Source organism: Rhizobium sp. AN73 (assembly GCF_030757975.1).
In the GTDB taxonomy this organism is placed as follows: domain Bacteria; phylum Pseudomonadota; class Alphaproteobacteria; order Rhizobiales; family Rhizobiaceae; genus Agrobacterium; species Agrobacterium arsenijevicii.
This window is the reverse complement of record NZ_JARWME010000002.1, coordinates 286,999-517,684: the sequence shown is the minus strand read 5'-3', so window position 1 is coordinate 517,684 and position 230,686 is coordinate 286,999. Positions and strand designations below refer to the sequence as shown.

Below are 230,686 nucleotides of genomic sequence, written 5' to 3'. Positions count from 1 at the left end.
AGCGGCAACCTGTTCCGGCGCATGGTAGACCGGTGCCTGGGCAACAGGAGCCGGAGCGGCCTGCTGAACCGGCTGGGCCGGACGGAGAGCCGCCGGCGCTTCAGCCGGAGCGGATGCGAACAGCTTGCTCTGCGGACGGAAATCCTGAGAAGGCTGCTGGTGTGCTGCGAAACCAAGTTCACGTTCCATTTCGGCTTCCGCCGAACGGATGGTCTGAGCGATCTGGTCTACGGTCTTTGGTGCCTGCGATACTGCTTGTGCAGGCTGAACTGCGGCCGGAGCGGGAGCAACGGCCGCGGAAGGACGGATAAGCGGCTTGACGGCTGCAGCGCGCATATCGGCAATGTTCTGTTCGCCAATGCCCGCAACGCGGTCGATGCCGGTTGCCACGACGGAGACGCGGATGAGACCTTCCAGAGCTTCGTCGAAGGTCGCGCCGAGGATGATGTTGGCATCCGGATCGACTTCTTCGCGGATACGGGTTGCAGCCTCGTCGACTTCGAACAGGGTAAGGTCGCGACCGCCGGTGATGGAGATCAGCAGGCCCTGCGCACCCTTCATCGAGGTTTCGTCGAGCAGCGGGTTGGCGATTGCCGCTTCCGCAGCCTGCATCGCACGGCCCGGACCGGACGCCTCACCGGTACCCATCATTGCGCGGCCCATTTCACGCATGACCGAGCGAACGTCGGCGAAGTCGAGGTTGATGAGACCTTCCTTCACCATCAGATCGGTGATGCAGGCAACGCCCGAATAGAGAACCTGGTCGGCCATGGCGAAGGCGTCAGCAAAGGTCGTCTTGTCGTTGGCAATGCGGAAGAGGTTCTGGTTCGGAATGACGATCAGCGTATCGACGGACTTCTGCAGTTCCTCGATGCCCTGTTCGGCAAGACGCATGCGGCGACCGCCTTCGAAGTGGAAAGGCTTGGTAACGACGCCGACCGTGAGGATGCCCTTGTTGCGGGCGGCCTGTGCGACGACCGGAGCAGCGCCCGTGCCAGTGCCACCACCCATACCGGCGGTGACGAAGCACATGTGGGTGCCGTTCAGGTGGTCGATGATCTCATCGATGCACTCTTCAGCGGCGGCGCGTCCGACTTCCGGCTGGGAACCGGCACCGAGACCCTCGGTGACGTTGACGCCGAGCTGGATGACCCGGTCTGCCTTCGTCATGGTCAGCGCCTGCGCATCCGTATTGGCGACGACGAAGTCGACGCCCTGGAGGCCGGCCGTGATCATGTTGTTGACAGCGTTACCACCGCCACCGCCGACACCGAAAACGGTGATGCGTGGCTTCAACTCGGTGATATCAGGCTTTTGCAGCTGTATCGTCATTTTACCATTCCTTCTTTCTCTGGCCGCATCGCCCCGCTGGCCGATTCTTGAAAACTCAACTTGTAAACCTCCGGCTCACGCCACGAGGCCACTCAAAAACTCTCTTTAAGCCATTGCCCTACCCGGGCTATCCGGCCGCTACCCGTACCAAACGGCGAGAACATTCCGCCTTGCGCCGCATGAATTTCCACGTCCGCCACCTGCGGATAGATCATCAGTCCGCATGCGGTTGAAAATGCCGGTCCCTTTGCCGCAACCGGAAGACCCGCAACCCCCATGGGGCGGCCGATACGAACGTTGCGGGCAAGAATGCGCCGTGCCGTTTCCGGCAGCCCTGTCAGCTGGCTTGCGCCGCCGGTCAGGACAACGCGTTTGCCGACGATGGGACTGAAACCGGACTTCTGGATGCGATCACGGATCAATTCCAGCGTCTCTTCGATACGCGCCCGCACGATGCGGGTAACTAGTGCTCTTGAAACCTGCGATGGTTGATCGCGATCGTCTTCGCCAATCGGCGGGATCGAAATCATGTCGCGCTCATCCGCGCCATTCAGCAAAGCCGAACCATGCACCACCTTCAGTCTCTCCGCATCTTCGATTCGTGTCGAGAGGCCACGTGCAAGATCTGTAGTAACGTGATGGCCACCAAGGCCGATCGCATCGGTGTGAATGAGACGGCCTTCGGCGAAAACCGAGATCGTCGTGGTGCCGCCGCCCATGTCGATGGCCGCGCAGCCAAGCTCGACTTCGTCGTCCACCAGTGCCGCAAGACCGCTGGCATAGGGCGTTGCCACCATGCCCTCGACCGAAAGATGCGCGCGGTTGACGCAAAGCTCGAGGTTCTTCAGCGCCGTGCGTTCGACAGTCACAACGTGCATGTCAACGCCGAGAAGATCGCCATACATCGACAGCGGGTCACGAATGCCGCGCTCGCCATCCAGCGAATAACCTGTTGGCAGCGAATGCAGGATCGCACGGTCCTGACGCATGGACTGCTGGCTTGCCGCCACCAGAACCTTGCGCAGGTCGCTCGCTTCCACTTCCTGGCCACCGAGATCAATGCTCGCGGTATAGATATCACTTGCCAGCCGGCCGGCGGAAACATTCACGATCAGGCTGTCGACGGTCAGGCCCGCCATGCGCTCGGCCGCATCGACCGAAAGACGGATCACACCTTCGAGTGCGTCGAGATCGGCGATCACACCCGACTTCACACCACGCGAACGCTGGTGGCCAATGCCGATGATTTCGACCTTGTGGGTGCGGCCGGGTAAGATTTCGCTTTCCTGACGCGGCGTCAGCCGTCCGATCATGCACACGACCTTGGTCGAGCCGATGTCGAGCACCGAGACGATGTGGCTGCGCTTGGAAGAAAGCGGCTTCAGACGAGGCAGACCGAAATGGGAAGAACCGAAAAAGCTCATGTGTTCTTCTCCGCCTTCTTGAGGGCCTTGGTACGTGCGTCGACAGCGGTCTGACGGCGCTCCGTCGCACCTTCGGTCAACTGGATCGTGGTGCGGTCCGTCAGACGCAGATCAACGGCGGCGACATCGCGCGACAGAACTTTTTCCTCGAGATCGAGCCGCGCCAGCAATTGCAGCGCCTGCGGCAGGTTCTCTTCCGGCAGCTTGACGACGATGCCGTTGTCGAGATGCAGATCCCAGCGACGACCGGCGATGCGAACATAGGCGCGAACGCGGTTACGGATTTCCGGCCAGTCGGCCAGTTGCGCTACGAAACCGGCAGCACCCGTTTCCGCGTCACGTCCGACGAACAGCGGCAGGGCAGCAAATTTGTTGTCACGCAGCGGTGCGATCACGCTGCCGCTTTTTTCGATCAGCGACAGTTCCGTACCATGCTGCCAGATGCCGAAAGCTTCACGCTCCTTCAGGCGAACCTCAACCGTCTTCGGATAGACCTTGCGGATGTCGACGTCTTCCACCCAGGGAAGCTGGACGAGCTTGCGGCGCGCCGCATCGATATCAAGCGCAATCAGGGAGGTGCTGCCGTCGAGGCCGAGAAGCTGGAAGACTTCGATTTCCGAAGTCTGCAAATTGCCGGATACCTTGACGTCCTCGACCGCGAAACCGGCGGCCGATGTCGTCGTCTGCGTGACGATATTAGTGTGTCCGCCAAGCGACATGCCGTAAAGGCCGGTCACAGCGTAAAAGGCGACGGCCGAAATCGTGCCGGTATGGGCGGGAATGTGGATGCGTCCGGTCGCAAGGCTGACGCAGAAACGCACGACGCGACGCAGCGGGCGCGGCAACACCATGCGATCGTCGGCATTTGCTGCCGCCGCGAATTGCTCGCGCTTTTTTGCCGTCGACTTTTTGCCGGTCACCGCAAACACGAAGCGTCCTCCACCATCCAGCTGACAAGGTTACCAAAGGAGCGGCCAGCATGGGCCGCCATTTCCGGCACCAGGGAGGTCGGCGTCATGCCCGGCTGCGTATTCACTTCAAGCCAGATAACTTCGCCATCTTCTGAGAAGCGGTCGTCGTAACGAAAGTCTGAACGGCTTACGCCACGGCACCCGATCGCCCGATGCGCCATAACCGCCAGTGTTTGAATTTTTTGGTAAATTTTCGGTGAAATTTCTGCCGGAATGACATGCTTTGAGCCACCGGCAGCGTATTTAGCGTCAAAATCATAAAAATTGTGACCGAGCGGCACCACTTCCGTGACGCCAAGCGCCTCGCCGTCGAGCACGCCGCAGGTCAGTTCGCGGCCATGGATATAGCGCTCGACCATCACCTGATCGCCATAACGCCATTCGGACGAGGTAAGAATCTGCGGCGGATGCGACTGATCTTCCTTGACGATCACCACACCAAAGCTGGAACCTTCACGCACCGGCTTCACGACATAGGGCGGCGCAAGCGGATGTTCGCTGGTGAAATCGAAGCGGTTCATGACGCGTTCGGCAGCCACCGGAATGCCGGCAGCCGCGGCCACCTTCTTGGCCTGCGCCTTGTCCATGGCAAGTGCGGAGGCGAGCACGCCGGAATGGGTATAGGGAATGGCGAGATATTCGAGAATGCCCTGAATGGTGCCATCTTCGCCGAAGGGGCCGTGCAGCGCATTGAAGGCAACGTCCGGGCGCAGTTCGCCGAGCACGGCGGCGACATCGCGCCCCACGTCGACACGGGTGACCTTGTACCCCTCACCCTCAAGGGCAAGCGCGCAAGCGTTCCCGGACGAAAGGCTGACTGGCCGCTCCGACGAAAACCCACCCAAAAGAACAGCTACGTGCTTGCCGCCCATCGATACCTCTGACACCAACTCTCCGCTACGAACCACACCGGAACCGACCGAATTTGACGAACGGTGATTCTGGCACATGATCCTTGGGATCAGTTAAACGCCATTAAGGTTAATGAATCGTTTACTTTCGTTAACCGCCGCGTCCAACATGCCGAGTTCCATTAAAGAATCAGCATCGATCCGAATTCCCTCCTTGGAATCAGAGAGTTGCACGGATTGCAACATGCAGGTTTTCAATGATCGGAAATAGAACCATGGTGCCGCGGCCCTCTGCACCCGATAAAGACAAGATCAAAACGTTAACAGATAGCGCTTTTCCCCAGCGAAAATTATCAGACGTTTCAGCGTTTTAAATCCGCAGCCTGAATCAGTCTCTCAATCGCAAGACTGCACCTCGGAGGACACCACTGCACCTGTCGCGCCAATGGATCACATTGTCCGCATTATTTCTTTTTTGGCATTTCAAAAGAACAAAAATTGCGTTAACGCAGTCATCGCCTGCAAAGGCATGACATTGCAATCAACCAAAATGGAACCAAAACCATGACTGACGCGATATCTCCGGTATCGCCGACGGCTGGCAATTCGAACGTTGTAAAGACAAATTCGCCTGCACGAGTTCTCACTGCCAGCCTGGTCGGCACGACCATCGAGTTTTTCGATTTTTACGTATACGCCACGGCCGCAGTGCTCGTGTTCCCGGTATTGTTCTTCCCGAACAACGACCCGATGACGGCGCTTCTGGCGTCCTTCGCAACTTTCTCCATCGCCTTTTTCGCCCGTCCGCTCGGCGCGGTCGTCTTCGGCCACTATGGTGACCGCGTCGGCCGCAAGGCAACGCTTGTCGCCGCCCTTTTGACCATGGGCGTGTCGACGGTCGTGATCGGCCTTCTGCCATCCTATGAGACGGCCGGTGTTCTGGCGCCGCTGTTGCTGGCGCTTTGCCGCTTCGGTCAGGGTTTCGGTCTTGGCGGAGAATGGGGCGGCGCTGTCCTGCTCGCCACCGAAAACGCACCGCCCGGCAAACGCAGCTGGTACGGCATGTTCCCGCAGCTTGGCGCACCCGTCGGTCTGTTCCTCTCCTCCGGCGTGTTCTGGATCCTGCTGCATTTCATGTCGCAGGAAGCCCTTCTGAGCTGGGGCTGGCGCATTCCCTTCGTCGCCTCGATCATCCTGATCGCGGTCGGCATGTGGGTTCGCCTGTCGATCACCGAAACGCCTGACTTCCAGAAGGCGATCGAAAAGGAAGAACGTGTTGCCGTGCCGGTCGTGGAATTGTTCCGCAACCACAAGCGCAGCCTCGCGCTCGGCACATTCGTGGCGCTGGCCACCTTCGTGCTGTTCTACATCGGCACCGCCTATCTGCTGTCCTACAACGTCAAGGTTCTGAAAATCCCGTTCCTCGACGCGCTGGAAGTGCAGATCCTCGGTTCCATCGTTTTCGGTATCTTCATCCCGATCGCCGGCAAGCTCGCCGAACGGTTTGGCCGTCGTGAAGTTCTGATCGCGACAACGGTGCTGATCGGCCTGTTCTCGTTCCTTCTGCCCAGCCTGATGACCGGCGGCGAAGGCTCGATCTTCGTCTTCGCGGCTCTTGCGATGATGCTGATGGGCATGACCTACGGCCTGATCGGTACGGCGCTCGCCGCCCCCTTCCCTACCCGCGTGCGCTACACCGGCTCGTCCATCACCTTCAACATGGCCGGCATCTTCGGCGCATCGCTGGCGCCCTACATCGCCACATGGCTGCAGGTGAATTACGGCATGGGATATGTCGGCTATTACCTCTGCGTATCCGCCCTCATCACGCTCGCCTGCATCCTGCTTTCCCGCAAGGACGAAGTCTGAGCCAACCGAAAACCGCAACAGCAAAAAGGCCGCGAAACCGGGTTTCGCGGCCTTTTAATATCTAGATATCAAAACCTATGCGACACTCTGGCGGCTGACTTTATGACCGGCGAGACAGACGCGATTGCGCCCGGTTCGTTTCGCTTCGTAAAGCGCCATATCGGCATTGTGCAACACTTTCTCAAAGATCTCCCAATTCGCCCGGAAAGCCACCCCAACCGAGACCGTGGTATTGATCCGCACGTCCTGGAAATCCATAGGGATCACCGCGATCTTCGCACGTACCCTTTCGCACACCTCCAGAAAGTGCTGCGGAGCAAGCGCCTGCACGACAACGAATTCTTCGCCACCCAACCGCGAAACATGCGCGGTGTCGTCGAAGCTATCGCGTATGATGGCCGTACCTGTCGTTCACCGATTTGAAGTGATCGATATCGAAGAAGGCGACGCAATATTGCGTGTCGAGTTTGACGCAATTGGCATAAAGCCCCAGCCTGTTATTGAGACCAGTCAAGGCGTCGGTATGGCTGAGATGAAGAAACCGCTCGTGCGACTGGGCAAGGACCTTCACTTCGCTCGCATTGATCCAGCAAATCAGGAAAGCCAGAGTAAATGCGATCGTTGCCGACAGGGTCGTGCCGAGCATCAGCCCGTTCGCAAGGTCGGTCACCAGCCCGAACTTCGACAGAATGTACAGCCCCATCGTATCTATCACGACGGCAATAATGGTGACCAGAACGGCGACACGCAGCGCAAAATCCAGCGGTTCCAGCCGCTGACGGCCTTCGGGCGTCGCAACCGAAAAACTTATGGCTTGGATCAGTTTATTCCAGAGATCCAACGTAACCCCCAACGGGCTTGACCTGATGTCGCGTGAATTAAAACCGCCTAAAATACCGGAAAGGCTGCGTAAACGGGCTTGGCATTTCCTGTTTTCGCCATCTGATAATAAACCATAACTATTGACCGGGCGTTACGATAAACGCCAGGCCGTAAAAAAGCTTTTAGTGTCGCGCCGACAAGAAAAGGGAACTTCAGCTCCCTAGAAACGGTTCCACCTCGCGGCCCGGCATGAATAGCCCCAGCCGCTTGATTTCCCACTCCAGCCGGATACCCGACTTCTCAAACACACGCTTGCGGATGGTCTCGCCCAAATATTCCAGATCGTAACCGGTCGCATGGCCGGTATTGATCATGAAATTGCAATGCAGCGATGACATCTGCGCACCGCCGATGACCAGACCACGACCGCCCGCCTCATCGATCAGCTCCCAGGCGGAATGACCTTCGGGGTTCTTGAAGGTCGATCCACCCGTCTGCTCACGGATCGGCTGTACGGTTTCGCGATGGTGACGCACCGCATCCATATCGGCGCGGATCTTCGCCTTGTCTTCGGGATAACCCTCAAACAGCGCGCCCGTGAAGATCAGACCGGCATCAGCGCCGGAATGGCGATAGCTGTAACCCATATCCGCATTGGAAAGCACATGCTGGTTGCCCTGACGGTCGACCGCATAGACTTCCACCACCCGCTCACGCGTTTCACCGCCATTGGCGCCCGCATTCATGCGCAGCGCACCGCCGATGGAGCCGGGAATACCGTAATAGAAATGGAAACCGCCGATACCATTATCCATGGCCATCGCGGCAATATGTTTATCCGGGCAGATCGCGCCTGCCTTGATGCGGTTTTCACCGGCAAGCTCCACCGAGCCGAAACCCTTGGCGGAAAGACGGACGACGACACCGGGAATACCGCCATCGCGCACCAGAAGGTTCGAGCCGACGCCGACCACGGTCAACGGCACATCCTCCGGCAGGATTTTCAGGAAGGTAATCAGATCGTCGGTGTCGTGCGGCTGGAACATCACTTCCGCAAGACCGCCAGCTCTGAACCACGTCACGCGGTCCATGGGCGCATCCGGTGTCAGCCGTCCCCTCAGTTCATTTACCCCGTCGCCGAGCCTCCCCAGCAATTTAACCCCATCGACCTGTCTCATTCAGACTTTCCTGATATGCTCTTCAATTCCGAAGGCAGCACTGCCGCCCATTGCGTGATATTTCCAGCCCCCAAGAGAACCACGAAATCACCCGGGTTCGCAATGCCTGCAACCACTGACGCGAGATCTGCCCGTTTTTCGAGAAAACGGGCGTCGCGGTGGCCGGCGGCCCTGATCGCAGAGACCAGCGCTTCCGAGCTTGCGCCCTCGATCGGATCTTCGCCCGCAGCATAGACCGGAGCAAGGATAATCGTGTCGGCATCGTTAAAACAATGCGCAAAATCATCGAACAGGCTCGAAAGACGGCTGTAACGGTGCGGCTGATGCACAGCGATGATGCGGCCCTTGCAGGCTTCGCGCGCGGCCGCAAGCACGGCCTTGATCTCGACCGGATGGTGACCGTAATCGTCGAAGACCTGCACGCCATTGGCTTCGCCTGTCAGCGTGAAGCGCCGCTTGACGCCTGCGAAGGAGGCAAGGCCCTTCTTGATGTCGGCTTCCGAAATGCCGAGACGATTGGCAACGGCAATCGCGGCCGTGGCATTCGAAACATTGTGGCGGCCGGGCATCGGCAGGACGAGGTCCGTAAAGGAAAAGATCTTGCCGGTGCGGCGACGGCGGATTTCCACATCGAAGATCGACCGCGTGCCGTCGATGCGCACATTCGAAAAACGCACGTCGGCCTGCGGGTTCTCGCCATAGGTGATGACCTTGCGGTCCTCGATCCGGCCAACCAGTGCCTGCACCTCGGGATGATCGAGGCACATGACGCCGAAACCGTAAAACGGAACATTCTCCACAAACTGGCGGAAGGCGGCGCGCACGGCGTCAAAATTACCATAGTGATCCAGATGCTCCGGATCGATATTGGTGATGACGGCCACATCGGCGGGCAGCTTCAGGAAGGTGCCGTCGGATTCGTCGGCCTCCACTACCATCCACTCGCCCTCGCCCATGCGGGCGTTGGTACCATAGGCGTTGATGATGCCGCCGTTGATGACGGTCGGGTCGAGATTGCCGGCTTCCAGCAGGGTCGCGACCATGGAGGTCGTCGTGGTCTTGCCGTGGGTGCCGCCAATGGCGATGGCGTTGCGGAAGCGCATCAGCTCGGCCAGCATTTCGGCGCGGCGAACGATCGGCAGGTGTTTTTCCCGCGCGGCGATGAGTTCCGGGTTGTTCTTCTTGATCGCGGTGGAAACGACCACGACCTCGGCATCACCGAGATTGTCAGCCGTATGACCGACGAATACCTCGATGCCCTTGTCGCGCAGGCGCTGCACATTGGCGCTATCGGCCTGGTCGGAGCCCTGTACGCGATGACCGAGATTGTGAAGCACTTCGGCAATGCCGCTCATGCCGATCCCGCCTATGCCGATGAAATGGACAAGGCCTATGGCTTTCGGCATCTTCATGCCCCAACTCCTTCATTCTTTTTCTTGAATTCCTGTACGGATTGGCCGGAAGCGATCGCCTCGACCAGATCGGCCAGCACATCCGCCGCATGCGGTTTTCCAGTTGCCTTGGCAGCCGCCGCGGTCGCGGACAAACGATCCGGCTCGGAAAGCGCCGACGACAGCAGGCTGGAAAGCTTCTGCGGCGACAGCTCCGCCTGCTTGATGACGCTTGCACCGCCGGCCGCCGAAAGCGCTGCCGCATTGGCCGCCTGATCGTGATCCAGCGCATGCGGATAGGGCACGAGGATCGAAGGCCGTCCGATCACCGAAAGCTCCGAAACCGTTGAAGCGCCCGAGCGGCTGATGACGAGATCGGCCTCACCGATGCGCGAGGCCATGTCGCCGAAGAACGGCGAGACATCGGCCTTCACGCCGAGTTTCTGATAGGACGCGATCACGCTGTCCTTGTCTTCGGGACGGGCCTGTTGGGTCACGACGATGCGCTTGCGCTGCTCGTCCTTCAACAGGCAGATCGCCGCCGGAACGGCGCTGGAAAAGAACTGCGCGCCCTGGCTGCCGCCGAAAACCACGAGCTGGAACGTCTCGCCCGTCTGTGAAGGCGTATAGGGTATGTCCGAGGCCGCCAGCACCGCCGGACGCACGGGATTGCCGGTCGCAACCGTCTTTTCGGAATATTGGCCATTGGCCGGCGGCAGGAAACCGCCTGCGATCGCCTTCACACGGCCAGCCAGCGCCTTGTTGGCGCGGCCCATCACCGCATTCTGCTCATGAATGATCGAGGGAACACCAAGTCCGGTCGAGGCAAGAAGCGGCGGCACGGTGGGATAACCGCCAAAGCCGACAACCGCGACCGGCTTCAGTCTCGCGACCAGCCGGCGCGCCGCACGCAACCCTGTCCACAGCTTCCAGAGCGAACGCACCACGGAAATCGGATTTTTCGAACCGATGGTGGCCGACGGCACCACATGGATTTCATCCGCCGGAAACTTGCCAGCATAACGCTCGGCGCGGCTGTCGGTGACGAGATGCACAGAATAGCCGCGCGCTTTCAGCGTGTGCGCCAAGGCCTCGGCTGGAAAGACATGGCCGCCGGTTCCCCCGGCGGCAAGCAGAACAATACCCTTGCTCATTTCAATTTACTCCGCAGGAACGCCGGAACCGACGCGGAAAAAGCTGCGCTCCTGCGCTCTCTTTTCCGGCCTGTGGCGGGTCAGCGCCAGAAGGAAGCCTGCCGTGACGCAGATCGCCATCATCGACGAACCGCCATAGGAAATCAGCGGCAGAGTCATGCCCTTGGCGGGCATCAGCTCCAGATTGACGCCGATGTTAATCATGGACTGCACACCGATCTGCAGCACAAGCCCGGCCACGGCAAAACGGCAGAAATCATCCTTTTCCTTGAAGGCGTGCGACAGGCCGCGCAACACGATGAAGGCGAAGATCGCCACAAGGAACATGCAGAAAACAATGCCAAATTCTTCCGCCGCCACCGAGAAGATGAAGTCGGTATGGCTGTCGGGAATGATCCGCTTGACGATGCCCTCACCCGGCCCACGGCCGAACCAGTCGCCGCGAATGATCGCTTCGCGCGCCGTATCCACCTGGAAAGTATCGCCCTCACCGGTCCAGAACCGGTCGATACGGCCGGCAACGTGCGGCAGGAGTAGATAGGCGGAGACGATGCCGGCAACGCCGAGGCCACCGAGCACAACGATCCAGAACCACGGCACGCCGGCCATGAAGAACATGCCGCCCCAGACCACTGACGTCAGGATGGTCTGACCGAAGTCGGGCTGGGCGATCAAAAGCGCCGCCACGATGCCGAAGGTGATGATGGCAAACAGGTTGCCGGGAATTTCAGGGTGACGCGCCCGTTCGGCAAAAAGCCAGGCGCAAACGATAACGAAAGCGGGCTTCATGAATTCCGATGGCTGGATCGAGAAGCTGCCGATGGAAATCCAGCGGCGCGCACCCTTGACCTCGATACCGAAGAAAAGCGCAAAAATCATCATCAGCAACGCAGCGATCAGCATCACCACCGCCACACGCCGGACCTGACGCGGCGACAGGAAGGAAAGACCGACCATGATTGCCAGCGACGGCACCATGAACATCGCCTGACGTTCGACGAAAAAGAAGCTGTTTAGACCGATGCGTTCGGCAACCGCCGGCGATGCCGCGAAAGACAGCATCAGGCCGATGCCCATCAGTGCGATGAACGCCGCCAGAAAGAAACGGTCGATCGTCCAGAACCACTCCGCGACCGGACCGCGATCAACTCGGCTTACCATGGCCTCAGCCCCCTTTTCCAGAGTGAACCAGCATCGTCATGCCATCGAGCGCAGCAACCTGCGCGACGAACGAATCACCTCTGATCTCAAAATTCTTATATTGATCGAAGCTTGCGCAAGCCGGGGATAACATCACGATATTACCGGCCGTCGCATCTTTTTCCGCATCCGCCGCCGCATGTTGGACAGCTTTGTCCAGCGTGCCGGATATTTCGTAAGGCACAGCCTCACCAAGCGTTGCCGCAAATTCCGCCGCCGCCTCGCCGATCAGATAGGCCTTGGCGATATGAGGGAACAGCGGAGAGAGGCTGGCTATGCCGCCCGCTTTCGGCAGACCGCCGGCGATCCAGTAGATACGCTCATAGCTCGACAACGCCGGAGCGGCAGCGTCGGCATTGGTGGCCTTGCTGTCATTGACGAAGGTGACATTGCCGCGCCGACCAACCGGCTGCATGCGATGTTTGAGGCCAGGGAAGGATTTGAGACCGGCACGGATTTCCTCTTCGGAAACCCCGACAGCAAGGCAGGCGGCAATCGCAGCCGCCGCATTCTGCGCGTTATGGCTGCCACGAAGCGTCTGGATACCGTCGAGATCGGCGAGCAACGAGAAAGTGCCACCATGCGCCCGCAGGATGCGGCTTCCTTCGGCATAAAGGCCTTCGGAAACAACATTGCGCTTGGAAATGCGCTCCACCTTTACGCCGGCGCGCTCGATGCGGTCGGCAATGAGCATGGAATAGCTGTCATCAACGCCAACAATCGCCGTGCCGCTGCCGGCCACCAGCCGTTCCTTGACGTCGGCATAATGCTGCATCGTACCGTGCCGGTCGAGATGGTCAGGCGTGAGATTGAGGAGAAGGCCGGCGGTCGGATTGATCGTCGGCGCCAGATCGATCTGGTAGGACGAGCATTCAACGACGTAAAAACGTTGTGCTTTCGGCGGATCGAGGCTCAGCACCGCCGTGCCAATATTGCCACCGAGCTGCGTGTCGCGGCCCGATGATGCGAGAATATGGGCGATCAGTGCCGTTGTCGTCGACTTGCCGTTCGTGCCGGTGATGGCAATGAAGGGGCAATCCGGCGCATGGGCGCGGCGCTCGCGAACGAAAAGCTCAATGTCGCCAATAACCTCGACGCCCGCCGCTCGGGCAAGATCGACCGACCAGTGCGGCTTCGGATGCGTCAACGGCACGCCCGGCGCCAGCACGAAAGATGAAAAAGAAGACCAGTCTATCGTTCGAAGGTCAGCCGTCGTAATGCCTTCGGCTTGCGCCTTGGCAACGCTGTCGGGATTGTCGTCGAAAGCAACGACATCGGCTCCGCCAGCGACCAGCGCCCGGGCCGTGACGAGACCCGAACCGCCAAGCCCGAAAAGCGCGACCTTCTTACCTTCAAACGACGTGACCGGGATCATCGCTCACCTCAGCTTCAGGGTGGCGAGGCCGAGCAGCGCCAGACCGACGGAGATGATCCAGAAGCGGATCACCACCTGGCTTTCCGTCCAGCCTTTTTTCTCGAAATGATGGTGGATGGGCGCCATCAGGAAAACGCGCCTGCCGGTGCGCTTGAACCAGAAGACCTGGATGATGACCGACAGGGTTTCCATCACGAACAGGCCGCCGACGATGACCATGACGATCTCGTGCTTGGTGGCGACAGCGATGGAGCCGATGAGGCCACCAAGTGCCAGCGAACCCGTATCGCCCATGAAGATTGCCGCGGGCGGCGCGTTGAACCACAGGAAGCCGAGGCCAGCCCCGACCACCGCGCCGACGATGACGGCGAGCTCACCCGTTCCAGGCACAAAATTGATCTGCAGATAATTGGCGAACACCGCGTTACCGGCGAGATAGGCGATCACGCCAAAGGTGGCGGCGGCAATCATGACAGGCACGATAGCGAGACCATCGAGACCATCAGTCAGGTTCACCGCATTACCGGCGCCAACGATCACGAAAGCACCGAACAGCACGAAGAAATAGCCGAGATTGATCACGAGTTCCTTGAAGAAAGGAAAGGCGATGGAGCTTCCGAGCGTGCCGCCATGCGGGGACGACGCAAGCGCCATCTTCATCATGAAGAACACGGCGATTGCCGCAATCAGGAATTCGATGCCGAGACGCGCCTTGCCGGAAAAGCCCTTGTCGCTCTGTTTCGTCACCTTGAGGTAGTCGTCGTAAAAGCCGATCGCACCGAAGCCGAGCGTCACCATCAGAACGGCGACGACATAGACGTTCGACAGGTCGCCCCAGAGCAACGAACCGCCGAGGATACCGGCAAGGATCATCAGCCCGCCCATGGTCGGCGTACCGGCCTTCTTGAAATGCGTCTGTGGTCCGTCGGCGCGGATCGGCTGGCCCTTGCCCTGGCGCACGCGCAGCGAATTGATGATCGCCGGTCCAAACAGGAAGACGATCAGCGCGGAGGTGAACATCGCCGCACCCGCCCGGAAGGTAATGTACCGGAAGAGGTTGAAGACTTGAATTTTATCCGACAGTTCGACGAGCCAGATCAGCATAATTGCCCTTTCAAAAGGCTATTTCAGACTTGGCGTTCCGTCTCGGGGAATGCCGGATACTTGTCAAGCAGTGCCGCGACAATCTTGCCGAAACCCAGCCCAAGTGACGATTTTACCATCAGCGCGTCTCCCGGTTGCACCCATTGCAGGGCAAAATCGGTGAGTTCCGCCGTCGTCGGGAACCAGATAACCGTGACGCTGTCCGGAAGCGCATCGCGAAGAGCAGCCATTGCCTCGCCCGCCAGCCAGACATGTTCGATACCCGCTGCCAGCAACGGTCCGGCCAGTTCCTCATGCAGCTGAGCGGAAAATTCGCCCATCTCCAGCATGTCGCCGAGAACGGCAACACGGCGGCCATAACCTTGAGTCTCCGTTTCCGCAAGCACGGCAATCGCCGCCCGCATCGAGGCGGGGTTGGCGTTGTAGCTTTCGTCGATCAGCAGGAAGGACCCGCCATCTATCGTCAGGCGATGACGCTGGCCACGCCCCTTGACCGCCTCAAGCGCTCCCAGCACCTCGAAAGCCCGGTCGAGATTGGCGCCCGTGACGGCAACCGCGCCAAGCACGGCCATGGCGTTATCGGCAATGTGCCTGCCGGGAACATTCAGGTGCAATTCGCTCGTTTCACCGTTCAGGATTGCCCAGATGGTCGAACCCGCAGGCGTGCTTTCGAAATCGGCCAGCCGGAAATCGGCCTTGGCGTGCTGCCCGAAGGTCAGGATATGCTCGATACCCTGTTCCTGGGCCGCCTCTTCAAGTTGCTCGAACTGGGCGTTGTCGCGGTTGAGGATGACGGAACCGCCCTCCTCCACACCTTCGAATATCTCCGCCTTGGCGGCGGCGATCTCTTCTATGTTCTTGAAATTGCCGAAATGAGCCGGTGCGATGGCCGTGATGATCGCCACATGCGGACGCACCATCTTGACCAGCGGACGGATTTCGCCGGAGTGGTTCATGCCGATTTCGAAAACACCGAATTCGGTGTCGGCGGGCATGCGCGCCAGCGTCAGCGGTACACCCCAATGGTTGTTGAAGGACGCCACCGCCGCATGGACCCGGCCCGAAGGCTCCAGAGCCTGCCGCAGCATTTCCTTCGTCGTGGTCTTGCCGACAGAACCGGTCACCGCGATGATCCGCGCCGTGGTTCTTTCGCGCGCTGCAATGGCGAGTTTGCCGAGTGCGGCGAGAACATCCTCAACAACGATCATCGGCACGGTCAGGCGGCCGAGAGCCGGCAGCTTGCCTTCGGCTATGACTAAAAGGCTGGCTCCGTTAGCGACAGCAAAACTCGCATAGTCATGGCCGTCGACCCGGTCGCCCTTGATGGCAAAAAACGCTTCACCAGCCTTAACCGTCCGGCTGTCGATGGAAATGCCGGTGATACCGGTCGGCAGGTTGCCCACGGGACGCCCTGCCGTGATGACGATCATGTCGGCGACTGTCCATAACCAGTTCAAATCTTCAATCCTTCCAGCCCTGCCAGCGCAGTGCGCACCTGTTCATGATCGGAAAACGGCAGCGTCACGCAACCGACGATCTGCCCCTCTTCATGCCCCTTGCCCGCGACGATCAGCGTATCGCCGTTCGAAAGAAGCGATACCGCATGGCGGATCGCCTCTGCCCTGTCGCCGATCTCCAATGCACCCGGCGCCGCCACTATCACCTCTGAACGGATCGTTGCGGCGTCTTCGGAGCGCGGATTGTCGTCGGTGACGATGACGATGTCGGAAAGGCGCGTTGCCACCTCGCCCATGATCGGGCGCTTGCCCTTGTCACGGTCACCGCCGCAGCCGAAGACGGTGATGATGCGGCCGGAGGTGAAAGGCCTGACCGAGGTCAGCACATTTTCGAGCGCATCCGGCTTGTGGGCATAATCCACATAAGCGAGAGCGCCATTATTCGTCTGGCCCACCAGTTCCAGGCGGCCAGCGGCACCGATCAGCTTTTCAAGCGCCTTCATGGCCGTTGCGGCAGAAACGCCGGTGGACATGGCAAGACCGGCTGCGACGAGCGCATTGGCCACCTGAAAATCACCGGCCAGCGGAATGTCAACCTCGTGGATCACGCCGTCATGATGCACTTCGATCAGCTGCTTATGACGGAAATGCTCCACTCGCTTCAATGTCAGATATTCGCCCTTGCGGCCAACGGTGCGCACATCGAGACCCGCTTCGCGCGCCGCGCGAATTGCCTGCTCCGACCATGGGTCGTCGGCAAAGATCACGGCGGGCGCCCCCTTTTCCATCAGCGTGTCGAACAGCCGCATCTTCGCGGCCATGTAGTCCTCGATGGTTGGATGATAATCCATGTGGTCGCGGCCGAGATTGGTGAAACCGGCCGCCGCGAGCTTCACGCCATCGAGACGACGCTGATCGAGACCGTGGCTGGAAGCCTCCATCGCCGCATGGGTCACGCCTTCGGAGGCAAGCTCGGCCAGAAGTGCGTGCAGCGTCACCGGATCGGGCGTCGTGAGTGCACCGTAATCCTCACGGCCGGGTGCAATCACGCCGGTCGTGCCGATCTGTGCTGCGGCATGGCCAGCGAAAGCCCAGATTTGCCGCACGAAGGAAGCAACGGAGGTCTTTCCCGCGGTGCCGGTGACGGCGACCATGGTTTCCGGCTGTTTTCCGTAAAAACGGGAAGCGGCAAGTGCGAGATAGAGGCGTGGATCCGTAACGGAAAGCACCGGGACATCGGCGTCCAGCGCGTGTCCGGAGACAATGGCGACCGCGCCCTTGGTGACTGCGTCCCGCACATAGGCCGCGCCATCCGCTTTGGTTCCCGCAACCGCCACGAACAGGCTGCCCGGCTGAACCTTGCGGCTGTCTGCGGTAATTCCCCCGATTTCGATCGCTCCGGTCTCAGACAGGAGCAATTCATTCAATTCCGGAAACGTGGCTCCGGATATATCTCGCAAATTCATCGACTGTGTCCGTCTTGTCCCCCCGGCGCGAATCGCCGGAACATCATAAGCTCTAACAATCAATAAGACACGAGCAAGGCCGAGCCATCCTTGCCGAACTTCGGCTTCACGCCCAGCACCGCCGCCGTGCGGGTGATAATGTCATGCACCATCGGCGCCGCGGACGTACCGGCAAGTGCTGCACCATTGCCCTTGTCCGTCTTCGGTTCGTCGATGAAAGACAGCACGACATATTGCGGATCATCCATCGGAAAGGCCGACAGGAAGGCGTTGAAGTTCTTGTCGTGAACGTAACGGCCGTTGACGACCTTGTCCGCCGTGCCGGTCTTGCCGCCGACATTGAAACCGTCGACGCGCGCGTTGCGGCCGGAGCCGTTGACGCCGTTCCACTCGAACAGGAAACGCATGTCCTTGCTGGTGGTCGGCTTCAGAACCTGTTTGGCCACCAGATCCGCCTGTTCGCGGGTGCGCGGCAGGAAGGTCGGCTCGATGAGTTTACCACCATTGACGAGTGCCGCGCCGGCAACCGCCGTCTGCAGCGGCGTCGTGGAAACACCATGGCCGAAGGAAATGGTGATGGAGTTGATCTTTTTCCATTCGCGCGGTTGCGACGGCAGCGCCACTTCCGGCAATTCGGTCTGCATGCGGCTCAGAAGGCCAAGCCGCGTCAGGAACTCCTTGTGGCCTTCCGTTCCAACCGTATCGGCGATCTTGGCCGTACCGATGTTGGACGAAAACTGGAAGATTTCCGGCACCGAAAGCATGCGGCCCTTGCCGTGGAAATCCTTGATGGTGAAGCCGCCGATGCGGATCGGATAACGCGCATCGAACATATCGCCGAGACGGACGCGGCCCGAATCGAGACCCATGGCAATGGTGAAGGATTTGAAGGTGGAACCCATTTCGAACGTGCCGTTCGACATGCGGTTGAGCCAGCCCTCTTTCGCGCCTTCGGCCGGGTTGTTCGGATCATAGTCCGGCACCGAGGCCATGGCGAGAATTTCGCCGGTATGCACATCCATGACCACGGCGCCCGCGCCGATTGCCTGGAACTTGGCGATGGCGGCAGTCACTACTTCGCGCACGATGGACTGCACGCGCAGATCGATCGAAAGTTTCACCGGCTCAAGCGGCTGGTCGCTGGTCATGCCAAGCGCCGTCAGGTCCGCAAGCCCCTGATTGTCGACATAACGTTCCATGCCGGCAACGCCGCGATTGTCGATGTTGACGTGGCCGACGATATGCGCGGCTGTCGGGCCACCGGGATAAAAGCGGCGCTTTTCCGGGCGGAAACCGACACCGGGAATGCCGAGCGCAAGGATTTGGCTCTGCTGCTTCGGCGTCAGCCGACGGCGCAGCCACTGGAAGCGCGAATTGGAGGAAAGCTTCTGATAGGTGCCGCGCTGATCGAGATCTGGCAACACGGTGCGCAGCTTCTCGATGGCTTCATCGATATCGACGATGCGATGCGGCTCGGCAAACAGCGAGACGGTGCGGATGTCGGTCGCCAGAACCTCGCCGTTGCGGTCGAGAAGATCGGGACGCGACGCCATCAGCCGGTCGGCGGGAGCAATGCTCGAAACCGTTTCCTGGTCGGCAAGACCATATTGCACCAGACGGCCGCCCACGACGCCGTAAAAGGCGAGGAAGCCGAAAATGATAAGGCCAACGCGGCTTTTCGCCTGCGCCGCTCTCTTCTTGCGGGCGCCCTCGAAAGCAGCGTGGTCGGTATGAATGCCGGTGGTGCTGGCGGAAAAGTGAGCCTTGCTCTTCAAAACCATGGCACGGGAGAGAAAAGACATCAGCGGTCCACCGATCCAGTTATGGTTTCATCCGTATCGCCGTCTTCATCACCTGCGGCAGCGGCCACAGTCGGAGCCGGGGCAGCAGTGGGACGGGAAACACGCGCCCGCGGTGTCGGAACAGGAGCGCCATTGGCGGCGATCTGGCCGGCGGGCGGTGATTTTTTCTTGGTAGCCCCACCCAGCGTCGCGCCGGGCTTGGAGCCGTTGACGGCAGCAGCGATGACATCCGCGACGCTCATGCCTTCCGGCTCGGGCGGCTTCGGCAATTGCGAGCGCAACATGGGAAGTTCGCGCGGCTGCGCCAATTGTGTCGGCAGCGTCGGCGAAAGACCAAGCTCGTTCTGATAGGCATTCACGAGACGATGCAGACGGTTCGGCTGCGTCAGCAGCGCCCAGTCGGCCCGCAAAAGGTCGATCGTGTCTTTTTCGAGCTTGATTTCAGTCTCGAGCTTGCGGACCTGCTCCAGCTTGAGATCGGTCTTGTGCTTGATCGAATAGGTCACCACGGCCGCTGCGACCATGACCCCCATCAACACGACATCGAATGTGCGCAGCATATCAGCCTCCCATCTTTTCAAGGCTGGCGAGATCGGGAAGTTCGAAAATCGAAAAATCTGCCGCACGCGCCGGTGCCGTCGTGCGCAGGCCGGCACGCAGCTTGGCAGAACGGGCGCGCGGATTGATTTCCGCCTCCTCCTCGCTTGCCGCAACCATCGGCTTGCCGATATTTTCGAAAATGGCGGGCTTGTCTTCCACCATCGGCAGATGGCGCGAACCGGCAGCCTTGCCGGAACGCTCGGAGAAAAATTTCTTGACGATGCGGTCTTCGAGCGAATGGAACGTCACGACAACCAACCGCCCGCCGGGCTTCAAAGCCCGCTCCGCAGCAAACAGGGCCTGCGCCAACTCGCCGAGTTCGTCATTGACGAAAACGCGAAGCGCCTGAAACACCCGGGTGGCGGGATGGATCTTGTCTTTCGCCTTGCGCGGCGTAACGATCTCGATGAGGCCCGCCAGATCGCGCGTGGTACGGAAGGGCTCTTCCGCCCTCCTCTTCTCGATGGCGCGGGCGATGCGGCCCGGCTGCTTTTCCTCACCGAGAAAACCGAAAATACGGATGAGATCGCCGACCTTGGCGCGATTGACGACATCCGCCGCCGAAACGCCGGAACTGGACATGCGCATGTCGAGAGGGCCGTTCTTCTGGAAGGAAAAACCGCGCTCGGCCTCGTCTATCTGCATGGAGGAAACGCCGATGTCGAGAACCACGCCGTCAAGGCCGCCTTCCGGCGCATGTGCGGCCAGATTGGAAAATTGCGATTGAATGAGGGTAAGCCTGCCGCCATTTGCGGCAACCATGGCCTGACCACCGGCGATCGCATTCGGATCGCGGTCAAGCGCGATGACATTGGCACCATGGTCGAGAATTGCCTGGGTATAACCGCCGGCGCCGAAAGTGCCGTCGAGGATGGTCTTGCCGGATGCGGGTTCGAGCGCAGCGATCACTTCGCGAAGCAGGACCGGGATGTGACGCTGAGGTCCCTCACCGGCATCAGAAGATCGCCCGCCAGAATTCGCCGCCATTCCGTGTCCCCGTCCTATGCGGGGCGTGCAGCCGAAAAACCGCGCCCCGCTCTTGCTGCCGCCTGCGCCGCCAAAAACGCCTGCGGTTGCCAAAGCTGAAAATGATCCGCTCGTCCAACGAAGGTGACATCGGTGGATATGCCGGTAAATTCCCGGACGAAATCCGTCACCATCAATCGACCTTCCTGATCGAGCTTCATGAAGACGCCGCCGCCGTGAACCAGCAGCGACATCGCGTTCGCCTCCGGCGAGAAGGCATCCATGGACGCGATCTGCCGCTCGTAGCGCTCCAGCAAATCCGGACCGCCGACACTGATTGCCGGAAACGCAAAATCCTGGAGACAATAAAGCTCCTGAATACCGCGCTTCGCCAGCACCGAACGAAACGGAGACGGAACCGAAACGCGCCCCTTGGCGTCGATCCTGTTCGTCACGTTCGATAAAAAGCGGTCCATTACTCAACTCGCCAAAACCGCATTCCGCAAAGCGAATCATCCGCCCCACAGGCAACACCGGTACGCACGACACATCGCCAAGCGCCAGGGCGACATGCCCTGCAGCAGCCCGTTGCAGGCTCCTCACTCGTTTCAGCGATTGCGGGTCAAAAACACGACCCAGTGTGGTGTGCATTTGGGATACCATGGGACACTATGGGCGTCAATGGGAGAAGCCCGCACGATGCCGACTTCGCATCGGAAATTCATAAGCCGTTAAGTTTAACGAATGGTTTACTTCGGGCGCGGAGGTGCTTTTTCACGGCACACGCAGGCGCGGTGAAATCACCGTTTTTCTTTTGAAAACAAGGGAGTGTTTTTAGAGGAGGCCCCGCGATTGATCCAACCGCGAAAAACCACAAGCGGGACATCACTTCACCGCAACGACGACCTTCCCCTTCGCGCGACCCGTTTGGACATAGTCCAGCGCCTCGTTGGTCTTCTCGAAGGGGAAGACCCGGTCCACCACGGGGCGTATATTTCCCGTCTCGATCAATGAGGTAATCTTTTCGAGTTGCACACCATTCGCGGTCATGAAAAGGAAGGAATAACTGATCCCCAGCCGTTTCGATTTCCTCCTGATGCTAGAACTTAGCAGGCGCATGACCTGCCGAAACAGCCAGCCGGAGCCATTCTGCCGCGCAAAGTCCGGATCGGGTGGACCAGAAATCGAAATCAGCTTCCCGCCCGGCTTCAGCACGGCAAGGGATTTTTCCAGCGTGTCCTTCCCAAGGCTGTTCAGTACCAGGTCATAGCCCTGCAGCACTTTTTCGAAGTCATCCTTCTTGTAGTCAATCACGCTGTCTGCGCCGAGACTTTTCACAAGATCTATATTGCTCGTGCTTGTGGTGGCGGCCACATATGCCCCGAGATATTTGGCAAGCTGGATCGCGATAGTGCCCACGCCGCCCGAGCCGGCATGGATCAAGACCTTCTGTCCCTTCTGCACATTGGCTCGCTCAACAAGCACCTGCCACGCCGTCAGGGCGACAAGCGGCACGGATGCCGCCTCTTCCATGGTCAGATTGTTCGGTTTTATCGCGACATCGGCCTCATCGATGGCAATGTACTCGGCAAATGTCCCGATCCGCCCCTGAGCCGGACGCGCATAGACCTCGTCACCGGGCTTGAATTTACGAACACTGGAACCGACCCGGACCACGACGCCCGCCACATCGTTGCCCAGCACCAGTGGAAGACGGTATGGCAGGATGAGCTTGAACTCGCCGTCCCTGATTTTATTGTCCAGAAGGTTCACGCCGGCGGCTCGAATTTCGACCAGAACGTCGTTTACACGCAACTCGGGTTCGGGGCTTTCGCCGAACCGCAAAGCGCCACCTTTGGCATAGCGATCGATCAGGAATGATTTCATCGGATTAACTTTCGTTTCTGCGGCCAGCCGGCAGCACCGGCAATGTAAGCTCAGTCGGAGAGTCTGTTGAATTTCCGGAAGCTCTTGTCGACGAACGACTCCGGCAGGAAGCGGCGGATGAAGCGGACCTGTCCCGCGGCTTTTCCGGCAGTATAGCGTCGTTTGGGTAATGCCGCATTAGCCGCCCCGACGACGACTTTCGCGACCACCTCGGGTGCATCGCCCTTTTCAACGATCTCACGCATCAGTTTTTCCGCATCCGTGCGAACCGTATCGTAGGTGGCAAGCGGCCGGTCCGGCCGCGTGAGGTTCTCTTCGAAGGACGTACGGGTTACCCCGGGCTCGACAAGCACGACGCGGATACCCTGCGTTCGCACTTCGTGGTCAAGAGATTCCGAATAGCCCTCAATGGCATGCTTGGTCGACGCGTAGAGCGCATTGTAAGGCGCGGGGATCAGCCCGAGTATGGAACTGAGGTTGATAATACGGCCGCGACGCTGCCGCCTCATGACGGGCAGAACGGCATTTGTTACCCTCATGACACCGAATACGTTGACGTCGAATACGGCCTTCGCCTGTTCCGTCGTGGATTCCTCGGCACCGCCCAGCAGTCCGATTCCGGCATTGTTGACGAGAAGATCGATCCGCCCCGTCCGGCTCAACACCTCATCGACGGTGCGCTGCACGGATGCATCGTCGGTGACGTCGCAGATCAGCATCGTGATTCCATCCGCGCTATCGGGCATCGGCTTTCGGCTGGTGCCGAACACACGGTAACCATCGCGCCGCAAGGCATGTGCCGTCACCAGCCCGATGCCGGAGGAAGCACCCGTAACCAGGGCAACGCCGCGTTCTGTCTTACTCATCGGTTTCCACTTTCATTTTGTTATGGAACAACAATGAAGAATGAGTTACTATCAAATCGATACAAAGTCACTACTAAAAAGATACTGACATGAAAAATCTTTCGGACCAGCCATGCCTGATCGCTCGTAGTCTCGCCCTTGTCGGTGATGCCTGGAGTATGCTGATCATGCGCGATGCCAATGCGGGCCTTACCCGCTTCGATGATTTCCGCAAAAGCCTCGGCATCGCGCCAACGATGCTGACGGCGCGGCTTTCCTCGCTAACCGAGGACGGACTGCTGGTAAAACGCCGCTATTCCGAACGTCCGCCACGATACGAATATGTGCTGACGGAAGCCGGCCGCGACTTTCTACCGGTGCTGTTTGCGATCGGTGCCTGGGGGCGCAAGCATCGCGGCGGGGGCGAGGTGACCCGGTTCTTCGATGCCGAGACCGGAACGGAGATCGATCCCATCACCATCGACCGCGCGACCGGCGCCCCGGTCGGGACCCGTCCAATCCGTATTGCAGCACCCGAATGAGGGCGCCCATCAGCGGCGAAGGCACGTTGACGCCAGAGCAATCTCGAACCGGAGACCGTGCTATTTTTTGCATAGCGACGCATCGCTACAGACAGGAAAATTCGCCAGTTGGCCTGTAAGCCGGGTTCTGTATGGCCCCGGTTTGACCCGGAACGTGGCAGCCATTCATCTGGGACGGCATTTGCATGCCGCCTCTCGCAACCCACCCGGATGACGGGCCCGGAAACCGGCTGTAGACGGGCTTTCGCCCATCCCGTGTCATCCCTATTCGGTCTTGCTCCCGGTGGGGTTTACCTTGCCACCACTGTCACCAGTGGCGCGGTGGGCTCTTACCCCACCCTTTCACCCTTACCATGCCAGGCATGGCGGTTTGCTCTCTGTGGCACTTTCCCTGGGGTCACCCCCGCCGGACGTTATCCGGCACCGTATTTCCGTGGAGCCCGGACTTTCCTCACCTTACCGTCTTTCGACATTGGTAAAGCGCGGCTGCCCAGCCAACTGGCATGGCGTCAATAACCATGTTCTTTGGCGAAAGCCACCGAAAAGCGAACGGAAACATCAAAGAAATGCCGGTTTGAAATCCGTGGCATAGGCGCCGTCGCCAATTTCTCCATCCCGCAGCAGCGCGGCACCGAGCCGTCCGATCTCATCGGAACTCTTGGCCGCCGTACCGTTGCCGCCGGTCAGAACCGCGATGCGCGGCGAGGAGGTGAAACCGATGGCGGGATAACCACCCGGCGTTTTCGACACCACGCAGGCGGCCATCGAAACGCGAGACCGGTTAATGGACGGCACCAGCGTACCGATGATGGCCGAGAGATGATCACGGACGCTGTCGCGCCCACCGGAACGGAACCATGCGCGGATTTCAGGATCGCTGCCAACCGGTTTGTCGTCGGGATCGCCACCGATTTTCAGGTAGAATTTGCCATCGGGATAACGCACGGGCGGCAGAAGATAGATATGTTTCGTCGTATCGCGCGGCTCATGGATCAGCGACGGCATGTCGGCATATTGCTCCAGATCCGCCTCATCTATCTCGAAGAAAGCGACGGTGCGCGCATAGACGTTGAGAGCGACGGGCTGCGGCAGCAGATCCTTGGTGATCGAGAAACCACCCGCCGCAACCAGCACCCGATCAGCGGTATAAACAGCGCCGGAGGCCGTCTCTACCCGCGCGCAGCCATCCCCTTCCCGCGTCGAGACAACGACATCGTCGATGAGCGTGACGCCGGCTTTGTCCGCCAGAATGCTCTGTGCCTTCACCAGCGCGCGTGGATTGACGTAACCGGCATTGTCCTTTTCGAACACGCCCTCGCAGCCCGGCTCAAAGGAGAAATAGGGGAAGCGGCTCTTCAGGCCGCCGTCATCGATCATTTCCGTCGAAACACCGAGCCGCGCCGCTGCCTTGCGAACATCGTCGATAAAAGGATTGTCCCCGCCCCGTTCAGGCCCCACCATCAGGCAGCCGACAGGCGCGTAAAATTCCACGCCGCTTCTTGCCGCTATATCGGCGTAACGCGCAATCGAACGGTTGGCGAGCAGCGCCCAGTCGGCATCGCCATCGATGGTGCGGGTAATGCGCGCTTCGTCGTAATGGCTGGCGAAAACGCCTGAATGAGATTTGATATCGGCGGGTTCACCGGGGCCGATCAGTGCGACGCCATCGGTCTTTTCCGCCAGATGGCGGGCGGCGGCGGCACCCATCATGCCACGACCCACGACGATATATTTGAAATGTCCCGACATGCCGCCCTCTTTGCCCCAACACGTTCCATTCAGCCGCTACTTTGTAGCCGCTTCGTCTCGAGATGTCAGACAAAAACCGGCGACATTTCGGCGGCAAAATCACTCTCGGTCAGCTGGCCATCCAGAAGCAGCACCGCGCCCAGCCGCCCGATCTCGTCCGAAGATTTCGCGGAAACGAAATTGCCACCGGTCAAAACCGCGATATTGGAAGATTGCGTATAGCCGATATAGGGATAACCGCTGCGAGTGATGGAGGCGACGCAGGAGCCTGATGTCACCGGGCAGCCTGCAAGTTCCGGCATCAGCGACAGCGCCCGTTTTGTCAGGAAATCGACCTCGCCCGGCGTGCCGTCCGAATGGAACCAGCCGACCGCATCAGTCAGCGTTTCAAGCCTGCCCTTTTCGCTCTCGCCGCCGATCTTCAGATAGACCTTGCCATCGGGATAACGCACCGGCGGCAGGATATAAACGATGTCGTCCTCGGTCTCGGCCAGCACGATAGTCGAGGGCATGGCGCCGAAGAGGGCCTGCCTCGCCTCATCGAGTTCGAAAAACACGATGGTGCGGCCCGTCGCCGCCATATCGACCGGCGAAGGCAGGAGATCGGCCATGTTGGTGAAACCACCGGCCGCGACGATGACCTTTTCAGCCGTGTGCACAGCCCCTTCCCGGGTCGAAACCTCCACACCGTTGGAGGTATCGCGAATATGCGCCGCCGTCTCGCGCAGCCGCCGCGCGCCCTGCGCCGCGGCAATAGTACACTGCGCCCTCACCAGCGCACGCGGATTGACGTGACCGGCATTAAGCGCCTCGAAGTAACCGTTGTGATCGGCGGGCAGGGAGAACATCGGAAAGCGGCCGGCAAGCGCGCCACTGCCGATCGTTTCCACGCCAAGACCGAGACGGCCGGTCGAGGAAAGCGCCCGAGAGACATAATCTCCGGCAAGCCCTTTGCCGTTTCCGGTGAAGAGGCAGCCCGCTTCCGTGAAGAAACGAATGCCGCTTTTTGCCTCGATCTCCGCATAACGCCGGATGGAGCGTTGCGCCAGTTCCGCCCAGACGGGATCGCCGTCGAAACCACGGGTGATACGCGCTTCGTCATAGTGGCTTGAAAACACGCCGGTATGGGTTTTGCGATCGGCGGGCTCGTCGGGTCCGATCAGCGCCACGCCATCCGTTTGCGCCGAAAGGTGCCGCGCTGCCGCCGCACCCATCATTCCGGCACCGACCACGATATATTTGAAATCCGGCATGTCATGCTCCGCATCAGGTTTGTTCCTGACTACAGCATGCGATCACAAACCGGAATCGATTTCCGTGAAGCGGATTAAATGGCCTTAGCTGGCGAGAAGCGCCTGTACCTTGCCGCAATAACGCTTGGATACCGGGTTCATGCGGGTCGCGCCATGGCCGGCATTATAACGCAGGATAGTGCTGCAAACTTCACCGCCGCCAAGCTGATGGGCGGTTGCCAGATATTGCATACCCCAGCGAATATTGGTCTCGGGGTCAAAAAGGGCCTTGGTCGTACCGCGAAAACCCATCATGCGTGCCGTTGCCGGCTTGATCTGCATCAGCCCGACCTCGCCTGCACTGCCGCGAGCCTTGGGGTTGAACTTGCTTTCCACGGAAACCACAGCATGCGCCAGATTGGTGGGAACGCCGTAACGCTTGGCATATTTGACGATCAGATCGGAATAGCCGCTCCTGAGCGACGAAGGCAGGCTCTTTTCGGGAGTGGGATAACCGGACGAACGGAAGAAGGTCCCCAGCGTCACGGTTTTGGTCTTGACGTCCTCGTCTTTGGCAAAAGCAATCCCCGCCTGCGAAACGAGCATAGCAACGCCCGCTGCGACAGCAACAAAAACTCTGTTCATCTGTTGAAATAGTCTCCAGATCGGATAACCGGAACAATGAAACGATACAAATGTCCAGTGCGCGGAAAGTCGATTTCGACCTTCTGCAGTCCAGTCTCCTTGATTGATATTGACGGCAAGCTCCCCTGAAGAACAGCACCGCATTCAGTGCCGCTCTTAAACTTCTTTAATGCGGATTAACTGTGGCACGACAAAAAAAGCGACTTGAGCCGCCGGGAAACGGGGAAGGTTTTTCCAGAAATCGCGTTCAGGCAGCCGAAAATTTCGGAAGACTGGTAATAAGCCGATGCAGCGTGTCGATCGTGGAAAAATCCGCGATGCCATCCACCAGCGCCGGGCGGAAATGCCGCTGGAAGGCGGCCACGGCGCCTTCGGTTTTCTCGCAATAAGCGCCTGTTATTTCAACGCCATATCCATAAATGGAGAGCATGGACTGAAGCGCTTCCACCGGCTGGCCGTGATCGCCGCGCTGGAAAAAGCGTCCGCCACGGATCGGCGCGGGTTCAACCCAATGGCCAACACCGTGCTGCGACAGGATGTCCCACGGGAATTTTTCGCCTGGATCAACCTTGCGGATCGGCGCTATATCCGAGTGCGCAAGCACCCTTTCCGGGGCGATAGACCACCGTTGGCCGCAATCGCGACACAATTCGATGACGGCGGCTATCTGTTTTTCCGGAAATTCCGGCAAACCACCGGGATGGCCCTGATTGGCGATTTCGATGCCGATGGAGCGGGAGTTGATGTCTTGCTCCCCCGCCCATGTGCTTTTACCCGCATGCCAGGCACGGCGGGTTTCCGGAACCAGCTGGACGACGCGGCCGTCCTCAAAGATGAAATAGTGGCTGGAGACCTGACTTTCGGGGTTGCAGAGCCACGAAAGCGCACCATCGGCCGTGTTCATGCCGGTATAGTGCAGGAGAATTATATCCGGGCCTGCCACACCCTGTCTTTCGCCATGGCTGGGCGAAGGCGCAACGGCTGCACCCTTAAAGTCCGGCAGAAATTCACTCATGCGACGCGGCGTTCTTTCTCGATGGCCGCATAGGCGGCATTGAGAGCCGCCATACGCTCATTCGCGGCGGCATGCAATTCCATCGGAACGCCCCGCGCAATAAGCTTGTCCGGATGGTGTTCGGCAACCAGCGAACGGTAACGCTTGCGTATATCCAGAAAGTCGTCCGAGGGCGAAACGCCGAGCACGCGGTAGGGGTCACGCCCATCCATGTGAACGTGCCGCGCCATGATCGTTTCGAAGTGATCTTCAGTGATATGGAAGATTTCCGCGATACGCCCGAGGAAGGCCAGTTCCCGCTCGTGGATCAACCCATCGGCCTTGGCGATGTGGAACAGGCCGTCGATGACACTTTCCAGCATCTCGCAATTGTCGTGGCCGGAACCGCAAAGACCGGCAAGACGCTCCGCATAGGCCTCATAACCCGCAACGTCCTGACGCGCGAGATTATAAAGACGGGCCACGTTCTTGGCTTCTTCTTCCGGAAAATCGAAGATTTGCCTAAAGGCGCGCACCTCGGCGTCGTTCACGACGCCATCGGCTTTCGCCATCTTGGCGGAAAGTGCGATGATGGCTACGGAGAAGGAAACCTTGCGGCGGGTCTCCGGATCGCCCTCAAAGAGCGTGCGGATCGCTTCCACCACGCGCGAAAGCGCGCCACCTGCCGCGTCGCCGATCGCGCCGAGCAGTCGCTCCCACAGGGATGAAATATGCAGACAGGCGAAATCGAACATCATGCGGGCAAGCATGACGGCATATGGCCGGGAATGCAATATGCCCGGCACCCCTGCGGCATTAACTTTTATTCATCTTTGCGACAGTTTAGCTTCATGAACAGGCGAGCGGAAAGCGGGGTGGACGCGGTTTTCCACAGATGACGCAGACGATGCGGCCTACCAAACGGATTGAAACGATTATATTCGGCTTCTTTCGTCAAGCCGCTGAAAAACCGCGAGAAATTGCCGTTTTTCTTGATAAATTCACTTTACACCTACACGCGGCTGTCGCATCCATTTGTCAGACATGTCTTTGAGTATATGCAAAAAGGAGAGCCATGATGGCCAAACAGAAAGTCGCAATGCTGACCGCGGGTGGCCTTGCTCCCTGTCTCTCTTCGGCCGTTGGCGGCCTGATCGAGCGTTATAGCGACGTTGCGCCTGATATCGACATCGTGGCTTATCGCTCGGGTTATCAGGGCGTGCTTCTCGGTGACCGGATCGAGATCACCAAGGACATGCGCGAAAAGGCGCATCTGCTGCACCGCTATGGCGGATCGCCGATCGGTAACAGCCGCGTCAAGCTCACCAATGCCGCCGATTGCGCCAAGCGCGGACTGGTGAAAGAGGGTGAAAATCCGCTGCGTGTGGCCGCCGAACGGCTGGCCAGCGACGGTATCACCATTCTCCACACCATCGGTGGAGACGACACCAACACGACGGCCGCCGACCTTGCCGCCTATCTCGGCGCCAATGGTTACGACCTAACGGTCGTTGGCCTGCCGAAGACGGTGGACAACGACGTGGTTCCGATCAGGCAGTCGCTGGGCGCATGGACAGCCGCCGAAGTGGGCGCTTCCTTCTTCGATAACGTCAGCAACGAACAGAGCGCTGCGCCGAAGACCTTCGTCATCCACGAAGTCATGGGCCGCCATTGCGGCTGGCTGACGGCTGCCACCGCCCGCGCCTACATCCAGAAGACCAACGGCAATGAATATGTCGAAGGCCTGATGATGAACACGCAGATGAAGAACATAGACGGCATCTACCTGCCGGAAATGGCCTTCGACATCGAAGCGGAAGCCGAACGCCTGAAGGCGATCATGGACAAACATGGCTATGTCACGCTGTTCGTTTCCGAAGGTGCGGGCCTTGATTCGATCGTTGCCGAACGCGAAGCCTCCGGTGAAGCCGTCAAGCGCGATGCCTTCGGCCATGTGAAGATCGACACCATCAATGTCGGCGGCTGGTTCCAGAAGCAGTTTGCCGGCCTCATCGGTGCCGAACGCTCCATGGTGCAGAAGTCAGGCTATTTCGCCCGCTCCGCTCCTGCCAATGGCGACGACCTGCGCCTCATCCAGGGCATGGTCGATCTGGCCGTTGAAAGTGCGCTCAACAAGGTGTCAGGCGTCACCGGCCATGACGAAGACCAGAAGGGCAAATTGCGGACCATCGAGTTTCCGCGTATCAAGGGCGGAAAGCATTTCGACCTTTCTGCAAAATGGTTTACCGAAGTGATGGAACACGTCGGTCAACCGTTCACAGCGGCCTAATTTTACGATAGGCTAAAGGACGCGGTGACAGGGAGGGCAAGGAGGAAGAGAATGTCTGGACAGGCCTGGCTGGTTTTTTGTGCAGCATGTGCCCTAGTGTTCGCACTTCCCTCTCCCCTTGTATTCTCTGTCGCCTCCTATGCCGGCGTTCGCGGCAGAAAGACGGTCTTCGCTTCCGTCAGCGGCGGTGCGCTCGGCATCGTCACGGCCATGACGATTTCGGCCATTCCCGTGGCCGGCTTGGCTTATTTGCCGCATTCCTTTGTGGAAATCATCCAATGGGCAGGAATCGGCTGGCTGATTCTTTTCCTGTTGTGGACCTTCGCAACGCCGGCCGCCCAGGCGGCCAATGCCGACAATGACAATCTGCCGGGTAAATCCTGGAGCGGTATTTTCCGTGATTGTTACGCGGTTGCCGCGTTGCGTCCGCGCTATTTCGCTTTCTTTCTGGCACTCTTGCCGCAATTCGTTTCCACCTCCGGCAATGCCGTCGAAACGCTCGCCGTAGCACAGGCCGCAATCCTGTTGCTGGCGCTTGTGATTCTGGCCGTTCAGGCCCTTTTTGCCGGTTCCACGCTGGCGCTGGTGCGCCGCATGTCCGGCAACAAAAAAATCCGCCCGAAATACCGTACTCACTTCATTTCCGGCCGCGCCGTCAGCGCCGGATACAGGCGCATCGCGGCCTGAAAAACCACCTGAAAGCCGGGGCGCCACGTCCCGGCTTGCCGCTATCCTTACAATAGGTTAATGAAGGCTCGACGGGACACTGCCTGCTTCGCTCGACGCGGGGGTATCGAAAGACAGGCATAACGAAGGCGGCAACATGCGAAATTCGGCAAAATTCCGCGGAAGAAGCGCACTTCTTCTGTCTTCCACCGTGGGTCTAGCATTGGCGTTGGCCGGCTGTACCAGCGTCGAATATGCCGCAAAGGATGGGCCGGACGGCCCGAAAATCGCAACTGTCAACCACACGGCACCGACGCAGGCCGCAGCACAGCCGGGAACGACTGAAACTCCGGCGGGCGTGGCCGCAGCCGCACCGGCAGCACACGCCACTGACGTGGCAACCTCTTCCCAGCCCGCATCGCTTCCCAACGTTGCCGCCGTCAAGGGTGGCCGCGTGGTCCTGCCACCGGCATCCGAAATCGCCGCAGCAGTGGCAAGCCCCACGCAGATGCAGCCGCATCTACAACAGACCGAGGTCGCACAGGCTTCGGTGACGACAGCAGCGCCGACAACGGCTGCAGCTCTTGCATCACACGCCGCAACGCCGGCAGCCACTGCGATCGAAACCGCGAGCGCCGCAGCGAAACCGGCAGCGCATGCCTCCGCCGCCGACCTGCCGCAGGTGGTTGCCGTCAAGGGCAGCTTCCCGCCCGCACCGCCGCCGCCCGGCACCCCGTCGCTCGGCACCGAACTGACGGCGGAACGGAAAGTCATTCCCCTGCCGAAGCCGGACAGCACGGTTCTGGCCTATGCCGCCGGCCCGACCAATGCCGCGCTTGCCGCTATTCGTCAGAATGAAACGATGACGGCGCCGTACAAATCAGCGCCGGCCGGCCGCGAAAAGCTGAGTGGGCTGATTTCGAAATACGCCGTCATGTATAATGTGCCGGAAGATCTGGTGCATCGCGTGGTGCAGCGTGAAAGCAGATACAATCCCGGTGCCTATAATGGCGGCCACTTCGGCCTGATGCAGATCAAGCATGCCACGGCCCGCTCCATGGGCTTCGATGGCCCGGCGTCGGGCCTGTTCGATGCCGAAACCAACCTCAAATATGCCGTCAAATATCTGCGCGGCGCATGGCTCGTTGCCGACAACAACCGGGACAATGCGGTCCGGCTTTATGCACGCGGTTATTATTACGACGCCAAGCGCAAGGGCATGCTGCACGTTCTGCGGAAGTGATCGCCTCGCGCCGCGCCGGGAATGCCGCCCAAATCCAAGCTATTTCTCGATATTGGTGACGAAAAGCGCCGAAAACACCCCTTCGTCATCCTCGGGCTTGACCCGAGGATCCACAATTTCAACGGGTTATGGATCCTCGGGTCAAGCCCGAGGACGACGTCGTGTGTGACGAGAGTTTTATCGGCAGACTGAGACGCCGAATGGTTTCCCATCGTCTTTTCGATTCGTTGCCTCGGCCCACAGCCCCTGTCATCAAACTGTAGCTTCATGACTGTAGACGCCTCTCAATCTATTGAGAGGTGAACATATGACGAGTGCGGCACCCAAGACCGGCTTCGGCAAGAACACGAAACTGAAGTCCGCATTGCTTCAGCACAAGGCACTCTCGAAAAGCGGTTTTTCCGAACGGTTCTTCGGGGTTCTCTTTTCCGGTCTGGTTTATCCGCAAATCTGGGAAGACCCTGAGATCGACATGGAAGCGATGGAGCTTGGCGAAGGCCACCGCATCGTCACCATCGGTTCGGGCGGCTGCAACATGCTGGCCTATCTCTCCCGCAACCCGGCCAGCATCGATGTGGTGGATCTCAATCCGCACCACATCGCCCTCAACAAGCTGAAGCTTGCCGCGTTCCGCCACCTTCCTGCCCATCAGGATGTCGTGCGGCAATTCGGCCGCGCCAATACGCGCAGCAACAGCCCTGGCTACGACCGTTTCATCGCCGACCATCTCGACGACACGACCAAGGCCTACTGGTCGAAGCGCACCCTTTCCGGCCGCCGCCGCATCTCTGTGTTCGACAGGAACATCTACCGCACCGGCCTGCTTGGCCGTTTCATCGGTGCCGGCCACCTGATGGCCCGCCTGCACGGCGTCAAGCTGACGGAAATGGCCAATAGCCGCACGCTGGACGAACAGCGCCAGTTTTTCGACAGCAAGGTCGCACCGCTGTTCGACAAGCCGGTGGTGCGCTGGCTGACGAAGCGCAAAAGCTCGCTGTTCGGCCTCGGCATTCCGCCCCGTCAATATGACGAGCTGGCAAGCCTTTCCGACGACGGCACGGTTGCCTCCGTGCTCAAGGAGCGGCTGGAGAAGCTCGCCTGCAATTTCCCGCTCAGCGACAATTATTTCGCCTGGCAGGCCTTCGCGCGCCGTTATCCCGAGCCGCATGAGGGTGCCCTGCCCGCCTATCTCAAGCCGGAATATTACGAGACGATCCGCAACAACACCGCCCGCGTTGCTGTGCATCACGCCACCTATACCGAGCTTCTTTCCAAGAAGCCGGCAAACGGCGTCGACCGCTACATTCTCCTCGACGCGCAGGACTGGATGACGGACGTACAGCTCAACGAATTGTGGTCACAGATCAGCCGCACCGCCGCTCCCGGCGCCCGCGTCATCTTCCGCACCGCTGCCGAAAAGAGCGTGATCGAAGGCCGGCTCTCGGCCGATATCCGCAATCAGTGGGTCTATCTCGAAGAACGCTCCAATGAGCTTAATGCCCTGGACCGTTCGGCCATCTACGGCGGTTTCCATATCTATCAGAGGGCTCTGGCATGAAAACCGTTGGCGAGAATGTAGGCCTTGCAGATGTTGCACATGCGGGCCTGATGGATCGCATGTATCGGCACCAGCGGCATATCTACGATATCACCCGCAAATATTACCTTCTTGGCCGCGACAGGACCATTTCCGGCCTCGACGTGCCCAAAGGCGGCACGCTGCTTGAAGTCGGCTGTGGCACAGGCCGCAACCTGCTGCTGGCCAGCCGCAAGTTTCCGGAAGCAAGACTGTTCGGCCTCGATATCTCCGCCGAAATGCTGCTGACCGCATCCGAGAATTTTACCGGCAAGGCGGAACGTCCCATTCTGCGGGTGGCCGATGCCACCGCTTTCCGCGCTTCCGAATTCGGCCTGTCCGACGGTTTCGACCGCGTCATGATCCCCTATGCGCTGTCGATGATACCGGATTGGGAAAAGGCGATCGAACAGGCGCTGACAGCACTCAAGCCCGGTGGTTCCCTGCACATCGTCGATTTCGGCCAGCAGGAACAATTACCGAAGTGGTTCCGTGCGCTTCTGCAGGCATGGCTCACCCGTTTTCACGTCACGCCCCGCGCCAATCTCCGCTACGTTCTGGCCAACATGGCCGGCCGTTTTGACGGTAATCTCGAATTCGAGGAAATCGCTAGGGGTTACGCCTGGCGGGCCGTCATCACGCTTCCGGTCGTCGAGGTGCAGCCGAAGGTCAGCCGCATCCTGGCCGACGCCTGATTCTCTGGGGTACAGCGCCTTGCCCTGGCAAAAGCGGGCAAGGCATCACCAGACGTCATTCTTGCCCTTACCCGCAACAGGGCGCTCAGACACTTTTTCTGGACGGAAAGCCCGTAAATCGCTTCTTGGTCAGCGGCTTGCGAGGCCGAAAAGGGCTGCTGCCCCTTGCCATAACGGCTTGTTTACCATGTTATGGGTAAATCGGGAGATGCGGTGCGTCGTTTTGCGGCCGCGGGATGGGCAACAATAATCATCAGGGTTCAAATGCGGCTGCGTTTATCGGCACTATTGTCGGCTTTGCTGTTGATCAGCGGCTGCACGTCCACAAGCTATGACCTGCTTGAAACCGCATCCGTGTCCAGGCCCAAATTCGCGGATACCGACCCACAGAATTTCGGCACGAACAACCCGCATCGCCATGAGGTCCATGGCATCGACGTGTCCAAGTGGAATGGCGATGTCGACTGGCGGACGGTGCGCAAATCCGGCGTCTCCTTCGTCTTCATCAAGGCGACGGAAGGCTCCGACCGTATCGACCCGAAATTCGGCGACCATTGGCGCAGTGCGGCGGCGGCGGATATTCTGCACGCGCCCTACCATTTCTATTATTTCTGCTCGACAGCGGACGCGCAGGCCGACTGGTTCATCAGCAACGTGCCGAAAGAAGCCGTCACCCTGCCGCCGGTTCTCGACGTGGAATGGAACCCCTCCTCCCCCACCTGCAAGACACGCCCTGCCCCCGGCGTCGTTCGCGCCGAAATGCAGCGGTTCCTCGACCGCCTCGAGGCCCATTACGGCAAGCGCCCGATCATCTACACCTCGGTCGACTTCCACCGCGACAACCTCGTCGGCCAGTTCAAGAACTACCACTTCTGGGTGCGCTCCGTCGCTGCCCATCCGGCCAAGATTTACGAAGACCGGCAATGGGCCTTCTGGCAATATACGGCAACCGGTGTCGTGCCCGGCGTCAATGGCCCGACCGACATTAATGTTTTTGCCGGAACGGAGAAAAACTGGCGCAAATGGATCGCTTCCGCCAAATAAAACGGCGAAGAAGCAACACATTCGAAAAATCGGCGTTCTTCTGCATCAGCAGATCGCTCGACCCGTTTTTTTGTCGCAAACATATGGGTAAAGCGGGATAACAACCTATTGAGGAAATTCCCATGCCCACTTTTCGGTCGCGCAGCATCATTTTTGCCGCCGCTTTGTCGCTTCTTTCCACCGGCTCCGCCCTTGCCACACCGCCAGTGGCCTCGCCTGATGATCCAAAGCAGGTTGCCTGCGGCGGCGATCTCGGCGCATTTCTTGAAGGTGTGAAGGCAGAGGCCGTTGCCAAGGGCGTTCCAGCTGCCGCCATCGAAAAGGCGCTGGCCGGCGCACAGATCGACCCGAAAGTGCTTTCGCGTGACCGCGCACAGGGCGTCTTCCGCCAGACCTTCCTCGAATTCTCCCAGCGCACCGTCAGCCAGGCCCGTCTCGATATCGGCCGCAAGAAGCTGCAGGAACTGTCATCGACCTTTGCCCGCGCCGAAAACGAATACGGCGTACCGGCCGGTGTCATTGCCGCATTCTGGGCCATGGAGACCGATTTCGGCGCCGTTCAGGGCGATTTCAACACCCGCAATGCGCTGGTGACCCTCTCGCACGATTGCCGCCGCCCGGAACTCTTCCGTCCGCAATTGCTGGCTCTCATCGAAATGGTCCAGCACGGCGATCTCGATCCCACCACCAACACGGGCGCATGGGCCGGTGAAATCGGCCAGGTGCAGATGCTGCCCAAGGACATCATCGCCTTTGGTGTCGACGGTGATGGCGATGGCCATATCAACGTCAAGAGCAGCGCGCCGGATGCGATCCTGACGGCGGCGAAATTCATCCAGCACCTCGGCTTCAAGAAGGGCCAACCCTGGATTCAGGAAGTTTCCGTGCCGGAAAACCTGCCCTGGGAAAAATCCGGCCTCGGTGGTTCGCTGACCGCCGGCGACTGGTTCGCGCTTGGCGTGACGCCGCGCGACGGCAACAAAAACTTTGCCTCCCTGCCCGCAGCCCTCATCATGCCGCAGGGCCGCAAGGGACCGACCTTCATCACCTATCCCAACTTCAACATCTATCTGGAATGGAACCAGTCGTTCATCTACACGACCTCGGCTGCCTATTTCGCCAACCGCCTGATGGGCGCCCCCGTCTATAACAAGGGCAATCCCGAGCCGGGTTTCGATGACGCAACCATGAAAGAGCTTCAGACCAAGCTCGAAGCGCACGGACACAATGTCGGCAAGGTGGATGGCATTCTCGGTTCCGGCACCCGCATCGCCATTCAGAAGGAACAGCAGCGGCTGGGAATCCCGGCGGACGGTTGGCCTTCCCAGACACTTCTCCAGGCGCTTTAAGCAATCTTAACGGCGTCCTCCGGCCCTTAATCTATCGGCCGGAATCAAGGCATAATCTGTTAATCTCGACCAGATGACTGGGGATAACACCCCGGTCATTTACTTTTTTTAAAGATATGAAGCACTGCGTGATAGAAAAATAATCTTTTATTTTCAACGTATTACAGAAGTTACTTTTTTAACCGGTCGCAAAGCATGTTGCACCGCATCACAGAAACCGCTTTTCAACTGCCACAAAACGGTCATATTATCGAACCTGTCAACAACAGGAGGCACCCATGGGACTTACAAAATCTCTCAATGCCTTGGCAGTCGGTTTGGCGTTTTTGTTCGTAGCGATGATGCTTTTCATCTGACGAGACGTGAAGACCAAACGCAGATAAGAACCGTAGATGACACAATTTAGAAAAGCGCAGGTCCTACCGGGCCTGCGCTTTTTTCATGTCGTAAATAGAATATCTGAGATCAGGCGGCGCTGCGGCGCAGACGCTCCAGCCCGAGATTTTCAAGCACCGCGTCGACCAGAGGCGCACGGTTCATGGTGTAGAGATGGAACTCGTTGACACCACGCCGCTGCAGATCGGCGATCTGCTCGGCGGCAACTTCCGCCGCCACGCGGGCACGCCCTTCGAGGTCATCGTCATAACCCGCAAAACGCTCATCCAGAAAACCGGGAACGCTGGTGCCGCAACGACCGGCAAAACGCTTGAGCTGGGTCAGGTTCTGGATCGGCATGATGCCCGGAACCACCGGAATGGTGATGCCCGCAGCTATCACCCGCTCCATATAACGCTCGAATACGTCGTTATCGAAGAAGAACTGCGTCAGTGCACGCGTCGCGCCGTTATCCGCCTTGCGCTTCAGCATATCGATATCGACCGCATCGCTGGCGCTCTCGGGATGCTTTTCGGGATAGGCCGAAACGGATACCTCGAAATCGCTGATCTCGCGCAACCCCTTCACCAATGCGGCGGCATTCTCGTAACCTTGCGGATGCGGCCTGTAGTCCGTGCCGATGCCGGTCGAGGGTCGCCGCGCAGCGCCACGAAATGGCGAACGCCGGCATTGCGAAACTCTTCAACGACCTGATGCACGTCGTCACGGCTGGCATCCACGCAGGTCAGATGCGCCGCAGTCGACAGATGGCTGTCACCGATCATCCGGCGCACCGCATCCAGCGTCGGCGCCTTGGTGGAACCACCAGCGCCATAGGTGACGGACACGAAATCCGGATCCCATTTTTTCAGCTCGGCAACAGTTTCCCAGAGCTGGGTTTCCATCTCGGGATTCTTGGGCGGAAAGAACTCGAAAGATAAGCGGATATCGCCATCGCGGCGCGCGGTTTCCGACCTCAACATATCATGCCCTCCTGGAGCCAAGTAAAACGGCCTCTTGCACCACATCGTCTGCCATCAGCAGCCGCTGGTCGCGGGCAACCCATATCGTGACGTCAAGAGATTCGTGGGACGCCCGTTCAGAATGAAGATCGACGGCACGGTCCAGAGAAAGCCCGGCCTTCTTCAGCCACTCTTCCATCAGCGGATGCGAAAATCCGAGCCTGATATGCGCATGCTCGTCGCGAAGATGTTCGAAGGAATGCGGCGCAAGATCGATCACGATCAACCGGCCGCCGGGACGCAGCATGCGTGCGGCTTCGGAAAGCGCGATCTCCGGCTGGTCGAGAAAATGCAGGACCTGATGGATGACGATCAGGTCGAAATCCTGGCCTTCCAGCGGCAGGTTGAGAATATCGCCATGGCGCACCGATGCATTGCCCACGCCCGCCTTGTCGAGATTGGCGCGCGCCACCGACAACATGTCGCGGCTGGCATCGACCCCGATCGCACGGCGATAGATGCCGCTCAGAAGCTGCAGGATGCGGCCAGTGCCGGTACCGAGATCGAGAAGCGAGATCGATCGGAGTGGTTCCCACCAGCTTCAGCAGCGCGCCTTCCACGGCCTCGTCGCTGACATGCAGGCGGCGCAACTCGTCCCAGGCGGAAGCATTGCGGCTGAAATAATCCTGCGCCCGCTCAGCCCGCACCCGCTTGACGGTGGCAAGACGTTCGCTGTCACGCTGGAGAACGGCGTCAGAGGGCGATGCGGCGCCAAGCAGTTGCCTGACGACAACGGCGGGCTCGCCATCCTGCCGCAGGCGGAAATAGGCCCAGGCGCCTTCCTGATAACGCTCGATCAGACCCTCTTCCGTCAAAAGCTTGAGATGACGGGAGATACGGGGCTGCGACTGGCCGAGAATTTCGGTAAGATCGGTGACGGTCAAATCGCCGGCCGCCAGAAGCGCCAGCAAACGAAAGCGCGTCGGTTCGCCGGCCGCCTTCAAGAGATCCACCAATTTGTCCAAACCGAACGCCACGTCTGTTGCACCTCGCAAGCTAATCAACATATAAAGATATCTTTATGTCGATGCAGCATCAGATGCAAGCGCAATTTGCCGCGCACGTCCCTTCAGCCCGATTTATTGCATGGAAAAAGGCCCGCTTTTGGGCGGGCCTTTCCGAAGGAATGCGGGAAAAGGATCAGCGCGTCAGGCGCTTGTAGCTGACGCGGCCGGGCTTGATGCTTTCCGGGCCGAGACGGCGGACCTTGTCCTTTTCGTAGTCTTCGAAGTTGCCTTCGAACCATTCCACATGGCTGTCACCCTCGAAAGCGAGGATGTGGGTGGCCAGACGGTCGAGGAACATGCGATCGTGGCTGATGATAACGGCGCAACCGGCGAAGGCTTCCAGCGCTTCTTCGAGTGCTGCAAGCGTTTCCGTATCAAGGTCGTTGGTCGGTTCGTCGAGCAGCAGCACGTTGCCGCCCGCCTTCAGCATCTTGGCAAGGTGCACACGGTTGCGCTGACCGCCGGAAAGATTGCCGACCTTCTGCTGCTGATCGCCGCCCTTGAAGTTGAAGGCGCCGCAATAGGCGCGCGAATTGACCTCGAACTTGCCGAGCTTGATGATGTCGTTACCGCCGGAGATTTCCTCCCAGACAGTCTTGTCACCCGCCAGCGTATCCCGGCTCTGGTCGACATAACCGAGCTGCACCGTCTCACCGACAGTTACCGAACCGCTATCCGGCTTTTCCTGACCGGTGATCATGCGAAACAGCGTGGTCTTACCCGCACCGTTCGGGCCGATGACGCCAACGATGCCGCCCGGAGGCAGCTTGAAGGTGAGGTTTTCGATCAGAACCCGATCACCATAGGACTTGGTGAGGTTTTCCGCTTCGATAACGACGCGGCCGAGACGCTCGGCGACCGGGATAACGATCTGCGCGTCGCCGGGACGGCGATTTTCAGCGGCTTCCACCAGTTCGTCATAAGCGCGGATACGCGCCTTGGACTTCGTCTGGCGAGCCTTGGGGCTGGAAGCGATCCATTCCTGTTCGCGGCTGATGGCCTTCTGGCGCGAGGCGTCTTCACGGGATTCCTGCTGCATGCGCTTGGCTTTTGCCTGCAGATAGGCGGAATAGTTGCCTTCGTAGGGAATGCCGCGGCCGCGGTCGAGTTCGAGAATCCAGCCGGTGACGTTGTCGAGGAAGTAGCGATCGTGGGTGATCATCATCACGGCGCCGGGATAGTCGCGCAGGTGCTTTTCGAGCCAGGCGATGGTTTCGGCATCAAGATGGTTGGTCGGTTCGTCGAGCAGCAGCAGGTCAGGCTGCGAAAGCAGCAGCTTGCAAAGCGCCACGCGGCGGCGCTCACCGCCCGAAAGGCCGGTTACGGCCGAGTCGCCGGGCGGGCAGCGCAGGGCGTCCATGGCCATTTCGACCTGATTTTCCAGATCCCACAGGTTCTGGCTGTCGATCATGTCCTGAAGCTTTGCGCCCTCATCCGCCGTTTCGTCGGAATAGTTCATCATCAATTCGTTGTAGCGGTCGACGATCGCCGTCTTTTTCGCCACGCCTTCCATGACGTTTTCCATCACGGTCTTGTTTTCGTCGAGCTTCGGCTCCTGCTCGAGATAACCGAGCGTCGCGCCCTCGGCGAGCCAGGCCTCACCGGTATATTCCTTGTCGAGACCAGCCATGATTTTCAAAACGGTCGACTTGCCGGCGCCGTTCGGGCCGAGAATACCGATCTTCGCATCGGGGTAGAAGGAGAGATGGACGTTCTCCAGAACCTTCTTCGCGCCGTAGGACTTGTTCAGCCCGGCCATGTGATAGATGAATTGACGTGCCATTGTAGCGAATGCTCCACATCGGATTTTAAAGAGTACGTATCGGGAAATTTGCCGCTATGTAGGGTAAATAGGACCTTGGGGCAACCTCTGGCACGATTATGACCCCATGATTATGACAAGGGACACCATGGTGGAGACAGGCGCAATCATGAATGAGACGACGGACGACTTGACGTTCAGCCGGATTGAGAGGCTCGACGCCCCTTCCGGCGCATCCATCGCCTTTCGCCACCAGCCCTCCGCCCTTTCCCCGGCGCGCGGCGTGCTGATGATCTGCCACGGCCTTGTGGAGCACGCCGGCCGTTACCGCCGCTTTGCCGACATCATGGCAAAACAGGGTTTCGAGGTCTACGCCCACGATCATCGCGGCCATGGCCGCACGAAAGCGGCGGATGCGCCGATCGGACGTTTCGCCTGGAAGGACGGTGTGGAAAAGGTCGTCGCCGATGTCATGGCGATGCGCGTGATGGTTGGCGAAAGGCACCCCGGCCTGCCGGTGATCCTGTTCGGCCATTCCATGGGCGGCCTCGTGGCGCTCAACACCGCCGTCAGCCATCCGGATGCCTTCGATGGCCTGTCCATCTGGAATTCCAATCTCAATCCCGGCGTCATGGGCCGTGTAGCGCAGGCCGTGCTGCGCCTTGAAAAGATGCTGAAAGGCTCTGATGTGCCGAGCGCCATCCTGCCCAAAGCCACCTTCCGCGCCTGGAACGCCAGAATGCCGGAAAAGCGCACCCTTGCGGACTGGCTGAGCCACGACAAGGCGGCTGTCGATGCCTACGTGGAGGACCCGCTTTGCCAGTTCGAGGCCAGCGTCTCCCTGTGGCAGGATGTTTTCAAACTCTCCTATCGCGCACCGAGGCTCATTGAGCGCCTGCCGAAGACGCTGCCGCTTTTGCTTGTCAGCGGCGATCAGGACGCCGCCACCAATAACGGCAAGGAGATCGTCTGGCTTGCCGAACGCTTCCGGCAAGCGGGTTTCAGCCATGTCGAACATACGATCTACCGGGGTATGCGCCACGAAACCCTGAACGAAATCGGCTGGCAGGCCGTGGCCGCGGATTTCGCCGCCTGGTGCGGCCGCGTCGTCGGCAACTGACGAGCCTTTGCCGAAACGGAATAAGTCCATGAGATAAAATCACATGCGGCAATGCGGGGAGACGTCTATAAACCGGCAAGCAGAAAAATACCGGGGGACAGATGACCGACATGCCGAACAGGAAACCGCCGCTCTCCGGCATTCGCGTCATCGAACTGGCGCGTGTTCTGGCCGGTCCCTGGGCGGGACAGATGCTGGCCGATATGGGCGCGGATGTCATCAAGGTCGAAAACCCTGAGGGCGGCGACGACACCCGCGCATGGGGGCCGCCCTTTGTCGAAAGCGCCGATGGCGAAAACCTCTCCGCCGCCTATTATCACGCCACCAATCGCGGTAAACGCTCCATCGTCGCCGATCTCAAGACGCCGGAAGGCTGCGCGCTGGTACGTCGCCTCGTGCGCACCGCCGATGTCGTCATCGAGAATTTCAAGCGCGGCGGGCTTGCCAAATACGGCCTCGACTACGAGACCCTGAAGGTACTCAATCCGAAGCTGATCTATTGCTCCATCACCGGCTTCGGCCAGACCGGGCCTTATGCCGATTTCGCCGGATACGACTATATCGTGCAGGGCATGTCCGGTTTCATGTCGATAACAGGCGAGCCGGATGGCCAGCCGATGAAGGCGGGTGTCGCGGTGGCCGATATCTTCACCGGCATCTATTCCGTCACCGCCATCCAGGCCGCGCTGATCCACGCCATGCGCACCGGCGAGGGTCAGCAGATCGATATGGCGCTGCTCGATGTACAATCGGCCGTGCTCGCCAACCAGAACATGAACTACCTGATTTCCGGCAAGGCCCCCGTCAGGCTCGGCAACGCCCATCCGAACATTTCGCCGTATGAGGTGATGCCGACAGAAGATGGTTTCCTGATCCTCGCGGTCGGCAATGACGGCCAGTTCCGCCGCCTCTGCAAGATCCTCGGCATTGAGGCCGCCGCCGATGACGAACGTTTCGCCACCAACAAGGCGCGCGTGGCGCATAAGGCAGAGGTGCGGCAGATCGTTTCCACCGAGACACTGAAATGGCAGAAGCGCGATCTTCTGACCGCCTGCGAACAGAATGCCGTGCCGGCCGGGCCGATCAACTCCATCGAAGACATGTTCGCCGATCCGCAAATTCAGGCGCGGGCTTTACGCGTTGACCTTGAAACGGAAGACGGCACCGTCATTCCCGGCGTACGCACCCCCATCGTGCTGTCGCAAACACCATTGCAATACGAACGCCCCAGTCCAAAGCTTGGCGAACATCAGGCGCAAGTGCTGGCCGAACTGGAAACCATCGAAAGGAATACGACGCCATGAAGAGAACCGGTGGAGAACTGATCGTCGAAGCGCTGAAAGCCAATGGCGTCTCCCGCGTTTCCTGTGTTCCGGGCGAAAGCTATCTGGCGGTGCTGGATGCGCTTTATGAAAGCGGCATCGAGACCGTGGTCTGCCGCCAGGAAGGCGGCGCCGCCATGATGGCCGACACATGGGGCCGGCTGACGGGCGAACCCGGCATCTGCATGGTAACGCGTGGTCCGGGCGCGACCAACGCCTCGGCCGGCCTGCACATTGCACGGCAGGATTCCATTCCGATGATCCTGTTCATCGGCCAGGTGCAGCGCGAAGCCCGCGAGCGCGAGGCGTTTCAGGAGGTGGAATACCGTCGCGCCTTCACCGAATTTGCCAAATGGGTGGGCGAGATCGACGATGCGCGCCGCATTCCGGAATTCGTCACCCGCGCCTTCGCCGTCGCCACCTCCGGCCGCCCCGGCCCGGTCGTTCTGACATTGCCCGAAGACATGTTGGTGGAAGAGGTCGAAGCGCCCGAGGCAAAACCCTATACGCCTGTGGAAGCGCATCCCGGTCCGTCGCAGATCGCCGCCTTCTCGAAAATGCTGGGCGAGGCCAAGCGGCCCATCTTCATCATCGGCGGCACACGCTGGTCGGAGCAAAGTGTCGCAAGCTTCAAGGCATTTGCGGAAAAGAACAAACTACCGGTCGGCTGTTCCTTCCGCCGCCAGATGCTGTTCGATCATCTCAGCCACTCTTACGCGGGCGATGTCGGCATCGGCATCAACCCGGCCTTGGCGAAGGAAATCAAGGAAGCCGACCTCGTGGTGCTGCTCGGCGGTCGCCTCTCCGAAATGCCCTCCTCCGGTTACACCCTGCTCGACATTCCCTACCCGTCACAGAAACTCGTCCATGTCTATCCGGAAGCCGAAGAGCTTGGCCGCGTCTATCGTCCCGATCTCGCCATCTGCGCTTCGCCGGAGGATTTCGTCGCCGCCCTTTCCGCCGTCACGCTTTCGGCCAATGCCGCATGGGCGGATCGCACGGCCGCCATGCACGACGCCTATCTGAAATGGTCGACACCGCCGCAGACCGGCCCCGGCACAGTGCAGATGGGTCCGATCATGGACTGGATCGAGGCCAATGTGCCTGATGATGCGATCTTCACCAATGGTGCGGGCAATTATGCCACCTGGGTGCACCGCTTCCACCGTTTCCGCCGCTTCAACACGCAATCTGCGCCGACCTCAGGCTCGATGGGTTACGGCTTGCCGGCTGCAGTTGCCGCCAAGCACCTCTTCCCCGAGCGGGAGGTGATCTGCTTTGCTGGGGATGGCTGCTTCATGATGCATGGGCAGGAATTCATCACCGCCGTGCGGTATGGCCTGCCGATCATCACCGTGCTGGTCAATAACGGCACCTACGGCACGATCCGCATGCATCAGGAACGGGAATATCCCGGCCGCGTCAGCGGCACCGATCTCGTCAATCCAGATTTCGAAGCCTTTGCGAAAGCCTATGGCGGCCACGGCGAAACGGTCGAAAAAACCGAAGACTTCGCCGCCGCTTTTGAGCGTGCGCGTGCAAGCGGCAAGCCCGCCATCATCGAGGTCAAGCTGGACCCGGAAGCGATCACGCCCACCCGAACACTGACCCAGATCAGAAACCGGAGCTGATATCGGCCTCCGATTTTGGTGATGGACATGGCTCCGGCATGGTGTAAATCCTGACTAACACTTACAGGTTAGGAAACGACATGCCGGAGGCAGCCCTTCCCGTCATCACACCGCGCGGCGCAAAGATCGAGCCTTCGGCTGGCGCGCCGTTCGAGGCCGTGCGCGTGGCCCGCGATGTCCTGCACACATCCCGCACGGCGGCGCTTGCAACCCTCGATCCGGTCAGCGGTTACCCTTATACGACCGCGACCAATATCGGCATCGAGCCAGATGGTACGCCGTTCTTCTTCGCGGCGGGCCTGACGCTGCATGCCCGCAACATGGAGGCCGATCCGCGCATCTCACTGACGCTTGCCCCTTTCAACAAGGGCGACGCGTTGACGCTGCCGCGGCTGACACTGGTGGGCAAGGCGGAAGTGATGGACGCTGATGACGCGCCGCTCGCCAGACAGCGTTACATCACCCGTTATCCCAAGGCGAAACTCTATCTCTCCCTTCCCGATACAAGGTTTTACCGGCTGCGGACGGAAGGCGTGCAGATCAATGGCGGTCCTGCCCGCAACGCCAGCAATATCACCGCCGCCGATCTGCGCACCGATCTGTCAGGGGCGGACGAGTTGATGGCGGCGACAGCGGATGAAGCAGCCCGCCTCAACGCCATCAAGGTTGAAGCATCACGGCTGGCCGTTCTTGCCGGCGCCAAAGCCGGGCGCTGGACAATCACCGCCATCGACCCTGACGGCATCGACCTCGCCTCGACCGGCGATCTGGCCCGGCTGTGGTTCACGGAACGGGTGACGACGTTGAATCAGTTTGCGAGATATTTGACTCTCATCACAAACTGAACCCGCCAAGGGATTCAAAACAAACGCAAACACACGTCTTGCCTTATACATCGGTCTCGACCGCTGGTGTCTATCCGTGGCATCGCGAACGGCCCTGTTGCTCGACTATCGCATCAACTGGAAACAAGCGTGCGCAGCTATCCGCGCACAAAGCGGTTGACCTTGCTTTTCGCAAACAATATGCATGCACATGCAAATAAATAATAAGCGCGACCGAGACGGTCGTCTTTCTCAAGCTTTGCATGCTCCATCAGGCCAATTTCTCGGCTCGGAGGAGACTGAACCAATTCCCTCATACGACCATCCTAACGGAGAACGACAATGCATTGGATATATCTCGCAATCGCAGTGATCTTTGAGATCGCGGTCGCAATATCGGCAGGAAATGCCAAGGGTTTCTCTCACCCGTGGTGGACCGCCGCTACTCTGGTCAGCGGCGCCATCGCGACAGTTTTTCTGAGTTTTGCGCTCCTCACCTTTGACGTCGGCGTCGGTTACGCAATTTGGACCTCTGCCGCTGGCGTCGGCATTGTTGTTCTCGGAGCGATCTTTTTCAACCAGCGACTGAATTGGAGGAAAATCGCCGGGATCGCTCTGGTGATTGGTGGGGTCATCGGCCTCCGCCTCAGCGGCGCGGCGTAAAGACCGGACGACAGCACCTCATACAAACAACCAAATCTGGAAGGATATGGATATGACAAATAACGCGAATGGCACGCGCGCGTGGCTCATGCTGCTGCTCGCCGGAGGCTTCGAAATCGGCTACGCGCTCAGCGTGGGCGCGAGCCGGGCTTTCACGATACCGAGCTGGTCGATCGCCGCTGCGATCTTCTTCCTGCTGACGCTTTATTTTCTCAGCACGGCCTTGAAGACGATAGACGTGGGGCTCGGATACGCAGTTTGGGCGGGCATCGGCGCAGTCGGGGCAGCGGTCTTCGGCAGTCTTTTACTGGATCAGCCGTTAAACCTCATCCAGGCGTTCTGGCTGGCGGTGATCATCGCTGGCGTCGTTTGGCTCAAGCTGGCGGACAGTGCCAAGCCCAGCAACGAAGAGCACGGCCTGGCATCATAACGTCGTCCGCTTGAAGATATTATTGCATGAGCATACATATGGCCTGATACTTCCCGTAGGAGCGTGTAGCCAATATGTCCTCAAAACACGATGCGTGGCTGAAGCTTGCCCAGACCGTTGGCAATGTCGAAGCCGACCTTGGAAAAGCGATGCAAACCGCCCATGGGCTCGGCCTTTCGGAATATCGCGCACTGGAAGCGCTTTTGCGCTCACCGGACAGCGAACTGCGGATGCAGGATCTAGCCTCGCATCTTTGCCTGAACCAGAGTTCGGTTTCCAGACTGGTGGAACGCCTCGAGCGGACAGGGCTTACCGTTCGCGATCTTTGTCCGGACGACAAGCGCGGTGTTTATACGGTGTTGACCGATAACGGGCGTGCGCGCATCGAAAGCGCGCGCGCCTTTTACGAAAATGCACTGGATGCGGCAATCGAGCAGCATGGCTGCGAAAAGGCGCTTGCAGTGCAACTCGCTCCATCAGCCCCGAAATAACCGATATTCAACAGGCTCTAGCGTCAAAACCACCTTGTTTCCGGTGGCATGACCTTCAGCAAAAAGGCCGGGCTGCATTCCGCAACCCGGCCTTTCACAACTAGCAAATCAAACCGTTGCTCAGAGAGCAGCCGTCACGATGAACTCAACCTTGTAGTCCGGGGTCGCAAGCGCTGCTTCGCTGGTGGCGCGGGCCGGCGGGTTTGCCGGGTCGATCCAGCCTTCCCAGACGGCGTTCATTTCGCCGAAGGTGGACATGTCGGAGAGGTAGATGATGGTCTGCAGGATCTTCGACTTGTCAGAACCGGCAGCGGCCAGCAGGCGGTCGACTTCAGCTAGCGCCGACTTGCTCTGATCGGTCACGGACACGCCCTCACCAACCTGGCCAGCCAGATAAACGGTGTTGCCGTGAACAACGGCGCCGCTCATGCGCTTGCCCGGTTCGATACGCTTGATGGTCATGGAAAACTCCTGTTGATTGGCATTGCAAAATCGAATGAAAGGCGCGGATCAACCGCGCAGGTGATGGGTCTTTTCGTAGATCGCCGTCGAACGCGCGCCGGAACGGCAATAGCCGAGCATCGGGCGCTGCAGTTCATCTAGCGCGTCCACCATGCCGGAAACCGCATCCGCATCGACGCCGTAACGGCCGACAGGTACATGCATGATGGTGAGGCCCAGCTGTTCGGCACGCTCAGCAATATCGGCGAAAAGCGGCTGGCCGTCTTCTTCGCCGTCAGGGCGGTGGCAGACGATCGACTTGAAGCCAAGTGCCTTGACCTCGTCGAGATCGGCAACGCTGATCTGCCCCGTGACCGAATATTCGTCGTCTATACGCCTGATATCCATCTTAATGCCTCCGCTGAAACTGGCGCCTGCGCGCCGCTGGCACGCTCTCGCCACCGTCTGAAATCCGCATCCGATGTAAGCGGTCAAAACCCTTGCGTCAATGATGCCGCGTCTTCATTCAGTCCATCATTCAGAGGATGGAAAAGCGCAGGCCATAGGAGCGGCTTTCGCCCGGCTGCAGCATGTTGAACTCGCCGGCAGCCTCAAGCTCCCGGCGTGCCACCCAGCGATGCGAAACCGGTTCAATACCAAGTACGTTGGCCGGGTCCTGCTGGTTCCGCCACATCTGCAGATAGGGCAACGTCTCCGTGCTGAAACGCACTTTCAGCGTCCTGCCGCCGATCGCGGCAATCGGACCAAGCGCGAGTTCCGCCCATTCCCCGTTACCGGCAGGGACGCAGAAAACAGTGCCCGGCTCTTCACCAAAACGCCATCCATGGCCGCCGCCATTGAGCATCGCACCCTCAAGCTGAACGGCATCGTCAAAGAGGCGCGCGCCGACATTCATGTGATACATGAGAAAGACCGGGATCGGCTGCGAACTCGTGTTGATGATCTTGTCATCAAGGCTGACCTCACCGCTTCCGCCGTCGATACGCCACGTCCGTTCCAGAAGTGCGGTGCCGCCATCGGCAAGACTCACGGGAACTTCGACCCGGGCCAGCGCATTGGACTCATGAGTTTCGAACTCGACTATCTTTGCCGGATGCGAGGAGAAGGACCCATGCAAGGGATATCGACGCCCCTCGCCGTCACCGTCGATCGGTACGGGGTGGCGGATATGATCAGGACCACAGGTGAACAGGAAGCCTTCCAGCGAATGGTCGATGCGCGGATCGCCATCATCGGGAATCGCGCGACCAGGCGCAATGTTGATGCCATCGACGACACAGGCGCCAATATCGAAAACGGAGGTTTCATCGAGGAAAATGCGTGGCGATTTGCCAGCCTGAAACGGACGCAAGACAACCTCCCTGTGGCAGTAAAAGCGCAATAATCACGGAAATGCTACTAACCGTGACGTAAATTAAGATTGCATTAACCGTGAATTCACCTTTTTCACAATAGGGTCAAGATTGCGGTGTGTTTATCGGTGAACGAAGTAAGGACAGCAGAATCGTGAAACAGTTTCTTAACGCAGCTCTGGGTCTGACGATCGCCCTGGCGTCGGTTTTCGCGCCGCTACAGGCTGGCGCGCAGCAGCGTTATGGCTATCAGGAGCAACCGGTTCTGGTGACCCCGGACGGTCGCGTGCTCGATTTCGTGCCCCAGCGCGGCGATATCGTCATCAGCCGCGATAATATGGGCCGCACGGTGTTTTATGACCGTTACGGCAATCTACTGGCCACCGAAATGCCCTCCGGCTACCAGCAGCGGCAGCAGGCCCAGCAGCGCGACACAACCTATTACCCCCCGCCGCCCGGCGGCCAGTACCGTGAGCCGGCGCGCGACTACGGTTATCAGGACAATGGCAGCGTGCGCGATTACCGCGAATATCGCGGCAACGGTTCCGGCGACGATGTCTATACCGGCTCGGTTCCCGGCCCCGGCGCAGTCGAAAGCGCACCGCTCAACCAGCCGATGCCCGATGAAAGCACCACGGCCGCCGTTCCGCAGCCGCAACATCTGATTGAGCGCCACACACCCGTCACCACGCCGGTCAACCGGTCCCGCCAGGAGATCGTCGCGCTCCAGACCTTCCTCGACCGCGAGGGTATTTCGCCTGGCGTGATCGACGGCAAGATGGGCGACAACGTCAACAAGGCGATTGCCGCCTGGCAGGATATGACGGGCGAAAAGCTCGACCCGAACAATTCCGACGACATTCTGGAGCGGCTGCGCGCCTCCGGCGGCATGCCGATTGTCGATTATACGATCACCGCAGCCGATGCCGCCGGTCCCTATGTCGCCTCCATTCCGGACGACTATGCCGCAAAATCGCAGCTGCCGGCTCTGTCCTTCACCTCCACCTCGGAGGCGCTGGCCGAACGTTTCCATATGGATGAGACCTACCTGAAGGAACTGAACCGCGGCATCGATTTCTCCGTGCCCGGCACCATCATCAAGGTCGTCAATCCGGGAGAACCGAAAAAGGGACAGGTCGCCCGCATCGTCGCCCACAAGGGCATCAAGCAGGTCTTCGCTTATGGTCAGGACGGCAATCTGATCGCCGCCTATCCCGCCACCATCGGTTCGACGGACACGCCGTCACCGAGTGGCACGCACACGGTCGAGCGCGTCGCGCTCAATCCGGGTTACACCTACAATCCGAAGATCAACTTCAGGCAGGGCCAGAACGACAAGATCCTGCAAATTCCGCCGGGTCCGAACGGTCCGGTCGGCACGGTCTGGATCGCCCTGTCGAAACCGACCTACGGCATCCACGGCACGCCGGAACCGTCGAAGATCGGCAAGACAAACAGCCACGGCTGCATCCGCCTGACCAACTGGGATGCGACCGAGCTGGCAAAAATGGTCCGCCCCGGCGTCGTGGTCGAATTCGCGGAATAATATCGATAGTAAAGAAGAATGAAAAAGCCCGGCGGACGCCATTCCGCCGGGCTTTTTTATTGGCGGGATTTTATCCGCGCTTTTCGGTTAGGAAGTACAACAGGGCCGCCACCGGCAGCGCGAAACCGATCCACGAGGCGGCACCCCATTCCCCGACGGAATAGGCCCAGCCGCCCACGGCAGAGCCGATTGCCCCACCCATGAAAAACGTCGCCATGTAGATGCCGTTCAGCCGGCTGCGGAACTCCGCCCCGAGCGTGAAGATGGCGCGCTGGCCAAGCACCAGATTGGTGGTGACGCCGAAATCCAGAACGATGGCCGCGACGACAAGAATGCCGAGAGCCAGATGCGATCCTTCGGGCGCAAGATGCGTGACGGCGAATGACAGCGCCACCGCCACCAATGCGGCAAAAGTGGCCAGATATGTCCAGCCCCGGTCAGCCATGCGCCCCGCAATCGGCGCGGCAACGGCACCGGCCGCACCCGCAAGCGCAAACAGGGCGATCTGACCCTGGCTGAGATTGAAATGCGGACCGCTCAGATAAAGCGGTGTCGTAGTCCAGAACAGGCTGAAGGCGGCGAACAGGAAGGCATGATAGATTGCGCGGCGCCGCAAGATGGGCGTGTGGGCGGCTAGTCTGCCCATGGAGGCCATCAACGCGCCGTAACGCAGCCTCGCCTCAGGCACACGAACGGGCAAAAGGCGGTAGAGAACGACGGCGAGAATTGCCATGACGCCTGCCGATGTCAGAAAGACGCCGCGCCAGGAGACCACTTCCGACAAAAGGCTGGAGACGGGCCGTGCCAGCATGATGCCGACCATCAATCCACTCATGACATTGCCGACCACCCGGCCGCGAATGGCGTGCGGCGCCATATGGGCGGCATAGGGAACGATGACCTGCACCGCCACGGAACTGATGCCGACCAAAAAGGCGGCAATCAGAAACGGTGCCGCATGCGGCGCGAAAGCGGCCGCCACCAGCGACAGTACCGCCATCGAAACGGCGCTGACGACCAGCCTGCGATTTTCGACGAGATCGCCAAGCGGCACGACAAACAGCAGGCCGACGCCGTAACCGATCTGCGTCAGGGTAACGATCAGACCGGTGGCGCCAGCGGACAGGCCAAGCTCCGCGCCGATGATACCGGCAAGGGGCTGGCCGTAATAAAGATTGGCCGCAATCAATCCACAGGCGCTTGCCAGCAGAAAAGTCAGGGCCGGGGAAATGGATGTCTCGTAAACATCCTCCCCTTCAACTACACGCGTCGTCATCATTTTCTCCAAAATGGAAACGAATGTTTCCTAAATAGTTGCAAAATCACTCGGCAAGTTTCATGGCGATATTCACCACGGCCGTCATCTCTTCCAAACTCCGCCCGGTCTTTCCAACCACCCGCATGCCGTACATCATGCACAACAACGCTCTGGCAAGATCGTCGGGATCGGCTTTCGAATGGACGGAACCGTCCTTTTGCCCCTCAGCCACAAGCCGGGCGACGATCCGCTCCCTCGCCTTCACCGCCCGCTCGACCACAACCGCAATATCGTCGTCCAGCGCGGCAAGATCGGAGGCGGCACCGACCACAAGGCATCCATCCGAGCCAACGGTGCCGTATGATCGTTCCGCATAGAACATCAGGCCCGCTTTCAACCGCTCGTAACCGGTCTCATAACCGGCGATGGCGGCTTCGAAACGCGCCGTCTGCAAAACCCTGTAACGCTCCATCGTGGCGATGAAGATGGCTTTCTTGTCCTTGAAGGCTTTGTAAAGACTGCCCTGCGCCAGTTCCATCGCATCGGTGAGATCACCTACGGAGGTGGCGTGATATCCGCGTCTCGAAAAAACGCGGATCGCTCCATCCAGCGCGCGGTCGATATCGAACTCGCGCGGCCTGCCGCGATGGCGTTGTTCCGGGGAATGGGTGTGGCTGGTATCGGTCATGGCTGCAATATAGGAAACGATCATTTCCAAATCAAGCAAAATAATGCCCGTACCTCAAGCGGTCCGGGCATTGGGAATGTCGTTCAAGCCGCCTTGCGGGTGAAAAGGCGCGTGGGTTGCGTGCCGAGCCGCGTCAGGCGTTTCGGTAAAAGGCCAAGCACCTCGTCCGCAAAGGTTTTCGCATTCTCCACCGCCTTGTCGATATTGCTGACCTTGTCCTTGTCGAGACAGAGAAGCGTGCCGCCATAATCGAAGATGTCGCGATAGGCAGCTCTCTCGACAATCGCCGTATTCAGAACCGACACGTTCTTTTCGGCCAGCAGCATTTTGACGAGAAGCAGGGAGCGGGTCGCCACCATGGCGTTGACCCGCGTCAGCACGATGGAGTGGGCAATGGCCTTGCCCATCTTGCGGTTCAGGAATTCGATATGATCCAGAACCTCGGCCGCCCCGCGCGCATCCATGGCAGAGCCCTGCACCGGGATCAGCACATGGTCGGAAATACCGAGCGCCATGGTCAGCAGCGGATTTTTCGCTCCTGGCAGATCGATGATGAAACAGTCGGTATTGATGGTGTTTTCGCGGATATGGCCTTCAAGGGAGGCCATCGTCACATGCGAAATCACCGAGAGATTCTCGATCTCGCCTGATAATTCGTGCCAGCGGGAAATCCACAATTGCGGATCGGCATCCAGCACCGTCACACGGTGGCCGCTGCGGGCAAGTTCGGTCGCCAGAAGCAGCACGGCAGTCGTTTTTCCTGCGCCGCCCTTAGTGTTGGCAAAAGTAATGACAGGCATGATATCCCCGATTGATCAGAGCCGTTTCATGCTCATTCACGCACCGAACCAATCATGGTGCTTTCCATAACCTTTACGAACATGGTTAAGAAAAGGCTAAGAACGTTTTGGCGAACAACAAAAAGCCCGCGATCGGTATCGTGGGCCTCTGTCATATTATTGATTACGTTAGCTTTCGGCAGGATCCGACATCGTCCGACCGCAGCCGGCCGGCCTTGAGATCTTCGTATTTCGGCAAATTCAGGGAACCGCCTAGTCTCTTCTCAACAGTAGCGCGATCAAGCGCGATCATGCGCCCGGCGCTTGTAAAGGAGACCATGCCGTTTTTTCCGGAATAGGCCATAGTCGCGCGCATGTCACAGAAGTAGCGGTCTGTGCCTTTAGACAGGGTCCATCCTCGGATTCCTGCCTTATTGCTCGACAGAGTTCCGACCTTGTAACCCTGACCGGAAAGCTCCCCAAAAGAAGCGGCCTGCACTGCAACGGGCAAACCGAGAAGTGCCATGGCGAGCAATGGCGCAAAAACAGACGCTCTCTTCTTCACTACCGATACCCTTTAAAAGCAGGCTTCGAAAAGCGCCTTGGTATTCTCAAGCGTCATCGGCACCGGATTACCACCGCAACTCGGATCCTTGATCGCTTCCGCCGCCAGCTCGTCGATACGATCAGGCTTGATGCCCATGGCGGTCAGGTTTTCCGGCACGCCGAGTTCCTTGCGAAGCTCCAGCACATAGTCATAGAAGCCGTCAAAGCCGCCGGAAATACCGAGATAGGCGGCCGCGCGGGCGATCTTGTCTTCGATGGCCGGGCGATTGAAGCGCAGCACCGCAGGCATCACGACGGCATTGGTCATGCCGTGATGGGTGTTGTAGACCGCACCGATCGGATGCGAGAGCGAGTGAATGGCGCCAAGTCCCTTCTGGAAGGCAACCGCCCCCATCGCTGCCGCCGCCATCATATTGGTGCGTGCTTCGATATCCGTGCCGTCCTTGTAGGCGCGCGGCAGGAATTCCTTGACGAGACGCAGCCCCTCAAGTGCCACACCGGCGCTCATCGGATGATAGAAGGGTGACGAATAGGCTTCGAGGCAATGGGCAAAGGCATCCATGCCCGTTCCCGCCGTGATGACCTTCGGCATGCCGACGGTCAGTTCCGGGTCGCAGATGACGACGCCGGGCAAAAGCTTCGGATGGAAGATGATCTTCTTCACATGGGTCTGCGAATTGGTGATAACGCTGGCGCGGCCAACTTCCGAACCGGTGCCGGCAGTGGTCGGCACGGCGACGATGGGCGCGATCTTCGAGGCGTCCGCCCGTGTCCACCAGTCGCCAATATCCTCGAAATCCCAGACCGGGCGCGTCTGCCCGGCCATGAAGGCGATGGTCTTGCCGAGATCGAGACCTGAACCGCCGCCAAAGGCGACAACGCCGTCATGGCCGCCATCGCGATAGGCTTTCACGCCCGCTTCCATGTTGATCTCGTTGGGGTTCGGATCGACATCGGCGAAGATCGCCCGGCCAAGCCCGGCCTCTTCCAGCACATCGAGCGCATGCGCGGTGATCGCCATATTGGCAAGGCCGCGATCCGTGACGAGAAGTGGCTTCTTGATACCGAGCGTCTTACAGGCTTCCGCCAGTTCCTTGATCCGGCCACGGCCAAGCTTGACGGCGGTGGGATAGCTCCAGTTGGCGACGATATTCATTTCGTGACTTTCTTCAGATGGTAGGATTTCGGTCGGGTCAGGTTCTGGAAACCAAAAATGGAGAGCGAGCCGCCGCGGCCCGTTTCTTTCACGCCGGTCCAGCAAAGGGCAGGATCGAGATAATCGGCGCGGTTCATGAACACGGTTCCGGTTTCGATCTCGCGGCCGATCCGCCCGGCGCGCGCCGCATCCTGCGTCCAGAGCGAGGCGGTGAGGCCGTATTTGCTGTCGTTCATCAGCGCGATGGCTTCGTCGTCATTCTTGACCTTCATGATGCCAAGGGCTGGGCCGAAGGTTTCTTCGGTCATGAATTCCATGGAATGATCGACATTGACGAGGATTTGCGGCGCGACATAGGCCCCCTCGCCGTCATCGGCGGGGAAAAGTTTCGGATTGACCAGCGCCTTGGCACCCTTCGAAATGGCATCAGCGATCTGCGCACGCACCACCTTGGCGAAACGCTTGTTGGCCATCGGCCCGAGAGTGGTTTCCTGTTCCAGCGGATTGCCGAGCTTGTAGTTGGACACCCAGGCAACGGACTTCTCGACGAATTCGTCATAGAGGTTTTCGTTGACGTAGATGCGCTCAATGCCGCAGCAGCATTGCCCGGAATTATAGGTCGCGCCATCCATCAGCGTATCGACGGCGGCGTCGAGATCGGCGTCCTCCATCACATAGCCGGGGTCCTTGCCACCGAGTTCAAGACCGAGACCGGTGAAGGTGCCGGCAGCAGCACGCTCGATGGCGCGGCCGCCTTCCACCGAACCGGTGAAGTTGACGAAATTAAACAGCCCTTCGGAAATCAGCGCCGAGGTCGTGGCATGGTCGAGGAAGACATTGATGAAGACATCTTCCGGCACGCCGGCCTCAACGAATGCCCGCACCATCCGCTCGCCGACCAGAAGCGTCTGCGCCGCATGTTTGATAACAACCGTATTGCCGGCCATCAGGGCGGGCGCGACGGTGTTGATGGCCGTCATGTAAGGATAGTTCCACGGGGCGATGACGAAGACAACGCCATGCGCCTCGCGCTCGATGCGGCGTTCGAAATTGCCGCTTTCCTCGATGACGAGCGGTGCCAGCGCATCGGCCGCAATGGAGGCGACATAGTTGGAGCGCTCGTTGAAACCCTTGAACTCGCCGCCGTAACGAACCGGACGGCCCATCATATGCGCCAGTTCCGGCACCACTTCGGCCACCATTTCGTTAAGGCGCGCCACACCTTTCAGAACCAGCTGAACGCGGTCCTCAAGCGGACGCCGTGCCCAGTCCTTTTGCGCCTTGCGCGCTTTCGAAACGGCGGCGCGCGCCGCTTCCAGCGACATCGCCTCCCGCTCGGCATAAACCGAGCCGTCGATGGGCGAGATATTCTGGATCATGGTCATGATGTTTTCCCGTAATGATTAGGCTCTCTCGAAACCGCGCGCCACTTCCCAGTCGGTCACGCGGCGGTCGTATTCTTCCTGCTCCCACCTTGCGGCATGCACGTAGTGATCGACCACGTCATCGCCAAAGGCCTGGCGCAGCATTTTCGATCCGTCCAGAAAGGCGGTCGCGTCACGCAACGTCTTGGGTATCTCGCGCACGTCCTTCCCGCCATAGGCGTCACCGACAAAAGCGGGCTCAAGTTCGAGTTTATTTTCGATGCCGTCAATGCCCGCCGCAAGCAGTGCTGCCATGGCAAGGTAGGGATTGAGATCCGACCCGCCAACACGGCACTCGATACGGATGCCTTTCGTTTCCGCGCCGCAAAGGCGATATCCCGCCGTGCGGTTGTCGAGGCTCCAGATCGCCTTGGTCGGCGCAAAGGTGCCGGCCATGAACCGCTTGTAGGAATTGATGTAGGGCGCCAGAAAATAGGTGATGTCGCTGGCATGCGCCAGAAGCCCGGCAACATAGTGCCGCATCACATCCGACATGCCGTGTTCGCCGTCCTTGTCGAGGAAAGCCGGCTTGCCGTCCAGGCTCCACAGCGACTGGTGAATATGGGAAGAACTGCCGGCGGCATTGTAGTTCCACTTGGCAAGGAACGTCACCGCCTTGCCCTTCGACCAGGCAATTTCCTTGGTGGCGTTCTTGATGATGGCATGCCGGTCGGCCATGGTCAGCGCCTCGGCATAACGCACGTTGATTTCCGCCTGGCCGGGAGACGCCTCGCCCTTGGAATTCTCGACCGGAATTCCCGCACCCTGCAGGCCCTTGCGCAGCGCCCGCATGACGTCCTCTTCCTTGGTCGTCTGGAAGATATGATAATCCTCGTTGTAGCCGCTGGCGAGGTTCAGGCCCTTGTAGCCGCTGGCGCGTGCGGCATCGAAGGTCTGGTCGAACAGGAAAAACTCCAGTTCGGTCGCCATGTAGGCCTTCAGCCCCATCGCCTCCAGCCGCGCCACCTGCTTTTTCAGGAGCGCGCGCGGCGAATGCGGTACTTCTTCATGGGTGTGATGATCAAGCACATCGCACAGAACCAGCGCCGTGCCTTCCAGCCACGGTATCCTTCTCAGCGTCGAAAGGTCGGGCTTCAGCGTATAATCGCCATATCCCTTCTCCCAGCTTGAGGATTTGTAACCGGGAACGGTTTCCATCTCCATGTCGGTGGCAAGCACATAGTTGCAGCTGTGGGTTTCCTCAAAGGCGCTTTCGACGAAAAACTCCGCCTGGAACCGTTTGCCCATCAGACGCCCCTGCATGTCGACAAGGCAGGCCAGAACCGTGTCGATGCGCCCCTCGGCGACATCCATTTTAAGCGCGTCGAATGTATAGCTCGTCATTTTGTCCGTTCCCTTAATTGTGTAGACAGGGCGGCCGCGATGCGGCCGCCCGTTTTATTTGAACATCAGGCCTTCGCAGCCGCTGCCGCAACGGCAGCCTGCTTGTGCTCCAGCGCAAACTCCTCTTCCGGCGACAGGATGAGGCGATGGCGTCCGACAAAGGCGAAATAGGCGATCGCGACGGCGAACCACACGGCCACCCAGAGCACGCCCTTGGTAAAGTTCGGATCCTGGATCTGGTAGAGCAGCGTTACGATGGCGATGATGATCGTCAGCACCGCGCCCGGAATACCGAAGGGCGAACGGAACGGCCGCTCGATATGCGGCAGGTTTTTCCTGAGCAGAATGAAGGAAATCGCCTGCAGGATGTAGGAGAACATCGCCCCGAACACTGCCATGTTGAGGAGAACGCTGCCGATGATGCTGCCGCCCTGTTCCGCACCCAGCGAGAACCAGATGACGAGCATGACCGCAAGACCGACGAGCGCGCCGGCGATATTGGCCACGTATGGCGTCCGGAATTTCGAATGGGTGATCGACAGCACGGTCGGGAAGTAACCCGCACGAGACAGCGAATAGATCTGGCGGCCCTGCGCATAGAGGATCGTATGGAAGCTGGCGATCAGGCCCGTGAGCGCCACGAGACCGAGCAGCACCACGCCACCATCGCCATAGATTGCCTTGAAACCATCCAGCAGCGGTTCGAGCGAGGAGCTGAGATGGAAGGCGCCGACACCCGGCAAGGACGGGTTGAGCAGCACGATCATGAAGGCCGAAACCATCAGCGTGACCATGCCAAGGATGATGCCCTTCGGCATGTCGCGTTTCGGATCGACCGATTCTTCAGCCGCAAGCGGCAGCTGCTCGATGGCGAGGAACAGCCAGACCGCGAAAGGCAGCGTGGCGAGGACACCGGAAAAACCGAACGGGAAGAAGGAACCGCCGCCCTCCGGCAACTCCACCGCCTTGCCATCCGGCCCGACGCCGATATTCAGCGCATAACGTGAGAAATCCATGTTCGGAATGGCGCTGATCCAGAAGAACACCAGAACACCGAGCGAAATCAGCGTGATGACCAGCGTGACCTTGAAGGAAAGCTCCAGCCCGAAGACATTGAGGGCAAGGAACATCGCGTAAAAAGCGATCCAGACGAATGGCGAATATGCGGGGTCTAGCCCGAGAATAGAATTCACATAGGCGGTAATGAAGGTGACGACGACCGCCGGCGTCAAAACATATTCGACATTCTCGCAAAGTCCGGTGACGAAACCGCCCCACGGCCCCATGGCAGTCCGGGCGAAGGAATAGGCCGCGCCCGTGTGCGGCAAAGCCGGACTCATTTCCGCGATCGAGAATGTCAGCCCGAGATACATGATGGCGATGATGATACCCGCCACCAGCATGCCGCCCCAGCCGCCGGTGGAGAAACCGAAATTCCATCCGGAAAAATGCCCGGAAACGACCGCGCCGACGCCAAGCGCCCACAACGACCAAACGCCCGCATAACGGGATAGTCCGCGTTTTTCGAAATAGGATGCATCAGCCTTCTTGTAGCTGACGCCTGATGATGAACCGTCCATGCCCTTCTCTCCTGAATAAGAAAAAAAAAGCCAGTCAGCCGTTATTGGCCGATTGTGCCCCCAGTTTCCGGCATCGCCCGGGATGTTTCCCGCGCTGCGCCGCACGCATCTGCTGTTCCCCTGCCGCTTCATGCCGTTCCGGCTTTTATCTGATTGCGGCAGTCTCATTGACGGTCGGCCCCGGTGTTTTCACCATCGGCCGCCCCCTTGCTCCCTCACTCATCGATAGATGAGAGCGCCTTCCCCATAAGCTCGTGGAGAAAACCGGCAATTGCCGATTGGTCTCCTTCATTGGCGATCAGATCGTTACGGATCTCGATCATCACATTCAAAAGTCCGTCCGGCAGCGCATGCAGCCGCAGCGTATGCGTTACGCCGTCTTCCGGGCCGTAAGGATCGTTGCGCCTGACCGTGAGCGCAGAACCTTCAGCACCCGTCAGCATCGCATCGGCGAGACGGCTGTCGGTATCGTGCAGGATGCCGATCTGCACCTGACGGAACTGACCATGATAGACCGGCGTGAAACTGTGCATGGTCACCACAACGACCTTGCGGCCTGCTGCCTGCCGTTCCGCGATAATCTCGCTGACACGGTCGTGAAACGGCACGTAAAGCGCCGAGGTGCGGGCAAACCGCTCCGCTTCGCTGAGATCGAGATTGCCGGGAATATCGTAAATCTCGCTTTTCACCGGCATGGCGGAAGGTGATTCAGGCGGCCGGTTGCAATCATAGACCAGCCGCGAAAACCGCTGATGGACAAGCGTGGCGTCGAGCTGTTCCGAAAGCAGTCTCGCAACAGCCAGAGCACCCGGATCCCAGGCCGCATGGCTTGAAAGCACCTCTGGCGAAAGACCGAGCGTGCCGAATTTTTCCGGAATGGTGGCGGAGGCATGTTCGCAGACGAGAATGACATCGCCCTTCGCCGCGGCGTTCTCGACGCCGACAGCCTGCCCTTCCGCTTCTGTGAAAAACCGTGAACGCACCGTCATGCACGCATCCCGCCCCGAAACCCGTATCCCGCCAATGAAGAAAAGAATTCTTCACATTATCGCGAGTGTCAAATGGAATTTTGAAATTATCTCTTCATTTTTCCCATTGACTCGATAGCTGGCACAGATGTTTATATTGACCGATACACCGGCAAAAAGACCGGAAGGGGAAAGATTTGCGCAGTACGACGGCCACCGTGTCGGATGTTATCCATGCCCACTACGATGCGCTGACCCGTTCGGAAAAACGGCTGGCGGAGAGCCTGCTTGGCAACTACCCCGTCTCGGGTCTCGGCAGCATCACCACCATTGCCGAAAACGCCGGCGTTTCGACGCCGACCGTGGCGCGCATGGTGCAGAAGCTCGGATATAAGGGCTACCCGGAGTTTCAGGCGCATCTGCACCAGGAACTGGAGGCGACGATCTCCGGCCCTGTTGCGAAACATGACCGGTGGGCGACCAATGCGCCGGGACTGCACATTCTCAACCGCTTCGCCGACGCCATCACCGGCAATCTGCGCGACACGCTGAGCGATCTCGACACCGCCGTTTTCGACAATGCGGCAAGGTTGCTCTCGGACCGCAAACGCAGCATCTATTTCGTCGGTGGTCGCATCACCGGCGCGATAGCCGAATATTTCTTCACCCATATGCAGGTGATCCGGCCGAAGACGACGCTGATGTCGTCCAATTCCAGCGCCTGGCCGCAATATATGTTGAACATGAGCGCCGGCGACGTGCTTGTCATCTTCGACATCCGCCGCTACGAGCACGACATGACGACGCTTGCCGAGGTGGCAAAGGCAAACGGCGTGCAGATCATTCTTTTTACGGATCAATGGACGTCGCCGGTGGCGCGCCACGCGCTGCACACCTTTCGTGTGAAGATCGAAGCGCCCTCGGCATGGGATTCCTCGGTCGTCACGTTGTTTGTCGTCGAAGCGCTGATCGAAGCGGTGCAAAGCGGTACCTGGGATGAAACCAAAGAGCGCATGAATGCGCTGGAAGGCCTGTTCGAGCAGACGCGTCTGTTCCGCAGACCGGACCGGACATGAACATCAGTAGCCGGCACAGTGCTTGACGCGGAAACCGCCGGCTGATTGGATACCTGAAATCGCTACCAGCGCGATAAAGCGGGATAAAAACAAGCTGGGGAACGTATCTGGCCAACACGAATGATGATGGGATTCTCCCGCAATTGCAGGCACAAAGCCGGGTGATGGCGGAAAATGAGCGTAAACTGACGGAATCCGGATAAATAAATTGCTTTCCAACCGTCACATTAGCTTCATCCAGAATCCGTATCAGCGTCCGTAATACGAGAACACGAAGAGGAGAAAAAAGTGATCTCTCATTGCCGTCGACTGCTTGCTGCCACCACCGCTCTGGTAATGGCTTCCACCGCGATCGCTGCTGCCGCGCCGAGCGCCGAACTGATCGCTGCCGCCAAGAAGGAAGGCATGCTGACCACCGTTGCGCTGCCGCACGACTGGTGTGGTTACGGCGACGTGATCGCCGCTTTCAAGGCGAAATATCCGGAAATCACCGTCAACGAACTGAACCCCGACGCCGGCTCTGCCGATGAAGTCGAAGCGGTAAAGGCGAACAAGGACAACAAGGGCCCGCAGGCTCCTGACGTTGTTGACGTCGGTCTCGCTTTCGGCCCACAGATGAAAGCCGAAGGCCTGCTGCAGCCTTACAAGGTCTCCACCTGGGACGAAATTCCTGACAACGTCAAGGACGCGGACGGTTACTGGTACGGCGACTACTACGGCGTGATGTCCTTCTTCGTGAACAAGGACCTCGTCAAGAACGTGCCGAAGGATTGGGCCGACCTGCAGAAGCCGGAATATTCCGCTCAGGTAGCACTCGCCGGCGATCCGCGCGCTTCCAACCAGGCTATCCTCGGCGTTCTCGCTGCTGGTCTCTCCAGCGGTGCGAAGTCCGGCAAGGAAGCTGGTGAAGCTGGCCTGAAATATTTCGCCGACCTCAACAAGGCTGGCAACTTCCTGCCGGTTATCGGCAAGGCCGGCACGCTGGCACAGGGCGCTACCCCGATCATCGTCGCATGGGACTATAACGCCCTTTCCTGGAAGAAGACGCTGAACGACAACCCGCCCACGGAAGTCGTGGTTCCGGAAAAAGGCGTTCTGGCCGGCGTTTACGTTCAGGGCATTTCCGCTTACGCCCCGCATCCGAACGCTGCCAAGCTCTGGATGGAACACCTCTATTCCGACGACGGTCAGCTTGGCTGGCTGAAGGGCTATTGCCACCCGATCCGCTTCAACGCGATGGTTAAGGCTGGCAAGGTTCCGCAGGAACTGATCGACAGCCTGCCGCCGGCAGCAGCCTATGAAAAGGCATTCTTCCCGACGCTCGACGAAGTCGACGCCAACAAGGCAGCCGTAACCGGCGGCTGGGACAAAGTCGTCGGCGCGAACGTGAAGTAACCTTTGAAAAAATACACCCCGGCTTCTCGAAAAGCCGGGGTGCTTCTTTAAAAGCATTTCCAGTAAAAGTGCGTAGCGGTTTTACGTCCGGAAAATGCGCAAGACAAAATCGAGAGCGCGTCCGACATTTCCGTTTTAACCGGACGTGCTCGAGAAAAGACCTTTATAGACAGACCGTTTGAAAACGGCGTTTGGGGACAAGGCATGCCATCAACCAACACCGGCGGACCATCCGATGCGGGCAGGAAGTTGCCGCTTCATTGGTTAGGCGTCGTACCTTTTGCCGTTTTTGTTCTGCTGTTTCTGATTTTTCCGACGATGAAGATCGTGGTCGGTGCATTCCAGCGTCCCGATGGCAGCCTGACGCTCGAAAACGTCGCCGGGCTTTTCACCTCGTCCATCCTCGCGGCCTACTGGATTTCGATCAAGATCAGCCTCGCCTCGGCGGCTCTCGGCTGCCTGATCGGCTTTGCCGTCGCCGCCGCCGTGGTTCTCGGCGGTTTGCCCCAGCGCATTCGCGGACCACTCCTCACCTTTTCGGGCGTCGCATCGCAATTTGCCGGCGTGCCGCTCGCCTTCGCCTTCATCGCCACTCTTGGCCCGGTCGGTCTGCTCACCGTGTTCCTGAAAACGCAGGTCGGCATTGATCTGAGGCTTCTCGGCTTTAACATCCTGTCCTTCTGGGGCCTGACGGTCACCTATCTGTTCTTCCAGATACCGCTGATGATCCTCATCATCACGCCGGCGCTTGACGGATTGAAGCGCGAATGGCGCGAGGCTGCCGAAATCCTCGGCGCGACCGGCCTGCAATATTGGCGCATGGTGGCCTTCCCCATCCTGTTGCCGTCGCTGCTCGGCACCATGTCGCTGCTGTTTGCCAACGCCTTCGGTGCTGTGGCCACAGCAATTGCGCTCACCGGCTCCTCGCTCAACATCGTGCCGATCCTGCTTTTCGCGCAGATCCGCGGCGACGTTCTCGGCAATCCGCATCTGGGTTACGCACTCGCTTTCGGCATGATCGTCGTTACCGGCATCGCCAATGCGCTTTATATCTGGCTGCGCGCCCGCAGCGAAAGGTGGCTGAAATGAAGCGGTTCTTCGCCTGGGGCGCGCTGATCTTCGGCCTGCTCTATTTCGCCCTGCCGCTGATCGGCATGACCAACTTCTCGCTGAAAATGCGGCGCGGAGAATATTCTTTTGACGCCTATGGCAAGGTGCTCAGTGACCCACGTTTTCAGGAAACCTTCAGCTATTCGGTGATGATGGCGCTGTTCACCATCGTTTTCGGGGTTCTGCTGGTGGTGCCAACGGCCTATTGGGTGCGCCTGAAACTGCCGGGCCTGCGCCCCTATATCGAATTCATCACGCTGCTGCCGCTGGTCATCCCGGCCATTGTCATCGTGTTCGGTTATATCAGGCTTTACAACACTTCGAGCTGGCTGCCGCTGACCGGCACGACCTTCGGCACCAACCTTCTTCTGATGTTTGGTTATGCCACGCTCGCTTTGCCCTACATGTACCGCGCCGTCGATACCGGTCTCAGGACCATCGACGTCGCGACGTTGACGGAAGCCGCGCAAAGCCTTGGCGCGGGGTGGACAACCATCCTGTCGCGCATCATCCTGCCCAATGTGCTGGTCGCCGTCCTTTCGGGCGCATTTTTGACCTTCGCCATCGTCATCGGTGAATTCACCATGGCGGCACTTTTGAACCGCCCGGCCTTCGGCCCCTACATGCAGCTGCTTGGCGCCAACCGCGCCTATGAACCGGCAGCACTTGCCGTGATTTCCTTCGGCATCACCTGGGGTTGCCTTGGGTTGATCCAACTCGTTTCACGCTACCAGAAGGGCGCGCCTCCCAAGGCCTGAGGACAAGATTTTCATGAGCTTTTTGACACTTAGCAATATCAAGAAATCCTTCGGCTCCGTGCAGGTCGTGCATGATTTCGACATGGCCATCGAAAAGGGCGAGTTCGTTTCCTTTCTCGGGCCATCGGGCTGCGGCAAGACCACCGTGCTGCGCATGATCGCCGGTTTTGAAATCCCGACCGGCGGTTCCATCGTCATCAACGGCAAGGACCAGACGACGCTCCGCCCCAACCAGCGCAATATCGGCATGGTGTTTCAGGCCTATGCGCTGTTCCCCAACATGAATGTCTACGAGAACGTCGCCTTCGGCCTGAAAGTCGCCGGCAAGCCGAAAGCCGAGATCGATGCGCGCGTGAAGGAAATGCTCCAGCTCATCCATCTGGAGCATCTGGCGGACCGTTACCCCTATCAGATGTCGGGCGGCCAGCAGCAGCGCGTAGCGCTTGCCCGCGCATTGGCCCCGAAGCCGGAAGTGCTTCTGCTGGACGAGCCGCTTTCGGCGCTCGACGCCAAGATCCGCGTATCGCTGCGCGAGGAAATCCGCCAGATCCAGCGAAAGCTCGGCATCACCACGATTTTCGTGACCCACGATCAGGAAGAAGCCCTGTCGATCTCCGACCGTATCGTCGTCATGAATTCCGGCCGCGCTGACCAGATCGGTTCGCCCTTCGATATCTACAACAAGCCCGCGACCCGCTTTGTCGCCTCCTTCGTCGGCACGCTGAACCTGATCGACGCCACCGTCATCGACTCCTCCGCCAACACCATCCGTGTCGGCGACCAGCAGATCACCCTGCACAAGCCGGTCGATGCCGCGAACGGTGATAAAATCACCCTCGCCTTGCGTCCGGAAGCTGGCGCACTCGGCGCTGACGCGAAGGGCGACGTCGCTATTTCCGGTATCGTCACCTCAAGCCAGTTCCTCGGTTCGGTCATCCGCACCCGTCTTGATCTCGGCGGCTCGACCTTGTCTTTCGACATGTTCAATGATCCCGGCACCGCACCGCCCGCACTTGGCGAACAAGTAACGCTTAAATTCGCGGCGGGTGATCTTATGGTGATCAAGGACTAAATCGCTTTTCTCCATCGGCGGAAGAAGTTAGAGCATTTCCAGTAAAAGTGCGTAGCGGTTTTACGTCCGGAAAATGCGAAAAACAAAGATATAGAGCAGGTATAAATTCGAACCTGCATACCAACGATGTGAGGCATGATGCGCGCGCTTTTTTACGAACTGTTCGGCGAGACCCCTATTGTCGCATCCCTGCCCGATCCGGAACCGACCGACGGCGGCGTGGTCATCGAGGTGAAGGCCACTGGTCTCTGCCGAAGCGATTGGCACGGCTGGATGGGGCACGACACGGATATTCGCCTGCCGCATGTCCCCGGCCACGAATTTGCCGGCGTCATCGCCGCAGTTGGAAAGAACGTTACCCGCTTCAAGACTGGCGACCGTGTCACCGTTCCCTTCGTTTCCGGCTGCGGCCATTGCCATGAATGCCGCTCCGGCAATCAACAGGTGTGCGAAACGCAGTTCCAGCCCGGCTTCACCCATTGGGGTTCCTTCGCCGAATACGTCGCAATCGACTATGCCGACCAGAACCTCGTGCATCTGCCGGAATCGATGACTTATGCCACCGCCGCCGGTCTCGGCTGCCGTTTCGCCACTTCTTTCCGCGCTGTGACCGACCAGGGACGCCTGAAGGGTGGCGAATGGCTGGCGGTACATGGCTGCGGCGGAGTCGGCCTCTCCGCCATCATGATTGGCGCAGGCCTCGGCGCGCAGGTCGTCGCCATCGATATTGCGGAAGACAAGCTCGAACTTGCACGCCAGCTCGGCGCCACTGCCACCATCAACAGCCGCTCGGTCGCCGATGTCACGGAAGCGGTGCGTGAGATAACGGGCGGCGGCGCGCATGTTTCCATCGACGCGCTCGGCCACCCGCAGACATGCTGCAATTCCATCAGCAACCTGCGCCGGCGTGGTCGTCACGTTCAGGTGGGGTTGATGCTGGCCGATCACGCCATGCCCGCCATTCCCATGGCGCGGGTGATCGCCCACGAGCTGGAGATTTACGGCAGCCACGGCATGCAGGCATGGCGCTACGAGGACATGCTGGCGATGATCGAGAGCGGCAAGCTTGCGCCCGAAAAACTGATCGGCCGCCACATCACCCTTACCGATGCCATCACGGCCCTGCCCGCCATGAACAGCTTCCAGGAAAGCGGCATCAGTATCATCGACCGGTTCGAATAGCCGCCAGGTTTTGGCGACGATTTCAGATTATGGAGTCTCGGCGCAGGTCACGCGCTCCTGCGCCCAAACGTCTTGGCCGCAGTGCCTGCGTGAGAAGATGCGGGAACCGCCGATAGTCCCGAGGCGCGCCCGTCGTGATTGGTCTGAGTATCGCTCCAGTGACGATGGATCAGCTGCTTCTTGCGGATCTCAAGCGGCGTATCAACCGCATCCGTTGAACCATTTCCAACAATCGCGGGGTTCGTCAAAGATCGCACAATCCATCGATAGATGAGCAGGCCCAGACGAAGAAGCGCGAAAAGACCACCGACCAGAACAAGAATGAAAATCGCGGTGCTCCAGCGACGCGATTCGGCATCCCGGTCCTCCTGCTCCATACGATGCCTCGCCGTCGGGTCGAAACCGAGCCTCGCCTTTAGTGTCGCGATTTCCGCATCGCTCAGCTTGGTGTAGCGGTCGCCGTGATACAGGACGTAAGCATTGTCCTCGCTGCCATTCAGATAACCAAGATCGAATGCTTTTCCCTCTTGAAGGAAAGGTGGAGCATTCGGCAGATCGTAGACGCGATCTATCGTCTCACCGCCGCCAAAACCGGGAACGGCAAATAGCCTGAATTTTCGCGCCTCCGCATGGCTAACGGATATCGAAGAGAACAGGGCAGCAGCAAAAAATAATATGATGTAATTCATCCACTCCTCGCGCCAGCGTTGAGAATGGAAGACTATTGCCACGATCAAGTTAATTCCAAGTTTATCACATAGTTAGACCTGCGATTAATCGAAGTAAAACTGAGAATAGAGATCATAACAACTGCAAATACAAGGTAATTATATTATAATAATGAAAATTACGATTTAGACATACAGCACAACCCGATGATTTCCCCTGCGTGTACCTGCAGCATAACCAGCCATCTCAAGCTTAAATCCGAACGACAGCCAAGCGCATATGAAAAAAGCGCGGGCGAGACCCGCGCTTTTTATTGCAACACTCGATACCACCAGCGTTAAGCCGCGCTGTCGATTTCCTCAGCGCCGCTCACCGGCACGTAGTTGAGCACCGGTCCAAGCCAGCGCTCCACCTCTGCCAACGGCATATCCTTGCGGCGTGCGTAATCCTGCACCTGATCGCGCTCCACCTTGGCAACGCCGAAATAATAGCTTTCGGGATGGCCGATATAGAGGCCGGAGACGGATGAGCCGGGCCACATCGCATAGCTCTCCGTCAGCTCCACACCCGCCGCATTGGTGGCGTCGAGCAGGGAGAACAGCGTTTTCTTCTCGGTATGATCGGGCTGAGCCGGATAACCGGGCGCGGGACGAATACCGGCATAGGCTTCGCCAATCAGCTCATCACCGGCAAGAGCCTCGTCGGGCGCATAACCCCAGAACTCCTTGCGCACCCGCTCATGCATACGCTCGGCAAAGGCTTCCGCGAAACGGTCGGCCAGCGCCTTGACGAGAATGGACGAATAATCGTCATTGGCCCGTTCGAACCGCTCGGCAATCGCCACTTCCTCAATGCCCGCCGTCACCACGAAGCCACCGACATAATCGGCAACACCGCTATCGACAGGCGCCACGAAATCGGAAAGCGCCACATTGGGGCGTCCATCACGCTTGGAAAGCTGCTGACGAAGCGTGAAGAAGGTCGCAAGATCTTCCTTGCGGCTCTCATCCGTAAACAGCCGGATATCGTCGCCCACAGCATTAGCGGGCCAGAAGCCGATCACCGCACGCGGCCGGAACCACTTTTCCTCGATGATCTTCTTCAGCATCGCCTGCGCATCGCTGTAAAGCTGCCGCGCCGCCTCGCCCTGCTTCTCGTCTTCGAGGATCGCCGGGTAGCGGCCCTTCAGCTCCCATGTCTGGAAGAACGGCGTCCAGTCGATGTAACGGGACAGCTCTTCCAGATCATAGGTCTCGAAAACCTTGGTGCCGAAGAATTGCGGCTTGACGACGCTATAGCTCGACCAGTCGATCTTGTGCGCATTCTCACGGGCACGGGAAAGCGGCAGGCGCTGCTTTTCGCGCTCGTTGCGGGCATGGGCTTCCGCCACCTTGGCATATTCGGCTCGGATACCGTCGATATAGGCGGGCTTCTGCTCGGCGGAGAGAAGTGCTGAGACGACGCCCACGGCACGCGAAGCATCGGTGACATAGATCGCCTGTCCCTGCTCGTAACGCGGATGGATTTTCACCGCCGTATGCACACGGCTCGTCGTTGCGCCGCCGATCAGAAGCGGGATGTCGAAACCCTGCCGCTCCATTTCAGCCGCCACATGCACCATCTCGTCCAGAGACGGCGTGATGAGACCGGAAAGGCCAATCACGTCGACCTTTTCGGCAATCGCCGTCTCAAGGATTTTCGTCGTCGGCACCATCACGCCGAGATCGATGATCTCGTAATTGTTGCAGGCGAGAACGACACCGACGATGTTCTTGCCGATATCGTGCACGTCACCCTTCACGGTGGCCATCAGCACCTTGCCGGCAGCGCTGCGCTCGGACCCGCCATTCAGGCGCTTTTCCTCTTCCATGTAGGGCAACAGCACGGCAACCGCCTGCTTCATCACACGGGCGGATTTCACCACCTGCGGCAGAAACATCTTGCCCGAGCCGAACAGGTCGCCGACCACGTTCATGCCCGCCATCAGCGGCCCTTCGATCACATGCAGCGGACGGGCGGCCTGCTGGCGTGCCTCTTCCGTATCGGCCTCGATGAATTCAGTAATGCCGTTGACGAGCGCGTGTTGAAGGCGCTTTTCGACCGGAAGCTCACGCCAGGAAAGATCCTGCACCTTCGCCTGTTTTTCTCCCGTGCCGCGGAAGCGCTCGGCCACTTCAAGCAGCCGCTCCGTCCCGTCGTCGCGGCGGTTCAGCACCACGTCTTCGCAGGCTTCGCGCAGTTCCGCATCGATGTTGTCGTAAACGGCAAGCTGCCCGGCATTCACGATGCCCATATCCATGCCGACCTGAATGGCGTGGTAGAGGAACACGGCATGCATCGCCTCACGCACCGGCTCGTTGCCGCGGAAGGAGAAGGACAGGTTGGAAACACCACCGGAAATATGCGTCAGCGGCATAGTTTCGCGGATCGTCTTGGTGGCTTCGATGAAGTCCACGCCGTAATTATTGTGCTCCTCGATACCCGTCGCCACCGCAAAGACGTTCGGATCGAAGATGATGTCTTCCGGCGAGAGGCCCGCCTTTTCGGTCAGCAGCTTGTAGGCGCGTGAGCAGATCTCCACCTTGCGCTGATAGGTATCGGCCTGCCCGACCTCGTCAAAGGCCATGACCACGACCGCCGCACCGTAATTGTGGACGAGCCGCGCCTGCTGGAGAAACTTCTCCTCACCTTCCTTCAGCGAAATCGAATTGACGATCGACTTGCCCTGAACGCATTTCAGACCGGCTTCGATGATCTCGAACTTGGATGAGTCGATCATCACAGGCACGCGGGCAATATCCGGCTCCGCTGCAATGAGGTTCAGGAACTCGACCATCGCCTTTTGCGAATCGATCAGGCCTTCATCCATGTTGATGTCGATGATCTGTGCGCCGTTTTCCACCTGGTCGCGGGCAACAGCCAGCGCCGCCGTGTAATCGCCGGCGGTGATGAGCTTGCGGAAGCGGGCCGAGCCGGTGACGTTGGTACGTTCGCCGACATTGACGAAGGGAATGTCCTTGGTCAGCACGAAAGGCTCGAGGCCCGAAAGCGACATGAACGGCTTATGGGCCGGAATTTCGCGCGGCTTGTAGCCTTTCACGGCTTCCGCAATCGCCCGGATATGCTCCGGCGTCGAGCCGCAGCAACCGCCGACGATGTTGACGAGACCGTCACGAACGAAACCCTGCACCTGACGCGCCATCATCTCAGGCGTTTCGTCATATTGGCCGAATTCATTCGGCAGGCCGGCATTCGGATAGGCGCAGACGAAGGTGTCGGCCACATCCGAAAGCTCCTGCAGGTGCGGACGCATCGCGTCGGCGCCCAGCGCGCAGTTGAGGCCGATGGTGAAGGGGTTGGCGTGGCGCACCGAGTTCCAGAACGCCGAAGGCGTCTGGCCGGAAAGCGTGCGGCCGGAAAGGTCGGTGATCGTGCCCGAGATCATGACAGGCAGGCGGATGCCCTTGGCCTCGAAACGCTCCTCGCAGGCGAAGATCGCCGCTTTGGCGTTCAGCGTATCGAAGATCGTCTCGATCAGGATGATATCGGCGCCACCATCGATCAGGCCATCGATCTGCTCACCATAGGCAATGCGCAGATCATCGAAAGTGACGGCACGGTAACCGGGATTGTTGACGTCAGGCGAAATGGAGGCCGTGCGGTTGGTCGGGCCAATGGCGCCCGCCACGAAGCGGCGGCGGCCATCTTCACGCTCGGCACGGATGGCCGCGCGGCGGACGATCTGCGCGCCTTCGCGGTTGAGGTCGTAGACCGCATTTTCCATCTCGTAATCGGCCTGCGCGATGCGCGTCGACGAAAACGTGTTGGTTTCGAGAATATCCGCACCGGCCATGGCGTAGCGGTAATGGATCTCTTCGATGGCATCCGGCTGGGTCAGGATGAGAAGGTCGTTATTGCCCTGCTGGTGACAGGCGCAGCCGATAAACCGATCGCCACGGAAATGGTCTTCGTCAAAACCAAGCCCCTGGATCTGCGTGCCCATCGCGCCATCGAGAATGAGGATGCGCTGGCTGGCGGCATCGCGCAGCGCTTGCAAAATTTCCGCGCCGTCGCGCTTTGCCCCTTCAGGGCCAAACAGATCGTCAAACACGGGCACACTCCTCATTTCGATTTGCAAGATCGCAAGCCGTCAAGTCACATAAAGATATGTTTATGTCAATATATCTTCAAGGGATAGGTATGGCTTTGCGCCTTTGCGGCAGACTACGAAATTTCAACGACAGATGACAGGTTTATACGGCAAGGATATAAGCCGAAGCAGCAAACCGTATGGAGGACGAAATGCCCGAGGACGACCATAACAACCGGAACTGGAACACCTTGCCATGGCACCGCCAATGGCTGGTCAAACAGGCCGATGGGCTTTTCGATTTCTTCCAGTACCGCGCCGTCAACACGGCCGGCGGCTTCTTCGATCTCGACGCCAAGGGCGCGCCGCTGCAGAAAAACAACCCGGTGCGCGGCATCCATGCCTCGGCGCGCATGGTGCATTGCTTCTCCATCGGCCATCTGCTCGGACGGCCCGGCTGTGGCGATATCGTCGACCACGGCATGACCTATCTCTGGAACAAGCATCGCGACAGCGAGCACGGCGGCTATTTCTGGCAGGTGAACGATGGCGGCCCGGTGGATGCCACCAAGCAGGGTTATGGCCACGCCTTCGTGCTTCTGGCCGCCTCCTCCGCCAAGACTGTCGGGCACCCACTTGCCGACCAGATGCTGGCCGACATTACCGAGGTTCTGGAAACCCGTTTCTGGGAAGAAAAACACGGCGCGATCGCCGAGGAATTCAATCGCGACTGGTCGCCCATCGACAATTATCGCGGCCAGAATTCCAACATGCATCTGACCGAAGCGCTGATGGCGGCCTATGAGGCGACCGGCGACAGCAATTATTTGACCAAGGCCGAACGCATCGCCGACCTCGTCATCCGCCGCCGCGCCGGTGAGCTGGATTTCCGCGTGCCGGAGCATTTCGACGAGAACTGGACGCTCGACAAGGATTATCGCGGCAACGAAATGTTCCGCCCCTCCGGCTCCACCCCCGGTCACTGGCTGGAATGGGCACGCCTCATTCTGCAATTGTGGGTGCTGGGCGAGCGTCGCCACGACTGGATGCCGGTGGCGGCCAAATCGCTCTTCGTGCAATCCATGACGCTCGGCTGGGACCGGGAAAAGGGCGGCTTCTTTTACACGCTCGACTGGAACGACAATCCGGACAAGACGGCAAAGCTCTGGTGGCCCATGTGCGAGGCGGCGGGTGCAGCCCACGTCCTCAACGAAAACCTGCCGGCAGACGCATTTTACGAAGACAGCTACCGCCGCATCTGGAGCACCATCGCCAACAACTTCATCGACCACGACAATGGCGGCTGGTATGAGGAGCTGACGGAAGATCTGGTTCCGGCCCACACGCTTTTCCCCGGCAAGGGCGATATCTACCACGCGCTTCAGGCGTGCCTTATCCCGCTTTTCCCGGCAACGGGGAGCCTGACCAAGGTGATCAAGGAAAGCGGCGGGGCGTATTAAGCAGCATTGCGGGAGGTGGGTGGCGGCTGACGAGGCTCACGAACCTCTCTTCCGTCATGCTCGGGCCTGTCCCGAGCATCTGCAACCTATATGCAGGATGCTACGTGCGTAGATCCTCGGCACAAGGCCGAGGATGACGTCGCGTTTGAGGCCATCGGCCTCAAGCTTTCGCAACCTCAAAAAACCTCGCGGGCTACCCTCAAAACCCGATAGTTTCTTCGAAATCATCCCAGGACTGGTACATTTCATACCGCCCGATGCCGGGGATCGGCACATGCCCGTAATAGGGCGAAAGCTGAAACTCGGCGGCGGCCTCACTCTTGCCGGCCACGGCCGCCACATAGATCGCGGAGGCAAGCCCGGTGCGGTTGGCGCCGTGTTCACAATGGATGAGGATCGGCTTTTCAGCGTTGCGCAGCACGGCCGCCAGCATTTCCGCTTCCTCCACCGGCAGTTTCTCGCTTGAACTCAATGGATAATCGACCAGCCGGATGCCATTGTTTTTTGCCGCCCGGCTTTCGGCGTCGTACCAGCCTTCACGCTTTTCATCGCGCAGATTGATGATCGTCTTGATGCCGTAGGTCTTGGCATAGGCCGTGATGTCCTTGCCGCTCGGCTGTGCCGAACGGTAAAGTTCGCCGGGAATGACCTCATGAAAATTTCCGGTCAGCTGGCCGATACCCATATGTGCGCCGGCCAGAACCGGCAGGGCGACAAGGCCGATGGCGGCAATTTTCAGAAACTTCAGAACAATACGCAAAACCTCAACCCGCAACATTCATCGGACGGGTGGGCAGGTGGCATTGCAAACCGGCGAAAACAAGTCCCCTGCCAGCCAAGGCCGCCTTGGCGCGGCCGGCGAGAACGTGAGCACCCTCAAGAACCCGTTGCGGCACAGGGGTTCTCACGCGCCAGCGCGAAAACCTTCAAAATGCCGTGATGGCCGAAGGAAGCCGGGAACCGCTCAATCGAACTCCGCGGAAATCACGGTGACGCGCCATTCCAGCCGTTGCGGCTCTACCGTTTCATTGTTGCGCAACCGGAATGCGCGGCATACGGCGAAAGTCTCCCCGGCCTCGATCCGTCTTTCGCTTACCTGATAGGGATCAAAAGAGACTGAAGCACGGAAGGCCGGCTCGAACCCTTCGAGCGTATAGGTCAGGCGCTGTACGGCGACATCGTTGTCGTTGCGGAAGCTGACGCGAATGGGCAAGGCCGCATCCGCGCACGCCGCATCGAAGCTGGCCGTCGCGACGATATGGTCGAGCCGCTGGCTCCCGCGCCGCCAGTCATAAATGACAAAGGCGGCGGTGGTCGTCCAGATCAGCAGCAGGCAGATGACGACGGGTTTGAGATGCCGCGGAAACGCGATGAGGGTGAGAAGAAGAATGGCACTGAGAACGGCTCCGACAATCACGTCGCCCCTCCCCCATAAAAACTAACCCGCATGCGATCCTGTCCTCCCTTACCCATTCTTGCCCACAACAACCGACTTACCCAGACGCCGAAGCACCGGCATTGCCGCAGACTGGCACAACTCTATGGTCGTGCCCCCCGCTGTCAAGACAACCAAGCGTGACTCCGCTCCCGTGCCTTTAACAAAGCTGCGAAAGGAACCAAACGCCGCTCAAGGCGTTCGCCGCATCAGAACAGCAATGCAAGAGGACACCGTGCCCCTTGGAACTGCCGATCCCCAACCCATATTAAATGCACCTAATATATGTTATAGAGGCTAGTCAGCTCAGGGAGAAAAACGATGAAAACGCTGATCGTAACGTCACTCTTGGCCCTGTCGGCCAGCACCGCAATGGCTGCGGATGCCGTCTACGAAAATCCGGCGCCTCCGGTCGCGCAGGAAACCCTGCCGGTCTTCACCTGGTCTGGTCCCTATCTTGGTATTCAAGGCGGTGCGGGCTGGGCGAACGGCGATTTTTCGGCGGGCGGCCCCGTCGCGTCGGATAGTTTCGATGGCGGTATTCTGGGCGCTTTTGCCGGTTACAATTATCAGTTCGACAATAATGTGGTCCTCGGCATTGAGGGCGACGTCGATTATAATTGGAACGACAATGATTATGCCGGCGTGAAAATCGGCACCGACTGGCAGGGCTCCGTTCGTGGCCGCGTCGGTTATGCCTTCGACCGTGCCCTGATCTACGGCACAGCCGGCTGGACAGCCACGCGCGGCTTCATCGAAACACCCGGCAGCGGCAAGGATAGTGCCACATTCAATGGCTACACCGTCGGCGCCGGTCTGGATTATGCCTTCACCGACAACGTGTTCGGCAGGATTGAATATCGTTTCAACGACTATGGCGACAAGGACATCTTCGGCATCAATACCGATGTCAACCAGAGCACCGTCAAGGTGGGCCTCGGTGTGAAGTTCTGATCCCCGTCAACCAGCCCCAACGTAGAAAGCCCGGCCATTCGCCGGGCTTTTTCGTTCCTGAAAGGCGGCGGCCCGCGCCTTGAGAATCGCTAAAAATATGAACCCGATAAAAATGAAACATTCACAAACCGTTCAGCCGGCCCGTGCCATCATGCGGGCATAATGAGCCTCTATCTCCCAAAGCAGGCTTATGGAGTAGCCCTCGATGAAAAAGATAATTCTTTCCACCCTTGCCGCGCTGGTTGCCACCGGCAGCGTCTTCGCGTCCTACGGCACCGCCGCCGCGCAGGACTATCCCTATCGTCCGCGCTACGACCGTGGTTATGACCGTGGCGGCCCGCCCCCACCGCCCTACCGCGAACACCGCCGCCACAATGACGGCGCGATCATCGCCGGCGGCCTGGCTGCAGGCGTCATCGGCGGCCTGATCGGCGGCGCGATCGCCAATAATAACGGTGGCCCCCGCTACTACGAACCGCCACCGCCGCCCCGCCCGCGCTGCTGGTTCGAAGACCGGCGCGTGCCCAATTCCTATGATGGCGGCTGGCACACGGAAAGCATGCGGGTCTGCAACTGACCCCATCGCTTGAAAGTCCGCACCGGATGATCCGATCAGCCTGACCGGCTGGTCGGATTTTAGCGTTTTAGAGCCCTCGGCAACCCGCCCTGGTTCCGATTGCGTGGCTGTCGCCGAGCCGATCTCTGCCCACGATAGCCAGCAGGACCTCACGAAAACCTGTTGCTGGCCTTGCCGAAGTAGAAGAGTTCTTTCCCCGGCTCAGGCGCCGAATCCGGAAATATGATGTAGCCCGCGTCCGGTGCTCTGATCGCTTCGCCAGAAGCTCTATAGGCTATGACATCGCCCGCACTGACCTGATCTCCGGTTTTCCATGCCGCAGCCAGGCGGTCATTCTGATCCCTTGCAAATACCACATCAACAAGCTCGATCGCCCGCTTGACGGTTCGTTCCGGAGAAGGCGCATCGATGAGCCTCAAGACCGCAAGAGCCCGGCGTATGGCATTCGCTGCGACGACGGGCGCCTGTGGATCCAGATGCGAACCACATTCGAGAGTGACGCCGTAACCGCCGGCAAACCGCATGTATTCTGTCGTTCCCACGCCTGATGACAACGGCAGCGCAGCCTCGGCAGGATTTGCCCCTGCGCGACCGGATAGTCTCGCAAGACCATTCACATTGGTAGAAAGCCAGCCGTCGAGGATCAGGTCAGGCCCCAGCACGGAAGCAAATGTTTCCTCTTCGGCAGCACGGGCAAATGGTTCAATCGAGCCATCATTGTCCCGCGGCCCGACAAATACAAAAGGCGATCCCTGCGACCGAAACGAATGCAGATCCAGAAGTACGTCGTGCTCGCGCATCATGGCGCAAATCTGGTTCGCGACGTAGTCTTCATACTGCTTTGGTACGGTTACCTCGCGCAAATCTCGATTGAAATTGCGGTCCCCTTCGCGCGTGTCTTTCAGGAATGCTTTCAGGTTGACGACGGGAACGAAGGTCACCAGACCGCGCTCGATCTTCAGCTTGCGTCCCGTGCATTCGGCAATAATTTCCCGGATGGCCTCAGGGCCACATGTTTCATTGCCATGCACCGCACCCAGAACCAGAAGACGCGGGCCGGGCCGCAGGCTTCTGAACTGATATATCTCGATCGGGCCGGGCTGAGATTGCTGCTGGTCTATTGGTTCGTCGAAATCGATATCAATGACCATGCCCGGCACAAGCAGAGAAACCAGACGTTTCAGATCGTCTTCCCAGAGAGCGACGCATCCTGCCGTTCCCGACATGTCGGATCTGGCGGCATGAATGAAAATGGCGCTTCCTCGATGAGGCTCCACGCTGGCGTCGTTGTGACCAATCGGCACGACGATATCAAACAGCGGCTCCGACCTTACCCTGTTGATACGCTCTGCGTCCGGAGCACCTCCGGGCGTAATCGTGAGGCGATTGTAGGTTGGACTCCCGGGGTCCTCTTCCCAAACCATTTCATCCGTCATCGGAACGAACGGAAACGACAGTCCGGATGCGGGAGGAGCCCATCGGCTGGAATTGAAAAAGCCGTAGCGCAACGGAAAAACGCCGATGGGGGTGCAGCCATCGCCCTCGCGTTTCAGCGAAGTGGTGATCAATCCGCCACGCCCGACAACACAAGGAACCGTCCAGTCGTCGATCGAGAGCGTTCCATGATGCAATTCCGTCGAATTGCGTCGGACACGAACCTTTACCGTTGGCAGGCGACGATGAGAAGACGCTGAAGTCATAGGAGAAAGCCCCTGCATATCGGGTTCGTTTGAATATTCATGAATTGTCGCTATCGCAGAATTGCATCAACCCTGGCGGCCGGATTTTGAGTGAGGCGTGCTCAGTCAGCCTTGACTCCAAGCAGATATTGCCGTGCCCCGTCAATGTAGTCTTTCAGCAAATTCACGGCGTCGTCGGTCCGTTTTTCGATATATGCGCAAGCAATCTTCTCGCGAGGCGGCTAGGTCGTGCCGGCGTGGGCTTCGCGAGACGACGGAATTGATTTTCTTTTTTTTGAATATCAACGAGAGTCGATGGGAGCCTCTATGAGGTGGCGGAACTCGCCCGTGCAAGCAATACGCTTCGCTCTCTCTCATTGTCGGTCAGTTCCGCTGCACGCAGGAACTCGGCGCGCGCTTCGAGGCCTCGCCCCAGCCTTTCCAGTAGATCCCCACGCACTGTGGGTAGGAGATGCGAGCCTTTTAGGCTCGGTTCGTCTTTCAGGGCATCCGCAATGACCAGACCCTGTAATGGTCCAAACGCCATACCGACGGCAACAGCACGGTTGACTTCGACAATCGGTGACGGAGCCGCCAGTGCAAGCGCCTGATAGTAGGCTGCAATGGCAATCCAATCGGTATCGGCAGCGGTCATCGCCAGAGAATGACGCGCAGCGATCATCGCCTGCAATTGATATGGACCGGGCGTCGGCGTGAGCGTCATCGCCGTGTTCAGAGAGGAGAGACCTCGCCGGATCATGGACCAGTCCCATCGCCCCCGGTCCTGATCGAGGAGAAGGATGGGGTTCCCTGCACTATCGACACGGGCGGCGAAGCGGGATGCTTGAAACTCCATCAATGCCAGTAATCCCAGCACTTCGGGTTCGGTTCCCATCAGCGACACCAGCGAGCGGCCCAGCCGCATGGCCTCACCGCAGAGATCGGCCCGCAGCCATGCCGATCCGGCTGTGGCGACATAGCCTTCGTTGAATATCAGGTAGACGACTTCGAGGACCGCCGGGAGGCGGCGGCGGCGCTCTTCATTGCGGGGTGTCTCGAATGATATTCCGGCATCGCGGAGCGTTCTCTTGGCTCTGACAATGCGTTGGGCGATCGCAACTTCCGGCATGAGAAAGGCGCGTCCGATCTCGGCCGTAGACAGGCCTCCCAGCAGCCGCAGGGTCAACGCAGCCCTTTGTTCGGGCGCCAGGACAGGGTGACATGCGGTGAAGATCAACCGCAGCATATCGTCATCGATGTCCTCATCGAGCATCGACTCGATATCCGGTGCCTTCCGCTCCAGTTCCGAGAGGTCGATGGCAAGCTCCCTGTGCTTGCCATCGATCAAGGTGGTTCTGCGGAGACGATCCAGCGCCCGGTTCTTGGCAACCTGGGTCAGCCAAGCCGCAGGGTTTCTCGGAATGCCTTCCCGAGGCCAGCGCTCCAGAGCCAGCACGAACGCATCCTGCGCGATCTCCTCGGCCAAGCCAACGTCACGCAGCATCCGGGTGAGCCTGGCGGCCAGCTTCGGCTGCTCGATCCGCCAGACTGCCTCGATTGTACCGACCGTGGTCAACCCTTGAGCTCGCTAAAACTCTCGGCCGCCTTCTGGACGTCCTCCGGGAATTCGCTCATTTCATGGACACGACGGATTTCGATAATGTCGTCTTCCGAGGCAGGGCATCTGCGTGCCCACTCGATTGCCTCTTCGCGAGAACGCACGTCGAGCATCCAGTAACCGCCCAGAACTTCCTTGACCTCGGCGAACGGGCCATCGACGACCACCGGCTTACCTTCCTTGAAACTGACACGGGCACCCGTGGCTGGAGGATGAAGACCTTCGAGAGCCAGCAGAATGCCCGCTTTCTTGAGCTCTTCATTATACTTCATCATCTTGTCGATTGCCTCGGCACTGGGCATGGCATCAGGTGCTGCAGAAGCGTAGCCGCCCGGAATCATCAACATCATAAAACGCATTGGTTTATCTCCTTGCTTGCGTGGGTTCGACTACACGACGAACGAGCAAAGGTAGATTCGACAGAAGCAGGAAAAAAATTCAAGTTCTTCCTGTCGAAAGAACCAGCAGGAGCATTACCCGGCTGCATCCCCGAGGAAAAACATATCTAAGACTTTGATTTCTAAGGAAAATGGTGGGCCCGGAGAGACTCGAACTCCCAACCAAGCGGTTATGAGCCGCCGGCTCTAACCATTGAGCTACAGGCCCTTTCGGAAAAGGTGATCCGAAATACCGGCTTCGCAATGGTTCGAATCCGGTGGGTCACGCTCTAACGTAATTTTTACAGCCCGACAAGCCATTGATGCTATCGCAAGCTGCCGCTGCCGTATTAGGTTCACAATCTAAGGCAATACCCTGCATAGGGACACAATCAACGAGGAAACACCATGACGACGACAAAGGCCCGCCTTTTCGCACTTACCGCATTGGCCGCGGCGGCAACGATGCCGCTGACCGGTTATGCCCTGGCGCAGGAACCTACCCCGCGCGAAGCCACCATCAGTGTTTCCGGCGAAGGCCAGGCGGCAATCGCGCCCGATATGGCGATCCTGTCCTTCAGCGTCGTCAAGCAGGCGGAAACGGCGGCTGCGGCTCTTACGGAGAACTCCAAGGCGCTCGCCGAAGTCCTGAAAGCGCTGAAAGCGTCTGCCATCGAAGACCGCGACCTGCAGACGAGCAATTTCTCCGTGCAGCCGCTTTACAAGCATTATGAGCCGAAGGACGGCGTTTACGTCGCGCCTGAGATCACCGGTTATCAGGTTTCCAACGGGCTTACCGTGCGCGTGCGCGACCTGAAGAAGCTCGGCGATATCCTCGATACCTCCGTCAAGCTCGGCATCAACCAGGGCGGCGATATCACCTTCACCAACGACAAGCCGGAAGCAACGGTCACCGAGGCCCGCAAGCAGGCCGTTGCCGATGCGCTGGCCAAGGCGAAAACGCTGACCGAAGCGGCAGGCGTGAAGCTCGGCCGCGTCATCCAGATCAGCGAGAACATGCAGCGCCCGATGCCGGTGCCGCAGGGCATGATGCGCGCATCGATGGCGAAGGAAGCCGACAGCGTTCCGATCGCTTCGGGTGAGAACAGCTACAGCGTGGTGGTCAACGTCACCTTCGCTCTCGGCGAATAAACTGTTCGGGCGGCGGCATTGCCCGTCGCCCGCATTTGCCACTCGGCGGCGCGCAACCGCCACCGGTCAGGCCCAAAAAGAAACGCCCCTCGCCTGTCTTTCCGGACAAGCGAGGGGCGTTTTTTTTGATCCGCGCGAAGGGCGGGGGTTTCGGCGGATCAATATCGATCGTTCTAGGCCTTTGATTTTACGCATTTTTCGGACGTAAAACCGCTACGCACCTTTACGGGAAATGCTTTAGCGACGGATTACCGGGCAACCACGCTCATTGGCGAAAACAACGCGGTCACGGCCGTAGCGGTCGAAGCCAGCAACCACAACGCGGCGCGGCGAGACATCGACAACGCGAGCGCGGCGGATGCCCATACGGCTTGCCTTTTCTTCCGCAAGCTGCGGCGAACAACCCAGACGCGGGCGATCAGGACGACCCCAACCCGGGCCATGACGATCGGGACGGCCCCAACCCTGACCGCGACCTCTGTCATGGCCGTACCCATCCTGAACCTGAACTCTGAACTGAACATCCGAGCCAGCCGAAGCGGCTGAAGCGGTGGCGGAAATTCCACCGAGGGCGATGAGGGCAGCCAGGCCGGCTTTTGCGAAGGTGCTGAACATGAACTCACTCCGTTTGTTTCTGCGCCGGCAGGGGACGTCCCTCGGCGATTGACGAGACCCTAGACCCGCCCGCCTGAACGCGGACCAAACCGCGTGTTCAGCAGACGTTCAGAGACATTAACAGGAAAAGACGCGTCTTATGAAAGGAATCAAGGCGAGATATGCATTACGATTTCACGCCGGTGCGGGCGGTCGCGATGTTCGAAAAGATAAAGGCCCTGCCATGTGCCGAGCGCAAGCCTGCCATCGCTGACCGGTACCCCGATGGAAACCGCCGTCAGAGCCGATTTGATGTGAGCGGGCATATCGTCGGGCCCCTCGAGCGTGTGGACGACCCAGCGCATGGAGGCATCGTCAGAAGGCGGCACGAGGCGTGAAAAAAATGTCGTCAGATCGCGCCTGACATCCGGATCGGCATTTTCCTGAATAAGCAGGGAACAGGATGTGTGGCGGACAAAAATGGTCAGCAGTCCTTCTTCCATGCCCGCCTCCCTCACAAAACGCTCGGCCTCGGATGTGAATTCGTAGAGGCCCTGCCCGCGCGTGGTGGCAATGGTCATTTTCTTCTGCGGCACATTTTTTCCTTCAAATAATTCGGAACAAATTCGACGCTGCAAACGTTGCACAATGTCGAATTGTACCCGATGACAAAAGGGGTACGACGATCATGTGACGGCGGCCTGTAAAGCAGAACGGAAAACCGGCGTCACGGTTGCAAAAAACGGGGAAGGGTTGGCAATATCAGAATGAATTATTCAGGTTTTCCCGTTCTTCAACGACGAAAATATTTTCAGCGCAAGACAGGCACAGGGTGCGAAAGACTGTTTCATGGCATCCACTGACTATCATGTCGACCTGACCAATTGCGACCGTGAACCCATTCACATCCCAGGTTATATTCAACCGCACGGCTGTCTGATCGCTTGCGACAATGCCCTGCGCATGATCCTGCGGCATTCGGAAAACTGTCGCGACTTTTTAGGGTTTGATGGCGATATCAACGGCAGGACCGCCGAAGAGGTGCTTGGTAAAAACCTCGTCCACGATCTTCGCAATGCGCTCACCGTAACCGGCAGAACCACGCGCCCCGCCCTGTTGCCCAACACGGAAATACGCGATGGCCGCAGCTTCGATATTGCACTCCACCGCTACAAATCCACCACGATCATCGAATTCGAACCATCCCGAAGCGAAATGCCGCCGCTTGGCACCGCACGCAAGATGGTCGATCGCATCCGCGAGGCGGACAGTGTCGAGAGCCTGATTTCGCGAACGACCCGGCTGGTAAAAGCGACCCTGGGGTACGACCGGGTTATGATCTACCGCTTCGAGGATGACGGGGCCGGCAAGGTCGTGTCGGAGGCAAAACAGCCGGAGCTGGAAAGCTTTCTCGGACAATATTTCCCGGCAAGCGACATCCCGCAGCAGGCCCGCGCGCTCTATCTGAAAAACACGCTGCGCATCATCTCCGATGCCAACGGAGCGCGGGTTCCTGTCCTGCCCGCCATCGATGCGTCCGGCGAACCGCTCGATCTGTCATTCGCGCATCTGCGCAGCGTCTCGCCCATCCATTGCGAATACCTTCGCAACATGGGCGTTGCGGCCTCCATGTCGATTTCGGTGATCGTCGATGGCGCGCTCTGGGGCCTCATCGCCTGCCACCATTATTCGCCGCGGGTTCTGACCATGTCGGTGAGGATCGCCGCCGAAATGTTCGGAGAGTTCTTCTCCATGCATTTGCAGGTCCTCAAGCAGAAGCGCAAGCTTGATACGGTCAACCATGCCCATGCCGCTCTTGACCGCTTCCTGCGGCTTGCCGCCCATCACGCGCATATAGAGGAACTGCTGATCGACAGTTTCCAGGACTTTGCCGATCTCATGCCATGTGATGGCGTCGGGCTCTGGGTGGCAAACAACTGGCACGGCCACGGCGCAACGCCGCCGCCAGACGCCATTCCAAGGCTGGCGCGCTTCGTTGCCTCGGCCAGCGAAGGAAAGGTCTGGGCCACCCACGCCATCTCGCAAGCCATACCGGAAGCGGAAATCTATGCCAGTACCGCAGCCGGAATGCTCGCCATTCCGCTGTCGCAGGTCAAGAACGACTATCTCCTGTTTTTCCGCAGGGAGATCGTGCAGAACCTGAACTGGGCCGGCAATCCGGAAAAATCCTATGAGACCGGTCCGCTCGGCGATCGCCTCACCCCGCGCAAGAGCTTTGCAATCTGGAAGGAAACCGTCCGCCTGCAAGCGCAGCCCTGGTCCGAAGCGGACCGGGAAATTGCCGAAGCCGCAAGAATAGCGCTGGTTGAGGTCGCATTCCATCACAGCGAGCTGATGGCAGGCGAAAGGGAGCGCGCGGAAGTGCGCCAGCGCATGCTGAACGAGGAACTCAATCACCGCGTCAAGAATGTTCTGGCCATCATCAAATCGCTGGTCGGCAATCCCTCGCAGGAGGGCAAAACCCTGCACGAATACGTGACCGCGCTGAAGGGTCGTATTCAGGCATTGTCCTTTGCCCATGACCAGATCATTCGCGGTGAAGGTGGCGGATCGCTGCGCGATCTGCTGGAAGCCGAACTGTCGCCGCACCGTTCGCCCGAGACGATTGTCGATCTTGCCGGACCACAGATCACGCTCGATTCGCGCGCATTCTCCGTCATGGCTCTGGTCCTGCATGAACTGGCGACGAATGCGGCAAAATACGGCGCGCTTTCGCAAACCGGCGGACAACTGCATGTGCGCTGGGAAATCAATGAAAACCGCGATTGCGAAATGCGGTGGCGAGAAATTCTGCCGACCAGACTGCCCACGCCGTCCCGCGCCGGTTTCGGCACGGCGCTCATCAGCCGCAGCATCCCTTATGATCTGGGCGGACGCAGCACGATGCAATATCTACCGGACGGGCTGGAAGCGAAAATGCTCCTGCCCGCCCGCCATATCTCGTCAGCAATGGCGGTCTCCGACACAAAAACCGAGGATCAAACCGCGCCGCACAAGAGGCGTTCCAACCGGGAGGAATCGTTGAAAATATTGCTCGTTGAAGATCAGATGCTGATCGCCATGGATGTCGAGAACATGCTGGAGGACAACGGCATCAAGACGATCGAAACCGCGACCTCGTCGGCGATGGCCATCGAAAAGCTGAAGAGCTACGTGCCGGATGTGGCCATCCTCGACATCAATCTCGGTTCCGACACCTCCATCGCGGTCGCGCGCGAACTTCACCGCCGCGGCATCCCCTTCCTCTTCGCCACCGGTTATGCCGATGCCAGCATGGTGCCGAATGAATTCGGAACCGTGCCTGTTATCAGGAAGCCTTATGATGAGGATGCGCTGATGGCCGGAATCGGGCTGTTGGTGGGCGATACGGAGCGGGTGTAACGGCGGCGCGGGCGTCGATAACTTTCGCCGAACGCCTCCTTACACTCGACGTCATCCTCGGGCTTGACCCGAGGATCCACAGCAGCCGGAATGGATCCTCGGGTCAAGCCCGAGGATGACGACGGAGAAGTGAAAGCCTCCATCGGCGACACCAATCCCTCACTGAAATCGCGTGAAGCCCCGCTTTTTTGCCTCTTCCGGCGATATGGCATTCCCGATTTTAAAACGGAACTCCGTGACGGTGTAATTTTCCAGATCGACCTCGCACTGAAACGACACATCGTGCCAGCTATCGCCGGTGTTGAATGCGCCGCCGGAAGCGTCGATCGAGTTCCCGGAAATCCTGCCGCCGGTATCCGAATAGGGTATCATGCCACGGGCGGCAAAGCCCGCGCCCTGAATTTGCGCCAGGGCTTCCGTGCTGCAAAGCTGAACGATGCGACGACGTGGCGGCAAATCACCAAACATCTGGCGTCTCTGCGCCGGCGAAAGAACCGTTGAGGACAACAGATTTTTAGCAGCCGGAAGCTTCGCTGGCTTCTCCTTTGCCTCTTCCGCAGGTTTTTCCTCAGCCGGTTTCACTTGCGGCACCGGCGCCTTTTCGGGCTCGACCTCTTGCTTGACGGGTGAGACCGCAATTTCCCCCTGCTCGGCGGAGGCCTTGAGATCGCTATTGGCGGCAGCTGGCGCGGGTTTGTCCTCAACCGTCTTTTCAGGCTGGCTTTCAGGCTCCTTGGATGGCTCGGTCTTTTCTGCCTCCTCCACCTTCCCCGGCTTGTCCTCCGGGTCCGCCTGCGTCTCCTCCGGCCTCATGGCGATGGCCGGCAACGTCGCCTGCATGGGCGGTGAAGGTTTTGCTTCTTCTGCCGGTGGAGCGGGCGGCGGCGGTGGAGGTTGCGGCTTTTCTTCCTTCGCCTGTTCGGCAGCGGGCGGCTTCTGCTCTTCCGCCTTTTTCTCCTCGGGTGGCGGCACCAGATCGACGCTGATGCTTTCCGGCTCCTGTGGCTCGGCTATGCGTTCGGGCAGTTCGAAAAGGAAGATCGCGACAACGGCCAGATGCAGCAGCACGGAGACGGGCACTGCCCATCCCTTCCCACGCCATCTGCTTGCCGAAACCTGTTGCATGTCATCGAACCTGAGCATTTCCAGTAAAGGCGGAATGCTTTGTTTTCACACATAAGGCTTGTCGCAGAGATCGCCAGTGCGTGAAACAAAAAACCCGGCCAGAGGTGACTGACCGGGTTCAATTTTAAAGGAAGCTGAAGGCTTAGCTGTCGAGGAAGCTTCGCAGTTTCCTGGAGCGGCTCGGATGCTTCAGCTTGCGCAGCGCCTTCGCCTCGATCTGACGAATACGTTCGCGCGTGACCGAGAACTGCTGGCCTACTTCTTCCAGCGTATGGTCGGTGTTCATGCCGATGCCGAAACGCATGCGCAGAACACGTTCTTCACGCGGCGTCAGCGAGGCCAATACGCGGGTGGTCGTTTCGCGCAGGTTGGCCTGAATGGCGGCGTCGATCGGCAGCAGCGCGTTCTTGTCCTCGATGAAGTCACCAAGATGCGAATCTTCTTCGTCACCCACAGGGGTTTCGAGCGAAATCGGCTCCTTGGCGATTTTCAGAACCTTGCGCACCTTTTCAAGCGGCATGGCCAGCTTTTCGGCCAGCTCTTCCGGGGTCGGCTCGCGGCCGATCTCGTGCAGCATCTGGCGCGAGGTGCGAACGATCTTGTTGATCGTCTCGATCATGTGAACCGGAATACGGATCGTGCGTGCCTGGTCGGCGATCGAACGGGTGATCGCCTGCCTGATCCACCAGGTCGCATAGGTCGAGAACTTGTAACCACGGCGATATTCGAACTTGTCCACCGCCTTCATCAGGCCGATATTGCCTTCCTGAATGAGATCGAGGAACTGCAAACCGCGATTGGTGTATTTCTTGGCGATGGAGATCACGAGACGCAGGTTGGCCTCGACCATTTCCTTCTTGGCGATACGCGCTTCGCGCTCGCCCTTCTGCACCATGGAAACGATACGGCGGAATTCCGCGATGGAAATACCCGTTTCCGTCGAGAGATTCTGGATCTCCTGACGGATTTCGCGGATCGTGTTGCTTTCCTCGCGTGCGAATTCCTTCCAGCCGCGGGCGGCCAGATTGGCAATCGACTTCATCCAGTTCGGATCGAGTTCGGCACCGTGGTACTGCTCGAGGAAGCTATCACGCTTGACGCCATAGGATTCCGCAAGGCGCAGCAGCCGGCCTTCGTTCTGCATCAGACGCTTGGAAATGTCGTAGAGCTGCTCAACGAGGCTGTCGACACGGTTCTGGTTCAGCGACAGCGACTTCACAGCCGTGATCAACTGGTCCTTGAGATCCTTGTAGCGGCGCTCCTGACCGGAAGACAGGGTTCCCGTGCAGGCAAGGCGAGCCTCGACCTGCTGGTCCTGAAGCTTGCGCAGCTTCTTGTAGGTGTCGGCAATGGTGTCGAGCGTTTCCATGACCTGCGGGCGCAGTTCGGCTTCCATCGCGGCAAGCGAAAGGTTGGACTCGTCGTCGTCCTCTTCTTCCTCTTCCGGCGGAAGGCCATCGCCGCCCACGTCAGTCACATCCTCGTCACCCGTCGGCGCACGCAGCCTGCGGGTCTTTTCCTTCTCTTCGGCGGCCTTGCGGTCCGCTTCGATCTTTTCCGGGCTCTGGAACTGGGGGGCAGCCTTAGCTTCCGGGCCGGAATAGGTGGTTTCGAGATCGATGATCTCGCGCAGAAGCGTCGTGCCTTCGTTCAGTTCGTCGCGCCAGATGATCAGCGCCTGGAACGTCAACGGGCTTTCGCAAAGGCCCGAAATCATCGTTTCGCGGCCGGCCTCGATACGCTTGGCGATGGCGATTTCGCCTTCGCGCGACAGAAGCTCCACGGAACCCATTTCGCGCAGATACATGCGCACGGGATCGTCGGTGCGGTCGGTCGGTTCTTTCTTCTTTGCGGTCGCAAGTGCGGTGCCGCCGGAAGGTGCCAGTTCGCCGCCTTCGGACTCTTCGTTATCGGAATCGTCGCTTTCGGCTTCGCTCGGCGCTTCCTCGGCATCCTCGTCCTCGATAACGTTGATGCCCATATCGGACAACATCGCCATCGTGTCTTCGATCTGCTCGGACGTCACTTCTTCGGACGGCAGGACGGAATTCAACTCGTCCATCGTCACATAGCCGCGCTTCTTGGCGGCCTTGATCATCTTTTTGACCGCGTCATCCGAAAGATCGAGAAGCGGACCGTCCGTCGCACCGTCGCGTTCGTTTTCTGCTTCTTCGTTTTCTTTGACTTTGGTTGCCATCTATCTCGTCGCTTTCCCTGACGCTAACACCTGTTCCGCCGCATCGCCGTCCGCCTTGCGAGCATCCGGCTGATAACAGCGAATCACTGTCAGACACCTAACGGAGTGATCTTTAATTGCCGATTAACCACGGCAGCCTCAGGCAGAATGCAAAGACAGTGCACCCGGAAATGCTTGCTCATGCAATTTCTATCCGCCAAGGCTCATTCCACCTTACTATTCCTGAAATGGTGATTCCCGCTATTTCCCGCCCCGTCAAGCCTTTGAGGGCGAGACAGCCACGGAAACTCTTAAAAAAGGCCGCATTTTGCGAGTTATCACCAGACTACCCCCTATTTAGGACGCTTGCAGCAAAAGGCAACCCCACACGTCTTTCTATTCTTGGCCGCAGCCCTTAGCCGTGACCGACGGCCGGCCCCTTCACACGTCCGGACATGACCCCGAAACCGTCGATGATCGCTTCCTGATTTTCCATACGGCCGATTTCCAGCTGAACTTCGGCCAGCGCCCGCACCAGAAGTGTGCCGCGCTCGTTGTCCGTCGCCTCGCCGATTTCCCGCTCAAGTTCGCGTTTCTGCCAGAGCAGGGATTTCGTCCTTTTATGCAGGGAAAGCGCCTGCACATAGCCCTCACGCGCATCTTCCAGCGCCGCCTGTTCGGTGGCCGTCCACAGGCGCGCATTGCGCACCTGCTGGTCCATGGTTTTCAACAGCACCTCAAAACCCTGCTGCGACAGTCGCTCGATCAAGCCTGCCCGCGATATCTCCGCCGCACTTTCCGCCGCAAAAGTCAGCACCGTCGACCATAGGCGTTGCAGATCGCGGTTCTCGTAATCGATCGCGGCAATCTCGTCATATTCCTCGAGCAGCAGCTCGGGGTGATTGACGATGGTGATCGCAAGAACGCTTTCCCTGAGCGACGGTTTGGTCTGATAGCCCCTGACCAGACCGGATTGCGCCAGCCGGTCGGAAATATTGCTGGCCGGCGCGGCCATGGCCCCACCCCGTCCGGGAGCGTTCCGCTGGAACCCGCGACCGTTCCCGTTCCCCTGCCCGCCATCACGACGGAAATTTCCGCCCTGCGATCCACCCTGCTGAAAACGCGGCTGGAAGAAGGCGTTCAGCCTGTCGCGCATATCCTGCTGGTAAAAACGCCGTACCGCCTCGTCGCCGATCACGGCAACGATCTGCCGCAGGCGGCTTTCAAGCTGGGCACGCTTCTCCGGCGTGTCGAATGTAACCGATGAGGTCTCTCGGCTCCAAATCATCGCGGCCAGCGGCTTTGCCTCGGACAGCACCCGGTCGAACGGCGCACGCCCCTCCAGCCGCACGAGATCATCAGGGTCCTTGCCGTCAGGCAAAAGCGCAAAGCTGACGGAACGATCAGGCTTGATATGTGGCAAAGCGAGATCGGCCGCGCGGTTGGCGGCGCGAATGCCCGCACCGTCACCATCAAAGCAGAGAACCGGCTGCGGCGACATTTTCCACAACAGATCAAGCTGGCTTTCGGTCAGCGCCGTACCAAGCGGCGCCACCGCATTTTCGACACCCGCCTGATAGAGCGCGATGACATCCATATAACCTTCGACGGCGATGACAGTGCCGCTGGAAGCCTGCGAAGCACGCCGCGCGCGGGCGAAATTGTAGAGAACGTTGCCCTTGTGAAAAAGCTCTGTTTCGTTGGAGTTCAGATATTTGGCCACCGCATCCGCCGCCATGGCGCGGCCGCCGAAAGCGATCACCTTTTCGCGCGACGACAGGATCGGGAACATGATGCGGTCGCGGAACCGGTCATAGGAGACCGGCACGTTTTCATGCACCACCAGCCCGCAGGCTTCCATCTGTTCGCGCGCCACACCCTTGCTCGCCAGATGCTCCTTCAGCGCATTGCGGCTATCAGGCGCAAAACCGAGCCTGAACGTTTCGATGGTGCGCCCGGTCAGCCCGCGATCGCGCAGATAGGCCCGCGCCCGCGCGCCAAGCGCCGTCTGCAACTGGTCCTGAAAGAACAGCGTCGCCATTTCCATGACGTCCTGCAAGGACGTGCGCTCGCGTTCGCGCTTTTCCGCCTGAGGATCGGGCTGCGGCATGGAGATGCCGGCCATGTCGGCGATCTGCTGCACGGCTTCGGGAAAACTCAGGCCTTCAAGGTCGGTCAGAAACCGGAAATGATCGCCGGAAACGCCGCAACCGAAACAATGGTATCGCCCCTTGCGGTCCTCACAATGGAAACTTGGGCTTTTTTCGCCATGGAACGGGCAGCAGGCCCAATAATCGCCCCGCGGCGTATTGGTCTTCTTCTTATCCCAGGACACACGTCGGCCGATCACATCGGAGATGTTCACGCGGTCGCGTATCTCATCGAGAAAAGAATTGGAAAAGCGCATGGGTTACCTGTTCGAGGCCAGTCTTTCATATAAGCGCAGAAAGGCCTCAGCACCAAACCCTAAGAACCGCAATACCCGATATTCACAGGCCATGGCGCTAAAAATTGCGTCGCCACTGCCGCCCGCTTCGGGCAAATTTATGGCAGCGCAACATCACAAAGAATTATGTTTTTGTAATTTGAGCCGCCCGTCGCAGCGATATAAAACATATTTAAAGGCAGCGCTTGAGCATTCCCATAAAGCTGCTGACGCCCGCAGGCCCGTCCCCCGAAAAAAGCCTGCGCGTGACCGCATTTTGATCCGCCGAAATGCGCCTTCGTCGGCAGCAAAAAGGCAGGGTAGCCACGGCTACCCTGCCTTTACTTTTTCTGAACTGACGAAAACCTACTTCAGCAGATCCTTCACGACGCCGGAGGCTTTCGCGAAGTCGATCTGGCCGGGATAGCGTTCCTTGAGCGCATTCATGCACTTGCCCATGTCACGCAGGCCGGAGGCGCCGGTCTCGGTGATGACGGCCTGGCACAATTCGCGCACCTTCTCGGCCGGAATTTCTTCCGGCATGAATTCCTTGATGATGACGATTTCCTCGCGCTCCTGCGCGGCAAGCTCGGGACGGCTGGCACCCTCATAGATGCTGGCAGACTCTTCCCGCTGCTTCACCATCTTGGTCAGAATCTGCATGATATCTTCATCGCTGACGGGGTCCTTGCCCACGCCGCGATTGGCGATATCGCGATCCTTGATGGCCGCCTGGATGAGACGCACGGTTGATGTACGCCGGGCGTCACGAGCCTTCAGCGCGTCTTTCAAAGTATTAGCGAACGTGTCGCGCATCATTTCTTCTTCTCCTTGGGAAAGCGCATTCCGAGGCTTATCAACACGGAAACTTTCCACCTTATTTTTCGAAACGACATAACCGAGCAAACCCGCTCAAGCAAATCAAATGCATAAGCCCTTGAATGTGCGAAGGTTTAATTCCGCGTAAATCTTGAGCCTGCGGTTGACCGCTTAAGCAGCTTTCGTTATTTTCCGGCACCTGCACGAGATTTTAACGAAGGGTCGGAACGCGAGTTTTTCGCGCGTCCCTTTATGTCACGAAGCCTGCACAAAAAATGGCCCCTCTCCCCCTGCCTTTCAAGAGGCGGGGTGCGAAGCGGCAGAAACGGAACGAGATGACCGAGACAGCGCCCTGGACTACCCGCAAACCGACCGCAATGCTTGTTCTTGCCGATGGCACAGTGATCGAGGGAACAGGCATCGGCGCAACCGGCAAGGTACAGGCCGAAGTCTGCTTCAACACGGCGCTCACCGGTTACGAAGAAATCCTGACCGATCCTTCCTATCTCGGCCAGATCGTCACCTTCACCTTCCCGCACATCGGCAACGTCGGCACCAATGAGGAAGACATCGAAGACCTGACACCCGCCGCCCGTCGCGGCGCCGTCGGCGTCATCTTCAAGGCCGACATCACCGATCCTTCGAACTTCCGCGCCGCCAAGCATCTGGACGCCTGGCTGAAGGCCCGTGGCGTCATCGGCCTTTGCGGCATCGACACCCGCGCGCTGACGGCATGGATCCGCGAAAACGGCGCACCGAACGCTGTCATCGCCCATGACCCGAACGGCGTGTTCGACATCGAGGCGCTGAAGGTGGAAGCAAAGGCATGGAGCGGTCTCGTCGGCCTCGACCTCGCCATCGAAGCCACATCCGGCCAATCCTCCACCTGGACGGAAACGCCTTGGGTATGGAACGAGGGTTATGGCACGCTTAACGAAGCTGACGCCAAGTATCATGTCGTTTGCGTGGATTTCGGCGTCAAGCGCAACATCCTGCGCCTCTTCGCCGGTCTCGATTGCAAGGTGACCGTGGTTCCGGCCCAGACTTCAGCCGAAGACATTCTGGCGCTGAAGCCGGATGGCGTGTTCCTCTCCAACGGTCCCGGAGACCCGGCGGCTACCGGCGAATACGCCGTGCCGGTCATCCAGAACCTCATCGCAAGCGACCTGCCGATCTTCGGCATCTGCCTCGGCCACCAGATGCTCGGCCTTGCCGTCGGCGCCAAGACCGAGAAGATGCATCAGGGCCACCACGGCGCCAACCATCCGGTCAAGGACTTCACGACAGGCAAGGTGGAAATCGTGTCGATGAACCACGGCTTTGCGGTCGACGCCAAGTCGCTGCCTGACGGCGTCGAGGAAACCCATACGTCGCTGTTCGACGGCACCAATTGCGGCCTGCGCATCGTCGGCAAGCCGGTCTTCTCCGTCCAGCACCACCCGGAAGCATCGCCCGGCCCGCAGGACAGCCATTATCTCTTCCGCCGCTTCGTCAACCTGCTGCGCGAGAGACAAGGTGAGGCAGCGCTCGCCGAGCGCTGATACCTTCGGAAAATCAGGAAAGAAGATACGGCCCGCTTTTAGCGGGCCGTTTGCATTTCGCGCTTCACCAGAATGACGAACCGCACGGTCAGCAGGACGGCCGCCGTCGAAAGGCCGATTACGAAGCCGAACCAGACTCCGCGCCCACCAAAACCGAGCGGAAAGGCCATGGTCCAGGCGAGCGCCAGCCCGATCGGCCAATAGGAAATGAGCGCCAGCATCGCCGGGATGCGCGCATCCTTCAATCCGCGCAGCAAGCCTGCCGTCACAGCCTGAATGCCGTCGACCAGCTGGAAAATACCGGCAATCACCACCAGGCTGCTGGCATAGGCAAGCACTTCCGTGGCTTCCGGCAACTTTGCGTCAAGGAACCAGCTCGCCAGAAATTCCGGAACAGCCGCAAACAGGATGCCGCCGCAAATCGCAATGCCGCAGGCGATCGCGTAAATCATGATGGACGCGCGAATGAGGTTTTTGAAATCGCCCTGACCGCGCGCTATTCCCACACGAACGGTTGCGGCCTGCGACAGACCGAGCGGGATCATGAAGGCGATGGACGCAAGCTGTAATGCGATGCCGTGCGCCGCCAGCTGCACGGTGCCGATCTGGCCCATCAGAATCGAGGCGGCGGCAAACAGCGTCACTTCGGCAAGGATGGTGACGCTGATCGGCAGGCCGAGGCGCAGCACTTCGAAGAGCGCATGCCAGTCCGGCCGCCAGAAGCGCACGAACAGCTCATATTTCTTCGTTTCCTCACGCGTCTGCACATAAGCGACGATAAAGATGAAGCTGAAGGTGTTGACGATGACGGCGACGACGGCCGCGCCGTTCATGCCCATCACCGGCAAACCGAAATGACCGAATACCAGCGCATAGGCCATGATACCGTTCATCACCAGCATGATGATGGTGACATAAAGAATGATGCCCGCACGGCCGATGGCGCTGACAAGTCCGCGCAGCACGTAAAAAAGCAGCGCCGGCAACAGGCCGAACTTGGCAATGGCGAGATAGTGGCCGGTCAGTGCTGCGACATCGGGGTTTTGCCCGAGATAGACAAGAATGCGCTCCGCATTGAAGAAGATCGGCAGGGCGAGCAGCCAGTAGGCAATCGCCACCCACATGCCCATGCGCAGCGAGCGGCGGGCAGCCGTGGCATCCCCCTGCCCGTAGGCCTGCGCCACCATCGGCACCACGGCCACGGAAAATCCCGAGCCGAAAATGAAGACGACAAAGAAGAACTGCCCGGCCAGCACCATGGCCGCCAGCTTTTCCGCCCCCAGTTGGCCAACGATGACCATGTCAGTGGTATGGATGCCAAGCTGTGCGAGCTGCGCACCGATGAGTGGAATTCCGAGAGCAAGCGTAGCCTTGAAATGCGAAAACCACGACCCCGATCCGGAGGGAACGGTTCCTGCAACAACCGACGAAGACATTGTAATTCACCTGAATCTTGGCCGTTGCCCGCGAATTGCGCAACGGCAGCAGGTGATGAATAAAATATTCCCTTCCTGCACGCAACCTTTGCGGATCAATGATCAAAATTTACGCAGAACGGCAATGTTGGAGCCACATCGGCTGAAACGGCATGACAAAAAACAAATTTAGCCGAAGTTTACCATTTCACTTTACCCATTAGAATATCACGTAGTTCTTTCAAACCATAAGCTGCATGACGCAGAATATTCCCGCCATTGAGGCATGTCTTTCCCACCACTTTCCAAGATGAGCCGAATGGGCTCACCCGGATTCAAGGACGTGTAGCTTGCCCAAAAAAACCAATCTCATGACGCGCATTCTGTTTGCGGCGTCTTCACTTGTCGTTGCGGCCTTTGCCGGTTTTTCTTTCTACATCGACAGCCTTCAGCACCGGGTAACGACGGAAGCCGTGGCGGAAAATATCGATTCCTCCGGCAAGCAGGCCGCACAAAGCATCGCCAACTGGCTGAACGGCCGTGTCATGCTGACCGATACGGTGGCGAAGACACTCGCCAAGCTTCCCGATGACGACGCCAAGGTGCAGTTCCTGCAAAACGATGTGCTGACGGCACAGTTCATGTCCACCTATTTCGGCAATGCCGAAAGCGGCAGCTTCACAACTTTCCCTAAGACGCCGCTGCCGGAAGGTTATGACCCGCGCAAGCGCCCCTGGTATCAAGACGCGGTCAAGGCCGGCAAGCCGGTGCTGACAGAACCTTACAACGACGCATCGACAGGCGGCCTCGTCATCACCGCCGCCATTCCCGTTTCCATCAACGGCAAGCTCGCCGGCGTGACGGGTAGCGACTTCTCGCTGGCTTCATTGGTCGAGATGATCAAGGCGGTGGATGCCGGCACGGACGGATACGCTTTCCTCGTCAGCAAGGACGGCAAGATCCTCATCCATCCGGATGCGAAATTCGTCGACAAGCCGCTGACCGATCTTTTCAAGGTCAATACGCCGGCGATTTCCTCTGCGATTTCGCAAACCGAGATCGACGGCAAGGGCAAGATCACCAGCTTCATTCCGGTTGCCGGCCTGCCCTCGGTCGACTGGTATCTCGGTTTCGTCGTTGATTCCGACGTCGCCTACAGTGCGATCGGCCAGTTCCGGCTGGCGGCAACCATCGCCACGATCCTTGCCGCTGCAATCATGATCGGCCTGCTCGCAACCGTGCTTTCCCGCTTCATTGTCCGTCCCGTCACCCAGATGACATCAGCCATGGAAGGTCTGGCCGCCGGTAATCTCGATGTCGCCATTCCCGGCCAGGAACGCCGCGACCAGATCGGTTCGATGGCGGCGGCAGTTGCCGTTTTCAGATCGAACGCCATGGAACGCCTGCGTCTCGAAGGCGATGCCGAACAGAACCGCACGCTTTCCGAACAGGAGCGCAACGACCGCGAAAGACTGGTGGCGAAAGACGCAGCGGATATCCAGTTCGCGGTCGATCTCGCTTGCCAAGGGATTGGCGCATCTTTCGAACGGCGATCTCAATTACCGTATCGACACGCCATTCGTGACCCGCATCGACCGCCTGCGCGACGATTTCAACAATTCCGTCGCCAAGCTGAATGCCGCCTTGAGCAACGTTGGCCAGAATGCACGGGCAATCGATGCCGGTGCTGGAGAAATCCGCCAGTCCGCCGACGATCTGGCGCGGCGCACCGAGCAACAGGCCGCCTCCGTGGAGGAGACTGCGGCGGCACTTGAGGAAATCACCACGACGGTCAAGGATTCCGCCCGCCGTGCCGAGGAAGTGGGTCGTCTGGTGGAGCGCGCACGCAACAATGCCGAACAGTCGGGCGTCATCGTTGAAGATGCCGTTCGCGCCATGGAAGGCATCGAAAAATCGTCGTCGGAGATCGGCAACATCATCGGCGTGATCGACGAAATCGCTTTCCAGACCAACCTTCTGGCGCTCAACGCCGGTGTCGAAGCCGCCCGCGCCGGTGAAGCGGGCAAGGGTTTTGCCGTCGTCGCGCAGGAAGTGCGTGAACTGGCCCAGCGCTCCGCCAATGCGGCCAAAGCGATCAAGACGCTGATCAATGCCTCGACATCGCAGGTGCAATCCGGTGTCGATCTCGTCGGCAATGCCGGCAAGGCGCTGGAAACCATCGTCCGCGAAGTGCAGGAGATCAACCGCCATATCGACGCCATCGTGACGTCGTCGCGCGAACAGTCGACCGGCCTTCAGGAAATCAACACCGCCATCAACACCATCGATCAGGGCACGCAGCAGAATGCCGCCATGGTCGAGGAACAGACGGCGGCAAGCCACGGCCTTGCCTCGGAAGCGGCAGCGCTCAACGAGCTGCTCGCACAATTCCAGCTTGCCACGACAACACGGCGTCAGGCCGAATATGGGCGTGCTGCTTGATAGCAAGGACAGAGCTGGCCGGAGCGACCCGGCCATCTCTGCATCGGCCAGGTCTCTACACGCGCGACGTCATCCTCGGGTCAAGCCCGAGGATGACGGAGTAGAGGTTTCAGTCTCTCTCATGGCCGGATCGCTCCGGCCATTTTTCTTATCCACCCCTCGCAATCGAAAAACCCTGTTCACGCCACTGACACGATCCGCTAGAGCTTGATCGATCATGATTTGCGGAGGGATCTATGCTGGATTTGATTTGGCGCGGCATTGCCATGGGAGTGGGTGGCACCGTGTTTATGGATATATGGGCGATTGTGCTGCACCGGTTTTTCGGCCAATCCGCCCCGAACTGGGCGCCGGTCGGCCGCTGGTTCTGGCATGTGCCGAAGGGCAGGATATTTCACGACAGTATCGCGACGGCAGCGCCTTACGAGCATGAACTGGCGCTCGGCTGGGTCTCGCATTATGCCGTCGGCATTGCCTATGGCGTCCTTCTGGCGCTGGTGGTCCCGGCCGCTTGGTTTTCCAACCCGTCCTTCATTCAGCCATGGATCATCGGCATCGTCACCGTCGGCGCTGGTTGGTTCCTGTTGCAGCCTGGGCTTGGCATCGGCTGGGCGGCATCGAAGACGCCGAACCCCGCCAAGGTCCGCCTTCTCAACCTCGTTGCCCATACGGTCTTCGCGCTCGGCATGTACGCCGTGGCGCTGCTGATGCGCTAAATAAAAAAGGGGGCCTTTAAAGCCCCCTCGCCTGTCTCATTCTCAGATATTCGCCGAAAACGTATCGCAATCCGCGACACGGCCGTTCTGGTAGCCGCGCTTGAACCATTCCATGCGCTGCGCCGAGGTGCCGTGGTTGAAACTATCCGGCACCACGTAACCTTGGGTCTGCTTCTGCAGGGTATCGTCGCCGATCTGGTGGGCGGCGTTCAACGCTTCCTCCAGGTCGCCGGCGTCAAGAATGCCCTTCTGTTCGGTGAACTTGCCCCAGATGCCGGCATAACAATCCGCCTGAAGTTCGACACGCACCGACATCTTGTTGGCGTCCACCTGGCTCATGGACTGGCGGCGGCGGTTGAACTCCGGCAGGACGCCGGTCAGGTTCTGGATATGGTGACCCACCTCATGCGCAATCACATAAGCCTGCGCGAAATCGCCGGCCGCGCCGAAACGCTTGTCCAGTTCATTGAAGAAACTGGTGTCGAGATAGACTTTGCGGTCGCCGGGGCAATAGAACGGGCCGCTGGCAGCCGAGGCGTAACCGCAGGCGGACGATACCTGCCCGGAAAACAGCACCAGCGTCGGTTTTTCATAGGTCTGGCCGGCGGATTGGAAAATGCCGCTCCAGGTATCTTCGGTCTCGGCAAGCACAGTACGGACGAAAGCCGTCGTATCGTCAGACGATTGTCCCTGCGGCCGCGTGCCCGCCTGCTGGGTACCGGATTGCTGCGTGGTGCCGCCACCATCCAGTGAAATGTCACCGCCCGAAAGCAGCGTCAACGGGTTGATGCCGAGCACCCAGCTGATTGCGAGAATCAGCAGAAGACCGCCGATGCCGATGCCACCGCCGCGACGCCCGATCGGCACGCGCATTCCACCACGGGAAAAAGGATCGTTACCGGATGACCCCGGTCCCGCCGACATGCCGCGCCGGTCCTCGATATTGTCCGACTGGCGGCGCCCTCTCCATTCCATGCTTTTCTCCCCGCGAACGTAGCCTGAACAAGCTACCTTATAACGGCACTATAATACATCTTGTTCCGGAGGAAAGCTTGAGGAGAAAGCGCATTCGCTCAGGCAGTTCGCCGCCTTTGCCGCAGAACGGTCAGAAACAGCAGGGCAAATACGAGAACACCGGCGAAAAGCACCACAAAACCGGGGTTACCGTCACCGAAAGCAATCTCGTGCATGATGCGCCCCGGAACGAAGGTGAAACCACCGGCAATCACAATACCGCCGAGATAAACACTTTGCATGATGCGCATATGGCGCTTGATATTGCCTCGGCGCGCGAAATAGACCGATTGCAGACAGCCATATATGGTCAAAAGCGACAAAAGATGGATGGGGCTGAAACCGTAAAACACCCTCAATTCATGGATGAAGAAAGTCGAAACGGACGTCCCGATCATCAGCGCCACCCAGATCTTGCCGAGCAGCCGGTGAATGGCTGTCCCCTTGGGCCGCAGGAAAATGAAGGCGCCGAGAACGGCTGCTGGAATGACGGTGGCGACATGGAACTGCACGGCAAGCGGTGCATCTAACAAAGGCTGTAATGACATGGATGCTGTTTCGGCTCGGTTGAAATCGCCAGCAATTTCGGCAAAACATGCGCGCAGGAAAAACGGATTGGCGCCAACCGCAGGAAAACTTCGTGGATCACCCCTATTTGCAATCCACGCTTCGTGAAATGCACGCCACCCTGCAATCGCGCAGGCTGTGGCTGACATTTCTCGCCGTGCTGGCGATCTTCATCGTGACCGGGCCTTTCGGAACAAGTGAAACCATGAGTTTCGCCGACCGGCTGCTTTACTGGACAGTCATTCAGGCCGGTGCCTGGACAATCGCCATATCCTTTTCCATCCTCGCCAACACCATGCTTGCTGGCAGCATCGAAAATATGCTGACGCGCATGATGATCGGCTCTCTAACGGCAGCCCTGCCGATCGGGCTGCTGCTTACCATCACGAACCAGGTCTTTTCCGGCAAGGAAATGAGTTTCGCCTCCTTTCTGAAAAGCAGCCTGTCCACCCTGCCGCTCTGTGCGATCTTTTGCCTGCTGAGTTATCTCACCGCCTGCCAAACGCTCGAAACGGCAGCGGAGGCTGTTACGGACGCCAATGGAGATGCCGATCGTGCGGTGAAAAGCGCCGCGCCGCTGCTGGAGCGGTTGCCGCCGCAAAAGCGCGGCGAATTGCTGCGACTGTCGGTGCAGGATCATTATACCGAGGTGGTGACGACGCGAGGGCGTCAGCTGGTTCTGTTGCGTTTTGCCGATGCGATGAAGGAAATCGGCGATACGCAAGGCTTGCAGGTGCATCGCTCCCACTGGATTGCCGATGCCGACGTCGTCTCATTGCGTAAACAGGCGGGCCGTCTGCATGTCATGACAAGGGACGGTTCGGAAATCCCCGTCAGCCGCTCTCATAATATGGCGGTGCAGGCCCGTTTCGCCGCACATGCCCCTGCCCGTTAAGAGTTTCTGTCGATTCCGGAATTTATGGGGTTCCGTTCTCAAAAACATTTGCCTATAAGCCGCTTCTAGCCTGAAAACTTTGAATTGCGCGCCCCGGCCGGTGATCTTTCACCCTGGCTGGTGTTTTGCGCAACCAAAACGCGGAACGAGAGAGCCATGCCGAAGCGCCAAGATATCAAGTCCATCCTCATCATTGGCGCGGGACCGATCGTCATCGGTCAGGCATGTGAATTCGATTATTCCGGCACACAGGCCTGCAAGGCGCTGAAGGAAGAGGGTTACCGGGTCATCCTGGTCAACTCCAACCCGGCCACCATCATGACCGATCCGGGCCTTGCCGACGCAACCTACGTCGAGCCGATCACCCCGGAAGTCGTCGCCAAGATCATTGCCAAGGAGCGTCCGGACGCACTGCTGCCGACCATGGGCGGCCAGACGGCGCTCAACACCGCGCTTTCCTTGAAGCGCATGGGCGTTCTCGACCGCTACAATGTGGAAATGATCGGCGCGAAGCCCGAAGCCATCGACATGGCTGAAGACCGCGCCCTCTTCCGCGAAGCCATGGCCCGCATCGGCCTCGAAACGCCGAAGTCCATGCTCGCCAATGCGACCGAAATCAAGGACGCCGATCGCAAGAAGCACGAAGCCGCGCGTGCCGAACTCAAGGCGAAACTTTCCGGCGCGGAGCTGGACAAGGCGCTGGACGATCTGGAAAACCAGTGGAACCTCGGCGAGACCGACCGCAAGCAGCGTTACATGGCGCATGCTATTGCGATTGCCGCTCAGGCCATTGACCATGTCGGTCTGCCCGCCATCATCCGCCCGTCCTTCACGCTCGGCGGCACCGGCGGCGGCATTGCCTATAACCGCTCGGAATTCTTCGACATCGTCTCCGGCGGCCTCGACGCTTCGCCGACCACCGAAGTGCTGGTCGAAGAGTCTGTTCTCGGCTGGAAGGAATATGAGATGGAAGTGGTCCGCGACACCGCGGACAATTGCATCATCATCTGCTCCATCGAAAACATCGATCCGATGGGCGTCCACACGGGCGACTCGATCACGGTTGCGCCGGCGCTGACGCTGACCGACAAGGAATACCAGATCATGCGCAACGCCTCGATCGCGGTGCTGCGCGAGATCGGCGTTGAGACGGGCGGCTCGAACGTGCAGTTCGCCGTCAACCCGAAAGACGGCCGTCTCGTCGTCATCGAAATGAACCCGCGCGTATCGCGCTCGTCTGCTCTCGCCTCCAAGGCAACTGGCTTCCCCATCGCCAAGATCGCCGCCAAGCTCGCCATCGGTTATACGCTGGACGAACTGGAAAACGACATCACCGGCGGCGCAACGCCTGCCTCGTTCGAACCGTCCATCGACTACGTCGTCACCAAGATCCCGCGTTTCGCCTTCGAAAAGTTCCCCGGCGCCTCGCCTATCCTCACCACCGCCATGAAATCGGTCGGTGAAGTCATGGCCATCGGCCGCACCTTCGCAGAATCTCTGCAGAAGGCGCTGCGTGGCATGGAAACCGGCCTCACCGGTCTTGATGAAATCGAAATTCCTGGCTTCGAGGAAGGTGAAGGCTCCAAGAACGCCATCCGCGCCGCCATCGGCACGCCGACGCCGGATCGCCTGCGCATGGTCGCACAGGCCCTGCGCATGGGCATGACGGCGGAAGAAGTTCACGAAAACTCGAAGATCGACCCCTGGTTTATCGCCCAGTTCAAGGCCATCGTGGATATGGAAGCCCGTATCCGCGAGCAAGGCCTGCCACAGGACGCCGAAAACCTGCGCATGCTGAAGGCCATGGGCTTTTCAGACGCCCGCCTTGCAATTCTGACGGGCAAGCGCCCGAAGGAAGTGGCAGAGCTGCGTAACAGCCTCAACGTTCGCCCGGTCTTCAAGCGCATCGATACCTGCGCGGCCGAGTTCGCTTCGCCTACCGCCTATATGTATTCGACCTACGAAATTCCCTTCGTCGGTGCTGCCCGCTCTGAAGCGCAGGTTTCCGACCGCAAGAAGGTCGTCATCCTCGGCGGTGGTCCGAACCGTATCGGCCAGGGCATCGAGTTCGATTATTGCTGCTGCCATGCCGCCTTCGCGCTGAAGGATGCCGGCTTCGAAGCGATCATGATCAACTGCAACCCGGAAACGGTTTCAACCGACTACGACACCTCCGATCGCCTCTATTTCGAGCCGCTGACGGCCGAAGACGTGATCGAGATCATGCGCGCCGAGCAGGAACGCGGCGAGCTGGTCGGCGTCATCGTGCAGTTCGGTGGCCAGACTCCGCTGAAGCTTGCCGAAGCGCTGGAAAAGAACGGTATCCCGATCCTCGGCACCGCGCCTGACATGATCGACCTCGCTGAAGACCGCGACCGCTTCCAGAAGCTGCTGATGAAGCTCGATCTCGCCCAGCCGAACAACGGCATCGCCTACTCGGTTGAGCAGGCGCGTCTCGTCGCCTCCGAAATCGGCTTCCCGCTGGTCGTGCGTCCTTCCTACGTTCTGGGTGGCCGCGCCATGCAGATCATCCACTCGGAAGGCCAGCTCCAGACCTATCTGCTCGACACGGTTCCGGGCCTCGTACCTGAGGACATCAAGCAGCGTTACCCGAACGACAAGACCGGCCAGATCAACACTCTGCTCGGCAAGAACCCGCTGCTGTTCGACAGCTACCTGACCAACGCCGTCGAAGTCGACGTCGACGCGCTGTGCGACGGCGAAAGCGTCTTCGTCTCCGGCATCATGGAACACATCGAAGAAGCCGGTATCCACTCGGGCGACTCGGCCTGCTCGCTGCCTTCGCGTTCGCTGAGCAAGGAAACGCTCGACGAACTGGAACGCCAGACGACGGCTCTTGCCAAGGCGCTCAATGTCGGCGGCCTGATGAACGTTCAATATGCCATCAAGGACGGCACGATCTACGTTCTTGAAGTCAATCCGCGCGCTTCGCGTACCGTGCCTTTCGTCGCCAAGACCATCGGCGCGCCGATCGCCAAGATCGCCGCCCGCGTCATGGCCGGTGAGAAGCTCGATGCGGCAATTGCCGCTTATGGCGAGAAGCCCGATCCGCGCAATCTGAAGCACATCGCCGTCAAGGAAGCCGTGTTCCCCTTCGCGCGCTTCCCGGGCGTCGACATCCTGCTCGGACCGGAAATGCGCTCGACCGGCGAAGTCATCGGCCTCGACACGGACTTCGCGCTGGCCTTCGCCAAGAGCCAGCTCGGCGCGGGCGTTGACCTGCCGCGTTCCGGCACCGTTTTCGTCTCCGTGCGCGACGACGACAAGGACCGCGTATTGCCCGCCATCCGTATTCTGGTCGAGAGCGGCTTCAGGGTCCTGGCAACCGGCGGCACCCAGCGTTTCCTCGCTGAACAGGGCATCAATGCCGAGAAGATCAACAAGGTGCAGGAAGGCCGTCCGCATATCGAAGACGCCATCCGTAACCGTCAGGTCCAGCTCGTCATCAACACCACCGACAGCAACAAGGCGATTTCAGACTCGAAGTCGCTGCGCCGCGCAACGCTGATGCAGAAGGTGCCCTATTACACCACCATGGCCGGTGCGGAAGCAGCTGCGCTTGCCATCAAGGCGCTGAAGGCCGGCAATCTGGAAGTGAAGCCATTGCAGAGCTACTTCCAGTAAGCTCTGCCGAAGCGGGAAACATTCAGAGTTTTCCGGCACTGAAGATAATAAAAACGCCGCGGGTCACCATGCCCGTGGCGTTTTGTTTTACCTCGCGAAAGTCGGGGAATCTTAAGCGGCCAGCGCCTCACGCACGCAATTGCGGCCTTCCGTCTTGGCGCGGTAAAGGGCGCGATCCGCCATTTCCGCCAATGCCTGGAGGTCGCAGCGCATGTCGCCGCTGGTCGCGATGCCGATGCTAATCGTCACGCCGACACGCAAGCTGCCGCAATCGACCTCGGTTACCGACACCGCATCGCGAATGCGCTCGCCGATCATACCAGCTTTCTCAAGGCCCGCCCCCGGCAGGAAAATGATGAATTCCTCGCCGCCATAACGCGCCAGCACATCACCGCCGCGTATGCTGCCGCCGATTCGTTTCGCCACTTCCTGCAGAACGGTGTCGCCGACGGCGTGGCCGAAGCGATCGTTGATCGACTTGAAGTGATCGATATCGAGCAGCATCGCCGCATCGGCAGGATCAGGCACGGCGGGCATGGCCTGGAAAAAGAAGCGACGGTTCTTGACCCCCGTCAGCGGATCGGTGTTGGCAAGAAACAGCAATTTCCGCTCGGAACGCTCCGCCACCAGGATCATCACGAACAGGGCAATCGCAAAGTTCAATGTGATGATGAAGAAAAACGCATCGACGATATCGATGGTGGCATAACCGGGGAAAAGCATGCTTTTCACCACCAACAGCGATACCAGCCCGGAAATACCCGTGATGGCCGCAAGCGCCAATCGGGACAGGAGCGGCTCCCTGCGCCAGCCGGCAAAAAGAACGGCCGCCCCCCAATATAGGCCAGAGCCGCGCAGCCGTTAAACAGCGCCGCACGAAACGCATTGTTGTCAGCAACGTGTTGCGCCACGACAATCGCCAACACCGCGATCAGACAGATAACGGAGACAATGCGCCAGCCGGGCGCGCGTCCATCGCTTAGGCTTTTCAGACCGAGCCAGATCAGCGCATAACCAGCAATACCGAATATGACGCTGCCGAACTGCCAAAAGGCCGGCGAAACCATTCCCCATTCGCCATAACCCGCAAGCGTGGAGCCGATTGCCATGGCTGCAAAGCCCATCGCCAGAGCAACCGGGCCGGGCAAACTGCGATTTGTCAATTTCAGATAGATGAAACTCAACAGCCCAACGATGTAAGAACACTTTTGCATCAGTATGACTGTTGTAAGATCGAGTTCGCCAAACATAACGTGTCCACGCAATAGATAATTCCAAACGACTCAATTATGTTATTAAGTATAAAATTTCAATAAATTTCACGACTTGATAAATAGTAAATTATTATTTTAAGTAAAAAAATAAATAAACGATCATAAATGCACATAAAAAAGATACCCGACTAATATTGTGAATATCCCTGTTCTTTCCGAAGTGCGCTTTTTCCGCCCCCTTTCTCCCGCCTGTCGGGCAGAGGTGAGACCCCTCCGTGGAGCCCATGCCGCCAGATGCCGGAGAGTTGCGTTACGTCATTTCGCAGGGGGCACGACACATCGAATTTCGCCGCGTCGGAAAAAATCGCCAACCGTTGCCCTGATTGGTTTCCCCACGGAAATGTTCACTCTATGTCCACTTGAAAAATGTCAATCATGCCAGTTAAGCCAATGAATTCATGCGGAAATATGCTAGCCTCAAATTTGCTGGCATTTCGCTGTCGTCTTCTGATATAGTCGGCTCAGTTATGATTTTGGCATGGTTCCGGAGTTCCCCTCCGGAACCTGTTTCTTTTTGTGTCTGCAAGTAAAGCGACAGGACTGCGAAGGATAAAAAAATGGTAGAAAAAGTACCGATGACTCACGGTGGATTCATCAAGCTGCAGGAGGAGCTGCGCTTTCGCCAGCAGGAGGAGCGTCCCCGTATCATCGAGGCAATTGCGGAAGCGCGCGCCCATGGCGACCTTTCGGAAAATGCCGAGTACCACGCTGCCAAGGAAGCACAGAGCCACAATGAAGGCCGCATCACCGAACTCGAAGACCTGACCGCGCGCGCGGAAGTCATCGACCTTTCCAAGATGTCCGGTTCCAAGATCAAGTTCGGCGCCACCGTCAAGCTGATCGACGAAGATAGCGACGAGGAAAGAACCTACCAGATCGTTGGCGACCAGGAAGCCGACGTGAAGGCTGGCCGTATTTCCATTTCCTCGCCCATCGCCCGCGCCCTCATCGGCAAGGAAGTCGGCGACAGCATCGAAGTCAACGCACCGGGCGGTGCCAAGGGTTACGAGATTCTCGCCGTACAGTGGGGCTGATCGTCCTTTTAATGTAATGCGCCCCAACGGGCGCATTACTTTCTGACGTGTTGAACTGAACACCCTGCCTTAGCCGCAAAGACGGAAGCCCATCTTGCCCCACGCCAGTCTGAAAGATGTGCAGGTGCTTGCGCCGAACTTCAAGCGCAGGCTTTCCGGCGTCACCTCCACCATCGTTCAGCTTATTCCGGTGCAGAACCGGCTGGGTCAGAAGGTGGCGGTCATCGGGCCGGGCCTGCCGCAGCACCTGCCGCATGTGCGCTTCCGTGATCTGTGGCAGCTCTGGCAAGACGGCCCGCTCAGTGGCCCCCGCATCTGGCACGCCCGCCGCAATCTCGAAATGTTGCCGGGCATTCTCATGCGCGACGTGCTGCGCATGAAGGTCAAACTGCTGTTTACTTCGGCAGCGCAGAGGCGGCATTCCGCCTATACCCGCTTTCTGATTTCGAAGATGGATGCGGTTGTCGCGACAAACGGCCGCTCCGGCTCGTTTCTGCAAGTTCCCCACAGCGTCGTCATGCATGGCGTCGATACTGATCTGTTCCATCCTGGAAACGGTCCCGAGGACACGATCGCCTCGACCGGGTTGCCGGGGCAATATCTGATCGGCTGCTTCGGGCGGGTGCGTCACCAGAAGGGCACCGACCTCTTCGTGCGCGCCATGATCGAACTTCTGCCAGCCTACCCTGAATGGACGGCTGTCGTTTCCGGCCGCGTGACGGCGGAGCACAAGGCCTTCGCCGACAAGCTCATGGCTGATGTGACAGCCGCCGGTCTTTCGGACCGGATCGTGTTTCAGGGTGAAGTCGATGACATCAAGCCCTGGTACCGGCGGCTGACGCTCTATGTCGCGCCGTCGCGCAACGAGGGTTTCGGCCTGACACCACTGGAAGCCATGGCGTCTGACACGGCTGTCGTTGCCAGCAATGCCGGCGCCTATGAGGAAATGATCATCAAGGGCGAGACCGGCATGGTCGTTGAGGCCGGTGACTACACATCCCTGCGGGATGCGATAAAGCCCTATCTTGCCGATCCGGCTCTCGCCAAAGACCACGCCCGTGCCGGACTTGCGCATGTGCGCAAGGCATTTCCGCTGGAAAAAGAGGCGACAAGCCTCGGCGCAATCTATGACGGGTTGCGTCGCGGGTAACGCTCAGATTTCAACAAGACCGACGCGCTTGACCTGACGGATGGTGAGCATGGTGCGCACTGTGTCGACATTTTCGTCGGCCGTCAGAACCTCTATGACGAAATCCTGAAACTCGGTCAGGTTTCTGGCGATGCAATGCAGGAGGAAATCGCTTTCGCCTGATACCATCCATGCCTGCCGCACCAGTGACCATCCGCCCGTCGCCGCCGCGAAGGCTTTCAGATTGCTGTCCGACTGGCGCTTGAGGCCGACCATGCAGAAGGCGACGAGATCAAAACCGAGCTTCGGTGCGTTCAACATGGCGTGATAACCCTCGATCACACCCGCTTCCTCAAGCTTGCGGACGCGCCTCAGGCATGGCGGAGCAGAAATCCCGACCCGTTCGGCCAGTTCCACATTGGTCATGCGCCCGTCGCGCTGCAATTCGCGCAGGATTTTCAGATCGATGGCATCGAGTTCGACGCTGGTCACGGAGACGTTCCTCGTTAAGCTGGAGAACTTCCTTGTACTATTCGGTGCGGGATTCGCAACAATATGCCGCCGGCCGGTCACAAAATTGCGCGCGCATCCACAACTGCCTTGTTGGTAACGCAAGGCTGCCCTTGAATAAAGGCACTAGACAACCTTAAATACCTGCCAACGAAGGGGTTGTGGCCTGTCCGCCGTGCTACGGCTGGAAGGTCCGCTGCCGAAAGGCCCCGCTACCAAAAAAAGGAATGTTTCCATGTCTGCCCGCCATACCAAGGTATTGATCATTGGCTCTGGTCCCGCCGGTTATACGGCGGCGATCTACGCGGCCCGCGCAATGCTGAAACCCGTGCTGATTGCCGGCATGGAACAGGGCGGCCAGCTGATGATCACCACCGATGTCGAGAACTATCCGGGCTTCGCCGATCCGATCCAGGGCCCCTGGCTGATGGACCAGATGCTGAAGCAGGCGACGCATGTGGGTGCTGAAATCGTCAGCGACCTCGTGACCGAAGTTGAAACCAATGTACGGCCCTTCGTGGTCAGGACCGATTCCGGTCAGGTCTGGACCGCCGACACGCTGATCATCGCCACCGGTGCCAAGGCCAAGTGGCTCGGCATTGAAACCGAACAGCAATTTCAGGGCTTCGGCGTTTCGGCCTGCGCCACCTGCGATGGTTTCTTCTATCGCAACAAGGATGTGATCGTGGTCGGCGGCGGCAACTCCGCCGTGGAGGAAGCACTTTATCTTGCCCATATCGCCAAGTCGGTCACCGTCGTGCACCGCCGGGACAGCTTCCGCTCGGAAAAAATCCTTCAGGAACGGCTTTTTGCCAAGGAAAACGTCAAGATCCTGTGGAACACGGAAATCGCCGAAATCACCGGCGCTCCCGCGAAGCCGCCCATGCCACCCTCTGTCTCGGGTGTACGGCTGCGTGACACCAAGACCGGTGTGATCAGCGACACGCCCATCGACGGCGTCTTCGTCGCCATCGGCCACGCGCCGGCGGTTGAACTGTTCAAGGGCAAGGTGAAGCTCAAGGACAATGGCTACATGTGGACCGCACCCGATTCCACCGCAACCGACGTGGAAGGTATTTTCGCGGCCGGCGACGTCACCGACGACATTTACCGTCAGGCCATCACCGCCGCCGGTATGGGCTGTATGGCCGCCCTTGAAGCAGAACGGTACCTCACCGCGCAGCAGCCGCTTGCGGTAGCAGCCGAATAACCGAAAGGCAGGATAGGCATGGCAATGCCATTGGACTGGGATAAACTGCGCATATTTCATGCCGCAGCCGAAGCGGGGTCTTTTACCCACGCTGCCGACAAGCTGCATTTGTCCCAGTCGGCCATCAGCCGTCAGGTCAGCGCACTGGAACAGGATGTCGGCGTCAAGCTGTTTCATCGCCACGCCAGAGGTCTGATCCTCACCGAGCAGGGCGAGCTGCTGTATCGCACCGCCCATGACGTGCTGCTGAAGCTTGAAACCGTCAAGATGCAGCTGACCGAAACGACGGAGAAGCCGAGCGGCAAGCTGCGCGTGACGACGACCGTCGGTCTCGGTCAGGGCTGGCTGACGGACAAGGTGCAGGAATTCCTGCAACTCTATCCGGAAATGTCGATCCAGCTCATCCTCGACAATGAAGAGCTCGACGTGAACATGCGGCACGCCGATTGCGCCATCCGCCTGCGCCAGCCGCAACAGTCCGACCTTATCCAGCGCAAGCTGTTTACGGTGCACATGCACGTCTACGCGGCGCCCTCCTACATCAACCGCCATGGCGAGCCACAGTCGATCGAGGATCTGGACAACCACCGCATCATCTCTTTCGGTGAACCGGCGCCCAACTACCTGCTTGATGTCAACTGGCTGGAAAATGCGGGGCGCTCGTCGGACAACACCCGCATTCCGCATCTGCAGATCAACAGCCAGACCTCGATCAAACGCGCCTGCCTGCTGGGAATCGGTATCGCCTGTTTGCCGGATTACATCGTCGGGCGCGATCCGGGATTGATCCAGTTGTCGCTTGCCGCAGATATTCCCTCGTTCGATACCTACTTCTGCTACCCGGACGAGATGAAAAACGCTGCAAAACTCAAAGCCTTCCGCGACTTCGTTGTTGCCAAGGCGCGGAACTGGAACTTCTGACGTTTAAATAGTCGACGGTCGGGTATAGTTCTTTGAATTCAATATCTTGTACGATGATGTGTGAGAGGGGCGCGCAAGCGCCCCTCATCAGCATTGCACATAAATTATACCGGAAATATCTAGACCTGCATCGCACGCATGCCTGACCTGCACAAAAAAGAGTTGTTTCGTGCACAAAAAAGCACCATATCGCTCTCAGTTGATGCACACGGTGGCTTTTCCTCCCAGTTCCACCGCATCAGCTGTTCCCCTCTGGAGGTTTTTGACCTTCACACTTAAAGGGCCCTGGATTTATCCGGCGGCCCTCTTTTTTTACCCGCAAGAATTTTCTCCAATTTGGCGAAATATCGCATGATGCAACCTTGTTTTGCATTCTTGCCGCTCCCATATTTTAGTTAGCTGTCACGGTTGCCTATGCACGCGACAGCTGTTCCCCTCTGGAGGTTTTAACCTTCAAACTTATCAGGCCGCGGAGAAATCCAGCGGCCTTCTTTTTTGGAAGACGCTCCGCTCCCGCAGACAGGCCCTCACGGAGACGTGAATTGTATATCGGAATCCATCGATATAAACATCGGTCATGCCAGATATTAGAGAAGTCGAGATGAACCCGGAGGAAATCCTCAAAGCCCTTTCCCACCCCGCAAGGCTGAAGTTCCTTGAATGGCTGAAAAGCCCGGAAAGCCACTTCTGCCAAGACCATCCGCTCAGCATGGGCGTATGCGCCAACCAGTTCCAGATCAGCGGCCTGTCGCAATCGACGGTCTCGTCACATCTGGCGGTTTTGCAGGCGGCAGGCCTGATAAGGTCAAAGAAAGTCGGGCAATGGGTGTTTTTCGAACGCAACGAGGAAACCATCGACGCCTTCCGCAATTATCTGCAAGCCAATCTTTGAGCCTCCCAAGCTCGTTGACCGGGGCATCGGACCGAAAACCGTAAGGCGGTTCTCCCTCCGATGCCCAAGCACAAAAGAGAGCGCGCCAGCCGCGCAATTTCGCCAACCGACCAGAAAGTGAAGTCGCATGACCAGTCTTTTCGAACCGGCACAGGCCGGCGATATCGCACTCGCCAACCGTATCGTCATGGCTCCCCTCACCCGCAACCGCTCGCCGGGGGCAATTCCCAACAACCTCAACGCCACCTATTACGAGCAGCGCGCAACAGCCGGTCTCATCGTTACGGAAGGCACGCCGATTTCCCAGCAGGGTCAGGGTTATGCGGACGTTCCGGGCCTCTACAAGCATGAAGCGGTCGAGGGCTGGAAAAAGATCACCGACGGCGTGCATTCGGCGGGCGGCAAGATCGTCGCGCAGATATGGCATGTGGGGCGCATTTCCCACACCTCGCTGCAGCCCTATGGCGGCCAGCCGGTCGCGCCTTCCGCCATTACCGCCAAGTCGAAGACCTATATCATCAATGATGACGGCACCGGCGCCTTTGCGGAAACCTCCGAACCCCGCGCGCTGACCATCGACGACATTGGCCTCATCCTCGAAGACTACCGCACCGGCGCACGCGCCGCACTTGAGGCCGGTTTCGACGGCGTCGAAATCCATGCCGCCAACGGTTATCTGATCGAGCAGTTCCTGAAGTCCAGCACCAACCAGCGCACGGATGAATATGGCGGTTCAATCGAAAATCGCGCCCGTTTCCTGCTCGAAGTCGTCGACGCGGTTGCGGAAGAGATTGGCGCGGGCCGCACCGGCATCCGCCTTTCCCCTGTCACTCCTGCCAACGACATTTTCGAGGCCGATCCGCAACCGCTCTACAATTACGTGGCGGAAGAACTCGGCAAGCGGGGTCTCGCCTTCATCCATGTCGTTGAAGGTGCAACCGGTGGTCCACGCGACTTCAAGCAGGGCGACAAGCCCTTCGATTACGCAGCCTTCAAGGCCGCCTATCGCAACACCGGCGGCAAGGGCCTGTGGATCGCCAATAACGGTTATGACCGCGAAAGCGCCATCGAAGCCGTTGAAAGCGGCAAGGTCGATGCCGTGGCTTTCGGCAAGGCCTTCATCGCTAATCCAGATCTGGTGCGCCGCTTTAAGAACGATGCACCGTTGAACGAGCCGAACCAGCCGACCTTCTATGGTGGCGGCGCCGAAGGCTACACCGACTATCCGGCGCTTGGCTGATAGTTGATAGACCCAGAACGCCGCACTGCTCCACAGCGGTGCGGCGTTTTACTGTTTTAGGACAGGCTGCGCGCCTGCCGAGCGGCAAAATCGGAAAACGCGCCCATCACGAAGGCGTTGGGCACATGCAGCGCCTGCAGAAATCCATTGCCTGTTTCCCGGCCGATGCTCATCAGCGCCACCTGAAGGCAGTAGAGGGCCAGCAGCACCAGCGCTCGGCCAAGGTTCGGTCGCACATCTTCATAGCGCAGGGCGAAGACCACCAGCGACACGATGGGAACGGCGATGAAAATACCAAGCCCCTTGTGCAGCGAAAGCAGCGATCCGTCATAATAGATCGACAGTCCGGCCAGCACCACCTGCGCAAAAATCAGCACCGGCACGATTGCCGAAATCACCGCAAATATGCGCCGGCGGGACAATCCCTTCGCCGCCGTCGCCATCACACCCTGCCCCCGGCATCAGCCGGACGGTGAAGGCTCGCCGGTTGCTGCACCTCACCAAGACAACCGAGGCTCGCCAGTGTTGCCGATACCGCGACGTCGATCGGCGTTTGTGGTTCTTTTCCGAGAAAATCCGCAAGCTTGCGGTTGCTCATCCGGATCGGCATCTGCCAGAGGTATTTCATTTCCACGACTTCGCGGAACAGTGGAACGAACGGCGCGGCCAACCCTACGGCCAGCCACGACAGCCGCCGCCTCTTGACCGGATGGCCAACCACCCGTTCGATCGCGCCAATCAGTTGCAGCCCGTCGAAATCCCAGACACCCTCCATATGATAGACGGCGAACGTCTGAAGCTCGTCCGAGCGATCAAGCAGCCGCCCGATCGTCTCCGCGACGTCAGGCAGATAGGCCCATTGGTGCCCGGCATGAGGTGCCGCGGGATTCTGAACGCTGCGGACCGGCTTGCCGGGCCGCACCAGCATCTGCGAAAACCAGTTATTCTTCGCGTCCGGACCGAAGAAATCCCCGGCGCGGACGATCAGCACCGGCACGCCGCGCATCGACGCCATTTTCAGCCGCCGCTCCATTTCGACACGTAAGACGCCCTTGCGGGTAAACGGCTTTTGCGGACTGTCTTCGGTCAGGAGCGGAAAGGCATCCGATCCAAAATTATAGACGCTGCCCGGAAACACGATCCTCGCACCGCTGGCCTCGGCAGCGGCAATGGTGTTGTCGAGCATCGGCAGCACTTGGCTGTCCCAGTTGCGATATCCCGGAGGGTTGACGGCATGGACGATGAGCTTGGCGCCTTCTGCCGCCTTGACCACATCCTGTTGGTTCATGGCATCGCCGGTGACGCGCTCGACGCCATCGGTTGCATCAGCCGCTGCTGTCTGGCGCGTCATCGCCCTCACCCGCCAGCCGCGCTGCAGCAGCATCTTCGAGACGTGGATGCCGACACCGCCATTGGCCCCAACGATCAGGGCCAGGGGCTTGTCATTCTCTGCTGTATTTGCGTGGTTTTCATATATCATCGCGATTACTCCTTCTTCTAGGCTGGAGTATCGACCCATCCGGCGATATACGAAATTATCGAAATGAGTGGAGCCGCTATACAAAATCTTATGATCAGAAGCCGCGATGTCAGCTGGGATTTTTACCGCACCTTCCTCAGCGTGCTGCGCGATGGTTCGCTTTCCGCCGCCGCCCGCGAACTCGGCATTACCCAGCCGACGGCTGGCCGCCACATCGGCGCGCTGGAGGAGGCTGTGGGCTTCCCGCTGTTCATCCGCTCGCCGCATGGGCTGATGCCGACGGAAGCGGCCCTTGCGCTCCGGCCCTATGCGGAAAATCTGGCAGCGACTGCGGCGGCCCTCATGCGGGCGGCCTCCGGCGAAGTCGGCAAGATCGAAGGTACCGTACGCATCAGCGCATCTGACATCATCGGTGTGGAAATGCTGCCGCCGATCATTACGGCCATGCAGGAGATTCACCCCCGGCTTGAAATCGAGCTTTCGCTCTCCGATACGCTGGAAGACCTTCTACGGCGCGAGGCCGATATCGCCATTCGCATGACCGAACCCCAGCAAGATGCGATCGTCATGCGCTATATCGGCAATTTCCGTCTGGGATTTCATGCGACGCGCGACTATCTGGCGAAAGCCGGCACTCCGAAAACCATGAGCGACCTCGACTATCACCGTCTCGTCGGCTTCGACCGCAAGACGCCTTTCATTCGCGCCGCCGTGCAGCGCATGCGCTCTATCGATCCGGAAATACCCGATACGGAAGAAATTTCCTTCGCGATCCGCGCCGACAGCAATCTCGCCCAGCTTGCCATGATCCGCGCCAGCGCGGGTATCGGCGTCTGCCAGATCGGCCTGGCGCGCAAGGATCCCCGGCTTGTCCAGGTCCTTCCGAAAATCGACATTCCGCTACACACCTGGGTCGCGATGCATGAAAATCTCAAGACCTCGCCGCGATGCCGTGCCGTGTTCAGCGCCCTTGTCGAAGGCCTCAAGGCCCATCTCAAGGAAACCGATCCGGGCGCCCCGCCGCAACGACGCTAACGCTGTTACCGCATCGACGCCGCGCGACCTTGTATCCGCACCTGCATAAAACAAACCGGCAAAGCATGGAGGATGATGCCGTTTTCGCCGGAAATGCTCAGGTCTTTCATCAGAACGGTCTGGCGGGGGGAGCGACCTTGTCGACCACTTCCGCTTCCGGCCGGTCACCGCCCTGGCTGTATTCCTCATGCCATTGGCCGCGCTCGTCCTGATAGCTGATTTCCTCGTCATCGCCGCCCACCTGCTGTTCGGCAGCAACGATGCGCGCGGCCTCGACGGCATCGGTATAGGACGGGAATGTTTCGGAATAAGCGCCGTTCATGCGGTAGGCGAAGCCCCCGTCATGTTCAACGATTTCATATACCACTTTGGTCATGCATGTTCCTCCTGCTTCAGTAGGTGACATGGCAACCACAACCGCGCTTCAAGCATTGCACCCGACAGGGACACCGCGGCACGAGCAGCATGTCCAGAAGACATCACTATCCTACCAAAAGCACTCAAGCGCAAATCCTGCTTGATTTGAAGGACGATACGTCACAGCCTCACACTCTCAGGGGAAGGGAAATCTATGGTGGGCTCTATTCTGAAACAGGAGCGCATGCTGCTTCTGGCCATACCGGCGGCAATCGTCGCCTATATGGCCGAACATGCGGTATTCGAGGCTGGCAAAACGGCATCGCTCATTGCCGCGATCGCTCTGATAGGGATGATCATTCTGGTCTCGGTGCGGGTTGCGCATCACGCCGAAATCCTCGCCGCCAAGGTCGGCGATCCCTATGGCACGATGATACTGACGCTGTCGGCAGTCGCGGTGGAAGTGCTGATCCTTGCCATCATCATGAGCGAATCCAGCTCACCGACTTTGGTGCGCGACACGATCTATTCCGCCGTGATGATCGACATCAACGGCATTCTGGGCCTGGCCGCCCTGCTCGGCGGTCTTCGCCATGGCGAGCAGCCCTATAATGACGATTCCGGCAAGACCTACGGCGTGATGATCCTGACCGCCATGGGCATCTCGATGATCGTGCCGGAATTCATTCCCGATCAAAGCTGGCACGTCTACTCCGTCTTCACCATCGTCGCCATGATTGCGCTGTATGCCCTGTTCCTCAAAATGCAGGTTGGCCCGCACAGCTATTTCTTCAGCTACGCCTATCCGCGCAAGGCGCATCCGGGCGGGCAATCATCGGAGAGCCACGCGGAGGAGGAGGATGAAGGCAGCGTGCCGCTCTCCATCGGCCTCATCATCGCCGGCGTCGTGCTGATCGGTGTGCTGGCGGAATTCATGGCGGCCTTCTTAAGCGAGAGCCTCGAGGGCACGAGCGCGCCACCCGCCCTGATGGCCGTCGTGGTCGCGACGATCTCGGCATCGCCGGAAATCCTCACCGCGCTCCGGTCCGCACTGCGCAACCGCATGCAGGCCGTGGTCAATATCGCCATGGGCGCATCGCTCTCGACGGTGATCCTGACCGTTCCTGTGATGGAGGGCATCGCGCTTTATACCGGCCAGCCATTTATCATGGCGATGACGCCGGTTCAGACCGTCATGGTCTTCATCACCCTCATTGCCGCCGCCATCAATCTCAATGACGGCGAAACCAACGCAATCGAGGGGATGACGCATTTCATCCTCTTCGCCACGTTCATCATGCTGCTGTTTCTCGGGCTTTAAAACGGGCGTCGCGCTTTCAAGCATCTGACAAGGCGTAGAAACCTCTCCTCCGTCATCCTCGGGTCAAACCCGAGGATCCATCGCTCCGGGTTGTGGGTCCTCGGGTCAAGCCCGAGGATGACGTCGAGTGGCGGAGAGCTCCCCAAACAAAAAAAGCCCGGCATTGCTGCCGGGCTTTCTTCAATATCGTATCAGCCGATCAGCCGATTAGCGGCAATCTGCGCAGAAGCGCTGGATGCGCTTGCAGGCTTCTTCAAGCAGCTCTTCCGACGTGGCGTAGGAAATGCGGAAGTTCGGGCCGAGGCCGAAAGCCGATCCCTGCACGACGGCAACGCCTTCGGCTTCGAGAAGCTCGGAGACGAAATCCACATCCGACTCGATGACCTTGCCCGACGGCGCGGTCTTGCCGATCATACCGGCGCAGGACGGATAGACGTAGAACGCGCCTTCCGGAGCCGGGCAATTGATGCCCTTTGCCTGGTTGAGCATGGAGACGACGAGATCACGACGACCTTCGAAAATCTTCTTGTTGGTCGGAATGAAATCCTGCGTGCCGTTCAGGGCTTCGACAGCCGCCCATTGCGCGATCGAGCTGGCGCCGGAGGTCTGCTGGCCCTGGATCATGTCCATGGCCTTGATGAGCGGCAGCGGGCCGGCCGCATAGCCGATACGCCAGCCGGTCATGGCATAAGCCTTGGAGACGCCGTTCATCGTCAGCGTGCGGTCGTAGAGCGAAGGCTCTACCTCGACCGGGGTGACGAATTTGAAGTCGCCGTAAGTCAGGTGCTCGTACATGTCGTCCGTCAGAACCCACACATGCGGATGCTTGACGAGAACGTCGGTCAGCGCCTTCAGCTCGTCATGGGAATAGGCAGCACCCGACGGGTTGGAAGGCGAGTTGAAAACGAACCACTTGGTCTTCGGCGTGATCGCCTTTTCAAGCGCTTCCGGCTTCAGCTTGAAATTGTCTTCCAGCGTGGCGTCGACGAATACAGGCGTACCGCCGCAGATCGCCACCATTTCCGGATAGCTGACCCAGTAGGGTGCCAGAATGACGACTTCGTCACCCGGGTTAAGGGTGGCCATGAAGGCGTTGAAAAGGATCTGCTTGCCGCCGGTGCCGACGATGGTCTGCTCCGGCTTGTAGTCCAGGCCGTTTTCGCGCTTGAACTTGTCGGCGATCGCCTTGCGCAGTTCCGGAATACCGGAAACGGGCGTGTACTTCGTTTCGCCGCGCTTGATGGCGTCAATGGCGGCTTCCTTGATGTTTTCGGGCGTATCGAAATCCGGCTCGCCGGCGCCAAGGCTGATCACATCGCGGCCCTTCGCTTTAAGCTCACGGGCTTTCTGGGTAACAGCGATGGTGGCGGATGGCTTTACGCGGGAGAGAATGTCGGCAAGGAAGGCCATTTTTAATCGGTCCTGTTGTGGTTGACATCGGCAGAGGCTGGAAATCTTGTCTTCTGCGGCATTTTCTATGTCGAAAGACAGGCGCTCTTTCAAGGTCAAAAGCAGCATATGTGACACGCAGAAGAATTTAAACCTTCCTTAACCCGGAAGTAACGCTTGATAGGCTAAAATCGCCAGCTAGAGGTCGTGTCTCTATAGCTGGTTGAAAAATGGCGCCCAAAAGCATCTTTTCCAGTCTTGTCCGCGAGGTCGATGGCACATGGTCCACGGCCTATGGCACCTTCAACTTGAAATCCGCCCTGCAGCCCATCTTTCGCCGAACGATGAACGGCGCCCTCGACATCGATTCCTTCGAGGGTCTGGTGCGTCCCCATCGCAACGGCGAGCCGGTGACGCCGGGTGAGTTTTTCTCGCTGGTGGCGCCTGAAGATATCGAGAATATCGACAGCATCCTGCGCACCATCCACATCCTCAATACCGGCAGGCTCAATCGTTCCCGCGCCCGCATCTTCGTCAACTTCCATCCGGGCCTGTTCCAGACCCCGGCCAAGATGCGGCAGGAGGTGGAGCGCATGCGCCTCACCGCCCACGAGGCCGGCATGACGGCAGACCGCATCGTCTGCGAAATCTCCGAGAAAAAAGCCTCCGACACGCAGATGGTCGCAGACTTCGCCTATCATATGCACGACATCGGCTTCCGCGTGGCGCTGGACGATTACGGCGCTGGCGATTCCGACATCGACCGGGTGAAACTCATCAAGCCGGACTATGTGAAATTTGAGGCAGGCTGGGTGCGCGATTTCATGCAGAATTCGGCCGGCGCCGCCCTTCTGCGTGTCATCGTCAGCCAGTTTCGTGACGACGGAATAGAGCCTGTGTTCGAAGGGTTGGAAACCGGCTGGCAGGTGGATCTCTGCGAGGAACTCGGCGTCCTGCTGATGCAGGGTTACGCACTGGCAAAACCCGAACTCGCTCCGACAAGTTTTGACACACGCTTTCCCGAACTCGGCAGCGGATATTTTTCCCCTTCCCCAAGGTCGGACAGGGGCGGTGCGGCACCGGCATTTATGCGGGAAGAACGCCCCGCTGAACCGCATACCCCACGCCAGACCCGGACCTTCGGAAAACGCGGCCTCTGACACCATTTGCAGCAAAACAGGCCCGTAATCGGCCTTGCCACGATATTGCCGCAATAAATACCGCGGAACGCCTGAATTCGGTCTCCAAGCCGTCCATTTCGAAGCCTCTTTTATCCTTTCAGAACAGGGACAAGAGGCGATCGCCATGTTTACCAACGACAGGACATCGGTTGAAAGGTTAAGGGCGCAGAGAACGCTGTTTTCCCTCTGGATGGCGGTCGCGGCTTTTCTCGTCGTCGTCACCATGGCCGCCGGGATCGCGACCTCGGCCAACGCGGCCCCGCAAGTGATCGACACCCTGCACACCTCCTCCATTCCGCAGGTGACGGCTACCTCGCACGCGGGCGGCCACCTGTGGCTCATCATCTTTTCGGCCGCCGCCTTCATCAGCCTCGGCGTAGGCGGCCTCACACTCACCCGGCAAAGCCTGAAGGACGAAGCCCGCCGCTACAAGTGAACCGCCCTCTCCTCGACTTGCGACATTGGCATGTTGCTGCTAAAGCACCCGGGAAACCGTCAGAACGACGTTTCAAAAATCCCCGAAATACCAAGGCCGTGATGGAATGATCTTCCGGCCCCTGCTGTGCTGGTGCCATCAATGACGCGTATTCAGGCCAACATGCTGCTTCTGCTCGCTGCAGCAATCTGGGGAGGCGGCTTCGTCGCACAATCCTCCGCCATGGCCTCGATCGGCCCGTTCTGGTTCGTCGGCCTGCGTTTCGCCATTGCCGCCATCGCCGTGCTGCCATTCGCCCTGATGGAAACCCGCTCGCAAAAGTCGCCGCCGCGTCGCAGGGAAATCGGTGGCTTCATTCTCGTCGGCCTCGCCCTGTTCGGCGGCGCCACCACCCAGCAGGTCGGGCTTTTGACCACGACCGTCACCAATTCCAGCTTCCTGACGGGGCTTTACGTCATCTTCGTGCCTGTCATCGCCGTCGTCCTTTACCGGCGCCATCCCCACTGGATCGTCTGGCCCTGCGCCCTGATGATGCTGGGCGGCATATTCCTGCTTTCAGGCGGCGCATTCGAGACACTGACGCAGGGCGATATTCTCAGCATCATCTGCGCCTTCTTCTGGGCGATCCAGATCACGCTGGCGGGACGTTTCGTCTCCGAAAGCGGGCGGCCGCTGGCGCTCTCCTGCACTCAGTTCGCGACCTGCTCTCTCCTTAGTTGCATGATCGGCCTTGCGGTCGAACCCATCAGCATGGCTTCCATAGAGGGGTCACTGGCGGAAATACTCTATGTCGGCCTCGTTTCCTCCGGCCTCGCCTTCGTGCTGCAGGTCGTGGCCCAGCGTTACACGACGGCGCCGCAGGCCGCGATATTCCTGTCATCGGAAGCGCTTTTCGGTGCTTTGCTCGCCTCGGTTTTCCTGAAGGAAACCATTTCCAATGCCGGTTATATCGGCTGCGTGATCATTTTCGTCGCCATATTGATCGTCGAACTGGTGCCGGAACTGACACGCAAACGGCAAAAAACCATTGCCGGAACGACCTGACGCCAAAAGAACGGATTTTTCTCTTTCGGTGAAAAATCGCGCCTCCGCATTCAAAATTTTGCCCGGAAAATCGAGCGCAACCGGCAATTATTTCATCAATTATCGAATATGCAGAAAAATTGTGCGATTGCGCGCAAGAATTCTACCGCAGGTTTTTATCTGACAAAAAGCCCGTGAAAACTTTTGCTTGCCAATTTTCGATAAACGCAGCAATCTACCGCGGTTCGGGCAATTTGCGAGCATGGGAAGGCCTATAAATTTGCGCACTGGGGACGCTATAAACCTCGGGCGGTGGGACGAAAAACGTTGGATGAGAACGCCATTACTTCCCGCTGTGAAGGTCCTTTTTCTCAATAGTCAAGAACTGCCTGCCAACGCCCTCGCGGGGCAAAACTGTAATGCTGCCTGTAGCTGAACGCGGGCAGAGCGAAAAGGACCTGATGCATGGCCGAAACTGGCACCGTAAAATTCTTCAACACAGACAAAGGCTTCGGCTTCATCAAGCCAGACAATGGTGGCGCTGATATCTTTGTTCACATCTCTGCCGTACAGGCTTCTGGCCTGTCCGGACTTTCAGAAAATCAGAAAGTGAGCTTCGACACGGAACCGGATCGTCGCGGCAAGGGCCCGAAGGCAGTCAATCTGCAGATTGCTGGCTAACCCTAAAACGGCTTTCATTTCTAGTTGAAGCCCGGCAGGAATGCCGGGTTTTTTTGTGCCCGTCCAGTGCGTGTCAATATGGACCGTAAACTCAGATTCCCTTGAGATAAGGGTTGGTGCGCCGCTCCTCGCCAAGCCGCCCGCCGGGGCCATGGCCGCAGATAAAACCGACATCATCGCCGAGCGGCAGCAGCTTGTCGCGAATGGACGCCATCAATTGCTCGTGGTTTCCACCGGGCAGATCCGTGCGCCCGACCGATCCCGCAAACAGCACGTCGCCGACATGGGCAAATTGCTGGTCGCGATTGTAATAGATGACATGGCCGGGGGCGTGGCCCGGGCAATGATAGACCTCGAACACATGGTCCCCGAAGGAAACCTTGTCGCCCTCGTTCAGCCATCTGTCCGGCAAAACGTTCTGAAGACCGCTGATGCCGTATTTCTCGGCCTGCGTCTCGATCCTCTCGAGCAGCGGGCGGTCATCCTCATGCGGGCCGATCACCGGCAAAGAGAGTTTTTCGCGCAATTCCTTGGCGCCACCGGCATGGTCGAGATGGCCGTGTGTCAGCCAGATTTCCTTGAGCGTGATGCCGTTTTCAGCAACCACCTGAAGAATGACATCCACATCCCCGCCGGGATCGACAACGACGCCTTCTTTCGTGTCCTCATCAAAGAGAATGGTGCAATTCTGCTCGAACGGCGTGACCGGAATAATGCCCGCCTGCAACTTTCCCATATGCCGTAACTCCTGCCTGACAAATCCCGTCTGCTATAACCTGCGACAGGTTCCCGCACAATGGCGATGGAAAAGAGGTCGATTTTTGATCGCCCTAACCAGCCTAAAAACAACATCATATTCAATTAGATAACGGAATTACCGCAGCCAAAAACGAGGGGTTTCCGCGAAAAATGTGGAACGCCGTGGTGGTTGCTACGTTTTAGCTCCAGTCTTGAAAGGAGTGAGACACATGGACAAGACGCTTAAAATGCTCATGGCTGGCGGTGCTTTCGCACTGATGGCCGGTTTTGCAAACGCCGCCATGGTCGCCACCACCGCATCGGACGTTTCCGTTCGTTCAGGCCCCGGTGAAGACTATCCCGAAGTCGGACTTGCCACCCGTGGAAGCAATGCGGTTCTCGATGGCTGCATGGAAGACAGCAGCTGGTGCCGCATCCAGGTCAACGGCCTGAACGGCTGGGCGCATGCCGATTATCTGAATGTCCTGTATGAGGGCTCTCCGGTCATTCTCGAACAACGTCGCACGGAACTCAGCGTCCCGATCGTGACCTATGAAAAGACCTCGAGTGTACAGGCCGAACCCAATCCTGGCGACCCCAACCTCGGCCGCGTCGGTGATATCGACGCGATAACCCCGCCCGAAACGGTCATCACCTATATCGACGAGCATCCCGCAGGTACCGTCACCTTCGATGGCGACGTGGTTGTCGGCAGCACCCTGCCCTCCGATACGCGACTGGTCGAAGTTCCCAACTACCAGTATCGCTACGTACGGGTGAACGACGTGCCGGTTCTGGTCGAACCATCGACGCACCGGATCGTCTACGTCTATCAGTAAACACAACCGGCACTCTCAAGGCCGGATCGATGATGACGGCATGAAACGAATGAAGAGCGCGGGCTTTCCGCGCTCTTTTCTATTTGCGGTAAAGGCCACTCAGGATTCCAGTTGCACCGGCACCCGCAGCATATTATCCACCGCAACAGAAAATGATCAGCGGCATTCTCCCGAGCGGACGCATTTTCGGCTATGTTTACAGAATATTGGCGCATCGACGTATGTCAGCCGCAGAATATGAAGGAACCGCAGTGCCACCGCAATCGCTCAAAACCGCAGCCGCCAGGCAGATACCGGCACTCCCGAAGGTTGACGACGGCAAGATCGACTTCGATACGATCGAGGCGCTGTTCTTCGCCTATCGCGATTTCGTCTCCGATCCCGATGTCATTTTGTCAAAGCTGGAATATGGCCGGGCGCACCACCGGGTGGTCTATTTTGTCAGCCGGCAGCCCGGCATGACGGTGGCGGATTTGCTCGATACCCTGCAGATCACCAAACAGAGCCTTGCCCGCGTGCTCAAGCAATTGATCGACGATGGTTATATCCGCCAGATGGCAGGCCCCGAAGACCGCCGCCAGCGCAGGCTCTATCCGACACTGACGGGCCGCGAACTGGCGCTGGCGCTGAGCGAGCCGCAATCGCGGCGGATCGACCGCGCGCTGGAAGGGCTTGGCCCCGATGCCCGCGCCTGCGTTCGCAAGTTTCTGGCGCAGATGCGAAGCCCGGCACCGGGGGAAGGCGAGTGACGATGGCCACGGCAACGACAAAACTCCCCCCGCGGACGACGATGCCGCCCACCTGCTGATCGTTGATGACGATGCCCGCATCCGCAATCTCCTGCAACGCTTTCTGGGCGACAAGGGATACCGCATCACTGTCGCAGCGGATGCGGCCGAAGCCCGGCGCAAGATGATCGGCATCCGTTTCGACCTCCTCATTCTCGACGTGATGATGCCGGGAGAAAACGGGCTTTCGCTCACCCGCTCGCTCAATGAGAACAAATCCGTGCCGGTCATTCTCCTGACCGCCCGCTCGGAAGCGGATTCCCGCATTGCCGGGCTGGAAGCCGGCGCGGATGACTATCTCGCCAAGCCGTTTGATCCGCGCGAGCTTGTCCTGCGCATCAACAACATCCTGCGGCGCAACACCTCGCCCGATACGCCCAAGATCGAACAGATCATGTTCGGCCCCTACAGCTTCTCAATCCCCAAGAAGGAATTGCGGCGCGGCCCTGAAACGATCCGCCTGACGGATCGCGAACAGGAGATCATGCTGCTTTTTGCGCTGCGCGCCGGCGACACCATTCCACGGCACGAGCTGGTCGAAGCGGAATCGGAAGTGGGCGAAAGAACCATCGACGTGCAGATCAACCGCCTTCGCCGCAAGATCGAGGACGATCCTGCCAACCCGGTCTATCTGCAAACGGTACGCGGCATCGGTTACCGCCTGAGCGTGGATTGACAAGGACAAACGAAAGGCGGGCGCACAGCCATGGCGAGCCTCGATTTTCTCAGTACGGTCAGGAATAGCGGCATAGCGAAGGGCTGGCGCACGTTCACCAGATGGCTGCGCCACTGGCTGCCCACCGGGCTTTACACGCGTTCGCTGCTCATCATCATCCTGCCGATGATCCTGCTTCAGGCCGTGGTCGCCGCCGTCTTCATGGAGCGGCACTGGCAGCTGGTGACGGAACGTCTCTCCTCCGCCGTAACGCGTGACATCGCCGCGATCATCGAGCTTCTGCAAACCGATGAGGAGGAAGACGACTATCAGCGCGTCATCCGCATCGCTCGCGAGAAGCTGGGTCTCAGCATCTACATCGAACCGAAGGCGGATCTGCCGGCCCCGAGACCCGAACCCCTGTTTTCCATTCTGGACACGATCCTCGCCAATCAGCTGACCCAGCAGATCGGCCGGCCATTCTGGATCGATACCTATGGCAATGGTTCGCTGGTCGAAATCCGTGTCCAGCTTGAGGACAAGACGCTGCGCGTCTTTACCAGCCGCAGCGCGGCCTATGCCTCCAACACCCATATCTTCCTCGTCTGGATGGTCGGCGCATCGCTGGTTCTGCTCACGATCTCGATCCTGTTCCTGCGCGGGCAGATCAAGCCCATCGAGGCACTTGCCAAGGCAGCCGAGGATTTCGGCAAGGGTCAGAAGATCCGCCCCTATTCCCCACGCGGCGCGGACGAGGTGCGGCGGGCGGGCCTTGCCTTCATATTGATGCGTGAACGCATCGAGCGGCAGATGGAACAGCGCACCGCCATGCTGAATGGCGTCAGCCACGACCTGCGCACCATCCTCACCCGCTTCAAGCTGCAACTGGCTCTGGCGGGCGACAATCCGGACCTCGAAGGGTTGGATAAGGATGTCGAGGACATGCAGTCGATGCTGGAGGCCTATCTCACCTTCGCCCGCACCGATGTCGAGGAGGATGTCGGCACGCTGGAGCTTCCGGACCTTCTGGAAAAAATCGACCTTGACTTCGAGTTGCACGGCAAGAAATTCAGCTACGAGCTTTATAATATCGAACGGATCATCGCGCGTCCGAATGCCCTCTCCCGCCTTGTTGCCAATCTGGCGGAGAATGCGCGACGCTATGCCACCAAGCTCCATATCGATATCCGCAAAGCGCCACGCTCCATCATCATGACCTTTGACGATGATGGGCCGGGCATTCCGGAAGCGTCACGGGAGGATGTCTTCAAGCCGTTCTTCCGGCTGGACGAGGCGCGCAACCTCAACGCCTCGGGCACGGGGCTTGGTCTCTCCATCGTCCGCGATATCGCGCGCAGCCATGGTGGCGACGTGTCGTTGGATGACAGCCCGATGGGCGGATTGCGGGTGATCGTCAAAATCCCGGCATAAAGCACAGGGCCGAAAGGTGTAGCGCAGTTTTCGGAAAATCCGGCTCAGACAAAAAGGTCGAGCGAAAAGAGGCGCTGTTTCAGCACATTTTCTCGCCGTTCGGCACCGGCTGCTCGACAGCGGCAAGCACGATGTCGCCGTTGCCATCGGCAAAACCCAGCGTCAGAACCTCGGAGCGGAACGGGCCGATCTGGCGCGGTGGAAAATTCACCACGCCCAGCACCTGCCGTCCAACAAGGCTTTCCGGCGTATAATGCACCGTGATTTGCGCCGAAGATTTCTTGATGCCGATCTCCGGCCCGAAATCGATCTTCACCTTGATCGCCGGCTTGCGCGCTTCCGGAAAAGGTTCTGCCTCGACGATCGTGCCGACACGAATATCGACCTTCTCGAAATCGGCATAGGAAATTTCACCGCTCATGCCCTGCTCCCGCCAGCCTGCTTCAACCAGCCAGTTCTTCGGCGCGTTTTTTCGCCGCAGCGACCGCCTTGTCGAACAAAGGCTGCATACCGTCATCGGCCATCAGCACTGAAAGTGCGGCAGCCGTCGTGCCGCCCGGCGAGGTCACGTTCTGGCGCAGGCGCGCCGCCTCGTCAGGGGATTGATGCAGCAGTTCGCCCGCACCGGCCACCGTTTCGCGCGCCAGACGCATGGCCACATCCGCTGGCAGGCCAGCCTTGCGTCCGGCTTCCGCCATGCATTCCACCAGATAGAAGACATAGGCCGGGCCGCTACCCGAAACCGCAGTCACCGCATCGATGTCGCTTTCGGCTTCCACCCATTCGACAGGGCCGCTGACTTTCAGCAAACCGTCGACCACGGCCTTAAGCGCCGGCGTCACCAGCTCGTTGGCATAGGCTCCCGTCACGCCACGACCCACCATGGCGGGCGTGTTAGGCATTGCCCGCACGGCGGCGACAGAACCGAAATGCGAAACGAAAGTACCGATGGTGGTGCCGGCCGCGATCGAAACGACAACGGTATCCGGTCCCAGCAGGGGTTTGAGGGAAGGCAGCACGGCTTCCATCATCTGCGGCTTCACCGCAACGAAAAGAATGCCCGCAGTCACTCCGTCAGGCACGCTTTCGCTATGCGCGGCACCGGCTTCCGCAATCGTCGTGCGCATGGCGTCGGACGGGCGCGGATCGATAACGACTACCTGCGATCCCGCCACGCCCTTTTTCAGCCAGCCCGAAAGCAAAGCGCCGCCCATATTGCCCGCGCCTACGAGGACGAGCGGACCGGAAGCCTTGTAGACCATGTTTAAGCTTCTCCGACGGTCTCGAACATGACCGCTTCAATTGCACTTTTCGCATCCAGCCCGGACCAGACGACAAACTGGAATGCCTGATAATATTGTTCGCAAGCCTCAAGCGCGCTTGAAAGCAGCACTTCCACCTGCTGGTTGTTCGGTTCGGCACCACCGGCCAGAAGCAGGGACTGGCGGAAGATCACCACATCTTCCTGACGCCACAGATCGAAATGACCCATAAGCACCTGACCGTTGATCTGAGACAGCAGGCGAATGACTTCGTTGACGCGCTGGTCCGGCACCTTGATATCGAAGGCGCAAGCCAGATGCAGCGCCTCGAAGTCTTCCATCCACGAGAAGGAGATATGATAATCGGCCCAGTGACCAGCCACCGTCATGGCGATCTCGTCTTCGCCGGAACGCTCGAACGACCAGTCGTTCGAGGCGGCGACAATCTCGATCATGTCCACAGGATTGGACTGGCGCTCAATTACAAATTCTATCAGGCTCATGCGGCACCTTCTCATCCGGTATGGATGTTCTGTTTTGAACGCCGGGCACAAAACGCACACACAAACCGGATTCAATACTTGAGACGATTGCCCGACACCAACAGAGTTAACACATTCACCCTGTGTGGAGCTTACCAGGTTCGTTTCGAATCATCATTTAAAATCAGTGTATAATGGCCGAGTCCTGCTGCCACCCCTCGGTCGCCATTTTTGCTTTTTGAGCAGTGGATATCTTCTCCCCCATCACCTCAGGCGAGATACATAAGCGACTCTGGCAATTGCGTTTTTTGGCAGTGTCCACAGGCCTCAAAAAAGTGAAACAGGCCGTACCGGATCGACGGGGAATAGTTCGGGTTGCATGACCCGCAAACAAAAAGTCCCGGAATCGCAAGCGATCCGGGACCTGTCAGGAAAAAGCGCTAAAGAATCAATCCTTGGTGGCGGAAAGCTTTGCTTCCAGAGCCTCGATGCGGGCGCGCAGCGCATCGTTTTCATCGCGCGCCTGGATGGCCATTTCGCGCACGGCGTCGAATTCCTCGCGCCGGACCACGTCCAGACTGTTCAGCCAACGGTCCGCCTGCGCATGAAAGGCGGCTTCCGCTTCCTTGCGCACGCCCTGCGCTGCGCCTGCCGCATCGGTCATCAGCTTGGCGAATTCATCCAGAAAACGATTGGTGCCTGTCGTGCTCATGGCGCTGTTCCTTCGTCGGTTCAGGGAGCATTCCGTTCCCTGCTGTTGATGACTTTCAGGTAGGCACTCGACAGTCGCCTTGCAAGCAAAATCGCAAATTTGCGGGCGGCGGCGGTGGCCTTCGGCGTCTCAAAGCCTCACTTGAAGAATAACCTTGACCGCCGCTGCGGCAATCGCCATTTTCCTCGCGTAAAGAGACCGGTGAGCATCATCGCCCGGCTCCTTGAGGCAACAGGTCACTCTGTTGTCCGCCCAGCAACGATGACGGAATATACCGATTGTTAGCCGCTCCTACCCAACTTGCCATCATGCCATTTCCGAATATCGACCCGGTTGCCCTGTCCCTTGGGCCCTTGGCGATCCATTGGTATGGCATAGCCTATGTCGCCGGCATCATGCTCGGCTGGTATTATGCCCGCCGCCTTGCGCTGGCGGCACGCCTTTGGCCGAACGACACGTCGCCGATCTCCGCGCCGCATCTTGATGACTTCATCCTGTGGGCAGCCGGTGGCATCGTGCTCGGCGGGCGCATCGGCTACATCCTGTTTTACGATCTCGGCGCCGTCGCCGCCAATCCCATAAGAGCGCTCGAAATATGGAACGGCGGCATGTCGTTTCATGGCGGCCTGATCGGCACGACCATCGCCATGATCCTCTTTGCCCGCAAGAACAGTATTCCGGTCTGGAGCATGTTCGACATCATTGCAGCCGTCGCGCCCGTTGGCCTGCTGTTCGGGCGTATCGCCAATTTCATCAATGGTGAATTGTGGGGACGTATCGCCGACGTTCCGTGGGCAGTCGTGTTCCCGACCGGCGGCCCGTTTGCGCGGCACCCGAGCCAGCTTTACGAAGCGGGCCTTGAAGGCCTCGTGCTCCTCGCCGTTCTGGCGGTCGCCATCTACGCCTTCAGGGCGCTGAAAACGCCCGGCATCGTCACCGGCATCTTCGTTTGCGGTTATGCGCTGTCGCGCATCTTCGTGGAATTCTTCCGCGAACCGGACGCCCAGATCGGTTATCTTGCCGGCAACTGGCTGACCATGGGCATGGTGCTCTCCACGCCGATGTTCCTTCTGGGCCTCTGGGCGGTCCTGCGTGCACGGCGCGCGAAAACAAGCGCCTAAGCGGTATGGCCTGCCATGACGACACCGCTTGCGCAACGCATCAAATCCCTCATCCGCCTGAACGGCCCGCTTAGCGTCACCGATTTCTTCTCGCTTTGCCTCGCCGATCCTGAACACGGTTATTACAAGAGCCGCGAGCCCTTCGGTCGCTCGGGTGATTTCATCACTGCGCCTGAGGTCAGCCAGCTTTTCGGCGAAATGCTCGGCGTTTTCGTGGTCCATGCCTGGCAGCGCCATGGCGCGCCCACAGAGACGCGGCTGGTGGAAATCGGCCCCGGCCGCGGCACGATGATGTCAGACATGCTGCGCGTCATCCGCCGCATCGCCCCGCCGCTTTACGAGACGATGCGGGTGCATCTGGTCGAGACCAGCCCACGCCTTTCCGCCATCCAGAGGGAAACGCTGGCGCCGCATGCGGACAGGCTGACATGGCATGAAAGTTTCGACGATGTGCCTGATGGTTTCCTGCTTCTCGTCGCCAACGAGCTTTTCGACGCCATCCCGATCCGGCAATTCGTGAGGACACAGCAGGGTTTCCGCGAACGGGTAGTCAGCCTTGGTGCCGATGACGAACTCGTCTTCGCAACGGGGCTTGCCGGCATCGACCCGACGCTGCTGCCGCCCCTGCCTGAGCGGCAGCCGATCGGCACCATATTTGAAATTTCGCCTGCCCGCGAAGCCGTGATGACGGCGATCTGCCAGCGCCTGTCCGCCCACGGCGGTACGGCGCTCGCCATCGATTACGGCCATCTGGTCGCCGGATATGGCGACACCCTGCAGGCCATGCGCAACCACGCCTTCGACCCGCCGCTTTCCCATCCGGGGCAAGCCGATCTGACCAGCCACGTCGATTTCGAAAATCTTATAAGGACAGCCGAAGCGACTGGCGTGCATGTCAATGGTGGCATCAGGCAGGGCGACTTTCTTTATGGTCTTGGCCTCAAGGAACGCGCAGAAGCCCTTGCCGCAAAGGCGACACCCGACCAGACGCTTGAAATCGCCGAAGCGGTCAACCGCCTCGCCGGCGAAGGCGCCGGCAAGATGGGGGAACTTTTCAAGGTCATCGCCGTTTCAAGTCCCGCGCTCCATCTCATGCCGTTTCGCGCGGTGGATTGACAGTGCAATCACCTCTGGGCCAACATCGGCCCAGAACGACGCAAGCGAAACGCAGGCACACTGCAACAGACAAACGCCGCGCAACGCCGTGGCAACAGGAAACATCTCGCTTAACGCATTCCACTGGCCAACAGCGACATTCTCCAAGGAACTCCCGCACCATGCAGAACGAAACGCTGCCGCTCCCCATCCAGAGCCCCCTGCTCGCCGCCTTGAGCGAAAGCCGTGTCCGTCACGGTTTCTTCACCCGTCAGGGCGGTGTCTCGGAGGGTCTTTATCAGGGTCTCAATGTCGGCCTCGGCTCCCATGACGAACCGGAACTGGTGCATGAAAACCGCCGTCGCGTGACGCAATGGTTCGGCCTGTCGCCGGAGCGCCTCGCCACCGTGCACCAGGTCCATTCCCCTGATGTCCTTGTGGTCGATGAAAACTATGACGGCAGCCGCCCGCAGGCAGATGCGATGGTGACGGCAACGCCGGGTTTCGTGCTTGGTGTGCTGAGCGCCGATTGCGGCCCGATCCTGTTTGCCGATGCCGAAGCAGGCATTGTGGGTGCCGCCCACGCCGGCTGGAAGGGCGCATTGTTCGGCGTACTCGAAAACACCATTGAGACCATGAGGAGACTGGGCGCCAACCGCGAACGCATCGCAGCCTCGCTCGGCCCCTCCATCAGCCAGGCCAATTACGAGGTCGGGCCGGAATATGTGGCGCGCTTCACCGATTTCGATCCGTCCTATGCGGCCTATTTCACCGCATCGGAAAAAGGCGGCCATGCGCTGTTCGATCTCAAGCAATTTACAGTGGATCGCCTGCTGGCGGCTGGCGTGAGAGCGGAAAACCTCGGCCTGTGCACCTATCCCGATGAAGAACGTTTCTATTCCTACCGCCGTACGACCCACCGGGCCGAGCCCGATTACGGGCGGCAGATTTCCGCAATCGCAATTCTGGAGGACTAAATGGCCCTGCACTTCGAGCTTTCGGAATTCGATGCCCGCCGCGAGCGGCTGATTGCGAAAATGACGGAGGAGAAGCTGGACGCCATCCTGCTTTTCGCCCAGGAAAGCATGTATTGGCTGACCGGCTACGACACCTTCGGTTACTGCTTCTTCCAGACGCTCGTGGTCAAGTCGGACGGCTCCATGACGCTTCTGACCCGTTCGGCGGATATGCGGCAGGCCCGCAATACCTCGACGATCGAAAATATTCTCGTCTGGGTCGACCGGCCCAATGCCGACCCGACGCTCGATCTTAAAAACCTCCTCAGCGACCTCGACCTCCTCGGAGCGAAGATCGGCGTGGAATACGACACCCACGGCATGACCGGACGCGTTGCGCGCCTGCTGGACAACCAGCTTGCCAGCTTCTGCCAGATGATCGACGCCTCCTATCTGGTCAGCACCTTGCGGCTCATCAAAAGCCCCGCCGAGATCGCTTATGCGAAGAAGGCGGGCCAACTGGCCGATGAGGCTCTGGACGCGGCACTGGAACTCATCAAGCCCGGCGCGGACGAAGCAGCGATCCTCTCGGCGATGCAGGGCGCGGTTCTGGCCGGCGGTGGCGATTATCCCGCCAACGAATTCATCATCGGCTCCGGCGCGGATGCGCTGCTGTGCCGTTACAAGGCCGGACGCCGCAGGCTCGACGCCAAGGACCAGCTGACGCTGGAATGGGCGGGTGTCAGCGCCCATTACCATGCCGCCATGATGCGTACGGTGGTGATCGGCGAGCAGGATTTCCGCCAGAAGGAGCTTTATAACGCCTGCCTGCAAAACCTTATCGCCATCGAAGAGGTGCTGCGGCCCGGAATGACCTTCGGCGATGTCTTCGACGTGCATGCCCGCGTCATGGACGAACGCGGACTGACCCGCCACCGGCTGAACTCCTGCGGCTATTCGCTGGGTGCGCGTTTCTCCCCGTCATGGATGGAGCATCAGATGTTCCACGCCGGCAATCCGCAGGAAATCGCCAGCGACATGACGCTGTTCGTGCATATGATCGTGATGGATTCCGATTCCGGCACCGCCATGACGCTCGGCCAGACCTATCTGACCACGGAGGGTGCGCCTGAGCCTCTCTCGCGTCACAGCCTCGATCTTCTCACAGCTTAAATCGGCACCGGGTTTGACAGAGCGGGAAAACCCGCCCTACATTGCCGCCACCTTGGGCAAGAAGGAGCGGAACATGAGAGGGAAAGTCGCATGAGCCGGACGGGGTTTAGCCTTGTCGTTCCGGTCCTCGTCATTCCGGCGCTGGTGTTGGCCCTGTCGGCCTGCAACACCACGGAGGCGCTGACGCCGCAGGTGAATGTCGGCCACAATGGTTCGCAATCGACACCGGTGACGCAGGGCGATCTCGACCAGATGGCCGCCGCCGCCGACCGCGCGCCTGCGGGCGCACCGGCAACCGCCTCTTCCGTGCCCGCCTATGCGCCGCAGAACTCCTTGCAAGCGCAGGCACAGGCGATTTCCAATGGCAGCCAGTACGGCGAACCGCTTGGCCAGAACCAGTCTGCCGGCCAACCCACGGGCCACGCACCCGCCAACAGCCAGCCACCGCCTTCACAGCAGACGGCAGCACTTGCCCCCGCCGCTTCCGGCAACACCATCCGCTTCCTGCCGATCATCGGCGCGCCCGTTCAGGCCGTCACGCCGCTATCGCGGCAACTGGGCGCCGAGGCGCGGGCAAAGGGGCTGACCATCCGCGCTTCCAACGACAATTCCGCCGATAACATCCTCAAGGGGTATTTCTCCGCCTTCGCCGATGGCGGCAAGGTCAATGTCATCTACGTCTGGGACGTTCTCGACGCCAATGGTGTGCGGCTTCATCGCCTTCAGGGACAGGAAACGGTGGCCGCCAGGGGCAGCGATCCATGGGCCGCAGTCAACGACAAGGTCATGCAGGATATCGCCGCAAAAACACTCAACGATTATACGTCCTGGAAGCAGTCTCAACGCGGATGAGGTGAAACGGAGGGAGAAGTCACAGAGATTTCACGAAAATCATTGCGAAAGCGCGGAGTCCTCTTGCAATCGGAAGCAACAACGCTATTAAGGCGCGCATGGCAACAAGGCGTATCCGGCAAAGGCTTTTCAGCCGGATGTTCCTCCCCTTGAACGACGCTTGGTTACGGCAAACACTTTTCCGTGGCGCAAGGCGATTGCATGGAAACAGGCGGGCGCAATGAAGGTTTTCGCAGGCAATTCGAACCGGCACCTTGCCGAAGCGATCTGCAAGTATCTCAACGTTCCCTTGGGAAATGCCACCGTAAAGCGGTTTGCTGACCAGGAAATTTTCGTAGAAATCAGTGAAAACGTGCGCGGTGAGGACGTTTTTCTCGTCCAGTCCACATCGTTTCCGGCAAATGATCATCTGATGGAACTGCTCATCATGATCGATGCCATGCGCCGCTCCTCGGCAAAGCGCATCACGGCAGTGCTCCCCTATTTTGGTTACGCCCGCCAGGATCGCAAAGCCGGCCCCCGCACACCGATTTCCGCCAAGCTCGTCGCCAATCTGATTACCGAAGCCGGCGCTGACCGCGTTCTGACGCTCGATCTTCACGCCGGCCAGATCCAGGGCTTTTTCGACATCCCGACCGACAATCTCTTCGCAGCCCCCATTCTGGCCCGCGATATCAAGGACCATTACGACACCAACAACGTCATGGTCGTTTCGCCTGATGTCGGCGGTGTGGTTCGCGCCCGTGCCCTGTCGAAGCGTCTGGACTGTCTGCTGGCAATCGTCGACAAACGCCGTGACCGTCCGGGCGAATCCGAAGTCATGAACGTCATCGGTGACGTTTCCGGAAAAGATTGCATCCTGATCGATGATATCATCGACTCCGGTGGCACGCTCTGTAATGCGGCCGAAGCACTGCTGAAAAAGGGCGCTACCAGCGTCACCGCCTATATCACGCACGGCGTGCTGTCCGGCGGCGCGGTTGCCCGCGTGGCCTCCTCGAAGCTGCGCGAACTCGTCATCACCGACAGCATCCAGCCGACCACCAGCGTCCAGTCCGCGCACAATATCCGCGTGATCAGCACTGCGGGCCTCCTTGGCGAAGCGATCAATCGCACTGCACAGGAACAGTCGGTTTCCGGCCTGTTCGACTGATACGCTCCCGGTCCCGTTTATCCGACCGGGAACAGGGATCGATCGTGGAAGAGAGAAATGTGCAAACCGGGCAGACGGAGGCACATTTTTAAATCGCGTCCGCTGAATGCAGATGCCTGATGACGGCAAAATCCGAAAACCACTCTTCCGTCATCCTCGGGCCTGTCCCGAGGATCTGCAACGCATTGATTTTATCGGCGTATTTAGATCCTTGGGACAGGCCCAAGGATGACGTCGAGATAATCCGCAACGTTCGCCATCAACTTCTAGCCATATAGGGCCGCAGCAGCCGCAATGCGCTTAACCGCTGCTCAGGAAGACGCCGTACCCGCATCCGGCGGTCGTTGCAGGCGTGTGGCGGCGGCCTTGATTTTCGGCCACCAGCGCCGAACGCGGGCGCGAACGGCATGGCTGCCATTGCGCCACAGGCTGACTGTATCGGCCATGACGGCATCGCCCGTAAACAGATGACGGTGACGGGCAATCGCCAGCGCCCGGTAAAGAAACAAAGTCGTCAGGGCGGAAAACAGGACGGACATCACCACATCGCTCAGGAAATGCCCGCCAGCGGCAATTCGCAGACCGGACATGAGGATGATCGCTCCGGCAGCAGTCCCGCCCACGAAAAGACGCCCGACCCATTGCAGGCGGTGCCAGACAAGCGCGCAGAGCGGCAGGAAAAAACAAGCTATGAGCGCCGTTTCCCCGGAGGAAAACGAACAGTTCGAATGACATTGTGTGCTGAACTGGAAAGGCGGCGTGAAAAGCTGCTGTCCACCGAAATCGCTGACGCTGAACGGCCGGGCGCGACCGATATTGGCCTTCAGCACCCCGTTTACCAGAAGCCCGGCGCAGAGAACCACAGGTCCGCAAAGGAAGGCCCAGACGCGCCAGCCGGTGCGCTGCAATGCGCCCAGCCGGATGTTGCCGACCAGAACGATGAAAGCCAGAAGAGCGGCCAGTTCCGTCAGCTCGCGCAACGTGTCGCGGAACCATTCGGGAAGCGGCTCACGGCCGGACCACAGGCCCCCATCGGGAGAGAAGAACAGGGAGGAAAACCTGAGGTCGATGGATGGGAAGGTCGCAAACAGGATCACAAGCGCCAATGTGGCGAATGTCACCCAGAGCGTGATCCGCATATGCGAAAGATCATCGTCCATCGGCAGCCTCCGGGATGCATTGCGGCGGCAGCCGCCAGAGACCAATTGTCTGGCCTTCGAAGGAGCCCGGCCCGCCAACCCAGGTCGAGAGCGGCGCCTCGCCGTTGAGACAGCCCGGCAGGCTGTCCGACCTCGCGAGATACACGGGATTGGCCGCTTCTCCGGCCTTCAGCGGGTAAAGAAGCGCGTAGTGGCTGGAAGGAGCGCCGGTTTCAGGCAGCGCACGCCGCAATACCTGCTTTTCGTCACGCAGCTGATAAAAAAGCTCGGCCAGAATAGAGCGATCGGCAGCGACAATTGCATCCGCCCCCGCCTCGCGCGCCCGTGACAGGGCGGTCGAAACCAGCTCCGAGCTGCCGAGATAACGTTTCATCGCCAATTCGCCGTTCGGCAGGCGCAATTCCGTTCCGGCAATCGTCATCAACGGCAGCGCGATGGCGACGATGCCGCCAAGCACGAGGGTGGAAACGGTGAGCCAGCGCCGGGATGCCAGAACCGGCACCGCCAGAAGCACGCCCGCCGCATAGGCCCCGACCGCCCAGTTGGCCAGCGCCCGCGACATCAGCCCCTGCGCGGTGATCAGAAGCACGATCGGTACAGACAGGACGATCAGCGCCCGGGTTTCAGCATTTTTCGCCCTGAACGTCGCAACGATCATGCCGATGAAGACGAACGGCCCGACAACTCCCGCCTGCGAGAAGAAGAACTCGAGCGCCGGACCGATTTTCAGCTTAACGCCATGCCAGTTCGCATTGTCCGCCGTGTGGCGCGCGGTCATGAAATCATGCGCGGCATTCCACCACAGATTGGGAGCGATGACGGCGGCGCAGACAAGAACAGCGATACCGGCATCACGCCAACGGATGCGCCAGCCCACACACAGCCATCCGGCAGCGATGAAGCAGGGCAGAAAATAGATCATCGCATATTTCGACATCAGCCCGAGGCCGAAGCTGAGACCGAGCGCGATGCTCCAGAGCGTCGCAGACGTGCCGGCGGCGCGTGCTTCCGCGAGCTTGCGTACGCAGATCGTCGACAGCACGATGAACAGCATCATTGGCGTATCGGTCGAGATCAGCAGGCTGCCGAGCGTCACGGCGGGCAACGTCAGATAGACAACGGCGGCCAGCGAGGCGAGCTTCGCGTCGTAGATCATGCGACCCAGCGCAAGGATCGCCGCGGCCGCGATGCCATGGATTACCGGCGCGGCCAGCCGCACCTCGAAGGTGCTCTCACCACCGCTCAGAATGGTAGCCGCGCGAATGATCCAGCCGATCAGCGGCGGCTTGGAATAGGCGCCGAACGCCATCTCCCGGCCCCACAGCCAATATTGCGCCTCATCGACGAAAAGATCGGTGCGGTTGAAGGCAAGTCCAAGGACGCGCAGCACCGTAACGAGCACGATTGCCGCGAGTGCAAGCGTCATCCACTGGCGCTGTTCACTCGCCTGCGCATATGGCAATGCCGCACTCTCATGCATGCTGGCGGCGTTCTGCATGAATCAACCAGAGATTCCTGGCATAAATGAAGAGGCCGGACGCCTGCCCGAGAATGAAAACCGGATCGCGACGCCAGATCGCGTATAACAGCAGCACGAGGCCGCCGAAGATGGAGAAATACCAGAAGGCCACCGGAATGACCGAACGGTTCGCCCGTTCCGACGAAATCCATTGAACCAGAAAACGCATGGTGAACAGCATCTGGCCCATGAAGCCGGTGCAGACCCAGAGAAATTCCTTCCAGCTGCTCACATGCAGCATGGACCATAAAGCCGGTGCATTCACGGCGATGTCTCCGTTTTGAAGGTTTCGGCCCAACTTGCCCGCTTGCGCCGACGCAGCAACCAGGCGACGCCGATCAGATCGTGGATGCCGACAAGCGCACGGCCGATATTGGTGTAATGAGAATTGCCATGCAGGCGCGCGCGGTGCGTGACGTCGACATGGGCGACCTGCCAGCCGTCGCGATTGAACAGCGCGGGAAAATAGCGGTGGTGGTGATCGAAATAGGGCAAGGCGAGATAGGCATCGCGGCGGAAAGCCTTGAGGCCGCAGCCGGTATCGCGCGTGCCGTCCTTCAATATCCGCGCCCTCAGCCCATTGGCGAAGCGGGAGGAAAGACGTTTTCCGAGCGTATCACGCCGGCCGACGCGCTGGCCGGCCACAAGTGCAAGCCGGCTCGGAGCGTCGGAAGCCAGAAGCGGTGCAAGGAGTGCCGGCAGATTGTCCGGCGGGTTCTGGCCATCGCCGTCAAGCATACAGATGACTGGCGCGCGCGCCGCCTGCACGCCGCTGTGAATCGCCGCCGATTGCCCGCCCTGACGGTCGTGCCGTACCAGCCGCAGCATGGGATAACGCCCGGCAAGCGAAAGCGCCACATCCGCCGTGCGGTCGGATGATGCGTCGTCCACGACGATAATCTCGAACGGACCGACCGGCTGGCAGGCAGCAACAATCTCAGCCACGAGCGTTTCAACGCTCGCTTCTTCATTATGCATAGGCACGATAACGGCGAAATCCGGGATCGATCTCAAAGGGGCTCCGTCATATCCATCCGCGGGTGTTCCGCAAACATCGTCGATAGTGGCAAGAGCAGGAGCGCGAAAAGCTTGCATGAATATGAACAGCCGTTGAACTTGGCTCGGTATGCGCCCGTACTATTGCAGTTTTATTACGGTGCATGCGCCGGCGAAGGCCGCGATTTTTTCGCGGCATGCGGGAAATAATCATACAATTCCCACCCCCCTTAACGCGACCGTAAACAATTGTTGCGACGGTACGGCAACGTTCTTTTGGGGGGAGGAAACAGGATGCCGGGTGCAAATCCGACTGCTGTCAAAGCTAAATCATTGTCAATAAAGGCCAAATTCGCAGCGCTCGTCACGGGCGCGACGCTGGTTTCGTGCCTCGCCGTGGGACTGCTGTCCTACGAGATGGGCAAATCAGGCCTGATCGACGCCAGCAAGATCAGGCTCGAGACGGTTGCGGGAAACCAGTCCAAGCAGCTTGATGCCTATACGCTGCGTGTCGAACAAAGCATCTCCGAGCTGTCGCAGAACGCTGCGATCGCTCAGGCGCTGGAAACCATGACCACTGTCGTGCCGACGGAAAAGGATGCGATTATCCAGGCTTTCCGCCGCGAGGGCGTATCCGAAGAGGAGCGCGCCTCCTTCAACGGTGAAGGATTGCGGCTGCTCTATGCCATCCGTCACGCCACCATCAACGCGGCTATTGCCAGCGTCTGGCGCAACACCCGGGTCAGCGACATCTACGTCATCGACAAGACGGGCCTCATTATCTATTCCGTGACCAAGGGCAAGAACTTCCTGACCAACGTGACGGAACCGCAGAATAGCGCGATCAAGGAACTGTTCGACCGCATCGAGGCCGGCAAGGATGGTGTCGTCAGCACCACCGGGTTTAGCCACGGCGGGGCCGATGAGGCAGCCCTGATCGGCATGCCGCTTGCGGTCTCCAACTGGGGCCAGCTCCAGCGCAAGGGCGCCGTCATCATGCGCATTTCCGCCGACCGCATCGGCGCGGTGGTCACGCCCGAGGAAACCGGCAAGTCCATCGACGACGCCGTTCTTCTGAGCGCCGAAGGCAAACTTCGGGCGGGCGTGCTCTCGGGCGGTGCGGACGCCGCCGTTTCCGAAAGCCTCACGGCCCTTTCGGGCGCCAGCGAAGCCGGAACGGTCATGGCGAAGACACCTGCGGGCAGCATCTTTTATGCCTATCGCCCGGTCTCCGTCTTCGGACAGAAGCATCTTCTGGCCATCGGCCAGCAGGAGAGCAAGGTTCTCGCAGCCGCCAACGATCTCGCTTTCTGGGCAACGCTTGCCACACTTGCGGTTCTCGCGGTCATGACGCTGGTCGGCATTTTCGTTTCCGCCAGCCTGACCAAGCCGCTGACCGGCCTTGCCGGGTTGATGGAGCGCCTGAACGGCGGCGACAATAATATAGAGATCAAGGCCGTTTCCCGTGGCGACGAGATCGGCACCATGGCGCGCGCACTGGAATCCTTCCGTCAGGGCATTCTGGACAAGCAGCGCATGGAGACTGAGTCCCATCGCAAGAGCGAGGAACTGGACGAAGAACGCGCCCAGCGCGAAATGGAAAAGGCAAGAAGCGCCAAGGAGCTGGAAGAAGCCGTCGACGCGCTTGCGACCGGTCTTGCCAACCTTGCGGCAGGCAGGCTCGATCTTCGCATCGAAAAATCCTTCGTGCCGTCGCTCGATCATCTGCGCATCGACTTCAACAACTCCATAGCGGGGCTGGATGCGACGATCTCCAATATCGGCGAAAGCGCCAATGCCATCCGCTCCGGTTCCGGCGAGCTGAAAAGCGCATCGGAAGACCTGTCGCGGCGCACGGAACGTCAGGCAGCAGCTCTTGAAGAGGCCGCAGCAGCACTTGGCGACATGACGCAGGCCGTCAATATCTCGCTCTCGCGCTGCGACGTTGCGGTCGGAACGACGGCGGAAACCATGCAGGACGCCCATAAATCCACTGTTGTCGTCAAGGAAGCTATCGTCGCGATGGAGCGCATCGAGACTTCGTCGTCCAAGATCCGCCAGATCATCGACGTCATCGACCAGATCGCCTTCCAGACCAATCTTCTCGCGCTGAATGCCGGCGTCGAGGCGGCGCGTGCCGGCGAAGCCGGAAAGGGCTTTGCGGTCGTGGCGCAGGAAGTGCGTGAACTCGCCCAGAAATCGGCGGCGGCTGCGCGTGACATCACGACGCTGATCGCCACCTCTGCGGGCGATGTGGAAAGCGGTGTGGCGCTGGTGCTGAAGACCGGCGAAAGCCTGGAGCAAATCCAGAAACGCATCCAGTCCGTCAACGACCAGATCGGTGCAATCGCCACCGCATCGCGCGAACAATCCGGCCGCCTCGGTGAAATCAACGCCTCCGTCAACGAACTCGACCATGTGACCCAGCAGAACGCGGCAATGGTAGAGGAAACGACGGCCGCTGCATTCTCGCTGGCAAGCGAGGCGGATGGCCTGACCGAACAGGTAGGCCAATTCTCCGTCGGTGCCATCAGGCACCGCGAACAGCGCTACGCGGCGTAAGCCACAACAAAAAAAGGCCGGAGGCAAAACCTCCGGCCTTTTATTTTGCCTGAAAACCTGATCCGGGCTCCCAGGAGCCGAAGCCCCTGGGAGCACACCGGCGGCTTGCGATCATGACGATCCGCCGCCGGCTTCCGGGGAGGATCTCAGAAGAAGCCGACCTTGTTCGGGCTGTAGGATACGAGCAGGTTCTTGGTTTGCTGGTAATGATCGAGCATCATCTTGTGGGTCTCGCGACCAATGCCCGACTGCTTGTAACCGCCAAAGGCCGCACCCGCCGGATAGACGTGGTAGCAATTGGTCCACACGCGACCCGCTTCGATACCCCTGCCCGCCCGGTAGGCGACATTGGTATCGCGGCTCCACACACCTGCACCCAGACCGTAAACCGTGTCGTTGGCGATTTCGAGCGCTTCTTCCACCGTCTTGAAGGTGGTGACGGAAACGACAGGACCGAAGATTTCCTCCTGGAAAATCCGCATCTTGTTGTTGCCTTCAAAGACCGTCGGCTGAATGTAATAACCGTCCTTCAGATCGCCCGTGAGCGTCTTGCGGTCACCGCCGGTCAGCACCTTGGCGCCTTCCTTCTTGCCGATGTCCAGATAGCGCATGATCTTGTCGAACTGTTCCTGCGAGGCCTGTGCGCCCAGCATGGTCGACGGATTGAGCGGATCGTCCTGGCTGATGGCCTGAACGCGCTTGATCGCCTTTTCCATGAAGCGGTCATAGATCGATTCATGGACCAGCGCACGCGAGGGGCATGTGCAGACTTCGCCCTGGTTGAGCGCGAAGAAGGCGAAACCTTCGAGCGCCTTGTCGAGGAAGGCGTCATCTTCGTTCATCACATCGGCGAAGAAGATGTTCGGCGACTTGCCGCCCAGTTCCAGCGTGATGTTGGTGACGTTGTCAGCCGCATAACGCATGATTTCCTTGCCGACCGGGGTGGAGCCGGTAAAGGCGATCTTGGCGATGCGCTTGCTCTGCGCCAGCGGCTTGCCCGCTTCGACGCCTGTGCCGTTGACGATGTTGAGGACGCCGGGCGGCAGGAGGTCTTCAATAAGCTCCATCACCACCAGAATGGAGGCAGGTGTCTGTTCGGCGGGCTTCAGCACCACGCAATTGCCGGCGGCGAGTGCCGGCGCGAGTTTCCATGCCGCCATCAGGATCGGGAAGTTCCACGGAATGATCTGACCGACGACACCGAGCGGTTCATGGAAATGATAGGCGACCGTGTCGTTGTCGATTTCGCCGATCGTGCCTTCCTGTGCGCGGATGCAGCCCGCGAAATAACGGAAGTGGTCGATCGTCAGCGGAATATCCGCATTGGTCGTCTCGCGCAGCGGCTTGCCGTTATCCCATGTTTCGGCCCGCGCAATGAGATCGAGATTGTCCTCGATGCGCTGGGCGATCTTGAGCAGGATGTTGGAACGTTCGGTAACGCTCGTCTTGCCCCATTTCTCCCTTGCCTTGTGGGCGGCATCCAGTGCGAGTTCGATATCGGCCGCATCGGAGCGCGGAACCTCGCAAATCTTGTGGCCCGTTACCGGCGACAGATTATCCATGTAGCGGCCGGATTTCGGCTCCACCCATTTGCCGCCGATGAAGTTGCCGTATTTCAGCTTGAAGGGCGCTTCGCCGGCTTTCTGCTGAACCTGAATATTCATGATTTCATCCTCCCTGATGAAAACGATCCGCAACGGACCGCATGGGAGGAAGGTGGGCCTAGATAGTGGCGGGGGGTAGTGGCACGGCGTGGTTCCGCATCGCACATTGTCTCACATCTGCGACAAACCCGCGCCGATCCGGCCAAATTGCCCGGATATCATTTCGGGTCGCCTCAATGCACCGCGAGTTTCTTCATTTTGCGGTGAAGCGTGGCGCGGCTGATGCCGAGCAGGGACGCGGCCTGCGTGACGTTGCCGTTGGTGCGCGACAGAACCCGGCGCAGTGCGGAGCGTTCCGCTTCCGCAAGATCGGAGCCGCCATCATGACGCTGCTCCTGCAGAATATCGGCGGCGGGCAGCCCCTGCGCGATTGAATTGTCGTCGAGCTTCAACGCAATCCGCGCCGCGCGTGTCGCCCCCAGAACGAGATCGTCCTGATCCACGGCCAGCAGCGAAAGAGCAGCGCCAAAACCGGTCGGCACGACGACGATGCGCGCGCCGGGAAAGGCCCGGCGGAAAAGATTGCCCTCGATGCGCTGTGCCGCATCCCTCACCGCCTGCGTGACGAAAGAGAAAGTCATCTCGTTGATATCGTCGCGGCAGGTGGAAATATCGAGAGCGCCCGTCACCCGGCCGGTGTGGTCGCGAATGGGTGCCGTGGTGCAGCAGAGTTCGGTGTTCGATGTAAAAAAATGCTGGTCGCGATAGACCACCACCGAACGCTCATCGACAAGCGCCGTACCGATGCCGTTGGTTCCAACACTCGCCTCGCTCCAAACGGCCCCGGACCAGAGGCCGAGAGCCCGAAACTCGCGGTCGTCAGCCGCTGCACCCCGGCGCTCCAGCGCAACGCCCTGCGCGTCGGTCAAAAGCAGGCAGCAGCCGGACTTGCCGACACTGTGAAAAATACGGTCGAGTTCATCCGTGCTTTCGGCGATCAGGCCAGCCGCACTTTCGCGGGCGCGACGAAATTCGAAATCGCTGAGGAAGATCGGTTTGCGGTTTTCCTCCGGTGCAAGACGGTGCTTGACCATGCAACGGCGCCACGAGGCGACAATCGGAGAACTTGCGGCTGCGGAACGTTGGCGCGCGGTTTCATACACGCGGTCCGCATGGGCGATGTCTGTCGGCATACGCTCCTCCCAAAGCTTTTCGGCGATGGTGCGCTGGAAGCGTCCGTGTTTCAACTAAAAACTTCGCGACCGGCATTGTCAGGCGCAACCGCGGGCTGCGCCTGAATATCAGACCGCCTTGAAATAGCGCTGGCCGGTGGTGGCAACTTCCGGCTCGTCCTCGGGTGAGAGGAACGTATCGTCGACAAGACTGGCGATGGAAGTTAGAGGACCGGGCCTGCCGAAGAAGAAGCCCTGCACCTGCAGGCAACCTTCACGGCGCAGGAATTCGATATGGGCCTTGGTCTCCACACCTTCCGCAAGCACCGGAATATTGAGGCTGTGCGCGAGGATAAGCGTCGAGCGAACGATCGCCTCCGACTGCACATTGGTCGACAGGCCATCGATGAAGGCCCGGTCGATCTTGATCTTGTCGAAGGGAAAGCTCTGCAGGGTCGACAGCGAGGAATAGCCCGTGCCGTAGTCGTCCATGGCGATCTTGACGCCGAGCGCCTTGAGTTTGCGGATCGTGGTGAGCGCATGGCGGTGGTCGGCGATGATGCTGCCTTCGGTGATTTCCAGCTCGAGCCGTTCCGGCGCAAGCGCCGTCTCCCGAAGAATTCTCTCAACCTTGTCCGGGAAATCATTGTCCGCAAGCTGCTGCGGCGCGACATTCACGGCGATGGAAAGTGATTTTTTCCAGAGAGCGGCCTGCGCGCAGGCTTCCCGCAGAACCCATTCGCCCAGTTCGACGATGAAGCCGGTCTGTTCGGCGATCGGAATGAATTCGGCCGGAGAGACCATGCCGCGCTCGGGATGTTTCCAGCGCAACAGCGCCTCGAAACCGACAATGCTGCCGCTTCTGGTATCGTTCTGCTGCTGGTAATAAAGCTCGAACTCGTTGTTGGCGAGGCCGCTGCGCATGGCGATGGCAAGCGCGTTGCGCTCGCGCGCGGCTTCATCCATGGATTTGTCGTAAAAGCAGATCGTGTCCGAGGTCCCGCTTTTTGCCCGGTACATGGCGACATCGGCCTGCGCCATCAGCGTATCGGCGTCGACGGCGCTGGTATTGCGCACCGATATGCCCACACTCGCGCCAACCGAAAATATCTGCCCGTTCCATTCGACCGGCTTGCTGATCTGCTCGATCAATCGCTGGGCGAATTCCGCGCCATCGGCACGGGTATAATAGGAATGGGTCATCGCCACGAATTCATCGCCACCCATGCGCGCCAGAAACTCCCCGGCTTTCAGAACGGAACTCGCCCGGTCGGCAATGGCGCGCAGCACGGCATCGCCCGCCGCATGGCCGTGAACGTCGTTGATTTCCTTGAAACGGTTGAGATCGATGGACAGAAGCGCCGTATGCGCACCCATGGAAAGATGGCGCGTGCGGCGGTTGAGATGCTCGATAAATGCCGCCCGGTTCGGGATGCCCGTCAACGGATCGTGCAGCGAAAGATGACGATAGCGGGCAACCGCCTGCTGGGTGGACTGGGCATCGATGACATAGGTGGAAAGTCCGAGCGCCAAAAGGAGAAGCGTCACCGCAATCGCGCCACCACCCATGATGGCCGGCGGCAGCAGGTTTTCCGAAATGACGATGCGCGGATCGAACTCGAACACCATCGAGGCCATGCCGGTATAATGCATGGACGCAATGGCCAGAATGAGAAACGCCACCGCACTATATTGGCAGAACCGGTTGATGGGACGCGCAATCCGATTGACCGCGATGGCGCCGAACACTGCCCCCAGCACCAGCGAGGCGATGACATAGGTCTGGTTCCAGAAAAGCATGCCCTGAATCTGATACGCAGCCATGCCGGTATAATGCATGGCCGCAATGCCGAGACCGACCGTCGCCCCGCCCGCTTCCACCAGCGCGGTGCGTCCGCCATAGGCGGAAATGGCAAAGCCGGCGGTCGTCGTGGTAATGGCGATCAGAAGCGAAAGCCCGGTCAGATAGGGATCATAACCCACATCGCCTGCGGCGACATAACCCAGCATCGCCACGAAATGGGTGGTCCATATCGCCGCCCCGCCATTGACGCCGGCCAGGAAAAGCCAGTTGACCTTTTGCCATCCCGTCGCCAAACGCGCCCTCGAAAAAAGACGCATCGTGACGAAGCTTCCGAGCATGCAGACAAAGACCGCTGCTATGGTGTATCGGAAGTCATGATCGACGGTGAGGCACTGGAGAACTTTAAACATTATCATCTACACAATTGGAATTCCGGGCAGCCTTATCATTTGCCAGGTTTGCAGTGGGTTTATATGAATGGATAAGCATATATTAAAAGTTGCAACGCACGAGTGAATTAGACCGAGCTAATAAAATCATCGCGCAACTTCCGTGAAAAACTCGCCGCTCTTGTCTTTATCTTCCGTTTGTATTATAGCGCCCGCACCCGTGTAGACACCCTTGGAGGCAACGCGGGCGAGATGGCGTGAGCGCCTCTCCAGTTCAGGCCGCTCTGTTCGGCATGAACTCTCCATATAACCTCGAAAGGAATTGCCATGAGCAAAGAATCGTATGAGCTCAAGGCCGAGGCGCGCGAACGAGTTGGTAAGGGGTCCTCTCGTGAACTTCGCCGCAACGGTTTGATTCCCGCTGTCATCTATGGTGACAAGCAGGCCCCCATTTCCATCGCTCTGTCGACCAACGAAGTAACCAAGCGTATCCACGCTGGCGGCTTCATGACGACTGTTGCGGTCATCGACGTCGACGGCCAGAAGATCAAGGTCCTGCCGAAGGACTACCAGCTTGATCCGGTCCGCGACTTCACGATGCACGTCGACTTCCTGCGCGTTACGGGCAACACGCTCGTCAACGTTGAAGTTCCGGTTCACTTCGTCAACGAAGAAAAGTCGGACATCAAGATCGGCGGCGTTCTGAACATCGTTCGCCACTCGGTGGAATTCCACTGCCCGGCCAACGACATTCCGGAATTCATCACGGTTGATCTTTCCGGTCTGAAGATCGGCGACAACGTTCACATTTCGAATGTGAAGCTGCCGAAGAACATCACGCCTGTGATCGCCGACCGTGACTTCACGATCGCAACGATCGTTGCTCCGGCTGGCGGCATTGCTGAAGAAGCAACCGACGAAGCTTCCGCATAATAATCGACGGCCGCAAGGCCAAGCCGATTTGAGCTTTAAGGCCCGTTCCGCTTTCGGAACGGGCCTTTTAGTTTTTATGAACTTTAAAAACAGAAACCTTCCGCCGCACGCAGGAGGCGGCCCCCGTTTCAGCGTCAATTAACAATTCCATGAAACGATGCCCATTGCGTTATCGTGAAAACACCGGGCGGGTTGAAGAAATACAGTGGGGACACAAGGCCTTTGCCGAAACCTCACGGATGTCTCTCCGGACGGGCGGAAACGGGACGCAGTCATTCTGGGGTAGAGGGTACTGCAATCGAACATGGCTCATTCCGTCGAAAGTCGCTTTATCGCGATTGTTTCCGGTGCACTTCTTACAGTGGTCGCCCCGCTTTTCACGCTTTTGCTGACGCTCTCCTATCACGAGGCTATCCGTAGCCAGCGCAATCACCTTGAGATTCTGCTGTCGACGAATGCGCAGGCGCTTGCCCGGCCCCTGTGGGATCTCGACGACGACACCATAAACCAGATTACCGGAACCCTCGTTTCCGACCCCGTGATCCGCATGGTCGAGGTCAAGGATACCTCCGGCCAACTCGATATCATCCAGACGGCCGGCAGCGACTTCGTTCAGGATGCGGCCTCGACAACGCGCGAAGTGACCTACAAGACCACGAACGGTGTCGTCACCGTCGGGCAATTGACGGTCTATTACGACGATGTCGGCCTTCTGACCTCCCTTAGCCGGACCGAGCTGGCATTCATCACGATTTTCATCCTTGCCGTTCTAACCACCGTTCTTGCGGCCATCGCCGGCAACCGCTTCATGGTCATCCGCCCGCTGATGCGGCTGGCGGCCGCGATAGAGGCGACGCGTCGCGTCGGCTCTCGCCACCACGTCGACTGGCGGTCGAAGGACGAGATCGGCAGACTGGCGAAAAGCTTCAACGAAATGCAGACCCAGCTTGAAAAGGAAGAGCTGGAAATCAAGCACGCCCATGAGCGGAAGACGGAAATCTATAACCGCACGCCCGCCATGCTGTTCTCGCTCGACAGATACGACCGGATTGCCGCGGTCAGCGACTATTGGGTGCAGGCGACCGGTTACGATCGCGCCAGAATACTCGGCCTGAACTTCGCCGATCTCATCCACCCGGATGACCGGTCGATGTTCCAGCAGCGCAAGGTGGCACAGCAATCGCCGGACGCAGCACATGCGGGCATCACCGTGCGCTTTCATTGCATGGATGGCAGCGTTATGGACGCCCTCATCCTTGAAAAAGCCCTCGATTCCGGCAACGCACATCAGGGCACATATCTTTGCGTCATGACTGACGTGACCGAACTGCGCCAGTCGGAAAAACGCAACCGCCAGCAGGCCATTTCCGACCATCTGACTGGCCTCTTTAACCGTCAGGGTTTCGAGGCCATTCTCGACGTGCAGATCCGCGATGCCGACCGGAACGGCAGTGAACTGGCCTGCCTGTTCATCGACCTCGACCGGTTCAAGGCCATCAACGACAATCTCGGCCACGCGGCGGGCGATGCGGTTCTGCGGGAATTCACGCTGAAAATCGAACCCCTGCTGACGCCGCTGGACAGCGCATCGCGCCTGGGTGGCGACGAGTTCGCCATTCTGCTGGCCGGCGACAAGGTGGAAGAACGCGCCCTGCTGTTCTGCGAACGGATTTGCTCGATGCTGGACACACCCTTCGAGATCGAAGGCAACAGCATCCGCCTCAGCGCCAGCATCGGCATGGCGATCTACCCGCTGCATGCCTCCAGCGCCTCTGAACTTTTGCAGAATGCCGACATGGCCATGTATACCCGCAAAAGAACGGGCAAGAATGGCTCGCAGATCTTCGACAGCTCGATCATGGACCGCGCCCGCGAACATGCCGAGCTGGAGCGGGATATCGCGCAGGCGCTTTCCGAAAACTGGTTCGAGGCTTATTTCCAGCCGATCCAGGATCTTGCAACCGGCCAGACGGCGGGTTTCGAGGCGCTGTTGCGTCTCAACCACCCGGAAAAGGGTTTACTTCCCCCGCAACCATCATCAGCCTTGCGGAAGAAAACGGCACCATCCATCGCATCGGCAATCTCATCCTCGATCAATCGATCGCCAATCTCGCCAGGCTTTCACGTCTGCCGGGCATGGAGCAATCCTATGTGGCGGTGAATTTTTCGCCGCTGCAGTTCGAACCGGGATTGCCGACACGTATCGCCGGCGTCCTGCACCGGCACGGCATTCTTCCCAAACGGCTAGTCATCGAGATAACCGAAGCCGTCATCATGAAGGACGATCCGCAAATCCGGGCGATCCTCAATGCCATTCACCAGCTTGGCTGCCGCATCGCACTGGATGATTTCGGAACGGGTTATTCTTCGCTGAGCTATCTCAGCCGTTTTCCGGTCGATATCGTCAAGATCGACCAGTCCTTCACCCGCTCGATCTGCGACGACACGGTGGAAATACGACAACGCAGCCGCATGCTGGTCGAGGGCATTGCAGCCATCTCGCACAAGATGAATTGCGCCGTCATCGCCGAGGGCGTCGAGACGGAAGAGCAGAAGGAGCTTCTGACAATGATCGGCGCGGATTATGGACAGGGCTATTATTTCGCACGGCCACAACCCATCGAAGGGCTGATCGCCGCATTGAACGCGGACTACGGCGCAGACCGCGCAACAGTACGACAAGCGTGAGGCGGGGGTGACCATGGGATTGATCCGCTTCTGTCTGATCTTTCTTGCTCTCGCCAGCCCGGCCGGCGCGGCCAAACTTTTCCTGACGACCGAGGTCTACCCCCCGTACAATTTGCAGACCAGCGACGGCAGCGTCGCAGGCGTCTACATCGACCAGCTCAAGATCGTACTTGAAGACACCGGCACCGATTACGAAGTCGCCGTCATGCCCTGGGCGCGGGCGATCGCATTGGCCACAACGCAGGCCATGCATTGCGTCTTTGCTACGGCGAGAACGCCCGAACGGGAAAAGCTTTTCAAATGGGTCTCGCCGATCCATAGCGACCGCAACATCCTCGTGACGCGCCACAATGCGGATATCAACGTCTCCAGTCTGGCGGAGGCCAGGAAATACCGGGTCGGCACCCAGCGCGGCGACTACACCGAGGCCCTTCTGGGTACGCTTGGCTTCCAGCAGGTGGATGTCGGCGCGGACTTCCAGATCACACTTCACAAGCTGAAAGCAGGCCGCATCGACCTGATGCCCATGTCGGAAAGCACTTTCAAAAGCCTGCCCGCAGGCACGTTCAAGGAAGTGATAACGCTGGCGCGGCAACAATTGGGTCTTGCCTGCAACAAGAGTGTTCCCGACGAGGTTATCGCAAAATTGCAGGCACGGCTGGACAGGCTGATCGCCGATGGAACACAGCAGAAGATATATGACCGCTACCATCTCGTCAGCCCGTAAGCATCCGCTCAGCATCCCCGTAAATCGATAAAAAGATTGACAGCCGGGAGAATTCGGGGTGGTGACAGGCATCATTAGGCAAAAACGCGGACATGCCCCATGAAGATCATCGCAGGACTTGGTAATCCCGGCTCGCAATATGCGGGAAACCGCCACAATATCGGTTTCATGGCTGTTGATGCGCTGCAGCGCCTGCCCTCCTTCTCGCCCTGGGCGAGAAAATTCAAGGCGGAGATTTCCGAAGGCGAGATCGGCGGTGAAAAAGTCCTGCTGATGAAGCCGCTCACCTACATGAACCTGTCGGGCGAATCCGTCGGCGAGGCCATGCGCTTCTTCAAGCTTGCCCCGGCCGATATCATCGTCATCCATGACGAACTCGATCTGCTCGCCGGCCGCGCACGCATCAAGATCGGCGGCGGCCATGGCGGTCACAACGGCCTGAAATCGCTCGATGCCCATTGCGGCAAGGAATATCGCCGCCTACGCCTCGGCATCGGCCATCCCGGCGACAAGGAACGGGTGCATGGCCACGTTCTCGGCGATTTCGCCAAGACCGACCGGGTCTGGCTCGATCCGTTACTGGACGCCATTGCCGACAACGCCGCCATGTTGCTGAAGGGCGAAGATTCGCAGCTGATGAACAAGCTGGCGCTTGCCACCGGCAGCAAGCCGGAAGCCGAAAAACCGGCCAAGGCTGCCAAACCGGCCGCGCAGTCCCACATCCATCAGGCACGCAACAGCGCCCAGCCGAAAAAGTTGCCGGAAACCGGACCGATGGCCGAAATGCTGAAACGGATGTTCGGCAAGAAGGACTAGATCGCCATGTCTTCAGCGACCATCGCCCTGCGCGAAGCCGGCTCCGCCGATCTGCCCGGCCTGCTTGAACTTTACCGGGCGCTCAATCCATCCGACCCGCAATTGACGACGGAAGCGGCGAGCACCGCTTTCGCCGCCATGCTGAACCAGCCCGGCCTCACCGTGTTTCTGGCAATGGAGGGCGGAGAACCCGTCGCGACCGCCACGCTTCTGATCGCTCCGAACCTGACACGCGCCGCCCGCCCCTACGCCTTCATCGAAAATGTGGTGACGCTGGAGGCCCGTCGCGGCCATGGGTATGGCCGCGCGGTCGTGCGCCACGCCATCGAGGCCGCCTTTGCCGCAAATTGCTACAAGGTGATGCTGCTCACCGGCCGCCAGCGCCCGGAAGTCCATGCCTTTTACGAAAGCTGCGGCTTCGTGCAGAACAAGACCGGGTTCCAGATCCGGCAGGATTGAACATAAAAACCATCACTCCTCCGGTTCGGTGGTGAACATCAGCGGAAATCCGGCCTCCTTGCCAAGATCGGTCGCCTCCTTGGCCTTGGTCTCGGCAATGTCGCGCACGCAGACAACGACGACCGCGCTTCCGAAACGATGCGCCGTCATCATCACCCGGTGGCCGGTGTCCTCGCCCATGTGGAAGACAGACTTCAGTACAAGGGTCACGAAGTCGCGCGGCGTATAGTCATCATTCAGCAGAATGACCTTGTAGAGCTTCGGCCGCTCCAGCTTCGGTTTGACTTTCGGTTTCGGCTTCAGATCGACTGGACTGTCACTCATCATCGTCGCTCGTGAGTGTCGCTCAATTGTCTCTCATGGGAAAATCCCACTGATGGCGAAAGATCGGTCGCTTGACCGGCGTCATATTGCGCCGCAACCGCATTATCGACAACCCCGGACGCGGCACGCGCGTGAAATTCCGCGCCATTCGCAGGGCTTTGCCCGCCCAAATCGGCCCGCGGGCTTGACCTTGCCCTGCCCTTTCCGCAAAAGGCTCCTCAACGAATTCTTTCAAACGGACAGGTTTCAAGCCATGGGCTTCAAATGCGGTATCGTCGGGCTGCCGAATGTCGGCAAGTCCACCCTCTTCAACGCGCTGACGAAAACGGCGGCCGCGCAGGCTGCCAACTATCCCTTCTGCACCATCGAGCCGAACACCGGCGAGGTTGCCGTGCCGGACCCGCGCATGCAGCAGCTTGCGACGATCGCCGGATCGAAGGAAATCATTCCGACCCGCATTTCCTTCGTGGACATTGCCGGTCTGGTGCGCGGCGCGTCGAAGGGTGAAGGCCTCGGCAACAAGTTCCTGGCCAATATCCGCGAAGTCGATGCCGTCGTGCATGTGCTGCGCTGCTTCGAAGACGACGATATCACCCATGTGGAAGGCCGTATCAATCCGGTTGGCGATGCCGACACGATCGAGACGGAGCTGATGCTCGCCGACCTCGAAAGCCTGGAGCGCCGCGTCGAGCAGACGCGCAAGCGCGCCAACAGCAAGGACAAGGAGTCCTTGGCCCAGCTGCCCGTGATGGAAGCCGTAATTGCCCTACTCAACGACGGAAAACCAGCACGTCTGCTTTTGAAGACGCTGGCGGACGAGGAAATCGAAATCCTCAAAGGCCTCAATCTCCTAACGTCGCACCCGGTGCTTTATGTCTGCAACGTCTCGGAAGCCGATGCATCCTCCGGCAACGAACACACCGCGGCCGTGGCAGAGATGGCAAAGCAACAGGGCGCCGAATGCGTGATCATCTCGGCGGCGATCGAGGCTGAAGTCGCGCAGCTTCCGGCCGATGAAGCCGAGGAATTCCTCTCAGCCCTCGGGCTCACCGAGGCAGGTCTCGACCGGCTGATCCGCGCCGGTTATCACCTGCTCGACCTCATCACCTATTTCACCGTCGGCCCGAAGGAAACGCGCGCCTGGACGATCGTGCGCGGCACCAAAGCGCCCGCCGCCGCCGGCGTCATCCATACCGATTTCGAACGCGGCTTCATCCGCGCATTCACGATCGGCTTTGACGACTACATCGCCTACAAGGGCGAAGTCGGCGCCAAGGAAGCCGGCAAGGGGCGCGACGAAGGCAAGGAATATGTCGTCCAGGACGGCGACGTCATCCACTTCCGCTTTAATACCTGATCTCGACTGGAGCCGTTTGCTTTGCTCCGCCGAATTGCATCTCGCCATTCTGCGGAGCGGAGAAAGCCGGAGCCGCCTCTGGGGAGTGGCGCTTAAGATTAAGACCTCTCCCAAATCCGGCGGTCCTCCTCGGGCTTGACCCGAGGTTCCACATGTCGTGACACGTGTGAGATGGATCCTCGCCTCAAGGGCGAGGATGACGGCGGAGGGGTAGAGCCCCTGCGCCACACATTCCCATAAGCCGCCGCGTTTGCCATCATTTGAGTATCCGCGCCCTAGATTTGACCTTTACGTAAAGGGAAAAATCATTTTAGATGCCGGCGATATTGACTGTGCGAAGGGAGGAAACCATGGCGCCAGTCGCGACATATGCCTATGAGGATTTTTCCGTCGGTCGGGAATTTCCCCTCGGACCGCAATCGATTTCCGCAGCGCAAATCATCGAATTCGCCAGCGAATTCGACCCCCAGCCCATGCATCTGTCCGAAGAGGCTGGCCGCCAGAGCATTCTCGGCGGGCTGGCGGCTTCCGGCTGGCACACCTGCGCCCTGCTGATGCGGATGATGGCGGAGAGCTACATCACCAACTCCACCTCGCAGGGTAGTCCCGGCATCGATTATGTCGACTGGAAAAAGCCGGTTCTGGCGGGTGATACAATTTCGGGAAAATCCATCGTGCTGGAACAGCGCACCTCCGGCTCACGCCCCGGCATCGGCCTCGTGAAGTTTCGCCACGAGCTTTATAACCAGCGCGGCGTCCTGGTATCACACGGCGAAAACACCGTGATGTTCCTGATGCGTGCGGACGGAGGCGTTGCGGCATGAGACTGGCAGAACTTTCCCCGATCGGCGAACGCGTCACCCTCGACACGTTGCATTTTTCCGCCGCAGACATCATCCGTTTCGCCCGCGATTTTGATCCGCAGCCCTTTCATCTGGATGCCGAAGCGGCAAAGAACAGCGTCTTCGGCGCGCTTTGCGCTTCCGGTTGGCACACCGGCGCGGGCTGGATGAAATGTTTCCTTTCCCACTGGGCAAAGGAAGTGAAGAGGCTGAAACAACTTGGCCTCGAGCCACCGAAGCTTGGCCCTTCCCCCGGTTTTCGCGAACTCAAATGGAAAAAGCCGGTATTCGCCGGCGACGACATCACCTATTTCGTCACTTTGCTCGATGCAAGACCGCTGGAATCAAGGGCCGGTGTCTGGCTGAACACCACCTTCAACGAGGGCGTGAACCAGTCCGGAGACACGGTGCTGACCTTCCGGAGCGGAGTTCTGGAATTCGAATAGACGCTGGCTGAGATCACCCGCACGCGATACCCTTGGAATCGGTGTCGCGGCGGGAAGGCAAGAATGAATGATATTCTACGGGGTTATGCTGAAGCGGCGACGCCGGAGCTGATTGCCAGGTTCGACAGGCTGGATTGCCGGGAAATCTACGCGCCGGTCATTGATCTGTTGCCGGTCGCAGCGGCCCGCGTCGCGGATATCGGCAGCGGCACCGGTCGCGATGCCGCCTGGTTTGCCGAATGCGGCCATGACGTTCTGGCCGTCGAACCGGTCGCGGAGCTTCGCGAACCCGGTATGCGATTGCACCCGTCGAACAAGATAACGTGGCTGGACGACAGTTTGCCAGATCTCGCGAAAGCGCGCCGCCACGGCCCGTTCGATCTCATTACCCTGTGCGGCGTCTGGCACCATATCGATGATGAGGCAAGGCAGACCGCCATGGAAAGCCTCTCGGAGATGACGGCGGCGGGCGGATTGCTGATCATGTCCCTGCGTCACGGCCCTGCACCCGAGGGCCGTCGTGCTTTTCCCATTTCACCGGCGGAAACGACGGGCAGTGCAGCCCGTCTGGGGTTCACGCTGGTCCGGCAGGTGGAGGTCGCCTCCGTTCAGGCGGGCAATCGTGCCATGGGCGTCCACTGGACATGGATTGCACTACGAAAGACCGGACAAAAGACCGGCCTGTCGCAACATTCCTAACCGGCAGCCGGCCTCAATGGCCTGAAAATTCCACCAGTGTCCGCACTTCGACGCCAAGGTCTTCCAGCTTCTTACGGCCGCCGAGATCGGGCAGGTCGATGACGAAGCAGGCGGAAACGATTTCCGCGCCCATCTGCCGCAAGAGCTTGACCGCCCCTTCGGCGGTGCCGCCGGTCGCGATCAGGTCGTCGACCAGAATGACCTTTTCGCCCGGCTGTACGGCGTCCACGTGCATTTCCATTTCATCGACGCCGTATTCCAGGCTGTAGGCAACACGCACGGTGGTGTGCGGCAGCTTACCCTTCTTGCGGATCGGCACGAAACCGGCCGACAGCTGGTGCGCAACCGCCCCACCCAGAATGAAGCCGCGCGCTTCCATACCGGCGATCTTGTCGATCTTCGTTCCCGCATAGGGCTGCACAAGCTCGTCCACCGCACGGCGGAAAGCACGCGGATTGCCGAGCAGCGTCGTGATGTCCCGGAAGATGATGCCCGGCTTCGGATAGTCGGGAATGGAGCGGATGGCAGCGGAAAGCTCCGAAGCGATAACGGTCATGGTATTTCCAGTTAAAATGGGAATGGATCAGAAGGTTCGAACCACCCTATCAATTTGCCGGCTGCGGACCAACTAAAAAGGACCGAAGCTCATTCCGCCGCCGACATTCCCTCGATCCGCGCCCAGACCGGGCAGACATCCTCGAAGGAATGCGACAGAGGCCGCAGCGCCTCATCGTTCCTGTCGTCGAAGGAGCCGGAAACCAGCGCGACCGTCGGCGCATCGTCGATTGCGCCGAGCGTGCTGCCGCAGACCGGGCAAAAGGCCCGGCTGGAATAATCGGAAGACCGGAAAACCGAAGGTGCGCCACCTTCTCCTGTCCAGACCACCGCATCACTGTCGAATTCCACCCAAACAAGACTGGAAGCGCCGGAATGCCGCTGGCAGGTATCGCAGGAGCAGCTGTGCGGATTACCGGGTTCACCCGCGGCCTCGAAACGGACGGAACCGCACAGGCAACCACCGCTACGGATTTTCGTCATGTCTCATCCTCCTTCGACCCATGAAAAAGCCCCCAGGGCAAGACCATGGGGGCCAATGATTGCAGGCATTTGAAGCCGGTCAATGTTCCTTTTTGGCGTAGACCGATTTCTTGGTGAGATAGATCAGGGCCGTGAAGATAAACAGGAACACCATGACCATAAAACCGGTGCGCTTGCGCGCTTCCAGATGCGGCTCTGCGGCCCACATCAGGAACGCAGACACGTCCTTGGAATATTGATCCACCGTCTGCGGCGCACCATCGTCATAGGTCACCTGATCGGCGCTGATCGGCGGCGCCATCTTCAGTGCCACGGCGCTGGCGAAATACGGGTTGAAATGCGTGCCTTCCGACACTTCAACACCTGCAGGCGCGTCCTGATATCCGGTCAGCAGCGCATGGATATAATCCGGGCCGCCTTCCTGATAACCGCCGATGATCGGGATCATGTCGATGACGAATTGCGGGAACCCGCGCTCCACGCCGCGCGCCTTGGCAAGCAGCGACATATCGGGCGGAGCAGCCCCACCATTAGCGGCGGCAGCCGCTTCATGGTTCGGGAATGGCGAGGGGAAATGGTCAGAAGGCACAGCCTTGCGATTATACATTTCGCCATCGGCGTTCGGGCCGTCCTGCACTTCGTATTCCGCAGCGAAAGCCTTTACCTGCTCGTCCGAATAACCGAGATCCCCGAGCGTGCGGAAGGAAACGAGGTTCATCGAGTGGCAGGCGGAGCAGACTTCCTTGTAAACCTTCAGGCCGCGCTGCAACTGGCCCTTGTCGTATTTGCCGAAAGGCCCGGCAAAGGACCAGCTCTCTTCCTTGGGCTTGATGACCGGGAAGTGACCGCCGGCGATCGCATGTTCCGCCTTGGCGGCGAGATCATGGCTCTCCTCCGCCGCAAAAGCGGCGGCGGAACAGCTAATGGCGGCGATAAGCGCGATGCTCTTGAGAAGCGTCTTCATTGTCGTCATCCTTCCTTCGCGCTCAGACTTCGGCCGCCGCTGGCGCGGCAGTCTTCTTGGCGTTCTTTTCGAGAACGGCCTCGGTAATCGAATTCGGAATACGCCGCGGCGTTTCCACCAGACCGAGTACCGGCATGATGACGAGGAAGAAACCGAAGTAATAGAGCGTGCCGATCTGCGACATGATGACATAGAGGCCTTCCGCAGGGCGCGATCCCAGCCAGCCGAGCAGGATGGCGTTGACCACGAACAGCCAGAAGAACATCTTGTACCAGGGACGATAGACGGCAGAGCGAACCTTCGACGTATCGAGCCAGGGCAGGAAGAACAGCACGATGATTGCGCCGAACATGACGAGAACGCCACCGAGCTTGGAATCGATCGGCCCGACATTGAAGGTGATGGCGCGCAGCATCGCGTAGAACGGCAGGTAATACCACTCCGGCACGATATGCGCCGGCGTCTTCAGCGGATCCGCCATGATGTAGTTGTCGGGGTGGCCGAGGAAGTTCGGCATGTAGAAGATGAACCACGCATAAGCGATGAGGAACACCGAAACGCCAAGCGCATCCTTCAGCGTCGCATAGGGTGTGAAGGGAACCGTGTCGGTCTTGCTCTTCACTTCCACGCCGGTCGGGTTGGTCTGGCCGGTCACATGCAGCGCCCAGATATGCAGGATGACGACACCCGCGATCATGAACGGCAGCAGGTAGTGGAGCGCGAAGAAGCGGTTGAGCGTCGGATTGTCCACCGCAAAGCCGCCGAGCAGGAACTGCTGGATCCACTCACCTATGCCCGGGAAAGCCGAGAAGAAGCCGGTGATAACCGTTGCACCCCAGAAGGACATCTGACCCCAGGGCAGAACGTAGCCCATGAAGCCCGTCGCCATCATCAAGAGATAGATCACACAGCCGAGGATCCAGAGGATTTCGCGCGGCGCCTTGTAGGAGCCGTAATAGAGGCCGCGGGCAATGTGCAGGTAAACCGCGATGAAGAAGAACGACGCACCGTTGGCGTGCATGTAGCGCAGCAGCCAGCCGTGGTTGACGTCACGCATGATCTTTTCGACGGAATTGAAGGCGACCGTCGTTTCAGCGGCGTAATGCATGGCAAGCACGACGCCGGTGAGGATCTGCACGATCAGCATCACAGCCAGCATCGCGCCGAATGTGTAGGCGTAGTTCAGATTACGCGGGACAGGGTAAGCGACGAAGCTGTCATAGATCATGCGCGGCAAGGGAAGCCGCGAATCGATCCACCTCTCGATGCCGGTGGACGGCTGATAACTGGAATGACCACTCATAAATATCTGTCCCCTTATCCGATCTTGATCACGGTATCGGATGTGAATGCAAATGTCGGGATGGCGAGGTTCTGCGGCGCCGGACCCTTACGTATGCGGCCCGCCGTATCGTAGTGCGAGCCATGGCAGGGACAGAACCACCCGCCGAAATCGCCGGCCTGGCCGAGCGGAACGCAACCGAGATGGGTGCAGGAACCGATCATGACGATCCAGTTTTCCTTGCCCTGACCGGCGGAACGGTCAATGTCCGTCGCCTGCGCGTCGGGGGCAATGTTGGCATTGCGTGCCACCGGATCCTTCAGGTCGCCGAGAGCGACCGCATTGGCTTCGCCAATTTCCTTTTCCGTGCGGTTGCGGATGAAAATCGGCTTGCCGCGCCACTTCACGGTCAAGGACATGCCCGGCTCGACCGCCGCGACGTTCACCTCGATGGAGGCAAGCGCCAGCGTCGATGCGTCCGGACGCATCTGGTCGATAAAGGGCCATGCGACTGCGGCGGCACCAACGGCGCCCGTCATTCCGGTTACTAGATAAAGAAAATCGCGACGGGTCGGTTCACCCGAGGCGTCGTGATTGGTTACGTGCTCGCTCACCGCTACACCATCCTCTGCGCTGTTTTTGCCGTAAATCGCATGAGTCCTCCCGCTATGATTTGATCCAAGACAATCTCCGTCCCATGTCTCGGTCATCCTCGCGGCGTTTTAGAAACCGCGTCATTCTGTTTGATCGCAAAATATTGACTGACTTGGCAAGAGCAAAGCACACAAAGCCGCCGTAATTCTGCCTGAAGAGGCGGATTTGTTTCTCATTTTTTCATAAGCCCCGGCAGACGGGCAACATTGTGCCCATTCGTGCGGCATGTTACGAGACGCGCAGGGAGAGCTTGGAAAGCAGGGATTCGGATGACGGCGAAGCTCGCTTGCATGGTCTCCACGGTCGTGGCTGCCGTTCTTTTCATTGCCAGCCTGCGTTATGTGACGGATTTCTGGCTTTTAGCCTTCGTCACCAGTTTCCAGCTTCACATCGCCCTCGTCTGTATCCTGCTGGCATGTCTGGTATTTTGGCTGACGCGTGACGCGGTTTCCGCTTTTCTGGTGATCTGGTCGCTTGCGCTCGCCATCCATGCGGTCGCCATGCTCATGGAATTCTCCACAGCCGCCACCGCAGCACCCGGCGCCAGACCCTTCCGGCTATTGTCCTTCAATGTGCTGATGGACAATGCCGCCAATGCGGATGCGATTGCCGATACCATTCTCGAATCGGGCGCGGATGCGGTCTATCTGTTCGAGGCCGGCGCGCTGGAAGCGGTTCTGCCGCGGCTGCAGCAAATGTACCCCCACAAGCTCGGCTGCTATACCGGGACGCCGACCTGCGATCTTCTGATCCTCTCGAAGCGACCGTTGCAGGAGGGCCGTTTCCATAGCCTCAGCGACCTGCGCCGCGACCGTTTCGCGATTGCCAGCATCGATCTCGACGGCACGGAGCTGACACTTGCCGCCGGCCACATCACCAAACCCTATTTCGACGACTATCACCGGGACGAGCTGGACGAGGTCAGCGAAATTCTGTTTCGCATCACCGGACCGCTCATTCTGGCCGGAGACTTCAATTCAGCCAGCATCGCCCCCGACATGCGCGATTTCCTCGCCGCCAACGACCTCAAAAAAGCGCCGTGGGAGCCAGCCACATGGCCAACGAAGGCAGGTCGCTTCGGCATCGCCATCGATCATATCTTTGCCCGCGAACCCGCGACGCTGATGAAAACCACCCGCCTGCCCGACAGCCTCGGCTCCAATCACTACGGCCTGATGGCGGATTTCATGATCGACCGATGAGGCCCACCCGCTCCGCCACGCAAAAACGGCGGCTCGAAAGCCGCCGTCCATGTTTCATACGCGTACAGCAGGAGGCGGATTAGAACTCCGACCACTCCTGTGCCGCCGCTGCCTGCCGCCCACCACCGAAGGCGGCTGCGATCTTGCGCCCCATGGCGCGTGCGGGCGAAGGCTGCGGAACCGAAGCCGGACCCGCCACGACAATGGTATCCGCCGCCTGTCCCAGGTTGAATTGCGAAAGCAGCACGTTCAGGGCACGCGCCTGAGACGCGAGGCTGTCACTGGCAGCCGTCGTCTGCTCCACCATGGCCGCGTTTTTCTGGGTGCCCTGATCCATCAGGTTCACAGCCGAGCTGATTTCCGAAAGCCCGGTCGATTGTTCGCGTGTGGAGACGACGATCGATGCGACGTGGGTGTTGATCTCCCGCACCTCACCAACAATTCCCGCAAGCACCTCGCCGGTCTTGCCGACAAGCGAGACACCCTCGCGCACCTGTTCCCCGGAACGGTTGATGAGTATCTTGATTTCCTTGGCGGCGCGGGCCGAACGTTGCGCCAGTTCACGCACCTCCTGCGCCACGACGGCAAAACCCTTGCCGGCATCGCCCGCACGGGCGGCCTCGACACCTGCGTTCAAGGCGAGAAGATTGGTCTGGAAGGCAATCTCGTCGATGACGCTGATGATGTTGCTGATCTCGTTGGCGGATTTTTCGATATCCTGCACCGCAAGCACGGTGCGCGTGACGATCTCGCCGGAAATTTCAGCGCTTTCGCGCGCCCGTTCCACAAGCCTGCCAGCCTCGGCGGCACGATGGGCCGAATCCTTCACCGCCGTCGTCACCTCTTCGAGAGCGGCTGCGGTTTCCTCGACGGACGACGCCTGCTGCTCCGTGCGGCGGGAAAGATCGCCTGCCGCTGCCAGAATTTCCCCCGCACCCGCATCGATGACCCGGGCGTTGTCGCCAACCGAGCGCAGCGCCGTCTCCAGCGTGGCGACGGATTCGTTGAAATCGCCACGCAAGCCGTCAAGCCGGTCGGCAAAGGCAGTTTCCAGGCGGCAGGTCATGTCGCCCTGCGACAGCTTCTTCAGCCCGGCGCCCAGATTTTCAACCGCGAAACGCACCTCCTCCGCCTCGTGCGCCTTCTGCGCCTCGTGCTCGATCCGCTCCTGCTCGCTGAGGCTGCGATTGGCTTCAGTTTCACGCTCCAGCCGCTCGCGCTCGACGGCGTTGTCCCGGAATACGGCAACGGCTGCGGCCATTTCCCCGATCTCGTCCTTGCGGCCGGAATGCGGAATGGCGCTTTCATTGTCGCCTGCCGCCAGCCCGTTCATGGCGCGTGTGATGTCGTAGATCGGGCGCGAGATACGCAGGAAACTGAAGAGCGCGGCAGCAAGTGCTACCGCGGCGGCAAGAAGCATGGCGCCAAGCGATATAACGAAGGCGAAATCGCCTGCGGCTTCCGCAGCGTGCTTGTCGGCCAGACCACGCTCGCGATTGTCCTCGATCATCTCTTTCATCAACGCACCGGCGGCGTTACCGGCCGGCGTCATGCGGGAAATCTGCGCCCGCGCGGCGTCGATATCGTCGGCGATGACAACTTTTTTAAGCTCCGCGCCCATGGCTTCGTAGTTTGCAACCATTCCATTCAGACGTTTGAATTTTTCAATCGTCGTAGGCAATTGCAAGTCTGCGGCATAGGCGTCGAATCCTTCGGCGCGCTCCTGTTGAGATTTGAGGATACGCTGGAACAGGGCGTTTCGCGCCTCTGGCGTTGCCGCAGTCATGACTGCCAGATAATTGCGGCGAATTTCGTTAAGCTTGTCGCTCAGATCGGCGATCAGCAGTGACCGCTCCATCCGGCGAGCGATATTGCTGGCGTGCTGCTCCATTTCTCCCACGGAGCGCATGCTGGCGACCCCTTGAGCGATGGAGAACAAGACCGTGATGCCGAACAATGCCGGCAGAAGAATACGAATTCTGAAAAAATGCATTGTTTCCGATCCTCAAAAAATGAGCGCGAATCCTCCCGCGGCCCTGTTTTTGCATGCACGGATAAATAAGAACTTACCGGCCAAGCATTATTTTTAGTTGTATAAATATTTCACACGCCGGCTCGTTGCAGATATAAGCAACCACTGATTTCATATTTCATAAAATACGAGAAAAAAACAGCTGGCCAGATCGCCTCAAACGCTCTCGTCGGCGGCAAGGAACCCACCCGACTGTCGAGCCCAAAGCTCCGAATAGAGCCCGCCCTGTGAAACAAGATCGGAATGGTTGCCCTGCTCGACGATACGGCCCTGATCCATCACGATCAACCGGTCGAGCGCGGCGATAGTCGAGAGTCGGTGCGCGATGGCCAGCACCGTCTTGCCCTGCATCAGCTCGTCCAGATTGCTCTGGATCGCCGCTTCCACCTCAGAATCGAGCGCGGACGTCGCCTCGTCGAGCACGAGGATGGGTGCGTCCTTCAACATCACGCGGGCAATCGCGATGCGCTGGCGCTGGCCGCCGGACAATTTCACGCCGCGTTCGCCGACATGCGCGTCGAAACCCACGCGGCCGCGCTGGTCTTCCAACCGTTCGATGAAATCATCCGCCTTGGCCCGGCGCGTCGCCTCCAGCAATTGCGCTTCGGTGGCATCCGTTCGGCCGAACATGATGTTGTCGCGGATGGAGCGGTGCAGCAGTGAAGTATCCTGCGTGACCATGCCGATATGAGCGCGCAGCGATTCCTGGGTCACCCTGGCGATATCCTGCCCGTCGATCAGGATACGGCCCTTCTCGACGTCATAAAAACGAAGGAGCAAATTGACGAGGGTAGATTTGCCCGCGCCGGAGCGTCCGACGATACCGACCTTCTCGCCTGCCTTGATATCGAGATTGAGATTGTCGATGACCCCGTTCGTCCGCCCGTAATGGAAGCTGACATTTTCAAAACGGATGCTCGGCCTTTTCACTTCCAGCACCGTCGCATCGGGCGCATCCACGAGGCCGATCGGCTGCGAGATCAACTCGGCGGCATTCTGCACCGTGCCGAAATTGCGCATGATGCCGTTGAACTGCGTCATCAGCCGCCCGAGCAGGAAGTTGAGACGCAGAACCAGTGCCAGCGTGAAGGCGACCGCGCCGGAGCTGATCTTGCCGGACAGCCACAGATCGATGCACAGCGCCGCCATCGAGGTAATCATCACGCCCGACAACAGCGCCATGGAGGCGCGCACACCGGTGATGAACCGCGTGAAGGTCATGGTCGCGTTCTGGAAAATATCGAAGCCCTGCCGCATGTAACGGTCATTGGCATCGTCGCGCCCGAACAGCCTGAGCGTCTGGATATTGCTATAGGCATCCACCATGCGGCCGGACAGCATGGAGGCGGCCTCCGCCGTCTCTTTCGAATGGGAACGGATGCGCGGCACGAAATAACGCGCCAGCAGCGAAAAGACGATCACCCAGACGAGGACGACGACCGCAAGCCGCCAGTCCAGCCCGCCGATCAAAAGCAGCATCGAGACGGAGTAAATGCCGACGAACCAGACGCTTTCCATCAGCGAGGTAACGAGATCGCCCGCCGCCTGCCCGCCCGACCAGACCTTGGTGACGATGCGCCCGGAAAAATCGTTCTGGAAAAAATTCAGCGATTGCCGCGCCACATGCATGTAGGATTGCCAGCGCACCAGATTGTAAAAACCAGGTGTGATGATCTGCTGGTCCACCAGCGCCGTGATCATCGTGACGATGAAACGCACGATGCCGATCAGAACCAGCATGCCAACCAGCTCACCGCCATGTGCGGCAAGCAGCCCCGCCCAGCCTTCTTCCGGCTTCACAGTCGAGAGAATATCCACAAGCCGACCGACGAACCAGAAAAGCGCCGCCTCGATGGCCGCCGTCAACCCGCCCAGCACCAGCATGGCGAAAAACGGCGCCTTGGCCTGCGAGATATAGAACCAGATGAAGGCGAATGTGCTTTCAGGCGGCCGCAAATCGTCCTTGCGGGCGAAGGGCTTTATCCAGTTCTCGAAATACTCGAAGATGCGGGTAATGACCATGATCCGGATATAGGCGGATTCCCCGAACGGGAACAGCCGCCGAGCCTTCGGCAAGAGATTATATTTCGGTAACATTCCGGAAATGAAAAAGGGCGGAGAATGTTCCCCGCCCTCACACTTTCCTTATTCCGCGGCCACTTCCGCCTCGTGGTCGGCGATGAAGCCGCCGGACTGGCGCCGCCACAGATCGGCATAGATGCCGCCCATCGCCGCCAGTTCCGCATGGCTACCCGATTCCACGATCTGGCCCTTGTCGAGGATGATGAGCCGGTCCATTTCGGTCAGCGTCGACAGGCGGTGGGCGATCGCGATAACCGTCTTGCCTTCCATCAACGAGAACAGGTTTTCCTGGATCGCCGCCTCGACTTCACTGTCGAGCGCCGAGGTCGCCTCGTCCAGCACCAGGATCGGCGCGTTCTTGAGGAACACGCGGGCAATGGCGATACGCTGACGCTGGCCACCGGACAGCTTTACACCGCGTTCACCGACCTGGGCATCGAGGCCCTGACGGCCATGCATATCGACAAGCGTTTCCACGAAGTCCCAGGCGTTTGCCCGCTTTGCCGCCGCAATCACCTGCTCGTCGGTCGCCTCTGGATGGCCATAAGCAATGTTGTCGCGGATCGAACGGTGCAGCAGCGAAGTATCCTGCGTCACCACACCAATCAGCTCGCGCAAGCTGTCCTGCGACACCTTGGAGATGTCCTGCCCGTCGATGGTGATCTTGCCCGCTTCCAGATCGTAGAAGCGCAGAAGCAGGTTCATCAGCGTCGTCTTGCCGGCACCAGAGCGCCCAACCAGCCCGACCTTCTCGCCCGGCTTGATATCCAGCGTCAGCCCGTCGATCACGCCCTTGTTCTTGCCGTAGTGGAAGCGGACGTTGTCGTAACGGATGGCGCCCTGCGGTGCTGCAAGCTGCGGCGCCTTCGGAGCATCGACGATATCGTGCGGCTTCGTCATCATCGACATGCCGTCATAGACCGTGCCGATGTTTTCGAACAGCGAGGTGACTTCCCACATGATCCACTGCGACATGCCGTTGACGCGCATGGCAAGGCTGATGGCGATGGCGACCGAGCCGGCCGTGACCGAACCCTGCATCCAGAAATACAGACCGAGCGATGCCGTGGAAAACAGCACCACCGCATTGTTGAGGTCGATCAGGATGTTGAAGCCGGAAATCTTGCGCATCTGGCGGTGAACGGTTCCGAGAAACACGTTCATGCCCTCACGCGCATATCTTTCCTCCCGGCCCGCATGGGAAAACAGCTTGATCGTCGAGATGTTGGTGTAGCTGTCGACGATCCGCCCCGTCATCATCGAGCGCGCATCGGCCTGCTCCTGCGCCAGCCGGCCGAGCTTCGGCACGAAATAGGTGAGGATGCCCATATAGATGCCGAGCCATACCAGAAGCGGAATGACCAGCCGCCAGTCCGCCGCCGCGACCATGAACAGCATAGAGACGACGAAGCTGATCGCGTAGACGAACACGTCGATCACCTTCAGCGCCACTTCGCGGATCGCCAGCGCCGTCTGCATTACCTTGGTCGAAACCCGGCCGGCAAACTCGTTGGCGAAAAAGTTCATGGAGTGACGCAGCAGGAAACGATGCATCTTCCAGCGCGCGATCATGCCGAAATTGCCGGCAAGCGTCTGGTGCATCGTCATGGTGTGGACAGCACCCATCAACGGCAGCACGACGAGCACCAGCCCGGCCATGACGATCAGATGCCAACCCTCATCGGCAAAGAACGTCGCGCGATCGGCCGTGGAAAGCCAGTCGACGATATTGCCGAGGAATTTATAAAGCATGGCTTCCGCAATGGCGATGCCCATGGACATCAGGCCCAGCAGCAGCAGCCAGGGCCATGCGGGCTGCACATAATGCCACACGAACGGCAAAAGCGTCTTCGGCGGCACGGAAGGCGTCGAAGAGGGAAAAGGATCAAGGCGTTTTTCAAACCAGCCAAACATAGGCCAAGCTCCGGCAAACAATCGCTCCATCGTGAAACGTGAGCAAACGCAAATATAGCTCACGACGGAACGGAAAAATATTTGAATATGGCCGTGACGGCCACATGACGAATCGGAATATGGGAAACGCGGTCGAACCGCGGCGTAACACCTAGGCCAGCAGTGGCACTACTGGGGCCGGGAAGCGACTACGAACATGATTTTGCATCAGGACCTCCCTAGCTGGTGTTGAAGATGTGGCCTTGTAGCGCAAAATTTAATCATTGACCAGCCGGAAAGATACCGAACGCGTCAGAAAAGCTCTCGATTGCGACCAATAAGGCCGAACGGGCGGAGAGTGCCCGCAAAGGTCTCCGCCAGTCACAAAACCTGGATGCGTTGCCTTACTCGGCAGCGTCCTGCGTCTGACCGCTCTCATATTCGTTGATCAGCTCGACCATATCGCTCTGCGTATGGCGCTTGATCTCGCGGCGATCACTGGGCTGGGGTACGAAAGTAACGGTCAGACCGGTGTCCCGCACCGTGCCGATGGTGAAGGACGCGCCGGACAACATGCGCACGCCCTCATGCAACCACAGCGGATCGGTGGTGAAATGCTGACCGATGCCGACCACCACGGGAATGCCCTGCCAGTGCGACACGCGGTCGTAATGGATGTGACCCGCCAGAATGCCGATGACGTCATATTCGAACAGCACCTCGTCCAGAACCTCGGTATCGGCAAAGGACAGGGATTCCCATTCGGCTTCGGGGCGGTCGAAATCGAGCGCCGGCGCGTGGTGCATCACCAGCAGCTTCGGCAGTTCGGGGTGGTTTTCGATTTCTTCCGCGAGCCATTCGATCTGCCCGGGTTCGAAAGCGCCGCCAACCTTGCCGGGAATGCTGGTATCCATCACGATGACGTGGATATCGGCAATCACCTGGGCATGGTCGTAAGGGACATCCAGATCCTCGGTACGGCCGAGCATGACAGGATAAAAGCCGTCGCGGCGGTCATGGTTGCCGAGTGCGAAGAGGACAGGCACATCAAGCTCGGCCTCATCCAGCAGGCGCTTGAGTTCCTCATAGCTGCCGGCATCGCCCCTGTTGGTCAGGTCACCGCTGACAACGATGAATTCGGGCTGCGGCACAAGCGCCTTCACCTGCGCCAGCGTGTCGACGAGCGTGGCCGACGTATCGGAATAAAGATCATCGTCCTGCACCTGCGGATTGCCCACATGCAGATCGGTCAGATGGACGAAATTCACCCGTTCGGACATGATATCTTCCTGTTTTGCTGCTTGCAGATCCGGCTCGAAGTACGCCGCTCCGGCCTACCCGGATGTTCCGGATCGGCCTGACGACACGTTGCTGAATGGGTAGCCTGCCCATGTGTCACGCGAATGAACATCCGGTGGGCGGCAATCCTTGGAAGCGACTTTTCTCTACCGCATCTGTCACGTCCCGCCCGCCCGTGATAATCGGTCCGGCATCCCAACCGCCACGAGAAGACCATGCAAGAGATCAGGCCCAATATCAGGATCGCCCTTTACCAGCCCGATATTCCCGGCAATACCGGCACGATCCTGCGGCTGGCCGCCTGTCTCGGCCTTGGCGTCGATATCATCGAGCCGGCGGGTTTCGATATTTCCGATCGCAACCTGAAACGGGCGGGCATGGATTATATCGCGGCAGCGGCGCTGACACGCCATGTCAGCTGGGACCGGTTCGAGGAATGGCGCGCAACCACCGGCCGCCGTCTCGTTCTCGCCTCCACCAGGGCCGCCCTGCCCTATACAAAAATCACCTATCGCAGCGATGATATCCTGCTTTTCGGACGTGAAAGTGCCGGCGTGCCAGACCATGTGCACGAAAAGGCGGAAGAGCGAATCATCATCCCGATGGTCGCGGGACAGCGCTCCATCAACGTCGCCATGTCGGCGGCGATGATCACCGGCGAGGTTTTGCGCCAGACCGCATGGTCGTAGGCGCCATTTTTAACGCCATTTTTTCCGGCAAATACAGAAATTGACCGTTTTTGGTTCAAAACTGACGCAACCCGGCCTGTACCCGAGGCGTTCAGGCTCCTATACTCATTAGCCGGACAATAAAATCGTGCTCGCCGGAACCATCCGCCAGCGGGTGTGAGGAGACGTCGCATGCAATCTACCATTGTCATCGTCAACCTTCTCGGCGCAGTCGCGCTGCTGCTCTTTGGTCTCTCGCAGGTCAAGGACGGCGTTACCCGCGCCTTCGGCATGAAACTCAGAAGCGTGCTGGCCACCGGCACCCAGAACGGCCCCCGTTCCTTCTTTTCCGGCTTCTTTGCCACCGTGGCGCTGCAAAGCTCGACGGCGACGGCGCTCACCGTCGCCTCCTTCGCAGAACGCGATCTCATCAAGCCGCGCATGGCGCAGGTGGTGCTGCTTGGCGCCAATGTCGGCACCGCCGTCACCGCCTGGATCGTTGCGGCCGGCGTGGAATGGCTGTCGCCGCTTTTGATCCTTGCCGGCATCGTGCTGAAAAAGGGCAGCTCCAACGCCAGACAGGGCGGTGGAACGGCGCTGATCGGCATCGGCCTGATGCTGCTGTCACTGCATCTCCTAAGCGGCGCGACCGAACCAATGCGCGCTTCACCCGCTCTCGGTGTATTTATCGGCCTGCTGGATGGCGCGTGGCCCGTCGCACTGATCTTCTCTGCCGTGCTGGCCTTCGTCTCCTCCTCCAGCCTCGCCGTCGTGGTGCTGATCCTGTCGCTGGCCGCGACGGGCACGCTATCCGCCGGTCTCATCATCGTTCTCATTCTCGGCGCTAATCTCGGCGGCGCCATTCCGCCCGTCATTGCCACGCTCTCCGGCCCCGCCTCGGCGCGGCGTATCACCATCGGCAATCTTGTCGTGCGCACCATCGGCTGCCTCATCGCCATGCCGCTCGCCTCCTATGGCGCGACGCTTTTGCAGCAATTGCCGCTTTCACCGGGAAAATTGCCGGTCGATGCGCATCTCATCTTCAACGTCATTCTGGCAGCCGTTGCGTGGCCCTTCTCAGCCCTCATATCCGACCTGATGGCAAAGCTGGTGCCGGGCGATCCGAAAGCCGAAGACGGTCCCAATTTCCTCGACCAGCAGGCGCTTGATATGCCGGTCGTCGCACTTGCCAATGCCACCCGTGAGGTCTTAAGCGTCGGCGACAGCATCGAGCGGATGCTGATCCGTGCCGAAAACGCCTTCAAGCACAATGATCTGGCGCCGCTTCAGGAGGTTTCCCTCCTTGAAAAGAAGGTCGACCGCCGTCAGCAGGAGGTGAAGGTCTATCTTTCGCAACTGGGGCGCAAAGGGCTTACCGACGAGGAAGCGCGCCGTTCGATCGCCATAATCGACTATGCGATCAATCTCGAACATATCGGCGACATCATCGAAAAAGGCATTTGCGAGCAAATCCGCAAGAAAGTGCTGAACAGCTTCAAATTTTCCGACGACGGTTATGAGGAACTGAAGACGCTGTTCGACATGACCATCGAAAATCTGCGGGCCGCCCAGAGCATTCTGGTAACCGGCGATTTCGATCTCGCCCGCCGGCTGATGGAAAGCAAGGTGGATATACGCCGCCTCGAAAAACAGTCCTCAAACCGCCATCTGGAGCGGCTGCGCGACGGCCTAACGGAAAGCATGCAGACCAGCTCGCTGCATCTAGACATGCTCAGGGATTTGAAGCGCATCAACGCCCATATCGTTTCGGTGGCCCACCCGATTCTGGATGAAAGCGGCGTGCTGATCGAAAGCCGCCTGCGTTACGCCGAACCTCGCTCCTGAAGGAAAATCTCAGTCAGCCGAGGGAAGCCGTCGCATGGTGAATTCTATGCGGTCGCCTTCGAGCTGCCGCCAGCTTTCCACTTCCGTCCAATAGGCGGCTTTCGGAAAGCTGTCGAACCATTCGCGCGCCTTGGCGCGGGCTTCCTCACGGCCAAGACAGAAGGTCTGCCGCACGAACATGCCGTTCTGCGTCTGCTCGCCGCCAGCGCTTTCACGCGCCTTGCGGTGATTGGCGATCCTGCGCTTCAGCCCGTCGAGGGGCGGCGGTCCGGCAAATTTCGTCATGATATTCACCTCTGGCACCTACATCGATAAAGATAGTGTCCGCATGTGAACTTGGCGAGTCGAATTTGTGCGCAAGGCCAGCACCTGCTAGATGCGACAGGGAATCGACTTCACCAAAGGAGAACATGCATGGAACGGCCATCTTTGCCGAAGGGCTTGCCCGAGGACATCGAAGACAAGAAGGCCGCCGCTCAGGCCTGGTTCCAGCATCTGCGCGACACCATCGTCGCCACCTTCGAAACCCTCGAAAACGAACTGACCGGTCCTCTATCCGACCAGGAGCCCGGACGATTCGTCCAGAAGGACTGGCTGCGCGACAATGGTGAGGGCGGCGGCGGCAAGATGTCGATGATGGAAGGCCGCGTCTTCGAAAAGGTCGGCGTGCATACCTCTACCGTCTATGGCGAATTCTCGCCGGAGTTCCGCAAGCAGATACCGGGTGCGGAAGAAGATCCGCGTTTCTGGGCCTCGGGCATTTCGCTCATCGCCCATCCGGTCAATCCCAATGTGCCGGCCGTGCACATGAACACCCGCATGGTCGTCACCACCAGCCACTGGTTCGGCGGCGGCGCGGACCTGACACCCGTGCTCGGACGCCGGCGGACGGAGCAGGACCCGGACAGCCAGCTTTTCCACCGCGGCTTCGAAATCACCTGCAACCGCCACCCTGTCGCCGACTATCCGCGATACAAGGCGTGGTGCGATGAGTATTTCTTCCTGAAGCACCGCAACGAACCGCGCGGCGTTGGCGGCATCTTTTTCGACTGGCTGCACCCAGAAGAGGAAAAAGGCGGCTGGGACGCCAATTTCGCCTTCGTGCAGGATGTCGGCCGCGCCTTCAATCTGGTCTACCCGAAAATCGTGCGGTCCAATTTCAACCAGCCCTGGACGGAAGAGGACCGCGACGAGCAGCTCATCCGCCGCGGCCGCTACGTGGAATTCAACCTGCTTTACGATCGCGGCACGATCTTCGGCCTCAAGACCGGCGGCAATGTCAGAATCGATCCTGTCGTCCCTGCCGCCCGTGGTCCGCTGGCCTTAAAAAAGCTCACAAAAATTTGACGCTCATCAGCCATTTCGTCGCAAATAGCGCAAATTAGGACTTATGGAAAAATCAAGGCAGTGATAATCTCCTCCCGCAGACGTACTGGAGGAGCTATCGTCATGATTACTTCGAACAGCATGCCTATATCTGCTTCCGCCGAGGAAGCCTCGCATTCCGTTAGTACCCCGGAATTGATCGACCGTCTGGCCGCGGAAATGCGTGCCACGGGTGATCGCGAACTGCCGCATTCCTTTTATGTCGAACAGGTAAAACGCACGCTTGCCGGAAAAACGGTAAAGCGCGCTGACAATGACGAAATGCCTCGTACAAAAATCCCGGCAGCCGGCACATCCTCTGTTTTCCAGTGCTGGGCAATGCCTGAATAGGGCCCCTGATCGGGACCTGAATAGGGTCGGCGGACGCCGTTCTGGAACATAAGCGGCGAACGTTCGTTTCTTGTCAGAGGGACAGCAGGCATTTGCACGCTGTCCCTCTGTCTAAAACAGGGAGGCAAGACCATGAGACTGTTTGAATGTGGAACGCTTGTGCCCGGCTGCGCTTGGCACACCCGCGCAGACGACGACGCGGAAGTCGTGCGCCGCACCGTGGAACATATGCGATCGGCCCACGGCGAAACCATCATCCGCGAGAACATGATCGAAAACATCAAATCCCGCATCCGCGACGAGGCAAATGCGGCGTAAGCCGCAACGCCTTCGTTACTGCGATCTCAATTCTCCAGCATATCCTTCAGCCGGGCGGTCAGCGCTGCCCGGTCGAGCGAGAAATTGACGTCGATCCACTTTTCCTCGAGGCTTTTCAGCACCTCGCCCACCTTCGGGCCAGCCGCTACCCCGGCGGCCATCACGTCCGCACCGCTTAGCGGAAAACCCGGTTTGTGGAATTTTTCCGCCCTCGTCAGCAAAGTCGAAAGCCGCGCCACTTTCTGCATGGCCGTGTCGCCAGCGGAAAGATCGGCACGGGCCGAAGCAAGCGCCAGTTTCAGCCGCGTCTTCACGCCCTCGACGCCCTGACGATAAAGCAGCCGGTCGAGCGCTGTCTCCTTCAGCTCGGGATCAGCCGCCGGAGCCGAAGCCCAATGGGCAAGATAAGCCGCCTCGGCTTTCGACAGCCGCAGGCGCGCGGCAAGAGCGGCCAGCCTGTCCCTGTCCGGCGGCACGATGGCGGCAAGCCGCAGCATCGGGTCCACCGCCCAGCCCAGAGCCTGCTCCGTCGCCACCAGCCCGTGAATGGCGTCGATGCCCCATTTTTCCGTCTCGGGAAGAATTTCCGCCAGAACGCCCGATTGCCGCATCCACAGGAGGGCGCGGGAAGGATCGCGGGCGGAAAGCAGCTTTTTCAACTCACTCCACACCCGCTCGGCTGAAAGCGTCCCCAGCTTGTCCTTGGCCCGCGCACTGGCGCGCAAACCATCGGCATCGGGGCGACCGGAACCATAATGGGCAAAAAAGCGGAAGAACCGCAGAATCCGCAGGTAATCCTCCGAAATCCGCATCGCCGCATCGCCGATGAAGCGCACCGTGCCGGTTTCAATGTCGGGAAGACCATCGATTAGGTCGATGATCTCGCCCTTCTCGTCGGCATAAAGCGCGTTGATGGTGAGATCCCGCCGCTCGGCATCGGTTTGCCAGTCAGTGCCGAAGGCTACCTGCGCATGGCGGCCGTTGGTTTCGACATCGCGGCGCAACGTCGTCACCTCGAAACCTTCCCCATCAATTACCAGCGTTACCGTGCCGTGCTCGATGCCTGTTGGCACCGACTTGATGCCCGCCGCCTTCGCCCGCTCCACCACCACATCTGGGGTAAGCGTCGTCGCCATATCGACATCGACCACCGGCTGTTCCATCAGCGCATTGCGCACCGCGCCGCCGACGATCCGCACCTCGCCGCCATCGGCATTCAACAGCGCGAAGATGCGCTTCAGCGCCGGCTTTTCGAACCAGTCCCGCCCGGCAAGGCTACTCATGAATAAAACCTCTCGTAAATCGTCCGCACGATGCCCGCCGTAATGCCCCAAATGTAGCGCTCGCCATAGGGCATTTCGTAGAAAAACCGCTCCTTCCCCTGAAAGATGCGGCTGCCGCGCCCATGGTTCGCCGGGTCCATCAGGAAAGACAGCGGCACCTCGAAAACCTCATCGACTTCCGTCGGATTAAGCGTCAGGTCGAAACCGGGACGAACGACAGACAGCACCGGCTTGATGCGGAAACCCGTCCCGGAAATATAGTCCGGCAGACGTCCGACCGTTTCGACGAATGACCGCGAAAGGCCGATCTCCTCTTCCGTCTCGCGCAGCGCCGCTTCTTCCGGTGTGCGGTCCTCAGCATCGATGCCGCCGCCCGGAAAGGAAATCTGGCCGGAATGTTTGCGCAGGGTTGCGGTGCGCTGGGTGAAGATCACCCGCGCTTCGTTGCCGTCGTCAATAACAGGCACCAGCACGGCGGCATCCTTCAGCCTTATGCCGTTTCCAGAGAGAATAACGCCCGGATTGAGCAGGTGATCGCCATTCTCCCGCTCGGCCACGCCTTCACCATCCTGCAGCACCCGGCGGCGGAAATCGGCGGCGGTAAAGGTTTGAAGGCCCGTTGTCGTCATAGTCATTGCGAAAGCCGTTCCAGTTCATTGGCAGGCATCACGGGAAAGACAATCCCGCCCGAGCGCACGGCAAACATCTCGACACCATCAACTTCGATCACCTCGCCGAGTGCTGCGAGATCATACATCACCGCCCGCGAAACGAGCGCTTCCAGCCTGCCGCGCACCAGAATATAGGGTTTCAATTCGCGGTTCTCACCGAAAATCTCGAAGCGCAGCGGGTGCTCCGGCCCCGCCTCCACCACATCGCCGACATTGGTGCGGAAGGTGAGCAGCGGCTCGCCATCCTTTTCTGCCGCAGTCACTTTCATCTCCACGGCCACGAAAGGCGCATCCACCACGCGGATGCCGACTTTTTCCACAGGAGTTACGAGATAGGTCCGGCCGTCCGCATCCTTGCGCAGAACCGTCGAAAACAGCCGCACCAGCGGCGCCCTGCCAATGGGCGTGCCGAGGTAAAACCATGTGCCGTCAGCGCGGATTTCCATGTCGAGATCACCGCAAAAGGGCGGATTCCAGCGTTCCACCGGGGCAGGTCCGCGTTTGGCATCGCCGGTCTGCTCGGCGGCACGGGAGATCATCGCCGCCAGCCCCGCCGCATCGCCTGCCGAATTTATCGTCTCCGCTGCCATATTCGAGTCTCGCTTTGCCGATAAGGAAATACTAAGTCACGACATAGTCATTCGAATGGCGCTTGTCAGCGGCCAAGAGAGCAATAAGCTAGCTGCAGCGCGAAATCCGCCCCGGCCGACGGCCATGAAGACGGGGCAGGAATGGGTCGGCGGCAAAGGTATGAGGAGAGCGACATGGGCGTGATGAATACCGGCGAAACCCTCGACGAAAAAGCCATCGTCGCCTCGGCGGAAAAGGCGCTTTCGGACATTGCCGCCATCCGCGCGGAAGTGTCCAAGGTCATCTTCGGCCAGGAAAAAGTGGTGCAGAACACGCTTCTCGCCATCCTCTCGGGCGGCCACGCGCTTCTCGTCGGCGTTCCCGGTCTTGCCAAGACCAAGCTGGTCACCACGCTCGGAACGGTTCTCGGCCTGGATGCCAACCGTATCCAGTTCACGCCTGATCTCATGCCGTCGGATATTCTCGGCTCCGAAGTCATGGATCAGGACGAAAACGGCCGCCGTTCTTTCCGCTTCATCAAGGGTCCGGTTTTCGCGCAATTGCTGATGGCGGATGAAATCAACCGCGCCAGCCCGCGCACGCAATCCGCGCTTCTGCAGGCCATGCAGGAATACCACATCACCATGGCCGGCCAGCATTACGAGCTGCCGAAACCCTTCCACGTTCTCGCCACCCAGAACCCGCTGGAACAGGAAGGCACCTACCCGCTTCCCGAAGCCCAGCTCGACCGCTTCCTGCTTCAGGTGGATGTCGGTTATCCCGAGCTGGCCGCCGAACGCCAGATCCTGCTCGACACGACAGGCACCGCCTCCGGTGAGGCGCGCAAGGTGATCGACGCCGAACGCATGATGGAAATCCAGGCGCTCATCCGCCAGATGCCGGTTAGCGACAAGGTGGTGGATGCAATCCTGTCGCTCGTCCGCTCCGCCCGCCCCGGCCACGGCAACAAATTGACCGACAAACACGTTGTCTGGGGACCGGGTCCCCGTGCCGGCCAGTCGCTGATGCTGACGGCACGCGCCCGTGCGCTCTACGAAGGCAGGCTCGCGCCGTCGCTGGACGATGTCTATGCGCTGGCCGAGCCGGTGCTGGAACACCGCATGGCGCTGACGTTTGCGGCCCGCGCCGAAGGCATGTCGGTGCGCGATGTCATCGCAGCCCTCGTGGAGCAGGCGAAGAACTAAAAGCGCGTTCGCGAAAGGAATGCATGTGGCATCCATCGGCCAGATCGTAGACAAGACGCCGGGAAGCGAAGTTCTGGCGCGCGCGCGCCAGCGTGCCGCACTGGTGCCGGACTGCATGGTCGAGGCAAAGCGCATCGCCAATACCGTCACCGCCGGCTGGCATGGCCGCCGCAAACGCGGCATCGGCGAGAATTTCTGGCAGTTCCGGCCCTATGCCGAAGGCGAAAGCCTGTCGCGGATCGACTGGCGGCGCTCGGCCCGCGACGACCATACCTATGTCCGTGACCGCGAATGGGAAGCCGCCCACACCATCTGGCTCTGGGCGGATATGTCGCCGTCGATGATGTTCAAGTCTACACTCGGCTCCGTCTCCAAGGAAAGCCGGGCGCTGGTGCTGATGCTGGCGCTGGCGGAAATCCTCGCGCGCTCGGGCGAGCGCATCGGTTGTCCCGGTATCATGGAGCCGGTCTCGGCCCGAAACGCCGCCGAACGGCTCGCCGCCGCCATCATGCACGCGCCGCTCACATCAGGCATGCCGGATACGGCCATGATCCGCGGTGCGAGCGACATCGTCCTCATCGGCGATTTTCTCGATGACGCTAAAAACGTGATGGAGCGGATTTCGCCGCTCGCGCGGCGGGGCTTACGTGGCCATGTGGTGGAAATCGCCGATCCGGCCGAAGAAACCTTCCCCTATTCTGGCCGCACCGAATTCACCGACCCGGAAACCGGCGAAAAACTGGTTTCAGGCCGTGCAGAAACCATTCGCGAGGATTACACCCGCGCCTATCTCGCCCGGCGCGAGGCGCTGTCGTCTTCGCTGCGCCGTCTCGGCTGGAACTTCGTGTTCCACCGCACCGATCATCTCGCCTCCGAGGCGCTCGTCGCCGTTCACATGTATTTGTCCGGTGCGCCCGCGCAAGGCGGTGGCAACCAATGAGCGCATTGCCTTTCGTTTTTACCAGCCCCTATATTCTCTTCGGCCTTCTGGCGCTGCCCGCCATCTGGTGGCTGCTGCGGCTGACTCCGCCACGCCCCAAGGCGGAGGTGTTTCCGCCGCTGAAAATTCTGGCAACGGTGCTGAAGCGCGAGGAAACGCCTTCCAAAAGCCCGTGGTGGCTGACATTGCTGCGCATCGCGCTCGCCGCCGCCGTGATTTTTGCGCTGGCCGATCCGGTGGTGAACCCGCGCAACAACAGCATTGCCGGCACCGGCCCGCTGGTGCTTGTGGTGGACAATAGCTGGGCATCCGCCACCGACTGGCAGAGGCGCGTCGATACGGCCAAGGCCCTGATCGGTGATGCGGAGCGGGCCGACCGCCCCGTCTCCATCAGCTTCACCGCCGATGCCGAACACGATGCCGTGCCCGCAACGACGGCAGTAGCGCTGGACAAGCTTGCCGCCGCCAAGCCGAAACCGCTTGTTCCCGACCGCGTGCGCACGGCGGAAGCGATCGCCGTGGCGCTGAACGGCACGGCCCCCGGCACGCTCGCCTATATTGCCGATGGCGTTGCAACAGCACAGGATGAAAGCGCGCTGGAAACGCTGGCCAGCCTCTCAGCTGCCGAGTTCCGCATCGTCACGGGTGATGGGAAATCCATCGCCGCCATTACCGGCGCCACCAACAATGCCGATGCGATGAGCGTCACGCTATCGCGGCTCGACACGGCCTCCCCCAGCCGGTTGACCGTCAATGCGCAGGACAGCCAGGGCCGTATCCTCGCCACTGGCACCGCCAGTTTCGCTCCCGGCGAAGCGGAAACGACGGCGACGGTGGAAGCGCCTTTCGAATTGCGCAACGACTTCGCCCGCCTCTCCATCGAGGCAGTTTCGACGGCGGGCGCGGTGCATCTCCTGGATGACGGTTTCCGCCGCCGCCGCGTGGCGCTGCTGGCCGGTGAAACCGGCAATGATTTCCAGCCGCTGCTGCAGCCGCTTTATTACATCAGCCGCGCCCTTCAGCCTTTTGTCGATCTCATCCCGCAACGACAGGCAGATCTTGCGCAGGCGATCCCGGAAATCCTGCAATCCAACCCCTCCGTCATCGTCATGGCCGATATCGGACGTCTGCCGCAGGAGACCTATGAGCCGATGCAGCGCTGGCTTGCCGCCGGCGGCACGCTGATCCGTTTTGCCGGACCGCGCCTTGCAGCAGCCCCCGCCGATGATCCGCTGGTGCCGGTGACGCTGCGACAGGGCGAACGCGCGCTTGGCGGCGCGCTCTCCTGGGCCGAGCCACAGCCGCTCGCCGATTTCCCGAATTTCGGCGCTTTCGCTGGCATGCCGAAGGCCGATGGCGTGCTTGTCAAACGTCAGGTTCTGGCCGAGCCGACACCGGACCTTGCCGAGCGCACCTGGGCAAGCCTTGCCGACGGCACGCCGCTAGTTACCACGCGCAATGTCGAGGCGGGCCGCATCGTACTGTTCCATGTCAGCGCCGAGGCAAGCTGGTCAGATCTGCCGATCTCAGGCCATTTCGTCGATATGCTGCGCCGTATCGTGCAATTGTCGAAGGCGGGCGGTGCTTCCGCCGCCGCGAATGCTCCGGCCGCGGCCCTGCCGCCCTTCCGGCTGCTGACAGCCGAAGGTGCCTTGTCCGCCGACGTCGGCTCTGCCCGGCCGCTGGAAATGCGCCCGGGTCAACCGCCTCGCACCGGTTTTGACAATCCCCCCGGCCTTTACGGCACAGAGGATGGTTTCGTGGCTCTCAATCTTCTGCCGGCTGGCGCCACGCTTCGCCCGCTCGACACGTCGATCGCCGGTGTCAGCACCACCAGCGAAGCGCTGATCGGCGAAACGGCAAAATCGCTGCGCCCCTCCTTGTTCATCGCTGCCTTCCTCATGCTGATCGCCGACAGCCTGATCGTGCTGTTCATGAACGGCGCCTTCGCACGCCTGCCGAAAGCCCGAAGCGCCTCGGCTGCCGCCGTGCTGCTGGCGCTTGGCGCCTTTGCCGCGATGTCCCCAGGCGAGGCGCGCGCCGACGACCCCAAACCCGGTGACGAGCAGATCTTCGAGCGGCTGGATACCACGCATCTCGCCTATGTCCGCACCGGCGAAGACGATGTCGACCGCATTTCCGAACAGGGTTTGCAGGGATTGAGCGAATTCCTGACCTGGCGCACGACGCTGGAGCCCGGCCAGCCGGTCGGCCTCGATATATCCAAGGACGAATTGTCGTTTTACCCGATCATCTACTGGCCGGTGTCGGCCTCCGCCCCCATGCCGTCGAGCGCCGCGATCTCGCGCATCGATGCCTATATGCGCGCCGGCGGTACCGTGCTGTTCGATACGCGCGACCAGTTCTCCTCGCTCGATACCGGCGCGACCAGCCCCAACGGCGAACGTTTGCAGGCGATCCTCGCCAATATCGATATTCCGCCGCTGGAGCCCGTGCCGGAAGACCACGTCCTGACGCGGTCCTTCTATCTGCTCACCAATTTTCCCGGGCGTTACAACGGCTCGCCGCTTTGGGTGGAATCGCGACAGGGGGCGGCCAAGACGACGTCCGGCCTCTCCTCCTCCGGCGATGGTGTGACGCCGATCATGATAACGGGCAATGATTTTGCCGGCGCATGGGCCGTCGACGCGCAGGGCGCGCCGGTTCTGCCGACCGTGCCGCCGGACGAGCTGCAGCGCGAACATGCCTTCCGTTCCGGGGTCAACATCATGATGTATATGCTGACCGGCAACTACAAGGCCGATCAGGTCCATGTTCCGGCACTTCTCGAACGATTGGGGCAGTGACATGACATTGACATTCGCCCCCTTCCTGCCGTGGATCGTGATTGCCGTTCTGGCCGTCGCCGCCCTTCTCCTCTCCTTCATCGGTCTGTGGCGTGGTGTGCGCGGCGCATGGCTGCGCGGGCTGGCGCTTGCCGCTTTGCTCGCAGCCATCGCCAATCCGCTTTTGACGCAGGAGGAACGCGAGCCACTCTCTACCATCGTCCCCGTTATCGTCGACCGCTCGCAGAGCCAGGACGTACAGGACCGTCCGCAGATGACGGACACGGCGCTGGAGACGCTGAAAGACCGCCTGTCCCGCTTCCCGCGCATCGAGCCGCGCATCGTGGAAGTGCGCGACGATGGCGAGAGCGATTCGCCCTCGACGCAGCTTTTCTCGGCCCTTTCTTCCACCGTCTCGGATGTTTCGCCCTCGCGCGTCGGCGGTGCGATCTTCCTCAGCGACGGCCAGATCCACGACATTCCGAACGCGCTGCCCAATGCCGAGCAAGCGCTCGGTTTCCGCGCGCCCGTTCACGGGCTGATCACCGGCAAGGCCAATGAATTCGACCGCCGCATCGAGATCGTCCGCGCCCCCCGCTTTGGCATCGTCAACGAGGAACAGCAGCTGACGCTGCGCGTCTTCGACGACGGTCGCCCCGCAGGCGGTGGTTCGGCGGAAGTGACGGTGAAGATGAACGGGCAGGAAATCGCCACCCTGCAGGCGACCCCGGGCCAGCCGACCCCCTTCAACTTCAAGGTTCCACGTGGCGGCAACAATGTCATGGAGTTTTCCGTTGCCGAGCTTCCCGGAGAGGTAACGGCAGCAAACAACCGTGCCGTTCACCTGATCGAGGGCATCCGCCAGAACCTGCGCGTGCTTCTGGTCTCCGGCGAGCCGCATGCCGGCGAGCGCGCCTGGCGCAACCTGCTGAAATCCGACGCCTCGGTCGATCTGGTGCATTTCACCATTCTGCGCCCGCCGGAAAAGCAGGACGGAACGCCGATCAACGAGCTGTCGCTGATCGCCTTCCCCACACGCGAATTGTTCGTTGAGAAGATCGAGGATTTCGACCTCATCATCTTCGACCGCTACCAGCATCGCGGCGTGCTGCCGATCCTCTATTACGATTACATCGCACAATATGTCGAAAAGGGCGGTGCGCTCTTGATCGCCGCCGGCCCGGAACATGCCGGTCAGGATTCGATCGCCATGACGCCGCTGGCATCCGTGCTGCCGGCCCAGCCGACGGGTCAAGTGCATCAGTCTGCCTTTTATCCCCGCCTCTCGGAAGCCGGCAAGAAACACCCCGTCACCCGCGGGCTGGATGGATCGGGCGACGAGCCGCCGCATTGGGGCCGCTGGTTCCGCACCGTCAGCGTCGAGCCGCCACAGGGCCAGACCGTGATGCTCGGCGACGGGCAGGACCCTCTGCTGGTGCTTAACCGCCAGGGCGAAGGCCGTGTCGCCATGTTGCTTTCGGATCAGGGCTGGCTCTGGGCGCGCGGTTACGAAGGCGGTGGCCCGCATGTGGCGCTCTATCGCCGCATCGCGCACTGGCTGATGAAGGAACCAGAGCTTGAGGAAGAGGCGCTGACAGCGCGGGCCAACGGCCGCACATTGCAAATCACCCGCCAGACCATCGGTGACGATCCCGGTCAGGCAACCGTGCATTTCCCCTCGGGAAAAACCGAAAACATGGCCTTCACCAATACGGAGCCCGGTCTTTACAAGATCGAGCGCCGTATGGATGAAACCGGCCTGTTCGAAATCAGCAACGGCGATTTCACCACCCTCGTCCATGTCGGCGCGGTGGATGCGCCGGAATTCAAGGCGATGATTTCGACGACCGAAACGCTGAAACCGCTGGCGGACGCCACCAAGGGTAGCGTGCACCGTGTCGCCGACAATTCCGGCCGCGTGGCGCTGCCCGATATCCTGCCCGTAAGAGGCGATATCAGGGTTGCCGATGAGGATCGCATGCTGATACGCATGACCGACGAGACGGTGCTGAAGGGTGTCAACACCCTGCCGCTGTTTGCCGGTTTTGCCGGGCTTGCCGCCCTGCTGCTTGCCTTCTCCGCGCTGTGGTGGCGTGAGGGCCGGTAGGAACTTTCCGGTGGGAGCTTCAGGCGCTTCCCCGTCTCGGATTGGAAAACGAGAAATGGCCGCCGCTCGGCGACCCGGGAAAGATGATCATGAATTTCATTCTGAGCGACATCGCGGATGCAGAAGCTGAAAAGGCCATCCGCGACCCGCTGGTGGCCTATAATCTCGCCCGTTTCGGCCAAAGCGGCAAACGCGACCTCACCATCACCATCCGCGATGACGAGAACACCGTGACCGGCGGTCTTGTAGGCTATACCGCTCGCGGCTGGCTTTACGTGCAGCTTCTCTTCATCCCCGAGACCTTACGCGGCCAGGGCACGGGTGCGAAGCTTCTCGGCATGGCGGAAGAGGAAGCGAAAAAGCGCGGCTGCATGGGCGCTTATATCGACACGATGAACCCGGATGCGCTGAGACTCTATGAACGCTGCGGTTTCACCAGGATCGGCTCGCTTGCGCCGCTTTCCACGGGCCAGTCGATCACATGGCTTGAAAAGCGATTCTAGAACGTAACCCTAGGCGGCAATGCCCGACACCTCACCGTCCACCGTTCGCCCCATAGCCTCGCGGATTTGCTGGCGAAGCCACACGGCTCCGGCATCCGCATCGGTCTGCAATGTCCAGACCATGGCGACGGGCGGGAACTTCAGCGTCACCGGCACCGGGCTTATCTCCAGTCCCAGCATCGGCGCATAACGCAGCGCGATGCGTGAAGACACGGTCGCCAGCACCGCCGAGGATCGCGCCGTTGCCAGAACCGAGAGAAAATCAGGTGCTGCCGCGACGACGTCGATCTCGACGCCGGTCAACTCCAGCGCGTCCTTGATGCAGCCATGCAGGCTGTCCGTTTGCGATATGACCGCATGTTTGGCCTGCATATAGGCGTCCAGTCCCACGGGATTGGGCAGATCGAGCAAAGCCGGGTTAAAACAGCAGAGAACGCTGGAGGAATAAAGTGGTTCGCAATGGTGGCGCTGCTCTTTCGAATAGGCACATCCCACGGCGATGTCGATCACGCCCGTATCCAGCATCGCGGTGATTTCCTGTTCCTGCCCATTGCGGACCAGAATGCCGATGCCGGGCGCGATCTCGCGCAGCCGCGCCGTCAAATCCGGCAGCAGCAACAGCTCCACTTCGCTCGACATACCCAGCCGAAACGTGCGGCGCTCCGTCGCCGGATCGAACACATCCGCCGTCATCACCGCCGCCTGCGCCTGTCGCAACGCCTGCCGCACAGGTCCCGCCAGATTGAGCGCCCGCGCCGTCGGTTTCATCTCCTGCCCTACCCGGATGAAAAGCTCATCCTGGAACAGGGTCCGCAAGGTCGAGATATTGTGGCTCATGGCCGGCTGCTGGATTTTGAGCCGGCGTGCGGCGCGCGTGACGCTCATCTCTTCCATCATCGCATCGAAGGCAATGAGAAGATTGAGGTCAAAAGAACGAAGATTGAAATGATCGATAGTTTGCATAAGTCACATCGATTTGATTGCTGGCCTCACTACACTTAGCTGGAGTACGGAAACTTTCAAGGCTTCCCCAAAACTCAGGAGCTTACCATGCCGTCACGTCGTTCACTTCTCAAAGGCGCCGCCAGCGCCATCATCGCCGCCCCCTTCGTTGCGCCTTCCGTGGCATTCGCCAAGGCGCCGCTCGCCGCCACCCAGGCGCCCGGCTTTTATCGGCTGATGATCGGCAAGGTGGAGGTTACCGCCCTTTTGGACGGCGTCATCGCCCTGCCGCTCGCAAAAATCTACACCAACACCACGCCCGAACATGCGGCCAAGGTCTTGCAAGATGCCTTCCTGCCGGAAGAGACGCCCACTTCGGTCAATGCGTTTCTCGTCAACACCGGAGACAGGCTGGTGCTGATCGATGCCGGCACCGGCACCTATCTCGGCCCGTCCCTTGGCAGGCTCGTCGCCAATATCGAAGCCTCCGGTTATAAGGCAGGGGACATAGACGACGTTATCCTGACCCACATCCATACCGACCATTCCGGCGGGCTGTCGGCGAAGGGCAAGCGTGTGTTCGCCAATGCGACGCTCAGGGTCAACACGCGCGAGGCCACCTTCTGGCTTGATGAGGCAAAGGCCAAGGCAGCACCCGAAGCACTGAAGAAGGGTTATGCCGAAGCGAAAGAAAGCATCCAGCCCTATATCGATGCCGGAAAGTTCCAGACATTCGCGGATAATGCCGCACCGGTTCCCGGCCTCGGCTCAATCCTCTATGCTGGCCATACGCCGGGCCATAGCGGTATCATGGTTGAAAGCGAAGGACAAAAGATCGTCTTCTGGGGCGATATCACCCATGGCGACATCCTCCAATTCGATGAGCCTGACGTCGCCATCGAGTTCGATGTCGACCAGAAGGCCGCTGTCATCGCGCGTGATCTGGCGTTCCGGCAGGCGGTGGAAGGCAGATATCTGGTGGCCGGCGCCCATATCGCCTTCCCCGGCATAGGCCATGTGCGCACAGACAGTACCAATTACGATTGGTTGCCGGTCAACTACACAGCACTATAAGGCAGTGAAACCGATGGCCTGACCTGAAAAGGTCAGGCCATCGGCCACGCGAACATGCCCTATGTCAGCGCCACCCGCCGCGTTTCCGCATTGATCATCGTTGCCGCAATGGCAGCCAGCACCAGCAGCCCGGCAAAGATGCCGATTGCAAAACCGAAGCCCTGTGCGATGGCATAACCCAGCAATGATGGCGCCAGAAGGCCGCCAAGCCTTGCCATGGCGCCCGCAGCCCCCATCCCAGTCGCGCGCGATTCCGTCGGGTAGAGTTCCGGCGTAAAGGCATAAAGCGCGCCCCATGTGCCGAGCAGCGCGAAGCTCATGATGAGAAGCGAGGCGGCAATCATCGCGCCACCAGTGGCGAGCGTGAAGAGCAGGCAACCGAGCGCCGACAGCAGGCAAAAACCGATCAGCGTCGGCTTACGGCCCCATTTCTCGACTCCATAGGCGGCAAGCGCATAACCGGGGATCTGCGCCAGCGCCACCAGCACCAGAAAACCGTAACCGCGCACGAAGCCGAAACCGTCACCCGCCAGTTTCGCCGGCATCCAGGTGAAGACACCATAATAGGAGACGGAGACGAGGAACCAGATGGCAAGGATCATGATGCTGCGCTGTCTGAGCGCCGGTGAAAATATCCCCTGCCCCTTGCCGACTTCAGGCTGGAAAAGCCCGGTTCCGGCATCAAGCGGCGCGCGACCATTCACCACCAGCATGCGATTGACGACAGCCTTGGCCTCATCGGATCGCCCTGACCGCATCAGGTAAAGCGGCGATTCCGGCACAAGGAATCGTAAGCCGAGACCAAGAACGGCGGGAAAGGCCGTGACCGCAAAAATATAACGCCAGGCATCTGCAACACCGGCAAGGCTGGCGCCCCAGGCGGCAAGCGCCACGATCAGGGTGCCGATGGCCCAGAAACCTTCCAGAAACACCAACCAGCGCCCGCGGTTCTTTGCCGGCAGGAATTCCGCCATCATCGCGTAATCCACCGGCAGGGTGCCGCCGACAGCCGCCCCGGTCAGAAAGCGAAGAACAAGAAGGATAGTGAAGTCGGGCGCAAACACGGACAGCACGCCGAACACGGCGTCGCAGGCCACGGTGACGATCAGCACGCGGCGACGTCCATAACGGTCCGCCAGACGCCCGAAACCGGCCGCTCCCAAAAGCATGCCGAAAAAGAAGACCGTTCCAGTTTGCAGGGCTTGAGGGACAGTCAGTCCGAAACTCGCGGCAATCGAGGCAGCGGTAAAACCGACCGCCAGAACCTGCATGGCATCCGCCGCCCAGACAAGGCCGAAAATACCCATCAGCCGCCGCTGATAGGCGCCTGCGCCTGCGCGCTCCAGCGCATCGTTCATGGTGATTGCCGTCATATGCCCGCCCCTTCGCCGAAATCGACATTCGAGTGCTATCGCATGGGGGCAGGAAACGGAATTGAATTTTGCGAAGTGCGATGCATGGTTTCAAGGCAGAACGCCACGGCACCACCCTTGGTTTCCATCATGCAAGAATGTAAATGGGCGCGTCGCCCTCGATACTCGATGCAGTTCGCACCACTCCAACTTCCGTCATCCCGGCCTTGAGCCGGGATCCAGCCAGCCCAAGTCCTTGGATTGAAAGAATTCTTCCCGCCACGCCGACGCGTGTCGGCTGGATTCCGGCTCAAGGCCGGAATGACGGGCGCCGGTACTTTGGCAAAACATCAAACCTGTCGAAAAGAAAATCCGTCAGCCGTAAACCCGGAGAGGCTCCTCGAAACCCTCGTCTTCCGCCTTGGCGGCGGGCGTGGCGGCCTCGCATTTGCGCCAGCCGATCTTGCCCTTCAGCCGCTGGTGCACATCGTCGCCAACAGGCACGACCAGCACCCGGTTGGGGTCCACCGGACCCGGAAAATCGAGCGCCGCATAAGCGACCTTTTCGAAACCGAGCGGCATGTAGTAGGGCGGATCACCGATCAGGATCACGGCCTCGGAGCCCTTCCGCCGGGCGGCGGCAATGGCGATCCGGACGAGTTCACGGCCAATGCCCATATTCTTGTGCGATGGCCGAACCGCAAGCGGGCCGAGCATATGGCCCTTCACCCCACCGGCCAGAACCGGCGTCATGCGCACCGAAGCGATCGTCTCACCATCGTCGGCGCAAACGAAAGACAGCGACCGGTCATGCGGCCCCTGCTCGCGGATGCGCGCAGCCGCACGGGTGTGCCGGCCGGGGCCGAACGCTTCTTCGTTGATGATTTCGATGATGGCGTCGTGGGACGCGTCCTCGGTGAGGTAGACAAGATCGTGCTTGGACATGAAGAGACCGAAACTTCCAGAATGCGGATGCGACAATAGATGACGGCTGCGCCGGTAAAGGCGTTCAGGAGCGTCAGCGTCGTCGGAGCATCCGTGTTTCGATCATAATCGACAATTTCCTCAGATTTGTGAAAATCGCAATTATCAGGAAAATTCCCACCCGTCCAGAACAAATCTCGACGCCATCCCATTCAGCCAACTCAAGAGAGGAAACGCATTGTTCAACGCGTTGCGGGTTCGCGAGACCGCGCTAAACGGTTAGGATCGCTGCCAAGGAACCAACCAAGGAGATCGTCATGGGCATGCTGGTGGAAGGCGTATGGAAAGACGTCTGGTACGACACCAAGGAAACCAAGGGGCATTTCAAGCGCAGCGCCTCGCAATTCCGCAACTGGATAACGGCTGACGGCGCACCCGGCCCTTCCGGAGAGGGTGGTTTCAAGGCTGAGAAGGACCGTTACCACCTCTATGTCTCGCTGGCCTGTCCCTGGGCGCATCGCACCCTGATTTTCCGCAAACTGAAAAAGCTGGAAGACCTGATCTCCGTCTCCGTTGTCGATCCGCTGATGCTGGAAAACGGCTGGGAATTCAGACCGCAGAGCAAACGCACGCCCGGAGCGACCGAAGATCACCTCTTCGGTTTTTCCAGGCTATGGCAGGTCTATGCCAAGGCAGACCCCCATTATTCCGGACGCGTCACCGTGCCGGTGCTGTGGGACAAACAGCGCGGCACCATCGTTTCCAATGAATCGGCGGAGATCATCCGCATGTTCAACTTGGCCTTCAACGATCTCACCGGATCGACGGCGGATTATTATCCGGAGGCCCTGCACGCAGACATCGACGCGCTGAACGACGTCATCTACGACACCGTCAACAATGGCGTCTACAAGGCCGGTTTCGCCACCACACAGGCAGCCTATCAGGAAAACGCCGTGAAGGTGTTCGAGACGCTGGACATGCTGGAGAACCGGCTGAAGGACCAGCGTTTCCTGTTCGGTGCGCAGCAGACCGAAGCGGACTGGCGCCTGTTCACCACACTGGTGCGGTTCGACCCTGTTTATGTCGGCCATTTCAAATGCAACATCCGCCGCATTCACGATTACCCGCATCTCACAGGTTATCTGCGTGATCTCTACCAGACATCAGGCGTGCCGGAGACGGTCGACATACGCCATATCAAGGAACATTATTACCGCAGCCACCTCACCATCAATCCAACCGGCATCGTGCCCGTCGGCCCGGAACTGGACCTGACCATGGCCCACGGCCGCGAGGCGTTAGAGCATTTCCAGTAAAAGTGCGCAGCGGTTTTACGTACGGAAAATGCGTCAAAACAAAACGCTCTAGGCTGACGAAAAACGCCGCCGCTACCAGTAGTCGGCAATCGCCGCTTTGCCGGAAAGTTCGGCAAGGCGGCGGCGGGTGGCGGGCGTCAGGTTTTCCGGCAGGTCCGAGAGATCGAAAAAGCCGCTTTCGGTAATTTCGTGATCCGGCTTTTTCGGCCGGATCTGGGTCACTTCCAGCCGGTAGAGCGCCACATGGTCGCGGTTGCTGCCTTCCAGATTGAGGTAGACATGGACCAGCTCGGGTTTGGAGGCGGCCTCGAGATTGCCTTCCTCGCGGATTTCCTTGTGCAGCGCCATAAGCAGGGTTTCGCCGGGCTCCACCCCGCCGCCCGGCAGATACCAGCCGGGCAGATAGGTATGCCGCACCAGAAAAATCCTGCCCGTATCATCGAAGCAGAGTGCGCGCACACCAAGGGTGGCGCCCCGCGTGAACAGAAAAACGAAATGCATCAGGCGGATGAGGATACGCCTGTGGAACGGGCGGGCCTGCCGCTCGATTATCTCGTCATTCACCCTGGTTTCTCCCCGCTGGCAGGCTTTTATTGGACGTGCCGCATATCATAGGTTATCTCTGCCGCCATGTTCAAACTTGCGCATATTTCAGACGTCCATTTAGGGCCACTGCCGAAACTCACTTTCCGGGAACTTGCATCCAAGCGTATTACCGGTTTCGTCAACTGGCACCGCAACCGCCGCAAGCACCTGTTCACCGACACGCTGGAAAAGCTGCTCGACGATCTGGAGGCCAAATCGCCGGATCATCTGGCTATTACCGGCGATCTCGTCAATCTTGCGACGGGCATTGAAATTCGCGCGGCCGCCGACTGGCTGGAAGAGGTCGGCGATCCTGACAAAACCTCCGTCGTTCCCGGCAATCACGACGCCTATGTTTCCGGCGCGCACGACAAGGCCATGCGCGCCTGGTACCCTTACGTGCGCGGCGATGGCGACCCGGCGGAATGGGACGAAGACCGCAAGATTTTTCCCTATATGCGCGTGCGCGGCCCCGTTGCGCTGATCGGCTGCTCCACCTCTATTGCAACGCCGCCCTTCTCGGCCACCGGTTATTTCGGCAACCGGCAGGCGCGCGCAACGGCGGAGCTTTTGAAAAAGCCGGCGAACAGGGATTGTTCCGCGTGGTGATGATCCATCACCCGCCGATCCGGGGCGCCACTGCCGCCCACAAACGCATGTTCGGCGTTCGCCGTTTCGCCGCAGCGCTCGGCGTTGGCGGCGCGGAGCTTGTGCTGCATGGCCACACCCATCTCAACACGGTCTACTGGCTGAATACCCACCACGGGCAGGACCACATTCCGGTCGTCGGCATTTCCTCGGCCAGCCAGGGACCGGGCGGCGAAAAACCACGCGCGGCCTATAATCTCTTCCACATTTCCGGCGGCCCCGGCACCTGGAACGTCGCCTGCGAACGCCACAGTCTCAATGAGACAGGAACGGGCGTCGCGCTTGAGGATGTGCGGGTGTTTTATGAAAATGGGCGGCCGTTGGGGTTTTCTTTGCCGAGGGAATAGGTTCGCCGGCGCTGAGGTTGGGGCTTACCCCCCTCTGCCCTGCCGGGCATCTCCCCCACAAGGAGGGAGATCGGCAAGACGCTCTTTCGTCACTTCATTCTGAACGTTGAGATGGGCGAGACCGTGCCTCCGGTCGATCTCCCCCCTTGTGGGGGAGATGCCCGGCAGGGCAGAGGGGGTGCTTGCCCCACCCTCAAACCCAGCTTACTTAGCCCGCTCTTCCAACACCCGATTGGCAGCAGAAACAATCGCTTCCAGCGAAGCACCAACGATATTCGTATTAACCCCGGCGCCAAACAGCTTGCCGCCCGGATGCTCCATCTCAACATAGGCGATGGCCGAAGCATTCGAGCCATGCTGCAGCGAGTGCTCGGAATAATCGTTCACCGACAGGTCGATGCCGAGATAGACCGACAGCGCATTGATGAACCCATCGATCGGACCGGTTCCCTTGCCCTCGATACGCTTCACTTCACCATTGTCGGTAATTTCGGCGGCAACGATGCGCACGCCCTTGAAATCGCCGGCCGGATAGGTGTGGTGATCGACGAACTTGATGCGCGCATTCGGCTGCGTCACATAACGCTCCATGAAACGCTCATAGATGCGCTTGGCCGGCAGTTCCACGCCCTCTTCGTCGGTGATGCGCTGGATGTCCTCACGGAACTCCACCTGCAGGTTGCGCGGCAGGTTGATGCCGTAATCCTGCTGCAGAATATAGGCGATGCCGCCCTTGCCGGATTGCGAGTTGATGCGAATGATCGCCTCGTAGGAGCGGCCGACATCCTTCGGATCGATCGGCAGATAGGGCACTTCCCAGACGGGATGATTTGCGACCTTGATCGCCTTCATGCCCTTGTTGATCGCATCCTGATGCGAGCCGGAAAACGCCGTATAGACCAGTTCACCGACATAAGGGTGACGCTCGGGGATCGTCATCTCGTTGGAATATTCGTAGACCGCCTTGATACGCTCGATATCGCGGCAATCCAGCTCCGGATCAACGCCCTGCGTGTACATGTTCAGCGCCAGCGTCACGACGTCGACGTTACCAGTGCGCTCGCCATTGCCGAACAGCGTGCCTTCGACGCGGTCCGCACCGGCCATCAGGCCCAGCTCCGTCGCGGCGATGCCCGTGCCGCGGTCATTATGCGGGTGCAGCGAGATGATGACGTTTTCGCGGTTGTCGATATTGCGGCACATCCATTCGATCTGGTCGGCATAGATGTTCGGCGTCGCCATTTCCACCGTCGACGGCAGGTTCAGGATCAGCTTGTTGTCCGGCGTCGGCTTCACCACCTCAACGACGGCGTTGCAGATTTCCAGCGCCACTTCCAGCTCGGTGCCGGTAAAGCTTTCCGGCGAATATTCAAAGCGAAAACCACCGCCGGCCTTGGCGGCCATGTCGGTGATCATCTTGGCCGCATCAACGGCAATCTGCTTGATACCGTGTACATCCTTGCCGAACACCACGCGACGCTGCAATTCCGAGGTGGAATTGTAGAAGTGGATGATCGGCTTGTTGGCGCCTTGCAGCGCTTCGAAGGTGCGGGTGATCAGTTCCGGGCGGCACTGCACCAGCACCTGCAGGGAAACGTCGTCAGGCACATTGCCTTCTTCCACGCACCAGCGGGCAAAGTCGAAGTCCGTCTGCGAGGCGGAAGGAAAACCGATTTCGATTTCCTTGAAGCCCATTTCCAAGAGCAGCTTGAACATCCGGGCCTTGCGGTCGTGACCCATGGGGTTGACCAGCGACTGGTTACCGTCGCGCAGGTCCACCGAACACCAGATCGGCGCCTTGTCGATGGTCTTGCCCGGCCATGTGCGGTCAGGAATATTGATGGTCGGGTAAGGGCGATACTTGACGTTCGCGTCCGACATGCCCTTGGAAATATTGGTGATCTTGCCGTCCATTTCGCTTCCTCCTTGCGCAGTCCGCGGGCTTCTCGAGCCATCGGCGGATGCGCGGCCCTCAAGGGCCTAAATCCAGTATAAAATGAGATTTCGAGATGAGGAGCGTTTGCGCCAGCGGGCTTTCGGCCGCCGGGCGCTCCTCACTGGACCCGGCAACCGCGTGTAAGGTCGAGGCTAAGAAGCGAGAGTGCACCGCACGGAGAGGCGTTCGCAAAAATCTGCGCGCTCATGCCGGAAATGGTTGCGATGCTGTTGCTCATGGGCACGCTTATAATCGGCGAAATATTTTGATGCAAGGGCTATTGTCTCTTCAATCCTTTTACAAAACCGGTCAACGCCATCATCAGTCCGCCACCGATCAGCCCCCAGAAGGCCCCGGAAACGCCAGCGAAAGATAGGCCGGATGCGGTGATGAGGAAGGTAATCGCCGCAGCTTCCCGCGTCTCGGGTTCCTTGAAGGCTGCGACGGCGGAGCCGGAAAAGGCGCCCACCAGCGCAAGGCCCGCCACCGCCTGAATGAGGATGGGCGGCGCGAGCGCCACGAAGGCCGTGACCGCACCTGCCAATAGGCCGAAGATGATGTAACCGACGCCGGCGATGATCGCCGCCCAGTAGCGACGCTTCGGATCAGGATGGGCATCCTCGCCCGCACACATCGCGGCCGTGATTGCGGCAAGATTGACCGCATGGCCACCGAAGGGCGCTGAAAGCAGTGAGAAAAAGCCGCTCGCAGCGAAAAGCGGTCCGGGCTGCGGATCGTAATGGTTGACCTTCAGCACCGCGATGCCGGGAATATTCTGCGACGCCATGGTGACGATGAAGAGCGGTAGCGCAATGGAGACGACGGCATGCAGGCTGAAGACGGGCGTCACCCACTCCATCGGAGGCGCCAGCGATTGCGCAACACTGTCCAGCGCGCCCGCGGGAATATCAATACCGAAGATCATCACCAGCACGAAAGCAGCAAGCGCCGCAGGCACGGCGAAAAGCCGCCGGAAGGCCCCCACCACGATCCAGGCGAGAATGATCGGCAGGCCGAACGCCGGGTTGAAGCCGATCGCCTTGATCGGCGCGTAACACAGGCCAATAATGACCCCGGACAACATGGCGTTGGCCAGCGGCGCTGGAATCGAGGCAACGGCTCTTCCGAGCGGCCTGAACAGGCCAGCAATGATGATCAGGATAGCACAGACGACAAAGCCGCCGACGGCCGCCGGAAAACCGCCCTCGATAACCCCGGTGGTCGCCAGCAGGGCGCCGCCGGGTGTCGACCACGCCATGCTGATCGGCATCCGTGTGGCAACCGACAGAAGGATGGCACATAGACCCATCGCTACCGACAGCACCATCAATCCCGATGCCGCCTGGAAATCCGTCGCGCCGACAGCCTTCAGGCCCTGCAGGATGACGGCGAAAGAACTGGCGAAGCCGACAAAGGCGGTCAGGCAACCCATGAACAGGCTCTGGACGGAAAAATCTCTCAGCATAAAAGCACTCTACGGCCTGCTGGCTGTCGCGGAAGACGCATAGCGGTCTGCATTGGCGACAGGCAGAAACAAAACTTGCAAGGTGGAGCGCGGATCCGCGAACGGCAACACGCTTTGGATGAGCATTGATATCATTCTGGATCAAAAAAGACGCGGCTTGGCAAGATAAGTCACCGGACTTCAGGTACGGCGGCATGGAAAACGTCATCAAAGTTTAGCGGCAGGGCGCTAATCCTCCCGGCATACGCCACAAGAGGGACACTCGCCATGCTTCGCATCGTCACCATCGCCGCTTGTTGTTTTGCGGCCCTTCCGGTTGCAGCGCAAACCCCGCCAGCCCCGACTTTTCTCGGCCAGATCGTCGTGCCTTCGGGCCTCTCCATCAATGGCGTCGCATTCGGCGGCATTTCCGATCTGACCTTTGACAGCCAGACCGGCCGTTATCTGGCGATCTCCGATGACCGGGTTGAAAATGGTCCGGCCCGTTATTACGAGCTGGAGCTGGCTGTGACCAAAGGCGCGGTTTCCCTGAACATCGCCGCCATGCACGAGTTGAAGGACGAGACCGGGGCGGCCTTCGCATCGAAGGGTATCGATGCGGAAGGGATCGCGCTCGACCGCAAAGGGGGCAAGCTTTACTGGTCCTCTGAACGCGACCTGAAAAACCAGCCAGCCCTTTATGTCTCGGATATCGACGGCGGCAACGTGAAGCGGCTGGAACTGCCCGATGCCTACCTCATCGATGATGCAAAGACCAAGGGCGTGCAGAACAATCTTGGCTTCGAGGGGCTGACTTTGGCCTCCGGCCGGCTCATCGCCGCCACGGAGAATGCGCTGATCCAGGACGGCCAGAAGGCGACACCACAGGCCGGCAGTCCGGCCCGCATCCTCGTGATCGACACCGCGACGCTGAAACCGGTCGCCGAGCACGTCTATGTGACCGAGGCGATCTCCAAGACCCCCACCGCAGCCGCCGAACCGAAGTATAACGATAACGGTCTTTCGGCCATGGAAGCCTTGCCGGATGGCCGGTTTGTGGCCGTGGAGCGCAACTTCGCCTCCGGCGTCGGCAACCATATCCGCTTTTTCATCGCCGACTTCTCAGGCGCGGAAAACATCCTCGGCAAGGACAAGATCGATGCGGCAAATGTGCGCAGCGTATCGAAAACGCCGTGGTTCGAAATCAACGAAGGCGATTTCGGCCTCGACATCGACAATATCGAAAGCTTCGCATTCGGGCCGGTGGTGGATGGCAAGCAGCTGTTCTTCATCGCCTCGGACGACAATTTCAATCCCCAGCAATTCACCCAGTTTGTCGCATTCGCAGTGCCCGCCAATCTGGGCCAGTGAAACACTCGACAGCGAAAATACCGGCTCGGAACGATGTTCGAGCCGGTATCAGCAACTGACGCGATGCGGCAAAAGATGCGTCCTTCACCAGCGGAGCAGGCGCGAACCGGTCACAGCGCCGATCAGGCCGGTCAAGAGAATACCCAGGGAATACCAGATCAGCACGAAAGCCATGCCGTTTTCGGTGCAGAACCAGGAATAGACCCAGGCTCCGGCCGCACCCGCTGCAATGCCCGCGACAAAACCGGCCAGCGCCGGGTCAGCGGGGGCAGCGCGCTTCAGAACCGCAAAATTCGCCAAAAACATCGGAAGCGCGAAAGCAACGATCAGAAAAGGGCAATGCAGCGCCGATGATCCCAGAACAAGCGTCCTGTAATTGTCTGGAAAAGCAAACCCCAGTTGGACGAGCGCAATCGCCGCCATCGCGACGACAATCAACCCAAGCCAGACAAAAAGGCAGCCGCTGCTCCCGTCAGGTCGGGCAAGGCGGCTGACAGCGAAAAACGTAGTCAGGGCCAGCAAGGCATTGTAGGCGGACTTGATCCAGAAACCCACGTCGGTCAAGGCGTCGTGCATATCGACACGCAGCCCGAGAATGACGAGCATCAGCAGCAGCGAAACGCCGAGCGCAGGCACAACGGCAAACGCCAGCCGACGTTCCACAGCCAAGGCGGGCACGGGCTTGAGACCAGTCGCCAGTTGTTCGATGATGTCTTCCGTCTTCCTCACGTCTCGCCTCGCAACTTTGCCGCCAGGATTTTCAGCGTCCTGTGAATGCCGACCCTCGCCGCAAGCTCGGTCTGGCCGGATTTTTTTGCCGCTTCGGCGATGGACTGACCTTCGAGCTTCACCCTGCGAATGAGCTCGCGTTGCCGCTCCGGCAACTCATCGAGCAGCCGTTCCACATCCATGCGCGCCGTGACGGCATCGACAGACGTGCCCGCTTCCAGCGTCTCATCGAGTTCAACTTCCGCCAGCATGCGCGCGCCCCTGCCACGATAGTGGTCGATGAGTTTGTAGCGCGCTATCGAAAAGAACCAGGCCGTGAAGGGTCGCTCACGATCATAGGTTTCGCGCTTGGCATGCAGCGACAGCAGGGTTTCCTGTACGAGATCTTCCACATCCCCCGCGAAGCGGCCCCCATGCGCCGGTCGAAATAGGCGATAAGCAGCCTGCGCAAGGTATGGAGCAAATGCCTGTAGGCGCTTTCGTCCCCGTCAAGAGAACGCAGCATCAGCATTTTTAATGTCTCTTCCGAAAGGCTGCCTGTCATCGTCACTATCGGTTTATTCGCAATCGGCGGGATATTGTTACATAATGGCTTTTAAAAAATCTCGCTCGAAGATGCCGTCACAAACGCGTGAAGATGTAACGGCCGGTCGTTCCTAACCGAATGGATAATCGTGGACCGCGGCACAACGCCGGCGGACATTCAACGACGTCCAGAGGAGACCTTCCATGACCCGCATTTTTGCCGCCATCGCTACCGCTTCCATGCTGTCCGTTCTTTCTTTCGCAGGCATCGCCCATGCCGACAGCATGAAAACCGATACGATGAAAATGCACCACGACACCATGAAGATGCAGACGATGAAAAAGGGCGGCATGTCCATGGCGGCCAAAAAGGACTGCATGCACAAGGCTGACATGGAAATGAACAAGATGAAAAAAAGCCCACATGATGAAGACCTGCGACACGATGAAATGATGCAAGCGAAATGATGCCGGCCCAACATCCGGCCCGCGTGACCGGGAACCGGGCGTATCCCCCGGCCTGAACGGAAAAAGCCCGTGTCGGTTTTCACCGACACGGGCTTTCTCAAACGAAAGTCAAAAACTTAAAGTTCCGACTGGCTCTCGACGATCTTGCCGACGAGACCGTAACCCTTGGCCTCTTCCGCGCCGAGCCAGTAATCGCGATCGATGTCCTTGGCGATCTTTTCTTCGCTCTGGCCGGTGGCCTTGGAGAAGATCTTGATCAGGCGCTGGTTCATCTTGATGATTTCGCGTGCCTGGATTTCGATATCGGACGCCATGCCGCGTGTGCCGCCGGAGGGCTGGTGCAGCAGGAAGCGGGTGTTCGGCAGGCAGAGACGACGCTCCTTCGGCACCGATACATAGATCAGCGCGCCGGCGGAAGCGACCCAGCCCGTACCGATGATATAGACCTTCGGCTTGATGAACTTGATCATGTCGTGGATAGAATCACCCGATCTCGACATGACCGCCCGGCGAATTGACGTAAACGCGAATGTCGTCGTCGCTGGCGGCCGCGAGTGCGACCAGCTGCGTGCAGACCTTCTGCGCCAGTTCCTGCGTGATGCCACCATAGATGAAGATCGAACGCGACTTGAAAAGATCTCGCTTCCGTTTCCTTGCCGATCGGCAGTTCCTTGCTCTTGTCGTCTTCGTCTTCGTTCATCAACGGCTCTCCAGCGTAATTCATGCATGCCCTTCGGACATAGTGCGACTTGTTACGTAAGGCAATGAGCAAAAAAGACAAGGTTTGCACCCGAACAATAAACAATACCCCCCGGCAGATGACGCATGGACAGCCTCTCGGGGTTCGCTATATCGTCCGTTTGTCATTGCAGTGCCGCCCGTTGCGGGAACCCCAAGATGCCTTGCCGGCGGCGATAATCAAAAGAGGGAATCATGCTGAAAAGACTAAGCCTCGCTGCCGCCGCACTCGGCGCCACCGCCCTGCCCGCTTTCGCCCATCTGAACCCGGAAGAACACGGCTCCTTCATGGCCGGCGTTTCCCACCCCTTCTTCGGCGCGGACCATATTCTGGCGATGGTGGCCGTCGGCCTCTGGGCCTCGCAGATCGCCGTGGCGCAGAACGACCGCAAGGCACTGTGGATGGTGCCGTCCGCCTTCGTCGGCACCATGGCCGTCGGTTTCCTGATGGCCGTTTTCGGCATCGGCCTTCCCTTTGTCGAACCTGCCATTCTGGCCTCCGTCATCGGTCTCGGCCTGCTCGTCGCCATGGCGGCACGGCTTCCGGTGGCAGCGGCAGCAGCCGTGGTCGGCGCTTTCGCCCTTTTCCATGGCCATGCGCATGGCGGTGAACTCGGCAGCGCCGGCGCCCTGCAATTCGGCATCGGCTTCATGATCGCAACCGCGATCCTGCATCTCGCCGGTATCGCGCTTGGCCTCGGCATTGCCCGTTTCGGCACGGCCGCCAGCCGCACCGCCGGTGCGCTGACGGCGATAGCGGGCCTTTCGCTCGCTTTCGGCGGTTGACGATCATTACCGAAATTTAAAGTTTCGGCCGCTTTGAAAAGCCTGAATTTAGGCCTACCTCCTTATCGTGGATTTACGCTTCACGGTAAGGAGGCATCATATGTCACCGGAAGAAAGCCAGCTTCTCAAGGCCCTGTTCGACAGGACCAAAACCGCATCCGCCACCCCGCGTGACCGCGAGGCGGAAACGTTGATCGCAGATGCCGTGCGCGATCAGCCCTCAGCCCCCTATTATCTCGCCCAGGCGGTGATCGTTCAGGAAAAGGGTCTGGAAGCGGCGGCAGCACATATCAAACAGCTCGAAGACCGCATCCACGCGCTGGAAAGCAGCAATGCAGCCCCGCAAGCGGCCGCACAGGGCGGTTTTCTGAGTTCGATCTTTGGCACCGGCCAACAGCAATCACCTGCTCCCGCACCCGCCTCGCCGCCGCCTCAGACATCGTGGCGCAATGATACGGCAGGTCAGACAGCCGGTCCCTGGGGTTCACCCGCCGGCCGCGCACCTGATCAGCAGCCCGGCGGTCTCTGGAGCCAGCAACCCGCAGCGGCCGGACGCTCCGGCGGCGGTTTCCTGCAGGGCGCGCTCGGCGCTGCTGCCGGTGTTGCAGGCGGCATGTTGCTCGCCAATTCGCTGAGCGGTATCTTCGGCAACCACGCATCGTCCCTCGGCATGGGCTCGCCATTCGGCGGTGGCAATCCGTTGGGCAACAACGCACCGCCGGTCGAAGAAACCGTCATCAACAACTACTACGGCGACAATTCCGCCCAGCGGGACAACGATAATGATGTCCAGCAGGCCGATTACGACGACAGCGCCGATGACGATTCCGATCAAGGCGACGACGGTTCGTTCGCCTGATCGTTTTCAATTGTGAAAAGCCGGATCAGCCGCGACCGCGATAGGTCGGGACACCCTGATCCGGCAACCACACACCTTCCGGCACCGGTCCGGTCTGCCAGAAGACATCGATCGGAATGCCGCCGCGCGGATACCAGTAGGCGCCGATCCGCAGCCATTTCGGCTGTAACAGCTCCACCAGCCGTCTGGCGATATAGACCGAGCAATCCTCGTGGAATGCGCCGTGGTTGCGGAAGGATTGCAGGAACAGCTTCAGCGATTTCGATTCCACCAGAAAATCACCGGCAATATAGTCGATGACGATATGGGCGAAATCCGGCTGGCCGGTCATCGGGCAAAGCGAGGTAAACTCGGGCGCGGTAAACCGCACCACGTAGTCGGTGCCGGCATTGCCGTTCGGCACTTTTTCGAGAATGGCCTTTTCCGGGCTCTCGGGGGTATCGACCTTCGTGCCCAGCTGCGACAGGCTGGAAACATCCGTCACGGACATGGAAAACTCCTGCTTATTCAAACGATCACTTTGACGCCATGCGCCTTTTCGCCTTCCGGCTCGACGTGAATGGCAAGGCTGGCACCCGGTATGACGTCCCTTATGGCATCTTCAAGGCGGTCACAAATATCATGCGCCGCCCGCACCGTCATCGTTGCGGGAACGACGACGTGGAAATCGATGAAGGCGGCCGAGCCGGCGCGGCGGGTTCTGAGATCATGCACCCCGATGACGCCACCGGAATTTTCGGCGATAGCCTTCTTGATCGCCTCGTCCTCTTCCGGTTCAACCGCCCGGTCCATCAGCCCGCCGAGCGAATGCAGAATGACCTTGGAACCCTGAAACAGGATGTTGATGGCGACCAGAATGGCAAGCAGCGGATCGAGAATGGCGTAACCCGTGAGAAGCGCCAGAACGAGGCCGATGAGAACGCCAACCGACGTCACGACATCGGACATGATATGATGGCCATCGGCGGCAAGCGCCGGCGAGGCATATTTCCGGCCAACGCGGATGAGGATCGTCGCCCAGACGGCGTTGATGATGCCTGCCGACATGTTGATGGCAAGACCGAGAACCGGTGCTTCCGGCAGTTTCGGGTTGAAGAGACCGCCCCAGGCCTCCTGCACGATCAGGAGAGCGGCAACGACGATCAGCACGCCTTCCACGACTGCGGAAATATACTCCGCCTTGTGGTGACCGAACTGGTGGTCGTCATCGGCGGGCTTCTGCGCATATCTAATAACGAAATAGGCAATGAAGGCCGCAACCACGTTGACGGTCGATTCCAGACCATCAGACAGAAGTGCGACCGACCCCGTGACCCACCAGGCCACAAGCTTGAGACCCAGCACGCCGAAAGAAAGCGGAATGCCCCAGAATGCGAGCTTCCTTACCAGTGCATTGCCTTCACTGTTCATTTTTTGCCCCCGTGCGTATGCGAACGAATTGCAGAACCGACTGCCAAAACGCATGAACCGCGCGCAGGGGTTTCCCTGCACGCGGTTCACTATTTGCATTTTCTATCGTTCAAACCGCAGACAAGGTCAAGACCCGCGAGGTCGCGTCAAAGACGTCACTCCCCGCTTTTCTGCTCGCAGAAACGGATACGGTTGCCGAACGGATCGATGACTTCCATGATATCGCCCCAAGGCAACTCTTCAACGCCCGGATTGAGGAAGCGGTATTTTTTGCCTACCAGTTCCTGCTGATAGGCGTGAACGCCATGCATGGTGGCGAATATATTGGAACCCGGCGTCGCATCGCCGTGATGGCCGCTGAGGTGAAGCCCCATTCCGGCCCGCGAAACCTGCATGTAGAGCGGCGAGTTCTCACCGAAACGATGTTCCCAGTCGACCTCGAAACCGAGAAAATCGATGTAGAATTCCCGGGCCTTGGCCTCGTCGAAAATTCTGAGGATCGGGAATATCTGCCCAAAGCCAATTTCAGGAAGGTTTTCCTTATTCGTCGCGCCCGCATCCCGGGCGTCAAGATCATTGCCCATTCTGCTTACCCCTTTTTCAGGCGATGGAGACGGTACCGGCCGCAATGGATGCGGCCGGTACCTTTGACCTTACTCGGCTGCGACGATCTTGCCGTCCTGCCACTTGTAGAGCGAGAAGGCCTGCGACGTCAGGTCGCCGCTCTCGCCATAGGTGACTTTGCCGATTGCCGTAGCGAATGCGTCGCCGCTCTTCAGAGCCTTGACGACAGCTTCGGAATCCTTGGCGCTTCCAGCCTTCTCGATGCCGGCTTTCAGCACTTCGACGGCGGCGTAAGCATTGAGGGTGAAGGCTTCCGCCGGGATGTTGGCGGCCTTCAGCGCTTCGGCAGCAGCCTTGGAATCGTCGTTCTTCAGGGCGTCGGAAGCGTTGGTGAAGATCGTGCCTTCGCCGGCCTTTGCACCGATGTTCCAGAACTCGCTGTTCGACAGGCCATCACCGCCGATAACGGCAGCCTTGGCACCGATATCGTTCAGCTGGCGCACCAGAAGACCGGCCTCCGGGTGGTAACCACCGAAATAGACGATGCCGACATTTTCAGATTTCAGACGAGCCGTCAGCGCGCCGAGATCCTTTTCACCTGGTGTCAGCGCGTCATAGAGAACTTCGGTAACGCCACCGGCGTTCAGCGTGGTCTTGAAGGCATCCGCCAGACCCTTACCGTAAGCGCCCTTGTCGTGAATGATGGCGATCTTCTTGTCCTTGAGGTTGGCAAGAACGTATTTCGCCGCAACTTCGGCCTGCTGGTCGTCACGGCCGCAGGTACGGAAGACGTTGGAAAGGCCACGATTGGTCAGGCCCGGCGAGGTCGCCGTCGGCGTGATCATCAGGACGCCGTTTTCAGCGAAAACATCCGATGCCGGAATGGCGACGCCGGAGGTGACCGGACCGACAACGAAATGAATGCCTTCGGCAACCAGCTGGTTTGCCGCGGACACGCCCTGCTTCGGCTCGCCGCCATCGTCGGCAAGCTTGAGGACGACCTGTTCTCCGAGAATGCCGCCCTTTTTGTTGATTTCATTGACTGCCGTCTGGGCGCCGTTCTTGACCTGATCGCCATAGGCGGCGACGGGACCCGTGAGCGGTGCAATCAGGCCGATGACGATTTCGGCATGGGCAAGCGGTGCGAATGCGAAGGACGCTGCGAGCGTCACGCTGGTCAATGTCTTCAGTTTCATCCTGGTGTCTCCTTGGAAATGGGGCTCTGCCCCGATGAGCGCCTTGGGCGCCGACCGAATGAAACTTCGCGGACGCCTCCCGGCGAAAACCCGTTCCATCTTTGAATTCCGAGCCTTCAACTCAACTCATACGGAAGGTTTGATGACTTATGCAAGTCACCTTTGCTGGATAAGGTCTATTCCCGGTAAATCTATCGTCAGGCCGGCCTCGATCGTGTCGTCGGAACGGGCGTTCGGCACGGCGTAAATGCTTGGCGTTTGGCCGCCGCTGGGAGATAATGGCGGCATGATCGCAGCAGATGACGAATTTCTGACGGGCCTGCCCGTCTTCCGGCATTTTGAAGACGTGGCCGACCCGGCGCTTTATCGCGCCCTGCCGCCGGGATGGGGACTGGCCATCGCCGATATCGTCGATCTCGACGGGGGCGATCGGCGCCGGCAGATACAAGGCCGTCAACATGGCGGGCGCTGCGGTCATCTCAGGCATATCGAACAGCCTTGGGCGGCACGATCTGCCCTTCGTGTTCGGCGGCGATGGAGCCGCCGTCGCCGTGCCGCCGGATGGGATATCCCTTGCGGGCATCGCCCTTTCGAACGTGCAGTGCTGGGTGAAGGACGATCTCGACCTTTCGATGCGCGTGGCACTGGTTCCGGTGGAGGACATTCGCGAGAACGGCTTTGATGTGCGTGTCGCACGCTTTCAGGCGAGCGAAGACGTTTCCTACGCCATGTTTTCGGGCGGCGGCAACAGCTGGGCCGAAGCGCGGATGAAAGACGGGCAATACGCCCTGCCTGTGGTGGCGACAGGCGGGCGACCGGACCTGACTGGCCTCTCGTGCCGCTGGAACCCCATTCCCGCCTCCCATGGCAAGGTGGTGTCGATCATCGCCGTGCCGGGACCGTCGCGGGACATGCCGGCATTCCGCCAGCTCGTTATCGATCTTGTCGATCTGGCCGAGCAGGACGCAAGACACGGCCACCCCGTGCCGGAGGACGGGCCGCAACTCGGCTTCGTCAAGGAGGGGCTCGGTCTCGAAGCCCGGGCCGGTGCGGCATATCACGATGGCTGGGGCAAAATGCGCCGTTCCCTGCGCATCCTTGGCGAAAGCCTGCTTATCTGTCTTCTTGGCATAACGGGACTGTCGCTTGGACGCTTCAATGCTGCACGCTACCGGCGCTCGGTCGCCAGCAACACCGATTTCAGGAAATTTGACGATGGCCTGAAGATGACGGTGGATATCGACACCACACGGCTCGAAAAAATCCGTGCGCGGCTGGAACTGGGCCGTCTCTCCGGAACCTGTTATTTCGGCCTGCACGAGCAGGACGCCGCATTGATGACCTGTATCGTTCCCTCCCCGCTTTCGAAGGACCACATGCATTTCGTGGATGGCGCCGACGGCGGATATGCGGCTGCGGCAAGCCGGCTCAAGCAACAGATGCAGGCTGCGTCTTCGCCGTGAACCAGGCTGGCTGCGTCTTTACGGGACACATGCCAGACATCCAAAAACGAAAAAACCGGCGTCGAGCGCCGGTTTCAACGGAATAGTACCGCCGGGCCTTGAGATGGCCGTGGGATCAGGCGGCAGTCTTGCTGCTCTTCTGCACCTGGCAATAAATTTCCTCGAGGGAGGCGAGGATCTTTTTGACGGATTCGGAATTGCTGGAATAATAGATGGTCTGAGCATCCCTTCTTGTCTTCACCAGCCGCTGGGCACGCAATTTCGAAAGATGCTGCGAGAGCGCGGACTGGCTGAGACCAACTTGGGAGGCAAGAACACCGACCGGCACTTCCGTATCCACCAGCGTGCACAAGATCATCAGGCGCTTGGGATTCGCCATCGCTGAGAGCAAGTCTGCAGCGGCGATGCTATGTTCCGACAGAGATTGGTTATCCATACGCTCAAGTCTCCTGATGACAGTCGGAAAGACCGTCATGGTGGCTATTATAGGTGGTCCAAAAGGTGTTTTTTATAATTCAGTTGATACGTTGTATATACCTAAATCTTGCTTATATCGTGTCCCTTTCAAAGACTATTCTTCATTGATCATTTACCAAGATATCGTGCGCAAATTTTCAGATTTTTGCCCGTTTTTTGCTATTTCAGCAACAACCCAATGTATTACCAGTAGAGATTGAAGAAAAAAACAATCAAAAATTGAGCACTCAAATTCCGTGTTCCAATGTTCGTCCTGATGACCGCAACCTACCACCACCTTAAATTTAGCAAGGAGGTACAGAATCTATTTTTACTTTGCGCAATTTTCTCAGAGTTTGCAATATGCTTTTTATTCGTAATTATTTTAATGCATAACTTATAATATCGGGAATATTCTTTTTCATTATACCAGCGTTAAGTAATACAAAAAGGCCTCCCGGGGAGGAAGGCCTTTCGTTTTCTCTACTAATGCGGGTGAATCCTATTTCTTTCGGTGGCGGGTCAGCCCGGTCACGATTTCATCCGCGGAAATCGTGCCTATAATCGCGCCATTGTCGACGACGCCGATCGCGCCGGAATGTTTCGACAGCGCATCGAGAATGTCGATCAGCGGCGATGTCGGACGGGCGGTGGCGGCAACCGTCAGCCGGCCGTTTCGCTCATCCACGCCGTGCTTCATCACGTCGGCGGCGGTCAGCATGGAGATCGGGTTCATGTTCTGCACGAAGTCCGCGACATATTGCGTGGCCGGTTGCTTGACGATCTGCTGCGGCGTACCGCATTGGATGATGCGCCCGCCTTCCATCATGGCGATACGGTTGCCGATGCGGAAGGCCTCATCCAGATCGTGACTGACGAAGAGGATGGTCTTCTTCAGCCGGCTCTGGAATTCCAGAAGCTCGTCCTGCAGACGGCTTCTGATGAGAGGGTCGAGCGCCGAGAACGGCTCGTCCATCAGGAGAATGGGCGCACCGGTGGCGAAAGCCCGCGCCAGCCCCACACGCTGCTGCATGCCGCCGGAAAGCTCTCCCACCTTGCGGTCGGCCCAGGCGGACAGGTTCACCAGTTCCAGCTGCTCGGCCACCATGCGCTTACGCTCGGCTTCCGGGGTGCCGGAAAGCTCCAGCCCGAAACCGACATTGTCGGCCACATTGCGCCAGGGCAGAAGGCCGAATTGCTGGAAGACCATCGAAACCGTATGCATGCGCAGATCGCGCAGCGATTTCGCCGTCGTGCGGTAAGGATCGACAAAACCGGTCGCCGTCTTCACGCTGACATTGCCGCGCACCACGGGCGCCAGACCGTTGACGGCCCTGAGCAGCGTCGATTTGCCGGAGCCGGAAAGCCCCATGAGCACGAGTATCTCGCCCTCATTGACCGAAAGCGAGGCATTCGCGACACCGAGGACCAGCCCGGTCTCAGCATTGATCTCGTCGCGCGTGCTGCCCTTGTCGATCAGCGCCAGCGCCGCGTCGGGACGGTCGCCGAAGACGATATCGACATTTCCGAAGATGATTGCGTCACTCATAGATCATGCTCCGTGCCGGGAAGGCGGAAAAGTCGGTCGAGAACGATCGCCAGTATGACGATGCACAATCCCGCTTCGAAGCCCATGGCGATGTTGACGGTGTTCAATGCGCGGACCACCGGCACGCCGAGACCATTGGCGCCGACAAGGGCGGAAATGACCACCATCGAAAGCGAAAGCATGATCGTCTGGGTAAGGCCCGCCATGATCTGCGGTGCGGCGAAGGGAAGCTCCACCTTGCGCAGAACCTGCGACGGCGTAGCACCGAAGGCAACGGCCGCCTCCACCAGCGCCGGCGGCGTCGAAACGATGCCGAGACGGGTCAGGCGCACGGGCGCCGGAATGGCAAAGATGACGGTGGCGATAAGCCCCGGAACCATGCCGAGGCCGAACAGCACCAGCGCCGGAATGAGATACACGAAGGTCGGAATGGTCTGCATCAGATCCAGCACCGGGCGCATGCCGGCATAGATCCACCTGCGCCGCGCCGCCAAAATTCCAAGCGGAATGCCGATGATCATGCACACCGCGCTGGCGGCAATGACGAGCGCCAACGTTTCCGTGGTCGCCTTCCAGTATCCGAGATTGATGATGAACAGGAGACCGAGCGCCGTGAAGACCGGCATGCCGACGGAACGACGCGTCCAGGCCGAAAGAGCTGTTAGGATCGCGACGATGACCAGCGGATGCGGCGCCTGCAAAACGTAAAGCAGGGCGTTGATGACGCTTTGGAAAATGAAGGAAAGCCAATCGAAGAAAAAAGCGAGATTGCCGGTCAGCCAGTCGATGGCCTCCTTGGCATATCGGCCGACGGGCAGGCGGTTTTCAGGAGCGCTGAGCCATTCCACGGTAAGAAAAGACCTTTCGTGAACCAGAGCAATTCCAGTAAAAAAGCGGTGCGGTTTTGGGTCCGGAATTGCCAAAAACAAGGAGAAAAAGCATTGAAGGTGATCCCGTTTCACCGGAAATGCTGGTGATGCAGAAACGGCGGCCGCCAGCGGGGCTGCCGGACGCGGTGCTTGCGCATGACCTGACGCGCGCTGAAAATTCGCGGGCCAGGGTCATGCAGGGGCATCAATATTTCCTGCTGCATCCGGCCTGTCGAAGGACAGGTCGGATGCAGTCATGCATTGTCTTGCGGCTTAGAGGCCCAGTGCCTTCTTGACGGCGGGCAAGGCGTCGCTGCCGTCCTTGGTCTTGACGTTGGCGAGCCACGGCTCGATCGCCGCCGGGTTGGCCTTCAGCCAGGCGGTCGCAGCCGCTTCGCCCTCAAGGCCGTCATTCAGGATCTTGCCCATAATCTCGTTTTCCATGGGCAGGGTGAATTCCATGTTCTTGAGAAGAACGCCGACATTCGGGCATTCCTGCGTGTAACCCTTGCGGACATTGGTGTAGATCGTCGCGCCGCCGAGGTTGGGGCCGAACACCTCGTCACCGCCGGTCAGATAGGTCAGCTTGAAATTCGCATTCATGGGATGCGGTTCCCAGCCGAGGAAGACAATCGGCTCATGGGATTTTTCCGCACGCGCGACCTGCGACAGCATGCCCTGCTCGGAGGATTCAACCACTTCGAAACTCTTCAGCCCGAAAGTATCCTTGGCCACCATGTCGAGGATCAGGCGGTTGCCGTCATTGCCCGGCTCGATGCCATAGATCTTGCCGCCGAGATCGCTGCTATGGGCCGCGATGTCCTTGAAGTCCTTGATGCCGAGTTCAGCACCCTTGGCATTGGTCGCCAGCGTATATTTCGCGCCGGTCAGGTTTTCGCGCAGCGTTTCGACCGACTTGTCGGCGCGGTAAGGCGCGATATCGCCTTCCATGGTCGGCATCCAGTTGCCGAGGAAGACGTCGATGTCCTTGTTTTTAAGCGATGTATAGGTGACAGGCACCGAAAGAAGCTTCACGTCGGTTTCATAACCGAGGCTTTTCAGCAGCACCGTGGCAGTCGCCGTCGTGGCCGTGATATCGGTCCAGCCCACGTCGGAGAAACGCACTTTGCCGCAACTTGCCGGCTCGGCAGCGCTGGCCGCATTGAACGTTATGGCGGAGATTGCTGCGGCCAAAGCCAGACAGCGACTTCTATTTGCAAACATCGCTTGCTCCCTTTTTTTGTTCCCTTGCCATTATCAATATCTGCCAGACACAATCAACTCGCGTGCGTTTGCGTGCTTTGGCCCGCCGTTTGCGACAAATTGGTGAAAATATCCGGCTCGTGCCGGGCAATGCGGGTCGTGCCGGCGTGCGGAAATCTGTGTTTTTCCCGTCGCGGCACTTTTCAATCCGCCCCTTCGCCGTCAAAACACGCGGGCTGCAGCATCGGGCAACAACCGGAATCGGTTTTGTGACGCCGATGCGCGGATCAAATAGGCAGGAGCATCCTTGCGAAGCGTCCGAATGACGCAAAGGCGCTCCGGGAGTGGATGATGGCAAAACTCTATTTCAATTATGCGGCGATGAACGCCGGCAAGTCGACGATGTTGTTGCAGGCGTCCTATAATTATCACGAGCGCGGCATGCGCACGCTGATTTTCACGGCCGCCTTTGACGATCGGGCGGGCTTCGGCCGCGTCGCCTCGCGCATCGGCCTTTCGTCCGACGCGCGAACCTTCGACGGAAGCACCGATATCTTCGCCGAGGTAGCGGCCTTGCATGCAGAGACGCCCGTCGCCTGCGTTTTCGTCGATGAAGCTAACTTCCTGTCCGAACACCACGTCTGGCAGCTTGCCGGCATTGCCGACCGGCTGAACATTCCGGTCATGGCTTACGGCCTGCGCACGGATTTTCAGGGCAAGCTCTTCCCGGCCTCGAGAGAACTGCTCGCCATTGCCGACGAGCTTCGCGAAATCCGCACCATCTGCCATTGCGGCCGCAAGGCGACGATGGTTGCCCGTTTCGACAATGCAGGCAATGTCGTCAAGGAAGGCGCGCAGATCGACGTCGGCGGTAACGAAAAATACGTTTCCTTCTGCCGCCGCCACTGGGTCGAAACCGTCAAGGGCGAATGACCCTCTGCGGCCCGTTGCCGCATTTGATTTTTCGCAAAGATGGTTTCCCTGCTCCTGCGCTAGAACCATGCGAACACATTCGCGTGGATGTGCTTTCTCTCAGGAGCAAAAGATATGCACAACAAAACCGCCACAATCGCCGCCCTTGCCATCGTCACCGGCCTTTTTGCCTTTCCAGCCCTGTCGGCTGAAATCGAGGTGAAGATGCTCAACAAGGGCAGCGACGGTCAGGCGATGGTCTTTGAACCCGCAAGCGTCAAGGCGGCCGTCGGCGACGTCATCTCCTTCGTGCCCGTCGACAAGGGCCATGACGCGGCAGCCGTCAAGGAAATGCTCCCCGAGGGGGCCGCCGATTTCAAGGGCAAGATGAACGAGACGCTGACGGTGACAGTCGAGAAGGAAGGCGCCTACGTCATCAAATGCCCGCCGCATCTCGGCATGGGCATGGTCGCGCTCGTCGTCGTGGGTGATGCGGCACCGGCCAATCTGGATGCCATAAAGAATGGCAAGCTGCCCAAAAAGGCGCGGGACCGTCTGGATGCCGAAATCGCCAGGCTCGGCCTGTAACCGGATATTCGGGCGGTGCATGTTCTGCGCGTAGTCCAAGGACGATGCAAGCGCCGACGCGGACCACAGGTTGAGAAAAGTTTCGCAATCATGTTGTATCCCGGTAGGTAGGGACATATCTGGAAGACAATAAATGACCGCGGCTTTTATCAGGCGCCGAAAGGCGCCCGACCGGGCCGCGGGTTTTCCTTCCGGCGTCCAGCCCCACGGGCAGAGGAGACTATGACGACATGATCGACCGGATAACCGCTTTGATTCAGGCAGCCTTCAACGCCATCGGCAAGGCCGCCGGTCTTGCCGTCGCCTGGCTTCTGTGGCCTTTCATGGCCGCCCACGGCTGGTATCGCGACCGCAACTGGATCATCAAGGGCCCGATCGCTCTGGTGCTCATTTTCCTTGCCGGCTTCTACGGATATTTCGTCTGGCAGACGCAGGTCTGGAGCAATTTCGACCCGGATTACATTTCCCGTTACAAGCTTGCCGAACGCACCGTGCCGCCCGGACAGGAATTGCCCGCCGCAAACCCGACTGCCGCCGCCGGCGCAACCGGTGCTGCCGCAAACACATCCGCGCCGGTGTGCCAGCGCTCTGCCATCGTTGATGCCGCCGCCGATCTTACCGATTTCAACGTCAACCAGAACGCATGGATTTCCTCCATGCTGCTCTACCGTCTCGGCTTTTTCGGGATGGACTGGGACAGCACGCCGTTTCTGGACAACAAGGCGTCCTTCCAGCGCGGCGTCAATCAGGCCGTACGCCGCACTTCGGTGGAACTGGTGGATACGCTTGGCCGCGTTCGCGGAACCTCCGGCATCAACAACAATCTTCAGGAAGCACGCGGGAACATGCAGTTCAGCGAATATTCCTGGTATTTCGGCCTCGATCCCTTTGGCCCGAAGACACCGACACCCAGCTATTATCGCGCCGCCATCCGCAGCTTCCAGGCATTCAACGGCGAACTTGTCGCCTGCAAGGCCGTTTTCGATACCCGTGCCGACAACCTGATCCAGTTCATCGACCGCATTGCCGGCGATATCGGCTCGACATCGGCCATTCTGCGCGAGCGCTCGGAAAACTATAATGGCGGCTGGTTCGACACCCGCGCCGATGACCGTTTCTGGTTCGCTTATGGCCAGCTCTACGGTTATTACGGCGTGCTTTCCGCAGCCGGGTCGGATTTCGCGCAGGTCATCCGCGAACGTAACCTGACCAATCTGTGGAACGACACGCTGGGGCAGACCCGTGCGGCCCTTCGCATCCAGCCGGCGATCATTTCCAACGGCGAGGAAAGCGGATGGATCATGCCTTCGCACCTTGCCACCATGGGATTTTACGTTCTGCGGGTTCGCTCGAACCTCGTCGAACTGCGCTCCGTTCTCGACCGATAATGGTGCCGGCCTTGCGGCCGGCCCAACCTCTCAGGCTCAGTCTATCAGGCGCAGGCGGATGGTCTTGGCCACCAGTTGCACACGATTGACGCAATCGAGCTTGCGCATGGCGTTGTTCATGTAGGTGTTGACGGTGTGTTCCGAGATGGAGAGAAGCTCGGCGATCTCCACCGAGGTCTTTCCCTGCGCCGTCCAGCGCACCACGTCGAGTTCCCGTTTCGTCAGGGGCGACCGGCCTTTGGAGCCGGTGTGGCAGAGGCGGTCATAGGCCTCCAGAGCATGTAATGCGATCATGCCCAGTTCGTTCAGTGATGCTTGCGACAGGGTGTCGCGATCGCCGGCGAAGTTCATCAGATGCCGGTTTCCGTTCATGCCGTTTACCGGCACCATGAGACCGGCCGTGACGCCCAAACCGCGCAAGGACACCCCTACCTCCGCCAACGGCCCGGTGGTGATCTCGTCCTCTTCCAGCGTCCAATATTGCGGCATCAGCGATGAAGCGCCGCGCTGTATCACAGCGCAGTCGCCAAGCGCACCATCCTTGGTCATTACATTCACGACCGAGATCGGCAGGTTACTTTCCACAACCGTCGGCAAGGCATAACCGGAGCGGCCACCCGGCAACCTCAGCAGGGTCACATAGGAATAATCGAACGCATGCATCACTTCTTGCAGCGCCGCCAGCCATTGCTGCTTGTCGGTAGCAGTCGAAAGGTCACGGCAAAGTCTGGCCTGGCGCTCCGTCTTCGACATTCAGGCGCCGCCGCCGGGCGGGGATGCAACACCCCGGAGCGAAGAACATGCGGCATGGGCAAAGACGATTGCGACCTTCATATCGGGCGGACTACCTTGATTAAAGCACCGGTTTTTCGGGTTTGTCCTTCGGCTTGGCCATCAGTTTTTCCAGGAAACCGAGCATGACCGCCGAGACGACAAAAGCCAGATGGATGATGGTGAACCACATCAGCTGGCTGTCCGTATACTGACTGGCGTTGAGGAATATCTGCAGCAGGTGGATCGACGAAATCGCCACGATCGACGACGCGACCTTGATTTTCAGGCTGCCGGCATCAAGCTTGCCCAGAAACGAAACCTCGGCATCCGCTTCATCGAAGCGGCTGACGAAATTCTCGTAGCCCGAGATCATCACCATGACGATCAGGCTCGCGACCAGCGCCGCATCGATCAGCCCGAGCATGGCGAGGATCATTTCCGACTCGTCGTAAACGAAAACGTTTTTCGCAACCTTCAGGAACTTGAGCACGAAGGAAAACGCATAAACCGCCAGCGCCGCGACGAGCCCGAGATAAAACACGACGAGCAGCCAGCGGCTGGAGAGAATGATCCGCTCGACGAGCAGTTCAAGTGACTTCATTTCCGTATCCGATTAATTTTTTGTCTATTGTTGAGGCACGCATTCTTTCGCCATCTAAACTGGCTGCGAATATCCTAGCAAGCGGCAATGTCGCGACTTTGGCCGGATCAGGTCGTTTTCAGCCCTATCCACCGCTCTGGATACGGCCTGACGGAGCGTCACATTTTTGCCACGGACCGTTATGCTTTAAAACATGATGCTAAAAGTCATATATAATATGTTGACAGTTATGATCATGTTTTTTAGTCCTCGCTTATCGGCTCGCCCGTAACGATTCAAAACAGTTTCAGCCGCGACAGCAGGCGCGGCGCGTTTTTGCGCGCCGTAGCTTCTCCGCGCGCCTACCCGGGGGTATTCAATGTCCATCTCGCGCACGCATTCCGCGCTGCTTTTGTGCACTGCCATGTCTCTTCTGCCCTTTGCCGGGCCTGCGCAATCGCAGGACGCGGCTTCGCAGACGAACGGCACCACCACGCTCGAGAAGATCGTGGTCAAGGGCAAGCGCGTCAAAAGCGCGAACGCTGTCGCCGATACGCCGCTTGCAAGCCAGACGACGGCGGAAGACATCAGGAAGAAAGACATCGGCAGCATCAAGGACCTCGGAAATTCCACCGAGCCGGGCGTCGATTATGTGGATGCCAAGCCCGGCAGGCCCGGTGGTCTGTTCATTCGCGGTCTGGGCGGCGCCCGTGTCGTGACGCTGATCGACAATATTCCCGTTCCCTTCTTCGAGAATTTCGCCCGCCAGGGACAGGCCACCACCACCTTGAGCAATACGAATTCGAGCTTCGATTTTTCGTCACTTTCCACGGTTGACGTGGTTCGCGGCGCAGATTCCAGCCGCATCGGTTCCGGTGCCCTTGGCGGCGCACTCGTTCTGCGAACACTCGAGCCGGAAGACCTGATCGGTGAAGGCAGGGACTGGGGCGGCGTTGCCAAAACCACCTATGACAGCGAAGACAGAAGCGTCGGCGGATCGCTCGCCGTTGCCAAGAAGATCGAAAACACCTCGGTTCTCTTCCAGGGGTCCTACAAGCGCGGCAACGAGACGGACAACAAGGGCTTCGCCGATGTCTACGGCATCCGCCGTACCAAGCCTAACCCCGCCGACACCTATGAAAGCAACCTGATGTTCAAGATCCGGCAGGATCTGGAAGGCGGCCACCGCATCGGCCTGACGGCCGAGCGTTATTCCTTGCGGGATCGCAGCGACATGAGGACCCTGCAAGGTGTCAGTGTAACGGGAACCGGATCGACATACCGGATCGGCGATTACAGGGGCTACGAGGATACGGAGCGTGACCGCGTCTCGCTTGACTACGAATATGAAGCGCCTTCGACCGACAGCCTGATCGATGCCGCCAATCTGTCGCTTTACTGGACGCGCCTTTCCAAGGAATCCGGCGCCGGCGACCGGCTGACAAACAATTCGCTCTATATTCGCGAAGACAGCATGCGCAACAGCGCTTTCGGTATCGTCGGCGGCCTTGAATCCGGCTTCGAACTCGGCGGCGTGCAGCATACAGTACGCTTCGGCGGTAACGCCATGACCACCGATTTCAGCCAGGAGCTTTACGCCAACACGGGCGGAGTAACCTCGTCGTCACAGTCGGACATGCCGGACGTGAGCGGCAAGAGCCTCGGTCTTTATCTTGATGACGAAATCGCGTTTGGAAACGGTTTCCGTCTGACCCCCGGCCTGCGCTTCGATTCCTACGACTACGACCCTGATGGTTCGGTTGCCAGCAACGGCGGCTACAGAACTTTCGGCCTGCCGAGCGGCAATAGCGGCTCGCGCTTCTCGCCGAAACTGCTCGCCACCTACGACGTAACGCCGGAACTGCAGCTTTTCGCGCAATGGTCCATGGCTTACCGCGCCCCGACGATCAACGAGCTGTACCTGAACTTCTCGAATATCAGCTCGGGTTATGCCGTGGTCGGCAACTCCACCCTCAATCCCGAAACCAGCAATGGTTTCGAAATCGGCGCCAACTACGCGTCAGGCGACCTGACGGGAAGCCTGACGCTGTTCCACAACAAGTATAAGAACTTCATCGAGCAATATACGACGACGTCCAACCTCTTTTCCTTTAGAGGTTCTGCTGGAAACCTTTTCACCTATCGCAACCGTAACAATGTTGAAATCTCCGGCGTTGAAGCCAAGGTTCGCAAGGAACTCGCAAACGGCTTCTTCGCCCATGCGTCGCTCGCTTACGCCTATGGCAAGGACACCGACACCAACCAATTCATCCGCACGGTTGCACCGTTCAAGTCTGTCCTCGGCGTCGGTTACGCCCAGGAGACATGGGGTACGGAATTTACCGGCATTTTCTCCTCGCATATGCGTGACGACAACGTGCCCACCACCTACGACGCACCCGGCTACGGCATCTTCAACCTGACCGGCTGGTGGGAACCGGAGCAGACCAAGGGCCTGCGCATTCAGGCCGGTGTCTATAACCTGTTCGACAAGCAATACTGGAATGCCGTCGGTGTTCGCGACGTCAACCCCAACGCCGTCAGCACCGTCAACCAGCCTGTCGACTTTTATACGGAAGCAGGCCGTACCTTCAAAATCTCTCTGACCCAGAAATTCTAAACCGGGTCAGACCATCATCTCCAGTCGGGGCGGCCTTCGGGCCGCCCTTTTTTATCAGCGGCAGTAGAGATAACCGCCCTTTCGCTCCAGCACATCGAGATGCAGGTGATCCTGATGGGTGGCGTCGCTGCCGGGAGAAAGAACCGTGCGGAAGAACAGGCATGCGGCGGCTGTAATCGTACGCTGGAAGGCACCCTCCGGCGTTCCGTCCTCACCGCGCGGTTTCATCACCAGCGGATCGCCCTTGTCGAAGGCGATGGTGGAAATATCGACGGCATTGCCCTTGGCATGTTCGGAAATCTTGCCGTTTTCGGCACTGTTGCGGTTGCGGCAGATATAGGTCGAGGCATTGGCAATCGCCGTCACCTTTTTCTCCGGCAGGGCAAGGGCCGCCGCCGGTAACATCATCTCCTTGGTCCAGCGGGAAAGGGCAAGAGCGGTTTCGCAGCGCATGGTGCCTGATGGCTCGAGCTTGATGCCGGGCAGCACCACGGAAAGCTCAATCGGTGTCTCAATACCACATCCCTGCTCCTCATCGCGGATTGGCGCGAGCTGTTTGAATTCCGCACCGATGTCCTTCAATGCGCCAAGGCAGGCCTGAAGTGCTGCCGGGTCTTCCGGCTTCACCGGTTCCGGCGGCTTCTCCTCCGGTTTGGCGGTCTCGCCAGCCGGTGCCCCGGTCTCGTCACCCTTCTGTCCCCTGTCGTCTTTCTTCTTGTCCACGTCCCCCTGCCCGTCCGGGTCGGGCTTTGCCTCGGGTTTCCCTTGTTCCTGTTGTTGCGGCTTGGGGGTCGGCTTCGGTGCCTCCTCGGGCGTTTGCGCACCTTTATCGTCCGGCTTTTCCGTATTGACGGGCGCTTGCTCGCCCGGTTTTGGTTGTGGCACCGGCACCTGCGGTGGCGGTTCGGAGGCGGAAATAAACGCGAGGCTCATCATCAGAAGACACAGGCGATGAAGCATTTTGCGGGGCACTCCTGACTGTTTCAGCAGGGCAGGAACGCAACTCGCGCCCGTAAGGTTCATTCCGTCGCCGGAATCCCCTTGCCAAGGCGAATTGTGCAGGCTAACAATTTTGCCATGAACATCGTGTCTAAGAACATTGCTAACTGGTGGTGGGGCAGCTTCACGCGGCCTTGACCAGTCATGTCTTCAGACAAAGTCCAAGCCGCCCGAATTTTCAGGCGGCTTTTTTGTTATTCTGCCGCCTGTCATCGGGCCTGAACAACGGGAAGTGCGAAAGAAATGGTAACGATCATTCAGGATGACGGAGCGGAAACCTACGAGACGAAAGGCGGCATCAACGTCAGCCGAAAGCGTCGCGCCGCCGATTATGCCAGCGCAATCGACAACTACATCGAAAAGCTCGATGCACATCGCGGCGCGGTTTTCTCGTCCAACTACGAATATCCGGGCCGTTACACCCGCTGGGATACGGCCATCATCGACCCGCCGCTCGGCATTTCCTGTTTCGGCCGCAAGATGTGGATCGAAGCCTATAACGGCCGCGGCGAAGTCCTGCTCGACTTCATCACTGAAAAGCTGAAGGCGACGCCCGATCTTACGCTCGGCGCATCCTCCGTCCGCCGTCTCGATCTCACCGTCAACGAACCGGACCGCGTCTTCACCGAGGAAGAACGTTCGAAGATCCCGACCGTCTTCACCGCGCTGCGCGCCGTCGTCGACCTGTTCTATTCGAATGCGGATTCGGCCATCGGCCTGTTCGGCGCGTTCGGTTACGATCTCGCCTTCCAGTTCGACGCGATCAAGCTGTCGCTGGCGCGGCCGGAAGACCAGCGCGACATGGTTCTGTACCTGCCCGACGAAATCCTCGTCGTCGACCACTATTCCGCCAAGGCCTGGATCGACCGTTACGATTTCGAAAAGGGCGGCGTGACGACGGATGGCAAATCCTCCGACATTACGCCCGATCCTTTCAAGACCACCGATACGATCCCGCCCAAGGGCGATCACCGTCCCGGCGAATATTCCGAACTGGTAGTCAAGGCTAAGGAAAGCTTCCGGCGCGGCGATCTGTTCGAGGTCGTTCCCGGCCAGAAGTTCATGGAACGCTGTGAAAGCAATCCGTCGGCGATTTCCCGCCGCCTGAAGGCGATCAACCCGTCGCCCTATTCCTTCTTCATCAATCTCGGCCATCAGGAATATCTGGTCGGCGCTTCGCCGGAAATGTTCGTGCGCGTCTCTGGCCGCCGCATCGAAACCTGCCCGATATCAGGCACCATCAAGCGCGGCGACGATCCGATTGCCGATAGCGAGCAGATCCTGAAACTGCTCAACTCGAAAAAGGACAGATCCGAGCTGACCATGTGCTCGGATGTGGACCGCAACGACAAGAGCCGCGTCTGCGAGCCGGGTTCGGTGAAGGTCATCGGCCGCCGCCAGATCGAGATGTATTCGCGCCTCATCCACACGGTCGACCACATCGAGGGTCGCCTGCGCGACGATATGGATGCCTTTGACGGCTTCCTCAGCCACGCATGGGCCGTCACCGTCACCGGTGCGCCGAAACTCTGGGCCATGCGCTTCATCGAAGGCCATGAAAAGAGCCCGCGTGCCTGGTATGGCGGAGCGATCGGCATGGTCGGCTTTAACGGCGACATGAATACCGGCCTGACGCTGCGCACCATCCGCATCAAGGACGGCATTGCCGAGGTTCGCGCCGGTGCGACGCTACTCAACGATTCCAACCCGCAGGAAGAAGAAGCCGAAACCGAACTGAAGGCATCCGCCATGATATCAGCCATTCGCGATGCAAAGGGCACCAACTCGGCCGCCACCAAACGCGATGCGGCCAAGGTGGGCAACGGCGTCAAGATCCTGCTCGTCGATCACGAGGACAGTTTCGTGCATACGCTGGCGAATTATTTCCGCCAGACGGGCGCCACGGTTTCCACCGTCAGATCGCCGGTCGCAGCTGATGTGTTCGATCGCTTCCAGCCCGATCTCGTCGTGCTTTCGCCCGGCCCCGGCAGCCCGACGGATTTCGACTGCAAGGCGACGATCAAGGCTGCCCGCGCCCGCGAGCTGCCGATCTTCGGCGTCTGCCTCGGTCTTCAGGCATTGGCGGAAGCCTATGGCGGCGAGCTTCGCCAGCTTGCGGTGCCGATGCACGGCAAACCCTCGCGCATCCGCGTGCTGGAACCGGGCCTGGTCTTCTCCGGTCTCGGCAAGGAAGTGACCGTTGGCCGTTACCACTCGATCTTTGCCGATCCCGCCACGCTTCCGCGTGATTTCATCATCACGGCGGAAAGCGAGGACGGTACGATCATGGGCATCGAACACGCCAAGGAGCCGGTGGCCGCCGTTCAGTTCCACCCGGAATCGATCATGACACTCGGCCAGGACGCCGGCATGCGCATGATCGAAAACGTCGTGGTGCATCTGACCCGCAAGGCGAAAACCAAGGCGGCCTAAACATTCTGCATCGGCGGCGTCACTTCGGCGCCGCCGGGCAAGCCTCAAACCATGCGACGTCGAGATCGGCTAACTGCGCGGCAGCGAGGCCGAAATGCACAAGGCGAATTTCTTCAGAAGCTGCGGGTCGAAGTGGCCTTCCCGGCGCAACATCCATGTCAGCGCATCATTTGCCGTCCACGGCTTCTTGTAGGGCCGCACCGAGGTCACGGCATCATAGACATCGCAGATCGCCGCAATGCGCGTAGAGGCTGATCTCGTTGCCGGCAAGGCCGCTGGGATAACCGCCGCCATCCATCCGCTCGTGATGATTGAAGCAGACATCAAGAACCATGGCCGGCATCTGCTCGTTGCGCGACAAAATATCTCGACCGAATGTCGGGTGAAGATTGATGATTTCCCGCTCGCTGGCGTTCAGCCCTTCCGCCTTGTTGAGGATCGACGAGGGAATTTCCACTTTGCCGATATCGTGCAGCAGCCCGCTGATGCCGAGCAGATCGACCGTTTCCCTGTCCAGCCCGAGATGATTGCCAAAATGGATCATCAACCCGCTGACGGAAACCGAATGCACGAAGGTCGTCTCATCCTTCGACTTCAACCGGGTGACGCCGATGAAAATCGCCGGGTTCAGCTGGATGGCATCGGAAATCTTGCCTGCCGCCGTCGCCATGCCCTTCAGCGACACACAGCCGCCGGCTTCGGCAACAGCAAAGGTCTCGGCAATCGCGTCGGCAGCCGAGCGCACGGCGTGGGTGACGGCGGCAATGCTGTCGGGACCATTGTCCGAGTGCGGCGCGACGGTTCCGGTGGAACCCGGCTTACCCTCGATATCGTTTCCCTTGGCCGTGTTGATGATGATGCTTTCAGCGCCGCTCAGTTTCAATTGACGCATCAACTCTTCATGCCGCAGAAGAAACCGATGTCGCTGCAAAAATTTACTGTTCGAAAGCGCTCCCTCGACCGCTTCGATAAACATGCCAACAGTTAATTGCCGGGTGGAAATTCGTTTGAGCATCAGACGCTTTTATTTTCCTTCCCGGGAATGGTAACCTAGACCGTCATTGGTGAAACGCCGGTATAAACCCAGCCTGCCTGAACGGATAAAGTTACGCCTCCCGAAACTGTTTAAATATGCAACATAGTAGATAAGATAACACGAATATGAAAATTTTTTACTCTGGATATATTTAAAACGCAAAGAATTAGTCCGAATAAAACAAGAAACAACCCTAGAATGTAAATACTGAAAATTCTCGCACACGACGTAAACCAGGAGCCGAAGAAAAGCCGCATGAATTCGAAACTTGAAACGCGCATCGATCAGGGTACGGGCCGAGAGCCTGCAGATATGGTCCTCAAGGGCGGACGATTCTTCGACCTCGTGACTGGAGAACTTGTTGCCTCTGATATCGCCATCTGCGGCGATACCATCGTTGGAACCGGTGAAAACTACAAAGGCCGCCGGGAAATCGATATTTCCGGAAAGATCGTCGTTCCAGGTTTCATCGATACCCATCTCCATATCGAATCGTCGCTGGTCACGCCGCACGAATTCGACCGCTGCGTTCTGCCCTATGGCGTTACCACCGCCATTTGCGACCCGCATGAGATCGCCAATGTTCTCGGCGTGGAAGGACTTCAGTTCTTCCTAGACAGTTCCATGGAAACCATCATGGACATCCGCGTGCAGCTCTCCTCCTGTGTGCCCGCAACCCATCTGGAAACCTCGGGCGCAGATCTGCCGATCGAAAAACTGCTGCCGTTCCGCGATCATCCGAAGGTTATCGGGCTTGCCGAATTCATGAATTTCCCGGGTGTCATCCATAAGGACCCGGTTTGCATGGCAAAGCTCGAAGCCTTTCAGGGCCAGCATATCGACGGGCACGCCCCGCTTCTCTCCGGGGCAGCGCTGAACGGTTATCTCTCAGCCGGCATCCGCACCGAGCACGAATGCACGACTGCCGCCGAGGCGCTGGAGAAGATCCGCAAGGGCATGCATATTCTGGTGCGCGAAGGCTCGGTTTCAAAAGACCTGCACGCCCTGATGCCAATCATCACCGAGCGCCTTTCTCCCTATCTGGCGCTCTGCACGGATGACCGCAACCCGCTCGATATCGCCGAGCAGGGCCACCTCGACTACATGATCCGCACGGCCATCGCCAGCGGCGTGGAGCCGCTCGCCATCTACCGCGCCGCCTCGATTTCCGCAGCAAAGGCTTTTGGCCTGCGCGATCGCGGTCTTATAGCACCCGGCTGGCGCGCGGACCTCGTGGTGATCGACACGTTGCAGAACTGCAAGGCGAGCATGGTGTTCTCCGGCGGCCGCGTCGTCGATGACGCCCTGTTTGCCACCCGCAAGCCGGTAGCACCCGTCGGTCTCGACAGCGTCAAGGCAAGACCGGTGCTGACCTCCCATTTCGGCGTGCCGGTTACCGAAGGCGAGACCCCTGTCATGGGCGTACTTCCCGGCAAGATCATCACCGAACATCGCCGCTACAAGCTGCCGACGGATGGCAACCAGACGACCGTCGATCTGGAGAACGACATCATCAAGGTCGCCGTCATCGAACGTCACGGCAAGAACGGCAACCACGCCAATGGCTTCGTGCAGGGCTTCGGGCTGAAAAAGGGAGCCATCGCCTCCACCGTCGGCCATGACAGCCACAATATCTGCGTTGTCGGCGTGAACGAGGACGACATGGCGCTGGCCGCCAACCGCCTCGGCGAAATCAAAGGCGGTTTCGTGGTGGTGGAAGACGGCAAGGTGACTGGCGAAATTCCACTCCCCGTTGCCGGGCTGATGAGCCTCGAACCCTACGAAACGGTGCGCGATACGCTTCACACCCTGCGAAAGGCTGCCTATGCGCTCGGCACGACGCTGGAGGAACCGTTCCTGCAGGTCGCCTTCCTGCCGCTACCCGTCATCCCCCATCTGAAGATTTCCGATATGGGCATGGTGGATGTGGACCGGTTTACGCTGATTTAAGTTGCGAACGGGGCGTCACTGACAGCCTTGGGGGCGTGCATTTTCGTCGTGAAGCCGCAGCATGATCGACCACACGCCTTCTGAGATGTCCCGCCAATAGCCTTATGGTTTCGTTTCAGAAGGCCAAGTCACATAATAATAGTTGCCAGCTATTCTGCCAAAATAGGCGTGCTTTTCTGTCGCTTTGTCGACATAGCTACCACTTCCGTCCTTGGAAAACGCTCCATCCTCGGTGCGTTTGAGTTGGGAGTTCAGGAAGTCAACCCAGTTAGTCTTGGCGATCTCCGTAGCCGCTGTCGGCTTGGCATTTTTCTGACTCGGATCCCAGGCATTGATCGATTTGCCCTGCGTGGGGTCGGAAACCTGTAGGCGCCCGCGCTCAAAAGCGCCCATCATCGACTGGGCACGCAGATATTGCGCCGGGTCGTCTCCTGTCGTCGAAAGCTTGGTCTTCAGATTCCGTATAAATGCGGACGACGCGAGGTAGTCGATTGAAGACGTTTTTCGCGTTGAATCCGTTGTGGCTGCGCGGACGGAGGATTGTCCGGAAGGGAAAATACTTTTGACAGATGGCGCGGCGGTTGCCTGAACTCGCGTGCGTGAGGATGTGGAATTGCTCTGATTCCAATCCTTGAATGATACGGACATGACAATCCCTGCTTCGCTTTATGGATGGCGACCGAAAAATATGGTGTAATTCAAACATTAATATTCGAACCTTGCCTATAACTCACCAATTCACCAAGCAATGTAAATAACCATCATCCGTAACGCGTAATTTTTACGATACACCAAAGGATATACACATGCATAAGACCGAAATATGCGTCCTTTAAATTATAATAATAATTAAAAATACTATTAATCTGATATTTTATTATTTAATGATGGAGATGGCTTTGCATCCAGCAGCCAAGACCCAACTCAGGTGGCGGCCCCATGCGGGCTCCCGGATCGAGCATAAACGAGCCGAGCTACTTCGCTGACAAAGTTAGCGTCAAAATGCCCGGTTCAGACAACGCTATACGGACAGATTGTTAAATCAGCTGGTTTAACTGTGTCGACAAGTTATGAATCCGAGGACAAAAACTTCCTAAAATAAACGACCCGTTCCGTTTCCTCAAACCCAAGCGCCGCGTGCATGCGGTGTGAATCGACATTGGAAATATCGGCATCAGAGGCAAGTTCGCTCACGTCCTTGCTGATTGCCCAACGGGTCACCTCATCGATCAGCGCGGCAGCGACGCCCTGGCCGCGGAATGCCTCTTCCACATAAACGCCTTCGAGAAAGGCCACGGGCGAAGTATCGCATCCGTTGACATAGTCATGCCGAAGACTGACATCGGCAAAACCGATAGCCACTCCGGCCAGATCATAGGCCATAAATCCGACCTCGTTGTCGGAGAGGTCCTGCAATTCCGCCCTGTGTTCGGCAGGTGAGGCATCGGGCCATAAACGGTGTCGCAAAAGGGACCAGTCATCCAGCGATACGGCGGCGTCCTTGATGACAAATTGCCTGCTCACGCGACGACCCCGCAAAACACATCCAGCCCCTCAAGCTTCACGGTGCCAGCATCGAACAGCGGCTCAAAGCCCGGCATAGGCAAGATATCGGTGACGCGCATGCCCTTCGGAACTGGAAATTCAACCGCGTCGCGGGTAAGGTTAAAGACGAACAGCAGTTTTTCGTCACCCTTGTGGCGCGTGAAGGCCAGCACATCAAGGTTGGTCTTGATGAAGTCCATGTCGCCGTCGCGCAACGCACCATGGGTTTTGCGAAAGGACAAAACTGCACGGTAGTGATTGAGAACCGAGTCCGGCTTGCGCTCCTGCGCATCCGCCGCCTGCATGGCATGGGCGTAAGGCACCGGCAGCCACGGCTTCTCAGCGCTTGAAAAACCGGCATTCGGTTTGCCGGTCTCCCACACCATCGGCGTGCGGCATCCGTCGCGGCCCTTGAAGGCGGGCCAGAAACGAATGCCATAGGGATCGCGCAGATCTTCGAAAGCGAGTTCGGCCTCGGTCAGACCAAGCTCCTCGCCCTGATAAAGACATATCGAGCCGCGCAGGCTGGCAAGAACGCAGATGGCGAGCTTCGCAACCCGCGTCTGTTCTTCAGTGCCTTCGGAAAAACGGCTGAGGTGGCGCACCACGTCGTGGTTGGAAAAGGCCCAGCATACCCAGCCATCCGTAACGACCTTGCCGAAAGTCTCCACCGAGCTGCGCAGGTGTTTTGCGCTGAACTCCGGGCCCAGAAGATCGAAGGTGTAGCACATGTTGAGCTTGTCATCGCCGGATGTATAGGCCGCAACCGTCTTCAACGATCGCGCGCCGTCACCCACCTCGCCCACGGTGGCGCGGCCCTCATATTCATCGAGCAGCGCCCGGAAGCGCTTGAGGAAGGCCACGTTTTCCGGCCGCGTTTTGTCGTAGAGATGATCCTGCATGCCGTAAGGATTGACGTCGGACGCATCGAGACCGAAGCTTTCGTCGTCGAAAAGCGGCGGGTTGTCGCGCAGCAGCTTGTCGTGGAAATAGTGATTGACGGTATCGAGGCGAAAACCGTCGACGCCGCGATCAAGCCAAAACCGTACGGTTTCCAGAAGCGCGTCCTGAACCTCCGGATTGTGGAAATTCAGGTCCGGCTGCGAGGCAAGGAAGCTGTGCATGTAATATTGCTTGCGCACGCCGTCCCATTCCCATGCCGGCCCGCCAAACACCGAAAGCCAGTTGGTGGGTGCGGTGCCATCCGGCTTGGGATTGGCCCAGACATACCAGTCTGCCTTGCTGTTGATGCGGCTGGCGCGGCTGTCCACGAACCAGGGGTGCTTGTCGGATGTGTGCGAGATCACCTGATCGATGATGACCTTCAGCCCCAGCCGGTGCGCCTCGGCCATCAGCGCGTCGAAATCGGCGAGCGTGCCGAACATCGGATCGACATTGCAATAATCGGAAACATCATAGCCCATATCGGCCATGGGCGAGGTGAAGAAAGGCGAAAGCCAGATGGCGTCGACGCCGAGCGAGGCGATATAGGACAGCCGCTTCGTCACCCCCGCAAGATCACCATATCCGTCGCCGGTCGTGTCCTGAAAGGAGCGCGGATAGACCTGATAGATCACCGCTCCCTTCCACCAGTCCGATTGCGCTTGGGGTTTGTGGACCGTGGCATGGGTTGGCGTCATCGGCGATCTCCTGATGGTATCTGGCGCGAGAATATAAAGCCAATGCGTCCGCGTAAACCGGAACTTCGCACATGCACAATCGGCCAAAACCGCACTTGTCAGCGGCCTGCACTCGTCGTAAGCCGCATGGCTGGAAAAAACGGGAGGATGACGGCGTGGGCGGACGGTTTCTGTCGATTGGCGAGTGCATGGTGGAACTGTCGCAGGCCGGAAACGGGCTGCTGCGCAAGGGTTTTGCCGGTGATACGTTCAATACGGCCTGGTACGCGCGTGCCTGCCTGCCCGACGACTGGTCCGTCGACTATTTCACCGCACTCGGTGACGATCCTCTTTCGCAGGACATGCTGGCCTTCATCACTGAAGCCGGTATCGGAACGGAAAAAATCCGCATCATAAAGGGCGGCACGCCCGGCCTTTACCTCATCAACCTCAAGGACGGCGAGCGCACCTTCAGCTACTGGCGCAACGCCGCCGCTGCAAGACAGCTCGCGGCCGATGCGGATCACCTGCGCAGGACGGTGGAAAGCGCCGACGTCGTCTATTTCTCCGGCATCACACTCGCCATTCTCGCTTCGCCGAATGATGTCGATACCTTCCTTGCGGAACTGCGCCGCGCCAAGGCGGCGGGCAAGCCCGTGGTCTTCGACCCGAACATCCGCCCGCGCCTCTGGTCCGACAAGGACACGATGCTCGAAACGATCACCAACGGCGCGCGCGCCGCAACGCTGGTCATGCCGAGCTTCGATGACGAAGCCAGCCATTTCGGCGACGGCTCCGTGGAAGCGACCATTGAGCGCTACCGTGCGCTCGGCGTCGCCAATATCGTCGTCAAGGACGGCGCGAAGGGTGCGACACTCGATTTCGGCGGTGCCCGCAGCCACGCACCGGCGGTGGAAGCCGTGGACGTGGTGGATACGACAAGTGCGGGCGACAGCTTCAACGGCGCGTTCCTTGCCCGTTATGTGACCGGCAGCTCGCCGCAAGAGGCAGCCGTGTTCGCCGCACGGGCAGCGGCAACCGTCATCGGCCATCACGGCGCGCTGATCAGCCCCGAGCTTCTCCCGCTGGTCGGATAACGCCAGACGGACCGGCTTCCCTCATTCCTGTGCTTGTCACAGGAATCCAGCCGACGCGCGTCTGCGCGGCGAGAGGAGTCTTTTCAGCCCAAGGACTTGGCCTGGCTGGATCCCTGTGACAAGCACAGGGATGAGGAGGAGCGCGCATTACGGACAAGAGCAAGCTTGTGTGCGCAAAGGACACTTCTCTACCCTCATTCGCCCTGACATGATCCTGTAACACGCACGCCGCATATACGGGCGGAAGCCGGGTGGTGGGGAATCGCCCGCGCGCAGTTGAGCAGGATCGGTGTTTCATGACGAGAATCACGATTGTCACAGATGCCTGGCACCCGCAGGTCAACGGCGTGGTTCGTTCCATCGAAAACACCAATACGGAACTCGCGCGGCTGGGCGTGGATGTGCACATGGTGACGCCGCAGAGTTTCTACAGCATCCCCTGCCCGACCTATCCGGAAATCCGCCTGTCGGTTGCCGGCTATCGCCGTGTCGCAGCGGAGATCGAAAAAAGCCAGCCTTCCTTCGTGCATATTGCCACGGAAGGGCCGCTGGGTTTCATGGCGCGGCGCTGGTGTGTGAAGAACGGGATGCGTTTTTCCACCAGCTATCACACACGCTTTCCCGAATATGTCGCGGCGCGTTTCCCGATCCCGGAAAGCTGGCTTTATGCTTTCGTGCGCTGGTTCCACAATGGCGGCAACACCTGCATGGTGGCAACGCCAAGCCTCGAGACCGAACTTGAAGCCCGTGGTGTGCGCAACCTGAAACGCTGGAGCCGCGGCATCGATGCCGAACTGTTCCATCCCCGGCCGAAAACCACGCTTCCCTTCGATCTGCCGAGGCCGATCTTCATGACGGTCGGGCGCGTGGCGGTGGAAAAGAACCTGCCGGAATTCCTCGAGCTCGACCTGCCCGGATCGAAGGTCGTGATCGGCGACGGCCCTGCCCGCCACGAGCTGCAGGAAAAATACCCGGACGTGCTGTTTACCGGTATCAAGACCGGTGAAGAACTGGCCGATGCCTATGCGCAGGCCGATGTTTTCGTTTTCCCCTCGAAGACCGATACGTTCGGCAACACCATTCTGGAAGCGCTGGCAAGCGGCGTGCCGGTGGCCGCATTCCCCGTTACCGGGCCGATCGATATTCTCGGCGGCAATCCCGCGGCGGGAGCGCTGAACGACAATCTGCGCGATGCCTGCCTTGCAGCGCTTCATTGTTCACCGCAGGAGGCCCTGGCGCTTTCCAAAAGCTACAGCTGGGAAAAGGCGTCGCGGCAATTCCTCGACAATGTCATTCATGCTGCCGGAAAATCCCTGCCGCTCCTGTCCCGCTCACGGCTTGCCTGACGCGACGGCGCTTTGATCCCCGACATTTTATCGGGGAACGGTGGACGAAACACGACAGGAGTGTCACAAGACGATCTGGACGCGACCGCCGTTATCTTTAGAACGGGGTCGGGCTGCTGATTGACGTCAGGCGGCTGCCGCGAGGACACGCTGGCCGTCCTAATTTCCGGACAAACGGACGATTTCTTTTTTGTTGGGCTGTGCACCAATGATTGATTTTTTCGACAAGGTCCTTTGGAGCGATCGGCAAGGCGCTGTTGGGTATGACAGCCACCGTTCCATGGAAAACAAGTACCAAACTGTCCGGCGGCGTGATCGCGAGATGATAGCGTGCCCAGCTTAGCTGCACGGTGTCCAGTCGTGTGATCTGCTTGTAGCCCTCAGGCCCGATCTCTATCTGATAATGAGGCGAATACATTCGCTCGTTGGCGATATTCCAGTGCGCAAGGACCTCGTAATAGGATTTCATCTCCCGTCTCGCGCCCTGCCAGATAATGCACCAGATGACGAGAGCCACAAACGGTGCGGGAGCAAATACCCAATAACCGACCACCGGCCAGACGCCCGGAAACCACGGCAGGCTTAGGGAATAGATGAAACCGGCAGCCAGTCCCGCAAATATCGACAGCTTCACTCTTGCCGAGGCAAAATGGCGTGTCCAGGACTTGTCGAGAATCATGCTGTAATTTTCATACGCCTGATTTTGATAGCCGTAGACATAGGCGGGGACATGTTCCGGGTCGGGCGTAAAGCTTATTGAAATGGTGTCATCGGCCATAGGAGCACATCAATCCCGTCGCTGTTGAAGCTCAGTCTTGTAGCAACGATTGCCCTTATAAATCAAAAGGCCTTTTGCTGCCAAAATCTTCGGGATCGACGGCGTGCAGCGTAACCTGCCTTTACCATGCTCCGGTGAGCATTTGGCCGGAAAGCGGCACAGTCCGCGCCTTGCCATCCCGCTCCGTGACCGAAAGCGAGGCCGACATCTGTTTCGGCGACTTTCGAAACCATTTCGCGGCAACGCTTGCGAGATCGCCGATCATCGCCTGTTTGTGCCAGTCGGCAAAACGTCGCGCAGTGGCTTCCGGCTCGGATCGGTAGAAGAAATCGCCGGACTGATTAAGATCGTTGATGGAAGCTGCCATTGCCGACAGCGGACGTTGAAACATCTTCGGCGGCACGGTCAATCCCTGCGCACTTTGCGAGAAAGCGGGCGCCATGAAATCAATCGCCCATCCGTCGGCCTCGACCCAGCAATGGAAATTGTCACCGGCGCCGGTCACGTATCCATCATCACGATGGTCTGCGAAAAGCAGGACAGTCCCACCCAGATTGTAAGCGGCAAGCCCGCCCTTCGGCACAGCCTTCACCTTGTAATGCTGCTGAAGGATGAACGCACCGAAGGTGCTGAAATACATGCTGGCCGAAGCGGGATCGGCATTGTCGTTGACGAGCAGGCTGTTGATGACGCGGTAAATCCGGTGATAGTCGGTTTGCTTGATCAACATGATGCCTGTACCCTTTCGCTGACTTGTTATTTTCGCTCGACGTTATCCTCGGGCTTGACCCGAGGAGCCAAGCACGTCAGCAAATCAGAGAGTTGTGGATCCTCGGGTCAAGCCCGAGGATGACGTCCGATATGAGGAGACCCCTTAGTCAACGTCTGCCCGTGCGTGAGATTAACGCCTCTTCTTCGCCTTGCTCTCGAACGGATTGTCGGAGCCGCGATAATGCACGCGGATCGGCACGCCCGGCATGTCGAAATCCTTGCGCAGGCCGTTGACGAGGTAACGCGTATAGCTTTCCGGGATCGCTTCCGGACGGGTGCAGGAGATCATGAAAGCTGGCGGGCGGGCCTTTACCTGCGTCATGTATTTCAGCTTGAGGCGACGGCCGGAAACGGCCGGCGGCGGATGCTGCGTCGTCTGCGAATCCAGCCAGCGATTGAGCTTGGCGGTCGAGATGCGGCGGTTCCAGATCTTGTCGGTATCGATGATGTTCTGCATCAACCGGTCGAGGCCGTAGCCCGTCTGGCCGGACATCGGCACGGCGCGGATGCCACGGGCCTGCGGCAGAAGACGTTCGGTCTTTTCGCGCAGATCGGCAAGGAATGCCTGCGGGTCTTCGACCAGATCCCATTTGTTGAAGGCGAGCACGGCGGCGCGGCCTTCACGAATGACGAGATCGACCAGCTGCAAATCCTGCTTTTCGAACGGAATGGTGCTGTCGAACACGATCACCACCGTTTCAGCAAAACGGATGGAGCGCAGCGAATCCGCAACGGAAAGCTTTTCGAGCTTTTCCGTTACCCTGGCCTTGCGGCGCATGCCGGCCGTGTCGAACATCTTGATGGTGCGGCCGCGCCAGTCCCACTCGACGGAAATGCTGTCGCGGGTGATACCGGCTTCCGGGCCGGTCAGCAGGCGGTCTTCACCGAGAAAACGGTTGATGAGCGTGGACTTGCCCGCATTAGGCCGGCCAATGATGGCGACGCGCAGCGGCTTGGTCTCGTCATAAACAGGCTCTTCTTCTTCCTCTTCCTCGCTGCCCGGTTCGTGACGCGGAAGAACGATATCGGTTTCCGCCTCGTCCACCTCAGGCGGGAAGGCAACGTCCTCGCCGATCGCCTCGACGATGGCGTCGCGCAGATCGATCATGCCCTGCCCGTGTTCGGCAGAGATGGCGCAAGGGTCGCCAAGACCCAGCGTGAAGGCATCATAAAAGCCCGCATCAGAACCGCGCGCTTCGGATTTGTTGGCCACCAGAACCACCGGCTTGCCGCGACGGCGCAGCATTTCGGCCAGCGTCTCGTCGGCGGGCGTCAGGCCTGCCTTGGCGTCGACGACAAACAGCGTCACATCGGCTTCATCGATCGCCGCTTCCGTCTGCGCCCACATGCGGCCCTGAAGCGTCTCCGGCCCTGCCTGTTCCAGACCGGCGGTATCGATGATGGTGAAACGAAGGTCGACAAGCTTCGCGTCGCCGGGGCGGCGGTCACGGGTGACACCCGGCGTATCGTCCACAAGCGCCAGCTTCTTTCCGACCAGACGGTTGAAAAGCGTGGACTTGCCGACATTGGGGCGCCCGACTATGGCGACGGTGAAGCTCATTGATCGTTAATCCTTGGAGGTGGGAAAGCTGTATTAGACAGCTTTGCCCGAAGCAGTGATATTGTCGAGCATGATCTGCGCGCGGTTCGTCACGTTGCGCGGTGCCTGCGCGTCGCTGACGATCTGCTCGAACCATTGTTTGGCCTTGGTGAAATCGCCAGCCTTGTAGGCGGCGAGACCCAGCGCCTCGCGCGCGGAGGCGCGCATGGTCTGGCCTTCGGCGCTGAGCGGCTCGGCAAGCGCTGCGACCTGATCATAGGTGCCGTTGTCGACCAGCAGCCACGCCGCGCGCACCTTAGCCGTGTCGCGGAAGACCTGCGGAGCAGACGCATCGTTGCCGATGGCGGTGAAGGCGGCAATGGCACCGGCCGCATCGCCCTTCTGCGAAAGCAGCGTGGCGGAACGGAACTTGGCGAGCACCGGATAATTGCCATGACCGGAGGTTTCAAGATCGGCAAAGGCCTTCAGCGCCTCATCCGTCTTGTTGTCCGAAGCAAGCTTCAGCGCCGCAATGAACTGGTCGCCAGAATTGGAAGCGCGGCTGGTGTTCCAGTATTCGTAGATGCCGGCGCTTGCGGCGCCAACAACCACGAGAACGGCGGCGCCAACGACCACGATACCGTAGCGGCCCCAGAAACGGGAAAGCTGCTCGGAACGGATCTGCTCGTTCACTTCGCGGATAAAGGTATCATTTTCGTTTGCCATCAAATTCTCCGTTACCCGCGCGGAGATCGTCGCCGATCCATCCGTTCGCGGACATACCAAGCCGCTTACCCGGGTCAGCGAAATTCAGGCCAACCGGGTCATGGTCGGCCTTCTAGCCTATTTTGCCTGATATGTAAGGGGGAAACGTTGATTTCCTACATGGCGATCGGCTGAACGCCGATCAACCATTCGTGCAGTTTCAGGATGAAAGCACCCCAGAGAACGATGCCGCCGACGATGGCCACCAGATCGTAGCGACCCGAAACGAAGGGACGGACCACCTTTTCGCCCGCTCTTTCCCGGCGCTTCAGCGAAATCCGCATCACCACGCCCCAGGCGAGGAACGATGCGAAGAGGAGGATCGAAGAGGTCTCGCCATTCGCCAGAAGATGGGCAAGCGCCCAGATCTTGACGGAAAGAATGAGCGGATGC

At 59.3% G+C, this 230,686-nt stretch carries 196 protein-coding genes, 1 tRNA gene, 1 other RNA gene and 13 pseudogenes (2 of these 211 running past the window's edge); 93 read left to right on the top strand and 118 right to left on the bottom strand.

All coding sequences use genetic code 11. The features are described from left to right. The 4 genes from ftsZ to RBH10_RS12305 all read right to left on the bottom strand — a co-directional run. A protein-coding gene (ftsZ, locus tag RBH10_RS12320) for a cell division protein FtsZ (RefSeq protein WP_281037014.1) crosses the window boundary here: on the bottom strand, positions 1 to 1,332 show its 5' portion. The gene continues 414 nt to the left of window position 1, outside the view; the window shows 1,332 of its 1,746 coding nt (coding positions 1-1,332); the start codon lies at positions 1,330 to 1,332; its stop codon lies off the left edge, out of view. Positions 1,333 to 1,424: 92 nt separating this feature from the next. Next, the gene (ftsA, locus tag RBH10_RS12315) at positions 1,425 to 2,756 is read right to left on the bottom strand and encodes a cell division protein FtsA (RefSeq protein ID WP_045016882.1); all 1,332 of its coding nucleotides are present in this window, start codon (positions 2,754 to 2,756) and stop codon (positions 1,425 to 1,427) included. Beyond that, positions 2,753 to 3,685: a cell division protein FtsQ/DivIB gene (locus RBH10_RS12310; RefSeq protein ID WP_052675401.1), complete on the bottom strand. Its 933-nt coding sequence runs from the start codon at positions 3,683 to 3,685 to the stop codon at positions 2,753 to 2,755. The genes ftsA and RBH10_RS12310 overlap by 4 nt, the downstream gene beginning before the upstream one ends. Beyond that, positions 3,673 to 4,599, bottom strand: coding sequence for a D-alanine--D-alanine ligase (locus RBH10_RS12305; protein ID WP_045016879.1), 927 nt, complete (start codon positions 4,597 to 4,599; stop codon positions 3,673 to 3,675). The genes RBH10_RS12310 and RBH10_RS12305 overlap by 13 nt, the downstream gene beginning before the upstream one ends. A 543-nt stretch (positions 4,600 to 5,142) precedes the next feature. On the opposite strand from RBH10_RS12305, the gene RBH10_RS12300 reads away from it, so the two are divergent. Beyond that, positions 5,143 to 6,447: an MFS transporter gene (locus tag RBH10_RS12300; protein WP_045016877.1), complete on the top strand. Its 1,305-nt coding sequence runs from the start codon at positions 5,143 to 5,145 to the stop codon at positions 6,445 to 6,447. Between the two features lie 75 nt (positions 6,448 to 6,522). On the opposite strand, the pseudogene RBH10_RS12295 reads toward RBH10_RS12300, so the two are convergent. From RBH10_RS12295 to RBH10_RS12225, 15 genes and pseudogenes are all read right to left on the bottom strand, one after another. Then, positions 6,523 to 7,288 (bottom strand): annotated as a pseudogene (locus tag RBH10_RS12295) (GGDEF domain-containing protein). Positions 7,289 to 7,481: 193 nt separating this feature from the next. After that, on the bottom strand, positions 7,482 to 8,447 hold the full coding sequence (gene murB / locus RBH10_RS12290; RefSeq protein WP_281037015.1) for a UDP-N-acetylmuramate dehydrogenase: 966 nt from the start codon (positions 8,445 to 8,447) through the stop codon (positions 7,482 to 7,484). Then, complete coding sequence (gene murC, locus RBH10_RS12285) at positions 8,444 to 9,859, bottom strand: UDP-N-acetylmuramate--L-alanine ligase (RefSeq protein ID WP_281037016.1); 1,416 nt, start codon at positions 9,857 to 9,859, stop codon at positions 8,444 to 8,446. Before murC ends, murB begins: the two co-directional genes overlap by 4 nt. Further along, positions 9,856 to 10,992 carry an undecaprenyldiphospho-muramoylpentapeptide beta-N-acetylglucosaminyltransferase gene (murG, locus tag RBH10_RS12280; RefSeq protein WP_281037017.1) on the bottom strand — a complete coding sequence of 379 codons (1,137 nt, stop codon included), beginning with the start codon at positions 10,990 to 10,992 and terminating at the stop codon, positions 9,856 to 9,858. Before murG ends, murC begins: the two co-directional genes overlap by 4 nt. A 6-nt stretch (positions 10,993 to 10,998) precedes the next feature. Continuing rightward, positions 10,999 to 12,153 carry a putative lipid II flippase FtsW gene (ftsW, locus tag RBH10_RS12275; RefSeq protein WP_045016867.1) on the bottom strand — a complete coding sequence of 385 codons (1,155 nt, stop codon included), beginning with the start codon at positions 12,151 to 12,153 and terminating at the stop codon, positions 10,999 to 11,001. Between the two features lie 4 nt (positions 12,154 to 12,157). Continuing rightward, the gene (gene murD, locus RBH10_RS12270) at positions 12,158 to 13,567 is read right to left on the bottom strand and encodes a UDP-N-acetylmuramoyl-L-alanine--D-glutamate ligase (RefSeq protein ID WP_281037018.1); all 1,410 of its coding nucleotides are present in this window, start codon (positions 13,565 to 13,567) and stop codon (positions 12,158 to 12,160) included. Positions 13,568 to 13,570: 3 nt separating this feature from the next. Next, positions 13,571 to 14,671, bottom strand: coding sequence for a phospho-N-acetylmuramoyl-pentapeptide-transferase (gene mraY / locus RBH10_RS12265; RefSeq protein WP_045016864.1), 1,101 nt, complete (start codon positions 14,669 to 14,671; stop codon positions 13,571 to 13,573). A 23-nt stretch (positions 14,672 to 14,694) separates the two neighbouring features. Next, the gene (locus tag RBH10_RS12260) at positions 14,695 to 16,128 is read right to left on the bottom strand and encodes a UDP-N-acetylmuramoylalanyl-D-glutamyl-2,6-diaminopimelate--D-alanyl-D-alanine ligase (RefSeq protein WP_281037019.1); all 1,434 of its coding nucleotides are present in this window, start codon (positions 16,126 to 16,128) and stop codon (positions 14,695 to 14,697) included. After that, complete coding sequence (locus RBH10_RS12255; protein WP_281037020.1) at positions 16,125 to 17,594, bottom strand: UDP-N-acetylmuramoyl-L-alanyl-D-glutamate--2,6-diaminopimelate ligase; 1,470 nt, start codon at positions 17,592 to 17,594, stop codon at positions 16,125 to 16,127. Before RBH10_RS12255 ends, RBH10_RS12260 begins: the two co-directional genes overlap by 4 nt. A 59-nt stretch (positions 17,595 to 17,653) precedes the next feature. Continuing rightward, positions 17,654 to 19,396, bottom strand: a complete 1,743-nt coding sequence (locus RBH10_RS12250) for a penicillin-binding protein 2 (protein WP_306180629.1) — start codon at positions 19,394 to 19,396, stop codon at positions 17,654 to 17,656. Continuing rightward, positions 19,396 to 19,956 carry a hypothetical protein gene (locus tag RBH10_RS12245; protein ID WP_281037022.1) on the bottom strand — a complete coding sequence of 187 codons (561 nt, stop codon included), beginning with the start codon at positions 19,954 to 19,956 and terminating at the stop codon, positions 19,396 to 19,398. Before RBH10_RS12245 ends, RBH10_RS12250 begins: the two co-directional genes overlap by 1 nt. A gap of 1 nt (position 19,957) precedes the next feature. Next, entirely contained in the window at positions 19,958 to 20,983 is a 1,026-nt protein-coding gene (gene rsmH, locus RBH10_RS12240) for a 16S rRNA (cytosine(1402)-N(4))-methyltransferase RsmH (RefSeq protein ID WP_281037023.1), read from the bottom strand. A gap of 14 nt (positions 20,984 to 20,997) precedes the next feature. After that, complete coding sequence (gene mraZ, locus RBH10_RS12235; RefSeq protein ID WP_045016853.1) at positions 20,998 to 21,438, bottom strand: division/cell wall cluster transcriptional repressor MraZ; 441 nt, start codon at positions 21,436 to 21,438, stop codon at positions 20,998 to 21,000. Positions 21,439 to 21,847: 409 nt separating this feature from the next. After that, on the bottom strand, positions 21,848 to 22,849 hold the full coding sequence (locus RBH10_RS12230; protein ID WP_281037024.1) for an NADP-dependent oxidoreductase: 1,002 nt from the start codon (positions 22,847 to 22,849) through the stop codon (positions 21,848 to 21,850). A 50-nt stretch (positions 22,850 to 22,899) separates the two neighbouring features. Further along, a complete protein-coding gene (locus RBH10_RS12225) occupies positions 22,900 to 23,715 on the bottom strand; it encodes an oxidoreductase (protein ID WP_281037025.1) in 816 nt (271 codons plus the stop codon). Positions 23,716 to 23,804: 89 nt separating this feature from the next. Here RBH10_RS12225 and RBH10_RS12220 point away from each other — a divergent pair, with 89 nt between their 5' ends. Further along, positions 23,805 to 24,236: a helix-turn-helix domain-containing protein gene (locus RBH10_RS12220; RefSeq protein WP_281037026.1), complete on the top strand. Its 432-nt coding sequence runs from the start codon at positions 23,805 to 23,807 to the stop codon at positions 24,234 to 24,236. 100 nt (positions 24,237 to 24,336) lie between these two features. Here RBH10_RS12220 and rnpB read toward each other — a convergent pair. The 6 genes from rnpB to RBH10_RS12190 form a co-directional block, all read right to left on the bottom strand. Beyond that, positions 24,337 to 24,738: RNase P RNA component class A (rnpB, locus tag RBH10_RS12215), an RNA gene on the bottom strand. 56 nt (positions 24,739 to 24,794) lie between these two features. Next, the gene (locus RBH10_RS12210) at positions 24,795 to 25,985 is read right to left on the bottom strand and encodes an FAD-binding oxidoreductase (protein WP_281037027.1); all 1,191 of its coding nucleotides are present in this window, start codon (positions 25,983 to 25,985) and stop codon (positions 24,795 to 24,797) included. Positions 25,986 to 26,050: 65 nt separating this feature from the next. After that, on the bottom strand, positions 26,051 to 27,238 hold the full coding sequence (locus tag RBH10_RS12205; RefSeq protein ID WP_281037028.1) for an FAD-dependent oxidoreductase: 1,188 nt from the start codon (positions 27,236 to 27,238) through the stop codon (positions 26,051 to 26,053). An 84-nt stretch (positions 27,239 to 27,322) separates the two neighbouring features. Continuing rightward, on the bottom strand, positions 27,323 to 27,862 hold the full coding sequence (locus RBH10_RS12200) for a lytic transglycosylase domain-containing protein (RefSeq protein WP_045016840.1): 540 nt from the start codon (positions 27,860 to 27,862) through the stop codon (positions 27,323 to 27,325). A gap of 247 nt (positions 27,863 to 28,109) precedes the next feature. Further along, positions 28,110 to 28,877 carry an N-acetylmuramoyl-L-alanine amidase gene (locus tag RBH10_RS12195; protein ID WP_281037029.1) on the bottom strand — a complete coding sequence of 256 codons (768 nt, stop codon included), beginning with the start codon at positions 28,875 to 28,877 and terminating at the stop codon, positions 28,110 to 28,112. Continuing rightward, complete coding sequence (locus RBH10_RS12190) at positions 28,874 to 29,614, bottom strand: DnaJ family molecular chaperone (protein ID WP_281037384.1); 741 nt, start codon at positions 29,612 to 29,614, stop codon at positions 28,874 to 28,876. Before RBH10_RS12190 ends, RBH10_RS12195 begins: the two co-directional genes overlap by 4 nt. A gap of 320 nt (positions 29,615 to 29,934) precedes the next feature. Between RBH10_RS12190 and RBH10_RS12185 the strand changes: the two genes are divergently transcribed. From RBH10_RS12185 to RBH10_RS12155, 7 genes are all read left to right on the top strand, one after another. Next, positions 29,935 to 31,146 (top strand): pyrophosphate--fructose-6-phosphate 1-phosphotransferase, encoded by a 1,212-nt coding sequence (locus tag RBH10_RS12185; protein ID WP_281037030.1) that lies wholly within the window; start codon positions 29,935 to 29,937, stop codon positions 31,144 to 31,146. A gap of 51 nt (positions 31,147 to 31,197) precedes the next feature. Further along, positions 31,198 to 31,833, top strand: coding sequence for a LysE family translocator (locus tag RBH10_RS12180; RefSeq protein ID WP_281037031.1), 636 nt, complete (start codon positions 31,198 to 31,200; stop codon positions 31,831 to 31,833). Positions 31,834 to 31,969: 136 nt separating this feature from the next. Beyond that, the gene (locus RBH10_RS12175; protein ID WP_281037032.1) at positions 31,970 to 33,055 is read left to right on the top strand and encodes a lytic transglycosylase domain-containing protein; all 1,086 of its coding nucleotides are present in this window, start codon (positions 31,970 to 31,972) and stop codon (positions 33,053 to 33,055) included. A 307-nt stretch (positions 33,056 to 33,362) separates the two neighbouring features. After that, positions 33,363 to 34,613, top strand: a complete 1,251-nt coding sequence (locus RBH10_RS12170) for a DUF3419 family protein (RefSeq protein WP_281037033.1) — start codon at positions 33,363 to 33,365, stop codon at positions 34,611 to 34,613. Further along, on the top strand, positions 34,610 to 35,326 hold the full coding sequence (locus RBH10_RS12165; RefSeq protein WP_045016828.1) for a class I SAM-dependent methyltransferase: 717 nt from the start codon (positions 34,610 to 34,612) through the stop codon (positions 35,324 to 35,326). The genes RBH10_RS12170 and RBH10_RS12165 overlap by 4 nt, the downstream gene beginning before the upstream one ends. 264 nt (positions 35,327 to 35,590) lie before the next feature. Continuing rightward, positions 35,591 to 36,370: a GH25 family lysozyme gene (locus RBH10_RS12160; protein WP_281037034.1), complete on the top strand. Its 780-nt coding sequence runs from the start codon at positions 35,591 to 35,593 to the stop codon at positions 36,368 to 36,370. A 122-nt stretch (positions 36,371 to 36,492) separates the two neighbouring features. After that, positions 36,493 to 37,719: a lytic murein transglycosylase gene (locus tag RBH10_RS12155; RefSeq protein WP_281037035.1), complete on the top strand. Its 1,227-nt coding sequence runs from the start codon at positions 36,493 to 36,495 to the stop codon at positions 37,717 to 37,719. Positions 37,720 to 38,184: 465 nt separating this feature from the next. On the opposite strand, the pseudogene metF reads toward RBH10_RS12155, so the two are convergent. The 3 genes and pseudogenes from metF to ettA all read right to left on the bottom strand — a co-directional run bounded on the left by metF (position 38,185) and on the right by ettA (position 41,906). Next, a pseudogene (gene metF, locus RBH10_RS12150) lies at positions 38,185 to 39,077 on the bottom strand (methylenetetrahydrofolate reductase [NAD(P)H]). 1 nt (position 39,078) lies between these two features. Continuing rightward, positions 39,079 to 40,123, bottom strand: a pseudogene (locus tag RBH10_RS12145) (ArsR/SmtB family transcription factor). A gap of 133 nt (positions 40,124 to 40,256) precedes the next feature. Next, complete coding sequence (ettA, locus tag RBH10_RS12140; RefSeq protein WP_045016818.1) at positions 40,257 to 41,906, bottom strand: energy-dependent translational throttle protein EttA; 1,650 nt, start codon at positions 41,904 to 41,906, stop codon at positions 40,257 to 40,259. Between the two features lie 127 nt (positions 41,907 to 42,033). Here ettA and RBH10_RS12135 point away from each other — a divergent pair, with 127 nt between their 5' ends. From RBH10_RS12135 to RBH10_RS12105, 7 genes are all read left to right on the top strand, one after another. Further along, the gene (locus RBH10_RS12135; RefSeq protein WP_372339802.1) at positions 42,034 to 43,005 is read left to right on the top strand and encodes a lysophospholipase; all 972 of its coding nucleotides are present in this window, start codon (positions 42,034 to 42,036) and stop codon (positions 43,003 to 43,005) included. A 101-nt stretch (positions 43,006 to 43,106) separates the two neighbouring features. Then, on the top strand, positions 43,107 to 44,309 hold the full coding sequence (locus RBH10_RS12130) for a CaiB/BaiF CoA-transferase family protein (protein ID WP_281037036.1): 1,203 nt from the start codon (positions 43,107 to 43,109) through the stop codon (positions 44,307 to 44,309). After that, positions 44,306 to 45,958: a thiamine pyrophosphate-binding protein gene (locus RBH10_RS12125; protein WP_281037037.1), complete on the top strand. Its 1,653-nt coding sequence runs from the start codon at positions 44,306 to 44,308 to the stop codon at positions 45,956 to 45,958. Before RBH10_RS12130 ends, RBH10_RS12125 begins: the two co-directional genes overlap by 4 nt. A gap of 80 nt (positions 45,959 to 46,038) precedes the next feature. Beyond that, positions 46,039 to 46,803, top strand: a complete 765-nt coding sequence (locus RBH10_RS12120) for a HugZ family protein (protein WP_281037038.1) — start codon at positions 46,039 to 46,041, stop codon at positions 46,801 to 46,803. Between the two features lie 321 nt (positions 46,804 to 47,124). Then, on the top strand, positions 47,125 to 47,445 hold the full coding sequence (locus RBH10_RS12115) for a multidrug efflux SMR transporter (protein ID WP_281037039.1): 321 nt from the start codon (positions 47,125 to 47,127) through the stop codon (positions 47,443 to 47,445). 52 nt (positions 47,446 to 47,497) lie between these two features. Continuing rightward, complete coding sequence (locus RBH10_RS12110) at positions 47,498 to 47,875, top strand: multidrug efflux SMR transporter (RefSeq protein WP_281037040.1); 378 nt, start codon at positions 47,498 to 47,500, stop codon at positions 47,873 to 47,875. A gap of 74 nt (positions 47,876 to 47,949) precedes the next feature. Further along, positions 47,950 to 48,366 carry a MarR family winged helix-turn-helix transcriptional regulator gene (locus tag RBH10_RS12105; protein WP_281037041.1) on the top strand — a complete coding sequence of 139 codons (417 nt, stop codon included), beginning with the start codon at positions 47,950 to 47,952 and terminating at the stop codon, positions 48,364 to 48,366. A 120-nt stretch (positions 48,367 to 48,486) separates the two neighbouring features. Here the strand turns inward: RBH10_RS12105 and RBH10_RS12100 are convergent, their stop codons facing one another. From RBH10_RS12100 to RBH10_RS12090, 3 genes are all read right to left on the bottom strand, one after another. Next, positions 48,487 to 48,828, bottom strand: a complete 342-nt coding sequence (locus tag RBH10_RS12100; RefSeq protein WP_045016806.1) for a RidA family protein — start codon at positions 48,826 to 48,828, stop codon at positions 48,487 to 48,489. 48 nt (positions 48,829 to 48,876) lie between these two features. After that, positions 48,877 to 49,215, bottom strand: coding sequence for a TIGR01244 family sulfur transferase (locus tag RBH10_RS12095; RefSeq protein WP_045016804.1), 339 nt, complete (start codon positions 49,213 to 49,215; stop codon positions 48,877 to 48,879). Between the two features lie 130 nt (positions 49,216 to 49,345). After that, positions 49,346 to 50,179, bottom strand: a complete 834-nt coding sequence (locus RBH10_RS12090) for an aldose 1-epimerase family protein (protein ID WP_281037042.1) — start codon at positions 50,177 to 50,179, stop codon at positions 49,346 to 49,348. Between the two features lie 155 nt (positions 50,180 to 50,334). Between RBH10_RS12090 and RBH10_RS12085 the strand changes: the two genes are divergently transcribed. Continuing rightward, the gene (locus tag RBH10_RS12085) at positions 50,335 to 51,726 is read left to right on the top strand and encodes a L,D-transpeptidase (protein WP_281037043.1); all 1,392 of its coding nucleotides are present in this window, start codon (positions 50,335 to 50,337) and stop codon (positions 51,724 to 51,726) included. Positions 51,727 to 51,796: 70 nt separating this feature from the next. On the opposite strand, the gene RBH10_RS12080 is transcribed toward RBH10_RS12085, so the two are convergent. The 9 genes from RBH10_RS12080 to RBH10_RS12040 form a co-directional block, all read right to left on the bottom strand. Next, on the bottom strand, positions 51,797 to 53,002 hold the full coding sequence (locus tag RBH10_RS12080) for an MFS transporter (protein WP_281037044.1): 1,206 nt from the start codon (positions 53,000 to 53,002) through the stop codon (positions 51,797 to 51,799). 46 nt (positions 53,003 to 53,048) lie between these two features. Beyond that, positions 53,049 to 53,696: a TetR/AcrR family transcriptional regulator gene (locus RBH10_RS12075; protein WP_281037045.1), complete on the bottom strand. Its 648-nt coding sequence runs from the start codon at positions 53,694 to 53,696 to the stop codon at positions 53,049 to 53,051. 59 nt (positions 53,697 to 53,755) lie between these two features. Further along, the gene (locus tag RBH10_RS12070) at positions 53,756 to 54,472 is read right to left on the bottom strand and encodes a ParA family protein (RefSeq protein ID WP_281037046.1); all 717 of its coding nucleotides are present in this window, start codon (positions 54,470 to 54,472) and stop codon (positions 53,756 to 53,758) included. Between the two features lie 163 nt (positions 54,473 to 54,635). Then, a complete protein-coding gene (locus tag RBH10_RS12065; protein ID WP_281037047.1) occupies positions 54,636 to 55,016 on the bottom strand; it encodes a hypothetical protein in 381 nt (126 codons plus the stop codon). A 12-nt stretch (positions 55,017 to 55,028) separates the two neighbouring features. After that, on the bottom strand, positions 55,029 to 56,174 hold the full coding sequence (locus tag RBH10_RS12060) for an iron-containing alcohol dehydrogenase (RefSeq protein WP_174150182.1): 1,146 nt from the start codon (positions 56,172 to 56,174) through the stop codon (positions 55,029 to 55,031). Further along, positions 56,171 to 57,559, bottom strand: a complete 1,389-nt coding sequence (locus RBH10_RS12055) for an aldehyde dehydrogenase family protein (RefSeq protein ID WP_281037048.1) — start codon at positions 57,557 to 57,559, stop codon at positions 56,171 to 56,173. Before RBH10_RS12055 ends, RBH10_RS12060 begins: the two co-directional genes overlap by 4 nt. Positions 57,560 to 57,577: 18 nt before the next feature. Beyond that, positions 57,578 to 58,942, bottom strand: a complete 1,365-nt coding sequence (locus RBH10_RS12050; protein WP_281037049.1) for a glutamine synthetase family protein — start codon at positions 58,940 to 58,942, stop codon at positions 57,578 to 57,580. A gap of 65 nt (positions 58,943 to 59,007) precedes the next feature. Next, on the bottom strand, positions 59,008 to 60,522 hold the full coding sequence (locus tag RBH10_RS12045; RefSeq protein WP_045016783.1) for an amino acid permease: 1,515 nt from the start codon (positions 60,520 to 60,522) through the stop codon (positions 59,008 to 59,010). Positions 60,523 to 60,737: 215 nt separating this feature from the next. Beyond that, positions 60,738 to 61,511 (bottom strand): N-formylglutamate amidohydrolase, encoded by a 774-nt coding sequence (locus RBH10_RS12040; RefSeq protein WP_281037050.1) that lies wholly within the window; start codon positions 61,509 to 61,511, stop codon positions 60,738 to 60,740. A 176-nt stretch (positions 61,512 to 61,687) separates the two neighbouring features. On the opposite strand from RBH10_RS12040, the gene RBH10_RS12035 reads away from it, so the two are divergent. The 6 genes from RBH10_RS12035 (at position 61,688) to RBH10_RS12010 (ending at position 68,083) form a co-directional block, all read left to right on the top strand. Continuing rightward, on the top strand, positions 61,688 to 62,566 hold the full coding sequence (locus tag RBH10_RS12035; RefSeq protein ID WP_045016779.1) for a MurR/RpiR family transcriptional regulator: 879 nt from the start codon (positions 61,688 to 61,690) through the stop codon (positions 62,564 to 62,566). Positions 62,567 to 62,854: 288 nt separating this feature from the next. Further along, positions 62,855 to 63,961, top strand: coding sequence for an ABC transporter substrate-binding protein (locus tag RBH10_RS12030; protein WP_281037051.1), 1,107 nt, complete (start codon positions 62,855 to 62,857; stop codon positions 63,959 to 63,961). A gap of 204 nt (positions 63,962 to 64,165) precedes the next feature. Beyond that, positions 64,166 to 65,050, top strand: a complete 885-nt coding sequence (locus RBH10_RS12025) for an ABC transporter permease subunit (RefSeq protein ID WP_045016776.1) — start codon at positions 64,166 to 64,168, stop codon at positions 65,048 to 65,050. Further along, positions 65,047 to 65,829 carry an iron ABC transporter permease gene (locus RBH10_RS12020; RefSeq protein ID WP_045016774.1) on the top strand — a complete coding sequence of 261 codons (783 nt, stop codon included), beginning with the start codon at positions 65,047 to 65,049 and terminating at the stop codon, positions 65,827 to 65,829. The genes RBH10_RS12025 and RBH10_RS12020 overlap by 4 nt, the downstream gene beginning before the upstream one ends. A gap of 13 nt (positions 65,830 to 65,842) precedes the next feature. After that, positions 65,843 to 66,901 carry an ABC transporter ATP-binding protein gene (locus RBH10_RS12015; RefSeq protein ID WP_045016772.1) on the top strand — a complete coding sequence of 353 codons (1,059 nt, stop codon included), beginning with the start codon at positions 65,843 to 65,845 and terminating at the stop codon, positions 66,899 to 66,901. 138 nt (positions 66,902 to 67,039) lie between these two features. Beyond that, positions 67,040 to 68,083: a zinc-dependent alcohol dehydrogenase family protein gene (locus RBH10_RS12010; RefSeq protein ID WP_281037386.1), complete on the top strand. Its 1,044-nt coding sequence runs from the start codon at positions 67,040 to 67,042 to the stop codon at positions 68,081 to 68,083. Between the two features lie 47 nt (positions 68,084 to 68,130). On the opposite strand, the gene RBH10_RS12005 is transcribed toward RBH10_RS12010, so the two are convergent. Continuing rightward, positions 68,131 to 68,772 (bottom strand): hypothetical protein, encoded by a 642-nt coding sequence (locus RBH10_RS12005; protein ID WP_306180623.1) that lies wholly within the window; start codon positions 68,770 to 68,772, stop codon positions 68,131 to 68,133. Positions 68,773 to 69,089: 317 nt separating this feature from the next. Continuing rightward, entirely contained in the window at positions 69,090 to 72,863 is a 3,774-nt protein-coding gene (gene metH / locus RBH10_RS12000) for a methionine synthase (RefSeq protein WP_281037052.1), read from the bottom strand. A 179-nt stretch (positions 72,864 to 73,042) separates the two neighbouring features. Here metH and RBH10_RS11995 point away from each other — a divergent pair, with 179 nt between their 5' ends. Next, the gene (locus RBH10_RS11995) at positions 73,043 to 74,302 is read left to right on the top strand and encodes an AGE family epimerase/isomerase (RefSeq protein ID WP_281037053.1); all 1,260 of its coding nucleotides are present in this window, start codon (positions 73,043 to 73,045) and stop codon (positions 74,300 to 74,302) included. 199 nt (positions 74,303 to 74,501) lie between these two features. On the opposite strand, the gene RBH10_RS11990 is transcribed toward RBH10_RS11995, so the two are convergent. Together RBH10_RS11990 and RBH10_RS11985 are read right to left on the bottom strand one after the other, a co-directional pair. Next, positions 74,502 to 75,062, bottom strand: coding sequence for a dual specificity protein phosphatase family protein (locus RBH10_RS11990; RefSeq protein ID WP_281037054.1), 561 nt, complete (start codon positions 75,060 to 75,062; stop codon positions 74,502 to 74,504). A 204-nt stretch (positions 75,063 to 75,266) separates the two neighbouring features. Then, positions 75,267 to 75,719, bottom strand: coding sequence for a hypothetical protein (locus RBH10_RS11985; protein WP_281037055.1), 453 nt, complete (start codon positions 75,717 to 75,719; stop codon positions 75,267 to 75,269). A 339-nt stretch (positions 75,720 to 76,058) separates the two neighbouring features. Between RBH10_RS11985 and RBH10_RS11980 the strand changes: the two genes are divergently transcribed. Together RBH10_RS11980 and RBH10_RS11975 are read left to right on the top strand one after the other, a co-directional pair. Continuing rightward, positions 76,059 to 76,691 (top strand): outer membrane protein, encoded by a 633-nt coding sequence (locus tag RBH10_RS11980; protein ID WP_281037056.1) that lies wholly within the window; start codon positions 76,059 to 76,061, stop codon positions 76,689 to 76,691. A 205-nt stretch (positions 76,692 to 76,896) separates the two neighbouring features. Next, the gene (locus RBH10_RS11975; protein ID WP_045016762.1) at positions 76,897 to 77,268 is read left to right on the top strand and encodes a hypothetical protein; all 372 of its coding nucleotides are present in this window, start codon (positions 76,897 to 76,899) and stop codon (positions 77,266 to 77,268) included. A gap of 149 nt (positions 77,269 to 77,417) precedes the next feature. Here the strand turns inward: RBH10_RS11975 and RBH10_RS11970 are convergent, their stop codons facing one another. The 4 genes from RBH10_RS11970 to RBH10_RS11955 form a co-directional block, all read right to left on the bottom strand. Beyond that, positions 77,418 to 78,968 (bottom strand): succinylglutamate desuccinylase/aspartoacylase family protein, encoded by a 1,551-nt coding sequence (locus tag RBH10_RS11970; RefSeq protein ID WP_281037057.1) that lies wholly within the window; start codon positions 78,966 to 78,968, stop codon positions 77,418 to 77,420. Positions 78,969 to 79,272: 304 nt separating this feature from the next. Further along, positions 79,273 to 80,523 carry an RNA polymerase sigma factor gene (locus tag RBH10_RS11965; protein ID WP_281037058.1) on the bottom strand — a complete coding sequence of 417 codons (1,251 nt, stop codon included), beginning with the start codon at positions 80,521 to 80,523 and terminating at the stop codon, positions 79,273 to 79,275. Next, positions 80,520 to 80,924: a YciI family protein gene (locus tag RBH10_RS11960; RefSeq protein WP_045016758.1), complete on the bottom strand. Its 405-nt coding sequence runs from the start codon at positions 80,922 to 80,924 to the stop codon at positions 80,520 to 80,522. The genes RBH10_RS11965 and RBH10_RS11960 overlap by 4 nt, the downstream gene beginning before the upstream one ends. Before the next feature lie 171 nt (positions 80,925 to 81,095). Further along, a tRNA-Ile gene (locus tag RBH10_RS11955) sits at positions 81,096 to 81,171 on the bottom strand. Between the two features lie 179 nt (positions 81,172 to 81,350). On the opposite strand from RBH10_RS11955, the gene RBH10_RS11950 reads away from it, so the two are divergent. Beyond that, positions 81,351 to 82,094 carry an SIMPL domain-containing protein gene (locus RBH10_RS11950; protein WP_045016757.1) on the top strand — a complete coding sequence of 248 codons (744 nt, stop codon included), beginning with the start codon at positions 81,351 to 81,353 and terminating at the stop codon, positions 82,092 to 82,094. A gap of 237 nt (positions 82,095 to 82,331) precedes the next feature. Here the strand turns inward: RBH10_RS11950 and RBH10_RS11945 are convergent, their stop codons facing one another. Both RBH10_RS11945 and RBH10_RS11940 read right to left on the bottom strand, forming a co-directional pair. Continuing rightward, positions 82,332 to 82,709: a hypothetical protein gene (locus tag RBH10_RS11945; RefSeq protein WP_045016755.1), complete on the bottom strand. Its 378-nt coding sequence runs from the start codon at positions 82,707 to 82,709 to the stop codon at positions 82,332 to 82,334. A gap of 149 nt (positions 82,710 to 82,858) precedes the next feature. Next, positions 82,859 to 83,284: a secondary thiamine-phosphate synthase enzyme YjbQ gene (locus RBH10_RS11940; protein WP_281037059.1), complete on the bottom strand. Its 426-nt coding sequence runs from the start codon at positions 83,282 to 83,284 to the stop codon at positions 82,859 to 82,861. Between the two features lie 253 nt (positions 83,285 to 83,537). Here RBH10_RS11940 and RBH10_RS11935 point away from each other — a divergent pair, with 253 nt between their 5' ends. Further along, positions 83,538 to 86,090, top strand: coding sequence for an HWE histidine kinase domain-containing protein (locus RBH10_RS11935; protein ID WP_281037060.1), 2,553 nt, complete (start codon positions 83,538 to 83,540; stop codon positions 86,088 to 86,090). Between the two features lie 159 nt (positions 86,091 to 86,249). On the opposite strand, the gene RBH10_RS11930 is transcribed toward RBH10_RS11935, so the two are convergent. The 4 genes from RBH10_RS11930 to RBH10_RS11915 all read right to left on the bottom strand — a co-directional run bounded on the left by RBH10_RS11930 (position 86,250) and on the right by RBH10_RS11915 (position 92,635). Next, on the bottom strand, positions 86,250 to 87,170 hold the full coding sequence (locus RBH10_RS11930) for a DUF930 domain-containing protein (protein ID WP_281037388.1): 921 nt from the start codon (positions 87,168 to 87,170) through the stop codon (positions 86,250 to 86,252). Between the two features lie 187 nt (positions 87,171 to 87,357). Continuing rightward, the gene (gene rpoD, locus RBH10_RS11925; protein WP_045016748.1) at positions 87,358 to 89,412 is read right to left on the bottom strand and encodes an RNA polymerase sigma factor RpoD; all 2,055 of its coding nucleotides are present in this window, start codon (positions 89,410 to 89,412) and stop codon (positions 87,358 to 87,360) included. A gap of 394 nt (positions 89,413 to 89,806) precedes the next feature. After that, a complete protein-coding gene (gene dnaG / locus RBH10_RS11920) occupies positions 89,807 to 91,798 on the bottom strand; it encodes a DNA primase (RefSeq protein ID WP_281037061.1) in 1,992 nt (663 codons plus the stop codon). Positions 91,799 to 92,182: 384 nt separating this feature from the next. Next, positions 92,183 to 92,635: a GatB/YqeY domain-containing protein gene (locus RBH10_RS11915; RefSeq protein ID WP_045016745.1), complete on the bottom strand. Its 453-nt coding sequence runs from the start codon at positions 92,633 to 92,635 to the stop codon at positions 92,183 to 92,185. A gap of 335 nt (positions 92,636 to 92,970) precedes the next feature. Here RBH10_RS11915 and carA point away from each other — a divergent pair, with 335 nt between their 5' ends. Then, positions 92,971 to 94,176: a glutamine-hydrolyzing carbamoyl-phosphate synthase small subunit gene (gene carA / locus RBH10_RS11910; RefSeq protein WP_281037062.1), complete on the top strand. Its 1,206-nt coding sequence runs from the start codon at positions 92,971 to 92,973 to the stop codon at positions 94,174 to 94,176. 38 nt (positions 94,177 to 94,214) lie between these two features. Here the strand turns inward: carA and RBH10_RS11905 are convergent, their stop codons facing one another. After that, positions 94,215 to 95,612 carry an MATE family efflux transporter gene (locus tag RBH10_RS11905; protein WP_045016741.1) on the bottom strand — a complete coding sequence of 466 codons (1,398 nt, stop codon included), beginning with the start codon at positions 95,610 to 95,612 and terminating at the stop codon, positions 94,215 to 94,217. A 329-nt stretch (positions 95,613 to 95,941) separates the two neighbouring features. On the opposite strand from RBH10_RS11905, the pseudogene RBH10_RS11900 reads away from it, so the two are divergent. Beyond that, a pseudogene (locus RBH10_RS11900) lies at positions 95,942 to 98,033 on the top strand (methyl-accepting chemotaxis protein). Positions 98,034 to 98,269: 236 nt separating this feature from the next. Further along, positions 98,270 to 98,749: a DUF2938 domain-containing protein gene (locus RBH10_RS11895; RefSeq protein WP_281037064.1), complete on the top strand. Its 480-nt coding sequence runs from the start codon at positions 98,270 to 98,272 to the stop codon at positions 98,747 to 98,749. Positions 98,750 to 98,791: 42 nt separating this feature from the next. Here the strand turns inward: RBH10_RS11895 and RBH10_RS11890 are convergent, their stop codons facing one another. Together RBH10_RS11890 and RBH10_RS11885 are read right to left on the bottom strand one after the other, a co-directional pair. After that, positions 98,792 to 99,724 (bottom strand): neutral zinc metallopeptidase, encoded by a 933-nt coding sequence (locus tag RBH10_RS11890; protein ID WP_281037065.1) that lies wholly within the window; start codon positions 99,722 to 99,724, stop codon positions 98,792 to 98,794. Between the two features lie 98 nt (positions 99,725 to 99,822). After that, entirely contained in the window at positions 99,823 to 100,311 is a 489-nt protein-coding gene (locus RBH10_RS11885; RefSeq protein ID WP_281037066.1) for a DUF2306 domain-containing protein, read from the bottom strand. A gap of 47 nt (positions 100,312 to 100,358) precedes the next feature. Between RBH10_RS11885 and RBH10_RS11880 the strand changes: the two genes are divergently transcribed. Together RBH10_RS11880 and carB are read left to right on the top strand one after the other, a co-directional pair. Beyond that, complete coding sequence (locus RBH10_RS11880; protein WP_281037067.1) at positions 100,359 to 101,225, top strand: LytTR family DNA-binding domain-containing protein; 867 nt, start codon at positions 100,359 to 100,361, stop codon at positions 101,223 to 101,225. Positions 101,226 to 101,381: 156 nt separating this feature from the next. After that, positions 101,382 to 104,870: a carbamoyl-phosphate synthase large subunit gene (gene carB, locus RBH10_RS11875; RefSeq protein ID WP_281037068.1), complete on the top strand. Its 3,489-nt coding sequence runs from the start codon at positions 101,382 to 101,384 to the stop codon at positions 104,868 to 104,870. A gap of 111 nt (positions 104,871 to 104,981) precedes the next feature. Here carB and RBH10_RS11870 read toward each other — a convergent pair. Further along, positions 104,982 to 106,120: pseudogene (locus RBH10_RS11870) on the bottom strand (GGDEF domain-containing protein). 581 nt (positions 106,121 to 106,701) lie between these two features. On the opposite strand from RBH10_RS11870, the gene greA reads away from it, so the two are divergent. Further along, positions 106,702 to 107,178 carry a transcription elongation factor GreA gene (gene greA / locus RBH10_RS11865; protein ID WP_045016726.1) on the top strand — a complete coding sequence of 159 codons (477 nt, stop codon included), beginning with the start codon at positions 106,702 to 106,704 and terminating at the stop codon, positions 107,176 to 107,178. Positions 107,179 to 107,272: 94 nt separating this feature from the next. After that, positions 107,273 to 108,328, top strand: coding sequence for a glycosyltransferase family 4 protein (locus RBH10_RS11860; protein ID WP_281037069.1), 1,056 nt, complete (start codon positions 107,273 to 107,275; stop codon positions 108,326 to 108,328). A gap of 3 nt (positions 108,329 to 108,331) precedes the next feature. On the opposite strand, the gene RBH10_RS11855 is transcribed toward RBH10_RS11860, so the two are convergent. Continuing rightward, the gene (locus RBH10_RS11855) at positions 108,332 to 108,799 is read right to left on the bottom strand and encodes an Lrp/AsnC family transcriptional regulator (protein WP_045016722.1); all 468 of its coding nucleotides are present in this window, start codon (positions 108,797 to 108,799) and stop codon (positions 108,332 to 108,334) included. A 253-nt stretch (positions 108,800 to 109,052) separates the two neighbouring features. Here RBH10_RS11855 and trxB point away from each other — a divergent pair, with 253 nt between their 5' ends. From trxB to RBH10_RS11835, 4 genes are all read left to right on the top strand, one after another. Continuing rightward, entirely contained in the window at positions 109,053 to 110,027 is a 975-nt protein-coding gene (trxB, locus tag RBH10_RS11850) for a thioredoxin-disulfide reductase (protein ID WP_045016720.1), read from the top strand. 24 nt (positions 110,028 to 110,051) lie between these two features. Then, a complete protein-coding gene (locus RBH10_RS11845) occupies positions 110,052 to 110,948 on the top strand; it encodes a LysR family transcriptional regulator VtlR (RefSeq protein ID WP_003513405.1) in 897 nt (298 codons plus the stop codon). 601 nt (positions 110,949 to 111,549) lie between these two features. Beyond that, positions 111,550 to 111,840 carry a helix-turn-helix transcriptional regulator gene (locus RBH10_RS11840; protein ID WP_003513408.1) on the top strand — a complete coding sequence of 97 codons (291 nt, stop codon included), beginning with the start codon at positions 111,550 to 111,552 and terminating at the stop codon, positions 111,838 to 111,840. A 127-nt stretch (positions 111,841 to 111,967) separates the two neighbouring features. Continuing rightward, positions 111,968 to 113,080 carry an alkene reductase gene (locus RBH10_RS11835; RefSeq protein ID WP_281037070.1) on the top strand — a complete coding sequence of 371 codons (1,113 nt, stop codon included), beginning with the start codon at positions 111,968 to 111,970 and terminating at the stop codon, positions 113,078 to 113,080. Between the two features lie 56 nt (positions 113,081 to 113,136). On the opposite strand, the gene RBH10_RS11830 is transcribed toward RBH10_RS11835, so the two are convergent. Together RBH10_RS11830 and RBH10_RS11825 are read right to left on the bottom strand one after the other, a co-directional pair. Then, positions 113,137 to 113,523, bottom strand: coding sequence for a DUF6220 domain-containing protein (locus tag RBH10_RS11830; RefSeq protein ID WP_281037071.1), 387 nt, complete (start codon positions 113,521 to 113,523; stop codon positions 113,137 to 113,139). Then, positions 113,523 to 114,560, bottom strand: a complete 1,038-nt coding sequence (locus tag RBH10_RS11825; RefSeq protein ID WP_281037072.1) for an NAD(P)H-binding protein — start codon at positions 114,558 to 114,560, stop codon at positions 113,523 to 113,525. Before RBH10_RS11825 ends, RBH10_RS11830 begins: the two co-directional genes overlap by 1 nt. Before the next feature lie 90 nt (positions 114,561 to 114,650). On the opposite strand from RBH10_RS11825, the gene RBH10_RS11820 reads away from it, so the two are divergent. Continuing rightward, entirely contained in the window at positions 114,651 to 115,595 is a 945-nt protein-coding gene (locus tag RBH10_RS11820) for a LysR family transcriptional regulator (RefSeq protein ID WP_045016713.1), read from the top strand. A 109-nt stretch (positions 115,596 to 115,704) separates the two neighbouring features. On the opposite strand, the gene RBH10_RS11815 is transcribed toward RBH10_RS11820, so the two are convergent. Then, complete coding sequence (locus RBH10_RS11815; RefSeq protein ID WP_281037073.1) at positions 115,705 to 115,971, bottom strand: DUF2188 domain-containing protein; 267 nt, start codon at positions 115,969 to 115,971, stop codon at positions 115,705 to 115,707. 195 nt (positions 115,972 to 116,166) lie between these two features. On the opposite strand from RBH10_RS11815, the gene RBH10_RS11810 reads away from it, so the two are divergent. After that, complete coding sequence (locus RBH10_RS11810; RefSeq protein ID WP_281037074.1) at positions 116,167 to 117,273, top strand: calcium:proton antiporter; 1,107 nt, start codon at positions 116,167 to 116,169, stop codon at positions 117,271 to 117,273. A 207-nt stretch (positions 117,274 to 117,480) separates the two neighbouring features. On the opposite strand, the gene RBH10_RS11805 is transcribed toward RBH10_RS11810, so the two are convergent. Beyond that, on the bottom strand, positions 117,481 to 118,683 hold the full coding sequence (locus RBH10_RS11805) for a pyridoxal phosphate-dependent aminotransferase (protein ID WP_281037075.1): 1,203 nt from the start codon (positions 118,681 to 118,683) through the stop codon (positions 117,481 to 117,483). 209 nt (positions 118,684 to 118,892) lie between these two features. On the opposite strand from RBH10_RS11805, the gene RBH10_RS11800 reads away from it, so the two are divergent. From RBH10_RS11800 to RBH10_RS11785, 4 genes are all read left to right on the top strand, one after another. Next, positions 118,893 to 119,822 (top strand): EAL domain-containing protein, encoded by a 930-nt coding sequence (locus RBH10_RS11800; RefSeq protein ID WP_281037076.1) that lies wholly within the window; start codon positions 118,893 to 118,895, stop codon positions 119,820 to 119,822. A gap of 145 nt (positions 119,823 to 119,967) precedes the next feature. Further along, positions 119,968 to 120,279: a hypothetical protein gene (locus RBH10_RS11795; protein ID WP_281037077.1), complete on the top strand. Its 312-nt coding sequence runs from the start codon at positions 119,968 to 119,970 to the stop codon at positions 120,277 to 120,279. Between the two features lie 141 nt (positions 120,280 to 120,420). Continuing rightward, complete coding sequence (locus tag RBH10_RS11790) at positions 120,421 to 121,323, top strand: DMT family transporter (protein ID WP_281037078.1); 903 nt, start codon at positions 120,421 to 120,423, stop codon at positions 121,321 to 121,323. A gap of 444 nt (positions 121,324 to 121,767) precedes the next feature. Further along, entirely contained in the window at positions 121,768 to 121,983 is a 216-nt protein-coding gene (locus RBH10_RS11785) for a cold-shock protein (protein ID WP_003494703.1), read from the top strand. Between the two features lie 91 nt (positions 121,984 to 122,074). Here the strand turns inward: RBH10_RS11785 and RBH10_RS11780 are convergent, their stop codons facing one another. Further along, positions 122,075 to 122,719, bottom strand: coding sequence for an MBL fold metallo-hydrolase (locus RBH10_RS11780; RefSeq protein WP_281037079.1), 645 nt, complete (start codon positions 122,717 to 122,719; stop codon positions 122,075 to 122,077). 232 nt (positions 122,720 to 122,951) lie between these two features. Between RBH10_RS11780 and RBH10_RS11775 the strand changes: the two genes are divergently transcribed. The 4 genes from RBH10_RS11775 (at position 122,952) to RBH10_RS11760 (ending at position 126,434) form a co-directional block, all read left to right on the top strand. Further along, positions 122,952 to 123,560, top strand: a complete 609-nt coding sequence (locus RBH10_RS11775) for a DUF1236 domain-containing protein (protein ID WP_281037080.1) — start codon at positions 122,952 to 122,954, stop codon at positions 123,558 to 123,560. A 221-nt stretch (positions 123,561 to 123,781) separates the two neighbouring features. Continuing rightward, a complete protein-coding gene (locus tag RBH10_RS11770; RefSeq protein WP_045017362.1) occupies positions 123,782 to 124,309 on the top strand; it encodes a MarR family winged helix-turn-helix transcriptional regulator in 528 nt (175 codons plus the stop codon). Continuing rightward, positions 124,242 to 125,024: a response regulator gene (locus RBH10_RS11765; protein WP_306180620.1), complete on the top strand. Its 783-nt coding sequence runs from the start codon at positions 124,242 to 124,244 to the stop codon at positions 125,022 to 125,024. The genes RBH10_RS11770 and RBH10_RS11765 overlap by 68 nt, the downstream gene beginning before the upstream one ends. Positions 125,025 to 125,054: 30 nt before the next feature. Continuing rightward, on the top strand, positions 125,055 to 126,434 hold the full coding sequence (locus tag RBH10_RS11760; RefSeq protein WP_281037081.1) for an ATP-binding protein: 1,380 nt from the start codon (positions 125,055 to 125,057) through the stop codon (positions 126,432 to 126,434). Between the two features lie 79 nt (positions 126,435 to 126,513). Here RBH10_RS11760 and RBH10_RS11755 read toward each other — a convergent pair whose 3' ends face one another. The 4 genes from RBH10_RS11755 to RBH10_RS11740 all read right to left on the bottom strand — a co-directional run bounded on the left by RBH10_RS11755 (position 126,514) and on the right by RBH10_RS11740 (position 128,890). Continuing rightward, positions 126,514 to 126,855 carry a tRNA-binding protein gene (locus RBH10_RS11755; protein WP_281037082.1) on the bottom strand — a complete coding sequence of 114 codons (342 nt, stop codon included), beginning with the start codon at positions 126,853 to 126,855 and terminating at the stop codon, positions 126,514 to 126,516. A gap of 22 nt (positions 126,856 to 126,877) precedes the next feature. Beyond that, positions 126,878 to 127,696: a pyrroline-5-carboxylate reductase gene (gene proC, locus RBH10_RS11750; protein ID WP_281037083.1), complete on the bottom strand. Its 819-nt coding sequence runs from the start codon at positions 127,694 to 127,696 to the stop codon at positions 126,878 to 126,880. Between the two features lie 2 nt (positions 127,697 to 127,698). Next, the gene (locus tag RBH10_RS11745; protein ID WP_045016698.1) at positions 127,699 to 128,199 is read right to left on the bottom strand and encodes a YbjN domain-containing protein; all 501 of its coding nucleotides are present in this window, start codon (positions 128,197 to 128,199) and stop codon (positions 127,699 to 127,701) included. A gap of 427 nt (positions 128,200 to 128,626) precedes the next feature. Continuing rightward, positions 128,627 to 128,890: an accessory factor UbiK family protein gene (locus RBH10_RS11740; protein WP_065113851.1), complete on the bottom strand. Its 264-nt coding sequence runs from the start codon at positions 128,888 to 128,890 to the stop codon at positions 128,627 to 128,629. A gap of 308 nt (positions 128,891 to 129,198) precedes the next feature. Here RBH10_RS11740 and lgt point away from each other — a divergent pair, with 308 nt between their 5' ends. From lgt to RBH10_RS11710, 6 genes are all read left to right on the top strand, one after another. After that, the gene (gene lgt / locus RBH10_RS11735) at positions 129,199 to 130,011 is read left to right on the top strand and encodes a prolipoprotein diacylglyceryl transferase (protein ID WP_281037390.1); all 813 of its coding nucleotides are present in this window, start codon (positions 129,199 to 129,201) and stop codon (positions 130,009 to 130,011) included. Positions 130,012 to 130,026: 15 nt separating this feature from the next. Then, the gene (locus RBH10_RS11730) at positions 130,027 to 131,127 is read left to right on the top strand and encodes a class I SAM-dependent methyltransferase (RefSeq protein ID WP_281037084.1); all 1,101 of its coding nucleotides are present in this window, start codon (positions 130,027 to 130,029) and stop codon (positions 131,125 to 131,127) included. Between the two features lie 161 nt (positions 131,128 to 131,288). Continuing rightward, entirely contained in the window at positions 131,289 to 132,083 is a 795-nt protein-coding gene (gene pgeF / locus RBH10_RS11725) for a peptidoglycan editing factor PgeF (RefSeq protein ID WP_281037085.1), read from the top strand. Continuing rightward, positions 132,084 to 133,235, top strand: a complete 1,152-nt coding sequence (locus RBH10_RS11720; RefSeq protein WP_281037086.1) for a Xaa-Pro peptidase family protein — start codon at positions 132,084 to 132,086, stop codon at positions 133,233 to 133,235. 90 nt (positions 133,236 to 133,325) lie between these two features. Continuing rightward, positions 133,326 to 134,087 (top strand): hypothetical protein, encoded by a 762-nt coding sequence (locus RBH10_RS11715; protein WP_281037087.1) that lies wholly within the window; start codon positions 133,326 to 133,328, stop codon positions 134,085 to 134,087. 220 nt (positions 134,088 to 134,307) lie between these two features. Continuing rightward, positions 134,308 to 135,240, top strand: coding sequence for a ribose-phosphate pyrophosphokinase (locus tag RBH10_RS11710; RefSeq protein ID WP_003513466.1), 933 nt, complete (start codon positions 134,308 to 134,310; stop codon positions 135,238 to 135,240). Positions 135,241 to 135,551: 311 nt separating this feature from the next. Here RBH10_RS11710 and RBH10_RS11705 read toward each other — a convergent pair whose 3' ends face one another. The 4 genes from RBH10_RS11705 to RBH10_RS11690 are packed head-to-tail and all read right to left on the bottom strand — an operon-like array spanning position 135,552 to position 139,020. Further along, a complete protein-coding gene (locus tag RBH10_RS11705; RefSeq protein WP_281037088.1) occupies positions 135,552 to 136,400 on the bottom strand; it encodes a phosphatase PAP2 family protein in 849 nt (282 codons plus the stop codon). Next, positions 136,390 to 137,898, bottom strand: coding sequence for a glycosyltransferase family 39 protein (locus tag RBH10_RS11700; protein ID WP_281037089.1), 1,509 nt, complete (start codon positions 137,896 to 137,898; stop codon positions 136,390 to 136,392). Before RBH10_RS11700 ends, RBH10_RS11705 begins: the two co-directional genes overlap by 11 nt. Then, complete coding sequence (locus tag RBH10_RS11695) at positions 137,873 to 138,160, bottom strand: lipid-A-disaccharide synthase N-terminal domain-containing protein (RefSeq protein WP_045016683.1); 288 nt, start codon at positions 138,158 to 138,160, stop codon at positions 137,873 to 137,875. The genes RBH10_RS11700 and RBH10_RS11695 overlap by 26 nt, the downstream gene beginning before the upstream one ends. Positions 138,161 to 138,180: 20 nt before the next feature. Beyond that, positions 138,181 to 139,020 (bottom strand): glycosyltransferase family 2 protein, encoded by an 840-nt coding sequence (locus RBH10_RS11690; RefSeq protein ID WP_045016680.1) that lies wholly within the window; start codon positions 139,018 to 139,020, stop codon positions 138,181 to 138,183. 189 nt (positions 139,021 to 139,209) lie between these two features. On the opposite strand from RBH10_RS11690, the gene RBH10_RS11685 reads away from it, so the two are divergent. Then, complete coding sequence (locus RBH10_RS11685; RefSeq protein ID WP_306180619.1) at positions 139,210 to 141,477, top strand: methyl-accepting chemotaxis protein; 2,268 nt, start codon at positions 139,210 to 139,212, stop codon at positions 141,475 to 141,477. Positions 141,478 to 141,623: 146 nt separating this feature from the next. On the opposite strand, the gene adh is transcribed toward RBH10_RS11685, so the two are convergent. From adh to RBH10_RS11670, 3 genes are all read right to left on the bottom strand, one after another. Continuing rightward, on the bottom strand, positions 141,624 to 143,141 hold the full coding sequence (gene adh / locus RBH10_RS11680; RefSeq protein ID WP_045016677.1) for an aldehyde dehydrogenase: 1,518 nt from the start codon (positions 143,139 to 143,141) through the stop codon (positions 141,624 to 141,626). 173 nt (positions 143,142 to 143,314) lie between these two features. Continuing rightward, positions 143,315 to 144,274, bottom strand: coding sequence for a helix-turn-helix domain-containing protein (locus RBH10_RS11675; protein WP_281037391.1), 960 nt, complete (start codon positions 144,272 to 144,274; stop codon positions 143,315 to 143,317). A gap of 108 nt (positions 144,275 to 144,382) precedes the next feature. Further along, entirely contained in the window at positions 144,383 to 146,467 is a 2,085-nt protein-coding gene (locus tag RBH10_RS11670; RefSeq protein WP_281037091.1) for a bifunctional diguanylate cyclase/phosphodiesterase, read from the bottom strand. A gap of 306 nt (positions 146,468 to 146,773) precedes the next feature. Here RBH10_RS11670 and RBH10_RS11665 point away from each other — a divergent pair, with 306 nt between their 5' ends. The 5 genes and pseudogenes from RBH10_RS11665 to RBH10_RS11645 all read left to right on the top strand — a co-directional run bounded on the left by RBH10_RS11665 (position 146,774) and on the right by RBH10_RS11645 (position 152,069). Continuing rightward, positions 146,774 to 147,379 (top strand): 50S ribosomal protein L25/general stress protein Ctc, encoded by a 606-nt coding sequence (locus RBH10_RS11665; protein ID WP_045016674.1) that lies wholly within the window; start codon positions 146,774 to 146,776, stop codon positions 147,377 to 147,379. A gap of 304 nt (positions 147,380 to 147,683) precedes the next feature. After that, positions 147,684 to 150,067 (top strand): annotated as a pseudogene (locus RBH10_RS11660) (EAL domain-containing protein). Positions 150,068 to 150,080: 13 nt separating this feature from the next. After that, positions 150,081 to 150,794: an ABC transporter substrate-binding protein gene (locus RBH10_RS11655; protein ID WP_045016670.1), complete on the top strand. Its 714-nt coding sequence runs from the start codon at positions 150,081 to 150,083 to the stop codon at positions 150,792 to 150,794. 99 nt (positions 150,795 to 150,893) lie between these two features. Continuing rightward, on the top strand, positions 150,894 to 151,610 hold the full coding sequence (gene pth, locus RBH10_RS11650) for an aminoacyl-tRNA hydrolase (RefSeq protein ID WP_281037093.1): 717 nt from the start codon (positions 150,894 to 150,896) through the stop codon (positions 151,608 to 151,610). A gap of 6 nt (positions 151,611 to 151,616) precedes the next feature. Next, entirely contained in the window at positions 151,617 to 152,069 is a 453-nt protein-coding gene (locus tag RBH10_RS11645) for a GNAT family N-acetyltransferase (RefSeq protein WP_281037094.1), read from the top strand. Between the two features lie 12 nt (positions 152,070 to 152,081). Here RBH10_RS11645 and clpS read toward each other — a convergent pair whose 3' ends face one another. Next, positions 152,082 to 152,393: an ATP-dependent Clp protease adapter ClpS gene (clpS, locus tag RBH10_RS11640; RefSeq protein ID WP_281037095.1), complete on the bottom strand. Its 312-nt coding sequence runs from the start codon at positions 152,391 to 152,393 to the stop codon at positions 152,082 to 152,084. Positions 152,394 to 152,646: 253 nt separating this feature from the next. On the opposite strand from clpS, the gene ychF reads away from it, so the two are divergent. The 4 genes from ychF (at position 152,647) to RBH10_RS11620 (ending at position 155,737) form a co-directional block, all read left to right on the top strand. Next, positions 152,647 to 153,750 (top strand): redox-regulated ATPase YchF, encoded by a 1,104-nt coding sequence (ychF, locus tag RBH10_RS11635; RefSeq protein WP_281037096.1) that lies wholly within the window; start codon positions 152,647 to 152,649, stop codon positions 153,748 to 153,750. 350 nt (positions 153,751 to 154,100) lie between these two features. Beyond that, the gene (locus RBH10_RS11630) at positions 154,101 to 154,574 is read left to right on the top strand and encodes a MaoC family dehydratase (protein WP_045016664.1); all 474 of its coding nucleotides are present in this window, start codon (positions 154,101 to 154,103) and stop codon (positions 154,572 to 154,574) included. Then, on the top strand, positions 154,571 to 155,038 hold the full coding sequence (locus RBH10_RS11625; RefSeq protein ID WP_281037097.1) for a MaoC family dehydratase: 468 nt from the start codon (positions 154,571 to 154,573) through the stop codon (positions 155,036 to 155,038). Before RBH10_RS11630 ends, RBH10_RS11625 begins: the two co-directional genes overlap by 4 nt. 63 nt (positions 155,039 to 155,101) lie before the next feature. After that, complete coding sequence (locus RBH10_RS11620; RefSeq protein ID WP_281037098.1) at positions 155,102 to 155,737, top strand: bifunctional 2-polyprenyl-6-hydroxyphenol methylase/3-demethylubiquinol 3-O-methyltransferase UbiG; 636 nt, start codon at positions 155,102 to 155,104, stop codon at positions 155,735 to 155,737. 13 nt (positions 155,738 to 155,750) lie between these two features. On the opposite strand, the gene RBH10_RS11615 is transcribed toward RBH10_RS11620, so the two are convergent. The 5 genes from RBH10_RS11615 to petA form a co-directional block, all read right to left on the bottom strand. After that, positions 155,751 to 156,293, bottom strand: a complete 543-nt coding sequence (locus RBH10_RS11615) for an adenine phosphoribosyltransferase (protein WP_003494623.1) — start codon at positions 156,291 to 156,293, stop codon at positions 155,751 to 155,753. Between the two features lie 89 nt (positions 156,294 to 156,382). Further along, the gene (locus RBH10_RS11610) at positions 156,383 to 156,775 is read right to left on the bottom strand and encodes a GFA family protein (protein WP_281037099.1); all 393 of its coding nucleotides are present in this window, start codon (positions 156,773 to 156,775) and stop codon (positions 156,383 to 156,385) included. 79 nt (positions 156,776 to 156,854) lie between these two features. Beyond that, a complete protein-coding gene (locus tag RBH10_RS11605) occupies positions 156,855 to 157,739 on the bottom strand; it encodes a cytochrome c1 (protein ID WP_281037100.1) in 885 nt (294 codons plus the stop codon). Positions 157,740 to 157,761: 22 nt separating this feature from the next. Continuing rightward, positions 157,762 to 159,042 (bottom strand): cytochrome b N-terminal domain-containing protein, encoded by a 1,281-nt coding sequence (locus tag RBH10_RS11600; RefSeq protein WP_281037101.1) that lies wholly within the window; start codon positions 159,040 to 159,042, stop codon positions 157,762 to 157,764. Between the two features lie 14 nt (positions 159,043 to 159,056). After that, positions 159,057 to 159,635 (bottom strand): ubiquinol-cytochrome c reductase iron-sulfur subunit, encoded by a 579-nt coding sequence (gene petA, locus RBH10_RS11595; protein ID WP_045016649.1) that lies wholly within the window; start codon positions 159,633 to 159,635, stop codon positions 159,057 to 159,059. Between the two features lie 309 nt (positions 159,636 to 159,944). Here petA and RBH10_RS11590 point away from each other — a divergent pair, with 309 nt between their 5' ends. After that, a complete protein-coding gene (locus RBH10_RS11590) occupies positions 159,945 to 160,877 on the top strand; it encodes an endonuclease/exonuclease/phosphatase family protein (RefSeq protein WP_281037102.1) in 933 nt (310 codons plus the stop codon). A gap of 79 nt (positions 160,878 to 160,956) precedes the next feature. Here RBH10_RS11590 and RBH10_RS11585 read toward each other — a convergent pair whose 3' ends face one another. The 4 genes from RBH10_RS11585 to RBH10_RS11570 form a co-directional block, all read right to left on the bottom strand. Next, positions 160,957 to 162,870, bottom strand: a complete 1,914-nt coding sequence (locus RBH10_RS11585) for a methyl-accepting chemotaxis protein (RefSeq protein ID WP_281037103.1) — start codon at positions 162,868 to 162,870, stop codon at positions 160,957 to 160,959. A gap of 195 nt (positions 162,871 to 163,065) precedes the next feature. Next, positions 163,066 to 164,931 carry an ABC transporter ATP-binding protein gene (locus RBH10_RS11580; RefSeq protein ID WP_281037392.1) on the bottom strand — a complete coding sequence of 622 codons (1,866 nt, stop codon included), beginning with the start codon at positions 164,929 to 164,931 and terminating at the stop codon, positions 163,066 to 163,068. A gap of 123 nt (positions 164,932 to 165,054) precedes the next feature. Beyond that, complete coding sequence (locus tag RBH10_RS11575) at positions 165,055 to 166,905, bottom strand: ABC transporter ATP-binding protein (RefSeq protein WP_281037104.1); 1,851 nt, start codon at positions 166,903 to 166,905, stop codon at positions 165,055 to 165,057. Between the two features lie 383 nt (positions 166,906 to 167,288). Next, positions 167,289 to 168,164, bottom strand: coding sequence for a phosphodiesterase (locus RBH10_RS11570; protein WP_281037105.1), 876 nt, complete (start codon positions 168,162 to 168,164; stop codon positions 167,289 to 167,291). Positions 168,165 to 168,398: 234 nt separating this feature from the next. Between RBH10_RS11570 and RBH10_RS11565 the strand changes: the two genes are divergently transcribed. Beyond that, positions 168,399 to 168,872, top strand: coding sequence for a tRNA (cytidine(34)-2'-O)-methyltransferase (locus RBH10_RS11565; RefSeq protein WP_281037106.1), 474 nt, complete (start codon positions 168,399 to 168,401; stop codon positions 168,870 to 168,872). Positions 168,873 to 169,043: 171 nt separating this feature from the next. Next, on the top strand, positions 169,044 to 170,696 hold the full coding sequence (locus tag RBH10_RS11560) for a Na/Pi cotransporter family protein (RefSeq protein ID WP_281037107.1): 1,653 nt from the start codon (positions 169,044 to 169,046) through the stop codon (positions 170,694 to 170,696). A 9-nt stretch (positions 170,697 to 170,705) separates the two neighbouring features. On the opposite strand, the gene RBH10_RS11555 is transcribed toward RBH10_RS11560, so the two are convergent. Next, positions 170,706 to 170,981: a hypothetical protein gene (locus RBH10_RS11555; protein ID WP_045016637.1), complete on the bottom strand. Its 276-nt coding sequence runs from the start codon at positions 170,979 to 170,981 to the stop codon at positions 170,706 to 170,708. A gap of 129 nt (positions 170,982 to 171,110) precedes the next feature. Here RBH10_RS11555 and hemF point away from each other — a divergent pair. The 3 genes and pseudogenes from hemF (at position 171,111) to RBH10_RS11540 (ending at position 172,730) form a co-directional block, all read left to right on the top strand. Then, positions 171,111 to 172,023, top strand: a pseudogene (gene hemF / locus RBH10_RS11550) (oxygen-dependent coproporphyrinogen oxidase). Between the two features lie 122 nt (positions 172,024 to 172,145). Beyond that, complete coding sequence (locus tag RBH10_RS11545; RefSeq protein ID WP_281037109.1) at positions 172,146 to 172,412, top strand: hypothetical protein; 267 nt, start codon at positions 172,146 to 172,148, stop codon at positions 172,410 to 172,412. 132 nt (positions 172,413 to 172,544) lie between these two features. After that, a complete protein-coding gene (locus RBH10_RS11540; protein ID WP_003513537.1) occupies positions 172,545 to 172,730 on the top strand; it encodes a DUF1059 domain-containing protein in 186 nt (61 codons plus the stop codon). Between the two features lie 26 nt (positions 172,731 to 172,756). On the opposite strand, the gene RBH10_RS11535 is transcribed toward RBH10_RS11540, so the two are convergent. The 3 genes from RBH10_RS11535 to RBH10_RS11525 are packed head-to-tail and all read right to left on the bottom strand — an operon-like array spanning position 172,757 to position 175,274. After that, positions 172,757 to 174,013, bottom strand: coding sequence for a CCA tRNA nucleotidyltransferase (locus RBH10_RS11535; RefSeq protein WP_281037110.1), 1,257 nt, complete (start codon positions 174,011 to 174,013; stop codon positions 172,757 to 172,759). Continuing rightward, a complete protein-coding gene (locus RBH10_RS11530; protein WP_281037111.1) occupies positions 174,010 to 174,648 on the bottom strand; it encodes a CoA pyrophosphatase in 639 nt (212 codons plus the stop codon). The genes RBH10_RS11535 and RBH10_RS11530 overlap by 4 nt, the downstream gene beginning before the upstream one ends. Next, the gene (locus RBH10_RS11525) at positions 174,645 to 175,274 is read right to left on the bottom strand and encodes a DUF1285 domain-containing protein (RefSeq protein WP_281037112.1); all 630 of its coding nucleotides are present in this window, start codon (positions 175,272 to 175,274) and stop codon (positions 174,645 to 174,647) included. The genes RBH10_RS11530 and RBH10_RS11525 overlap by 4 nt, the downstream gene beginning before the upstream one ends. Positions 175,275 to 175,448: 174 nt before the next feature. Here RBH10_RS11525 and RBH10_RS11520 point away from each other — a divergent pair, with 174 nt between their 5' ends. From RBH10_RS11520 to RBH10_RS11500, 5 genes are all read left to right on the top strand, one after another. Beyond that, entirely contained in the window at positions 175,449 to 176,459 is a 1,011-nt protein-coding gene (locus tag RBH10_RS11520) for a MoxR family ATPase (RefSeq protein ID WP_281037113.1), read from the top strand. A gap of 25 nt (positions 176,460 to 176,484) precedes the next feature. Further along, positions 176,485 to 177,399 carry a DUF58 domain-containing protein gene (locus tag RBH10_RS11515; RefSeq protein ID WP_281037114.1) on the top strand — a complete coding sequence of 305 codons (915 nt, stop codon included), beginning with the start codon at positions 176,485 to 176,487 and terminating at the stop codon, positions 177,397 to 177,399. Beyond that, positions 177,396 to 180,206 carry a DUF4159 domain-containing protein gene (locus RBH10_RS11510; RefSeq protein ID WP_281037115.1) on the top strand — a complete coding sequence of 937 codons (2,811 nt, stop codon included), beginning with the start codon at positions 177,396 to 177,398 and terminating at the stop codon, positions 180,204 to 180,206. Before RBH10_RS11515 ends, RBH10_RS11510 begins: the two co-directional genes overlap by 4 nt. 1 nt (position 180,207) lies before the next feature. Then, positions 180,208 to 182,292 carry a hypothetical protein gene (locus RBH10_RS11505; RefSeq protein WP_281037116.1) on the top strand — a complete coding sequence of 695 codons (2,085 nt, stop codon included), beginning with the start codon at positions 180,208 to 180,210 and terminating at the stop codon, positions 182,290 to 182,292. An 89-nt stretch (positions 182,293 to 182,381) separates the two neighbouring features. Next, the gene (locus RBH10_RS11500) at positions 182,382 to 182,795 is read left to right on the top strand and encodes a GNAT family N-acetyltransferase (protein WP_281037117.1); all 414 of its coding nucleotides are present in this window, start codon (positions 182,382 to 182,384) and stop codon (positions 182,793 to 182,795) included. 9 nt (positions 182,796 to 182,804) lie between these two features. Here the strand turns inward: RBH10_RS11500 and RBH10_RS11495 are convergent, their stop codons facing one another. Beyond that, on the bottom strand, positions 182,805 to 183,758 hold the full coding sequence (locus RBH10_RS11495; RefSeq protein ID WP_281037118.1) for a LysR substrate-binding domain-containing protein: 954 nt from the start codon (positions 183,756 to 183,758) through the stop codon (positions 182,805 to 182,807). Positions 183,759 to 183,845: 87 nt separating this feature from the next. Between RBH10_RS11495 and RBH10_RS11490 the strand changes: the two genes are divergently transcribed. Beyond that, positions 183,846 to 184,811 carry an MBL fold metallo-hydrolase gene (locus RBH10_RS11490; RefSeq protein ID WP_281037119.1) on the top strand — a complete coding sequence of 322 codons (966 nt, stop codon included), beginning with the start codon at positions 183,846 to 183,848 and terminating at the stop codon, positions 184,809 to 184,811. A gap of 59 nt (positions 184,812 to 184,870) precedes the next feature. Here the strand turns inward: RBH10_RS11490 and RBH10_RS11485 are convergent, their stop codons facing one another. Together RBH10_RS11485 and RBH10_RS11480 are read right to left on the bottom strand one after the other, a co-directional pair. Further along, the gene (locus RBH10_RS11485; RefSeq protein ID WP_281037120.1) at positions 184,871 to 186,184 is read right to left on the bottom strand and encodes an MFS transporter; all 1,314 of its coding nucleotides are present in this window, start codon (positions 186,182 to 186,184) and stop codon (positions 184,871 to 184,873) included. A 354-nt stretch (positions 186,185 to 186,538) separates the two neighbouring features. Further along, a complete protein-coding gene (locus tag RBH10_RS11480; protein ID WP_281037121.1) occupies positions 186,539 to 187,108 on the bottom strand; it encodes a GNAT family N-acetyltransferase in 570 nt (189 codons plus the stop codon). Between the two features lie 296 nt (positions 187,109 to 187,404). Between RBH10_RS11480 and RBH10_RS11475 the strand changes: the two genes are divergently transcribed. Further along, on the top strand, positions 187,405 to 188,406 hold the full coding sequence (locus tag RBH10_RS11475; protein ID WP_281037122.1) for a glutathione S-transferase family protein: 1,002 nt from the start codon (positions 187,405 to 187,407) through the stop codon (positions 188,404 to 188,406). Between the two features lie 72 nt (positions 188,407 to 188,478). Here RBH10_RS11475 and RBH10_RS11470 read toward each other — a convergent pair whose 3' ends face one another. Further along, entirely contained in the window at positions 188,479 to 188,970 is a 492-nt protein-coding gene (locus RBH10_RS11470; protein WP_281037123.1) for an NUDIX domain-containing protein, read from the bottom strand. A 66-nt stretch (positions 188,971 to 189,036) separates the two neighbouring features. Here RBH10_RS11470 and RBH10_RS11465 point away from each other — a divergent pair. Then, a pseudogene (locus tag RBH10_RS11465) lies at positions 189,037 to 189,986 on the top strand (metallophosphoesterase). 204 nt (positions 189,987 to 190,190) lie between these two features. Here the strand turns inward: RBH10_RS11465 and leuA are convergent. Both leuA and RBH10_RS11455 read right to left on the bottom strand, forming a co-directional pair. Further along, positions 190,191 to 191,900 carry a 2-isopropylmalate synthase gene (gene leuA / locus RBH10_RS11460; RefSeq protein WP_045022899.1) on the bottom strand — a complete coding sequence of 570 codons (1,710 nt, stop codon included), beginning with the start codon at positions 191,898 to 191,900 and terminating at the stop codon, positions 190,191 to 190,193. Between the two features lie 299 nt (positions 191,901 to 192,199). Next, the gene (locus RBH10_RS11455; RefSeq protein ID WP_281037125.1) at positions 192,200 to 193,387 is read right to left on the bottom strand and encodes a benzoate/H(+) symporter BenE family transporter; all 1,188 of its coding nucleotides are present in this window, start codon (positions 193,385 to 193,387) and stop codon (positions 192,200 to 192,202) included. 267 nt (positions 193,388 to 193,654) lie between these two features. Here RBH10_RS11455 and RBH10_RS11450 point away from each other — a divergent pair, with 267 nt between their 5' ends. Continuing rightward, on the top strand, positions 193,655 to 194,737 hold the full coding sequence (locus RBH10_RS11450) for an esterase-like activity of phytase family protein (protein ID WP_281037126.1): 1,083 nt from the start codon (positions 193,655 to 193,657) through the stop codon (positions 194,735 to 194,737). 84 nt (positions 194,738 to 194,821) lie between these two features. Here RBH10_RS11450 and RBH10_RS11445 read toward each other — a convergent pair whose 3' ends face one another. Both RBH10_RS11445 and RBH10_RS11440 read right to left on the bottom strand, forming a co-directional pair. Further along, complete coding sequence (locus RBH10_RS11445) at positions 194,822 to 195,466, bottom strand: NrsF family protein (RefSeq protein WP_281037127.1); 645 nt, start codon at positions 195,464 to 195,466, stop codon at positions 194,822 to 194,824. After that, positions 195,463 to 195,873: pseudogene (locus tag RBH10_RS11440) on the bottom strand (sigma-70 family RNA polymerase sigma factor); the annotation flags it as partial. The gene RBH10_RS11445 and the pseudogene RBH10_RS11440, both read right to left, overlap by 4 nt. 322 nt (positions 195,874 to 196,195) lie before the next feature. Here RBH10_RS11440 and RBH10_RS11435 point away from each other — a divergent pair. Then, positions 196,196 to 196,445, top strand: a pseudogene (locus tag RBH10_RS11435) (pentapeptide MXKDX repeat protein). A 130-nt stretch (positions 196,446 to 196,575) separates the two neighbouring features. On the opposite strand, the pseudogene RBH10_RS11430 reads toward RBH10_RS11435, so the two are convergent. Next, positions 196,576 to 197,162 (bottom strand): annotated as a pseudogene (locus RBH10_RS11430) (ATP-dependent Clp protease proteolytic subunit). Between the two features lie 230 nt (positions 197,163 to 197,392). On the opposite strand from RBH10_RS11430, the gene RBH10_RS11425 reads away from it, so the two are divergent. Together RBH10_RS11425 and RBH10_RS11420 are read left to right on the top strand one after the other, a co-directional pair. Then, the gene (locus tag RBH10_RS11425) at positions 197,393 to 197,983 is read left to right on the top strand and encodes a HupE/UreJ family protein (protein ID WP_281037130.1); all 591 of its coding nucleotides are present in this window, start codon (positions 197,393 to 197,395) and stop codon (positions 197,981 to 197,983) included. A 100-nt stretch (positions 197,984 to 198,083) separates the two neighbouring features. Next, positions 198,084 to 198,842: a DUF2076 domain-containing protein gene (locus RBH10_RS11420; protein WP_281037131.1), complete on the top strand. Its 759-nt coding sequence runs from the start codon at positions 198,084 to 198,086 to the stop codon at positions 198,840 to 198,842. A 25-nt stretch (positions 198,843 to 198,867) separates the two neighbouring features. Here RBH10_RS11420 and queF read toward each other — a convergent pair whose 3' ends face one another. From queF to RBH10_RS11400, 4 genes are all read right to left on the bottom strand, one after another. Further along, positions 198,868 to 199,332 (bottom strand): preQ(1) synthase, encoded by a 465-nt coding sequence (queF, locus tag RBH10_RS11415; protein ID WP_045022909.1) that lies wholly within the window; start codon positions 199,330 to 199,332, stop codon positions 198,868 to 198,870. Positions 199,333 to 199,349: 17 nt separating this feature from the next. Continuing rightward, entirely contained in the window at positions 199,350 to 200,252 is a 903-nt protein-coding gene (locus RBH10_RS11410) for a cation diffusion facilitator family transporter (protein WP_281037132.1), read from the bottom strand. A 155-nt stretch (positions 200,253 to 200,407) separates the two neighbouring features. Further along, the gene (locus tag RBH10_RS11405; RefSeq protein WP_281037133.1) at positions 200,408 to 200,836 is read right to left on the bottom strand and encodes a glyoxalase superfamily protein; all 429 of its coding nucleotides are present in this window, start codon (positions 200,834 to 200,836) and stop codon (positions 200,408 to 200,410) included. 69 nt (positions 200,837 to 200,905) lie between these two features. After that, positions 200,906 to 202,012 (bottom strand): branched-chain amino acid ABC transporter substrate-binding protein, encoded by a 1,107-nt coding sequence (locus tag RBH10_RS11400; RefSeq protein ID WP_045022912.1) that lies wholly within the window; start codon positions 202,010 to 202,012, stop codon positions 200,906 to 200,908. Between the two features lie 286 nt (positions 202,013 to 202,298). Here RBH10_RS11400 and RBH10_RS11395 point away from each other — a divergent pair. Next, positions 202,299 to 203,475 (top strand): annotated as a pseudogene (locus RBH10_RS11395) (DUF3095 domain-containing protein). A gap of 115 nt (positions 203,476 to 203,590) precedes the next feature. On the opposite strand, the gene RBH10_RS11390 reads toward RBH10_RS11395, so the two are convergent. From RBH10_RS11390 to RBH10_RS11375, 4 genes are all read right to left on the bottom strand, one after another. Beyond that, entirely contained in the window at positions 203,591 to 203,911 is a 321-nt protein-coding gene (locus tag RBH10_RS11390; RefSeq protein ID WP_045019117.1) for a helix-turn-helix transcriptional regulator, read from the bottom strand. 522 nt (positions 203,912 to 204,433) lie between these two features. Next, a complete protein-coding gene (gene choV, locus RBH10_RS11385) occupies positions 204,434 to 205,480 on the bottom strand; it encodes a choline ABC transporter ATP-binding protein (RefSeq protein ID WP_281037135.1) in 1,047 nt (348 codons plus the stop codon). Beyond that, positions 205,477 to 206,328 carry a choline ABC transporter permease subunit gene (gene choW / locus RBH10_RS11380; protein ID WP_045022944.1) on the bottom strand — a complete coding sequence of 284 codons (852 nt, stop codon included), beginning with the start codon at positions 206,326 to 206,328 and terminating at the stop codon, positions 205,477 to 205,479. The genes choV and choW overlap by 4 nt, the downstream gene beginning before the upstream one ends. A gap of 294 nt (positions 206,329 to 206,622) precedes the next feature. Continuing rightward, positions 206,623 to 207,573 carry a choline ABC transporter substrate-binding protein gene (locus tag RBH10_RS11375; RefSeq protein ID WP_281037136.1) on the bottom strand — a complete coding sequence of 317 codons (951 nt, stop codon included), beginning with the start codon at positions 207,571 to 207,573 and terminating at the stop codon, positions 206,623 to 206,625. Between RBH10_RS11375 and RBH10_RS11370 the strand changes: the two genes are divergently transcribed. The 4 genes from RBH10_RS11370 (at position 207,564) to RBH10_RS11355 (ending at position 210,440) form a co-directional block, all read left to right on the top strand. Further along, positions 207,564 to 207,878 (top strand): hypothetical protein, encoded by a 315-nt coding sequence (locus RBH10_RS11370; protein WP_306180616.1) that lies wholly within the window; start codon positions 207,564 to 207,566, stop codon positions 207,876 to 207,878. The genes RBH10_RS11375 and RBH10_RS11370 overlap by 10 nt on opposite strands. A gap of 25 nt (positions 207,879 to 207,903) precedes the next feature. After that, positions 207,904 to 208,485 (top strand): thymidine kinase, encoded by a 582-nt coding sequence (locus tag RBH10_RS11365; protein WP_281037137.1) that lies wholly within the window; start codon positions 207,904 to 207,906, stop codon positions 208,483 to 208,485. 114 nt (positions 208,486 to 208,599) lie between these two features. Continuing rightward, positions 208,600 to 209,052, top strand: coding sequence for a pseudoazurin (locus tag RBH10_RS11360; RefSeq protein WP_281037138.1), 453 nt, complete (start codon positions 208,600 to 208,602; stop codon positions 209,050 to 209,052). A 230-nt stretch (positions 209,053 to 209,282) separates the two neighbouring features. Continuing rightward, positions 209,283 to 210,440: a DUF2333 family protein gene (locus RBH10_RS11355; protein WP_281037139.1), complete on the top strand. Its 1,158-nt coding sequence runs from the start codon at positions 209,283 to 209,285 to the stop codon at positions 210,438 to 210,440. A gap of 36 nt (positions 210,441 to 210,476) precedes the next feature. On the opposite strand, the gene RBH10_RS11350 is transcribed toward RBH10_RS11355, so the two are convergent. Together RBH10_RS11350 and RBH10_RS11345 are read right to left on the bottom strand one after the other, a co-directional pair. Further along, positions 210,477 to 211,193, bottom strand: a complete 717-nt coding sequence (locus tag RBH10_RS11350; RefSeq protein WP_281037140.1) for a helix-turn-helix transcriptional regulator — start codon at positions 211,191 to 211,193, stop codon at positions 210,477 to 210,479. Between the two features lie 100 nt (positions 211,194 to 211,293). Further along, positions 211,294 to 211,815 carry a TIGR00645 family protein gene (locus RBH10_RS11345; RefSeq protein WP_045022918.1) on the bottom strand — a complete coding sequence of 174 codons (522 nt, stop codon included), beginning with the start codon at positions 211,813 to 211,815 and terminating at the stop codon, positions 211,294 to 211,296. Between the two features lie 358 nt (positions 211,816 to 212,173). On the opposite strand from RBH10_RS11345, the gene RBH10_RS11340 reads away from it, so the two are divergent. After that, on the top strand, positions 212,174 to 214,414 hold the full coding sequence (locus RBH10_RS11340; RefSeq protein WP_281037141.1) for a TonB-dependent hemoglobin/transferrin/lactoferrin family receptor: 2,241 nt from the start codon (positions 212,174 to 212,176) through the stop codon (positions 214,412 to 214,414). 54 nt (positions 214,415 to 214,468) lie between these two features. Here the strand turns inward: RBH10_RS11340 and RBH10_RS11335 are convergent, their stop codons facing one another. Continuing rightward, positions 214,469 to 215,374: an extensin family protein gene (locus RBH10_RS11335; protein WP_281037142.1), complete on the bottom strand. Its 906-nt coding sequence runs from the start codon at positions 215,372 to 215,374 to the stop codon at positions 214,469 to 214,471. Positions 215,375 to 215,656: 282 nt separating this feature from the next. Here RBH10_RS11335 and RBH10_RS11330 point away from each other — a divergent pair, with 282 nt between their 5' ends. Next, positions 215,657 to 217,846 (top strand): anthranilate synthase, encoded by a 2,190-nt coding sequence (locus tag RBH10_RS11330; protein ID WP_306180614.1) that lies wholly within the window; start codon positions 215,657 to 215,659, stop codon positions 217,844 to 217,846. A 69-nt stretch (positions 217,847 to 217,915) separates the two neighbouring features. On the opposite strand, the pseudogene RBH10_RS11325 reads toward RBH10_RS11330, so the two are convergent. After that, positions 217,916 to 218,861: pseudogene (locus RBH10_RS11325) on the bottom strand (HD-GYP domain-containing protein). 276 nt (positions 218,862 to 219,137) lie between these two features. On the opposite strand from RBH10_RS11325, the gene ade reads away from it, so the two are divergent. Then, complete coding sequence (ade, locus tag RBH10_RS11320; protein ID WP_281037144.1) at positions 219,138 to 220,832, top strand: adenine deaminase; 1,695 nt, start codon at positions 219,138 to 219,140, stop codon at positions 220,830 to 220,832. A 102-nt stretch (positions 220,833 to 220,934) separates the two neighbouring features. On the opposite strand, the gene RBH10_RS11315 is transcribed toward ade, so the two are convergent. The 3 genes from RBH10_RS11315 to RBH10_RS11305 form a co-directional block, all read right to left on the bottom strand. Further along, positions 220,935 to 221,480 (bottom strand): hypothetical protein, encoded by a 546-nt coding sequence (locus RBH10_RS11315; protein WP_281037145.1) that lies wholly within the window; start codon positions 221,478 to 221,480, stop codon positions 220,935 to 220,937. Positions 221,481 to 221,900: 420 nt separating this feature from the next. Then, positions 221,901 to 222,356, bottom strand: coding sequence for an aminoglycoside 6'-N-acetyltransferase (aac(6'), locus tag RBH10_RS11310; RefSeq protein ID WP_281037146.1), 456 nt, complete (start codon positions 222,354 to 222,356; stop codon positions 221,901 to 221,903). Beyond that, positions 222,353 to 224,017: an alpha-glucosidase family protein gene (locus RBH10_RS11305; protein WP_281037147.1), complete on the bottom strand. Its 1,665-nt coding sequence runs from the start codon at positions 224,015 to 224,017 to the stop codon at positions 222,353 to 222,355. The genes aac(6') and RBH10_RS11305 overlap by 4 nt, the downstream gene beginning before the upstream one ends. A gap of 155 nt (positions 224,018 to 224,172) precedes the next feature. On the opposite strand from RBH10_RS11305, the gene RBH10_RS11300 reads away from it, so the two are divergent. Both RBH10_RS11300 and RBH10_RS11295 read left to right on the top strand, forming a co-directional pair. Then, positions 224,173 to 225,093, top strand: coding sequence for a sugar kinase (locus tag RBH10_RS11300; RefSeq protein ID WP_281037148.1), 921 nt, complete (start codon positions 224,173 to 224,175; stop codon positions 225,091 to 225,093). A gap of 296 nt (positions 225,094 to 225,389) precedes the next feature. Further along, a complete protein-coding gene (locus tag RBH10_RS11295) occupies positions 225,390 to 226,439 on the top strand; it encodes a bifunctional monoglucosyl/glucuronosyl diacylglycerol synthase (RefSeq protein ID WP_281037149.1) in 1,050 nt (349 codons plus the stop codon). A 97-nt stretch (positions 226,440 to 226,536) separates the two neighbouring features. Here the strand turns inward: RBH10_RS11295 and RBH10_RS11290 are convergent, their stop codons facing one another. From RBH10_RS11290 to RBH10_RS11270, 5 genes are all read right to left on the bottom strand, one after another. Continuing rightward, positions 226,537 to 227,217 (bottom strand): hypothetical protein, encoded by a 681-nt coding sequence (locus tag RBH10_RS11290; protein WP_306180613.1) that lies wholly within the window; start codon positions 227,215 to 227,217, stop codon positions 226,537 to 226,539. Between the two features lie 121 nt (positions 227,218 to 227,338). After that, positions 227,339 to 227,947, bottom strand: coding sequence for a DUF2026 family protein (locus RBH10_RS11285; protein WP_281037151.1), 609 nt, complete (start codon positions 227,945 to 227,947; stop codon positions 227,339 to 227,341). A gap of 171 nt (positions 227,948 to 228,118) precedes the next feature. Beyond that, positions 228,119 to 229,549 (bottom strand): ribosome biogenesis GTPase Der, encoded by a 1,431-nt coding sequence (der, locus tag RBH10_RS11280; RefSeq protein WP_281037152.1) that lies wholly within the window; start codon positions 229,547 to 229,549, stop codon positions 228,119 to 228,121. Between the two features lie 33 nt (positions 229,550 to 229,582). After that, a complete protein-coding gene (locus RBH10_RS11275; RefSeq protein WP_281037153.1) occupies positions 229,583 to 230,254 on the bottom strand; it encodes a tetratricopeptide repeat protein in 672 nt (223 codons plus the stop codon). Between the two features lie 155 nt (positions 230,255 to 230,409). Then, a protein-coding gene (locus tag RBH10_RS11270) for an NnrU family protein (protein ID WP_281037154.1) crosses the window boundary here: on the bottom strand, positions 230,410 to 230,686 show its final stretch. It continues 308 nt past the right edge of the window; 277 of the gene's 585 nt are visible here — the last part of the coding sequence; its start codon lies beyond the right edge, outside the window; the stop codon is at positions 230,410 to 230,412.

Bases quoted from the DNA above. Each gene is read 5' to 3' on its own strand.
- ftsA (WP_045016882.1), bottom strand. From the start codon at position 2,756: ATGAGCTTTTTCGGTTCTTCCCATTTCGGTCTGCCTCGTCTGAAGCCG.
- RBH10_RS12305 (WP_045016879.1), bottom strand. From the start codon at position 4,599: ATGGGCGGCAAGCACGTAGCTGTTCTTTTGGGTGGGTTTTCGTCGGAG.
- RBH10_RS12300 (WP_045016877.1), top strand. From the start codon at position 5,143: ATGACTGACGCGATATCTCCGGTATCGCCGACGGCTGGCAATTCGAAC.
- murB (WP_281037015.1), bottom strand. From the start codon at position 8,447: ATGAGACAGGTCGATGGGGTTAAATTGCTGGGGAGGCTCGGCGACGGG.
- murC (WP_281037016.1), bottom strand. From the start codon at position 9,859: ATGAAGATGCCGAAAGCCATAGGCCTTGTCCATTTCATCGGCATAGGC.
- murG (WP_281037017.1), bottom strand. From the start codon at position 10,992: ATGAGCAAGGGTATTGTTCTGCTTGCCGCCGGGGGAACCGGCGGCCAT.
- ftsW (WP_045016867.1), bottom strand. From the start codon at position 12,153: ATGGTAAGCCGAGTTGATCGCGGTCCGGTCGCGGAGTGGTTCTGGACG.
- murD (WP_281037018.1), bottom strand. From the start codon at position 13,567: ATGATCCCGGTCACGTCGTTTGAAGGTAAGAAGGTCGCGCTTTTCGGG.
- mraY (WP_045016864.1), bottom strand. From the start codon at position 14,671: ATGCTGATCTGGCTCGTCGAACTGTCGGATAAAATTCAAGTCTTCAAC.
- RBH10_RS12255 (WP_281037020.1), bottom strand. From the start codon at position 17,594: ATGAATTTGCGAGATATATCCGGAGCCACGTTTCCGGAATTGAATGAA.
- RBH10_RS12250 (WP_306180629.1), bottom strand. From the start codon at position 19,396: ATGTCTTTTCTCTCCCGTGCCATGGTTTTGAAGAGCAAGGCTCACTTT.
- RBH10_RS12245 (WP_281037022.1), bottom strand. From the start codon at position 19,956: ATGCTGCGCACATTCGATGTCGTGTTGATGGGGGTCATGGTCGCAGCG.
- rsmH (WP_281037023.1), bottom strand. From the start codon at position 20,983: ATGGCGGCGAATTCTGGCGGGCGATCTTCTGATGCCGGTGAGGGACCT.
- mraZ (WP_045016853.1), bottom strand. From the start codon at position 21,438: ATGGACCGCTTTTTATCGAACGTGACGAACAGGATCGACGCCAAGGGG.
- RBH10_RS12230 (WP_281037024.1), bottom strand. From the start codon at position 22,849: ATGAAATCATTCCTGATCGATCGCTATGCCAAAGGTGGCGCTTTGCGG.
- RBH10_RS12225 (WP_281037025.1), bottom strand. From the start codon at position 23,715: ATGAGTAAGACAGAACGCGGCGTTGCCCTGGTTACGGGTGCTTCCTCC.
- RBH10_RS12220 (WP_281037026.1), top strand. From the start codon at position 23,805: ATGAAAAATCTTTCGGACCAGCCATGCCTGATCGCTCGTAGTCTCGCC.
- RBH10_RS12210 (WP_281037027.1), bottom strand. From the start codon at position 25,985: ATGTCGGGACATTTCAAATATATCGTCGTGGGTCGTGGCATGATGGGT.
- RBH10_RS12205 (WP_281037028.1), bottom strand. From the start codon at position 27,238: ATGCCGGATTTCAAATATATCGTGGTCGGTGCCGGAATGATGGGTGCG.
- RBH10_RS12200 (WP_045016840.1), bottom strand. From the start codon at position 27,862: ATGAACAGAGTTTTTGTTGCTGTCGCAGCGGGCGTTGCTATGCTCGTT.
- RBH10_RS12195 (WP_281037029.1), bottom strand. From the start codon at position 28,877: ATGAGTGAATTTCTGCCGGACTTTAAGGGTGCAGCCGTTGCGCCTTCG.
- RBH10_RS12190 (WP_281037384.1), bottom strand. From the start codon at position 29,614: ATGATGTTCGATTTCGCCTGTCTGCATATTTCATCCCTGTGGGAGCGA.
- RBH10_RS12185 (WP_281037030.1), top strand. From the start codon at position 29,935: ATGGCCAAACAGAAAGTCGCAATGCTGACCGCGGGTGGCCTTGCTCCC.
- RBH10_RS12180 (WP_281037031.1), top strand. From the start codon at position 31,198: ATGTCTGGACAGGCCTGGCTGGTTTTTTGTGCAGCATGTGCCCTAGTG.
- RBH10_RS12175 (WP_281037032.1), top strand. From the start codon at position 31,970: ATGCGAAATTCGGCAAAATTCCGCGGAAGAAGCGCACTTCTTCTGTCT.
- RBH10_RS12170 (WP_281037033.1), top strand. From the start codon at position 33,363: ATGACGAGTGCGGCACCCAAGACCGGCTTCGGCAAGAACACGAAACTG.
- RBH10_RS12165 (WP_045016828.1), top strand. From the start codon at position 34,610: ATGAAAACCGTTGGCGAGAATGTAGGCCTTGCAGATGTTGCACATGCG.
- RBH10_RS12160 (WP_281037034.1), top strand. From the start codon at position 35,591: ATGCGGCTGCGTTTATCGGCACTATTGTCGGCTTTGCTGTTGATCAGC.
- RBH10_RS12155 (WP_281037035.1), top strand. From the start codon at position 36,493: ATGCCCACTTTTCGGTCGCGCAGCATCATTTTTGCCGCCGCTTTGTCG.
- ettA (WP_045016818.1), bottom strand. From the start codon at position 41,906: ATGGCACGTCAATTCATCTATCACATGGCCGGGCTGAACAAGTCCTAC.
- RBH10_RS12135 (WP_372339802.1), top strand. From the start codon at position 42,034: ATGGTGGAGACAGGCGCAATCATGAATGAGACGACGGACGACTTGACG.
- RBH10_RS12130 (WP_281037036.1), top strand. From the start codon at position 43,107: ATGACCGACATGCCGAACAGGAAACCGCCGCTCTCCGGCATTCGCGTC.
- RBH10_RS12125 (WP_281037037.1), top strand. From the start codon at position 44,306: ATGAAGAGAACCGGTGGAGAACTGATCGTCGAAGCGCTGAAAGCCAAT.
- RBH10_RS12120 (WP_281037038.1), top strand. From the start codon at position 46,039: ATGCCGGAGGCAGCCCTTCCCGTCATCACACCGCGCGGCGCAAAGATC.
- RBH10_RS12115 (WP_281037039.1), top strand. From the start codon at position 47,125: ATGCATTGGATATATCTCGCAATCGCAGTGATCTTTGAGATCGCGGTC.
- RBH10_RS12110 (WP_281037040.1), top strand. From the start codon at position 47,498: ATGACAAATAACGCGAATGGCACGCGCGCGTGGCTCATGCTGCTGCTC.
- RBH10_RS12105 (WP_281037041.1), top strand. From the start codon at position 47,950: ATGTCCTCAAAACACGATGCGTGGCTGAAGCTTGCCCAGACCGTTGGC.
- RBH10_RS12100 (WP_045016806.1), bottom strand. From the start codon at position 48,828: ATGACCATCAAGCGTATCGAACCGGGCAAGCGCATGAGCGGCGCCGTT.
- RBH10_RS12095 (WP_045016804.1), bottom strand. From the start codon at position 49,215: ATGGATATCAGGCGTATAGACGACGAATATTCGGTCACGGGGCAGATC.
- RBH10_RS12080 (WP_281037044.1), bottom strand. From the start codon at position 53,002: ATGACGACGCGTGTAGTTGAAGGGGAGGATGTTTACGAGACATCCATT.
- RBH10_RS12075 (WP_281037045.1), bottom strand. From the start codon at position 53,696: ATGATCGTTTCCTATATTGCAGCCATGACCGATACCAGCCACACCCAT.
- RBH10_RS12070 (WP_281037046.1), bottom strand. From the start codon at position 54,472: ATGCCTGTCATTACTTTTGCCAACACTAAGGGCGGCGCAGGAAAAACG.
- RBH10_RS12060 (WP_174150182.1), bottom strand. From the start codon at position 56,174: ATGAATATCGTCGCCAACTGGAGCTATCCCACCGCCGTCAAGCTTGGC.
- RBH10_RS12055 (WP_281037048.1), bottom strand. From the start codon at position 57,559: ATGACCATGATCCAGAATATCTCGCCCATCGACGGCTCGGTTTATGCC.
- RBH10_RS12050 (WP_281037049.1), bottom strand. From the start codon at position 58,942: ATGACGAGCTATACATTCGACGCGCTTAAAATGGATGTCGCCGAGGGG.
- RBH10_RS12045 (WP_045016783.1), bottom strand. From the start codon at position 60,522: ATGGACGGTTCATCATCAGGCGTCAGCTACAAGAAGGCTGATGCATCC.
- RBH10_RS12040 (WP_281037050.1), bottom strand. From the start codon at position 61,511: ATGACGGTGCGTTCACGGTTTTTCACAGAAGCGGAAGGGCAGGCTGTC.
- RBH10_RS12025 (WP_045016776.1), top strand. From the start codon at position 64,166: ATGCCATCAACCAACACCGGCGGACCATCCGATGCGGGCAGGAAGTTG.
- RBH10_RS12020 (WP_045016774.1), top strand. From the start codon at position 65,047: ATGAAGCGGTTCTTCGCCTGGGGCGCGCTGATCTTCGGCCTGCTCTAT.
- RBH10_RS12015 (WP_045016772.1), top strand. From the start codon at position 65,843: ATGAGCTTTTTGACACTTAGCAATATCAAGAAATCCTTCGGCTCCGTG.
- RBH10_RS12010 (WP_281037386.1), top strand. From the start codon at position 67,040: ATGCGCGCGCTTTTTTACGAACTGTTCGGCGAGACCCCTATTGTCGCA.
- RBH10_RS12005 (WP_306180623.1), bottom strand. From the start codon at position 68,772: ATGAATTACATCATATTATTTTTTGCTGCTGCCCTGTTCTCTTCGATA.
- RBH10_RS11995 (WP_281037053.1), top strand. From the start codon at position 73,043: ATGGAGGACGAAATGCCCGAGGACGACCATAACAACCGGAACTGGAAC.
- RBH10_RS11980 (WP_281037056.1), top strand. From the start codon at position 76,059: ATGAAAACGCTGATCGTAACGTCACTCTTGGCCCTGTCGGCCAGCACC.
- RBH10_RS11975 (WP_045016762.1), top strand. From the start codon at position 76,897: ATGAAAAAGATAATTCTTTCCACCCTTGCCGCGCTGGTTGCCACCGGC.
- RBH10_RS11970 (WP_281037057.1), bottom strand. From the start codon at position 78,968: ATGACTTCAGCGTCTTCTCATCGTCGCCTGCCAACGGTAAAGGTTCGT.
- RBH10_RS11960 (WP_045016758.1), bottom strand. From the start codon at position 80,924: ATGCGTTTTATGATGTTGATGATTCCGGGCGGCTACGCTTCTGCAGCA.
- RBH10_RS11950 (WP_045016757.1), top strand. From the start codon at position 81,351: ATGACGACGACAAAGGCCCGCCTTTTCGCACTTACCGCATTGGCCGCG.
- RBH10_RS11945 (WP_045016755.1), bottom strand. From the start codon at position 82,709: ATGTTCAGCACCTTCGCAAAAGCCGGCCTGGCTGCCCTCATCGCCCTC.
- RBH10_RS11935 (WP_281037060.1), top strand. From the start codon at position 83,538: ATGGCATCCACTGACTATCATGTCGACCTGACCAATTGCGACCGTGAA.
- rpoD (WP_045016748.1), bottom strand. From the start codon at position 89,412: ATGGCAACCAAAGTCAAAGAAAACGAAGAAGCAGAAAACGAACGCGAC.
- dnaG (WP_281037061.1), bottom strand. From the start codon at position 91,798: ATGCGCTTTTCCAATTCTTTTCTCGATGAGATACGCGACCGCGTGAAC.
- RBH10_RS11915 (WP_045016745.1), bottom strand. From the start codon at position 92,635: ATGATGCGCGACACGTTCGCTAATACTTTGAAAGACGCGCTGAAGGCT.
- carA (WP_281037062.1), top strand. From the start codon at position 92,971: ATGACCGAGACAGCGCCCTGGACTACCCGCAAACCGACCGCAATGCTT.
- RBH10_RS11905 (WP_045016741.1), bottom strand. From the start codon at position 95,612: ATGTCTTCGTCGGTTGTTGCAGGAACCGTTCCCTCCGGATCGGGGTCG.
- RBH10_RS11895 (WP_281037064.1), top strand. From the start codon at position 98,270: ATGCTGGATTTGATTTGGCGCGGCATTGCCATGGGAGTGGGTGGCACC.
- RBH10_RS11890 (WP_281037065.1), bottom strand. From the start codon at position 99,724: ATGGAATGGAGAGGGCGCCGCCAGTCGGACAATATCGAGGACCGGCGC.
- RBH10_RS11885 (WP_281037066.1), bottom strand. From the start codon at position 100,311: ATGTCATTACAGCCTTTGTTAGATGCACCGCTTGCCGTGCAGTTCCAT.
- RBH10_RS11880 (WP_281037067.1), top strand. From the start codon at position 100,359: ATGCGCGCAGGAAAAACGGATTGGCGCCAACCGCAGGAAAACTTCGTG.
- carB (WP_281037068.1), top strand. From the start codon at position 101,382: ATGCCGAAGCGCCAAGATATCAAGTCCATCCTCATCATTGGCGCGGGA.
- greA (WP_045016726.1), top strand. From the start codon at position 106,702: ATGGTAGAAAAAGTACCGATGACTCACGGTGGATTCATCAAGCTGCAG.
- trxB (WP_045016720.1), top strand. From the start codon at position 109,053: ATGTCTGCCCGCCATACCAAGGTATTGATCATTGGCTCTGGTCCCGCC.
- RBH10_RS11845 (WP_003513405.1), top strand. From the start codon at position 110,052: ATGCCATTGGACTGGGATAAACTGCGCATATTTCATGCCGCAGCCGAA.
- RBH10_RS11840 (WP_003513408.1), top strand. From the start codon at position 111,550: ATGAACCCGGAGGAAATCCTCAAAGCCCTTTCCCACCCCGCAAGGCTG.
- RBH10_RS11835 (WP_281037070.1), top strand. From the start codon at position 111,968: ATGACCAGTCTTTTCGAACCGGCACAGGCCGGCGATATCGCACTCGCC.
- RBH10_RS11830 (WP_281037071.1), bottom strand. From the start codon at position 113,523: ATGGCGACGGCGGCGAAGGGATTGTCCCGCCGGCGCATATTTGCGGTG.
- RBH10_RS11825 (WP_281037072.1), bottom strand. From the start codon at position 114,560: ATGATATATGAAAACCACGCAAATACAGCAGAGAATGACAAGCCCCTG.
- RBH10_RS11820 (WP_045016713.1), top strand. From the start codon at position 114,651: ATGATCAGAAGCCGCGATGTCAGCTGGGATTTTTACCGCACCTTCCTC.
- RBH10_RS11815 (WP_281037073.1), bottom strand. From the start codon at position 115,971: ATGACCAAAGTGGTATATGAAATCGTTGAACATGACGGGGGCTTCGCC.
- RBH10_RS11810 (WP_281037074.1), top strand. From the start codon at position 116,167: ATGGTGGGCTCTATTCTGAAACAGGAGCGCATGCTGCTTCTGGCCATA.
- RBH10_RS11805 (WP_281037075.1), bottom strand. From the start codon at position 118,683: ATGGCCTTCCTTGCCGACATTCTCTCCCGCGTAAAGCCATCCGCCACC.
- RBH10_RS11800 (WP_281037076.1), top strand. From the start codon at position 118,893: ATGGCGCCCAAAAGCATCTTTTCCAGTCTTGTCCGCGAGGTCGATGGC.
- RBH10_RS11795 (WP_281037077.1), top strand. From the start codon at position 119,968: ATGTTTACCAACGACAGGACATCGGTTGAAAGGTTAAGGGCGCAGAGA.
- RBH10_RS11790 (WP_281037078.1), top strand. From the start codon at position 120,421: ATGACGCGTATTCAGGCCAACATGCTGCTTCTGCTCGCTGCAGCAATC.
- RBH10_RS11785 (WP_003494703.1), top strand. From the start codon at position 121,768: ATGGCCGAAACTGGCACCGTAAAATTCTTCAACACAGACAAAGGCTTC.
- RBH10_RS11780 (WP_281037079.1), bottom strand. From the start codon at position 122,719: ATGGGAAAGTTGCAGGCGGGCATTATTCCGGTCACGCCGTTCGAGCAG.
- RBH10_RS11775 (WP_281037080.1), top strand. From the start codon at position 122,952: ATGGACAAGACGCTTAAAATGCTCATGGCTGGCGGTGCTTTCGCACTG.
- RBH10_RS11770 (WP_045017362.1), top strand. From the start codon at position 123,782: ATGTCAGCCGCAGAATATGAAGGAACCGCAGTGCCACCGCAATCGCTC.
- RBH10_RS11765 (WP_306180620.1), top strand. From the start codon at position 124,242: ATGCCCGCGCCTGCGTTCGCAAGTTTCTGGCGCAGATGCGAAGCCCGG.
- RBH10_RS11760 (WP_281037081.1), top strand. From the start codon at position 125,055: ATGGCGAGCCTCGATTTTCTCAGTACGGTCAGGAATAGCGGCATAGCG.
- RBH10_RS11755 (WP_281037082.1), bottom strand. From the start codon at position 126,855: ATGAGCGGTGAAATTTCCTATGCCGATTTCGAGAAGGTCGATATTCGT.
- proC (WP_281037083.1), bottom strand. From the start codon at position 127,696: ATGGTCTACAAGGCTTCCGGTCCGCTCGTCCTCGTAGGCGCGGGCAAT.
- RBH10_RS11745 (WP_045016698.1), bottom strand. From the start codon at position 128,199: ATGAGCCTGATAGAATTTGTAATTGAGCGCCAGTCCAATCCTGTGGAC.
- RBH10_RS11740 (WP_065113851.1), bottom strand. From the start codon at position 128,890: ATGAGCACGACAGGCACCAATCGTTTTCTGGATGAATTCGCCAAGCTG.
- lgt (WP_281037390.1), top strand. From the start codon at position 129,199: ATGCCATTTCCGAATATCGACCCGGTTGCCCTGTCCCTTGGGCCCTTG.
- RBH10_RS11730 (WP_281037084.1), top strand. From the start codon at position 130,027: ATGACGACACCGCTTGCGCAACGCATCAAATCCCTCATCCGCCTGAAC.
- pgeF (WP_281037085.1), top strand. From the start codon at position 131,289: ATGCAGAACGAAACGCTGCCGCTCCCCATCCAGAGCCCCCTGCTCGCC.
- RBH10_RS11720 (WP_281037086.1), top strand. From the start codon at position 132,084: ATGGCCCTGCACTTCGAGCTTTCGGAATTCGATGCCCGCCGCGAGCGG.
- RBH10_RS11715 (WP_281037087.1), top strand. From the start codon at position 133,326: ATGAGCCGGACGGGGTTTAGCCTTGTCGTTCCGGTCCTCGTCATTCCG.
- RBH10_RS11710 (WP_003513466.1), top strand. From the start codon at position 134,308: ATGAAGGTTTTCGCAGGCAATTCGAACCGGCACCTTGCCGAAGCGATC.
- RBH10_RS11705 (WP_281037088.1), bottom strand. From the start codon at position 136,400: ATGGACGATGATCTTTCGCATATGCGGATCACGCTCTGGGTGACATTC.
- RBH10_RS11700 (WP_281037089.1), bottom strand. From the start codon at position 137,898: ATGCAGAACGCCGCCAGCATGCATGAGAGTGCGGCATTGCCATATGCG.
- RBH10_RS11695 (WP_045016683.1), bottom strand. From the start codon at position 138,160: ATGCTGCATGTGAGCAGCTGGAAGGAATTTCTCTGGGTCTGCACCGGC.
- RBH10_RS11685 (WP_306180619.1), top strand. From the start codon at position 139,210: ATGCCGGGTGCAAATCCGACTGCTGTCAAAGCTAAATCATTGTCAATA.
- adh (WP_045016677.1), bottom strand. From the start codon at position 143,141: ATGAATATTCAGGTTCAGCAGAAAGCCGGCGAAGCGCCCTTCAAGCTG.
- RBH10_RS11675 (WP_281037391.1), bottom strand. From the start codon at position 144,274: ATGCCGACAGACATCGCCCATGCGGACCGCGTGTATGAAACCGCGCGC.
- RBH10_RS11670 (WP_281037091.1), bottom strand. From the start codon at position 146,467: ATGTTTAAAGTTCTCCAGTGCCTCACCGTCGATCATGACTTCCGATAC.
- RBH10_RS11665 (WP_045016674.1), top strand. From the start codon at position 146,774: ATGAGCAAAGAATCGTATGAGCTCAAGGCCGAGGCGCGCGAACGAGTT.
- RBH10_RS11655 (WP_045016670.1), top strand. From the start codon at position 150,081: ATGGGATTGATCCGCTTCTGTCTGATCTTTCTTGCTCTCGCCAGCCCG.
- pth (WP_281037093.1), top strand. From the start codon at position 150,894: ATGAAGATCATCGCAGGACTTGGTAATCCCGGCTCGCAATATGCGGGA.
- RBH10_RS11645 (WP_281037094.1), top strand. From the start codon at position 151,617: ATGTCTTCAGCGACCATCGCCCTGCGCGAAGCCGGCTCCGCCGATCTG.
- clpS (WP_281037095.1), bottom strand. From the start codon at position 152,393: ATGAGTGACAGTCCAGTCGATCTGAAGCCGAAACCGAAAGTCAAACCG.
- ychF (WP_281037096.1), top strand. From the start codon at position 152,647: ATGGGCTTCAAATGCGGTATCGTCGGGCTGCCGAATGTCGGCAAGTCC.
- RBH10_RS11630 (WP_045016664.1), top strand. From the start codon at position 154,101: ATGGCGCCAGTCGCGACATATGCCTATGAGGATTTTTCCGTCGGTCGG.
- RBH10_RS11625 (WP_281037097.1), top strand. From the start codon at position 154,571: ATGAGACTGGCAGAACTTTCCCCGATCGGCGAACGCGTCACCCTCGAC.
- RBH10_RS11620 (WP_281037098.1), top strand. From the start codon at position 155,102: ATGAATGATATTCTACGGGGTTATGCTGAAGCGGCGACGCCGGAGCTG.
- RBH10_RS11615 (WP_003494623.1), bottom strand. From the start codon at position 156,293: ATGACCGTTATCGCTTCGGAGCTTTCCGCTGCCATCCGCTCCATTCCC.
- RBH10_RS11610 (WP_281037099.1), bottom strand. From the start codon at position 156,775: ATGACGAAAATCCGTAGCGGTGGTTGCCTGTGCGGTTCCGTCCGTTTC.
- RBH10_RS11605 (WP_281037100.1), bottom strand. From the start codon at position 157,739: ATGAAGACGCTTCTCAAGAGCATCGCGCTTATCGCCGCCATTAGCTGT.
- RBH10_RS11600 (WP_281037101.1), bottom strand. From the start codon at position 159,042: ATGAGTGGTCATTCCAGTTATCAGCCGTCCACCGGCATCGAGAGGTGG.
- RBH10_RS11590 (WP_281037102.1), top strand. From the start codon at position 159,945: ATGACGGCGAAGCTCGCTTGCATGGTCTCCACGGTCGTGGCTGCCGTT.
- RBH10_RS11585 (WP_281037103.1), bottom strand. From the start codon at position 162,870: ATGCATTTTTTCAGAATTCGTATTCTTCTGCCGGCATTGTTCGGCATC.
- RBH10_RS11580 (WP_281037392.1), bottom strand. From the start codon at position 164,931: ATGGTCATTACCCGCATCTTCGAGTATTTCGAGAACTGGATAAAGCCC.
- RBH10_RS11575 (WP_281037104.1), bottom strand. From the start codon at position 166,905: ATGTTTGGCTGGTTTGAAAAACGCCTTGATCCTTTTCCCTCTTCGACG.
- RBH10_RS11570 (WP_281037105.1), bottom strand. From the start codon at position 168,164: ATGTCCGAACGGGTGAATTTCGTCCATCTGACCGATCTGCATGTGGGC.
- RBH10_RS11565 (WP_281037106.1), top strand. From the start codon at position 168,399: ATGCAAGAGATCAGGCCCAATATCAGGATCGCCCTTTACCAGCCCGAT.
- RBH10_RS11560 (WP_281037107.1), top strand. From the start codon at position 169,044: ATGCAATCTACCATTGTCATCGTCAACCTTCTCGGCGCAGTCGCGCTG.
- RBH10_RS11555 (WP_045016637.1), bottom strand. From the start codon at position 170,981: ATGACGAAATTTGCCGGACCGCCGCCCCTCGACGGGCTGAAGCGCAGG.
- RBH10_RS11545 (WP_281037109.1), top strand. From the start codon at position 172,146: ATGATTACTTCGAACAGCATGCCTATATCTGCTTCCGCCGAGGAAGCC.
- RBH10_RS11540 (WP_003513537.1), top strand. From the start codon at position 172,545: ATGAGACTGTTTGAATGTGGAACGCTTGTGCCCGGCTGCGCTTGGCAC.
- RBH10_RS11535 (WP_281037110.1), bottom strand. From the start codon at position 174,013: ATGAGTAGCCTTGCCGGGCGGGACTGGTTCGAAAAGCCGGCGCTGAAG.
- RBH10_RS11530 (WP_281037111.1), bottom strand. From the start codon at position 174,648: ATGACTATGACGACAACGGGCCTTCAAACCTTTACCGCCGCCGATTTC.
- RBH10_RS11525 (WP_281037112.1), bottom strand. From the start codon at position 175,274: ATGGCAGCGGAGACGATAAATTCGGCAGGCGATGCGGCGGGGCTGGCG.
- RBH10_RS11520 (WP_281037113.1), top strand. From the start codon at position 175,449: ATGGGCGTGATGAATACCGGCGAAACCCTCGACGAAAAAGCCATCGTC.
- RBH10_RS11510 (WP_281037115.1), top strand. From the start codon at position 177,396: ATGAGCGCATTGCCTTTCGTTTTTACCAGCCCCTATATTCTCTTCGGC.
- RBH10_RS11505 (WP_281037116.1), top strand. From the start codon at position 180,208: ATGACATTGACATTCGCCCCCTTCCTGCCGTGGATCGTGATTGCCGTT.
- RBH10_RS11500 (WP_281037117.1), top strand. From the start codon at position 182,382: ATGAATTTCATTCTGAGCGACATCGCGGATGCAGAAGCTGAAAAGGCC.
- RBH10_RS11495 (WP_281037118.1), bottom strand. From the start codon at position 183,758: ATGCAAACTATCGATCATTTCAATCTTCGTTCTTTTGACCTCAATCTT.
- RBH10_RS11490 (WP_281037119.1), top strand. From the start codon at position 183,846: ATGCCGTCACGTCGTTCACTTCTCAAAGGCGCCGCCAGCGCCATCATC.
- RBH10_RS11485 (WP_281037120.1), bottom strand. From the start codon at position 186,184: ATGACGGCAATCACCATGAACGATGCGCTGGAGCGCGCAGGCGCAGGC.
- RBH10_RS11480 (WP_281037121.1), bottom strand. From the start codon at position 187,108: ATGTCCAAGCACGATCTTGTCTACCTCACCGAGGACGCGTCCCACGAC.
- RBH10_RS11475 (WP_281037122.1), top strand. From the start codon at position 187,405: ATGGGCATGCTGGTGGAAGGCGTATGGAAAGACGTCTGGTACGACACC.
- leuA (WP_045022899.1), bottom strand. From the start codon at position 191,900: ATGGACGGCAAGATCACCAATATTTCCAAGGGCATGTCGGACGCGAAC.
- RBH10_RS11455 (WP_281037125.1), bottom strand. From the start codon at position 193,387: ATGCTGAGAGATTTTTCCGTCCAGAGCCTGTTCATGGGTTGCCTGACC.
- RBH10_RS11450 (WP_281037126.1), top strand. From the start codon at position 193,655: ATGCTTCGCATCGTCACCATCGCCGCTTGTTGTTTTGCGGCCCTTCCG.
- RBH10_RS11425 (WP_281037130.1), top strand. From the start codon at position 197,393: ATGCTGAAAAGACTAAGCCTCGCTGCCGCCGCACTCGGCGCCACCGCC.
- RBH10_RS11420 (WP_281037131.1), top strand. From the start codon at position 198,084: ATGTCACCGGAAGAAAGCCAGCTTCTCAAGGCCCTGTTCGACAGGACC.
- queF (WP_045022909.1), bottom strand. From the start codon at position 199,332: ATGTCCGTGACGGATGTTTCCAGCCTGTCGCAGCTGGGCACGAAGGTC.
- RBH10_RS11410 (WP_281037132.1), bottom strand. From the start codon at position 200,252: ATGAACAGTGAAGGCAATGCACTGGTAAGGAAGCTCGCATTCTGGGGC.
- RBH10_RS11405 (WP_281037133.1), bottom strand. From the start codon at position 200,836: ATGGGCAATGATCTTGACGCCCGGGATGCGGGCGCGACGAATAAGGAA.
- RBH10_RS11400 (WP_045022912.1), bottom strand. From the start codon at position 202,012: ATGAAACTGAAGACATTGACCAGCGTGACGCTCGCAGCGTCCTTCGCA.
- RBH10_RS11390 (WP_045019117.1), bottom strand. From the start codon at position 203,911: ATGGATAACCAATCTCTGTCGGAACATAGCATCGCCGCTGCAGACTTG.
- choV (WP_281037135.1), bottom strand. From the start codon at position 205,480: ATGAGTGACGCAATCATCTTCGGAAATGTCGATATCGTCTTCGGCGAC.
- RBH10_RS11375 (WP_281037136.1), bottom strand. From the start codon at position 207,573: ATGTTTGCAAATAGAAGTCGCTGTCTGGCTTTGGCCGCAGCAATCTCC.
- RBH10_RS11365 (WP_281037137.1), top strand. From the start codon at position 207,904: ATGGCAAAACTCTATTTCAATTATGCGGCGATGAACGCCGGCAAGTCG.
- RBH10_RS11360 (WP_281037138.1), top strand. From the start codon at position 208,600: ATGCACAACAAAACCGCCACAATCGCCGCCCTTGCCATCGTCACCGGC.
- RBH10_RS11355 (WP_281037139.1), top strand. From the start codon at position 209,283: ATGATCGACCGGATAACCGCTTTGATTCAGGCAGCCTTCAACGCCATC.
- RBH10_RS11350 (WP_281037140.1), bottom strand. From the start codon at position 211,193: ATGTCGAAGACGGAGCGCCAGGCCAGACTTTGCCGTGACCTTTCGACT.
- RBH10_RS11345 (WP_045022918.1), bottom strand. From the start codon at position 211,815: ATGAAGTCACTTGAACTGCTCGTCGAGCGGATCATTCTCTCCAGCCGC.
- RBH10_RS11340 (WP_281037141.1), top strand. From the start codon at position 212,174: ATGTCCATCTCGCGCACGCATTCCGCGCTGCTTTTGTGCACTGCCATG.
- RBH10_RS11335 (WP_281037142.1), bottom strand. From the start codon at position 215,374: ATGCTTCATCGCCTGTGTCTTCTGATGATGAGCCTCGCGTTTATTTCC.
- RBH10_RS11330 (WP_306180614.1), top strand. From the start codon at position 215,657: ATGGTAACGATCATTCAGGATGACGGAGCGGAAACCTACGAGACGAAA.
- ade (WP_281037144.1), top strand. From the start codon at position 219,138: ATGAATTCGAAACTTGAAACGCGCATCGATCAGGGTACGGGCCGAGAG.
- RBH10_RS11315 (WP_281037145.1), bottom strand. From the start codon at position 221,480: ATGTCCGTATCATTCAAGGATTGGAATCAGAGCAATTCCACATCCTCA.
- RBH10_RS11305 (WP_281037147.1), bottom strand. From the start codon at position 224,017: ATGACGCCAACCCATGCCACGGTCCACAAACCCCAAGCGCAATCGGAC.
- RBH10_RS11295 (WP_281037149.1), top strand. From the start codon at position 225,390: ATGACGAGAATCACGATTGTCACAGATGCCTGGCACCCGCAGGTCAAC.
- RBH10_RS11290 (WP_306180613.1), bottom strand. From the start codon at position 227,217: ATGGCCGATGACACCATTTCAATAAGCTTTACGCCCGACCCGGAACAT.
- RBH10_RS11285 (WP_281037151.1), bottom strand. From the start codon at position 227,947: ATGTTGATCAAGCAAACCGACTATCACCGGATTTACCGCGTCATCAAC.
- der (WP_281037152.1), bottom strand. From the start codon at position 229,549: ATGAGCTTCACCGTCGCCATAGTCGGGCGCCCCAATGTCGGCAAGTCC.
- RBH10_RS11275 (WP_281037153.1), bottom strand. From the start codon at position 230,254: ATGGCAAACGAAAATGATACCTTTATCCGCGAAGTGAACGAGCAGATC.